This is a genomic window from Blautia coccoides (assembly GCF_034355335.1).
Taxonomy (GTDB): Bacteria; Bacillota; Clostridia; order Lachnospirales; family Lachnospiraceae; genus Blautia; species Blautia producta.
In genome coordinates this window covers 5,333,871-5,564,556 of record NZ_CP136422.1, presented here as the reverse complement: position 1 = coordinate 5,564,556, position 230,686 = coordinate 5,333,871, and the positions used below count along the sequence as shown (strand labels likewise).

Genomic DNA, 230,686 nt, shown 5'->3' with positions numbered 1-230,686 from the left:
CTTTAATGTGGTATGTCTGCTGTAATCCTCAAAATCTTCGGTGAGTGCAAGCCCAATTCCCTGGGTACAGCCGCCATAGACCTGGCCGTCCACCACGATTTTGTTGATAATGGTTCCGAAGTCGCATACGGTAGTCAGACGGATGACACGGACTTTTCCTGTCTCCATGTTGACTTCAACTTCGGGGATGAACAGTTCGTACATGTAATTGCTGAAAGGCGCGCCCTGGGCGGTCTCCAGGTCACAGTCCGTACAGGCAGCCGCAGCCCATGTTCCTTCATAATAGGTGGGGATGTTTTCTGCTGTCATTTCCTCATAGGTGCGGAAAGTTCCATCATCCTTTCTCATGGCATTCAGGAGCATTTCGGCTGCCACACGTGTGGCATTGCCGGTCACTACATTGGAACGGCTTCCTCCGGCAGGCCCAGAAGCAGGTGTGAGGGCTGTGTCGTTCTGTACCAGTTTGATCATTTCAGGTGTAAATCCGGCCTCGCGCAGAACTTCATGAGCCATTGTCAGCGCACCGATATCAGCGCCCTGGCCGTGGTCCTCCCAGGAGTTGTAAACCGTACAGGTTCCGTCAGGATTCAGCCTTATATTGGCAAAAGAACTGTCTTTTCCGTCCAGGCCGCAGCCGTAAATACCGCTTGCGAATCCCACTCCGTACCGGAGCTTGTCTGTGTTCATCTTTGCAAGCCTCTCTTTTGCCTCATAATAGACAGGCCGCGCTTTTTCGTACATCTCTTCCAGACAGTACACTTCAGGTTCCTGTCCGGTAGGGGTGGTGCACCCTGTGCCCGCCCGGTAGATGTTGCGGTAGCGAAGCTCAAATGGGTCGATTCCCATCTTCTCTGCCAGTATGTCTATACAGACTTCAGAACCCATGTAAGACTGGGGAGAACCGTAACCGCGGAAGGCAGATCCCCAGGCATGGTTTGTGCATACCGTCCGGCTTCTGTTGCGGATATTGCGGATATCATAGCCGGCACCTGTAAATTGTGACAGACGCATAGTCAGCAGGTCGCCGAACTCGGAATACGGGCCGTGGTCAATATAATTGTCACCTTCCAGTGCCAGAAATCTGCCGTTCTCATCTGCCGCCATACGGATGTTCATAAAGGCAGGGGAACGTTTTCCTGTGTAAGTGATATTTTGGTACATGTCATAGACCAGAGAGCAGGGACGTCCGTCCAGCGCCAGACAGGCAACCCCCAGAAGGGCTTCCATGGTGGGGCTGAATTTATATCCAAAGGTGCCGCCGGAGGGGTTCTGTACAAGCCGGAATTTATCCGGTTCGATACCGATACCTGCGGTGATCATGGCAGAGTGCAGATGGATGCCGATGCTCTTGGAGTGTACCGTAAGCCTTCCCTCCTCATCTATATAGGCAAAACCGCAGTCAGGTTCCAGATGAAGATGAGGCTGCCGGCTGCTGTAGGTCTCTGCTTCCGCCACAAAAGCTGCGGATTCCATGATGGGGCCTGTCTCCTCCCCTTTGATACAATTGGTCTCGTAGTAAATGTTGGGCGTTCCCGGATGGATCTCAATGGCATCCTCTGCCATGGCCTCCGGCGCGCTCATATAAGCCGGAAGAGGTTCAAGGTCCAGCCGTACTTTTTTGGCTGCCTCTTTTGCGTGTTCCTCTGTGTCGGCGGCGATCATAGCCACCGCATCCCCTATTTGGAAGATCTTTTCATCACAGAGGATCGGACGGTCCCAGCCATCCCCTTTATTGTTGGCAAAGGTGATAAGGCCGCTAATGCGGTTCTTTCCCTTTACATCCTTTGCAGTGATCACTTTGATCACACCGGGCATTTTCTCCGCTTCAGAATAGTCTATGCCCTTTAAAATCCCATGGGGGATCTCAGCCTGCACAAGTGCCAGCCTCGCAGTGCCCGCGGGCATCTGCAGCGCTATGTCGGCACCGTAGTCCCAGGTTCCGGTGACTTTTTTGAGGGCTGAAGGGCGGACATAGCTGGTTCCAAGGATTTTATTGCCCACCGGCTTGAAGATCAAGTCCTCTTTTTTCATTTCCCCTCTCAGAACCTTGGCGGCATCCATTACCGCGTCCACAAGTGGCTTGTATCCGGTGCAGCGGCACAGATTCCTGTGTACTTGGAACCAGTGGCGCACTTCCTCACGGGTAGGTGACGGATTTTCCTCCAGGAGAACCTTGGCGGACATAATGAATCCCGGTGAACAGAATCCGCACTGTGCGCATCCGTGTCCCATCCAGGCTACCTGAAGGGGATGCAGATCATCCACTGTACCAATGCCCTCAATAGTTTCAATTTCCGAGTCATCTTCCAGTTTGCTCATTTTCACGATACAGGAGCGGACGGCCTTGCCGTTTACGATCACAGTACAGGTGCCGCACTGTCCCTGACCGCAGCCTACTTTACATCCCGTCAGCATCATCTGTTCACGGAGTACCTTGGCAAGGGAATCCTCTTCCCTCACGATCAAAGTGCGCGGCTGGCCGTTGATCTTCAATACTTTTTTAATCATATAGATACCTCCTTTGGCTGTTATCAGTTCCTTCAGGCTGTTCTGGTAGCAGGGGAGTTACCGTTCATGCCAAGCGTGTTGTATGCAGCAAGGTGAACAGCAACAGGGGGTATTATGTCGCGTAAGTAGCAGTGTATCACATCTTTTCTTTCTGCAGTTGTTCCTGTATAATGGCAGATATAGATGATTGCGGGTAACTACTTTACAATTGCGGAAAGAAAGGAGAGAACATGGAAAATTTATATCAGGAGATTGAACTTCAGGTGACAAGGCTGCTGGATTATCTTCTTGCGGCAGCCGGCGCAGAGGACTGCAGGCAGACAGGTGAGCTTCACAGACAGATCCTGCAGGCACTGGATGTCAGAATGGAATTGCTGTATCAGAATATGGATACGGAGTACATTAATGCGTCCCAGGTGACAGTCCATGTGCAGGATGAGGCGACCGGGCGTATATACAGCCGTCTGCTGCCGCTTGCATACAGGGAAAACAGCAACGGACTTGTCCTTGGAGGAGAAAATGTCTCCGGGGAACCTTCCGAGATTGTGTTTTTTTCTGAGACGGCAGCGGAAAAAATGTCTGATATCACCGGTCTTGGGGAAGATCACAGCCCCTGTAAAGGTCACGGGTTACATAAAAAATGACGAAAAAATGCTCGAAAATATTACTCATTATATAAATATTGTACATATAAATAAGGCCCTCGTCAAGCTTTTTCGCAATGCTGTGAAGAAGTTTCGTAGAGCAGCAGCAAAAGGAAAAAGGAATATAGAAAGTTGTTTCATATACAAAAGCGTGATATAATTTTCATCAAATAACAGAGAGGAAATAAGACAATGAATGCAAAATGGATCACACCTGCAGTGACAGCACTGGATGAGAACGGACATATTGATACGGAGGCAAACAAAAGGATCTATGAACATCTGATCCGCGGCGGAATGGACGGAATCCTGATTTTCGGCAGTATCGGTGAATTCTTCGCGCTGCCCATGGAAGAAAAGAAAAATATGGTGCGGGAAGCAGTGGCTTATATCGATCACAGGGCAACTGTTTATATCGGCACCAACAGTATGGAATTTGAGGAGTGCGTGGAATTCTCTAATTTTGCTCTGGATGCAGGGGCAGACGGTGTTATGGTGATTTCCCCGTACTATTTTAACCTGTCTGACTGTGCAGTGGAAAAGTTCTACGACAGTCTGGCGGACCGTGTTCACGGGCCGGTGCTTCTCTACAATTTCCCGGCCAGAACAGGATATGATCTAAAGCCGGAGGTGATTCTGGGTCTGGCCCGCAGACATAAAAATATTGTGGGGATCAAAGATACAGTGGGAACCATGGGCCACACCCGAGCGATCATCCAGACCGTAAAAAGCGAATTCCCTGAGTTTCTGGTGTATTCCGGGTTTGATGAGTTTTTTGCCCACAATGTACTAAGCGGCGGTGACGGCTGTATTGCAGGGCTTTCCAACTTTGCGCCGGAGGTGGCTGCGGGATTCGCAAAGGCGGCAAGAGACAATGATCTGGAGGCTATGCAGACATATCAGCAGAAAATAGACAGCCTAATGGCCATTTATGATGTGGCGGAACAGTTCATACCTATCATCAAAAAGGCCATGGTCCTGCGCGGCGTGGAGATGGATCCCGCCTGTACAGTTCCTCTGCTTACTGCGGATGAGAATGAGACTGAAAAAGTCAGGCAAATATTAAAACAGGCGGAATTACTTTGATATCATGACAGAAAGGAATTTTACAATGAGACATATAGGAATCATAGGTGCCATGGAGGAGGAAGTGGCAATCCTAAAAGAAAAGATGACAGACGTAACAGTTGAGAGAAAAGCCTCCATGGAGTTTTACAGCGGCAGGTTAAACGGCAAAGAAGCAGTGATCGTGCGCTCCGGGATAGGCAAGGTGAATGCGGGGATCTGTACCCAGATCCTGGCCGATGATTTCCATGTGGATGCTGTTATCAATACCGGTGTGGCAGGTTCTCTGCGCGCAGAGATCAATATCGGGGATATTGTCCTCTCTACTGACACCCTGCAGCATGACATGGATGCCAGGGAGTTCGGCTATCCCATCGGCCAGGTTCCCAGAATGGATACCCTGGCGTTCCCTGCGGACGAGGAACTGCGCAGTCTGGCGGCAGAGGTATGCCGGCAGGTCAACCCTGATATCCGGGTATTTGAAGGCCGTGTAGTCAGCGGCGACCAGTTTATAGCTAAAAAAGAAGTGAAAGACCAGATCATTGAGAATACAGGCGGGTACTGTACAGAGATGGAAGGCGCAGCCATCGGACAGGCTGCTTATCTCAATCAGATCCCCTATCTGGTGATCCGCGCCATTTCCGATAAGGCGGACGACAGCGCCCACATGGACTATCCCGCATTTGAGAGAGAAGCGATCCGCCATACGGTGAATCTGGTAGAGGGAATGGCGGCAAGACTGTAGGCAGGGGGCGAAAAGGCACCTTTTGTCAGCATTTGACGCACGATTTTTGTTTTCAAAATGCCTGGGTTGCTATATAATGAATGCCATAAAGAGCGAGCTTTCTGCGCGCCGAAATAGTGAGGAGGATTTACTGTGCACTTATTTTATTATGGCACCTGGCTGATGGGGTTACTGAGCCTTTTCAGCGTACTGGCAATCTACGGGAGCAACAGAAGAGTAATCCGGGATTTGAAGAACATTCCGGCAGTAAAAGACAAATGGCTGCAGCAGTTTCTGCTGGAGTATCAGAGAAATGTAAAAGACGATGCAGTGATACATAACCCCGCTGTGTATCTCACAAAGCGGATGAGAGGACGAAAGATAGGACCGATAACCCTTCGGCAGATGAAAGGGGTATCCTGGTATACTTTTGTCCTTTCTTTTTTGGCGGCAGGAGCAGGGGCGCTGTGGCTTAGAAGGACAGGCCTGGAGCGGATATCCTTTCCGGTTATGACCAGAGACTTTCCGGCTATGGGACTGCTTGTGGGCAGCACAGCGGTCATGGGGATCGTCCTTCTTCTGATACGCATGGTGATATCCATGGGGTTCCAGGAGGAGGTCATTGAGACAAACCTGTTGGATTATATGGAAAACCAGAGAGGCGACAGCCAGAAGGTTGTGCAGATAGAACCCGTCCGTCAGAATTCCAATTCCAAAGCAGCTAAGGCGGCTAAGGCAGGAAAGACGGGCAGAAGAGCAAGGGCAAAAGCAAAGGAACAGGAACAGCTTCAGCAGGAACAGCGGCTGAAAGCCCAGAAAGAACGGGCTATGCCGGACCGCCGGGAACAGGATAAGGATTCCAGAGCCGAGAAGGTGGAGGAACGCATCCGGGAGGCAGCGGCAACAGATGAGCGGTACAGTCATCTGCTGAACAAAGAGGAGGAGGCCATCGTCAAAGATGTGATAAAGGAATTTCTAACTTGATAAACCTTCCATCATTTGCTAAACTATATCTGATGAGTGACAACGTTCAAGTTAAGTTGGACATGCTGTCCTGACCCTTTGTCAGGTCAGCTTCAGGCAAACGACAGGAAAAAGGAGAAGAGAGCAATGGGAAACAAAGTTACATTTGATTATTCAAAAGCCGCCAATGTGATCCGCGAAGAAGAAGTAACAGCAATGGAAAAAATGGTGGAAGCGGCTAAAGAAACCCTGGTATCCAAAAGCGGCCTTGGCAACGACTTCTTAGGCTGGATCGACCTTCCGGTAGATTATGACAAAGAGGAGTTTGGCCGTATCAAAAAAGCAGCGGAGAAGATTAAGAGCGATTCCGATGTACTGCTTGTGATCGGTATCGGCGGTTCCTACCTGGGAGCGAGAGCTGCCATCGATTTCCTGAACCATCCATTTTATAATAACCTTACAAAAGAAGCCCGTAAAGCTCCGGAGATCTACTATGTAGGCAACAATATCAGCGGTGCGTATGTAAAAGGACTGGCTGAAGTTATCGGAGACAGAGACTTCTCCATTAATGTCATTTCAAAATCCGGTACAACAACAGAACCGGCGATCGCTTTCCGTGTGTTCAAAGAGATGGCAGAGAACAAATACGGAAAAGAAGAAGCAGCAAAAAGGATTTACGCTACAACAGATAAAGCCAAGGGAGCATTAAAGACCCTGGCAACAGAAGAAGGCTATGAGACCTTCGTAGTTCCGGATGACGTGGGAGGACGTTTCTCCGTACTGACAGCCGTTGGACTTCTGCCCATCGCAGTAAGCGGTGTTTCCATTGATAAGCTCATGGAAGGTGCAGCATCCGGAAGAGAACTGGCACTGAATACTCCGTATGCGGAAAATGACGCTCTGCAGTACGCGGCAGTCCGCAACATTCTTCATAGAAAAGGAAAATCCGTTGAGATCCTGGCAGACTATGAGCCGACTCTGCACTATGTGGCAGAATGGTGGAAACAGTTATACGGTGAGAGCGAAGGTAAGGACCAGAAGGGTATCTACCCTGCATCCGTGGACTTTACCACAGATCTGCACTCCCTGGGACAGTTTATCCAGGACGGCTCCAGGATCATGTTCGAGACTGTTCTCGCAGTGGAAGAGCCGAAAGTGGATCTTGCCATCAAAGAGGCAGACAATGACCTGGACGGCCTGAATTATCTGGCCGGAAAAGGCATGGACTTTGTAAACAAGAGCGCCATGAACGGAACGATCCTTGCCCATACAGACGGGAATACCCCGAATCTGATGGTTAAGATCCCGAAACAGGACGAGTTCTGTCTGGGACAGTTGTTCTATTTCTTTGAATTTGCCTGCGGTATCAGCGGTTATCTGACAGGTGTGAACCCCTTTGACCAGCCCGGTGTTGAGAGCTACAAGAAAAACATGTTCGCACTCCTTGGAAAACCGGGATACGAGGAAAGAAGAGAAGAGCTGCTGAAAAGACTTTAAACCTTAAATAAAGAACGGCCCGTGCGGAAGTTTCATTTTCCGTGCGGGCTGTTTTTTATCCTTCTTCGATCACCTGGATTTCCAAAAAATCAAAATCCAATACTTCAATAAAATTATCCTGATTAAAACGTGCTTTTGCGTGCTTCTGGAAATCCTTGATATTCACATCCAGCCACAGCGGTTTTTCCAGATCGAACTCATAGCAGATGGCATCCAGACAGTGAAAAACTTTCTTGGTGCGGTTCGTATCCGTTTCATCACATATGACGGTGCTCTTGACAATATGCGTGTCTTTATAGATTGTTCCCATCAAACGAAACATAGTAAGATTCCTTTCCATTGAATTTGTCTAATTCGTATTATTATAAAAAAGAATTCATGATATGTAAAGCGATCCTGAAATAATTACTGTTATTTTAGTAATTGGCAGAAGTTGCCATTTTGTTAATGCTGTATGACTGTGAAAGGTTCATTATCTGTATATTTAGAGGGGATTCATTAAGTTTTTCTTAATTTTCTGGAATTTGCTTACGTTTCTTACGGTAAATGATGAAACAATGGTATAATAAAGCATAACTGTTCAGTACCCTCGCAGATACGGGCAAGAATCCATGCAGAATCACCTGTGATTATGGGATTTTGCCTGTCTGGTGAAGGTTTTCTTACGGTCAGTGCGGTAAATGCGCAGACCTGCTGAATAGCTGCAATAAATATACAGCAGTGACGCCACGTCCTGAGATGATTCAGGGCACAGACATCCCTGGCAGGATGCCGGTGCTGGATGCAAAATAATGACAAGAGGTGGTAACATGTTCAGGATACTTGTTTGTGATGATGACAGAGAGATTGTACATGCCATAGAGCTTTATCTTACGGAGGAGGGGTATGAGGTACTGTGTGCCTATGATGGTTTAGAGGCCGCAGAAGCAGTGCGCAGGGAAACAGTGCATCTGCTGATCGTGGACATCATGATGCCAAAAATGGACGGCATACAGGCGATCACTCAGATCCGCAGATTTTCAACGATCCCCATCATCTGCCTGACAGCCAAAACAGAGGATGAGGATAAAATAGCAGGGCTTAACGCGGGAGCGGATGACTATATGGAAAAACCTTTTAATCCCCTGGAGCTGATCGCCCGTGTAAAGTCCCAGCTCAGACGCTACACAGAATTGGGAAATATGCCCAAGGGTCTGGCTAAGCACACTTACTTTTCGGGAGGGCTGCTCGTGGACGATGATACGAAAGAGGTAACTTTGGATGGCAAAAGCGTTCGGTTTACCCCCATAGAGTATAATATTCTTTTGTTTCTTCTGAAAAATAAGGGAAAGGTATTTTCTATCGAGCAGATATACCGTAACATCTGGAATGAGGAGGCCATAGGCGCTGACAATACGGTGGCGGTACATATACGTCATATCAGAGAGAAAATTGAATTGAATCCAAAGAACCCAAGGTATCTGAAAGTTGTCTGGGGAGTGGGATACAAAATTGAAAATATTTAAAAATATAAAAGAGAAAAAACCCGGCAGGAATAGGCGTCCGTTCTGTTATCCAGGGACACTGATCCTGCACTTTTTATTTGCTGTGATCGTGATGATCTATATTGTCATTGCCGACTATTATCAGGTATGGGAGGACCCCAACTGGCTTGCAGGGGAGACTCCGCCCTATTACAAAACCAGGGATTATGCATGTAATGTGGAGAATGAGGTGTCGGAGCTTATTGATTATATGCACCTGAGGAATAATTTTGAGAATGACGGGGAATACGCGCCGGACAAACTGGTGGATATTTTCGAGTACGCGGAGCAGGGGATCATAAGCGGCAGCAATACAAACGGTTTTGCATATACTCTGGAGCAGCTCTATGATTGGAGCCGGCAGAAGGAGAGCTATAAGTGGTGGAAAAACTACATCCAGGAAAATGACAGGAATCTGTACAATATAAACGGGCAGAAGGAGGTAAAAGGAACTCTTGATGAGCTGTACGCGCCCCGGGGGTTTGACAATATACTGGAATTTGTCATGTCAGACAGGAACCTGAGGCGGGCAGGCGAAGTTCAATGTATCTCCAAACTGGCGGTGTGTCTGCTGAAAATAGATTCGGAAATGTCTCAGTATGCAAAGGATAAGGAAAGATTTAAAGCAGAAAATACCAATATCAAGTACAGACTGGAGAACACGGAGACAGGCCTGGTGTACACCAACTGCACATCGGAGGCAGTAAAGAAGAACTCTGCCCGTATCAGGTTCCAGGGGGATATGTTTTTCCTTGACACGGATGTACCCCTGACCTATGAGATGAAATACGATATCATAAAAAAACTCAATGAGGATATTGCAGATACGGATAACATTACCTTGTCCGTCTGGATAGACAGAACTTTCTCTGCCAAGGATTACCTGTGGGGCGGCAGCCAGTTTTATGATAAATGGTCCTGGTTTATTAAAACATTTCCAAAAGGACTGATTTTTTCCGCTGCCGTATTTTTCATTTCCCTTATGGCACTCTGTGTGATGACAGTAAAGAGCGCAGGCCGCGGGAACGGGATAGTCAGGTACCTGGACAGGATATCCATTGAATTTCTTCTGGTCCCCTTGGGACTGCTCATATGTCTGGCAGCCGTGATCATAAAACGCAGCATGGATGAAATCCTTCCCCCGCCCCAGGCGACCGGGAATGTAGTGATAGTTTTAATTATCTATATGCTTCTGCTGACGGGGGTTCTGAGCATTGTGCGCAGAGGGAAAATGAAGACCCTGTGCAGAGGCAGCATCATCAAACAGGTCATTGGGAACTACAGGGCCGGTATCCGGGGAGGAAGAAGGGCAGCCTTTGCCCTGGCGGGATTTGCTCTTTATGCGGTTACCAGTTGTCTTTTATGCCGCGGCGGTACCCTAGGAAGTGTGATCCTTGTCTTTTTGAACCTCTATGCAGGAGGCCATGTTCTGAAAGAGATCAGCGCAAGACAGCAGATACTGGATGGTGTCAGGAAGATTTCAGACGAAGACTTTACTTATAAAATACCAACCGAAAACTTGAACAGGGTCAACGTGGAGATAGCGGACAACATTAACCGGATCGGTGACAATCTGGAAAAAGCGGTACAGGAAAGTGTGAGGAATGAGCGCAGAAAGACAGACCTGATCGCCAATGTGTCCCATGACCTGAAGACCCCCCTCACCTCTATCATCAGTTATATCGGACTGCTGAAGAGGGAGAAGATCATAAACCCCAAGATAGAGGAGTATGTGGATGTGCTGGACAAGAAGACACAGCGGCTGAAGATCCTCATGGAGGATCTGGTTGAGGTGTCCAGGATCAACTCCGGCAATTTCCATATCCAGCCTGAGCGGATGGACTTCAGAGAGTTCCAGCAGCAGGTACAGGGGGAATTCTTTGAACAGCTTCAAAACTGCGGTTTAGAGACGGTTAACAGTATACCCGAGGAAAAAGTCTATATCTGGGCCGACGGCAGAGCGCTGTGGCGGGTCATGGAGAACCTCTACGGCAATATCATCAAATACGCCCTGCCCGGCAGCCGGGTCTATGCGGATATGAGGGCAGATGAAAAGCAGGTGGTCTTTTCCCTGAAGAACATATCCCTCCAGCCCCTGAACATAGACGCAGAGGAGCTGACTGAGCGTTTTACCCAGGGAGATGAGTCCAGAAGTACAGAGGGCAGCGGCCTGGGACTCTCCATTGCCAAGAACCTGGTGGAGCTTATGGACGGCCGGTTTGAGATCTATCTGGATGGGGATCTGTTCAAGACTACGCTCATATTTCCCGTGAAACCCGTGGACCACAGGAAAAATATGGAGAAATGATATCCATTGTGCAAGTTGTATATTGAAGAGAAGAAATTTCGGTAAAATGCCAATGGGTTGTAATTCCTTGGAGATGATAACAAAGACTTTATTTAATCTTTGTTTAATTGAACTATGGTAAAAAACGGGGTGGCAGTGTTATACTTGTAACAGTTAATCAAAGCAAAGAGACGCGTAACAATTAGGAGGAAATGAAAATGGCAAGCTTATCATTACAGCATATTTGTAAAGCATATCCAAACGGATTCGAGGCAGTAAAAGATTTTAATCTTGAAATCGAAGATAAAGAATTTATCATCTTCGTAGGTCCTTCAGGTTGTGGTAAATCAACTACCCTTCGTATGATCGCAGGCCTGGAAGAAATTACAGGCGGTACATTAAAGATTGGTGACAAGGTTGTAAACGATGTAGAACCTAAAGACAGAGATATTGCAATGGTATTCCAGAACTACGCTCTGTATCCGCATATGACAGTATATGACAACATGGCATTCGGTCTGAAGCTGAGAAAAGTTCCGAAAGACCAGATTGATAAAATGGTTAAAGAAGCTGCTAAGATCCTTGACCTGGAAAAACTGTTAGACCGTAAACCGAAAGCTCTTTCCGGTGGTCAGAGACAGCGTGTTGCTATGGGACGTGCTATCGTACGTGAACCTAAAGTATTCCTGATGGACGAACCTCTGTCAAACTTGGATGCTAAACTTCGTGTACAGATGCGTACTGAGATTTCCAAACTGCACGAGAGATTAGGTGCAACCATTATCTACGTAACACATGACCAGACAGAGGCTATGACACTTGGTACAAGGATCGTTGTTATGAAAGACGGTATTGTACAGCAGGTTGATACTCCTCAGAACTTATACAATGCTCCTAAGAACCTGTTCGTTGCAGGATTCATCGGTTCTCCTCAGATGAACATGATGGATGCAGTATGCCACGTAAAAGGCAATGAAGTTGAACTGGAAATCGGCGGAACAACTATCGCTTTACCTGCTTCCAAGAGAAAACCGCTCATCGACGGCGGTTATGATGGAAAAACTGTTGTTATGGGTATTCGTCCTGAGCATGTATACGATGATGAAGCTCGTATCCAGGCATTCCCGGGCAGCGTGATCCAGGGTAAGATCACTGTTTACGAATTACTTGGTGCTGAAGTTTACTTATACTTTGACACAGAAGGATTCCCGATGACAGCAAGAGTTAATCCGCGTACAACAGCCAGAACAGGCGATGTTGTTAAATTCTCTCTGGATCTGGAAAAGATTCACGTATTCGACAAAGAAACAGAACAGGTTATTACAAACTAATTGTTATGAAAAGATACAGACTGCCGCGGATTTATCTGCGGCAGTTTTTATATCTCAGAAACTGCCTGTCTTTGTATGAAAATAAAAATTTGAAATTTTGTCGAAAATACGTTATAGTAATTGATATATTAGTATTTTTGATAAGTGCGCAGAAGGAGAAAAACTATGATTTCAAGCCAGGTGATACAGAAGACATTAGAAGAATTGAGAACCATAACCAGGATAGATCTCTGTGTTATGGATGTGGATGGGAAGGTAAACTCTACTACATTTCCGGTAGAGAACGAGGATTTCGGTGATGTGTCCGGCTTTGTGGAATCTATGGCGGACAGCCAGGTGATGAAAGGCTATCACTTTTTTAAGATTTATGATGGGCAGTCAGTGGAGTTCATACTGATCGCAAAAGGCGGCAATGAAGACGCTTATATGATTGGCCGTGTGGCTGTTGCGGAGATCCAGAATCTGATAGTTGCCTACAAGGAGCGTTTTGATAAGTCTAACTTTATCCAAAATCTGATCCTGGACAATCTGCTTCTGGTTGATGTATACAACCGCGCTAAGAAGCTGCATATCCCGGTGGAAGCCAAGAGGGTAGTGCTTCTGGTTGAGACTAAGAATGAAAAGGACCAGGATGCTATAGAAATCCTGAAAAATCTGTTTGTATCAAGGACAAATGATTTCATTACAGCAATTGATGAGAAAAATATCATTATTGTGCGGAATCTGGAAGAGACCGACAATTATGAATCCATTGAAGGTATTGCAAAGATGATTGTGGATATGCTCAACGCTGAGGCTATGTCGCAGGTACGTGTGTCCTATGGTAATATCATCAATGAGATCAAGGATGTATCCCGCTCTTATAAAGAAGCGAAGATGGCTCTTGATGTAGGAAAGATTTTCTACGTGGAGAAGACCATTGTAGGATACAACAATCTGGGAATCGGCCGTTTGATCTATCAGCTTCCCATGCCTCTGTGTGAGATGTTCATGAAAGAGGTATTCGGAGGAAAGCTGCCAGAATCCCTGGATGATGAGACGTTAAATACCATCAATAAATTTTTCGATAATAACCTGAACATTTCAGAGACATCACGCCAGCTTTTCCTGCACAGGAATACACTGGTGTACAGACTGGAGAAGATCCAGAAGAGCACGGGACTTGATATCAGAGTGTTTGATGACGCGCTGACTTTCAAGATCGCGCTGATGGTTTCCAGCTATATGGAATTTATGAAAAAACAGGATTGATGATCCTGTCATATCTGCGCACAGAGTGCGCGGAGTTTAAGAGCTGCTGCATACCACGGAAACGGGTATCAGACGCAGCCGTTGCTGCCCATATGGCGCAATGGCTGTGTCTGATAGACGGAATCGAGGCATAGGGCAGCTTTTATTTTTGCTAAGTTACCATTCAGCCTTTCGGCTTTATAGCAACAAAAGCATGCACACAAACTGCAAAAACCACAGTTTAGCGCGTGGCTGCCTGGGGATTGCCTTGCAAATGCAAGGCAGCTCCTCGCGGAATAGTGGAAATTTGAACTTTTACTAAAATAAAGCGATAGAGAGATAAAATGCTTGCATTTTAGCGTGATAATACGTATAATAGAAAAGAACTGTATAAGTGTATACAATGATACAAAACGGTGACAAGGAGGATCAATCATGGTGAAACTTTATGATGGCGGTGTCTGGCTGATGAACGGAACTGAGCTTGTGGAAGACGGTCCTGACGCTGCAGCGGCTGCCGCGCAGATGGCAGGTGCAGTATCTCTTGACAGAGAAGAAGCGTCCAGACAGACAATGGCTTACTCTATTTTAGAAGAACATAATACATCCGGAAATATGGATGATTTGAAAATTAAATTTGATAAACTGACCTCCCACGATATTACATTTGTGGGGATCATTCAGACAGCAAGGGCTTCAGGATTGGAAAAGTTCCCAATCCCTTATGTGCTGACAAACTGTCATAACTCCCTCTGTGCAGTGGGCGGAACCATTAACGAGGATGACCATATATTTGGCCTTACATGTGCAAAGCGTTATGGCGGAATGTATGTACCGCCTCATCAGGCAGTGATCCATCAGTTTGCCAGGGAGATGCTGGCAGGCGGCGGTAAGATGATCCTGGGTTCTGACAGCCATACCCGTTATGGCGCCCTGGGAACAATGGCTATGGGAGAAGGCGGCCCGGAGCTGGTGAAACAGCTTCTGGGAAAGACTTATGATATTCACAGACCGCAGGTTGTAGGTGTTTATCTGACCGGAAAGCCCATGCCCGGAGTTGGTCCGCAGGATGTTGCGCTGGCTGTCATTGGCGCGGTGTTTGCCAACGGATATGTTAAGAATAAAGTGATGGAGTTCGTAGGCCCGGGTGTTGCCGGATTGAGTGCCGATTTCCGTATAGGGATCGATGTCATGACTACAGAGACCACATGTCTCTCCTCTATCTGGACTACAGACGATACTATTAAGGATTTCTATGAGGTACATGGAAGAGCCGGAGAGTATAAGAAGCTGGCTCCCGGTCCGGTGGCTTATTATGACGGAATGGTCTATGTGGATCTGAGTCAGGTGAAGCCTATGATCGCCATGCCCTTCCATCCAAGCAATACCTATACAATAGAAGAACTCAATGCAAACCTCATGGATATTCTGGACGATGTGGAGAAAAAGGCACAGGTGAGCCTGGACGGCAAAATCCCGTTTACACTGAAAGATAAAGTACATAACGGCAGGCTTTATGTGGAGCAGGGTATCATTGCCGGCTGTGCAGGCGGAGGATTCGAGAATATCTGTGATGCCGCAGACATTTTAAGAGGTACCAGTATTGGATCGGATGCCTTTACATTAAGTGTTTATCCAGCCAGTACACCGATTTATATGGAAATCGCCAAGAATGGGGTACTGGCAGACCTTATGCAGACAGGTGCTGTTGTTAAGACAGCTTTCTGCGGTCCCTGCTTTGGTGCCGGAGATACTCCGGCTAACAATGCCCTCAGTATCCGCCACTCCACCAGAAACTTCCCTAACCGTGAAGGTTCCAAGGTCCAGAACGGACAGATTTCTTCCGTTGCGCTGATGGACGCCCGTTCCATTGCGGCAACTGCAGCCAACAAGGGATATCTGACCGCCGCCACTGACTTTGATGTAAAATATACGAAGCCGCGCTATTTCTTTGACAAGACTATTTATGAGAACAGAGTATTTGACAGCAAAGGCATTGCTGACCCGGAGACAGAGATACAGTTTGGTCCGAACATTAAGGACTGGCCGGAAATGCCGGCTCTCACAGAGAACCTGGTGCTGAAGGTGGTTTCTGAGATCCATGATCCGGTCACCACAACAGATGAGCTGATCCCTTCAGGTGAAACTTCATCCTTCCGCTCCAATCCTTTGGGACTGGCTGAGTTTGCCCTTTCCAGAAAAGATCCTGAGTATGTACCCCTTGCCAAAGAGATACAGGCAGCGGAAAAGGCCCGTGAGGCAGGAAACTGTCCGCTGGAGGCTGTACCGGAGCTGAAAGCGGTGTGGGATAAGTTGAAAAAACTGTGTCCTGATATGGACAGCTCCAACACGGGGATCGGAAGCACGATCTTTGCCGTAAAGCCGGGGGATGGTTCAGCCAGAGAACAGGCTGCGTCCTGTCAGAAAGTGCTGGGCGGCTGGGCGAATATTGCCAACGAATATGCCACTAAGCGCTACCGCTCCAACCTGATCAACTGGGGTATGCTTCCTCTTCTTATGGAAGCCGGTGACATGCCTTTCAAAAAAGGTGATTATCTGTTCCTTCCGGGAATCAGAAAAGCCGTTGAGGAGAAGGCAGAGGAGATCAAGGTTTATGTGGCAGGAGACTCCTGTTCGGAATTTACAGTAAAAATAGGTGACTTGACAGACGATGAACGTGAGATCATACTGAAAGGCTGTCTGATCAACTATTACAGAGGTTAACATAATGGCCGTACGGCACAGTATTTATTCGACAAAACCTGATTTTTTAGGTGTGAGGGATAAAATAATGTGTCGTACGGTGTTTTATTTTGGCAATTTTCAAAGTTCGGAATTATTATGTATTTTGTGAATTGTATAGTAAATTCATATAAAAACATATAATTCACAGCTTAATTATTTAAAAATTATAACTTATAAAAAAATAAAACTTTTTTCAAAAAGTATATTGACAAATAAGAAGGCCCGTGGTAATATATAACCATCAAAAGAAAACACCTACAAACATTACTACATAACCAATTCTTAAAGGAGAGAAGATAAATCTTATTTAAGAAGTTGGCTACAAGGTACAAAGGATAAAACATTATATCTCCTTAAAGTGTATGGAGAATACATAATAGGACACAGAGTAATGTTAAACAGTACAACGTATGAGAAATACAAAAAGTACAAAAGAATAACAGTACCAAGGATAAAAAGTAATGTAAAAGGTGTCATTTGAAATATTGATAAGGAGGTATATTCCATTGGAAATAGCGAATATCAATTATCAATATGAGAGTGGTAAGGCATAGTTCCCTAGAGAAAGACCTAGCTACATAAAAGACCGAAAAGAATCCCATTAAGAGGATAAAGAAGTGGCCAGGTGATATATCAAAAAGTGCCCTCATATTGAACAATTACCACAAAAGTAATAAAAAGGTTTCAGAATATATGTAAAGAAATATATTTTGAAAGAACAAAGTATTCATACATCATTCAAAGATATAAAAAATGTTGAAGATATAATAAGTTGTATTTGTTGAAATAAGCCTGTTGTATTTAGAAGTTCTTGAAAAAGAAGTAAGTTATTTTATATCTCGAAGAAATGTATAGAGAAATGTTTTGAAAACAAAATAGCCCGAACTATTTGTTAGAAGCTTTTTATTATACATAATAGATTTGATATGAACTTTCAATAAATCTTATCAAACACCAGAATTTAAAAATCCAATAAGAGCGAAGACCATTTCAAGGAAGGCTTTATCAGAGTCCGTTAAGGGATTTGGGTAGAACATTCATATAAGAAATGAAAGGAAGCTCAAAGAGAGTACAAATTCAGAGTGAAAGATTTATAAATAGGGAATGAGAAGATTAAAAAGAAGTATAGAAGAATAAGGAAAAAGCAAAATAACAGTATTCATTCCGGATTTTTTATTAATATTAGAAGAAGAAAGGAATAAAAAAATTGAATATCGCAGATCATTAGAGCAACCGTTATATCCGAATAGTGAAGATATGACGGTTGTTCATTTTTGTCCATTCATGTTATAATGCCCCTAGTGCTCCATCCGGCCAGAAACCATAGTAGCAGCACTAGAATGTGTTTTGCATTTCTCATGCATTGGCAAAAATAAAAACCAAAAAGGAATTTAACAATAATGAAAACAACTCAGATACCCCCCAATATCTTATATGAAGATGCCCATCTCTTAGTCTGCTGCAAGTCCCCGGGTATTCCCGTTCAGACCAGGAAAATCAACACCCCGGATCTTGAATCTATCCTCCTAACCTACCTTACCTCAAAGGGCGAACCTCCTTATCTGGCTGTAATACACCGTCTGGATCAGCCGGTGGAAGGTATCCTTGTCTTTGCAAAAACCAGGGAAGCCGCAAAAGAGCTGAATGCGCAGGTACAAAACGGTAAAATGGAAAAATACTACCTTGCCGCTGTCAGCGGTATTTTAAAGGAGAAAGAGTCCCGTCTGGAAAATGAACTGATAAAAGACGCGAAGACAAATACGTCAAGGGTCACCAGACAAAAAACACCGCAGAGCAAAAAAGCGGTTCTGGAATACCGTGTGTTAAAAGAAGCAGAAGACAGATCACTTCTTGAAATACATCTTCTGACCGGCCGGCATCACCAGATCCGCGTACAGATGGCATATGCCGGACATCCGCTTTTAGGTGACACCAAATATAATCCCCAGGCGGGGTCAGAAAAGGAATGGCAGTACATAGCTTTGTGTGCATACAAATTGATTTTTACTCATCCAAAAACTAAGAAAAAAATGGAATTCCAGGTAAAGCCTTCTGGAAATTTTCCTATAGTATAGGTAAGAAAAGTTCACACATACTGATAGAGGAGTATAAAAAGATAAAGTAACTTTTCAGCAGGTCCGGCATTCGATGCGTTGACCGTAAGAATGATTCATTACAACTGGCGGAAATTTCATGACTGGGAGTGATCCGGCATAGATTCTGCTTGTAACTGTAAGGATGCTGAACGGATACAGGATAAGGTATGGTGAGCGGAAGATGAGATGGAAGAAAGCGGGCATAACAGTGGGAGTAGTTGCAGGTGTATTTCTGATTATGAAATACGCGGTACCTGTGATGCTCCCTTTTCTATTGGGGTGGATTCTGGCACTCGCTGTACTCCCGGCAGCCAGGTGGATTGCCAGCCGGAAAGTCTGCAGAAAACTCCGTTTTACAGAGGGCGGTGTCGGTGCGGTACTGATCCTCCTCCTTTCTGTGGGAAGTATCCTTGGAGTCATGTGGCTTCTCCAGGCTCTTTCCGCCCAGATTGGCAGACTGATATCCCTTTATCCGGTGATAAAAAGAGAATTTTGTCAGATTATAGGCCAGTGCTGTATACAGGTGGAGCACACAGTGGGAATTCCGGCCAGAGAGAGCAGCCAGTATATTTATATGCAGCTTGACCATATCAGCAGCTCTTTTTTAGACGGCAGTCAGTCTATGGAAGCGGCAGTTGGTTCTATGAAAAAATGTGTGGTTATCGTGGGAGGGCTGATCCTGTGTGTGGTATCCGCAGTTTTGATCCTGCAGGAACATGGGGAGTGGAAAAAGCGCTTTTCTGCCCTGTCAGTTTTCAAAAAAACAAGAGCGCTGCTCAAAAGTCTGCAAAGCGGGATCGCGGAGTATTTTAAAGCACAGATAAAAATCATGGGTATTATTATTCTGCTCTGCATTGCCGGGTTATTTTTATTGGGAACACCACATTTTTTAGTGGCCGGGCTGGCTCTGGGACTGCTGGATGCACTGCCTGTTTTGGGGACGGGTACATTTTTAGTACCGGCAGCTCTTGTACTTGCCCTTAGAGGGAACGCGGCGGGGGCTGTTGGCTGTATTGCTCTTTATCTTGTCACCAGCTGCGTCAGACAGTTTTTGGAACCCCGCCTCATCGGAAAGAAGGTGGGAGTGTCTCCTCTTCTTGTTCTTTTATCGGTTTATCTCGGACTTTTTTTGTACGGAGGCGCAGGTTTTCTGCTGGGACCTCTCTCAGCTTTGGTAATATACGGGATTTTACGTGAATGGGATCTTCTGGACTATGGAAAAAGTGAATAGAAAAGTTCCTGAAATTTTTACGAAATTATTACAAAAAGCATATGGACTAATGATTAGTTTCGTGTATAATGGAAACGTAGTTAAAAGGAAGAGAAATGCATGTAAAAATCTGGTAAAGCCGTGCGTGGGCATGGTGTGAACCTTGGAGGAGAGGGCATGAGACGTACAATTGTTGCCTTATTATGTATTGCGCTGGCAGCGGGTTCCCTGGCAGGGTGCGGTGATAATAAGGATAAAAAAGAAGTACCTGTAAACACAGAGGCAAAGGCAGAAGATAAGCCGAATGTGGAGAGTAATAGGAACCCTCAGCAGGAGGAAGATAAAGAAGATACAAAAGAAGATCAAAAGGAAGAAGAAAAAGACAATACTGATAATTCCGGCCAGAATGAGGATAGTCAGGACGCAAAGGACACAGAGGAAGAGAACGAGGCAGATATGTCGGAAGACCTCACGATGACAACCCTGAAAAATAGCGCAGGCACCATTGACTATACATCTCTGGAGGGGCTGGACCTGGAGGCGGGCGGCCATATTGCAGTTGTTGTGAAGAGCACAAAGACAGCATACTGGGCTACTGTGAAAAAGGGTATGGAAGCGGCTGTCAAAGATTTAAATAAAAAACTGGAATATAAAGGTGATGATAAGATAAAACTATCCTTTGAGGGACCGTCCGATGAGACTGATGTTGAGAGCCAGATCAATATCATCGACGCGGTTCTGGCTGAGAATCCGGGAGTCCTCTGTCTTGCTGCCATAGACATGGAATCCTGCCAGGCACAGCTTGAGACGGCTGAGGAGAATGGTATCCCCGTAGTTGTGTTGGATTCCGGAGTTGTGACAGGCACAGTGAACACTGTGTGCTCCACAGACAATCAGGCGGCAGGTGCCGAAGCTGCGAAGAAGCTCAGTGAGGCCATAGGCGGCAGTGGTGAGATCGCTGTAATGGCACATATTGAAAGCTCTGAGAGCAGCCAGGACAGGGAAAAGGGATTTGCCGATGAGATCGCGGCAAATCATCCCGGGATTAAAATTGTAAATATTTCCTATGAGAACGAGGAGACCTCTGTGAAAGAGATGGCGGCCAAGGTGTTGGAAGAAAATCCTAATCTAAAAGGATACTTCTGTACGAACCAGATCACTGCGGATGATGTTTTAGACGCGTTGAAGGAAGCCGGAAGAGAACACACCGCTGTTGTTGGGTTTGACGCGGGTAAAAAGCAGAAGGAAGCCATCAAAGACGGAAGGGAAACGGGAGTCATTGCCCAGAATCCGTACGGCATGGGATATGCCACTGTAGTAGCGGCAGCCAGGGCTTGGCTGGGGCTGGAAAATGATTCTTTCATCAATCCTGGGTATCAGTGGATCGATGCGGCATGTCTGGATGATGAGAAGCTGAAGAACTACTTATACGAGTAAGATAAAGTCAAATTAAACAAAGACATTCGGGGAGATTGTATAAATTATATACAATCTCTCTTTTTTTATCAGGATTACCAAAAAAAAACATTTTTTTTTCGTGTATTTCGGTTAAAAAAATTGTGAAAGAATTGACAAATTGCATAATTCATAGTAATATTTAAACTATGTGAAGGTGGTGATACTGTGATAGAAGGAACAATCAAAGAAATCCGGGATGCGGAGCAGGAGGCAGCAAACATCGTTGCTGATGCAAAGCGCCAGAGTGAAAAGATTTCTGAGGAGGCAAAACTGGCTTCCGAAAAGTTGTATTCCGATTTGGTTTCCGAAGCGCAGCAGAAGGCGAAAAAACTCAGAGATTCTGCTGAGACATTCGGTAAGCAGCAGACGGACGAGGCCCTTTTGGCGGCCGGAGAAGAAATCAAAGAGCTGAAGAGCGCGGCAAAAAGCCGGGAAAAAGAAGCGGTTGATTTGATTATTTCCGAATTAATCTGAGAGGAAGAAAAAGAAAACAAAAACGAGTTAAAGGAGGGATGAGAGTATGGCAGTAATGCAGATGCAGCGAGTCAGTATCTGCGCGCTGAAAAGGGACCGGAAGGCCATCCTGGAAAAGCTGCAGACCATGGGTGTTATGGAAATGACCCAGGTGCTGGACGATGAGTCAGGCTTTGAAAAGATGGATACCCAGGGAGCCAGGACTACTTTTGAAAAGAAAGCGAATCTGGCAGATCTAGCACTGGATATCCTGCAGGAATACGCACCGGAAAAGAAATCCCTGCTGTCCAGTCTGGAAGGAAAAAAACTGATTGAAAAAGAAACTTACAACCAGGTGGCGGTTCAGAAGGAAGAAATGATGGACATTGCTTCCCGTATAACCGGCTGGCAGAAAGAAATCGCGGAGTGCCGTGCAAATATCCAGAAAATGGAGAACCAGATTGAATCGCTGGCTCCGTGGATGAGCCTGGATGTACCTATGAATTTTGAGGGTACAGGTTCAACCAGTGCACTTATCGGTGCTGTTTCAGGTGAAATGACGCTGGAAGCGATTTACAGCCTTATTGCGGAGTACGCTCCCGAGGCTGAAGGCGTGGATGTGACAGTCCTTTCTGCGGACAGAGATTCCACTTATATTGTTGTGTTGTGTCTGAAGAAGAATGCACAGCAGGTGGAGGATGCGCTGCGGCAGGGCGGTTTTGCTAGGCCATCTCAGATCGTGGGAGAAGTTCCGGCGGTCGAAAAAGAAAATTTGGAGAAAGAAATCAGTGCACTCCAAAAAGAAATTGAGGATTGTCAGAAGCATATTACTGAATATGGAGACAAGCGCGCAGACCTGCGTTTGATATCTGACTATTTCCGAACCAGAGCAGAGAAATACGAACTCCTGGGACATATTCCACAGTCCTCCAGGACCTTTTTTGTCAGCGGATATATACCGAAAAAAGCGGTTCCCGCAGTGCAGAAGGCAATGGAAGAGGGCTATGATCTGGTCTTTGATGTGGAAGAGATACGGGAGGAAGAGGAAGCTCCGGTGCTTCTGAGCAATAATCCCTTTTCTCAGTCTGTGGAGGGGGTTTTGGAATCCTATGGTCTTCCGAAAAAAGGTGAGGTTGACCCTACGACGATTATGTCGTTTTTCTATGTGTTTTTCTTCGGTTTGATGCTGTCTGATGCGGCATATGGACTGATTATTTTTTTGGCATGTTTTATTGTACTGAGAAAGTATCCGCGTATGAGCCACGGCATGCATAAATCATTAAAAATGTTTATGTACTGCGGTCTTTCCACTTTAGTGTGGGGCGTTCTCTTTGGAGGATATTTCGGAGATGCCATAGATGTTGTGGCAAGGACATTCTTCCATGTGAATATACCGGATGGCGGACTCGTGAAGGCAGCCTGGTTTGTTCCGCTGAATGATCCCATGCGTCTTCTTATGTACGCTATGCTGTTTGGTGTGATCCATCTGTTTATGGGTCTTGGTCTGAAAGGGTACATGCTTCTGAAAGATAAGCAGTACATGGATTTCTTCTGTGATGTTATTATCTGGTATGTATTTTTGATCGGCTTGGTTATGATGCTGCTTCCAAGCAGTATCTTTGCTTCTATTTCCCAGCTTCCGGAAGGGACTTTCCCACCGGCAGTTTCACAGATAGGAAAGGTCATGGCTATAGCAGGAGCTGTTGGGCTGCTTCTCATGTCAGGCCGTGCCAATAAAAATATCGCGCTCCGTTTGGCACTGGGTGCGTACGATATCTATAATGTGACAGGATGGCTCAGTGATGTACTGTCCTACTCACGTCTTCTTGCTCTTGGTCTTGCCACAGGTGTTATCGCGTCTGTAGTAAACCAGATGGCAAGTATGCTGGGCGATGGTTTTATTGCCGCTATCGGTTTTATTGTGATTTTTATTGTCGGACATTCACTGAATCTGGCAATCAATCTTTTGGGCGCATATGTGCATACAAACCGTTTACAGTTTGTCGAATTCTTCGGCAAGTTTTATGAGGGTGGAGGAAGACCTTTCAACCCGTTTAAATTAACTACGAAATATGTAGATGTTAAGGAGGAAACTTATTTATGAGTCAGTTAGGAATTGTTTACGCATTACTTGGTGCAGCATTAGCAGTATTATTAGCAGGTGCAGGTTCATCTATCGGTGTAGGTATTGCAGGTCAGGCAGCAGCAGGTGTTGTAACAGAGGATCCAAGCAAATTCGCAAAAGTTCTGATCATGCAGCTTCTGCCTGGTACACAGGGTATTTACGGTCTGCTGGTTGGTTTCATCACACTTTCCAAAATCGGCCTGTTAGGCGGCGGTATGTTAGACCTGACACCACAGCAGGGCTTACTGGTATTAGCAGCTTGTCTGCCAATCGGTATCGTTGGTTTGATCTCCGGTAAATATCAGGGAATGACATCTGCAGCAGCTATCGGCATTGTTGCCAAGAAACCGGAACAGTTCGGTAAAGCTATGCTTTTCCCGGCAATGGTTGAGACATACGCAATTCTTGCTCTGCTGATTTCCATTCTTTCCGTAACAAACCTTTCCTTCTAATTTCAGATACGGAGAGCAGTTCCCGCATGGGGACATTAATTACAGGACAGAATAGAAATAGTAAAGGAGAGCTTAAGAATGACTGGATTAGAAAAAATGAAAAGCCAGATTCTGGATGAAGCAAAAAGCTCCGCTAGTGATATCATCGACCGTGCGCAGAAGAGCGCAGACGCAGTAAAAAAGGAGATGAGAGAAAAAGCGGAAGCAGAATGCGGACGTATCTCCAAAAAAGCGGAAGCTGATGTTGAGAATATAAAGGAACGTGCACTTTCTTCCTGCGACCTGCAGAAGAGAAAGGCGCTTCTGGAGGCAAAACAGGAAGTGATTTCCGAGGTGCTGGAAAAATCATACAGCACGCTGCTTTCGGCAGATGACGAGACTTATTTCAACATGCTTCGCAAAATGCTGGACAAATTCGTTCTGGCTCAGGAAGGGGAAATTTGTTTCTCACCTGAAGATTTGAAGAGAATGCCGCAGGGTTTTGAAAAAGAAATTTCGGACATAGCTGAGAAAAAGGGCGGAAAACTGGTTCTTTCCAAAGAGCACAGGAACATCCGCGGCGGCTTTGTTCTTATATATGGTGGAATCGAGGAAAACTGTACCTTTAAGGCCATGTTTGATTCCAAGAGAGGTGAACTTTCCGACAAAGTTCATGCATTATTATTTTCGTAAGCGATAACCGCAAGAAGGAGGAATTATCTTGATTGATACAAAATATACCTATGCGGTTGCGCGAATCCGTGCGCTTGAAACGGCGTTATTCACTTCTGCCACTCTTGACCAGCTCATGGCCTGCCAGACAGAGGAGCAGTGCTTGCAGCTTTTACAGGAAAAGGGATGGGGCGGCGCGGATACGCCGGTGAATGCAGAGGCAATATTGACCAGGGAGCAGGAAAAAATCTGGGAAAACATTAAAGATCTGGGCGTTGATATGTCTGTCTTCGATGTACTTTCCTACCCGAATATGTTCCACAATCTTAAGGCAGCGATCAAAGATGTATGTACCGAGGAGAACGGCAAAACCATGAACATCTATTATGATGACACGGCGGTCTCACCGGATGAAATGCTGGAGATTGTGAGAAGCAAGGATTTTTCCAGACTTCCCAAGTATATGGCCGGTGCTGCAAAAGAAGCTTATGAGACGCTGCTCCACACAAGAGACGGACAGCTCTGTGATGTCATTGTGGACAAGGCAGCCCTTGAAGCAATCTATGCAGCAGGCAAAGAGGCAAAGGACAGCATTATCAAAGATTATGCAGAGTCCACGGTTGCCATAGCTGATATTAAAATCGCTGTGCGTTCACAGAAAACCGCAAAAAATATGGATTTTATGAAGCGCGCGATGGTGGAATGCGAATCACTGAGCGTGGCACAGCTTTCCAAGGCAGCGGTGAACGGCATTGATGCTATTGTAGAGTATTTGTCGGGCACTGCTTATGCAGAGGGCGGAAAGGCCATTGCAGAGTCTATGTCCGCTTTTGAACGCTGGTGCGACAACCGCATGATGCAGACCATGCAGCCTCAGAAATATCAGTCATTTTCAGTGGGACCTCTGGTTGCCTATGTGCTTGCCAGAGAGAACGAGATCAAAACGGTACGAATCATTTTGTCCGGTAAACGCAGCGGACTTTCGGATGATTCTATCCGGGAAAGGGTAAGGGAAATGTATGTATAAGATTGCAGTTGTGGGCGATTACGACAGTATTTACGGGTTTGCTACACTGGGTCTTGATACGTTCCCGGTAACATCCCGAAAAGAAGCTGAAGAAAAACTGGAGCATCTGGCAGCGAGCAAATATGGGATCATCTATATCACAGAGGCGCTGGCTGCGGAATGTAAAAAGACCATAGATAAATTTCAGGAAGAGCTGCTTCCTGCCGTGATCCAGATTCCCGGCGTATCCGGAAATACAGGTGAAGGCGTGCAGGGAGTGAAAACATCCGTGGAAAAAGCGGTTGGCTCGGATATTCTCTTCAGCAATAATTAATAAGCGAAAATTCCATGGCCTATGGTGGGCTTATATGGATTTTGCCAGTAACTGTGAACGTAGTGAGCAGTTACCAGATACGAACTATTTTAGAAAGCAGGTGATTCGTTCCGATGAGCAAAGGTACGATTAAAAAAGTTGCAGGGCCGCTGGTTATCGCGGAGGGCATGAGGGACTCAAATATGTTCGACGTTGTCCGTGTTAGTAACCAGCGTCTGATTGGTGAGATCATCGAGATGCACGGTGATGAAGCCAGCGTTCAGGTATACGAGGAGACATCAGGACTGGGACCGGGCGAACCGGTAGAGTCTATGAATGCACCTCTTTCCGTAGAACTTGGACCAGGTCTTATCACAAGTATTTACGATGGTATCCAGCGTCCGCTGGATGAGATTATGAAGGTTTCCGGCACGAACTTAAAGAGAGGTGTTGAAGTTCCTTCTCTGAAGAGAGATAAAAAGTGGAACTTTGTGCCTACTGTTAAAGTGGGTGATGTAGTACAGAACGGCGATATTATCGGTACTGTACAGGAAACTATCGTTGTAAACCACAAGATCATGGTTCCTTACGGGATCAACGGTAAAGTAAAAGAGATCAAAGCCGGTGAATTTACAGTAGAAGATATGGTTGCTGTCATTGAGACCGAAGACGGTGACAAGGAAGTCGGCATGATGCAGACATGGCCGGTTCGTAAAGGCCGTCCTTATCAGAAAAAGCTGCCGCCGGAGATGCCTCTGGTAACCGGTCAGCGTGTTGTTGATACGTTCTTCCCCATCGCAAAAGGCGGTGTGGCAGCCGTTCCGGGACCATTCGGAAGCGGTAAAACAGTTATCCAGCATCAGCTTGCAAAGTGGGCTGAGGCCGATATCGTGGTTTATATCGGATGTGGTGAGCGTGGAAATGAGATGACAGACGTTCTGAACGAGTTCCCTGAATTGAAGGACCCGAAGACAGGACAGTCTCTGATGGAACGTACCGTTTTGATTGCCAATACCTCAGATATGCCTGTTGCGGCACGTGAGGCTTCTATTTATACAGGTATTACCATCGCGGAATATTTCCGTGATATGGGTTACTCCGTAGCCCTGATGGCAGACTCCACATCACGTTGGGCAGAGGCTCTTAGAGAGATGTCAGGACGTCTGGAAGAGATGCCTGGTGAGGAGGGATATCCTGCATACCTGGGTTCCCGTCTGGCACAGTTCTATGAGAGAGCCGGACATGTGGTATCTCTGGGCAGTGACAACAGAGAAGGCGCCCTTTCCGTTATCGGTGCTGTATCTCCTCCGGGTGGTGATATTTCAGAGCCTGTATCCCAGGCAACCCTGCGTATCGTAAAGGTATTCTGGGGACTGGATTCCGCTCTGGCTTACAAACGTCATTTCCCGGCGATCAACTGGCTGACCAGCTACTCTCTGTATCTGGACAACATGGCGGACTGGTTCAATGAGAAGGTTGCTCCTGACTGGATGGAAGACCGTCAGAAGATGATGAGCCTTCTTCAGGATGAGGCAGAGCTGGAAGAAATCGTTAAGATGGTTGGTATGGATGCACTTTCTGCAGGTGACCGTCTGAAAATGGAAGCTGCCCGCTCCATCCGTGAGGACTTCCTGCATCAGAACTCTTTCCATGAGGTAGATACCTACAGTTCTCTGCAGAAACAGTATCTCCTTATGAAACTGGTTATCGCATTCTATGAGCAGTCAAAGGAAGCGCTGGATAAAGGCGCCAACATTCAGGGGCTGATCAAGATGGATGTCCGCGAGAAGATCGGACGTTTCAAATATGTGACGGAAGATAAGCTGGACAAAGAATATAAAGTGACAATGGACGAACTTGCTGCTGACATTGCCAATGTATTTGGGAAGGAGGACTTCTAATGCCGAAAGAGTATAGAACCATACAGGAAGTTGCCGGCCCTCTGATGTTGGTGCGCGGTGTTGAAAATGTACATTTTGATGAATTAGGTGAGATCGAGCTGGCAAGCGGTGAGACACGCCGCTGCCGTGTACTTGAAATTAACGGCAGTGATGCCCTGGTACAGCTTTTTGAAAGCTCAACAGGTATCAACCTGTCTGACAGTAAAGTACGTTTCCTCGGACGAAGCATGGAACTGGGTGTGTCTGAAGACATGCTGGGCCGTGTATTCGACGGTATGGGACGCCCTATCGATGACGGTCCGGAAATCCTTCCGGATGAGAGACGTGATATCAATGGTCTGCCAATGAACCCGGCTGCCAGGATGTACCCGGAAGAGTTTATCCAGACCGGTGTATCTGCGATCGACGGTCTGAACACACTGGTACGTGGTCAGAAGCTGCCTATTTTCTCTGCATCAGGTCTTCCTCATGCACAGTTGGCCGCTCAGATCGCAAGACAGGCCAAGGTTCGTGGTACCGGTGAGAACTTCGCCGTTGTATTTGCTGCATTGGGTATTACCTTTGAGGAGTCTAACTTCTTTATTGAGAGTTTTAAGGAGACCGGCGCTATTGACAGAACAGTTCTGTTCATCAACCTGGCAAATGACCCGGCTGTAGAGCGTATCGCAACACCTAAGATGGCTCTTACCGCAGCAGAATATCTCGCATTTGAAAAAGATATGCATGTACTTGTAATCCTGACCGACATCACCAACTACGCAGATGCCCTGCGTGAGGTTTCCGCAGCCCGTAAAGAGGTTCCGGGACGTCGTGGATATCCGGGATATATGTACACAGACCTTGCAACCATGTATGAAAGAGCAGGACGTAAGAAGGGAAGCGATGGTTCCATTACCATGATCCCAATCCTTACCATGCCTGAGGATGATAAAACCCATCCGATCCCTGACCTTACCGGATATATCACTGAGGGTCAGATCATCTTAAGCCGTGAGCTTTACAGAAAGGGCGTTACACCGCCGATCGATGTTCTGCCATCTCTGTCACGACTGAAAGATAAAGGTATCGGTGAAGGCAAGACACGTGCTGACCACGCAAACACCATGAACCAGTTATTCGCTGCTTATGCCCGTGGTAAAGAGGCAAAAGAGCTGATGACAATCCTTGGTGAGGCGGCACTTTCTGATATTGACCTTATCTATGCAAAATTCGCGGATGCCTTTGAGGCGGAATATGTCTCACAGGGTTATACCACCAACCGCGATATTGAGGAGACACTGCGTATCGGCTGGAAGCTGCTCTCCATACTGCCGAGGAGCGAGCTGAAACGTATTGATGATAAATTCCTTGATGAATATTACGGTAAACAATAATGCCGGCGGTGCGGCAGGCCGGAAAACCTGCCGTGCCTTAACAAAGCATAGAAAGAGGTGATTGTCTTGGCATCTACCCAGGTAAATCCTACCAGAATGGAGCTTACCAAGCAGAAAAAGAAGCTGGTCACTGCCGTCAAGGGGCATAAACTCCTGAAGGATAAACGTGATGAGCTTATGCGTCAGTTCCTGGATCTGGCAAGAGAGAACATGGCTCTGCGCCTGAAAGTGGAAGAGGGTATTAAAGAGGCTAACAAGAACTTCGTGATCGCAAAGGCCGGCATGTCCGAACAGACGTTGAACACAGCGCTGATGGCGCCGAAACAGGAGGTGTATCTGGATACTGGCAAGAGGAATGTCATGAGTGTTGATATTCCCGTTTTCCAGTCCCAGACCAGAACCGCGGATGCAAATGACATCTATTCCTACGGTTTTGCCTTCACGTCAGGCGACCTGGACGGCGCGGTGAAATCTCTGGCAGATATCCTGCCGGATATGCTCAAGCTTGCTGAGATTGAAAAATCTTGCCAGCTTATGGCTTCCGAGATTGAGAAGACCCGACGCAGAGTAAACGCTCTGGAACATGTAATTATTCCGGAGACGCAACAGAATATTAAGTATATTACCATGAAGTTGGACGAGAGTGAGAGAAGTACACAGATTCGTCTGATGAAGGTAAAAGATATGATGCTTGAAGAAGCACATCATTATAAGGAAAAGGACAGAGAACGCGCATACGGTGCGGGCTGATATGTCTGGTGGAGGGTGACTGTTCAGTACCTTCACAGTTAATTTTAGCGGACAGGCGGGAAAGTATATTCCCGTCTGTCCGTTTGTGGTATAATAAAAAAATAGACAGCAGTTAAATAGTTGTTGTTCACAGATGCCTGCCTTGTAAAGGACTGAAGCGGCATTGTGGACAGCAATAATGAATGGACGAGGAGGAATCTATATGTTTCGATGGGGAATTATGGGCGGAGGTTTTATATCATCGCAGTTTGCCAGGGGATTGGAAGAAGTGGCGGATATGCAGGTGGAAGTGCTGGCATCTAAGTCAGGGAGAAATGACTATGGGATACAGGCAAAGAAATACTGCCGTTCTTATGAAGAATTGGTGAGTGATGAGAATGTTGATGCTGTGTATGTGGGGACTATCCATCCCCAGCATCTGGCCTGTGTGAAGGCCTGCCTGAAGGCAAAAAAGCCTGTGCTGTGTGAAAAACCGGTGACAATGAACGCTCGGGAACTGGAGGAACTTCTCTGTTTGGCCAGAGAAAATCACACTTTTTTCATGGAGGCTATGTGGACGAGGTTTATCCCTGTGATGAGGGAGCTGAGAAAGGAAATCCAGGAGGGCGTATATGGAAAAGTACACAATATGCATTTTACATTCGGCGGGCCTGCAAAGCCGGAGACAAGACGTTTGTTCGAGGCAGAACTTGGAGGCGGAGCACTTCTTGACGTGGGTGTCTACGGTGTGAGTGTCGCACAGTATCTTCTGGGAGAGACGCCGGAGGTGATGCATGCGTGGTCTGAAAAGAATGAGGAGACAGTAGATCTAAACACATGCATCCAGATGACGTATCCCTGCGGATGTCTGGCAGATATGGTCTTCTCCATCAACAGAAAAGTGGACAACAGGGCAGTGATCATCACAGATAAGGCGGAACTGGAGATTCCGTATTTCTGGCGTCCCAATACGGTATATCTGTTTGAGCCCAATGAAGATTTCCGCACGGATATGCTGAAAGAAAAAAGAGTGGTTGAAGTGGCAGGCAACGGTTACCACTATGAGGCGCTGGAGGTACAGAAAATGCTGAAGGAAGGGCAGACAGAGAGTCCTGTCATGCCCTGGGAGGAAAGCCTTCAGATCATGAGAGAACTGGATGAGATCAGAAGAATCTGCGGAATCCGATATCCTCAGGATATTGAGTAAAGTCTGTAGAGAGGGAGAAGAGACAGAATGTCAGAAAAGAAACAGGAATTTTTGATCGGTACCTATACGGAATCGGTTTTATTTGGTGACGGAAGCCGATTTATAGGGAATGGAGAGGGAATATATCTGGCTGAAATAGATATGGTATCTGGTAAAATGAGGCTGAAACAGACCATAGAGGGGATTAAAAACCCTTCTTACGTCTGTACAGATAAAGCCGGAAAGAGAATTTACGCTGTCAGTGAGCTGGAAGATTACGAAGGCCTTGAAAGCGGGGCTGTGAGCGTCTATGAGACAGGAGAAGACGGTTCGGCAATGCTGCTTGACAGGAAGCCTTCTATGGGAACGGATCCCTGCCATCTGTATCTGGATGAAGCGGAGGAGATATTGTATATCAGCAATTATGGAAGCGGTTCTGTCTGCGCATATAGAATTGGTAAGGACGGCTGCTTTCTGGAGCCGGCTATGGTAATACAGCATCACGGACATTCTATTGATGAAACGCGGCAGGAAGGCCCACATGTACACTCTGTCCATCCCTGCCGGTTTGCGGAAGGCGTGCTTGTATGTGATCTGGGACTGGATAAGATCAGCCGCTGTGCAGTCAGAGAGAAGGATGGAAGATGGACCTTCACAGAAGAAGAATCCTGGATGACAGAGCCGGGTTACGGACCGAGAATGTTGGTTTATCACCCTGTCCTGCCCATGTTTTATGTAGTGCAGGAGATGGGGAACAGGGTATTGGTATATGACTGTCAAAACGGCGTACCGCGGGCAGTTCAGGATATTTCCACACTTACAGAGGAAGATGGGGAAATTTCTAATACAGCGGCGGAAATCCGCATAGATCATGCAGGGAATAAACTTTATGTATCCAATAGGGGAGCTGACAATATCAGCGTATATGATCTGGACAGAGAGGGAAGATTGGTGTTTGCGGACAGTATTTCTTCCGGAGGGAAGACACCTCGCTGTTTTGCCGCGGCAGAAGACAGAGAGTGCAAAAGTACATATCTGGTGATCGCAAACCAGGATTCAAATGAACTTATATCAGTGAAATACACGGGTACCGGGACAGCAGAAATAAAAGACAGAATGCACCTGGGAAGCCCTGTCTGTGTGTGGGCTTTATCTGTTTTAGAAGGAAGAGAAAGATGAAAAAGTCATATGAGATAGATATGTGTAACGGGCCGCTTTGGGGAAAGCTGCTGTTGTTTTCGGTGCCCCTGATCTTATCCGGTATTCTGCAGCTTTTATTTAATGCCGCGGATATTGTGGTGGTGGGAAGGTTTTCGGGAAATCATGCGCTAGCTGCAGTGGGGTCTACAAGCTCTCTCATCCAGCTTTTTGTCAATGTATTTATCGGATGTTCTATTGGAACAAATGTCCTGGTTGGCAGGTTCTGCGGGGCAAAGGATGCCAAAAATGTCAGTGAAACCGTGCACACGTCTATTCTGTTCAGTATCGTCTGCGGCTGTATCCTCATATTTCTGGGAGTGGCATTTGCCGGACCTATGCTGGAATGGATGGCAACGCCTCCGGAGGTTCTGGGACAGGCAGTGCTCTATATGAGGATTTTCTTTGTAGGCATGCCGGCTATGATGCTTTATAATTTCGGCGCGGCAGTGCTGAGAGCCACGGGGGATACCCAAAGGCCTCTTTATTATTTACTGCTTGCAGGAATTATCAATGTAGTGTTGAATTTGTTCTTCGTTATTGTATGCGGTCTGGGTGTGGCAGGTGTGGCACTGGCTACCATTATCTCACAGGCGGTGTCAGCACTGCTGATCCTGCGCTGTCTGATGCGTACAGAAGGAATGTGCAGACTGGAGCTGAGAAAGCTGAAAATTCACAAAGACAAGCTGAAGCATATTGTGCGTATCGGTCTTCCGGCGGGGATGCAGAGCGCCATATTTTCCATATCAAATGTGCTGATCCAGTCATCGGTAAATTCTTTTGGAGCCATTGCAATGGCCGGAAATACGGCGGCATCCAATCTGGAGGGGTTTGTATATACCTCTATGAATGCTGTCTATCAGGCGACATTAAGTTTTACCAGTCAAAATGTGGGTGCCGGGAATCAGAAGCGGATCAGCCAGATCTTATGGAGATGTCTTGTACTGGTGACAGTGATCGGCGGGACTTTCGGATGTCTCATGGTATTCTTTTCGCCGCATCTTCTGGGTATTTATTCCTCAGACGCAGAGGTGATCGCCTACGGAATACAGAGGCTTAAAATCATATGTCTGCCTTATTTTCTCTGCGGTATCATGGAGGTTCTGGTGGGAAGTCTGCGCGGTATGGGATATTCAGTTCTTCCTATGCTGGTGTCTCTGACAGGAGCCTGCGGACTTAGGATCATCTGGATATTTACCATATTTATGTGGCAGCACAGTCTGTTTGTTTTATATCTGTCGTATCCTATAACCTGGGCCATAACCGCAGCAGCCCATCTCGTCTGTTGGTGTAAACTGCGGCAGATGATGAAAAAACGGCAGTTGGCAGGATAGGAAAGGAGCGGTCAGTTATGGGAAGATTTAAGATTGAGATGGGTGACATCACAACATATCATGTGGATGCCATTGCAAATGCCGCAAATTGTTCTCTTTTGGGAGGAGGCGGTGTCGACGGGGCGATTCACAGGGCAGCAGGCCCCGGGCTTCTGGAAGAGTGCAGGGGACTGGGAGGGTGTGAGACGGGTCAGGCAAAAATAACAAAAGGGTATCAATTGCCAGCAAAATATGTGATCCATACACCGGGACCAATCTGGAACGGGGGTGCCTTCGGGGAGCCGGAACTGCTGAAAAATTGTTATGAAAATTGTATCCGTCTGGCACATAAATATGGATGCAGAACCCTGGCATTTCCTTCTATCAGCACAGGTATTTACGGATATCCTTTGGAACAGGCATCTGAGATAGCTGTAAATGCCATCCGGGAGGGATTGGAGAAATATCCCGATATTGAAGAGATTCTTATGATCTGCTTTAGTGAGAGCGTGCAGAAGGCGTATCAAAAAGCGTATCAAAAAATGTATGAAAAAGTGCAGTAAAAGCAGATGATTTAATGAAAATACAGACGGATGATCCGGCATCATTGGTAAGACAGGAAAGGAATTTATTGAAATGAAGAAATGGAAAAATCTTATAGCGGGGCTGATAGTCCTGGCGCTTCTTATGACGGGATGCAGTTCTGCGGGACAGACTGCGGGAAATGGACCGGAAGCGGGAAGCGAGACTGCGGCTGGAAACGAGCAGGGAATAGGTCAGCAGTCGGCCGAAGATGGACAGACAGCAGATGGTGAGCAGGCAGTCAAAAATGGTGAAAAAACAGATGGTCGGCTGAATGTTCATTATCTGGATGTGGGTCAGGGAAATGCTGTTCTTTTGGAGTCCCAGGGACATTATATGCTCATAGACGGCGGAAATAGAAAAGCTTCTTCCTTTGTAGTCAGTTATCTGAAACGGCAGAATGTTGAGGAATTGGACTATATATTGATCTCTCACTTTGATGAGGACCATTTGGCAGGGACCATTGGTGCACTTTATCAGTTCCCTGCGGGAAAAGTCATCACAGCGGATTATGAGACGGATTCTTCCATTTATAAATCCTATCAGCAGGCTATGGACAAACAAGGGTATGAGGAGACTCATCCATCCCAGGGCGATGTCTTTTCTCTTGGAAGTGCTTCTGTGCGAGTTATTTCTCCTGTTTCTTATGGACACCAGGATGAAAATGAGGATTCGGTGGGAGTGATCGTGGAAAATGGGGAAAATCGCTTCTTTTTTGGAGGTGATATGGGGAAAACAGGTGAAAAAGAGGCCATGGAATCCGGTGTGGATATTGCGGCAGATGTATTTCTTCTGAACCACCATGGCTCTTATCTGAGCAGCGGCTTTTTGGAGCGTGTGTCACCTTCCTATGCAGTGATAAGCTGCGGAGACGGCAATAGCTACGGACATCCAAGGCAGGATACCATGGGGCTGTTGGAGGAGGCTGGGATTCCAGTGTTCCGCACAGACAAACAGGGAACAGTCATTCTGCACAGTGATGGAAAAACAATAACCTGGGAACAGGAGCCGTGCAATGATTATACACCGGGTACAAGGACGGCATCCGGTGATAAAGAGGAACCATATGTAGAAGAGAATAACAGCGACGCGGAGAACTGCGACTATGTGCTGAACACACATACTAAGAAGATCCATCTGCCCTCCTGTTCTTCCCTGAAGGGAATGAAGGAGGAAAATAAAGCTTATTATAAAGGTAGTAAGGATGAATTGACGGACAATGGATACGAGGCCTGCGGGAACTGTAAACCATGAATTTGACATATATGATCATACCGATATGAGAATACATAGGTGTATCAATGTATCGGCTGGCATATGCCTTGAGTCGTAAAATACTTATAGTTAAAAAGGAGTTTCCTCATGAAAGCATATCAGATGAAAATAGCGATCAAGAATTCACACCCGCCAATCTGGAGACGGTTTATTGTTCCGGCAGGGTTGAGTTTTTCTCAGTTAAGTATTGTGCTCAACGGTGTTATGGGATGGTGTGGATATCATTTGTTCAAATTTGAATTTTATCATCTCCGGTTAAATATAAAAGAGAAATATGAGGATTTTATAGGTTTGGGAGAGGAAGAACAACTGGAGGCATCTGAAACAATTATAGATCCTTTTATGGAGCAGGAGGATTGGTTTTCCTATATATATGATTTTGGGGATTATTGGGAACATAGAGTGACTATTGAAAAGGTCATAGAGGATTACGGACCTTCCTATCCGGTTGTTTTGAAGTATAAAGGAGAGACACCATTTGAGGACTGTGGAGGTATCTATAGATATTATGATCTACAGGAGATTTTAAAGGATCCTTCCCATCCAGAACATGAAAATATGAAGGCATGGACAGAAGGACATTTTACGCGGGATTATGATTTGAATGAAGTAAACGAATCTTTGAAACGTATGGCTCTAGAAAAGAAAAAAAGCAAGCCTATGCTGCAGAATGAGATTTATGAGGAGATCATGGAGAAAGGCGGCGGCTTTAAGACAATTCAGGGAGCCAAGGAAAGTGAAGTTGACAGAAAAAATGGAACTTTGATGAGTGAAAGACTTTCTGAAATGGAAGATATGTTGAAGGATTATACAGCTAAATACATGGAGCTGAAAGAAGCATTGGACTCAAACATAATGGGCGCAAAGCTGAGGGATATTCTGGAAGAATACCGGAAAGATGACCTGATTGAAATTTGTAAATTACATGGGCTTTCCGGATTCAGGAAGTTATTGAAGAAAGATTTAATTGATTTTGTATATCAGAACCTTTTGTCTAAGGAAGTCATGTGCAGATGCCTTATGTACGTGAACGATATGGAAATGGAGCTGATGGATAAAGAGAACACAGGGGTGGATGAGTGTGAAGAAGTGCTGGGACTTATAGAATGCGGATATGCGGGAGCCACCTACCTTGGAGAGGTATACGTTCCGGAAGATGTAAAGGCAGCCTATAATAAAAACTGCGATGAGGAATGGAAAAAAGAGCGGAGAAGAGTGCAGGGGATTTTATGTCATATCAATGCCTGTGTGGAGCTGTATGGAATCTGTCCTTTGGAACGAGTGATTTCCGTGTATAAAGAGAATACCGGAAATATCATTTCAGAGACAGAACTGCGGGAATTCTGTTATCAAATTCCTGGATTTTTGAAGATATTTGAGATAGTTGGCAGCGAACTGGTCCAGGAGACATTGCTGGAAGAAGACAGAATGCAGCAGCTAAAGAAGAGTCAGGGAATCAAGCCTTATTATAATCCTACAAAAGAAGAGATACAGACTTTAGGAAATTATTTTTACGTTCCTTTTGACTGATATATGGATGCACTGGCAGATTTTTTCGTGGAATTTATGGAGGAGGAAGAAGAGGATGCCAGGGAATTGTGCAGAAATATTCAGCGTATTATCCGTTGTGGAGGACAGATGCAGGATGTTATAGATTATCTGCAGAGGGAAATCGTCATAATGGATGGTGAGGACTTTTATCAGTTTGCCGAGATTTTTATGAGGCTTTGGAATCATACACGTATGCATATAAATCGTGGATATATGCCAGCGGAAATGGATTCGCCCATTAGTAAAAAGAGAGTGCAGAAGGCAGCAGCTAAGCTGGGATTTCGTGCAGTGGATGATATGCCCGGGGATAAAGCCGATATTATTGATTTCCAGGAAGAGCGGAGGAAAAAAGTATATCCGAATGATCCCTGTCCATGCGGTTCAGGAAAAAAATATAAGCATTGCTGCGGAAAGAAAAAATAGAGAGGATGCCCTGTCAGACATACTCCAGGGAAAAAGACAAGATGCGGAAGCAATTCCGGATACTTGTCTTTTTTCTTTGACCTTTAGGGAAATCAGACTGTGTTTAGTCATCAACCAATATAGCATTTGGGTAAATATGCTCCATACGTTCATCGGTAAAATGTTTATCCAGGAAACGAGTGACAGCATTTTCAGGAGCAGATATGTGGGAATGGCGTTCTGTGTACCGGTTAAGGGCAAGGCCTGACATAATTATATTGAATATCATAAATAAGATCATCAGCCAGGTAATAGGAATGCCGGCTTTTTGCGGGATTTTTTCTATCAGTGAGGACAGGAGGGGATAAAGGTATTTCAGCCATACGACTGCGGCGATACCCCAGAAAAAACAGTACAGCAGGTTGATACGGCCTCCCAGGTTAAAAGGGATGCCGCTGTAGTCCCAGAATACAGTACCGAAGACAAGTTCGGTGAAGACACTGCATATGTATTCATAGGCCCCGCCTAATATGGTGCCGAAGATAAAAATATAACTGTCACTGCGGTTTCGATATTGATATAAAATGGCAGTCAGCAGTATGCAGCCTAACCCCCATACAATACTGAATGGACCGTAGACTACACTGCTTCGGCTCATTAATTTCCCGGTAGTTGCCAGACAGAAAATGGTCTCCGTAATGTCTCCAAGAAACGCACCCAGGAAAAACAGACAGACCAATTTATAGAAAGAGCAGCCAACGGCAAATACTCCTGCCCGTTCTTTGGCGGCTTCAAGCAGACGTTCTTTTTCCTGACGGGCAGCCAGCAGTTCCTTGGCTTCCAGGCTTGGATAGGCTTTAGCTATGTGTTTCTGCATCCAGCCGGTAAGTCCCTCGCCCATGACATCTGCTGCTTTCTGCAGGTTTTCAGATACATCTTCAATGATGGAGAGTTTTCTCAGCCGGGAATGAACGGCTTTGATAGCAGTCACAGTGCCTGCCAGATCCAGACAGAGGATCGTGTACAGGATGATCAGCAGTATAGTTCCCAGGTTGGAAGGGATAAGAGTGAGCAGTTCCTTCAGTGCGGGATTCACCAATGAGATACATGCTACGGCGGAAAGACCCCATACGACAGTGTATGGAAGGTTGACATAACCACCAAACTGAAATCTTTTCCGTGAATAGTCCCACCATTTTCGATGGAATATCTTTTCCAGAACGAAACCAGTGGAAAATGTGATAGCAGATGAAAGGATAACGCCGCCTAGAAAAAGAAAAAACAGGTGGTTCTTAAGTTCAGGCAAAAATACCGCAAAAGCTACTGCGCCGAAGCCATAAGCCGGACAATAAGGTCCGAACAGAAAACCAACGTCAATAAACCGATGTTCCCTGACTGCTGCAACTGACGTTCCAATAGCCCAGCCGATGAAGGAATAGAGTAAGAAAAACCATAGAAGTTGATATAGTGTGTAGTTCAAGTGAGGCCTCCTTTGGGGATGATGTTGGATAATGGTGGTTTTAGTATACCTTATACGCGGATGGAGGAGATGTCAAGTGTAAGAAGGCGGAGGTTTTTGTGCGAATCGGGAGTGAACAGGAATTTGCAGGGGAATTCGCACCTGATATTGAGGTGAAAAGAGGTGGGGGGAATGATGAAAAGAGGTGGAGAGTCGTGTTTTTAATTGTAAATAGTGGGAAGATGTGATATTATATACAAAAAGTGGTGGGGGTATTTAGGTATTTTTGCTGTCGTCACCTTCGCGGTGACGTGGATTGAAATGAAATAAGAGCTTCTTTTTTAGCGGCAACCGTTTGTCGTCACCTTCGCGGTGACGTGGATTGAAATAAAAATTATTGATGTATCAGAACATAATGGAAGGGTCGTCACCTTCGCGGTGACGTGGATTGAAATTTCAATCCCATGCCGGATCCCGTCCAGCACAAACGTCGTCACCTTCGCGGTGACGTGGATTGAAATGTAAAGGCAAAGAAAAATACTAAAGTACAGATAAGTCGTCACCTTCGCGGTGACGTGGATTGAAATGCTGCAGATTGTTGAGGTGATGCTTATGTACCCGTCGTCACCTTCGCGGTGACGTGGATTGAAATAAGATCGATACTATTCCGCCGACCCTGAGCATCACGTCGTCACCTTCGCGGTGACGTGGATTGAAATAGCATTATGCGAAAGATACCGTGTCAACGAAAATGTCGTCACCTTCGCGGTGACGTGGATTGAAATTCTTTGCAATCTCAATTATTGCCGCCTTCCAATCGTCGTCACCTTCGCGGTGACGTGGATTGAAATCATTGAGATAAGGGAATCCAATGCCCCTTTCGGGTCGTCACCTTCGCGGTGACGTGGATTGAAATTCCTGTGCTGAAAGATGCTCCACAGTTTCCGGTAGTCGTCACCTTCGCGGTGACGTGGATTGAAATCAGTGCCTGACCCGAAGACAGGGAGCAGCCTGCGGGTCGTCACCTTCGCGGTGACGTGGATTGAAATAACAACTGAGTCGTGTTTATTCTCCCACATTTTTTGTCGTCACCTTCGCGGTGACGTGGATTGAAATTATTTTAGGCATTTCCGTGCCTTCTCTTTCGTCGGTCGTCACCTTCGCGGTGACGTGGATTGAAATCCCTTATCCACTTTTAGGGCTATCTGGTCTGCGGTCGTCACCTTCGCGGTGACGTGGATTGAAATCAATATATCATGAGCGGTTCGATGGATGAAATTGGTCGTCACCTTCGCGGTGACGTGGATTGAAATTTCTATCGGTGATGTTGTTAATAAGGTTAAAGCGTCGTCACCTTCGCGGTGACGTGGATTGAAATACGGCACGGGGATTATCCATGCCGCCATCCCTGGGTCGTCACCTTCGCGGTGACGTGGATTGAAATTCCGGTGCAATCCTCCTGCAGTTTTATGTCACTGGTCGTCACCTTCGCGGTGACGTGGATTGAAATTGTTGCTGGTCCCCAGATTCCATCTATATCCAGGTCGTCACCTTCGCGGTGACGTGGATTGAAATACAAAAAGGCTGAACCTGCCGGAGAGAAGCGAAGGTCGTCACCTTCGCGGTGACGTGGATTGAAATAAGAACCAGCGGACCATAGATAAGGACATCATCAGTCGTCACCTTCGCGGTGACGTGGATTGAAATCGTACATAAAGGAGTTTGCGAATCTCCCGTATTTGTCGTCACCTTCGCGGTGACGTGGATTGAAATATGAGCGGAGATAAACAGCGGATAATGACATTTGGTCGTCACCTTCGCGGTGACGTGGATTGAAATACACTTTTGAGGTACTGCCGCATCTGATCTACCGAGTCGTCACCTTCGCGGTGACGTGGATTGAAATACCCTTACAAAGGATGTACCCGCCGGTGGAGTGAGTCGTCACCTTCGCGGTGACGTGGATTGAAATGGGGATTACATTGGAAGCAGTTCTGGCGGCAGAACGTCGTCACCTTCGCGGTGACGTGGATTGAAATGCTGTCCCCATATCCTCCCGGAAACCGGAACACGGTCGTCACCTTCGCGGTGACGTGGATTGAAATAGCAAGAACATGACCGAGGCAGCGAATAGTGCTAAGTCGTCACCTTCGCGGTGACGTGGATTGAAATAACGGTCTGCCTGTATTTCTCCATATCCCTGTCCGTCGTCACCTTCGCGGTGACGTGGATTGAAATTGCTGCATGTTGTTCAACCGCAGGTCAATCAGCGTCGTCACCTTCGCGGTGACGTGGATTGAAATTCACCTTTGGCAATTATAAATGTCCAAGGAGCCAGGTCGTCACCTTCGCGGTGACGTGGATTGAAATCGATGAGCCTTACCCTGCTGTTGGCCGGGATAGCGTCGTCACCTTCGCGGTGACGTGGATTGAAATTTAATAACAAATCCCATCCCCCCAGCCAGTAGGCGTCGTCACCTTCGCGGTGACGTGGATTGAAATTTCCATCCACTAAGTAGGCATAACCGGAATCGAACGTCGTCACCTTCGCGGTGACGTGGATTGAAATTGCAAAGACAAGTATAATTTTAAGAACGGCTTCACGTCGTCACCTTCGCGGTGACGTGGATTGAAATGCAAATGCAGCAATCTGTGTATAACTGCCTTTGTCGTCACCTTCGCGTTGACGTGGATGAAATTATACTCATCGACAGGCAAGAATAGCAATCGTTAGTCTTCGCCTTCGCAGTAATGTGGATTGAAATTTAAGCTTCTCTTACTAAAGTAGGCTTTATTTCATTTTCGATTTTTATAAATGAAATTATATTTCTATCAATTCATTAACCGAATACTGTTTACGCTACAAAAGTTTTTCATCCACCCATACATTAAGTAATAATTTGCATTGACATACAACCAAATTTCCCGGCATACATTGTAAAAACAACGTTTCCGGGAGATTTTTCCTTGAAAAGTTATATAGAAGAACGTGCTATATCCATAGCCAACTACATCATTGAAAACAACGCAACTGTCCGTCAGACAGCCAGAGAGTTCAAGGTCAGTAAAAGCACGGTACACAAAGACGTTACAGAGCGTCTGCTGCAGCTTAATCCTTCACTGGCCAAGTGCGCCCGCAGGGTCCTTGACGTGAACAAGCAGGAACGTCATATCCGCGGTGGTATGGCTACCCGGGAAAAATATCTGCACAAGGTGCAAAAATAACGAAAGAGACTCTTGTTTTGAGGAAAATATGGGCGTATAATTGTTCCTATCAAAATACAAAAGCTTACTGTGAGGGGAAAACAAATGAATCGATTCTTTTCAAATGCGGATTTGCGGAAGCTGATCATACCGCTGATTATCGACCAGTTTCTGCAGGCGTTTGTAGGACTTGCCGATTCTATCATGGTGGCCAGCGTTGGTGAGGCTGCCGTGTCAGGTGTATCATTGATCGATACGGTCATGGTATTGATCATCAACATTTTTACAGCACTGGCTACAGGAGGAGCCGTTATCGCAGGACAATTCATCGGGAAAAAGAAAACTGAGAATGCCTGCCTGGCAACTAACCAACTGCTGTCTTTTACCCTGAAAGCGTCCTGCATCATTATGGTGCTTGGATATCTGGGGAAGAACCTGATCATCAATGGAATATTTGGCAAAATTGAAGCAGATGTTATGTACAACTGTAATGTCTATCTGCTGATCGTTTTTGCGTCTGTTCCTATGATTGCTTTGTACAATGCAGGAGCTTCTATTTTTCGTGCAATGGGAAATTCAACTATTGCAATGAAGACATCGCTGCTTATGAATGCTATTAACCTGGGAGGAAATGCACTGCTGATCTATGGATTCCACAGAGGTGTGGAAGGAGTGGCGATACCTACTTTGGTATCCAGAGGTGTGGCTTGTGTAGTTATGTTATGCCTTATAAATAATCAGAGCAGAGTTCTGCATATCCACCATCCGTTTTCGTTTAAAACAGATTGGATGCTTCTTAAGAAAATACTCTATATCGGCATACCAAACGGCCTGGAAAACAGCATGTTCCAGTTGGGAAAGATTTTGGTGCTGAGTATTGTGACTGGATTCGGAACTGCATCTATCGCGGCAAATGCTGTGTCAAATAATGTAGCGACATTTGCAGTTCTGCCGGGAATGTCCATTGGTTTTGCACTGTTGACCGTGGGTGCCCAGTGTGTCGGCGCAAATGATTTTGAACAGGTGCATTATTATACGAAGAAGCTGATGAAGGTTGCATATATTTCGCTGATAGGAATAAATATACTGCTTATGCTTGTAATGCCCTTTATCATCAAGGCATACGGGTTATCAGCGGAGGCAAGCGGCTATGCTTATAAAATACTGATCTATCATTCTATATGTGTTGTGACTATATGGCCACTGTCTTTTTCGCTGCCCAATACTCTGCGTGCAGCAGCGGATGTGCGTTTTACTATGCTTCTGGCGATCATTTCCATGTGGATCTTCCGTATTGGATTTTCGGTATTGCTGGGAGTGAAGCTGCATTGGGGAGTGTTTGGCGTGTGGGTGGCTATGACCATTGACTGGCTGTTTCGTGCGGTTTGCTTTACCGTCCGCTATGCAAGAGGAAAATGGCAGCACCAGTCACTTATCTGAGTGTATACATCTGCTGTGGGTGCATGCATCCTCGGCAGTGTAATATATGAAAATACAAAAGGAGAACGTATTGATGAAACAGGATATGATTGTCATTCTTGACCTGGGAAGCACAGAAAACACCGTACTGGCCAGAGAAATCCGTGCTATGGGTGTGTACAGTGAGATTTATCCCCACGATATTACCAAAGAAGAGCTGGAGAAGCTCCCTAATGTGAAAGGAATTATAATTAACGGCGGGCCGAACCATATGGTTGACGGCGTCCGTATTGATGTAAGACAGGAGATTTACGAAGCTGGCAGTCCGGTAATGGCAATTGATCATGAGCCGGCAGCCTGCAGTGAGAAATACCAGGATCTGAGTGAAGAACAGAGGGCAGAGATTCTGAAAAAATTTGTTTTTGATACCTGCAAAGCGGAAACAAATTGGAATATGAAAAATTTTGTTGCTGACCAGATTGAGATCGTCAGAGAACAGGTTGGAGATAAAAAAGTTCTTCTGGCGTTATCAGGCGGCGTGGACAGTTCTGTAGTGGCAGCTCTTTTGATCAAGGCTATCGGCAAACAGCTCACATGTGTCCATGTAAATCACGGCCTTATGCGCAAAGGAGAATCCGAAAGTGTAGTGGAAGTATTTAAAGACCAGATGGATGCGAATCTGGTCTATGTGGATGCCTCAGAGCGTTTCCTGACGAAGCTTGCAGGTGTAGATGATCCGGAACAGAAACGTAAGATTATCGGCGCGGAATTTATCCGTGTCTTTGAAGAAGAGGCAAGGAAACTGGAAGGGATCGAGTTCCTGGGACAGGGAACAATTTATCCTGATATTGTGGAGAGCGGAACTAAGACTGCAAAGATGGTAAAATCCCACCACAATGTGGGAGGACTGCCAGAGGATTTGCAGTTTAAGCTGGTTGAACCTCTGAAACAGTTATTTAAAGACGAGGTACGTGCATGTGGAATCGAGCTTGGACTTCCGGAGGAAATGGTTTACAGACAGCCTTTCCCAGGCCCAGGTCTTGGCGTGAGATGTCTGGGTGCCATTACCAGGGAGCGTCTCGAGGCGGTACGTGAATCAGACGCAATCCTGCGTGAAGAGTTCAAAAATGCAGGACTGGATAAAAAAGTATGGCAGTATTTTACGGTTGTTCCTGATTTCAAATCCGTGGGAGTACGTGACAATGCCAGATGTTTTGAATATCCAGTGATCATCCGTGCGGTGAATACAGTGGATGCTATGACAGCAACTATTGAGGAAGTTGACTGGAAGATACTTCTTAAGATCACTGACCGTATCATGAAGGAAGTTAAAAATGTAAACCGTGTCTGCTATGATATGAGTCCGAAGCCAAACGCTACGATTGAATGGGAATAATTCCAAAGGTTGAGGTTAAAAGTGGGGATATTTGTGGTTAAAGTGTGATTGTTCAGTACCTTGACAGTTAAGAACAAAAAATGAATGTGGGGAGTCACTGAATAGTTGCGTTAAAGTTACAGATTAAGACGAAAGAGAAATGTAGGTAAAATATGAACAGTAAAATGTTTCAAGAACCAAAAGCGCCTGTAAAACTGCCAGTCACAGAAAATGTTTCTTCTGTACTGGAAGCTGCCAAAGTATCTGAGGAAGAGATTACGGGATGCTGTTTTAAGGGAGTGTTTATCACTAAGTTTGACGGAAAACTGCTCCGTTTCAAAAAGATGGCTTTTGAAAACTGTAAATTTATAAGTTGTTTCTTTGATGAAGCCAGTTTTACTGATGTACGTTTTAAAAACTGCGATTTTTCCAACACAAGCCTCACGGATGTCTATTTTAAAAGATGTTCCTTTCAGTCCTGCAAGGCTGTTGGAGCCGACTTTTACGGCAGCATTATGCGGCATGTGACATTTCTGGAATGCAATCTTTCAGATATGAATCTGGATGCGTCCAGAATGAGTTATGTCAGAATAAAAGATACAAATCTGGAGGAGTCGAGTCTGAGTAAATGCGGACTGGATAATCTGGATCTGCATCAGGTAAATTTTGCCGGCGCCAGCTTTTTCAAGACGGCTCTCAAGGGTGTGGATATGTCTGATTGTGATATGGACAGGATCATCATTTCTGACGGCAAGGAAGAACTGAGAGGCGCAGTGCTCAACATGTCTCAGGCGATTGTATGCGCAAAACGGATGGGCATTGTGATCAAAGAATTAGAGACAGAAAATTAAATAAAAAATTAGCATTGACTAATAGGCCTGCTCTGGCATAAAATAACATAAACTTCTTTGCACTGCATGTAAACTACAGTACAAACTGAGCAGGCACGGATGCAGGCCATCCGTATAGCCGGGTCACTTTTAGTGACAGCAGATGAACAATGGCATCTGTGGGACAGTAGATTACTTTATTGTTCCGCAGGTGCTTTTTAAATGGGTGGAAACAGCCCGGGTATTAAGAAGCGGCAGAGAAAGTTATGCAGTAGTAAGAATCAATACCGGGGAGGATTTAAAATGGAACAGGTAAAGAAAGAATTTGTATCGGATGAAAAGGCAAAGAAAATTGCACTTCATGTATCCGGAGTTAGTGTGGCAGGTAATGTACTTCTGTCTCTTTTCAAGCTGCTTGCAGGTATTATAGGACATTCCGGTGCTATGATCTCTGATGCGGTACACTCAGCATCAGATGTGTTCGGAACCATCATTGCGGTGCTGGGGGTCAGCATTTCCAAAAGAAAATCAGATGCGGATCATCAGTATGGACACGACAGACTGGAGTGTGTGGCAGCCATTGTGCTGGCAGTGATCCTGCTGGCTACAGGACTGGGAATCGGAATCAGCGGTCTGGAGAAGATTATAAAGGGAAACAGTGGAGATGCGGCAATTCCGGGAGTTATTGCGCTTGTGGCAGCGGTTGTTTCTATTGTGTTCAAAGAATGGATGTATTGGTATACCAGAGCGGCGGCTAAGAAAATCAATTCCGGAGCTTTGATGGCGGAGGCGTGGCATCATCGTTCGGATGCGCTTTCGTCTATTGGCGCATTTGCCGGTATTTTGGGAGCAAGATTGGGATATCCTATTTTAGACCCTATAGCAAGCGTGATCATTTGCCTGTTTATCGGAAAAGCAGCTTATGATATATTTAAGGACGCAGTGGATAAGATGGTGGATAAGTCATGTGATGATGAGACATTAGAGCAGATGCGCGGTATTATCTCAAAACAGGCAGGGGTATTGAGTATTGATATGCTGCATACCAGGCTGTTTGGTGCAAAAATGTACGTGGATATTGAGATTTCTGCTGATGGAACCCTTTCTCTTGAGGAAGGACACGAGATTGCCCAGAAGGTACATGACGCTATTGAAAAGGAATTCCCATTGGTCAAACACTGTATGGTTCATGTGAACCCTGTTTAAAGTACCGTTAAGTAAGGTTCACGAAGAATGTGGATTTGCAGGGATGATTTTTGTCAGATATTCTGTTTTTATGAGATGGAAGGGAAAATTTCTTGTAAATTGAAGCTGGATATTTTATAATGAAATCTAGTTTTGAGGAATGCAAAAGAACAGGAGGACACTTTTTTGAAGAGAGAAACCGTAATTGTACTTGATTTTGGCGGCCAGTATAACCAGTTGATAGCAAGACGTGTTCGGGAATGTAATGTATATTGTGAGATTTATTCTTACAAAACAGATATTGAAAAGATAAAGGAAATCCAGCCTAAGGGAATTATTTTTACAGGTGGTCCTAACAGCGTGTATCTGGAGGATTCTCCCACATATACAAAAGAAATCTTTGAGCTGGGAATTCCGGTTCTGGGAATCTGCTATGGTGCGCAGCTGATGATGCATCTGTTAGGCGGCCAAGTAGGCACAGCGCCTGTCAGGGAATATGGAAAGATTGAGGTTACGGTGGAACAGTCTTCCAAGATGTTTGAGAATGTGTCCGAGAAGACAATTTGCTGGATGAGTCATAATGACTATATTGCAAAAGAGGCACCGGGATTTGATATCATTGCCCATACATCAGACTGCCCGGTGGCGGCAGTGCAGAATACGGAAAAGAATCTCTATGCCGTTCAGTTCCATCCGGAGGTGCTGCATACACAGGAAGGAAAGAAGATGCTTTCCAATTTCGTTTATAATGTGTGTGAATGCTCCGGTGACTGGAAGATGGTTTCTTTTGTGGAGGAGAGTATCAAAGCCATCCGTGAGAAGGTTGGAGACGGCAAGGTGCTGTGTGCGCTTTCAGGCGGCGTGGATTCTTCTGTGGCGGCTGTTATGCTGTCAAAGGCGGTTGGTAATCAGCTTACCTGTGTGTTTGTGGATCACGGGCTTTTAAGGAAGAACGAAGGGGATGAAGTTGAGGCAGTATTCGGACCGGAGGGGCCTTATAACCTGAACTTTATCAGAGTCAATGCACAGGAACGATTTTATGAGAGATTAAAAGGCGCGGAAGAGCCGGAAGATAAGAGAAAAATTATCGGTGAAGAATTTATCCGGGTATTTGAGGAAGAGGCTAAGAAGATTGGAACAGTTGACTTTTTAGTGCAGGGTACCATTTATCCTGATGTTGTGGAGAGCGGAGTGGGCGGAGAGTCCACTGTGATAAAATCTCACCACAATGTAGGTGGACTGCCGGATTATGTTGATTTTAAGGAGATCATTGAGCCGCTCCGTGACCTGTTTAAAGATGAGGTGCGTAGGGCTGGTCTTGAACTGGGAATTCCGGATTATCTGGTGTTCCGTCAGCCATTCCCCGGTCCCGGGCTTGGAATCAGGATCATTGGAGAAGTAACCGCAGAAAAGGTGGAGATGGTGCAGGAGGCTGACGCTATCTGGCGCGAGGAAATCGCCAATGCAGGGCTGGATAAGGAGATTGGACAGTATTTTGCGGCGTTGACTAATATGCGGTCTGTGGGCGTTATGGGTGACGAGAGAACCTATGACTATGCAGTGGCGCTGAGGGCGGTTACTACTACTGACTTCATGACCGCTGAGAGTGCGGAGATTCCCTGGGATGTGATTGGGAAGGCGACAAACAGGATCGTGAATGAGGTGAAGCATATTAATCGGGTTATGTATGATTGTACGGGGAAACCGCCGGCTACGATTGAGTTCGAATAGAAGTCAAATCCTCGGAAAAGCCTGTATTTATGGGCTTTCCCGGGGATTTATTTTTGTCTCTGGAGTGCAAATGGAGTTAAAAATTATTTTTTTTACTAGCTGGATTTCTTGAATAGATAAGTTTTTCCGGAATATCATTGCATTTCCAGAAGAGAATATCGGGATATTTTTATAGAACAGTTTGTTTTGATGAAGTAGTTTTCATCATGGCAGGCTGTTTTTTTATTGCTTTTGAATTTGTAAGGAAATTTTACCTGTGGAAAATTTGCAAAATTTCGGAAAAATGTGTCCGAAAATCCTCCTGCCAGTCCGGTGTACATGAAGGGAAAACTTTCAGAACACAAAGGAGGTACTGATTATGCAGAACAAATTATTTTTAAAAGCAGCAGATGTATGTGAACTTTTGGAGGTATCTACAACCTCTGCTTATGAGATCATTGCAAATTTGAACAGCGAACTGGAAAAGAAAGGGTATCTGGTTCTTAAAGGCAAGGTTCCGACCAAGTATTTTGTGGAACGTTTTTACGGGATTGAGGATGTCTGTCAGATCCCGCAGGAGAAGGGAGTGGAATGGTTCCATGCGTAAAAGAAAGATGTATTTGTCAGTGGAAGACGTAGCGGAAGTATTTGATATCTCGGTCTCTTTTGCTTACAGGGTAGTGGAACGGATGAACGCTGACCTGGCAAATAAAAATTATTATGTGATTTTAGGACGGGTGCCCACTCGTTATGTTGAGGACAAGATTTATGGTCTGGAACATGTAGAACAGTATTTATCGGAGGAAAAAGCAATATGAGTATGACACAGGAAAAAATGTATATGAACGTAGATGATGTTTGTGCAGTATTGGGAGTATCGAAAGCCTTTGCATATAAAATCATGAAAGGCTACAACGAGGAACTGAAAGAACGAGGATTTCTGGTCATTCCGGGAAAGATATCAACGAAATTTCTTGCCGAGAAGATTTATGGCATGAAAGTGGAGGAATAGCAATGGGAGTATATAAAGAAGGAAAAAACTGGAAAGTACAGGTGTATTACAAGGACTGGCAGGGAAACCGGAAGAGAAAACAGAAACGTGGCTTTCGGACCAAGGGAGAAGCAAAAGAGTGGGAGAGGGATTTCCTTCAGCAGCAAACGCAGAGTGTTGAGATCGAGTTTGGTAATTTCCTTGAGCTATATTACAAAGATATGGAAGTCCGGCTGCGTGAAAATACCATGTACACAAAACGTTATATCATTGATTTGAAAATCAAACCATATTTTGAGCATAAGGTCTTAAGTGAGATTACAGTTGCAGATATCAGAAACTGGCAGAACGAGTTGTTGAAGCAGAATTATTCTGAGACATATCTGAAAACGATCAACTGCCAGCTGGGGGCAATTTTTAATTATGCTGTGCGGTATTACAATCTGAAAGATAATCCTTGCAGGAAAGCAGGTAGTATCGGGAAAAGCAAAGGAGAGCCGAAGGACTTCTGGATGCAGGATGAATTCGAGACTTTTCTCGAAACAGTAGATGATAAACCGGAGGCGAAGATGGCATTTCAGTTTCTGTACTGGACGGGGATGAGAATCGGGGAGCTTTTGGCTTTAACTTATAATGATATCAATCTTGAGGAAAAAACGGTTTCTGTCAACAAATCTTATCAGAGATTAAAAGGAAAGGATGTGATTACCAGACCGAAAACACCAAAAAGTATCAGGGTAATTACACTTCCGGATTTTCTGGTTGAGGAATTTCAAGAGTACTGCAGTCATCTGTACGGAATTATGAAGCACGAAAGGCTGTTTCGTTTTACAAAATCATATATGGAACATTGTATGGTCAACGGAATTGAAAAATCGGGAGTAAAAAGAATTCGCTTGCACGATCTCAGGCATTCCCATGCCAGTATGCTGGTGGATATGGGAGTTGCTCCGCTGGAGATCGCAGAACGTCTGGGACATGAAAAGGTAGAAACAACATTAAATACCTATTCCCATCTGTATCCTTCAACCCAGAGCAAATTGGCAGGGCTTCTTGATAAAAAGTATAAGAATAACAGTGAATTAGAAGGGGATGGTGTCAATGGTTAGAAAATCTTTGAAAAAATATGATAATTCAAAAATGGAGGTACTTTGAAATGGCAAGTGACAGACATGGGAAACACAATAAACCGACAATTGCATTCCGGGTTACACCTTATGAACAGCAGGTCATCAATGAAAGGGTAAAGGCAAGTGGCATGAAAAAGCAGGATTATATTGTCCGCTCCTGTATCTATAACCATGTTTGTGTGGTGGGAAAACGGGAGAATCTGGAAATTCTCAGATCAGAGGCTCGTGAAATGTACACCGTCCTTGAAGAAGTGTCCAAAGACATAAAAAAGGACAGCCCTGCCTTATCGGAGCAGGGGATGGAAAGCATGACGGAAAGATTTCTTGCATTTTTAGATGCAATGCTGTGGATGCTGAAGGGATCAAAATATTTGTGGGAGGAAAAAGACAATGAAAGAAACAGTAAGTAATGGCTGCAAGGTACTGGCTTTATGTTCACAGAAAGGCGGAGTGGGTAAAACCACCAGTTGTGTAAATCTGGCAGTGGGACTAGCCAGAGAGGGAAAGCGTGTTTTAGTAGTAGACAATGATCCGCAGGGAAGTATGACGGCAAGTCTTGGCTATCACAATCCGGATGAGTTGAATGTAACACTGGCTACAATTCTTATGAAAATTGTAAATGAGGAAACATTTGACGATTCTCTGGGTATTCTTCGCCACGAAGAGGGGATTGATTTACTTCCGGCAAATATTGAACTTGCTGGAATGGAAGTGTCATTGGTGAATTTTATGAGCAGGGAACTGGTACTCCGGCAGTATATTGATCAGGTGAAAGGTCTGTACGATTATGTATTAATCGACTGTATGCCGTCCCTGGGAATGCTCACCATCAATGCACTTGCATGTGCGGATGCGGTACTTATTCCGGTTCAGGCAGCCTATCTTCCCGTAAAAGGATTAGAGGACCTGATCCGGACAATCGGTAAGGTGCGAAGACAGCTGAACAGAGGACTTTCCATCGAAGGAATATTGATCACCATGGTAGATAGACGAACAACCTATGCACGGGATATTACAGAATTAATTCACGATACCTATGGAAGCCAGATTCGTATTTTCACTCATAATATACCGTTTTCTGTCCGTGCTGCTGAAATCAGTGCAGAGGGGATCAGTATTTTCCGTCATGATCCCAGGGGTAAGGTTGCAGAAGCATATCAGTATCTGACTCAGGAGGTGCTTTCAGATGAAGAGTAGAAGTGCATCGAAGATAAAATTGACTTCTTATGATGACCTTATTGGTGGAGCAGTATTAAAAGATGATATTCAGGAAATTCCAATTGGTCAGTTGCGGGATTTTGTGAATCATCCTTTTCATGTTAACGATGATGACGAGATGAATGAGCTGGTAGAAAGTATAAAAACACAGGGCATATTAACTGCGCTGCTGGTGCGTCCATCAAAAAAGGGAGGTTATGAGATTGTATCCGGACACAGAAGAAAACATGCAGCTGTTCTTGTAGGATTGACGCAGGTTCCGGTCATTATCCGGGAAATGAGTGATGATGATGCTGTTCGGGCAATGGTAGACAGCAATCTGCAAAGAGAACATATCCTTCCAAGTGAAAAGGCGTTTGCATACAGGATGAAAATGCAGGCAATGAACCATCAGGGTGTCAGCGGAGGGATTTCAGCTGAAACCATCGGTAAAGCTGGAAACGACAGTGCGAGGCAGGTGTACCGTTATGTCAGGCTGACTTATCTGCGCAAACCAATTTTGGATGCAGTGGACAAGGATCTTATGGGTATCCAGACAGGAGTGGAACTTTCATATCTGGAGCCATCCGAACAGATCTGGCTGGAGGAGATTCATAATACTACAGGGAAATATCCAAGTCTTGAACAGGCGAAGAAAATAAAAATCAGAAGCGAAGAAAAGACATTAACGAAAGAAATCCTACGGCTTTTGATAATGGGAGAAAAAAGAAAGGCAAGAACCGTTACTTTAAAGCAAAATGAGATCAACAAGTATTTTACTCCTGATTATGATGAGCAGAAGATGCGTTCCGTAATCATTGAGCTGCTGGAGGAATGGAGTAATAAGAATAAATAGCGGAAAAAGAAGGGAGGGTGATTCATGAGTATTAGAGCAACATTTAGCTATTTTCAGGGAATGGAAGGCGATATGTATCAGTTCTATCGGATTCCTAAGTTGTTGTTTACAAGTGAATATTTCAAAAATCTCTCCTGTGAGGCAAAGGTACTGTATGGTCTTATGTTAGATCGGATGTCGCTTTCGATAAAAAATCGCTGGCTGGACGAGGAAGACAGAGTATATATCTTTTTTTCTGTGGAAGAAATTATGGAAATGCTGAACTGCGGAAGGAATAAAGCGGTTAACTGCCTGAAAGAACTGGATCAGGAAACAGGGATTGGTCTGATTGAGAAGAAAAGGCTAGGGCTTGGTAAAGCAAATGTCATTTATGTGAAGAATTTCAGCCTCCGTGAATATCCAGACGAGCCTGCAGAAATGAAGATTGAAACAGATGATCCGGAATATGAGGAACAGATACCCTGCAATTTTGAAGAAAATATGCCTGAAAACGCTGTAAATACGCAGAAGTTTGAAAAACAAACTTTAAGAAGTTTAGAAAACAAACTTCAGGAAGTTTCAAAAACAAACTTCAAGAAGTTTGAAAAACAAACCTCAGGAAGTTTGAAAAATAAACTTCAAGAAGTTTCAAAAGCAAACTGTAATAATACTGAATATAACGATAATGAATCAAGTAAGACTGAATCATATCCTTCTATCCATCATGACCGGAAAGATGTGGATAAGATGGATGAGAGGTATGCATATCGTCAAATCATCTGTGACAATATCGAATACGACATTCTTTGTCAGAGTTATAAGCCAGAAAGTGTAGAAGAACTGGTGGAACTGATGCTGGATGCTATTTGTACTACAAAAAAATATCTGCAAATTAATGGGGAAGCTATGCCTGCACAGGTGGTAAAGAACAGACTTTTGAAGGTGGGGTATGAGCATATACAGTATGTATTTTTCAGCTTAAGCAAGAATACCACCAAAGTAAAGAATATCCGTCAGTATATGCTGACAGTTTTATATAATGCACCCGTTACAATTAACCAGTTTTATGATGCAGAGGTACGTCATGATATGTATGGAGGATAAAATTATTCTGCCATGAGATTATGACTAATGACTTTGTGCCCAGTGGGCATAAAGCAAGATGTAGAATAACCTTGTGCCCAGTGGGCATGAAGTAAGATCAAAAACATGTGTCTGATGGCAAGAAAGGAAGGGATTAAAAATGCTGCGTTTTTTGATTAAATTACCCTTAAGAATTTTAGCATTCCCAGTTTGGTTGGCAGTTACTGTAATCAATACGATTGGAATATTTTTGGTGGGACTTGCATCATGGATATTTTATTTGATTGCAGGTGTAGCTGTAATTGCAGCGTTAGGTTGCGTTGGGTTTCAGTTATATACATGGCAGGAAGTCAAAATGCATTTACTATGTGCGGCTGTGTTTATCCTTATTCCAAACATAGGGATGTGGATAATAACTGGTACGGAGCTGATCCAATGTGGATTACGTTCTTTCATATTTGAATAAGAGAATTATTCTTTGAAAAGAGGGCATTGGCTCTCTTTTTCCTTTGCACGAAAATGTGCCAGATCAAAAAATCTTTGAAAATCATGTCCGAATTTATAATCCCCAATCCAGTGTATATGGAAGGCAAAGAGAAATTCCTCTGATTTGAGAAAAATCCAAACATGAAAGAGGTTCATTGTTCTTCCGACTGCACCTTGAAAACTAAAGGAGCTGATACATCTTGATTAACAGGCTTACCGGATCGATTTATGACCGGCTCGTGCAGGCGAAGACTCCGTATCGGATACGGAAGAGCGAAGCTTATAATGAGACCACCAGAAAGGTGCAGGACCTCTGCCGAAACAGGGGACTGTGACTGCTCATACAGCAGCCGGGTCATCTGAAATGATGACAATCAGATGTATATGTACAGACAAGCCAAAATGCGAATACTATATTTCCTATATTGCAGGAGAAATCCTGCGTAAGTGGGGAACGGTTCGACTCCGTTCCTCATTTTTTGGTGCATTTAATGCGCTAAGGTTAGGAGGAAAAGCTTATGAACTCAATTACATTAATTGGAAGACTTGCCAAAGCTCCGGAGATCCGGGAAATCACGACTCAAAAGGGAGAGACAGAAGTGGCAAGGTTTCCGTTGGTAGTAAGAAGAAACCATACAAATAAAGCATTTGTCGTTATGGTTACTGCATACGGAGGCAACGCAGGATTTGTACAGAAGTATCTGGAAAAGGGGACAAAGGTTACGATTTGCGGTGAATTGGTCATCTCTCAGGTAAAAAACGAGGAAAATGGAACCGCATCTTATTTCACAGAAATCATTATGGATACAATGGAATTTGCTGAATCCAAATCAAAGAGAGAATCTGGTGGTGAGGGATTTGAGCCTGCAAAAAGGGCAAACATTCCATTTGAAATACCAGAAGAAATGGAACAGGAAATGCCATTTCGTTAAAGAAAGGGGACTTAGAACATGAGAAAATATTTTATGGAATTATTTGCAATGGGATTTGTTGACAGTGAAGGAAACCTGGTGGAGGAGAATGTCCTCCGGGATGCACAAAGAACTGCGGCACTGACAGCAAAGATTATGAAGGAGAATATAGACAACACATGGGAAATGGAATCTCATTTAAACCGGATATTCTGTGCATGGCTGATTTATTCAGATACGATTTTTTCAAGATCCATTACGTATATCATCGGAAGAGAAGCTGCCTGCGTCGAAGAACACTTATGGATGGTGGGAGAAGCCCTGGATGATGATGAATTTAGCGATTATCTGTCAGAGTATCTTATGGCATTTATTGTCGAAGTGGCAAATGCGACAAGAGATCAGATCATTGATAATTTTATGAGATTTATGACTGGGGGATCGGAAGATGGAGCAGGCGACATGTAAAGTAACAGAATTTCATAATACCGAGTTTGGTGCAATTCGGGTAATTGAAGATCAGGGAAGACTTTTATTTTGTGGCACAGATGTGGCTTTTGCCCTGGGTTATTCAAAACCAAGAAATGCAATAAACATGCATTGCAAGGGAGCCCTGAAAAAGGGCGCCCTTACAGCTGGTGGAGTACAAACGATGACATTTATTCCTGAAGGAGATGTGTATCGACTGATTACAAAGAGCCATCTGCCCTCTGCACAGCGTTTTGAAAGTTGGGTATTTGATGAAATTTTACCAGCGATACGAAAGACAGGCGGATATATGTCCAGTGATCTTTTGGAAAGTGTACGCAATAATCCGGAGATACTTCTGGAATTTGCGCAAAGGTTATTGGATGAGAACAATAGGAATAGAGAACTGCAGAGCCAGATTAATGACCTTCAACCGAAGGCAAATTATTTTGATCACTTTATGGTCAAAGGAGAATGCTCAAATATACGAACAACAGCAAAAGAAATTGGAGTACCTGAACGGAAATTCGTGAAGTTTCTTTTAAAAGGCAGTTTTTTATATCGAAGTCCGTCAGGTACACTTCTCCCTTATGCGGTACCTAAGAATGAATCCCTGTTTATTGTCAGGGATTTTTTTAATAATGGACACTTGGGTTCTCAGACGCTGATTACTCCAAAAGGCAAAGAATACTTCCGAGCTTTGTTTGAAGATCAGGAAGAGGAATAATCGGAAAGGTGGTGGTTGTCATGATTTCAATATGGGACAGCACGTAATACGCTGAAAGGAGGGAAATTCATGCAGGAAGAAGTAACACAGAAAACGGTGACTTTTTGTGTGCGTACCACAAAAATGACGGCAGATGTGCTGAAAAAAGTGATTGCCGCATATCTACGGCATCAGAAACAGAAAAGTGCTGAGAAGAAAGCACAGAAAAATCAGCCGAAACAGGGGAAAATCACGGTAAAGGAGCTGGCAAAGCAGAATGCCGGAATGACGAACATTGAGATCACACCCAAGAATATCAAGTCTTTTGAACGGTATGCCAGGAAATACGGGATCAATTATGCCCTGAAAAAGGATAAGACCAAAGATCCGCCGGTTTATATGGTGTTCTTTAAGGGACGTGACCAGGATGCGATCACCGCTGCTTTCCGTGAATTTTCCCAGAAAGAGATCCAAAAGGCGAACCGCCCTTCCATCCACAAACGTCTGGCAGCATACAGAAGTATTGTTGCAGGGAAGGCGAAGGGCAAAGCCAGGAATAAGCATCAGGAGGTATCCCGGTGAGAAAACTCACGATAGGGGGTCTGACCAACAAGCTGAAAGCAAAAGCCAGAGTTACGCTGTCCGCTTTGGATATGAAAAAGCTTATTCTCATCAATTTTCCGTACCTGTTCATCTTTTTGTTTGCAGACAGGGCATCCTGTTTGTACCGGGCAAGTCCCGGGGCAGATATGGGAAACAAACTATTATATGCCATGGAACACGCTGACCGGATTTTGACCGGGTTCCTGCCAAGTCTTTACTACAGGGATGTTCTGGTGGGAGCCGGGATTGCGGCAGTTGTGAAGATTCTGGTCTGGCAGAAACAGGCAGATGCAAAAAAAATCCGAAAAGGAGTGGAGTATGGTTCTGCCAGGTGGGGAACAGCGGAAGACATCAAACCATTTATGGCAGATGATTTCTGGATGAACATTCCGCTGACGGCAACAGAATCCATTACCATGGAGAGCCGTCCGAAGAACCCAAAGTTTGCCAGAAATAAAAACATCTGCGTCATCGGCGGTTCCGGTAGTGGAAAAACAAGGTTTTTCGTAAAGGTCTCTATTATGATGATGAACTGTTCCATGGTCATCACAGACCCGAAGGGAACACTGATCGAAGAATGCGGGAAGATGTTAGCCAAAGGACCGCCAAAGAGAGACAAGCATGGAAATGTTGTGAAAGATAAATCCGGGAAGGTGGTGCATGAGCCTTATGTGATAAAGGTTTTAAATACTATAAACTTTTCCAAATCACTTCATTACAATCCGTTTGCCTACCTGAAAACTGAAAAAGATATCCTGAAACTGGTGACGGTTATCATTGCCAACACCAAAGGGGAAGGGGAAAAGGCAACCGAGGATTTCTGGGTCAAAGCAGAAAAACTGCTGTACACGGCACTGATTGCCCTGATCTGGTATGAAGGGGACGAGGACGAGAAGAACATGAACACCCTGATCGACCTTCTGAATGAAAGTGAGACCAGGGAGGATGACGAGAATTACAAAAATCCAGTGGATATGCTGTTTGAGGATCTGGAAAAAAGGAATCCGGAACACTTTGCGGTACGTCAGTATAAGAAATACAAGCTGGCGGCAGGTAAGACAGCAAAATCTATCCTGATCAGCTGCGGTGCCAGACTGGCTCCGTTTGATATTGCCGAGCTTCGGGAGATCATGAGCTATGATGAGATGGAACTGGATAAGGTGGGAGACCGGAAGACGGCGTTGTTTCTGATTATGTCAGATACAGATACCACCTTTAACTTTGTGATCGCCATGCTGCAGTCCCAGCTTTTCAACCTGCTCTGTGATAAGGCAGATGATCAATATGGCGGCAGGCTGCCAGTCCATGTGCGGGTTATCTGCGATGAGTTTGCCAACATCGGGCAGATTCCTCAGTTTGATAAGCTGATTGCCACTATCCGAAGCAGGGAAATCTCTGCTTCTATTATTTTGCAGTCGCAGAGCCAGCTGAAGGCAATGTACAAGGATAGTGCGGATACAATTCTGGGGAATTGTGACACGATGCTGTTCCTTGGGGGTAAGGAAAAGACCACCCTGAAAGAGATGAGTGAGCTTCTGGGAAAGGAGACGATTGACCTTTACAACACTTCGGAAACACGCAGCAACCAGAAGTCATTCGGGCTGAATTACCAGAAAACCGGGAAACAGCTGATGACGGAGGATGAGATCGCAGTCATGGACGGCGGGAAATGCATCCTGCAGATCCGTGGTGTCCGTCCGTTCTATTCGGACAAATACGATATAACCAAACACCCCAATTACCGGCTCCTTGCGGATTACAGCGAGAAGAACCGGTTTAAGGTGGAAAAGGAACTGGATCCGAAGTACTCACCGAAATCTGATGATGAGGTGGAAGTGATGGAAATGGATCTTTCAGAAGACGGGAATGAGCAGGAAAATAATGAGGAAAGGAATAACTAACAGGGTGCGCCGGTATTGTTACCGGCGTTTTTCATTCCCGGTTACACCCGGCAAAGTTAGTTTTGGTGATTTATATGGCATTTTTTACCAGTGCAATTACTACTCTGAAGACCCTGGTCGTAGCAATCGGGGCGGGTCTTGGCGTATGGGGTGTCATCAACCTTCTGGAAGGTTATGGCAATGACAACCCCGGCGCAAATGCTCATGTACAGTAAAGAAGCAAGCAACCGAAAACAAGAGATAGACCGCCAGCACCACACTATTCCGAAGCAAAGAAACCAAAGACCAAAAAACAAGCATTGTGGAAATGTGCATAACAGGCTATTCCGTCATGGATAACTCTATTCACAGCACATGGAAAAGCTAAAATGCAGCTTTCCCACGTCCTGTAAACAGAGTTACCCACAACTCCATAAGGCAGCCAGTTATACACATTCCCACAATGTCGATGACTACGAAACCTCTCACTCATTACATCTTTCTTATGGTGTACAAAGTATTTTTCCTTTTTCTACTTTCTTTTCTAAAATTGATGTGCTATAATAGCTTCATTCCAAAAAAGGAGTAAAAAATATGCGGCAAGGTATTCTTAAATAAATCTTCAATCAAATAGTGGGTTCAAAGAATTTTGAATGTCCCTAAATAAGGGGGCTTGGTTTTTTGTACCCAATTTAAGAATACTTTTGCCTTATCAATTTTGACATATCTGAAAAAGAACAGCAATCACTAGTAGGTGTATGCTGTATATGTGTATGTCCGCAAACTGTAATCCCCAGTGGTAAAAGTATTTTACTGCTGGGGATTTTTATGCCCTTTTGGGCTTGTAAAGGGAGGACAATCACATGAAAATAATCAATATTGGCATTCTTGCCCATGTAGACGCGGGAAAAACAACTTTAACAGAAAGCCTGTTGTACACCAGTGGAGCGATTGCAGAACAAGGAAGTGTAGATAAAGGAACCACAAGAACAGACACTATGGTTTTAGAGCAGCGGCGGGGAATTACCATTCAGACGGCAGTTACTTCTTTTTGCTGGAATGGTTATAAAATCAATATCGTGGACACTCCCGGTCATATGGATTTTTTAGCCGAAGTATATCGTTCTTTATCTGTCCTTGACGGAGCTGTTTTAGTTGTTTCAGCAAAAGACGGTGTACAGGCACAGACCCGAATATTATTCCATGCACTTCAGAAAATGAACATTCCGACAATTATCTATGTGAATAAGATAGACCAAAACGGGATTGATTTACAGCGTATTTATCAAAACATCAGGGAAAAACTTACCAGTGATATAATCGTCATGCAAGAGGTTATCTTATCTCCCAAGGTAGATATTACTGACATTGTTGATTTGGATAAATGGGATTCCGTTATTTCCGGGAATGATGAACTATTAGAAAGATATATTTCAGAGGATTCATTGGACATACGGGAATTACAGCTTGAAAAGTGCCAGAGAACCAGACGTTGTTCTTTGTTTCCTGTATATCATGGAAGCGCAAAAGACAATTTAGGAACGGAAAAATTGATTGAGGTAATTACTGAAACTTTTGTTACGGGAACAGAGAATAATCAATCTGAATTATGTGGGTATGTTTTTAAGGTTGAGTACACAGAAGGGAAAAAACGGCTTTCCTACTTACGCCTGTATCATGGAACGCTCCATTTACGAGATACAATCTTGCTGTCAAAAAAGAAAAAGATAAAGATTACAGAAATGTACATTCCAACAAATGGCGAAATTGTTTCGGCAGACCATGCCTGTCAGGGGGAAATTGTTATCTTATCCGATGATACATTAAAAATATATGACATTTTGGGAAATGAAGAGCTTTTACCTCGCAAAGCATGGATTGGCAATCCTACACCTTTACTTCGGACAACCGTTGAGCCACAAGAGCCAGAACAAAGAGAAGCCTTGTTGAATGCTCTCATAGAAATTGCCGATACAGACCCGCTTTTGCACTTTGAAATTGATACCGCCACCCGTGAGATTATTCTGTCTTTTTTGGGAAAGGTGCAATTAGAGGTTATTTGTTCATTGCTGGAAGAAAAGTATCATGTAAGAGTGGCTATGAAAGAGCCTACGGTTATTTATTTGGAAAGACCGTTAAAAAAGGCAGCTTACACGATTCATATTGAAGTGCCGCCGAATCCATTTTGGGCGTCTATTGGTTTAACTGTAACTCCACTCCCTGTCGGAAGCGGAACCCAGTATAAAAGCAAGGTATCTCTTGGCTATTTGAGCCAAAGTTTTCAAAATGCCGTTATGGAGGGTGTGCGTTATGGAATGGAGCAAGGCTTATATGGTTGGGAAGTGACAGATTGCAGCATTTGTTTTGACTATGGAGTTTATTACAGCCCGGTCAGTACCCCCGCAGATTTTCGCTTTCTTGCGCCTGTTGTATTGGAACAGGCATTGAAAAAGGCAGGAACACAGGTTTTGGAGCCATACCTTTCCTTTACCCTTTTTGCCCCACAGGAATATCTTTCACGGGCTTACAATGATGCGCCAAAGTATTGTGCAGTGATTGAATCAGTTGTACTTGAAAATGATGAAGTTATTTTTAAGGGAGAAATCCCCGCTCGCTGTATCAATGAGTATAAAAATGATTTGAATTTTTATACAAACGGAAGAAGTGTTTGTCTTACAGAATTAAAAGGGTATAAAGAAACTTCTGGTGAGCTTGTATCGCAGCCACGCCGCCCTAACAGTCGGTTAGATAAGATTCGGTATATGTTTCAAAAGACAATGTAACTTTTTGTGCATTATATGGAGAAAAAATCTGATAAAAAAGGAGAACCTATTTTGAATAAAGAGCGGATAAATACAACAAATAAAAAACAAGGGCTTTCAGTTTGCACCGAAGCATACAAAGAACACATCATGTATACGTTCAACGGCTTTTGCAAGACCGTCATACGCTTTGCAGCACTCAACGCATGGCGTGACAGGAGCAGACGGCGACAAAAAGAAATATCCCTTGAATACCTCACAGAAGAAAAATTTTACCCTTTAGGAACAACGGACGAATATTTTGAAGCACCTTATGAAGAATACCCCATAACGATATGCGGTCAGACAGTTATCCTCACCAATGGGGAGCTTGCCGCCGCCCTGTTATCTCTGCCGGAGAGAAATCGGGAAATCATTTTCCTTTACTTTTTCGGAGATTATACACAACAGGAAATCGGGGAAATGTACGGACGCTGCCGGAGTACGACCGGGTATCAAATCCGCAGGACGTTAAGACTCCTGCAAAGGAAAATGGAGGTACTTTCGCATGGGGAATCCGAATCTTTTGCCCTATGAAACGATTGTCCGGGCGACCAGCGGAGAGCCGGAAGCCGTGGACGAGGTTTTACGGCATTACAGCAAACGTATCCGAATTGCCGCCATTGAAAACGGGCATATCGACAGGGATACCGAGGACAGCATAAAACAGCAGCTTGTCGCTGCCCTGTTCAAGTTCCGCTTTGATGAACAGCCATATACCAAAACTAAATAACCGCCGTTACATAGAACGGCACACCAAAACGGGAAATCAAGAAAAGGTTTCCTGTTTTTTTGCGCCCATTTTTGGCATTTTCAAAAATCGTCAGTATTATGCCATGCAAAGGGGGATAGAAAGAAATTCCCTCTCCCGTTTGGCAAATATGCAGGCTGTCCGTGGAGGGCGGGCGAGAAGAAATTTTCACAAATTCCCGCCTATTCCGGCTTGCGTGGTGTTGTAAGGAATGAGGGGAAATTTCCACAAATCAACGTCCATTTTGCTTTTTGCTGGTTTGTAGGTATCAGAGGGAGAAATACCGCCGCTGTTTTGGCAAAATCCCCGCTTGCGGCACTAAAGGTATTGAGGGAAGCCCACACAGAGGAAGCCGCCACTTTTTAAGAGCAAGATTCTACCATAGTACCAAAATTCGCTTATCGCTCATTTTGTCCTATGGGAATCTTGTTGGGGTTGCCACCCCAAGCCCGCCTTTTTGCGGCTTGCGCCGCTTGAATAAATCCACCCATGAAAGGAGGTTCACAGCCATGAAAAGATACAACACGCCCCACCGCCACCGGGTAATCAAGACACGCTTGACCGAGGAAGAATACGCCGAGTTTTCCGAGCGTGTCACCCTCTGCAAAATGAGCCAAGCCGAGTTTATCCGGCAAGCCCTTACCAAGTCAAGAATACGCCCGGTCATTACCGTTTCCCCGGTCAATGATGAATTGCTTTCTGCCGTTGGGAAACTCACAGCCGAGTATGGGAAAATCGGCGGGAATCTGAATCAGATAGCCCGCTGTCTGAACGAGTACGGCGCACCTTATAACGCCCTCTCCCATGAGGTACGAGCCGCCACAGCGGAGCTTGCCGCCTTGAAGTTTGAAGTCTTGCAGAAAGTAGGTGAAGCCGTTGGCAACGTTCAAACATATCAGTTCTAAAAATGCCGACTATGGAGCCGCCGAGCAGTACCTAACCTTTGAGCATGACGAATTTACCATGAAGCCCACCCTTGATGAAAACGGGCGGCTTATCCCCCGTGACGATTACCGTATTTCCTCTCTGAATTGCGGCGGGGAGGATTTCGCCATAGCGTGTATGCGCTCCAATCTCAAATACGGCAAGAACCAGAAACGGGAGGACGTAAAGAGCCACCACTATATCATCAGCTTTGACCCCCGTGACGCAGCCGACAACGGCTTGACCGTAGACCGGGCGCAGCAGTTGGGCGAGCAGTTTTGCAAAGAGCATTTTCCTGGACACCAAGCCCTTGTCTGCACCCACCCGGACGGGCATAACCACAGCGGAAATATCCATGTGCATATCGTAATCAATTCTTTACGGATTGCGGAAGTGCCGCTCTTGCCCTACATGGAAAGACCAGCGGACACAAGGGAGGGCTGCAAGCACCGCTGCACGGACGCAGCTATGGAATATTTCAAAGCGGAAGTCATGGAGATGTGCCACCGGGAAAATCTCTATCAGATTGATTTATTGCATGGGAGCAAGAACCGTGTTACCGAGCGTGAGTATTGGGCAAAGCGGAAAGGACAAGCCGCACTGGATAAAGAGAGCGCTTCCCTTGCCGCCGCAGGTGAGCCGCCCAAAGTCACAAAATTTGAAACCGACAAGGAGCGGTTACGCAGCGTGATCCGCACCGCCCTGTCCTCTGCTATCTCTTTTGAGGACTTCTCCGGGAAGCTGTTACAGCAAGGCGTGACCGTCAAGGAGAGCCGGGGGAGGTTGTCGTATCTCACGCCGGACAGGACGAAGCCAATCACCGCCCGGAAGTTGGGTGATGATTTTGACCGTGCCGCCGTACTGGAAGCACTCACCCAAAACGCACAGAACGCCGCAAGAGCCGCCGAAAAGCCCCTACCCAAACAGGAATACCCCCGCAGCATAAAAGACCGTTTACAGCGCAATAAAGCCGCCATAAACGCACCGAAACAGGACAGCTTACAGCGCATGGTAGACCGGGAAGCCAAGCGAGCCGAGGGCAAGGGCATAGGATATGACCGCTGGGCGGCTGTCCACAACCTAAAGCAAATGGCGGCGACCATGAGCATTTACGAGGAATCCGGCTTTTCTTCCCCGGAGGAACTGGAAGCCGCCCTTGCCGCCGCCAGTGCCGGATTGCATGAAACCACCGGGAAACTGAAAGCCGTGGAAAGTACCTTGCGGGAGAAAAAGGACTTGCAGAAGCAGCTATTAGCCTACATCAAGACCAAGCCAGCCCGTGACGGATTGCGGGCGCAGAAATCGGAGAAAGCAAAGCGAGCCTACCGGGAGCAACACGAAAGCGAGTTTATCATTTCCGAATCTGCCGCCCGGTATTTCAAGGCACAGGGAATCTCCAAGCTGCCAGCGTCCAAAGCATTACAGACAGAGATTGAGCAGCTTACCAAAGAGAAAAACGCCCTTTATAACGAGTACCGGGAGAAGAAAGAGAACGTCCGGGAATTGCAGACCGTCAAAAGCAATATCGAGCAGATTTTAAGGCGTGAGCCGGAACGCAGAAAGGGAAAAGACCATGAAAGATAAAATCCCAAGAATGGACTACCGCCAGTACCGGGCGGCGTGCCGGCTTGTGCATGAGTGCTGCAACTACGATAACGGCAACTGTATCTTGCTGGATAACGGCGAGCCTTGCGTATGTGTACAGAGTATCAGCTATTCCCTTATGTGCCGCTGGTTCGCTGCCGCCGTGCTGCCGCTGGACGGGAAACTGGAATCCGCCCTTTTGCATCGGGCAGACAGAAAACGCTGTACCGAGTGCGGCGGGTATTTTCTCCCCAAGTCAAACCGTGGGAAATACTGCCCGGAATGTGCCGGACGCATGAAAAGAATCCATGCCGCACAGCGCAAGCGGAAACAAAGGCTACTATGTCACGCTTTAGGAACTGGAAAGCCCCCATAAATCAAGGCTTTTCAGACCGCCCTCAACAGGTAGGCGATATTTATATCCTTTACCCCTCAAAACGGCGTTCTAAAGCGTAACAGAAGCCCAAAACAGACCATAAGGAGGAACGAATGGCAGACAACCGCAAATATTACTACCTAAAGCTGAAAGAGAGCTATTTTGACGAGGACGCTATCGTGCTGCTGGAAAGTATGCAGGACGGTATGCTCTACTCAAACATTCTTTTGAAGCTGTACCTAAAATCACTGAAAAACGGGGGAAAGCTCCAGCTTGACGAGAATATCCCCTACACCGCACCAATGATAGCCACAATCACCCGCCAGCAAGTCGGCACAGTCGAGAGGGCTTTGCAGATTTTTATGAAGCTGGGGCTTGTGGAACCGTTGCAGAACGGGGCTTTATACATGAGCAACATTGAGCTTTTAATCGGTCAGTCCTCTACCGAGGGGGAGCGGAAACGCCGTGCAAGGCGGGCTTTACAGGAACAGAAAGCCTTGCCGGAAGCCGTGGCGGACATTTGTCCACCAGAGATAGAGATAGAGAAAGAGATAGATATAGAGTTAGAGATAAAGAGAGAGGGAGAGATAAAGACAGGACAAACCGCCCCCGCCCCTTTCGGGAGATACGGAAATGTATTCCTGTCAGAAAAAGAGCTTGCGGAGCTTAAAAAGGAGCTTCCCGGCAAATGGGAATATTACATTGACCGCTTATCCGGCTATATCGCTTCCACCGGGAAGAAATACAAGAACCATGCCGCCACTATCCGGCGTTGGGCGGCTGATGATAAGGCAAAGGAGAAACCGAAAAAGGGAATCCCCGATTATACCTACAAGGAGGGCGAGAGCCTTTGACTGCATAGACACAACGCCCCGTAAACAGGGCGTGGAAAAGACCATAAACAAGGAGGACGATTTTATGAGTGATTATGATAACGCTATTTTCCGGCTTGCCACGGCACAGGAAGCAGAGCCGGAGGACTATACCGGGGAGGACGGGCTTCTATATTGCGGGAGCTGCCGCCAGCCCAAAGAAGCCTACTTCCCGGAGGGCAAGACGATTTTCGGACGTGACCGCCACCCCAAAGAATGCGACTGCCAGCGGAAACGCCGGGAAACGCTGGAAGCCGCAGACCGGGAGCAGAAACACCGGGAGGAAGTGGAACGGCTGAAAAGAAAGGGCTTCACCGACCCGGCTATGCGGGAATGGACTTTCGGCAATGATAACGGGAAATGCCCTCAAATGTGCTATGCCCGTGAATATGTGGAGTGCTGGGAGCTGATGAAAGCGGAGAACCACGGGCTGATTTTATGGGGGAGTGTCGGCACAGGGAAAAGCTATTTTGCCGGGTGTATCGCCAACGCCCTCATGGAGAAAGAGATTTCCGTGTGCATGACGAACTTTGCCCTTATCCTCAATGACCTTGCCGCCAGCTACAAGGACAGGAACGAATACATAACCCGTCTTTGCGGCTTCCCGCTGCTTATCCTTGATGATTTCGGCATGGAGCGTGGCACGGAATACGGGCTTGAACAGGTTTACAACGTGGTTGACAGCCGATACCGCAGCGGCAAGCCCTTAATCGTGACAACGAACCTCACGCTGGAGGAATTGCAGAACCCGGAGGACACCGCCCACGCCCGCATTTATGACCGACTAACAGAAATGTGCTGCCCCGTCTGCATTACCGGGGAGAATTTCAGGAAAGCCAAAGCACAGGCAAAAATGGAACGCCTTAAAATGCTGCTGAACAGAAAGGAGAGCCTATGACCGACACCCCCAACAGAAGCACCGCCACTACTGCCCGCCGCCCGGATTGTGTGACCGAAGTACGCCGGGGGAACACCGTCCTTGTGGTTTCCGGCTATTTCAAACAGGACACTACCGCCACCGCCGCCGACAAAATGATGAAAGTGCTGGAAGCCGAAAGCGCAGCCGGGGGAACAGTCGCCCATGCCATGTAAAGCGACATTCCCTACTGAAATTCATTCGACATTATGTGCCATAAAGTAGCAAAAAGGACTGTACAGCCAGCCCCGCCCTATGGTATAATTGACTTACGGAATAGTGGGCTGGCTGTCGGAAACGGAGGATATTATGTCAAGACAGACCACCCAAACACTCATTACCGCCCTTTATCCGAGATTATCCCATGAGGACGAGCTGCAAGGCGAGAGCAATTCCATTTCCAACCAGAAGCGAATCCTTGAAAACTACGCAAAACAGAACGGCTTCGGCAATCTCAAATGGTACACGGACGACGGTTATTCCGGGGCGAACTTCCAAAGACCCGGCTTCCAGTCCATGCTTGCCGACATTGAAGCGGGGCTTGTGGGAACGGTTATCGTAAAGGATATGTCAAGGTTAGGGCGAAACTACTTACAAGTGGGAATGTATACGGAAATGATTTTCCCACAGAAAAACGTCCGTTTCATTGCAATCAATGACGGCGTTGACAGCGCACAGGGCGACAACGATTTTGCCCCCTTGCGTAACATTTTTAACGAATGGCTGGTGAGGGATACGAGCAAGAAAATCAGAGCCGTGAAACGGTCAAAAGGCATGAGCGGGAAGCCCGTCACAAGCAAGCCCGTGTATGGCTACCTCATGGACGAGGACGAAAATTTCATCATTGACGAGGAAGCCGCCCCCGTGGTGAAGCAGATTTACAGCCTTTGCCTTGCCGGGAACGGACCGACCAAGATAGCCCGTATGCTCACGGAGCAGCAGACACCCACGCCGGGAACGCTGGAATACCGCCGGACGGGAAGCACACGCCGCTACCACCCCGGCTATGAGTGCAAGTGGGCGACAAACACCGTGGCGCATATCCTTGAAAACCGGGAATACACGGGCTGCCTTGTGAACTTCAAGACCGAGAAAGTGTCCTACAAGGTAAAGCAGAGCAAGGAGAACCCCGAAGAAAAGCAGGTAATCTTTGAGAACCACCACGAACCAATCATAGACCATGACACATGGGAGCGTGTGCAGGAGCTACGCAAGCAGCGCAAACGCCCCAACCGCTATGACGAAGTGGGCTTGTTCTCCGGCATACTCTTTTGTGCCGATTGCGGCAGCGTCATGTACCAGCAGAGGTATCAGACGGACAAGCGGCGGCAGGACTGCTACATATGCGGCAGCTACAAGAAGCGCACCCGTGACTGTACGGCGCACTTTATCCGCACCGACCTTTTGACCGAGGGAGTGACGGAGAATTTGCGGAAAGTCACCAGCTATGCCGCCAAGCACGAAGCCCGGTTTATGAAGCTCTTGACCGAGCAGACCGAGGACGGGAGCAAACGCCGGAACGCCGCCAAGAAGAAAGAACTGGAAGCGGCAGAAAAACGGATTGCGGAACTCTCCGCTATCTTCAAGCGGCTGTATGAGGACAGCGTGACCGGGCGCATATCGGACGAGCGTTTCACGGAGCTTTCGGCAGACTATGAAGCAGAGCAAAAGGAACTGAAAGAGAAAGCCGCCGTTCTGCAGGGCGAGCTTTCAAGGACACTGGAAGCCACGGCAAACGCTGAAAAGTTTATGAAAGTGGTACGCAAGTACACCAGCTTTGAGGAACTCACCCCTACCCTGTTACGGGAGTTTGTGGAGAAAATCGTAATCCACGAATCGGAAGCACTGGACGGGAAACGCCGGGGGAAGCTCCGCAGACAGGAAATCGAAATCTATTATTCTTTTGTCGGCAAGGTAGAGTTGCCCGACTAAAGCCCGACCCGTCCGGTAGTCAGCCGGACAGGGAACGGCAAAATTTTTTACACTTCTTTTACTTCTTTATCTCACATGAGCAAAGAGCCAGGGAATCAAACAGCTCATGGCAGGAGCTGGAATCATGCTGCTGGGAACTACCCTGATTCCCCAGCTGGCAACGCTGTTCGGTTAATGGGGTAATGGATGAACACCATTATCGAACGAATCACGGAAGCCATCAAGGAGATCCTCATCGGGATGATCCAGAATGGTCTGGAAGGGATGTTCGTGGAGGTCAATGATAAGGTAGGGACGATTGCCAGTCAGGTAGGGCAGACACCGCAGGGATGGAACGCAGGGGTTTTTAACCTCATTCAAAACCTGTCCCAGACGGTGATCGTGCCCATCGCCGGTCTGATCATCACGTTCGTGCTTTGTTATGAGCTGATCACAATGGTCACACAGAAGAATAACTTCCATGAGTTTGAAACTTACAACATTTTTCTCTGGATCTTTAAGGCATATGTGGCGATTTACCTTGTGACGAACACATTTAATATCACAATGGCGGTATTCGATGTGGGGCAGCACATTGTAAATGGTGCAGCCGGTGTGATCTCCGGAAGTACGGCGGTGGATGCTTCTGCCGCCATTGCTACCCTGACGGAATCTCTGGAAGATATGGAGATCGGGGAACTGTTTTTGCTGGCAATGGAAACACTTCTCATCAGCCTTACCATGAGCATCCTCTCCGTGATTATCACGGTGATCATGTATGGCAGGATGATTGAGATCTACCTTTATACTTCCGTGGCACCGATCCCGTTTGCCACCATGACCAATAAGGAGTGGGGCAATATCGGGAACAACTATCTGAAAGGCTTGTTCGCCCTGGCATTTCAGGGATTCTTCATGCTGGTCTGTGTCGGCATTTATTCCGTACTGGTCAATGCGATGACCATATCCACAAACCTGCATGGGGCAATGTTTTCAGTGGCGGCATATACGGTCGTACTGGCATTTTCACTGTTTAAGACCGGAAGCCTCAGTAAATCAATATTCAATGCCCACTGATGGGCAGGAAAAGAAAGGAGTACTACCTATGGCGTATGTACCAGTACCCAAAGACCTTACCAAGGTCAAGACAAAAGTAGCATTGAACCTGACAAAGCGGCAGCTGATCTTTTTTTCGCTTGCCGCAGTAGTGGGAGTCCCGTTATACCTGCTGGCAAAGAAACCCCTTGGTTCCAGCGTGTCAGCGATCCTTATGGTAACTGTCATGCTGCCATTTTTCTTTATGGCAATGTATGAAAAAGACGGTCTCCCTTTTGAAAAAGTGATGGGAAATATCATCCGCCAGAAATTCCTCTGTCCGGCGAAACGTCCGTACCAGACGGAGAACTTCTATCAGGCGGTGGATTCCCTCGTAAAGAAGGAGGGCGTGCCGGATGGCAAAAAAGAAGAAACAGGCACAGCAGCAGTGCCTGGAAGCGGCGGCAAGAAAAAACCGTCATGAAAGAAGAAAAAGAAACGACAAAAAGGAAAGGGAAAAGGAAAAGCTTAGGAAAAAACAGGAGAAGGAAAGAAAACGGCAGAAGAACATTCCCCACACTGCCCAGCAGAGCATCCCTTATCAGCGGATGTTTGCGGATGGTATCTGCCAGGTATCGAAAAACTTTTTTTCCAAAACCGTGCAGTTTTACGATATCAATTACCAGCTTGCCCTGAATGAGGATAAGACCACGATCTTTGAGAATTACTGTGATTTCCTGAATTACTTTGACTCGTCCATCAGTGTGCAGCTGTCTTTTATCAACCAGCAGGTGGATGTGGCAGAGTTTGAAAAGAGCATTGATATTCCGGACCAGAACGATGATTTTAATGAGATCCGGGAAGAATACCGGACGATGTTAAAGAACCAGCTTTCCAAAGGGAATAATGGTCTGGTGAAATCAAAGTATATCACGTTCGGGATTGAAGCGGAGAGTTTAAAGGTGGCAAGACCGAGGCTTGAGCGGATTGAGGCAGATATCCTCAACAACTTTAAAGTCCTTGGGGCGCAGGCTCATCCATTGAACGGAGTAGAGCGTCTTGAGATCATGTACCATGTGTTCAATCAGGACCGGATCGAGCCGTTCCGGTTCAATTACAAGATGCTTCCACAGACGGGGCTTAAGACAAAGGATTTTATCGCACCGACATCCTTTAACTTCTCGAAAAACACTTCATTTATGATGGGAAAGACACTGGGAAGCGTCAGCTACCTGCAGATCCTCGCACCGGAACTGACCGACCGTATGCTGGCAGATTTTCTGGATGTGGATGAGAGCATCAATGTGAATATCCATATCCAGTCCATTGACCAGACCTCTGCCATCAAGATGATCAAGAGTAAAATCTCTGACCTGGACAAGATGAAGATTGAGGAGCAGAAGCGGGCAGTGCGTTCCGGTTATGACATGGATGTGCTGCCGTCTGACCTTGTGACCTATGGGGAAGAAGCGAAGAACCTTCTGGAAGACCTGCAGTCCAGGAATGAGAGGATGTTCCTTGTCACCGTCCTTGTGATGAATACGGCAAAGAAACGGCAGAAACTGGACAACAACATTTTCCAGGTGCAGGGCATCGCACAGAAATATAACTGTTCCCTGCGGCCTCTGGATTACCAGCAGGAAGCGGGGCTGATGTCCTGTATCCCACTGGGAGTAAACAGAATCGAGATCCAGCGTGGGCTTACCACCTCGGCGACAGCGATCTTTGTGCCATTCACGACGCAGGAACTGTTCCAGGAAGGGGAAGCCCTTTATTATGGCCTGAATGCCCTTTCCAACAACATGATCATGGTAGACCGGAAGCGGCTTAAAAACCCTAACGGGCTGATCTTAGGCACTCCGGGTTCCGGTAAATCCTTCTCTGCAAAAAGGGAGATTACCAACTGCTTCCTCATTACAGAGGATGACATTATCATCTGCGACCCGGAGGCAGAGTATTACCCGCTGGTGCAGGCACTGCATGGGCAGGTAGTCCGTATCTCACCGGTATCGACCCAGTATATCAATCCGATGGACTTAAACCTTAACTATTCCGAGGAGGATAATCCGTTATCACTGAAATCGGATTTTATTTTATCGCTGTGTGAGCTGATCGTGGGAGGAAAGAACGGTCTGGAACCGGTGGAAAAGACCATCATTGACCGGTGTGTGCGTCTTGTGTATCAGGAATATCTTTCCGACCCGGTGCCGGAGAAGATGCCAATCCTTCAGGATCTGTATGACCTGCTCCGTGGGCAGGATGAACCGGAGGCACAGCGGCTGGCAACCGCACTGGAAATTTACGTTACCGGTTCATTGAATGTGTTCAACCACCGGACAAACGTGGATATCAATAACCGGATCGTCTGCTTTGACATTAAGGAGCTTGGAAAACAGCTGAAAAAGATTGGGATGCTTATCGTCCAGGACCAGGTTTGGAACAGGGTAACGGTCAACCGTTCCGCCCATAAATCGACCCGGTACTATGTTGATGAATTCCATCTGCTTTTAAAGGAAGAGCAGACGGCAGCCTACAGTGTGGAGATCTGGAAGAGGTTCCGTAAATGGGGAGGTATCCCGACCGGTATCACCCAGAATATCAAGGATCTTCTGGCAAGCCGTGAGATTGAAAACATTTTTGAAAACTCGGATTTTATTTATATGCTCAACCAGGCATCCGGTGACCGGCAGATCCTGGCGAAGCAGCTGAATATTTCACCGACCCAGCTGTCTTATGTGACGAACAGCAATGAAGGTGAGGGGCTTTTGTTCTATGGAAATGTCATCATCCCGTTTGTGGACAGGTTCCCGAAGAACAAACTGTATCAGTTATTAACGACCCGCCCGGAAGAGACGGGAGAACAGGCATAGGAAGGGAGGAACGAGAAAATGTTACGAGCATTATCTTATTTTCTTACATTTTCAGGAGGTACACTCATGGGTGTTTTCCTGATTTGTGCATTGCAGTGTGGGAGAGATCATTCAGAGTAATTCAGGAGGAAAATTAGATGGCAGAACAGAGAATGAAAGCCAGGGAGAAAACCGTCCAGAAGATGACAAAGGATGGTCTGGTAGAAGAAAACCTGGCAGATAAATCCACTGTTCGTGTCAGCAGCCGTACCCGGGATGTGCAGATGTCAAATAAGGATACCGGAAAAGGGCTGGACCTTTCCAACCGGAGAGGGACGAGAGAGGACAGTACGGATCCGGCCAGGCATTCTGTGCAGAACTCAAGGGATGCACCGGCAAAGGCACAGACAGTAGACCAAGCAAAATCCCGGAAAATGATCCGGGAACAGGCAGAGGGCAGTGCCAGTTCCAAACTGTCACTGGAAGAGAAGAAAAATGGCAGTGGGAAACTTCAGGAGAAGCATACAGACCTTGCCCAGTCAAGGGGAGATGCGAGAAAGAAACAGACCGGAGGGAGTAAAAAGCCGGGGCAGAAACAAAGGCTGAAGTTTGCTTATGAGGAGACGGCAGAAGCAGTCAGGGATGGCAATTCTTCCGCTAAATTAAACCAGATGGATGCGGACGGGGTAAATTTCCGCCATGATGCCCAGAAGAAGCGGAACCAGAAGCTTGCCCACACGGAGGAAGAAAAGAAAAACGCACCAAAGAAGCATTCCATGAAAGAAAAGGTCTATCAGGAAAATGCAGAAAGTGCAGGGGCGAAAAAGAAAAGCCGGCTGAAATTTGAAGGGGAAAGCTCAAAAGATGCTTCCCTTGTCAAAAAGGCAGGCACCGCTGTGGCAGTATCTGTCCACCGCCAGATCAGAAAAAATGATGATGGCAATGCTGCGGTGGAAGGTGCAAACAGTTTAGCCGAAGGTTCAGAGGGGCTTTACCATCTGGAACAGCAAAGTGCCAGAAGGAGGAACCGGAGAAAAAGCCGGTCGAGTGCTTATCAGACAAAGAAAACAGCACAGGCTGCGGCAGAATCATCCATAAATCAGGAGAGATCTTATTTGAAGAAGCTGCTCCAGAAACAACGGATCAAAAAGGAATATGCCAAAGCAAAACAGAGTGAGCAGGCAATGGGGACTGCAGCGGTCGGCACGATTGACTATATCAAGAAGATCGGCGGCAAAGTTACCAACTTTTTCAAGGAACACCGGAAGGTATATATCAGTATCGTTGCCCTGATCGGGATGATGTTCCTCATCATGACCAGTGTAACGTCCTGTTCCTCGGCATTTATGCAGAGCCTGATCAATTACACCGGAACCAGTTATATCTCTTCGGATGAGGCAATCCGGCAGGCAGACCTTTACTACACACAGCTGGAAGCAAACCTCCAGGAGAGGATTAACCAGATGGAATCGGAAGAGCCGGGGCATGACGAATACCGGTACAATATCGGACCGATTGAGCATGACCCGTTTGTTTTAATCAGCTACCTGTCTGCCAAGTATGAAGAATTTACCTTTGAACAGGTCAAGCCGGAACTGGACAGGCTGTTTGCACTACAGTACCAGCTGGAGACAGAAGCTGTGAATGAGACGGTGACAGAGACAACGACAGTCCGGGTAGGGGAATCCCTTGGAAATGTTGTGACAAGCGGTTACTGCAACTGCCCGATCTGCTGTGGCATCTGGTCAGGAGGACCGACGGCATCCGGGGTGTATCCGACAGCGAACCATACCCTTGCGGTAGATGCGTCCAACCCGTTTGTTCCAATGGGGACAAAGGTGGTCATGAATGGTGTGGAATACACGGTAGAAGATACCGGGGCATTTGCCCGTTACGGTGTCCAGTTTGATGTGTATTATGACAGCCATTCGGCGGCATCCGCACATGGGCATCAGACCTGGGAGTGTTTCCTTGCGGATGATAACGGAAGCCGGGAGGTGGAAGTGACACGTACCAGGGATGTGGATGTTTTGAATGTGACGTTAAATTCCGGCAGCCTGACGGGCATCTGCCAGAGCCGTCTGGGGATTTTCCAGAGGGAACTGTTTGCCGCCTACAATGAGACAAAGGGCAACCTGCAGATGTTCGGGACGCCATTTGATTTTAACTGGTATTACAACGTAAGCAGCTATTATGGATACCGGATCCATCCAATCTCCGGTGCAAACCAGCTCCACAATGGAGTGGATATCGGAGTGCCGGAAGGTACGGAGGTACTGGCAGGGCTGACCGGTACGGTAACAACTTCTGCCTATAATGACAGCTATGGCAATTATGTGGTGATCAAAGACAGCAAAGGCTATGAACTGCGGTATGCACATCTGAAAAGCAGAAGCGTTTCTGCAGGGGCTGCCATTACCAAAGGGGATGTGATAGGGCTTGCAGGAAATACCGGCAATTCCACAGGAAGCCATCTCCACATGGAACTTCTCAAAAACGGGGAACGCATGAACCCGATCTTCTATCTGGAAACAGGGGAAGGAACCATTTTTGGTGGAAATGAGTACACCAGTGAAGCAGCACAGAGGCTACTGCGGGAAGCAGCCAGATATCTGGGAACCCCGTATGTATGGGGCGGATATTCCCCAAGCGGGTTTGACTGTTCCGGTTTTGTAAGTTACTGCCTGACCAATTCAGGGGTAAGGAATACCGGAAGACTGACCGCCCAGGGGCTTTATGATATCTGTACACCGGTATCAGAGTCTGATGTCCAGCCGGGAGACTTGATCTTCTTTACCGGAACCTATAATGCAGGTGTGCCGGTAACGCATATCGGTATCTATGTAGGCGGCGGTCAGATGATCCACTGCGGGCATCCAGTACAGTACACATCCATTTATTCATCCTACTGGCAGAGCCATTTTTATGGATTTGGAAGATGGTAAAAAGGGCGGTGGTCATGCCGCCCGGAAAGGAGCAGTATGAAGAGCCTTGAAAAAGCAGCTGCCGATTATGAAAAGGCAAAGGAAAAAATGGAGGCATCCAGGGCACGGTATGAAGCAGACCTGAAGCGGTTTAAGGCTGCAGAAGCGGCAAAGACAGAAGCGGAGAATTTGGAGATTGTGCGGATCATCCGTGGCATGGATATGACCATACCGGAACTGAATGCGTTCCGGGAGAGAATGAAAACGGAACTGCCGACACTGGCAGGATTCCAGAAGGAGGAAACAAGAGCTGATGATGAATTTAGAGAAAATGAAAGAACAGAGGGCACCGGGGAAGCACAGGAAATGGGGCAGTAACGTAAAGAGAGGCATTTTTGCAGTTACCACATTTTTATGTATGGCAACCCCGTTTCTTTCTGCCCAGAGCATTTATGCGGCGGAGAGCACAAACCCTGCCATCGCCATTGAAAAGCCGGACGGGTGGAAACAGGGAGATACTTCTGTTTCCATTACTGTAGATGCCAGCCAGATGGGGGAAGGCTTTAAAGTCGCAAAAATCGAAGCAAAGGCTGGGAAAGATGGGAGCTGGCAGGACGTTACGGAGTCCAGAAGCATTACCATCAACGGAAACCAGACAGTCTATGTGCGGGTGACGGATGCAGAAGGGACGGTGTATGAACAGAACCGTTCCATCCGCTGTTATGATACGGAAAAACCAACGCTTTCTGCCTCCCTTACGGATGGTGTGCTGACCATCCAGGGAAATGATGCGGTATCCGGGATCTCTGCGGCAACTGTCAACGGTACTACCTATACGGATCTTTCGGATGGAAAACTGAAGGTCCAGCTTACACAGAAAGACTTTACCACAAAGCAGATCGAGATCACGGTGACGGATGGTGCCGGGAATACTTCCGATAAGTACACTCTCCAGAACCCGTATTATGAATGGGCGGTACGTCAGGCACAACAGCAAAGTACAGCGAACAGCGATATGAGTACCACTGGCAGTGCTGCCACAACGGAAGAAACGGCCACATCCCCGCTTCCGCAGGACGCACAGGCATCGGAACCGACGGAGGCAAGGGGAACCGTGGATGAACGTACTGTGACGGGGATTGAAGAAGAACTGGCAGCAACCGGGGAAGATGCAGAAAATATTGCCCAGACAGCAACGGAAGGGACGAAAGAGTTTTACACCATTTCCACCAAAAGCGGCAAGGTGTTTTATCTGGTCATTGATAATTCCAAGTCACAGGACAATGTGTATTTCCTGACGGAAGTCAGTGAAAAAGACCTGATGAACTTCACGCTTTCCGATACGGTAACGCTTCCGGAAGTAGATACTGTGTATGCAGAACCGGAAACAGAGGAACCGGAGCCGACGCAGGAGCCGGAAGAGGAAGAGCCGGAAACAGAGGAAGTGCAGATGCCGGAGGATAAATCCCCGGTGGGTTCCTATCTTTTGATCGGGCTGGCAGCTGCCGGTGCGTTGGGCGCCGGATATTACTTCAAGGTCTATAAGCCGAAGCATGAATACGATGATGAGGATGAATATGAGGATGATGAGACCGAAGAAGCGGAAGAACCTGCGGAACCGGATGATGCGGAAGAAGAGACACTTCCGGATGAAGAGGATCCAGAGGAAGTCCTGGAAGATGATGAGGAATCATAATGGGGTGTTTTGATGCAAATGAAAAAATATCCGGTTATCTATGCAGATCCGCCATGGCAGTACCGTGTGTATTCCAAAAAAGGATTAGGGCGGAGTGCAGAGAGCCATTACCCCACAATGGGGATTGATGAGATCCGTGCCCTGCCGGTGGCGGAGCTGGCAGAAAAGGACTGTGCCCTATTTTTGTGGGTGACGGTCCCGTGCCTGCTGGAAGGGCTTTCCGTCCTTCAGGCATGGGGATTCCAGTATAAGACCATTGCTTTTGTCTGGATCAAGCAGAATAAGAAAGCGGACAGCCTGTTCTGGGGAATGGGGTACTGGACAAGGAGCAATGCCGAATTCTGTATCCTGGCAACCAGAGGTTCACCGAAACGGCAGTCTGCCGGAGTCCATCAGGTGATTGTATCCCACATCGAGGAACACAGCAAAAAGCCGCAGGAAGCAAGGGAGAGGATCGTGCAGCTGATGGGAGATGTCCCCCGCATTGAGCTGTTTGCCAGGCAGAAGACGCCCGGATGGGATGTCTGGGGGAATGAAGTAGAATCCGATATTGAAATGGAGAGCAGAAAGGAAGAGTGAGATGAAGTTAGTAATAGCAGAAAAGCCGTCTGTTGCGATGGCTCTGGCCAAGGTGGTCGGAGCAAGGGAACGGAAAGACGGATATGTGGAGGGAAAGGAGTATCTGATATCGTGGTGCGTTGGGCATCTCGTAGCATTCTGTGACGCATCGGAATATGATGAACGTTACAAAAAATGGAGATATGAAGACCTCCCGATCATACCGGAAGAATGGAAAAGGAAAGTCCTTGACGGGACAAAGAAGCAGTTCCAGATTTTAAAGAAACTGATGAACAGCAAAGAAGTGGATGAGGTCATCTGTGCCACAGATGCCGGAAGGGAAGGGGAGTTGATCTTCCGTTTTGTCTATGAGCAGGCAGGATGCAAAAAGCCGGTCAAAAGGCTCTGGATCTCATCCATGGAAGAACGTGCAATTAAAGAAGGGTTTGCATCGTTGAAAGACGGTTCGTGTTATGAAGACCTTTATCAGTCAGCCTTATGCAGGGCAAAAGCAGACTGGCTGGTGGGGATCAATGCGAGCCGTCTTTTTTCCGTCCTTTACAACCAGAACCTGAAAGTGGGCAGGGTGCAGACCCCGACCCTTGCCATGATCGTGGACAGGAACCAGAAGGTAAAGGAGTTTGTAAAAGAAAAATATTATGTAGCCCACTTAACATTCGGGGAGTTCGATGCAGTTTCTGAGCATTTCCAGAAAAAGGAGGAAGCAGACAAGGTGGCATCGGACTGTAAGGAACGCATGTGTCAGGTGGAGAAAGAAGATGTGCAGACGAAAACCATGCGGGCACCGAAACTGTATGACCTGACTTCTCTCCAGAGGGATGCCAACCGGCTCTTTGGTTACACGGCACAGCAGACGTTGGATTCTGTTCAGGAGATGTATGAAAAGAAGCTGGTGACGTATCCAAGGACGGACAGCCAGTATCTGACAGATGAGATGGGGAACAGTACGAAACAGCTTATTCAGTTGCTGTTATCCAGGATGCCTTTTGCGGAGGGGATTGCGTATGAACCGGATATTTCTAAAGTACTGAACTCTAAAAAGGTATCAGACCATCATGCAATTATCCCCACTTCGGAAGTGGAGAAAGCAGATCTTCAGAAGCTGAAAGAGAAGGAGAGGAACATCCTGTATCTGATCAGTGCCAGGGTACTCACCGCAACGGCGGATCCCTATATTTATGAGACCCATAAGTGCCAGCTGACCTGCAACTTTCATACGTTTTATTTCAATGCAAGGAAGACAAAACAGGAAGGGTTCCAGGCGATAGAGAAGAAACTGAAACACTTTTTGGGTGTCAGGGAACCGGAGCAGGAAGCGGAATTTGACCTTTACCTTGGAAGGAATATCGGACCGTGCAGCACTTCTGTTTCAGAAAACTTCACGCAGCCGCCCCGCCAGTATACGGAAGACACGCTTCTGGCGGCGATGGAGCGGGCAGGCAATGAAGAACTGACAGAGGATACGGAAAAGAAGGGGCTTGGTACACCGGCAACGAGAGCCGGGATCATTGAAAAGCTCATCCAGTCCGGCTTTGTAAAAAGGGAAAAGAAGAATCTGGTGCCGACAGATGCGGGGAATGTACTGGTCACAGTCCTTCCGGATGAGATCAAGTCCCCGAAGATGACAGCAGAGTGGGAGATGGCATTAAACCATATCGCACAGGGGACAGAGATGGCAGAGCATTTCTTAAATGGGATCACGGATATGATGGGAGGATTGATTTCCCGTTACCATTCGATTTCAGAGGAGGAAAGCAGCCGTTTTCCAGGAACCGCCAGGGGAGAAGTGATCGGGAAATGCCCGGTCTGTGGAAGTGATGTCCGGGAAGGGAAGAAGAATTATTACTGCACCGGGCAGGAATGCCGCTTTTCTTTGTGGAAGGATGACCATTTCCTTGCAAGCCAGGGGAAGAAGATGGACAAAGCAACGGCAAAAAAATTCCTGAAGAAAGGAAAAGTCCATTACAAAGATCTGGTATCGAAAAGAACCGGAAAAAGTTATGAAGCTACCGTAGAAATGGTTGCTGACAGTGAGGGAAAAGCACAGTTTAACCTGCATTTCCCCCAGCGGTAGTTAGGAACCAGGCAGCCAGAAGGCTGTCTGTTTTCATATAAAAAATGAAAGAGAGGACATGATCTATGAGAAGAACAGGACATTTAAGGAGACTTGTATCCGGATTTCTGGCAGGGATGACGCTGTTATCCACGGTGTTATCGCCCATGACAGCGTATGCGGCAGAACCCAAAGCGGAAGAAAAGCCGCCCCTTTATGAAGAGGTCAAGGATCTGCTGGACGAAGATGAAGTGGTAAAAGCCAAAGATTATGAAATTACTGTTGGCAGTGAATTCGACGTCACCTGTGATTTTACCGGGCTGGAGATCAAAGATGACAAAAAAGTAAAAGTCACTTTTGAGGAAGCTAAGAATGAAGAGGGAAAGGATTTTGCTTTAGACCACGCAGACAGTTATAAAGCCGTCTACTACGTGGAGCCGGTCAATGAGGCACATCCGAAGTACCAGATCAGCAGAAACCTGATCGTTAAAGAGGCGGAAACAGAAGTGCAGGCTGCTTCAGAAGGAGGCGGCGAAGATGCCGGTTCCAGCGGTACAGAGGAAGCGGCAGATGATGATGAGGCAGACTCGCAGACGTTATCTGCAGAAGAGAGTGAAACAACAGAAACTTCCATGGAGACGGAAGCTGCCACAGAACCAGTCACAGAGGCTGAACCAGAAACGGAAATAGTAGAAAGCACCGAAGTTCTTCCGGAAGAGGAACTGGATGCAGCACTGGAGGAAAGCGAAGGGCAGGAAACCGTTGACCCGGAGACCGGGCTTTCCGTATCTGATGTACTGGAACAGGGCGAAGAACAGGGAATTGATATGCTGAGCCTGGAAGAAGGCGAGACGGTACAGTTTCAGGCACAGGCACTGTTTGCAAGTGCCAGATCCACGACCTCCGTTAGTGTAACCAGAGGGGCATATTACTATTATGCAGATTATGGTCTGGGTTCTTACCTGACCGCACCTTATACCGTAAAGTTTGGTGATGTTACTGCTACTGCCTATTGCGTACAGCCATCCAAGCCGGGGCCGGGGGATGGAACTTATACGATCACAAAGCTGAGTGACGGAAAGACCTTAGCGAAAGTCTGCTACTACGGTACAAAAGCCAGCGGGGATGAAGGATTTTTCGCAGAAAAGCATCCGGATTTCTCTACCGGAAAGCGTTTTATCATTACCCATCTGGCAGCCGCTTATGCAAATGGAAGCAGTGATGCCTTTTCCGGCACCAACTCCACCGGACAGGCGCTGGCCATGGAACTCTATAACTACTGTGTGAGCCAGCCGGAGATCCCGGACGTGGCGATGTCATTTTCCAATGCGAAGGTAAAAGCCTATATTGACGGCAATTCCCAGAGAACGGAAGAGATCACTTTTAAGGCAGATGCGCTTCAGACCATTACGATGAAGCTTCCATCCGGCGTAAAATTCCACAACGTTTCAACCGGAAAGACCAGTGCGGCAGGGGCAAGCGTAGAAGTGTCCGGCGGCACAAAGTTCTATCTTTCCGCGCCTCTGACACAGGCGGAAGATGTAAGCGGCTCCTGGGCAGTGACCATGAAAGGAAGCATTACCAAGGATTATTCTGCTTATAAGATCACCACAGGGTCATCTACACAGGACCTGGCACTGGTATTTGGAGAAGGTGTCACAGATGAGAAGTATGTGGATTTCAGTGTGGAATGGGTGAAGATGGCAAAGATTGAGATCGTGAAAAAGGATGCCGGAAGCAATGCAAAGGTAGCCGGTGCGGTCTATGGCATTTACAGTGATGAAGCAGGAAAAAACCTGATCGCAAAGATGCCTGCAACCGATGCCAATGGTGCATCCAGTATAACGATTGAAAAGACACAGAATACCGTGTACCTGAAAGAGATTTCCGTACCGAATGGCTATGTGCTGGATACCAAAGCCTATGGGATCAACCTGGTCATCGGCGGAACCACAAAGAAAGACGTAACTGACAAGGAACAGTTTGCAGACCTGACCGTTTATAAGGAAGGGGAAGTGCTGACCGGTGCTTCTGTTACAGATTCCGGCGTTGTGTTCCAGTACACAAAACAGAGATTGAAAGGTGCTGTTTATAACGTGTATGCCGGAGCGGATATCAAAGCGGCAGATGGAAGGGTTATTTTCCAAAAGGGTGCCCTGGTAAAAGAGGGGCTGACCACCGGTGAGGATGGCAGTGCAACCCTTAAGAACCTGCATCTTGGCACTTACGTTGTAACAGAAACGAAAGCCCCTGCAGATTATGTGTGCAAAGGGGAATCCAAAACCGTCACCTTAAGCTATGCAGGACAGAACGTGGAAGTGGCAGTAGGAAATGTGACCTTTGCCAATGACCGCCAGAAGGCAAGCGTATCTGTGGTGAAACAGGACGATACCACAAAGAACCCGCTGTCCGGAGGAATTTACGGACTGTATGCGGCAGAAGATATCGCTGATGTATCCGGGAATGTGGTAGTGAGAAAAGATACCCTGATTGAAAAAGCAACAACCGGGAACGATGGAAACGCTGTATATCAGGCAGACCTGCCGATCAACCACAGCTATTATGTGAAAGAGCTGCAGGCACCTGTAAACTACTTCCGAAACAGTGAGGATGTATTCTCTTTCAGATTTCAGTACACCAACGATAAACAGGCATCCGTCGCATTTACCCATACGTTTGAGAATGAACGTGTCAATGCGACGATCCATCTGGTCAAGAAAGATAAAGAGACCGGAAGAAATACCCAGGGAGACGCTACCTTTGAAGGCGCTGTTTATGGAGTGTATGCAAAAGAAAACATCATCCATCCGGATGGAAAAACCGGCATCCTCTATAAAGCAGGAAGCCAGGTGGCAACCATGACGGTTGATAAAAAGGGTGATGCTTCTGTAGAAGACCTGTACCTTGGAAAATACTACGTGAAAGAGATCACACCGCCGATTGGATACCTGATCGACGAGGGTGAGTATGACCTGGAATGCAGTTATGAGGGAGACCTTGTAAAGACTGTGGAGCGCAGTACGGAATCTTCGGAACAGGTCATGAAACAGCCGTTCCAGGTGATTAAAGCGGCGAACAATGGAAAGACAGACGCAGACCTGTTAAAAGGTGCCGGATTTACTGCTTACTTAAAGAGCAGCCTTAAGACCAATCCGGACGGCAGTTACGATTTTGCATCTGCCAAGCCGGTAGTGCTGACCGCAGATGGAAAGACAGAGATGTTTACGGATGCCAAAGGCTATGCCTGCAGCATCCCGCTTCCGTATGGTACTTACCTTGTAAAGGAAACAACAACTCCGCACAATTATAAGCCGGTGGATGACTTTCTTGTTACCATCAGTGAAAACCATCCGGATGAGCCGCAGATCTGGCGGATCCTTCTGGATGATGAATTTAAAGCAAAGTTAAAGATCGTGAAGAAAGACGATGAAACAAAGAGGCCGGTGCTGGTGGCAGGTACAGAATTTAAGATTTATGACCTGAATCATAAGAAATATGTGGAACAGGTTACGACTTACCCGACCACTGTTACCCATAAATCCTACTTCACAGACAGCCAGGGTTATCTGATCCTTCCGAACAATTTAAGCATCGGACATTACCGGATCGAGGAAGTGACAGCCCCGGATGGCTATACCTTAAACCAGAATTATGTGGAGATCGAAGTGGATTCCAATACTGCATACCAGATGGATTCTGTCAGCGGGGATGTGGTGATTGAAGTAGATTACGAAAACCATCCGGTCAAAGGAAAGCTGACTGTTTACAAAAAAGGTGAGATGCTTGCTGGATTTAATAAGGATTTCATTTACGAAGAGCAGTTCCTGAAAGATGCCGTCTTTGAAGTGTATGCGGCAGAGGATATTTACTCCCCGGATTACCAGAAGGACGCAGAAGGAAACCGGATTGTAGTCTATGCAAAGGATACACTGGTGACTACGATCACAACCGGTGAGGATGGAATGGCAGTGGCAGAAAACCTTCCGCTTGGTGCTTATCGGGTGGTGGAAAAAACAGCCCCGGAAGGGTTTGTGTTAAATCCGGAGGCTGAAGATGTTGTCTTTGTCTATGAAGGTCAGGATACTCCGGTGGTAGAGCAGGAAGTGACAATCGGTGATGAAAGACAGAGGGTAGCGATTACGGTTGAAAAACAGGATGCGGAAAATGGAGCAGTTGTGGCAGGTGCCGTATTTGGTATCTACAACAAAGAAGATATTACCGCAGACGGCAAAGTAATTGTTGCGGCAGATACCCTCCTTCAGGAAATGACTTCGGATGAGAAGGGTCAGGCCGGCTGTACACTGGATCTTCCGCTTGGAAGCTACTATGTAAAAGAACTGAAAGCCCCGGCAGGGTATGTATCTTCCAATGAGGTCCTGAACTTTGATGCTTCCTATCAGGGACAGGATGTGGAAACGGTTGTTTTGAAAGCCGTGAAGAAAAACCAGCCGACCACAGTGGAGATCACAAAATCTGACATTACCACTGGAACAGAACTGGATGGTGCAAGCCTGAAAGTGCTGAATAAAGACGGGAATGTTGTGGATGAATGGACTTCTGTTAAGGATGCCCCGCATGTGATCAAACGTCTGGTAGTCGGGGAGACTTACACACTCCGGGAAGAATTTGCCCCGTATGGATACCTGAAAGCAACGGATGTGGAATTTACCGTGGAAGACAATGGCGATGTCCAGAAGGTTGAAATGAAGGATGAAGTGCCGACCGGGCTTCTGATCATCAACAAAAAGGGCGAATTCCTGGATAAAGTAACGCTTCTGGATAATGCAAAAGGCACGGTGGAGCATCTGTTTGAGTATATCACCGGAAGCCTTACCGAAGTTACTTTTCACGTTTATGCCGCTGAAGATATCAAAGCGGCAGATGGTGTCAGCGAGGATTATTTCAAAGCAGATGAACTGGTGGGAACCATTACCACAGATACCAATGGTATTGCACAGCTTGGGGATCTTCCGGTTGGAAAATACTATGTGAAAGAGGCAGAAACTGCCCATGGTTATGTGCTGGATGGGGAGCCAAGATATGTGGATTTAAGTTACCGTGACCAGGATACCCCGGTGGTAACGTATGATGAAGCATGGCAGAATAACCGCCAGAAAGTCAAAGTGACCGTCCTGAAAAAGGAAAAAGACACCGAACGAGTTCTGGCAGGCGGTATCTTCGGATTGTTTACAAGGGAGGATATCAAAAATGTGGGCGGTGATGTCCTGATGGAAGCAGATACGCTCATTGAGCTTAAGACCACGGATGAAAACGGTCAGATCACCTTTATGGCAGACCTGCCGGTAGACGGCAACTATTATGTGAAGGAGCTGTATGCCCCGGATGGTTTTGTGACCACCAATGAGGAACAGGATTTCACCTTTGAATATGCCGGTGCGGACCAGGCAGAGGTAAGCTATGATTTTACCTTTGAAAATGAGGCAACAACCGTGGAATTGACAAAATCCGACCTGACAACAGGGGATGAACTCCCGGGTGCCCACCTGAAAGTGACCGATGAGGATGGAAATGTTGTGGATGAATGGGTATCCACAGAAGAAGCCCATGTGATCAAAGAGCTGGTAGTCGGCAAAACCTACACCATGACAGAAACCAAACCTGCAGATGGATATGTAACCGCAGAAAGCATCGAATTTACCATCGAGAATACTGCGGAAATCCAGAAGCATGAAATGAAGGATGATGTGACAAAGGTACAGATCAGCAAGACAGATATCACCGGAGACCAGGAGATCCCGGGTGCGAAGCTTACGATCCTGGATGAAAATGACCAGGTAGTGGAAAGCTGGACTTCCACAGAGGAGCCGCATTATGTGGAGAAGCTGCCGATTGGCAGATACACACTCAGGGAAGAACAGGCACCGAAAGGATTTATCCTGACAGCCGATGTCTCCTTTGAAGTGAAAGATACCGGCGAGATCCAGACGGTTGTTATGAAGGATGATACCGCAAAAGGTAAAGTGATCCTGAATAAAACAGATAAGGAAACCGGAGAGCCATTAAAAGGCGTGGAATTTGAACTCCGTGACAGCAAAGGGAAGGTACTGGAGACCTTAAAGACGGATGCTGCCGGTCATGCGGAGAGCAGCCTTTATGAGATTGCAGATTACAAAGACGGTAAATATGCCGGTGAGAAGAAATATTATCTGGTGGAAACCAAGACGCTGGATGGATATACACTGGATGAGACCGAGCATGAGGTGGTATTTGCCTACAAAGATGACAGCACACCGATTGTGGAAGTGACCTTTGACCTGACAAATGACAAGCCGGAAGTGCCACAGACAACGGAAGGCACACCGGGAACACCGTCAGCAGGTAATCCGAAGACCGGGGATGAGACGAATCTCTGGCTTCCGGTGGTACTGCTGGCAGTATCTGTAAGCGGCATTGCCGGACTTCTGGCAGCCAGAAGAAAGAGAAAAAGAAAATAGCAACCTTATATGAGCAGGGAGCCTTAATTTGAGGCTCCCTTTTATCATAGTAAAATCAAGAAAGGACAGGTAAAGAATATGAAGAAAACAATGAACACAGTGCAGGCAGGGAGAGAAATGCAGGAGAGATCATTCAAGAGAATGATGGCATACCAGAAAAAAGCAGAGCAGGCAGTCAACAAAAAGAGAATGAACCAGCACATGATCAGAAGGGGGTAATTGCGTATGATGAACAGAAAAGATTTTTTTGAATATGTGAAGGACAATGTGAAGGACTATCTTCCGGAAAAATATGCGGATGCCAATATCCATCTGCAGGAAGTAGTAAAGAAGAACGGGCTGACACTGACGGCGGTGGTCATTCCCGCAAAGGACACCAATATCACACCGAATGTATATCTGGATTCCTTTTACCAGGAATACCGGAACGGGAAAAGTCCGGATGCCTGTGTAGGGGATGTGGCAGACCTTTGGATTGAAAAAATGGATACGGACCTGGACGTTGATGTAAATGGCATGATGGATTACGGGAATGTCAAGGATAAGCTGCAGGTCAGGATGTGTGACCCGGATAAAAACAAAGAATGGCTGGAAGATAAAGCTGTGACCATGCATGGGGATTTCGCAGCTTATTATACGGTCAACCTGTCGGAAAATAAAGACGGCATTGCTTCTGTTTCCGTGACCAAAGCACTTTTAGAGGCGTGGAAGATTGATGTCCAGACGCTCCATCAGGATGCGATGGCATCGGATAAAAACCGTGGACCGGCTTTATACGCAATAAATGATCTGATGGAATCCTCGATTATGGGAGAAAAACCCCAGAATCTGTTGAACGGAGACAGGAGGGCAGAGGAATTTTTCATGCCTATGTTTTGCCTGACGAACGAAACAAAAATGAATGCGGCATCCCTGATCCTGCATGAGGATATCCGCAAACAGATCGGGGAGTTTATGAAGGGTGATTTTTATATCCTGCCTTCCTCCATCCATGAAACACTTCTTTTGCCGGATAATGGGGACTTTGATGTGAAAGCCCTGAATGCCATGGTAAAAGAAGTCAATGCAACAGAAGTAGCACTGGAAGATATTCTTTCGGATAAAGTGCAGTTTTGTGATGGCAGAACAGCCGTGATGGAAAATGCGGAGAAACGGGAAGCACGTCTGGAAAAAGAAAAAGCAGCTTCGGCAGAAAAGCCGGCAGAGAAAACCGGGATTCATGTGAAGCTGGAAAAGGCGAAGGAAGAGATGAAAGCAGGGGATGCTCTGGGAAAACCACAGGGTAAAACGAGAGATACGGCTATGGTAATGTAACAATAATAAGCAGAGTTATAAGGGGACTTTCATTGTGGAGGTTCCCTTATATGAAGGAGGATGTATATGTCAGAGTGGTGCTTATATGGTGATGATATAAGAGAAAAGTTTGAAAGACGGTTAGAACCGGATAGCCTTGAAGGCGAGTTAATCAGGTATAAGGAAGTTTTGGGTGAAGAATTTGGACTCAAAGAACTTCTGACTATTGAGGATTTAAGAGTAAAAGCATTGATAGCGGAGGCAATCAACAATGTACCGGAATTTTTACTGGATCAGATTGGAAAAGCCAGGAACAGTTATGAGTTCCCTTCGCTTGTAAGGGAATTGGAACGGATTGCAGATGTTATGGAAGAGGTCGTAGAGGGAGAAGGGGAATGAGCAACAAAATGAAAGAGGAAGAAAGAAAAAGGTTATCCGGACATATCCGGAAATGCCTGGAGTCACAAAAAGACCAGGAGTTTATTCTTCAAATCCCCTTAAAGAGAGGAGCATCAGAAAGTGAGAAGAAAATACGGAATTGACCAGGTATCGGTTCGGCTTGTAAAAGAAGCACCGATCCTGAGTGAGGAAGAGATCTCTACACCGGAAGATGCGATCCGGGTATTGGGAGATACCTTTAAAGACTATGACCGGGAGGTGGTAGGAGTGGTCCATCTTCGAAGTGATAATGTTCCCATTAACATGACTATCATCAGTATGGGGACACTGAACCAGTCACTGGTGCATCCGAGGGAAGTATTAAAGGTGGCGTTCTTATCGAATGCCGCTTCCATTCTTTTGTTCCACAACCATCCAAGCGGCAGCCTGAACCCATCAAAGGAGGACATTGCACTTACAGGCAGGATGCAGCAGCTTTGTATGTTGGCAGGAATCCCTGTGATTGACCATGTGATTCTCGGAAATGACCAGTCCTATTTTTCTTTCCGGGAAAAAAAGATCCTTCCTATGGAGCAGATTCAATACTCTGTGGATTTGAATGATATCAATCTGAAAGTGGCAGAAAAGGAAGCAGAAAATTATGGATATGAGAAACCACATAAAAAATCAATCAAGGAATCCCTGGAGGAAAACCGGAAAAAAATCACATCCGGTCAGAAAACATCCGGTGTGAAGAAAAAACGGGAAACGACGATAGAATGAGAGGAGGATGAATGGGTATGGCAAATAAATTATATGCCATGGAACAGCTGACGGAAGAAGTCGCAAAGGACATCGCAGCAAAGCCGGAAGAGTGGATGCGTTTTCTGGATACCGCATCCCGGTTATATAAATACACCTTTGATGAACAGCTCCTGATCTTTGCCCAGAGACCGGAAGCAACCGCTGTGGCATCCATGGAGGTATGGAATAAGCGGATGTACCGATGGATCAGGAAAGGCTCGAAAGGCATTGCCCTGATTGATTATACATCCAGCCCGAAAAACCGCCTGCGGTATGTGTTTGATATTTCGGATACTTATAAGGTTCGGAATCTGGGGAAAGACCCGGCTTTGTGGGTGCTGCCACAGGATGACCGTTTTCTTGCGGCAGATTATCTGCAGAGAGCGTATGGATTGGACGAAGGAGATGGCGGGCTTGCCGGAACCCTGCATCAGGCAGCACAGGAAAGTGTGCGGGAGTGGCTTCCGGATGCGTTTGATGAACTGAAACAGGATGTGCAGGGGACATTTCTGGAAGAACTGGATGAGCAGAACCAGGAAGTGGAGTTCCGGAACCTTATGACGGACAGTGTATGGTATGTCCTATTAAAGCGGTGCGGGATGGATACGGAAGCATACCTGTCTGCGGACAGCCTGCGGCACATCACGGATTTTAATGATCTCCGTGTGCTTGGGCACCTTGGCACAACGGTTAATGAGATCTGCAGGCCGATTCTGATGCAGCTTGGACGGTATGTCCTTATGGATCTGGAAAATGACAGGAAAACGGTTGCAAAAGAATCGGAAGTGGTCTATAATGAATTTAACACGTTAATTCGTGAAAGTGAAGAAAATACCAGAGAGACAAAGATAGAAGAAAACAAGGAGGTAACAGAGCATGAGAGAGATCACTTACAGCAGGAACGGGGATTACTTAACTTAAAGATAACATATACATACAGCCTGCTGATACATTGCTTGCAGATACCCCGCAGAAACCAAACCATACAGAAAAGGAGTTTTTGCATATGAAATCACTATTTGAACAGTTGGGCGGCACATACCACGAAGAAAATGGGTATCTTATCCCAGATTTAAGATTACCCGCCGAAGAAGAACAGCCAATAGGCATATGGGGGTGAGCGAGTGCCAGTGGCACTCAAGCTGCGAACCGACCGAGCCGACAGGCGAGAAAGAGGCACTTGGACTATCTGAAACAGTACCATAAGGTTACATACACCAATCTTCTTACAAGCGGCAGGCTCAATGCCTATCTTGTCGATGTAGACAGGCAGGCACAGGAACGCTTTGAAAGGCTCATAGAGGGCATGAAACAGGCACAGGGCATAACAGAACAGCTAAAGGAAGAAAATGCTTTAGAATGGACAGGGCGGCTAGGTAACATAAGGGCGTGTGCAAGGGAGATTGTAGAGAGAGAAATTATATTTGTATAGACAGCGATGACGGTAGGGGGAATCTCTGCCGTTTTTTTTCGGACAGTATAAAACATATATCTGTTTGGTTGATACGGTTGATTAAGCTAAGTATAATAAATATAAAATCTACACTTTAATCACACAATACTATGATATGCTTATCGTGGAGGTGGCATTATGCAAAAAATATTAGTTGTTGAAGATGATTTTGATATTCAAGAGCTTCTGCACAGTTTCTTACAAGAGGCTGGTTACGAAGTAGATGTTGCAAATGACGGTGTGGAAGCGATTGACATTTTTTCAAACAGTCAATTTGATTTGATACTATTGGATATTATGCTTCCTAAAATTGATGGTTTCACACTTTGCGAATTGATACGCAAACAGTCACAAGTTCCTATTATCATGCTGACTGCATTAAATGGTGAAGAAGAACAGATAAAGGGATTGGACTTGCAGGTTGATGATTATATCACAAAACCTTTTTCTATGCCCGTCCTAATACGAAAAATTGCTGCGGTTCTAAGGCGGAGCAATCAAGGAAAAGATGAAGAAAACCAGACCATCAATTACCGTAACCTTATTCTCGATTTAGACAGTTATATTGCGACCGTAGACGGAAACAGCTATGAATTAACACAGCGTGAATTTGAGGTGTTGCGTGAGTTGCTGACACATCAAGGACGGGTAATGACAAGACAAAATTTATTGGACAGTGTATGGAAGTATGATTTTTTTGGTGATGAACGTGTAGTTGACACGCATATTAAGAACCTACGCAAAAAATTAGGCATTGACTTTATTCTGACGATTAGAGGGGTGGGATATAAAATTGATAAAGAAATTTAATGACAGCCTGTTTTCAAAGATTTTTATGATTACTGCCATACTACTGTTATGCGTTAGTCTATCCGTATTTGGGTTGGTAGCGGTTTTAATGCCCCAGACTTATTCCAATGAGCTAAATAGTGTGTTATCACGGCAGACATTAGATTTTATTGATGAATTAGAGATGACTGCCCTAGAGGATTCAGGGGGGCTGTTCGACCAGTTTTTAGAAAATATAAATATTTTTAGCGTGGAGCTATATGATGATAATGGACAGGGGATAACAATACCAACAATGCGGGGGAATGAAGCAAGCGCATCAGAAATGGCATCTTCCTCAGATGCTCCTGTTTTGTCAAACAGTTTTTACTTTTCCTTTTTCGGCTCTGGAACAAAATATATGCTTGTTGTTTATGGCGAGGCAACACAAGTGGAAGAACTTAGGCAAGTATTCTTAAGGATTTCCCCTATTGTATTTATCTCCGCCCTTATCCTTGCACTATTGGTTTCCTTACTTTTTTCAAGGATAATCACATCACCAGTGTTGAGGATTAGTAGCATAGCTACAAAAATGTCAGAAATGCAATTAGACTGGAAATTAGATGCAAAACGGACAGATGAATTAGGAATATTGGAAAAAAGTCTGAATAGCATGTCCCAAAACTTACAGACTGCACTTTCCGATTTGAAAAATGCCAATGCGAAGTTGGAAGAAGATATTGAGCATGAAAAAGAACTGGAACAGGCACAGATGGATTTTTTTTCTGCCGCTTCACATGAATTAAAAACGCCTATAACGATTATCAAAGGGCAGCTAGAAGGTATGCTGCTTGGAATAGGAATATATAAAGACAGGGAAAAATATCTTTCCCGCTCATTAGAAGTTGCAAATACACTTGAACTCATGGTGCAGGAGTTATTAACAATTTCAAGGTTGCAAACATCTGGTACAGATTTAAAAAAAGAGCCTTTTGATTGTGTGCGGGTCATACAGAAATATTTAAGGGAAACCGAAGATTTAATTATAAACAAGGATTTGCGAGTGTGCTTAAATGTTCCGCAATCAGCAACGGTAAATGGGAATAGACTTCTTTTGGAAAAAGTATTCTCCAACGTAATAGGAAATGCCATTAAATATTCTCCACAAAAAGCAGTGATTAACATCACAGTCAATCATACGCAAAACCATTATTTGTTCCAAATAGAAAATAGCGGTACACATATAGCAAAAGAAAACATGGATAAAATATTTGAACCCTTTTATCGTATAGAACAGTCACGCAGCCGAAAAACAGGAGGAAGCGGACTGGGGCTTTATATCGTACAAAAAATATTACAGTACCATAATAGTGTTTGTGATGTTTGTAATACGGAAATGGGCGTTTGTTTTTCCTTTGAGCTTCTATAAAATATAATATTATGCTGAATGCGGCGGGATAATTTTATCCTGCCGCATTTGCTATCTACACACAAATCACAAATAAATCCCAAATCTATCACAAAGTCTTCTGCTATACTTCGGATATATTCAAAGAAAGGATGGTATAAAGAAATGAAAAAAAGAATAACAAATGTACTTCCCACACTATTTGCGATCTGCTGCCTTGCTGGATGCGGTACAGTTATGGCAGAAGTACCGAAAACTTCTGTACCAAATGAAGCGGCTTATGAAAGCCCAGCCCAAGCCGTGGAAACAAATCAGGAGCTTTCAGATGAAGAACGGGCACAGGAAGAAAAGGAACGGCGTGAAGAAATTGCAGAACAGTATTCCATTTACAATGAGTTTGGGTTGAGTTATGACAAGAACAAAGACAGGTTTCTCTATGATGGAAATATCGTCCGTTATTTTAACGACGCTATCAGTGAAGACAGTACAAACGCCTTTTTCTATGAGGATGGCACGGTTGACTTGAAACCTATCCGCAATTCTTCGGGCAAATTAACAGGTTTGGAAATTGCTTCTGATAAAGAGTTTGCTGAACGCACAAAGAAAAACGATGAGGTAAAAAGTCAGATGCAGGATTCTGGAATCGGCGAAGCAGGAAGTTTTGAACTTGGCGAACCCGATACATCAGACGATTCCCTTGTAGGATATTCTGAATATGGCGTTTCTTATAATGCAGAAACGAAAAGGTTCATGTTTGACGGCAAAGACATTTATTTTTTCTATGATTCTGACGGTGCGACTTATGTCGATTACAACGTGACAAATGGTGTAAGTGTAAAGGTTGTTCGCGACAAGACCAAGAAAATCGAGAAGATAGATGTAATGACTGATGATGAAGTAAAAGAATTACTAAATTAAATGGATTAAAGTTTTTGGGAATAGATTGTATGAAAACCCACTGAATAAAAAAAACGATGTTTCAGCGGGTTGCACAATCATGTTTTGAATCCCTTCTCTAACTTCGTTTTGAGTTTTTGGAGGGATTTTTTTATGTTCTTTTTTCGGGCAGTAATCTATCTGCTCAAGCAACGCAGATTTGACTTATACATAGCATATCGGGGAATGGCAGGAAGCCAGTTAAAAAAATCCCTGTCCATGCAACGCTACTTCTCACCATGAAACCAGAAGTAGAATCTCCACTTAACAGAATATGTATCTCCTATAACCGTAGAGGCCGCAGAGCCTTTGCGGTTTTTCTTTTGTCGTTTTTTATCAAAATGTGCCGCCGCAGTGCTGTATGTGGTATTCGTTGCCGCTCCCCGCCCTCTCCATCTGGATTTTAACATTTCAAAAATTCAGATGGGAGGTATTAGCGGTGAAATATGCACCAAGAAAAGTATATATCAAAGAAAACAATGTCTATGTGGAATTATCCTATACGGACTTCTGCCGCCGCAGGCAAGCCGACCAGAGTTACATGGACAAGCTGTTTATCCCCGTGCAGGGCTGTCTGCTTGAAGTAGTGCGGGAACAGTACGCAGATTTTTACAAAGATAAAGAACGGTGGCGTTATCTGCAAAAACTGGACACGAACCACAAGCTGCTGTCGTTGGAGGGATTTACAGACAGCGAGGGAAATGTGCTTGACTTCGTTATTGATGAAACGGTGGACGTTGCGGAAACCGTTGTCCGTGCGGTGATGGTGGACAGGCTGAAAGCCGCCCTGCCCTTATTGTCGGATGGGGAGCAGGCATTGATACAAGCAATCTTCTTTGAAGAACTTTCCGAGCGGGAAGTCGGATTGCGGTTAGGTGTGACACAGAGCGTTGTCAACAAGCGCAAAACCAAAATCCTTGCGAAGCTGAGAAAGATAATCGAAAACAAAATTTAAGGCGTTCAGTCCCCTTGTTTTTTCCTTTGGGAAAATGAGGGGGCTTTTTCCTGCCCTCTCAATCAATTCGATTGGAGGAAATAAGGATGGCATACAACCACGGACGGGAGGACAGGAAATGGCGTATCTGGAAAGAAGCCGAGGAAAAGGTTCTGCGTGAGTGCGGCGTTGATGAAGCAACCATTGAGCAAATCCGCACAGACGACAGGGCAGATTTTAATTCCAACAGGCGGTTTTACCGATGGGCGAGCGACTTCGGCGAATACCTTGAGGGCATGGCGGACAGGGAGAAGCAGACGGAGGTAAAGTCTGTTGATGATTTACTGGACGAGATTGAGAGCGAAACTCTGTACTTTGCTTTAATCACGGTAGATAAACGCACGTTACAAATCATCCTGCTGAAAATGCAGGGATATTCCACAAAGGAGATTGCCCCACTTGTGCATTTAACGGCAGGGGCTGTCTATGCGAGGTTAAACCATCTGCGGAAGAAGCTGCGGAAAATTTTATGAGCGTCTCATATATCCTGCTTTTCTATGGGCTATTAGGTACGGGGGAATCTCCCGCTTCTTTTTGGCGGGAGGAAAGCGGGGGGCGGCATTACATACTCCCACTTTTTTCGTGGGGGTAAATCTATTTAAGGAGGTCAACGCCTATGCACATTAAAAACAAAACCACTGCCCGAAAGGAGGAAAGCCATGCAGAAGTTACAGACAGTCAATGCAGACACGCTCCTTTATGAGCCGCTTGAAACGCCGTCCTTTGTGGTGGACGGTCTGATACCCACGGGCTTAACCCTGTTCTGCGGCTCACAGAAAATCGGTAAGAGCTGGCTTATGTTAAAGCTCTGTCTTTGCGTGTCACAGGGAATCCCCTTATGGGATATGCCCACGCTGGGGGGCGATGTGCTGTATCTCTGTCTGGAGGACACGTTCTGCCGCATACAAGGCAGGCTGTTCCGTTTGACGGATGAAGCGAGCGGGCGGCTCCATTTTGCCGTGGCGAGCAGCAAGCTGTCAGACAGCCTTATCATCCAGCTTGAAGAATATCTGAAAGAATGCCCCGACAGCAGGCTCATTGTCATTGACACTTTGCAGAAAGTCCGCACGGCATCCAAAGACAACACCTACGCCAGCGATTACGAGGACATTTCCCTCATCAAGGACTTTGCAGACAGGCATTCATTGGCGGTCATTGTCGTCCACCACATCCGAAAGCAAAACGACAGCGACGTATTCAATAAGGTGTCTGGCACGACAGGGCTGACAGGGAGTGCGGACGCAACCTTTGTTCTGGAAAAGGAGAAACGCGCGTCCAGTGCCGCCAAGCTGTATGTGACGGGCAGGGACACGCCGTATCAGGAGTTCACGCTCCGTTTCCGTGATTGCAGTTGGGAACTGGTGGAACGTAAGGAGCAGGAACAGCTTGCAAAAGAAGCAATACCAGACGTCCTTTTTCGGTTAGTGGATTTTATGCGGGGCAGGGAGGAATGGACTGGCATAGCCACGGAGCTGTTAGCCGCTATGGGGGAAACGGAAACCGCCCCGAACGTCTTAACAAAATGGATGAATGAATACCGTCTGGACTTCCTGCATGAAAACCATATCCGTTATGAGTTCCACCGTAAAAACAGCGGCAGGATGATTTCGCTTGTGAGGGAGACGGATGAAGACAATGCCGATTGTGACGGTGATGGCAGTTAATATTGCATGTACCGCTGCCCCCATCATGTAGCGGGAAGCGGCAGTTTTCCCAGTGGGTGACAGTCATGACGGTGGTGACGGCGTTTATGGGATACCCCCGCCGCTGTCACCCCTACGGGAGAACACCCCGTAAACGCAAAATGCAGGCGTGGGCATTACGCGCCCTCTTTGGCTCGTAAAGCCACCCCTGCGGTCAGAAAAATCCCCCGATTTTTCCGACTGCGTTTACAGGGTGTAACACACTACACTTTGCCCTGCAAAGAGCCGTGTGCCAGACGTTCCCTCTGGACTCCCTTAAAGCAGGGCATACGCCCTGCCCCATCCTGCGCCTTGCAGCTTCGGATGGAAGAATGTCGGCGTAGCAGTGACAGCTATGCAGACGGCAGGGGGTATCCCATAAACGCCGTCACCACCGTCACAGCCGTCACGCAGCTAAGAGTTTACCCGCCGAAGAAAGGAAGATGATGAACTATGCCCTATGCAATCCTGCGTTTCCAGAAACGCAAAGCAGGCGGCGTTGCGGCTTGTGAACGCCACAACGAGAGGAAGAAAGAAGCCTATAAAAGCAACCCAGACATTGACGTGGGACGCTCCAAAGATAACTACCATCTTGTGAATCCACCCCGTTACACCTACAAAAAAGAGATAAACCGAATGGTAGATGAAGCGGGCTGTAAGGTAAGGAAAGACAGCGTGATGATGGTGGAAACGCTCATCACCGCTTCGCCCGAATTTATGAACAGCTTACCGCCAGAAGAACAAAAAGCCTATTTCCAGACGGCTCTTGACTTCATTTCGGAACGTGTGGGAAAGCAGAATATCCTCTCCGCAGTCGTCCACATGGACGAAAGAACGCCCCATATGCACCTGTGCTTTGTGCCGCTCACGCCCGACAACAAGCTGTCAGCGAAGTCTATCTTAGGCAACCAAAAGAGCCTGTCCGAGTGGCAGACCGCCTACCATGAGCGGATGTCCGCACGGTGGAATCCGCTTGAACGGGGGCAGTCCTCAATGGATACAAAGCGCAAGCACATCCCCACATGGCTCTATAAACTAGGCGGCAGGCTTGATAAACAGTATGAAGAAATCGTGTCTGCCCTCTCCGACATTAACGCCTTTAACGCAGGAAAGAAGCGTGACAAGGCTCTGGAACTGATTGCGGCGTGGCTCCCAGACGTGGAGAAATTCTCTAAGGAAATCGGCAAACAGAGAGCTTATATCGACAGCTTGAAAGAGAGAATCGGGCAGGAATCCGATTATGCGGGGCGTATGCGTGATGAAAAGTACGAACAGGAATTAAAGGTACAGAAAGCCAACCAGAGGATATTTGAGTTGCAGAAAACTAATCAGCAGATGGAACGGTTATTGAAAAAAATACCGCCAGAAGTATTGGAGGAATTGCAGAAATCGAATAAAAACAGGTCAAGAGAAAGGTAGGGATTGAATGGTCAAATTGTTTGACAGGATGATACAGACAGGCATAAAGCCAAAGGAGAAGGGCATACCGCAGGGCTGTTTCATAGAAAAAGACGGTCAGGCATTCTTTGTCTGCGGCAAAGAAATTATCTGTTTTAAAGAGCATTTCAGCGATAAAAAGCAGACCGTGGAAAGGCTTGTAGAGAAAGTCATGCGGCATGAGAGAAAAAAATCTGCATAAATAAATGCCGATGATGATGGAAAAACAGCCTGCCCCATGCTATAATAGATTCATGCAAGCAGTGTATTGTGGCGGGCTGTTTCCAAAGACAGGAGGTTAAAACAAGTGAAACAGCAGCAATACAATACAGCGTTATATATGCGTTTAAGCCGTGATGATGAATTGGAAGGGGAAAGCGCAAGCATTTCCACACAGAAACAAATCCTTAGGGATTACGCAAATGAGCAGGGATTTTTAGTCGTAGACGAGTATGTGGACGACGGATTTTCTGGTACGAATTTCGAGCGACCGAGCTTCAAACGAATGATTGAGGACATAGAGGATGGGAAAATCAATTGCGTTGTCACAAAGGATTTGTCAAGGCTTGGCAGGAACTATATCCTCACAGGGCAGTATACGGAGCTTTATTTCCCAAGTAAGGGCGTAAGGTACATCGCAATCCATGACGGCGTTGACACGATAAGGGAGGACAACGACATCGCCCCATTCAAGAACATCGTCAACGAATGGCAGGCAAAGGAAACGAGCCGCAAGGTAAAAAATGCGATGAAAGCCAAGTTTAAAAATGGGGAATACATCGCCCCTGTCGTGCCAATCGGCTATAAAATTAACCCTGCCGAGAAAAACAGGCTCGTCGTTGACGAGGAAACGAAGTGGATTGTGGAGAAGATTTTCGCGCTTGCGGCGCACGGATACGGGGCGAACAAAATCTGCCGCACCCTTGCCGCCGAGAAAGTCCCGATACCCGCATGGTGGGCGTCGCAGAAAAACGGCTACAAGGCGAACATTTTTGAAGGTCAGCCAGAGGGGAAGAAATACCTCTGGAACATCGTTACCGTAAGCAAAATCCTTCAGAATGAAATCTATCTTGGCAACACCGTACATTACCAGATACAGAAACTCTCCTACAAGTCAAAGAAGAACGTCAGGCGACCGAAAGAGGACTGGATGCGGATTGAGAACACCCATGAGCCATTAGTTGACCGTGAAACATGGGATTTAGTGCAGGGGCATATCAATTCCCGCAAACGCAGCAGAAAGGACGATGAGCCGCAGATATTCGCAGGGCTGCTCAAATGCGGCGAGTGCGGGTGGAGCCTGTCGGCGGCAAACACAAAGAACAAGTCGAGGTATTACCGCTGCACGCAGTATTCCGCACATGGGAAAGAAGCGTGTTCCCTGCATTTCATCACCTACAACCTGCTCTATGCTTTTGTCCTCGGACGGTTACAATACTGGCTGATGGCGGTAAAGGAGAATGAGGACGCCATTCTGGAACGGCTGTTGCAGAGCAGCAAGAAACAGCGGAGGACAGAGAATGCCCGTGACGAAAAAGAACTGAAAAAGGCGCAGAAACGCAGGCAGGAACTGAACAACCTCTTTGCGAAGATGTACGAGGACAGGGTAAAAGGGCTTCTTGACGAAGAAAACTATTCCATGCTCTCCGTCAAATACCGCACGGAGCAGCAACAGCTTGATGAAACGATAAAGACCGTATCCGCAAGGCTTGAGGATGCCAAAGCGGAAACGGACGACGCAAAACGGTGGGTGGACTTAATCCAGAAATACAGTGCCATTGACGAGCTTACCGCTCCTCTTTTGAATGAACTGATTGAGAAAATCGTCGTCCATCAGTGGAGGAAAGACGAGAATGGCAAAAAGGTGTGGGACATTGAGATTTATTACCGTTTTGTCGGAAAGATTGATTAGATACGGAAACTATGGGGAATGTGCCATTTATGGCGGTTCCCCGAAGGATTATCCTTAAGTAAAGTAAAGCGGGGATTATCTGATCCCGGATATCAAACTGGAGGAGACCAGGGGAACCATCGGGAAATACGGGATGATGCGGAAGGAATATCTGAGGAACCACAAGAAAGCCAGATTCAGCATACTGGCACTGCAGAACAGGCTGGACAGACATCTGATGGAAGTGGACAGCGAAGCCAGACAGAAAGTGGAAGACCTGACCATGCAGCTTCTGGAGAAAGACCCGGCACCGGAGAAATCAGCCGACAGCATGGCATGGACCCGTCACATGAACCGGATCCGGGCACAGGCAGAGGAGATGGTGGTTCAGGAGATTATATACAATTAAGCCTGTTCCCCACAGAGGAAGAACAGTTTGGAGAGATCAGGAAAGCGGCAGCTGCACTCACACAGCCAGCCGCTTTTTTTGTTTCGGATGAGATCGTGGATGATGTGCTTCGTACCGGAAGCGGACGGAAGAATACATTATTCCATATCACTGCAAAACTTGTGGAAGGAATTGACCATGAGAAACTGAGAAGTTTTCTCATCCAGGAATATGGTACCGGCGGGAAAGGGTTTGAGTTTTCCGGACAGAAATTCAGCGTCTGGTATGACGGGGACGGTATGCGTTTCCGACGTGGGGAATCCGCAAGACACAATTATGACCGTATGCTTACCTGGGAAGAAGCGGCAAACCGCATTCAGGATATGTATGATGCGGGGACTTATGTTTCCAACGTGATTATGCAAAATTCCATTAAAGTGGAATGTGATGAGCTTTCCAGCCAGCTGGCCCTTCATTTCCGGGATACCGGGGCTATCAGGGGAATATACAGCCATACAGAAACGACCGAAAGGTTCCGTGCAGGTCTGGATGATCCGGAACAGACAAGGGAGTATTACCAGATGCTTGTGGAACTGGAACGGGATATGGAACGTCATCCGGAAAACTATATGAGGTACCAGATCCGGAATAATCCAATATACAAGCAGAGGGTCTATGACCTTGGAAGGTCGCTTGATTGGAGTCGGCAGGAAGAAACCGTAACACCGCCGGAAACAGCTTTTATTACGCAGGATGAGATTGACTCTGTTTTACGGAGGGGTGGAAATGTAGCTGGCGGAAGGAACCGTATCTATGAATTTTTCCTGGAACACCACGATGAAAAAGAAGCAGCCGACTTCTTAAAACATGAGTACGGAGACGGAGGATGCACACCGGGCATCCAGGGAAGCGACCTTTCCGATGAGTGGCATGACGCAAAAGGGATCCGTTTGAGCAAAGGACAGATATCCAACCCAAGCCTGACAACACTGGTCAAGTGGAAACAGGCAGCTTCAAGGACGAGGCAGCTGATCCGGATGGAGGATTTTTTGTCACCGGAAGAGCTGGAAAAATATGAAGAACGGCAGGAAGCCCAGCGGCTTGCTGATATGGAAGAGGTAAAGAAGTCACTGGGAACAAAGGAAGTTCCGGAAGAGGTTGAGAAAGTTGCGGAAGTTCATGCGGAAGAAAATGTGGAAGATAAGCCGGAAGAAAGCGGGCTGCCATTAAGGGCAGAAGATGTGCAGAACCTGGTATTGGTAAACCGCCAGTATTCTTCTGTGAGCAGGACGACGGAGTATGACTTTACCTGTGAGATCCGTGGGGAGCAGGATATCCTGCATTATACGGTGGAATATCACGATGACGGGGAAGGGTTTACTATCCATACGGAAAAAGATGATATTTGGGAGCGGATGTCCGAACCGGAACTGGAACGGCTGGAGATGGTACTGGAACGGGAAGCCCTTTATTTTCAGTATCATGAGGATATTGAAAATGCAGCGAATCTGGAAGAACTCCGGGAAGTCAGCTACAGTATCATGGAAAATGAATCCGTTTATTTCCGTCAAATATCGGAACGTGTCTGGAATGAGTATGGGGAAAAGGAACGTGCATTATCTGTTGAGATACCAGCAGTCAATTTTCATATCACGGATGACCAGCTGGGCTACGGAACAGCAAAAGAAAAATTCAGAGCCAATGTGATGGCGATCCAGGTTCTGAAAAAATGTGAAAGAGAGAACCGTTATGCATCACCAGAGGAGCAGGAAATTCTGTCAAACTATGTTGGCTGGGGAGGATTGCCGGATGCCTTTGATGAAAGCAAAGCCTCCTGGAGTGAGGAGTATCAGGAACTGAAAGATCTGCTTACAAAAGATGAATATGCGGCGGCAAGGGAATCCACGTTGAATGCCCATTATACACAGCCTGTTATCATCGAGAGCATGTATCAGGTGCTTCAGAATCTGGGATTTGAAAAGGGCAACATCCTGGAACCATCCATGGGTGTAGGAAACTTTTTTGGAATGCTTCCGGACAAGTTACAGCAGTCCCAGCTTTATGGAGTGGAACTGGACAGCATCAGCGGCAGGATCGCAAAACTGCTTTATCCGAACGCTGATATCCAGATCAAAGGATTTGAAAAGACCGATTATCCCAATGATTTTTTTGATGTGGCAATCGGAAATGTCCCTTTTGGTTCCTATAAAGTGAATGACCGCCAGTATGACAAGTATCATTTTATGGTCCATGATTATTTCCTTGCAAAGACCATTGACCAGTTACGGCCGCGTGGTGTGGCTGCCCTGATCACAACCAAAGGAACCATGGATAAAGCATCGCCGGAGGTCAGGAAGTATCTTGCAGAGCGGGCAGAGCTTCTAGGGGCGATCCGTCTTCCGAACAATGCTTTTAAGGCGAATGCGGGAACCGAAGTCAGTGCAGACATCCTGTTCTTCCAGAAAAGGGAGAGCATTTCCATGGAAGAGCCGGAATGGGTTAATCTGGGAGAGGATAATAATGGGATTACCATAAACCAGTATTTTATTACCCACCCGGAAATGGTACTTGGAACGATGGCAGAGGTGTCCGGACCATATGGCATGGAGACTGCCTGTCTTCCGCTGGAAGGGGCAGACCTGGCGGAACAGCTGGAAGATGCCGCAGCAAAAATCCATGGAACGATGGTTCCGGCAGTAACGGCAGAAACAGAACTGGATGAGATCATGGAAAGCATTCCTGCGGATCCGGCTGTCCGTAACTACAGTTTTACTGTGGTGGATGACCATATCTATTACCGGGTAAATTCCCTGATGAATCCGGTGAAGCTGCCGGCAGCTACGGCGGAACGTGTAAAGGGTATGGTAGAGATCCGTGAGGTAGTCCGGGACTTGATCGCCCTGCAGATGGAAGAAAATGCAACGGATGAGGCGATACAGGAGCTTCAGGTCAAACTGAATCAGGTCTATGACGCTTATACGGAAAAATATGGGGTCATCGGAAGCAATGCAAACAAACGGGCATTCTCCGATGACTCTTCTTATTGTCTGCTTTGTTCGTTGGAGGATCTTAATGAAGATGGTACATTGAAACGGAAAGCGGATATGTTTACCAAGCGGACGATTAAGAAAGCAGTGGCTGTGACCAGTGTTGAAACTGCGGCGGAAGCCCTGACGATTTCCCTGAATGAAAAAGCAAGGGTTGATCTTCCTTATATGGCAGGGCTGACAGGTAAGACGGAAGAGAAAGTTGCAGAAGAACTGACAGGAGTAATCTTTCGGGATCCGGTCAATGGACAGTGGGAGACTGCGGATGAATATCTATCCGGTAATGTCCGGGAGAAACTGAAAACGGCAAAAATCTTTGCAGAAAACCACCCGGAATTTACCAGCAATGTAAATGCCCTTAAGCAGGTGCAGCCGGTAGACCTGGATGCATCAGAGATTGAAGTCCGGATCGGTGCCACATGGATCGCCCCGGAAATATACCGGGATTTTATGGAAGAACTATTTGATACCCCGGGTTATCTGGTCGGAAGGGTAATTGATATCCGGTATTCGGAAGCCAGCGGTGCATGGAATATCAGCGGTAAAAATGCGGACAGTGACCGGAATGTGCTGACCACAGCAACGTATGGTACCAGCAGGATCAATGCCTATAAGATTCTGGAAGAAACCCTGAATTTAAAAGATGTACGGATCTATGACACAAAGCTGGATGCAGAGGGAAATGAAATCCGTGTGTTGAATAAAAAAGAAACGATGCTGGCAACCCAGAAACAGGATGCAATCAAGGAAGCATTTAAGGACTGGATCTTCAGGGACCAGGAACGGAGGGAAAAACTGTGCCGGATTTATAATGAACGTTTCAATTCCATCCGTCCCAGGGAATACGATGGCAGCCATCTGACCTTTCCGGGAATGAATCCGGAAATAGAGCTTCGTCCGCACCAGAAAAATGCCGTTGCCCATCAGCTTTATGGGGATAATGTCCTGCTTGCCCATGTAGTGGGAAGCGGAAAGACCTATGAGATGGTAGCCGCTGCTATGGAGAGCAAACGTCTTGGCATTGCCCAGAAAAGCCTTTTTGTAGTTCCCAACCACCTTACGGAGCAATGGGGCGCTGAATTTCTACAGCTCTATCCGGGAGCCAATATCCTGGTGGCAACGAAAAAAGATTTTGAACCGGCAAACCGTAAAAAGTTCTGTGCCAGAATCGCAATGGGCAGCTATGATGCAGTGATCATCGGGCATTCCCAGTTTGAGAGGATCCCCTTATCGGAAGAACGCCAGAAAAAGATCATCGAAGAGCAGATTGAAGAACTGGAAGCCGGAATTCAGCAGGCAAAGCTGGAAACTGATGGCAGCCGTTTTACGGTAAAACAGCTGGAAAAGACCAAAAAGAGTCTCAGGAGGCGTCTGGAAAAGCTGGAGAACAAAGAGAAAAAGGATGATGTGGTAACGTTTGAAGAACTGGGGATAGACCGTCTGTATGTGGATGAAGCCCATTATTACAAAAATGCATTCCTTTACACAAAAATGAGGAATGTGGCAGGCATTGCCCAGAATGAAGCACAGAAATCGGCAGATATGTTCAACAAATGCCAGTATCTGGATGAGATCACCGGCGGGAAAGGTATTACATTCGCTACAGGCACACCGGTCAGCAACAGCATGACGGAACTTTATACCATGCAGCGTTACCTGCAGTATGGCAAACTGAACCGGATGGGACTGGGACATTTTGATTCCTGGGCTTCCACCTTTGGTGAGGTTGTGACCAGTATCGAACTGGCTCCGGAAGGTACCGGATACCGGGCAAAATCCAGATTTGCCAGGTTTTACAATATCCCGGAACTGATGAGCATGTTCAAAGAGATTGCTGACATTAAGACGGCAGACCAGCTGGAACTTCCGGTGCCGGAAGCGGAATATGAAACGGTGGTGTTAAAACCATCTGAACATCAGAAAGAGATCGTGGAGAGCCTTGGAGAACGTGCAGAGGTGATACGGGACGGAGGTGTGGATTCCTCAGTTGACAATATGCTGAAAGTGACCAATGATGGAAGGAAGCTGGCACTGGATCAGCGTCTTGTTAATCCATTGCTTCCGGATGATGAGGATAGTAAAATCTGTGCCTGTGTGGAAAAGAGCTTTGCTATCTGGAAAGAGACCGCATCAAAACGGTCAGCCCAGCTCATTTTTTGCGACCTCAGCACACCGAAAGGGGATGGGACATTCAATGTTTATGACGATTTAAAAATGAAACTTATGGCAAAAGGAGTACCGGAAGCAGAGATTGCTTTTATCCATGATGCCAATACGGAAGTGAAGAAAACGGAGCTGTTCAGTAAAGTAAAATCCGGACAGGTTCGTTTTTTACTGGGCTCTACCGCTAAAATGGGTGCCGGTACCAACGTGCAGGACCGTCTGATTGCCCTGCATCATCTGGATGTAGGCTGGAAGCCTTCTGACCTGGAACAAAGGGAAGGGCGTATCATCCGTCAGGGCAATAGGAACAAAAAAGTGCATATCTATCGGTATGTGACGGAAGCAACCTTCGACAGTTACATGTGGGTGCGACACGAAGTCGCTTAATTTAACTGTTTGGCGGTAACCCCGACCAAACCATCCATTCCGTTGGATGAAGCCAATATCCCCGGCTTTGCCAGTAATGGAATTGTTCGGAAGCGGATATAAACGGAACCCTATTTGGAGCTAATCCCGTGAGGGAGAAGCAAAACTGCCAGCTACAAGGCGGTTAGGGTGCAGGCTTTCTGATAGCATGGTTAATTAACTGAATCACCGTAAGCTTCGTTAAGGCTGAACAAGCCAAAGTAGCTGACAGGCTTGAACCAAAAGGTGTGCAGTTGGATATTCCTCTCCACGATAGGAATACGCGGACATAAGACTGCCGGAGTAGAGGTGGAACCTAAACTATCAATGATTGTTGATTAAGTGGAACGTGTCAAGCCCGTATTCTCGCCTGCAAAGGCAAGTGGACCGTAAGGGAAGCCGTTGGGAATGCGGGTAAAGGATTGCGGAGGAAGCGAATGCCGACCTTATAATGAGGATGGATAGGGGTTCAAAATTTGCCCCACCCGAAAGGGGAGCAGAATTCCGCATGGTGCTTAATTACGAGAGAGTTTATAGAATTTTTGAAAGGAGTAAGGCAAATGAACATGAAAATGTGTGCGACTTCTGACGTTGCAAAGGCATGGGGCAGCATCGACTGGAACAAAGCGAATGCATACGTTAAAAAACTGCAAATGCGTATCGTAAAGGCTCATCAACAGGGCAGAACCGGCAAAGTAAAGTCTTTGCAATGGCTGCTTACACATTCTTTCTACGGACGTGCTTTAGCTGTAAAAAGAGTAACGAGTAATAAAGGCAAAAAGACAGCAGGTGTAGACAAAATCTTATGGTCTACTCCCAAACTGAAATATGAAGCAATTCTCAGTTTAAAACGAAGAGGCTACAAACCATTACCGTTAAAGAGGGTATATATCCCGAAAAAGAACGGAAAAATGAGGCCGCTCAGTATCCCATGTATGAAGGATAGAGCGATGCAGACATTGTACAAATTTGCACTGGAACCGATTGCGGAAGTCACTGCTGACCCTAACTCCTATGGCTTTAGAGCAAAGAGATGTGTCCAGGATGCAATCGAACAGTGTTTTACCTGTCTGAATAAAGCAAAATCCCCTAAATGGGTGCTGGAAGGAGATATTAAAGGCTGTTTTGATAATATCAGTCACGAATGGATACTGAACCATATCCCAATGGACAGAGATATTCTGCGTAAATGGTTAAAGAGTGGGTACGTTGAGACCGGAAGATTATTTCTGACAGACCTCGGCAGCCCACAGGGTTCGTTATGTGGAGATCCACATAACGAACCTTATGCGGACACTTTCATTATGCTGAGTCGGCCAGCATAAATGCACTGTTTCCGGCATTTTCGTATAAATCACTCCGCATAATACTGCTTTCAACCTTTTAGTATGCAGGATAAATCCGTTCACTATAAGACTGATAATCGATTGGCTTTTTTGCTATGCTCTACCTATCAACTAACAGGAAGGAGAAGCAGCCATGACAATACAAGAGATCACGGACGGATTAAAAAATCTTTTGTTAGACAACCACTATAATCCAGTTACCGTCCAGTTTTATGAACGTGAATGGAAGAAGATCCAATCGTTTCTGCTGACAGAATACGGAGATGAAGTCTTCGATATGGAACGGGGGCTGGCTTATCTGGAAAAACAGTATGGATTCCAGACCAGATATAATGACGGAACCCTTTCACAGCAGCGGGTACAGATCCTGAGAGTCGTACATATGCTGGAAGATTACCGTCTCCACCAGGTACTGACCCGGAGATACTATGCCTCGAAAAATCCGATCCGGCTGAATCCGTATTACGCTGGTATTCATACTGGCTATTGCAATGCGCTTTTAAATTCAGGGCTCTCGAAAAGCACGATCGGTCATTATACGTCAATCTCTATGGTATTTATGGATTACCTTTCACAAAAAGGAATACGATCAGTCAGTGCTGTCTGTCTGGATACCTGCAATGGATATCTCAGGACATTAGCTGGATACAGTTTTAAAACAGTGGAGCAGAATGTCTGTGCGATACGCCACTTCCTCCGCTATCTCCAGGGAACTGGAATGGTTTCCGCAGACCTGGCTTCAGAGATACATATGCCAACGGTATCCAAAAAGTCAAAGATACCATCTGTCTGGACAACAGAGGAACTGCAGGAGTTGCTGCATGCAGTTGACCGTTCCAGTCCGATCGGGAAAAGAGATTACGCCATGATCCTGCTGGCATGTATTCTTGGGCTGAGGGTCAGCGATATCAAAAATCTCCGGTTTGGCAACTTCGACTGGAGCAATAAAAAACTCTCCATTATCCAGCATAAAACACATAAGCCGCTTTCCCTCCCTATACCGGATGCAGTAGGCTGGGCGGTCATTGATTATATTAAAAACGGACGTCCGAAGTATTATGATACGGATGTGGTTTTTGTAAAGCATATGCCGCCTTTTGACCCGCTTTCGGATAACGATCATCTGGAAAACCGGATTATCTTCCATATGCGCAAAGCAGGCATCCGCAGGGATAAGGACCGTCATTCGGGATTCCACTCCCTGCGTCACTGTGCAGGTTCCATGCTTCTGGAGATGGAAACACCACTCCCCGTTATTACTTCGATCATGGGCCATTCCGATACAGATGTAACAGGCATCTACCTGAAGACGGATCTGAAAAAGCTTTCGGAGTGTGTCCTGACTCCACCGGTGAACGCCTATGGGTGATTCGGGATTCAACAGCGTTTTCCGGGATGAATTCTGTGGACTGATCACTTTAAAACAGTCCCTGGGATTCAAATATGAAGCAGAGACTGCCGCATTCCGCAGGATCGATACGTTTTTCTGCCAACATCAGCTTACTGAAAAGAGGATTTCCCAGGATCTCTGTGATCATTGGTGTCAGAAACGCAGCTACGAAAGTGCAGCGAATCATGCCCACAGGATCAGCAGCCTCCGTGTATTCTGCAAATATCTCAACAGCGTGGGGATACCTGCATATATACCTCCTCATGGACTGACAAGGCATCCGGAGAAATATGACGCACATATCTACACCCCGGACGAGCTGGAACGCTTTTTTACTGCGGTTGATGCCAGCCAGTCTGTACCATCCGAGTGCCCCTACCGGGCCCTTGTCATGCCGGTGTTTTTTCGGATCCTTTATACAAGTGGAATGAGGGTATCCGAGCTGCGACTGGCAAAGATCCAGGACGTAGACCTCGCAAATGGCTATATCCGGGTCCTTTCGGGAAAAAACCAGAAGGACCGGCTCGTACCGATCCATCCGGATCTTGTTTCCAGATGTGTGGAACTGAAGGATCAGATCCACAGCAGCTCACCGGAGGATGAATTCTTTTTTCTGGTGCGGCCCGGGCGTGAAATGACACTGCAGAACCTGTACCATAACTTCCGGCGGTATCTGGACAAAGCTAGGATCTCTCATACAGGACGTGGTCCCCGCATCCATGACTTCCGGCATACTTACTGTGTGAACCTTCTCTTAAAGTGGTCAAAAGAAGGGAAAGACCTGCTGGCGTATCTTCCTTACATGCGTACCATGCTTGGGCACGAAAGTTTTGAAGAGACCGCTTATTATCTGAAACTGACGTCTGCAGCATTCCCGTTTGTTCGAGAACATCTGGAAGCGGCCTTTCCGGATATCATCCAGGAGGTGGCGTTCTATGAACACGAATTCTACTGATTTTGCCCAACTGGTCACAGGGTTCCTGACAGATTTCCTGCCGTTGCAGAGAAACTATTCCAGGAATACGGTTCTCAGCTATAAAGATGCCTTAAAGCTGTTTGCTGTTTTTCTGACCGAATACAAAAAGATCCGGCTTACAGATTTCACTATGCAAAGCTTTGACCGCGTTCTCATCATAGAGTATCTTGAATGGCTGAGAAACAGGGGATGCAGTGTTTCCACAGCGAATCAACGGCTGGCAGCTATCAAATCTTTTTCTGAGTATGCTGGTGTGCGGTGTTTGGAATACCTTGCGCCACTGCAGCTTGTGCAGGGAATCAAATCCCAAAAAGCCGCAATGCGTGAGATTGCTTTCCTGTCACCTGATCAGATCCGGGAGTTGATCAACTATCCGGATATCAATACGGAAAATGGACTGCGTCACCGGGTGATCCTGACACTTCTTTATGACAGCGGGTGTCGTGTGCAGGAACTCTGTGATATGGCGATCCGGGATATCCAGACTGGGGACAATCCCACAGTGCGTCTCCATGGTAAAGGGAATAAATACCGTACAGTAGCGATTGCCCGTAATACAGCAAAACTGGTTTCTGAATACATCAAACGACAGCGAAGGAATATTTCAACCGATCAGCCTTTGGTTGTCAACCAGAGACAGGCAAAGTTGAGCCGTGACGGAGTCAACTATATCATTCGGAAGTATGTACATGAAATCCGGAGTAAGGATCAATCTTTTCCAGAAATCCATGCACACGGTTTCCGGCACAGCAAAGCAATGCACATGTTGGAAGCCGGGATCAACATCGTTTACATCCGGGACTTCCTTGGCCATGAGGATATTTCCACCACAATGGTCTATATCAGGGCAGACAACCGTTTGAAAACAGAAGCAGTCAATAAACTTGCTCCGAAAGTAACCGGTGAAGCAGAATTCCCGGATTGGACGAAAGATACGGATCTCATGTCATTCCTGAATTCATTTAAGTGACGTATTATGCTGAGTCAAAAAGGTATAAATGCTGTTACTATGCGGTGTTTTGCCACTGACTCGGCATAATCACTCGCTTCGCATAAGGTTCGGCTATTTCACCAACTATCTGCAACATGGTGTTGGATGGTCTGGAAATCCAGATTAGGAAGAAATACCACAAAACTAAAAGGGATGGAAAAGCATATTTTCCAAAAGTGAACTTTATACGTTATGCTGACGATTTCATCGTCACAGGCGAAAGCAGAGAGCTTTTGGAAGCGGGTGTTCTCCCGATTATCCGGAAATTTTTATCAGAGAGAGGGTTGGAACTGTCAGAAGAAAAGACAGCGATTACCCATATCGAAGATGGTTTTGATTTTCTCGGATGTAATATACGGTGGTACAAAGACAAGCTTCTTACAAAACCATCCAAAAAGAACTATAAAGCCATTGTGAATAAGATACGGGGGATCATAAAGCAAAATCCATCTATGAAGCAGGAAGATTTGATAAGAAAGTTAAATCCGGTCATCAGAGGATGGGTGAATTTCCAAAAGTATAATGTCTCCTCGCAGGCGTTTGACAGGTTTGATTTCGATGTATGGAGATGTCTGTGGAGATGGTGCAAACGTAGGCATCCGAAGAAAAGCCACAAATGGATAGCTAAGAAATATTTCAGAAAAGTTGGCACAAGGAACTGGACATTCAGTGTAAATATGGCAGACTCATTTGAATTACATCTGATATATGCTACTGATACTAAAATAATAAGGTGGCTGAAAACAAAATCAGAAGCGACACCATTTGACGAGCGTTTCACAGAATATTTTGAGGACAGAGACACAAAGAGAATGCTTCGAGAAATCAATGGAAGAAAGAAATTAAATGCACTGTACAAAATGCAGAAAGGCATTTGTCCGCATTGTGGTGAACCTATCACAGTGGAACGGGGATTTCGAATCCATACGGAAGTGGGAGCAGATTTTAAAGAAAAGAATGTTTTATTACATGCTGATTGCCACAGAGAACTTCATTACTCGAAAAATGTTGATGAACTGGTTCTGCTAACGCAGGGCTTATAAGTGCTTGAGCCGTGTGAGGGGAAACTCTCACGCACGGTTCTTAGAGGGGAAGGCGGTAGTAATACCGCTGACCTACTCGACCAGCTGATCGAAAGCAAGCAGAAATTCATTTCCCAGATCATGACCAGCAAATCACCGGTACGAAGCTGCGAGGATGTGGACGATACGGCATTGTCCTATGCGGAAGTAAAAGCCCTGGCAACAGGGAATCCGGCAATCAAGGAAAAAATGGCACTGGATGTGGAAGTATCGAAGCTGAAACTGCTGAAAGCGAATTTTGTGAGCAACCATTACCGGCTGGAAGATGATATTGCAAAGAATTTCCCACAGCAGATAGCAGTACTTAAGGAAAGCATCGAAGGATACAAAGCGGATCTGGAAAAGTATCAGGCAAATAAGATCACGGATCCGGAGAAATTTGTGATGGAAGTCGGTGGCACGGTATTTTATGAGAAAAAAGAGGCAGGAGCAGCCCTTCTTGCTGTCTGCCAGTCCATGAAACAGGCAGATGCCATGATCAATGTCGGACAGTATCAGGGGTTCTCCATCCGCTTAAAGTTTGATTCCTGGAACAAGGAATTTATCCTTTCCCTGAAAAATGAAAATGTATATCGTGTCAGCCTTGGTTCCGATGAAAATGGTAATATCATCAGGATCAATAACGCATTGGAAGCAATTCCACAAAAGCTGGCAGAAGCAGAGCGAAAGCTTGAGACAGTGCAGGGACAACTGAAAAATGCGATGGAAGAGGTAAAAAAAACGTTCCCGAAAGAGGAAGAACTGAACCAGAAACTGGAACGTCTCTCGGAACTGAATGCCTTGCTGAACATGGATGAAAAGGAAGCTGTGATGGAGGGGGAAGGAGAGCAGGACGAGGAGAAAGAAGAACATCAGTCTCTTCATGACAGAATTACTGCCATCAAGCAGAACAGTCAGAGACAGGATGGAAAAGAGCCTGCAATGAGAACGACGGAAGCGTGTATCGGATAGTCTTTCGTATATACAACAGGAGAAAAATGTTGTAGAATAGGGGCATGGGGTTATGCCCCTTTAAATGAACAAATCGTTGTTTGGCGATTTGGTAAATCCCGATAAATTTATTTTATAGGGAACAGAAACTTTGAAGTTTATGGAGGTAATCCAGTGAAACATGAATGCAAGATAACTGTATTAGAGACAAAAGTATTTCCAGATTTACAAGAAAAATATTTGGCAGATCCGAAGTCGGGTCCATGTCCCTGTTTCAAAGAGGGAGATACATTCCTTTTAAAGAGGACACCAGAAAGGGACGATTTCTATCATTTGATGAATGGCAGATTTTGCGGTGAAGCATGGGATGCTATCAGTAGATATGTGTATACGGCATTGCAAGGTGGCTCCATCATGCACAAATGGACAAACGATGAGAGAATGATGATTACTTGCTGTAACGATGGAACAAGACCTGTTATTTTTAAGATTGAAAGAATTGATATTCCAGAAAACGAGGAAGAAAAGCAGTGGTTGGAAAAGCAAAATTTTAAGAATACTGCGGATGATGCTTATACGGGTTAACAACTTCTAGCTTTTTTAAGAGTTTAAGGAAACGTATTATTTGAATTTTGGGAGGGTAAGGTTATGACACTTAAAGATATAAGTAACGGTTCAGACTGGATAATGTGGGTGGTATTTTTTATTTTAGCTTTAATGAGTATAGTATTACTTACTGGTCGTGGTGCAGGTCTAATTGCAGGATATAATACAGCAAGTAAATCAGAAAAAAGCAAATATGATGAAAAGAAAATATGTAGAGTCACAGGAGCAGGAATGTCTGTGATAACTGTTTTAGTTCTTGTAATGGCGATATGGGAAGAAATTATGCCAGCCGTATTTGCATACATTTTTCTTGCAATTACGTTAATTGATTGTGTAGTTATGATTGTATTGATGAATACTGTTTGTAAGAGATAAATTTCAGTTTTTAGAGCTGAATCAACATTTAATGACGATGGAACTAAAAGTAAATAAATTCATTTATGTTTTATAACCGATATACACCGGCAGTGAAATACCTGCCGGTTTTTTCATGCCCGGAAGGAGGAACTATGTGAAGAGAACAGAAAAAGTATTGTTGATGGTGTTTCTGGTGATTTCGGTGATATGCGGGAAATTCCTCTTGGATTACTGGCAGGATTCTTATGATAACAGAAAGAATTACCGGGAGGTGGAAGAGATTGCATTTCCGGAAAAGACTACAGAGGAAGACGAGACAGAACCAAATGCAGATAATCCAATGACAGAGATAAATGACTTTGATTATCGGGCATTGTTGGATGAAAATGCAGATTGCATCGGTTGGCTGAAGATTGCTGATACCGATATCAGTTATCCGGTCGTGCAGGGTAAAGATAATGAGTTTTATCTCCACCACGATTTTCAAAAGAATTATGCCATCTGTGGGACACTGATGCTGGACTGCCGGAATGATATTGATGCTATGCAGGAGCATTTAATTATTTATGGTCATCAAATGAAAGATGGCAGTATGTTCAAACAATTAAATGGGTATAAAAAAGAAGAGTTTTATCATGAGCATAAGGGGATTACGTTATATTTAAAAAACCAGAAATATCAGTATGAAGTGGCTGCTGTGTATGTGACGAATGTGGCACAAAGCGGCGGTTATTATGATTATTTACACAAAGAAACACGAAAACAACAGATGGAGTATTTACAGAAAATGGCAGCTTATCAGCTTTATCCGACGGGGGTTACCGTCAGTGAGGATGATGAGCTGCTTTCTTTATCTACCTGTGAATATTCCAGCACCAACGGCAGGCTAATTGTACTTGCCAGAAGAATTTGACGATAGGGAGGAAAATGCGTATGGCAATGAACAGGATTATGACAATGGCAGAAAAAGAAATTCGGGACTATGCCCAGAGACAGATGGAGCGGGCAGAACAGCGGGAAAATATTGTGTTTACGGAGAAACAGAAAGAACAGGTTTTGGAGTATGCCGCTATGACCGGTGATGATTATGCTATCAGAAAAATGGTCAGAAACCTTGCAGACGCTGTCCGTTCCTCGGATGAAGAGAAGGTGGATGAAATACTGTGGGATGCTAGAGCGATAATAGATGCTTTTCCGGATCGTTCTGTAGGTATGGCAGAGCTAAAGGGATATGGCTATACCGCAGATGATATGCTTCCTCTTCGTCAGGAGATGGCGTTGGAGCTTCATCGTGTCGGGGAAAAGGTATACTGCCTGCAGTCAGATGGCTCCCATGGGGACTATGCCATCAGGGAGATGATATTGGAACATGAAGGTCTCTATGGAATTGAAAAAGATGCTTGGCAGCGTATGCAGGAGCAGGAGGATGAAATAGATTTTGAGGAAGTTGGATTGTATCAGCCTCTAATGATAGATCTTGATAGAGACGAAGCATTAAGGATGTTCAATGCGGGGGAGACAGTATTTCTGATTACCACCTATCCAAGACCGATTGCGGTGCGGGAACGGATGGAGATTGAAAGAGGACCGGAGCATTATCAGATGGAGAGAGAGGATGTGGAACGGATCAGGACGTTGGAAAAACGGATGCAGGAGTATCCACAGATAAAGTCACTGAAAGAGGCGAAACTTCTTCTGGGGACAGAAAACAGATATGGAATATACCAGATCACAGACGACAGTCCCGGCAGAGAATATGAATTTATGGATCTGAATTTTATTGAAAGGCATGGATACCAGGTGAAAAAAGAGGACTATGAGCTAATCTATTCCGATAAAATGTTTTATGGCGATACGTTGGATTCTCTGTATGAGAAATTCAATATTGCCCATCCGGCGGATTATACCGGGCATTCCTTATCGGTAAGTGATATTGTAGTCCTCAATGAAAATGGAAATGTAAAAGCATATTTTGTAGACAGTATCAGCTTCCGTGAATTGCCGGATTTCCTGCAATTGGAGCCGGAACTGAATCAGGAAGAATTGGCTTACCGAATCGGGGATCAATACTTTGCTATTCAGGTGGCAACGGAGGGGTATGATTATTCCTTTTACGATACGGAGTATAAACTCATGGACGGAGGGCTCTTGGACAATCCGGATATTTCTATGAGAGAGGCTGTTCAGGATATTTTAGAGGATGAAGGTCTGGTTCAGTTAGAACGGATACCGATGGAGTATGATGAACTGCTGGAAAAAGTAGAAAACGTAGAGGCAGAGATCCTTCAGGAAGCAAGAAGCCAGAGAAAGCGTGTGCCGGTTATTTCGGATCATACGGAAACGGAAGCCGGATTAAATGGAACGAGCCGTTCAGAAATCGAAGAAACTGTATGGGCGATTGCACAGGCAGAGATTATTGAAAATGACCTGGATGCCAGGATACAGGCCGTGCGTGTGTATGGAAGTCGAACAAGGGATGGGCTATACAATGAGGATTCGGATTTGGATGTGGTAATTGCTTATGAGGGAACTGTCCGTGAGGATGATTTATTTTCCGTGTTGAATGAAGCTGGGTATAAGGTCGGAAATATGAAAGTGGATATGAATCCGATCAGACCGGACAAAACTGGTACGTTAGAAGATTTTCTTGAAAAATCCGAACGGTATCTGGATGAAAAAACGGAGCAGATGAAAGCCAAAGGGGAGTACAAACCATTGGCGAAAGTAGAAGAGCTGGAGGAGGCAAATTACAATATGATCGATAATGTCCTGAACAATATGCCTCTGAAGAAAGAGCCTTATCTGGAATACTATGCTGCAGAATGTGATGAATACCATAGCCTTGGGAAAATATATAAGAGTACTAATCTGGATGAAATAGTTGCAAAATACCGGGAAATCATTGATGACCCAACATTAAGTTATTATGGAAACGGTATGGGAATTATCTACCGTGACCCGAATGATACTTTTTATGATGAGGCGGAGGTATCTCTGGTCAGCCGGAAAACGATCCGGGGAGACAACCTGGATGATGTGGCATTTCTGGCAGCACTTCCATTGGTACATGAGGCATTGGAAAAGATCGTAGAGGCGTTTCCGGATTTTCGATATTATCCCCCGAAGGAATTGAATGTCCATTATTATCCGGAGAAAATGACTGCGGATGAACTGGCTGCAGCACTGGATCAATTAGCGGAAGATTTTGACTTTTATAATTATCATGACAATTTTAGCCCGGAGGAAGATATGGTGGAAACTGTCGCATTGGAATTAAGATGTGGCTATGCCCATAAGTACATTCCGTTTTTGAAAGATATTGTAGATGAGGAATGTGGGGAGTCTTCACGGGCAGAAGAACTTCTGGAGAAACTGAAAGCCTATCAGCCTGAGATACCGGAGACAGCAGTACCGGTTGTCCGCATCAATTTCTGTGAGGATAAGGAAATGAACATTTCCGGTTATCAGAATCTGGGAAGTCTGGATGAAATAACAGCCAAAATGGATGAAGATCTGTCTTCAAAAGCGGACCCTAAGACAGGAATGCCGGAGAAAACAGTTCAGATGTATTTTACGATTTATTATCCGGATCATAACCAGATGCAGGAATTAAAAGGAAAAATCAATATCGGAGATGGAAACGGAGGTATTGTAAGCCAGTTGAAGAACCAGAATGAAATGAAGCTGCATGATGAAAGCTGGCTGAATTACCAGAAAGCAAAGGGTGAAGAATCCTTTCAGGCATATATGGCGGATCTTACAGATATGCAGGAGCATGTGCTGCCGTATTTGCAGAGTTTTTGCAGTCTGGAAGAGAAGACATTAGAAAAAGTAGAAGGAGCAGTTAAAGCATCTGTAACTGGAGAAAAGAAGTCACCTGAAAGAGCAATGTCCGATAAGGGAGCCCTAAAACAGGGCTCCCTTTTAGAAAACAAAAAAACAATGAAGAAAAAGAAATCCATTCATGAGCGATTGAAAATCAATAAGGAGATTATTGCAAAACAGCAGGGAAAAGATAGCAAAGCGAAAGGGGTTGAGCTTGCATGAGCATGTAGAATATAAAGAAACCTTGTCACATAAATATGAGAGAGATTACCATTGGTTGGGTAGTCTCTTTTTTTATTGAAATATAATCTCTTTATTTATGGTTAATTAGTTATTGAAAGTAATTTAACGTAACTGCTTGATAAAAAATAATTGACTTGTCTCATTTATTGGGTTAGAATTAAACAAACCTATAGAGAGTGCGTGAGAGACAAGCTCGTTGACCGCACAGCAACCTGCTTTGAAAGGTAAGGTGCTAATGCTTGACCGATGGGGATTATATTCGATTTTTTGTATCACCCTCGGTATCGATGGGTGTTATTTTTTGCCTCTTTTTAGGTTAAATCTATATTTTGGAGGTAAAGAATGAATACGATCACAGAATTAAGTAAAATGGATGGACGAGTGTATGTGTATTTAAGAAATGAAACTGTTGCCAAGAAGTTTCTTTTAGATGCTGAGGCAGAGGGTTTTTCTTTTGGTGATGGTGAAAAACCAACAAGTAAGACGATTAGTGATTTATATGTAGTAAATCGGGATTGGTCGTTGAATTATGTTGGATTTATTGGTCATATAGCATACAAGTCAGCGAAAACAGTTGGAAAGTCGGAGCTGATTAGGGTGGATTATGAGAAGTATGTTTTGGGATTTAGTGATTTTATTATTCAGTAACACAAGATGATTCTGTAAAATAGGGTACGTGTTATTAAGCGTTAAACGTGCATTAGAAAGTGTCCTCGGATTGTAAACATAGGGTCATTATGATATAATATTTTACAGATTGCAACATAAGTTATAGTTATTCTGCAATTTGTGTGAGGGTGATTGTATGGCCAATATAGCATATGTAAGAGCTACATCTGTTGATCAAAATGCAGATCGGCAGACAGAAGCATTACAAAAATATCACATTGATAAATGGTTTTCTGATAAGGTATATGAAAAAAATAAGACGGATAGAAAACAGCTACGGGATATGTTGGAGTGGGTAAGAGAAGGAGATACGGTTTATGTTTTTAATTTCTCAAGTTTGGCTCGATCTACGAAAGATTTATTATTTATTGTTGAGAAATTAAATGAAAAAAATGTTCATTTGATAAGCATGAAGGAAAATCTTGATACTTCTACTCCTAACGGAAAACTTATGGTGGCTATGATTGCAGATATCAATGAATTTGAACATCAGAATCTTCTTGAACGCCAGGCAGAAGGTATTGCCATTGCCAAGAAGAAAGGTGTTTATAAGGGAAGAAAACGTATTGAAATTAAAGATTTCGGAAACTATTATGATGCGTACATGAATAGAGAGATATCAAAATCTGGGATAGCAAAGAAATTAAATGTAAGCAGACCGACTGTGGATCGGTTAATTAAAGAGTATAAGGATGGTGTCAATGGAGATTGATATTAGAGAACAAAACATTAAGGATATCAGCCCAGACCTTTTAAAAATCCTTCTTTCTGATAAGACGACAAAGAAATTTATTCGTTGGGGAAGTGATAATTATATATCCTACGGAGCAGAGTATCATACTGATCAGGAAATGGTTCCGGATTTGATTACTGGTTCATTTTCTTGTGTAATTCAGCCAAGGATTTTGAAAACTGAAGGGGAAAAAATTAAGCGTACCAGAGATAAGGCTGAAGTATTTACACCGTCATGGGTTTGTAACGAACAGAATAATCTTATTGATGCAACTTGGTTTGGTTATCAGGATGTTTTTAATCATGCTGAGGATAAAACGTGGTGTAGTAAAAAAGAGCCTGTAAAATTTCCTAAAAATAAAGTTTGGAAGGATTATATTGATGCTAGAAGAATGGAAGTAGCCTGTGGAGAAGCTCCATATCTGGTAAGTCGTTACGATACTGTTTCTGGGCAAGAAATTCCTATTAGCGAAAGAATAGGTCTTTTGGATCGAAAACTTCGTATTGTAAATGAAAATGCAGAGAATGATGATGAGTGGTATGAATGGACAATCAGAGCATTTCAGAGCTGCTATGGATATGATTTCCAGGGTGATAATGTTCTTTTGGCAAGAGAAAATTTGTTATATACATTTATAGAATATTATCAAGAGCGAATGAAAAAAGATCCATCGTTGTTGCAGATAAAGAAAGTCGCAAACATAGTTGCCTGGAATATCTGGCAGATGAATGGTATTACTATGACAGCGCCTTTCAGTTTAGCAGAAACTGTTTATAAGCAGATTTCAATATTTGATTTATTGGAAATTGAAAATACGGAAGAAAAGCCAGAACCGGAGTTAGATGAAATCCCATGTAGGATATTTGATTGGAGATCGAATAAGAGCATCGAATTCCGGTCCATGGTAAAGGGGGAATGAAATCATGGATACAACTTTTAAGAATGCTTTTGAATATAAAGTAATCTATGTATTCACAATTGATGACCAGGCTCATAATGGTCTAGTCAAAATTGGAGATGCTACATTACATACAGTTACTCCGGTTGACCAGTTGACTCCAAATAGTCGTGAATTAAATCAGGCTGCTTTAAAAAGAATAAGAGCTTATACTAATACTGCAGGTCTCACTCCGCATCTTCTCCATTCAGAAATCGCCGTGAGAACAGTGAAAGATAAGAATGGGACATTGAAAATTGAAGCCTTCAGAGATCATCATGTTCATGAAGTACTGAAAAATTCCGGATATACTAACGTTCAACTTGGAGAATCATCAGGGAAAGAATGGTTTTCTGTAGATTTGCAGACTGCTCAAAAAGCCATTGATGCCGTTAAGAAGAATTATTCTAATTTGAGTAATTCCGATATAGTAAAACATTCGCCTATTATTTTCAGACCGGAACAGGCTGCATGCATTACAAAAGTTGTTAAACATTTTAAAAAAGCTGACCGTTTCTTAATTAATGCAAAAATGAGATATGGAAAAACTTTCGTTTCCTTGGAAATTGTTAAACAATGCAAATTCAAAAAAACTATTATTCTGACACACCGACCTGTAGTTGATGCTGGATGGTATGAAGATTTTACTAAAATTTTTTATGGTGTAGAGGATTATATTTACGGTTCAAAGGCAACTGGATATACTGCTGATAAGCTCCTTTCTTCCGGAAAGAACTTTATTTATTTTGCTTCCATACAAGACCTACGTGGCTCGTCAGAGGTTGGCGGAAAGTTTGATAAAAATGATATTATTTTTGATACGGTTTGGGATTGTGTAATTGTTGATGAAGCACATGAGGGGACTACTACGGCACTGGGAGAAGATACTGTAAAGGCAGTATTTAAAGATGGATCTGGAACTAAACTACTTGCATTATCCGGAACACCATTTAATATTTTGACTGATTATGATGAAAATTCTATATATACATGGGATTACATCATGGAACAGGAATGTAAATCTGAATGGGATAAATTACATTTTGGTGATCACAATCCGTATGATGAGCTGCCAGAGCTTAGAATTTATACATATTCACTTGGCGACGTGCTACATAATAGCAATTATATCACTTTTGAAGACAAGGCTTTCAATTTTCATGAGTTTTTCCGTACATTCACTGGAGATTTTAGTAAAGATTATGCAGACATGCCAGAAGGTGCAGAGGTAGGAGATTTTGTACATGAAGCAGATGTTTGGTCATTTCTTAATCTGATGACAACAGAAGATGAACACAGTCAGTATCCATATTCTAACACTGAATACCGTTCTCTTTTTAAGCATTCTCTTTGGATGGTTCCAGGTGTAAAAGAAGCCAGAGCATTAAAAAAATTGATGTTAAAACATGAAGTATTTGGAAATGGTATGTTTGATATTGTTAATGTGGCAGGTAATGGAGATGAAGAAGAGAAGTCCGAAGAGGCTCTTTCCAAAGTTCGTGCAGCAATTAAAGAGGCGAAAAAAAACGATACATATACAATCACACTCTCATGTGGAAAGCTGACTACAGGGGTAACTGTAAAAGAATGGACAGCTGTATTTATGCTCGCCGGATCGTATTCTACATCTGCTGCAAACTACTTGCAGACTATCTTCCGTGTACAGTCTCCGTGCAATGAAGACGGTAAAATAAAAGAAACTGCTTATGTATTTGATTTTGCGCCTGACCGTACACTTAAAATGGTTTCAAGTGCTGTTCAGGTATCTGCAAAATCAGGGAAAACTAAAATAGGTGATAAGCAGTTAATGGGTAAATTTCTCAATTATTGTCCTGTTATAGCTGTATCCGGGTCGGAAATGAAAGAATATAGTGCAACAAAGCTTCTGCAGCAATTAAAACGTGCATATGCAGATAAAGTTGTACGAAATGGTTTTGATGATACCAATCTTTATAATGACGAATTATTCAAACTTACTGACATTGATATTAAACGTTTTGATGATTTGAAAGGAATTATTGGTTCCTCAAAGGCAGCTCCAAAAGCTAATGATATTACTGTTAATGATCAGGGACTTACCAATGAAGAGTACGAAGAAAAGGAAAAACTTGAAAAAAAGAAAAAGAAAGAACTGACACCAGAGGAGAAAGCCAGACTTGAAGAACTGAAAAAGAAAAAGAAAGTACGTAATGATGCTATTAGTATCCTGCGAGGTATTTCTATACGTATGCCTTTGCTAATATATGGTGCAGATATTCCTTATGATGAAGAAATCACCCTGGATCGTTTCGTTGATATTGTAGATGATTCTTCTTGGAATGAATTTATGCCAAATGGAATAACCAAAAGTAAATTTAAAGAATTCCAAAAGTATTACGATGAGGAAGTTTTTATTGCAGCTGGACGGCGGATTCGTAATATAGCTAAAGAAGCTGATACACTTGATCCAATGGAAAGGGTAAAGAAAATCGCTGGATTATTTTCTTATTTTAAAAATCCAGATAAAGAAACAGTATTGACTCCATGGCGTGTCGTTAATATGCATATGAGTGACTGCTTGGGTGGATACTGTTTCTATGATGAAACATTTACTGAAGAAGGTAAATTGGATGAGCCAAGATTTGTAGATCGTGGAAAAGTAACTGCTGATATTTTTGGAAAGTTGGATAGCCAAATTCTTGAAATAAATTCAAAAACCGGTTTGTATCCATTATATGTGACCTATAGTGTGTATAGAAGAAAATTGCAAGAATTTGTTAATGAAGAACTCACAATAAAAGATAAGCAAGATATCTGGTTACAGACAGTAGACGAAAATATTTTTGTGATTTGTAAAACTCCTATGGCAAAGGCTATTACAAGAAGGACTTTGACGGGGTATAGTGGTGGGAAAATCAATGCTCACTATTTCGATGATCTCATAAATACAATGTCTAATAAGCCGCAAATGTTTTTGGATAAAGTTTTACGACAGAATTATTGGAAGAAAGGAAATAACGTTATGAAATTTGATGCAATTGTTGGAAATCCGCCGTATCAGATTTTGGATGGTGGCGGAAAAGGTTATAGTGCGAAACCGGTTTATAATTATTTTGTAACACAAGCAAAAGCCTTGAATCCAGCATATGTATCTATGGTTACGCCATCCAGATGGTTCTCTGGTGGAAAAGGTTTAGATCAATTTAGGTCGGATATGTTAGCTGATCGTTCAATGAGAAAAATCGTTGATTATACTGATAATGAAATGTTGTTTAAAAATGTCAGTATAGTGGGTGGTGTTAATTACTTTCTTTGGGATCGTGACTACAGTGGTGACTGTGAAATAACTTCAATACGTGGAGAAAAAGTTACTACAATGATGAGACCATTAAATGAATATGATATTTTCATTAGGAACAACGAGTCAATTAGGCTAATAAAAGAGATTGAGAACAGTAATGATGTTAAAATGGACACGGTTGTTTATGCTCGTAACGTATTCGGAATACCTTCTGACTTTAGGGGTAAAAATGCACCAACTACAGAATATAATATAGCTATGTTTTGCAGCCAAAAAAGCAATAGTATGACATCTACATATATTAGGATGTCTGATGTTATTAAAGAACATAGTTTAATCCCCAAATATAAGGTAATTATTGGAAAAGTTGTTCCAAGAGGTGGAGAAGTTGGCGTGGATCCATCAATAGGATATAGAGTTATCTCAACAATACAAGTGCTTCCACCAAATTCTGTATTTACAGATTCTTATCTTCTTTTGGCTGCTTTCGATACAAAAATAGAAGCTATAAATTTTGCAAAGTATTTCTGTTTAAAATTGCCCCGATTTTTATTGCATGAAACGTATTCTTCAATGAATATTTCAAAAGCAAACTTTAGATTTGTTCCATTTCTTAACTATACAAAAGAGTGGAGCGAGAATGATTTGTTTGAAAGATATCATTGCTCAAAAGACGAAAAAGAAATGATTACGTCTTTAATACGTCCAATGGAATATGTAGTACATGAGTAAGTGGTTTTAAGAAAAGAGGAATATAGTGTACGATATAGAAAAAGCAAAGGAATATACACGGGAGCAGTCTGATTGGATCGCTCATCGTAATGGGTATTTCTCAATGAAAGAATGCGTGTACTTTTATCATAAAGGGCAGGCTATATTCAATCCATGGTTGGATTTGATGGGAAATTCTATTGAAGATCCTTTTTCTTACTATGGAAAGGAGAAAGTGGATGAGTTCTGCAGGCGGATTGTTGCGAAAAAAGAAGGAATAATGCAGGCCCATCAGGTCACTGTGGATAGTAATATTTTAGAGTTTTTGAAGATGCTATATTTCGGAGTAACTGATAATCCGTTTGAGGCAGCCAGCCGGAGTGCGTATACGGATATGTGCAGAACTATTCGGTTTCATGGTAAAAATGGAGACGCTTTGAGAAAGTCTGTTGATGTTCTTTTGGAAGAAAGAATACCAGAACTGATTGACGTAGATAATTCGGAAAAATATACACAGTGGCATTATTCAATTTGTAAGCTGATAGTAGACCAATATGAAGCAGAGGGAATAGAATTCTATATCGGACAGGCACAAAAATGGGTGAATATGACGTTGAAGTATTTATATGTGCTTGTGCCGGATGTAGTGGAACCATTCTACCGTTTCTTACATATTCCATTGGACAATTATATTATGGATATCGCCAAGAAACAGTATGGGGTACCTGTTTTGACTACTGCTTGGAGCAGAATATCAGATTATCAGGTTTACTTGGATTATGAGCAAATGCTTATGGAAGTGATAGACGAGGTACCATTGGACTGGGAGTTTAGAAAATGGGTAGAATCTGCCCGTTTTCAGAAGTCTACTAAAAACAGCTGATACTGGGAGGTGCTGTATGCAGATACATTATTTTCAGAGATATCATTCAAAAGAGAATGTAGATACATCCAATACGATGCTGATGTTATCACGGTTATATAATTATAATGCGGATCGTTTTTTTCTGATGTTGAACTCACTTATTCTCGGAGAAAAAGAAAGTCCGGAAATTACATTTGATTTACAGGTCGCAGGCGATGAGAGTGTACCGGATGCAGTGATCAGCCAGAAGAGTTTTAAGATAGTTGTAGAAACAAAATTGTATAATCAGTTTACAAAGCAGCAGTTGGTAAATCATCTTAATCAGTTTGGCGCAGAAGATATTAAAGTATTGTTGACGATTGACCCGAAACCGATGAAGAGACAACTATCTGATGAGTTGGAAGAAGAACTAAAAAAGTTCAATAAAGAGAATATGGATCGACTTGTTCACCCGATTAAGCATGTAAATCTGACTTTTGAGCAACTTGTAGAAGCAATAGAAGAAGTGATTGATGAGAGAGATACAGAAATCATGGCTGTCTTGGAAGATTTCAAAAACTATTGTTTTGATGAGAAACTGATACCGGACCGCTATAAATGGATGAGAGCAATAGTGGCAGGAACGACGTTTCAGGATAATCTGGATCTGAATCTGTATTATGATCAGGCTGAACGAAAATATTCTGATCATGGATACGTGGGACTCTATAAAGATAAAAGTATCCGGGCTATTGGCAAGTTGCAAAAAACGATTCTAGCCGTAGAAGTTAATGGTGAGATGACATATCATTCTGAAAATAGTGAACCGGTCAAACAGGATGAGGTAGATAGGATTAATGAGGCAATTCATCGTGCAAGGGACTATGGATACAACCTTCGGTCAGTATGTCATAGATATTTTATGGTAGAAAAGTTTTATCCAATAGATTTTAGAAAAAACAGTAAAAATCCAATCCAAAAGAGTAAATTTTTCAACCTTGCGGAAATGTTAAAGTATAAAACAATGCCGGACACTGAGAAAATTGCTTCTGACCTGGACGGTAAAACTTGGGAGGAACTTCAATAATTTCGGGGAGGTATGTTTGGAATGGGATATTTAGAGCAAGTTAATGCTTTCGCAACGAAATGGGTTGATAAATTCAGAGATCAAAAAATATCATATACAGATCTTGTCGATCATTATCTGGCGGATGAGTGTGAGGCTCTTGGATTTCAAATGGATTGCGGACATTCTTTCTCTGAAAGGTATGGAAAAGCGGAAAGTAAATATGATGAGCTTGATAAGGTTATTGATGAAGTAAATGATATTCAGCTTCTTGGTTCAGCCATTTATTCCCGATGGAGATACTTTAATCATTGGGCATATGATGCAACATCAATCTTGGAATTTGAAAATCGTTCATGGTTTATTCTTGCGTTGAGCCGTCTGGCAGTATTATCGGGGGAAAATCCTTTTATTTTCAAAGGAAAGCCCAAAAAAGTACGCATAGTTTCTAATCGTCTGGGGTATGGTCCGTGTCCGGAACCGGATGAGGAAGTAGAACAGCATCTAACCATCAATTCAGAAGGACGGGTATGGTATTCTGTATATGTGGTTGGACATAGACGTGATGGGCATTATGAAAAGTCCAGAACAAAGAATTTTAAATTGGAAAAACGAACTGCAGAGAGAGTACTGGAGGCAGTTTCTGATTATTTCAGCGAGGGCTATATAGAAGTCTTTGCAACTGACGTTGGGGACTGGAGCTTGGAGCTAACAAATACAGAAGGGAAGATATTTAAGTTCCGTGGTTCTTTATGTTCTGAATTTGAAGTACAGGGTGAGGATCTCTCTGAGCTGATACGTGACAGCCTGGGAATGCCAGAGCTTTATGTGTTTGATGGAAATTATAAGCCAGATATCGTAAATAGAATAGAAGTAGATTATCATAGGATTACCCAAATAATGCCGAAACAATCAGCCGTAGAATTGGATAGAGTTGTCTGGAATTATACAGAATCTTTAGTCATAGACAGAAACCAGGAAAGTATCGAACAGATTCAGAATATCGGAACTGGATGTTCGGTTTCACGTAAATATATGGTTGAGGACGGAATTGACAGCCTGCTGGATGATTTGGATGTAGATGTACTGTTTGGACACATTGAAGGAAACCCGGTAGATGTAGTAGATGATCCGAATGAAATCAGAGATTATACTATCAAGGTTATCACGAAAAAAGGAAAAGAAAAAATAATCCGGGGAACTTATGACAAAAAAGGTCTGCCCGATGGTTGGGAAGTGTTTATTGATAGTGTTTTTGAATTTATGGCTTTCTATGGCTGGGGAGAAATCATGGATCCGTCTGTTTATGGAAGGATAAGGAGATGCCGTAGCGACATAATATTCTGTAGTGTGACATTTGAGGAGGGATACAAAAGATATTATTATATTGCGGATGATGATTCCATTGAGGTTGGGGATTTTGTAATTGTTCCAGCAGGGAAAGATAATCACGAAGCAGTAGTGGAAGTTGTGAAAAAGGAATACTTTTCGGAGAATGAAGTGCCTCTTCCGTTGGATAGAACAAAGCACATTATCCGTAAATGCACAGAATCTGATTTGAATTTGCCAGAGTAAAAGAGGTATAACAGATGAGTGAAAAGCATAAGTCGTCATCTGAAGAACAGGTGATTGCAGAACAATATATTTTTGAGGCTATTGAGAAACGGCTCCAAATTAAATTAGAGCATAACAGAAAGATATATCTTGCAGATAATCCATTTACATACATGCAGCCTGATTTTTATTCAGAAGAGTTATGTATTGTGGGAGAAATCTTTTCTCATATTGGAAAACCAAAGAAAGCACAGAATAATAAAATTGCAAATGATATTTTGAAAATGCTCTTACTGGATAGGATAACCGGAAAAACATATCGGAAAATCATTGTAGTTTGTGATGAGATAGAGTGGAAGAAATTAAATGGAAAATCTGTTCTGGCAGAAACTATCCGCCAATTTGGGATAGAAACTATAAAGATTGAAATTGAAGATGAGATGAGAAATACTATATTGGAAGCCCAGAAACGTCAGACTATGGTGAATGCATAGGTTAAAACAAATAACAGATCAATATGTGTATTTGTTATTCATAAAGGAATAAGATATGTATGAGATTAAAGAACAGCTGAAAAATTTGAAATTACCGGACATTTGCGTGTCTGATGGGAAAGAATATTTCTTGGATCCGGTGCGTGACAAAATGATATTGAAAACCCCGGAAGAAGAGATCCGGCAGGAGATAATACAATTTTTGTTAAAGGTGATTCATGTGCCATCTAATATGCTGCAGGTGGAAATGCTTTTATCAAAGTATGGTGTGGACAGCATAAGACGTGCGGATTTGGTAATTGACAGATATACAAAAAGCAAAGATGTAATTTCGCCATTAGCAATTGTTGAGTGTAAAGCACCAGAAATTATGCTGGGTGATGCAGAAATTCAGCAAGTATGTGATTATGCAGATTGCCTTGGGGCAGATTATATTGCGGTTACAAACGGTATAGATATGATTGTTGCAAGGTATAGTGAAGAGAGAAATCAGTACATAGAGCTGAAATCATTTCCGGAATATGAAACCATGTTAAAAGGAGAAGGGGATGTGCTGCTGGTGGAGCCTCCAAAACCCCGTTTTTCGTATGATGAGTTGGAGAACAATAGGGATTATTATTGCGGTTATGAATTTAATCCGGATACTCCGGTATCAATGAGGTCATTTTTGACAAATCTGTGGGAATGCTTTCTTGATACCAGTCATAGTCTGCCGGAGAGGGAGTATAAGATTTTCACGTTGCTTAAGGATTATGGTATTAGAATGTTATCATGTGGAAATGCATCCGGTGGAACATATCAGGGGGCATATAGATCATTCCTGATAAAATATCACGAAAAGACTTTTTTTATAAATTTGAGTTTTTTTGATTATGGAACATCTACAATTCTTACAGTTTCAGTGGATCAGGATAATCATAGACCGCATAATGCACTGCAATATTCTGTTGACAAAAGTATTGTTCGGATTGGAGAAGCGTATCATTTTTACCATAATGGCAGAATTACTGTTGGAAAAATTGGAAGTGGCAAGTCTGCTGAACTAAAAGAATTACTTGAAAATCTATATCCTGTTATTATTAAAAATGGAAAAATAGAACTGGGAACGGTACATAATAAAGAATTATTGTATATGGATACGCCTGAAATAATTACTCTGGTGGAAAATTTATTGTCATATGCACTGATAAGGGATGAGTACAGGGAGATATGTAAAAGGAAAAGAGAATTTGATAAATAAGAGAAATAATTGTCGAAATCCGGCGAATCATGTCATTCATTGTTATTTGACATTGAGTTCATATCTTTGTACAATTTAGTCACCAAATTGGTGATCGTATAGTACAGGAGGATGAAAAAGAATGGATTTGCTTACGAGAGAAGTATTGAACCAGACAATAGCGGAAGCTATTGATGCAACCAGAAACAAGATTTGTGCAGAAGATGAGATATTTCAACAAGATGAGAAAGATCTGGATGAATTGACAAAGAGAGTTATGGATCTTGATTTGCCGGAGCATGACAGAATGATAATCAATGACTATATTGCCTGCTTACAAACAGTAGATTGTCGGTATGCGGATATTTCGTATATGGCTGGTATTGAAGATGCCATTACTTTCTTAAAGAAGATGGATTTGATAAAAAATACAATTGAATAGGCATTAAGAGCTGCTTTTCTTTTTTTTACCCAAATACTCAAGCATACTAGAGTATTTAGATAAGTAGTATGGTTCTAATCTTTTCGCTGATTTGTGGTTACAATGAATGTAAAAATAGGTCAGAGAAGAGGTGTAAAATACTTGCGTATAGAAGAGTATATTCCAAAAAGAATCTCTGAATTATGCAGAAAACGTGGGTATTCTAAATATCGACTCTCACAGCTTACGGGAATGTCGCAGACAGCATTAGGAAATATAATGTCCAGAGACAGCATTCCGACGATTCCAACGCTTGAGAAAATATGTGATGCATTTGGAATATCGTTAGCTCAGTTTTTTGCAGGAGACAGTGGCAAATTAGATTTGACATCTGATCAAACAGAGTTATTGGATATATGGGATGGATTGGAAGTTAAAGAAAGAGAGATTGTGTTATCTCTTATGAGGAGTTTAAAGAAATAAGAGCAGTTCAAGAAAAAATTGGACTGTTCTTTTTTTGTGTAATAGGAAAGTTCTCCTGCCGGAGAACTCTTTATAAGAAAAAGCCCGCGCGGAGGCGGGCAGAGAAAATAAAGTGACGTGTTAGAAGATAAAAAAACCATCTTCTGCATCCTCACCGAATACATCTTCATGTAAAAAATAATCCATATCGAGAAGGTCACTGTCACGCATACGTTTAATCATACCTGCTGTCATACCTTCAGGTGGATTTTTGGTGTATTTTTCTCTGAGTTTCTTTACAAGTTCTTTTTCTGTAATAGTGTTCATAAGTATAGTCTCCGTTCGGAATAAGATAAGGTGATTGTATCACAGAACAGAGAACTAAGATATAGTTTCTTATGGTCAGGCAGGTGAACGACAAGCATGTTTAGCCATAACCCTTTCATACATTTCTTGCAAAGAAACAGGTTTGTGATTGTAATAAATCTCAAGAACAGACATTATGTTTCCACAATGCGAGCACTTTAAAGGATCATATCCAAATGAGGATAAAATAGAAGGCCGCCATTTGTTAAAACTGAGAAGGATGTGGTGCTTTTCTTTTGAAATGGCACGACGTATCCGCTTATCGCTGTTACGATGACGAGCATAAATGCCGTAATAACGTATCATTTTAAAATGTTTTTCAGGGATATGCCGAATGAGGCGTTCAATAAACTCTAATGCAGGAATGGATTCAATCATGAGTTTATTATCTTCATGTCTGTTGTAATGAAAAGTAACAGTGTCTCCATCATAAGAATCAATACGTGAAGTCGCAATGACAGGACGACCAAGATAACGCCCAATGTATTTAATAACTTTATCAGGTTCACAATCCTTAGGTTTGGCAAAAACATAGAAACCATCTGGAGTGATGCGATAAATGAGAGCTTTTGTAGGTTTAAAGGAATTACCGAGTTTTTCCTGCATGATATTTAAAAGAGCAGTACGGAAAGCGAAACGAAGAAAAGAAAAGTTAAAATGTCCGAACCGACGCCAGGCAGTATGATTTCCTGCAGCACCTTCAGAAATCAGACAATGAATATGAGGATTCCATTTGAGATCACGTCCAAAAGTATGAAGGACAGAGATGAACCCAGGTGTAAAAGACTCGGATTTGTTTTCTTTATAAAACATACGTAACACAACACTTTGGACAGCAGAAAAAAGACAGTTTAATAGAGAACGGTCTTCAAGAAAAAAGTGGCGAAGTTCTTCTGGAATCGTAAAAACACAGTGTCTGTGTTTACAATAAACCAGTTTAAAAGACATAGAGGTAGTGCGGTCAATGGAGTACATGTTTCCACAAGTAGGGCAGAATCGACTATGACAGCGAAAAGGTACGAATTTGTAATTACCGCATTTATCACAGATGTACATTGCCCCACCGAAGGAAGAGTCGCCACAGTTAAGCATCTTATTTACATTCTCAATGATAGATTTGCGAGGATGTAAAAGATAAATCATTTCTTCATAATGGTCATTAAAAATTTCCTGTAAAATGTTCATATGACTATTATGAAGGAAATAAAGAGAAAAAGAAACCTACCCCTCAAAGATTGAGGGGCAGGGGAGTTGAAGTGTCATAGACACTATTTTTATGTGTTGGAGAAGGTAGGAATGAAGAAAAAAGGAATACTTGGTGCAATTGTGATTGCACTGCTTTGTACGGGATGCGTACATAAATTGAATATGGTAACAACAAAAGCAGAGAATAATTTTCAAATTCCGGATGTAAAATCTGAAATTAGCCAGAAAGAGTGCTGCATTTGCGGAAATAATGAAAGAAGCTTGATGCCATATTACAGAAAATCGGGAATGTTGGGTTTAGTATGTTTGAATACAATGGAAATATCAACATTAGATACTCGTGTATATTCTGATGATGGTACGGAAATCATCAGTGATGGGGGATTAAGTATTACGTCATCTTCACATGGAGAGGAAGAGTGCAGTTTCCAGATCAATGGGATGCCCAACCATGGGATTTTTGAGGGTAAAGTGAATTACGGAGAAAAGAGTATACCGGATTTTGAAGTGATAAAAAAATACTTGTGCCAGGATTGTCTGGATAAAGTCCTTTCCATGTATCAGGATGAAATGGAATGGAGCGATTCCAAGGGTAGATTTCCGGAAGTATGTATTGTGGATTTTCAAACAAATGAACTGTATACATTGGGGAAAAGCCACACGGGGTATTGGATAAGAGATTATTGGATACATATTGATCACGATGATGACAGTAGCAGTATAATGGCTATATATGCACCAGAGGATAAAATGGATAGCGGGAGTGAAGAGAGCCGATGAAAAAAACAAAAGATATTATTTCTCAGGAAAACAAATTCTTGCGATTGTGTGGAGATAACTATAGAGATAAAATCAAGAAAAGAATTCCGATGACAGTCGGGGATTTTAATAAATTTATGTACTTGTTTGATGCGTTGGGATTGAGCGAGTATTCGATTTATTTCTCCATGGAAATGTTTCCGGAGTTGCTGGTAGAGTATGGAGAACGAAGTAAAGATTGCGATTGGGATATAGGATATGGGGAGTATGATTTTCCTGTAGAAGAAATGGTGTCTATATGCGACGAATGGCTGCAAGAGTTTTGTGATCAGATGCCATTAGAAAGCCAAAGAAAGAAATACCGGAAAGTCTTTGAAATTGATGAAGAGTAAAAAATGAGCTAGGGTCAGTGATGTACAGTGTATTTGACCTTAGCTCATTACATATGGAGATTATTATAAATCATGTTCCTTTTGTCGGCGTTCAGTAATATCTTTGAAATGTGCGTCATTGGATAGCAAGGTGTTGAAATTGGCAGTTATGGTATTTAATGTTGAGTGCCTTTTTTCTAAATCTTGCTTTTCCTTGACAGCAGAGGAACGTTCATTTCTTAGATTGTCAATTTTTTTCTGCAGCCTCTCTGGGGAAGGTAATTTTGTAATGCCCAGCTCCTGTAATTGCTGTTTTAAGGAATCATGCAGTTTGTATTCCGACTGGTGAGCAGCTTTATATTTCTGAGGATCCGGTGCTGTTTTTGCATCTTCAATTATTTTTCTGCAGGTACGATAGGACGAACAATGCTTCTGAATAAGTTCCTGATGGGATATTTCAGAGATTAATTCAGAAATTCGCTGTTCCGTAGCAATAATAGAATTATCAATATCAGCAATATGCTGCCTAAAGTCTTCGTAATTCAGCAAATTGTTTTCGGATAGATAGTTGAAGGTTCGGGCTGCTTCTTTCAGATTATTGAGTTGTGCCCACCGTTCAAATCCGGCACGATTGCCGGTACTCACGTAAGCAGAGATATTGACAAAAAGTCGTACTTCTCTGGAGACGTTACGTGGAGATTTTGTTTTATGCCGGTTTTTCTCAAGGCGGAGTAATACATTTTCTTCCGTATAATAGCTACCCAGAGATTTCATATTTGTAAAGTTTTTTTGCTCCGGTGCCCGGAAAGCCAGGTTCTTTCCCTGACGGATCTCATATCCGGCAAGCTTCATTTTTTGAAGAAACTCATCATAGTTGATAGAGGACCAGATTGCTTTGTCTACAGCGACTTTTAGTTTTGCTTTCCAGCTGTTTCCGCGATGGTATTCCATATTTTCTTTATAAGATTTCCCTTTTTCGCCGGTTGGCATACTGGTGACCAGACCGTTTTCCTGACAAATACGGTTGCTGATTCGGCAGATTTTATGATAGCTGCGTTTGTTGGAGACATATTTATGGTGGTCAACAAAGCTGGTAGCATTAAAAATGATATGGTTATGAATATGGTTCTGGTCAACGTGGGTGCTGATGACATATTCATATTTCTCTTTTAGTACTTCGTCAGCAAATTCTTTGCCGAGCTTATGTGCGGTTTCAGCATCAACCTCTCCAGGCTTAAAGGATTGAATTAAATGAAATGCCAGATTGTTACCTTTGTCCATCACGTTCTTTTTCCCTTCTTCTCTGGTGAAAGCAAATTCCAGATCAGCAGATTCAGGGGAACAGGCGAAACTGGAAATCAATAATTTCTCTTCGGTTTTGCCCGGATTCATAATATAGTCCAGTGCTTTTTTGTCAGTTACTTTAATGGGGAAGATTTTAATATATGCCATATCTCGTTTACCATCCTTTTCAATTCTTCCATTTCTTCCGGGTACAACTCACCAGTGGTGTTTACCTTTTTTGCAATTTGATTGATATTTACACCGATTTTGTGCATCTCTTCATACACCTGCTTGATCGGGGTTGTGTCAGTGTTGATGATATAGCCGTCGATAGCCATTTTTCTAAGGTAGGCTCCCATGTTTCTGGTCTTTGACAAAATCATCTTTTGACGGATCAGCTTCTTTTCCTCTGGAGTAACACAAAATAAAATTTGAATGTTTCTTTTTCTGTTTGACATGTCGTTTCTCTCTTTCTGTACGTAATTCGATTTTGGTTGTTTCTAGGTTTTTAATTTAGGGCAGGGTTCCCTAAATTGCCATTTTTGCGGAAGTGTATATACACTTCCTGTCCTTGCTATTTAGCCGGCGGTAGAGCCGCCGGAAGAGTACCTCTTGAAAAGAGATCCCTATAAATAACCTACTGGGAGAAGAAAAAAGAGACATCATAGGGAAAAACTATTCTATTAGAATTAAAAGCGTTGTTTGGATATGATATCAGTATTATAATTGTTACACTGATATTAGATATACAAGGGGGAAAGAAACATGGATGATGGGTTAGAGAGCGTAAAATTATCTTTGGAAAATATCAATGATTTGAGAGATGTTAAAGAAAATCCAGTGGTAAGTTCGGTCCTTTTAGCACCAATAAAAGCAATTCCGGTTATTGGAGACTTGTTAGACTCTTCAATAGATAAATCTTTGGAAATCTTTCAACAGAAAAAAGAACAAGAACTGATAGACATGATCTTAAAAAATTCTCATTCTATTACATCTGATATGGTTAATGATGTCGAATTCATTGTTAACTATGCGCGAGTAAGAGAGGCTGTAAGAAGGCTTGCAACTAATGATAAGGTCAAATTTTTTGGGAATCTTATTCGAAATGGTTATCTGTCAGATACACATATTCAAAGTAGCGTATTTGATGAATATATAAATATATTAAATAGTATGTCATATCGTGAAATCTTATATTTGGTTGATTATAAAAAGTATTGCGAAGATTGTTCCAAAAAGAGTAAGTCATCAAAAAACATTTCTGGACGTACATATAATAATAAGTTCCCTCAGTTTTGTAAGGATTATTCTCAGAAAAATAATATTACTCAAAGAGAAATAAATTTTGTGTTTATGCATCTTAAACAAACAGGATTTGTAGAGGAAGAATTTGAAACAGAATCTGGAGATGTGGATGAAGATGATAATACATTTAATTCACTAAGTGTAGATAGCACAGGATATTACATAACTAAAGATTTTTTGGAATTCTATGAAATGGTTTTGAAAATGGATGAATAAAAGCAATGTAAGGAGCTTCTGCTGTCAAAAAGGAAGCTCCTTACATTATTAAAATAATTAACAAGATTCGGTATAGGGTATTTTGCCAGCAGCTCTTTCAAGCTTTTTTAAGAAGTCGCCCTGTGACACTACAGGAGATTCTACTTTATACCCCTTTCGCTTTAAAACCCGGAATTTGAAATCCAGCATTTCAAATGGAACGCACAATTTTTTGGCGACGTCAAAGAAAAACAAATCATCATTGAGCAGAGCCAGAACTTGTTCATCTGGCAGGAGCAATTCGGCAGCAAAAATGTTTGCTTCATATTCTTTATGGTCCGTATTATCAAATAAAGTTACCTCATGAAAAGGTGCACTGGCTGCAGAGTCTGCATGTAATACACAGTGCCCCAGTTCGTGAGAGAGAACTACTTTCTGTAATAGTTCTGGAAGATCACTGTTGATTGTGATATGTTTCATTCTCCGTGAAATTAGAAAAAACCCCTTGCAGCATCCTTCATAGATTCCCATTGGGCGTAACTTTACTGTAATTTTCATTGCCTTAGCTAAACGAAAAGGATCAGTTTCATCATATTTGTTTTGCAGCTGTTTGACTGTGTCAGCTATTGTTTCAATGGTCAATCGAATTCACATCCTCCCTGTTTTATAGTAGATAGGATTTCTCACTATCAGTGTAGTATAAAAGCTGTCCTATAAAAAGGATAGCGGGAGGATTACTTATCAATAGATGCAAGGTTTTCAGATTTTTTTCTGCCGAAAGTTTCTTTCGCAGCTTTTTTACAATCAAGATATGCTTCCATCACAGCCTGAAAATATTGATCTTTGGCTTCTTCACTTATGCTGCCTCCGGCAAAAAGTGTCTGGTTTTGTCTCAGCATTTCTTCCAGATTAAGAGAATCTTGCTTACTGGTCATCTGACGCATTTCTTCAACATAGTCCATCCGATCAAGTCCATAGGTCGGGTCTTCGATGGAATCGTCCTTCAGATACTCGGTTGATACATTTAATGCTTTTGCCAGCTTATAGAGTTGCGCTGATTGGGGAAAGCGTTCTCCAGCTTCATAAGTAACGATGGTACGGAATCCAATCCCAGCTTTTTCTGCCAGTTGCTTTTGACTTAATCCAAGTTGTCCTCGATGTTCTTTTACTTTCTCTTTAAAGGGTTTCATAATGCGCCTCCATTTCTAATTTGCTATTTCTTGCGAATAGCATCTTGACAATCATGCTAATAGTTGCTAGAATACGAATTAGCAAGAAGTGGCAATCTGTCGTAACTATAAGCAAATTATAGAATGAACAAAAGAAAAAGTCAATAATAAACTTGCTATAAGTTGCTAATATTGATTGGGCGGTGATGATATGGAACGTACAATACTTCATTCTGATATGAACTGTTTTTATGCAAGCGTAGAGATGCTGCATCATCCGGAATTAGCGGGAAAGCCATTAGCGGTAGGAGGAAATCCGGAAGCAAGGCACGGAATTGTTCTTACAGCAAATTATATTGCAAAAAAATCTGGCGTGAAAACAGGAATGGCATTATGGCAGGCAAAGCAGGTTTGTCCGGAAATCATTTTTGTGCCTCCAAGAATGGATTTGTATTTGCGATTTTCAAGAATGGCACAAGAAATCTATAGTGAATATACAGATTTGAGAGAACCATTCGGAATTGATGAAAGTTGGCTGGATGTATCTGCCAGCACTTCGATAAAAGGTGATGGAATGAAAATTGCAAATGAAATCAGTAAAAGAATAAAGCATGAGTTGGGAGTCACGGTCAGCATTGGTGTTTCATGGAATAAGATATTTGCAAAACTTGGCTCCGATTATAAAAAGCCTGATGCCATTACAGAGTTCTCAAGAGAAAACTATAAAAGCCTTGCCTGGAACCTTCCGGCAGGAGACTTGATTTATGTCGGGAGAAGCACTAATAAAAAACTGCAGACTTTAGGAATCAAAACAATTGGTGAACTTGCAAATACGGAACCAGCTATATTGGAGAGCCGTCTCGGAAAGATGGGACTGGTATTACACACATTTGCAAATGGCTGGGACGAAACGCCAGTTTGTGTAGAAGGGTATCAAGCTCCAATCAAATCTATTGGAAATAGTACAACGACGCCAAGAGATCTGGTGAATGATTTGGATGTAAAGATTATTTTGATGGCTCTGTCTGAAAGTGTAGCATCCAGATTACGTGAAAATGGATTTCAATGTAAGGTGATTGAAATATCAATTCGTGATAATGAGTTATATCATTTTTCAAGGCAATGCAAATTGAAGCGTCCAACCAATATTACAGATGAAATTGTTCAGGCTACATATCGACTATTTAAAGATAATTACAGATGGGAACACCCTATTAGAAGTCTTGGCGTCCGGGGATGTGATCTGGTATCAGATGATATGCCGTATCAGTTGGACTTATTTATGAGTGAACAGAAAAGAGAAAAGTTGGAAAAGATGGATCAGGTAGTGGATGAAATCCGAGCCAGGTTTGGATACCAAAGCATTCAAAGAGCTTTCGTTTATCAGGATAAGATCCTGGCACAATTAAATGCAAGAGAGCATACGGTTCATCCGCAAGGTTATTTCCACGGATAGGGGAGGCAAGGTGTTTTTGAGTGATGGATAAGGTATATGTTGATGTCCTGGCAGTATTTAGCCGGGAAGGTGAATTGATTCCTAAAGCGTTTGTTTGGGAAGACGGGCATCGGTATGAAATTGATAAAATTTCAAAACCAGAAAGATGTGCGAGCAGGAAAGCTGGTGGTACCGGTTATCGCTATACTTGTATGGTGGAAGGTAAGATATGCCATCTCACATATGAAGAAAATTATAAATGGTTTATGGAACGAAAATAAGCTATTCCAAAAGGATGCCCTAAAACAGGGCTCCCTTTGAAAATAAAAAATAGTCAAAACAGAAACATCAGTAGTCGGGGATACATCCTTTCCCGTGAGAACCGGCTGCTTTACATATATCATATAGTTTCCGGTCAGCCAGAAATGAAAACAATCCCACTGTAGAAATTTCTGCGGAAGCTGCATGACAGTGATGTTCAGCGCAGCAGTTATTGCTGAGAAATACTTTATGATTGGTCTGACTGCAGGTGCAGTCGGGAAGGAGGACAATTATGCAGACAATATTTGATACATTAGATGAAGTTGAACAGGTAACAGAAGGAATGTATAAAAACACAGAAACTTTGCTTGATTTGTATCGGAAAGTAAAATTTAGAGTATATAGAAATCTTCAGGAAATTGATGAGGAATTATACATTGAGGATAGGAAGAGACTTACGGCATTATTAAACAAGATACTTGATTTTGATTCAACAATAGAAAAAAGAAGAATACAAGAACGATTGATATCAAACGACTTTAGTTTGTGTTTGTTAGAAATTATGGAAGACGCGTTACTAATTGTCAAGGAGTATCCGGATGAAGGGGAATTATATTATAGACTGTTACGATATAGATATTTTGATTCTTTTAAAAATACAAATGAAGAGGTAATGTTGATGCTGGATGATATGCCATATACCACCTATTATAGGAAGAGAAAAAAAGCAATTCGTCTTTATGCGGCAATGCTTTGGGGAATTGCTAAAAAGGTGCAGGCACAGTAATGTGCCTGCGAAAAGTTATTGGTAGTCATCATGATCTACATCTTTCGGATTTTGCATCCTACGTGCAATTCGATGGGCATCTTCATCTCGACCAATAATGATTTGGTTTTGAGAGTAACTATGATGGCGTAATTTAATTAGGGTTTTTTTAGCATCATACTCACTGAGATATCCCGATTCTTTGGTAATTAAAGTTTCATTGAAGAAGTAAATATCTCTTTTGCGTGGGGCAAGTAAATCTTTATAATTATTCCAAAAAATTTGGATATCGGTGTCAGTTGCTGCAAGGCTTTCTAATTCTTGTTTATCCAACAAATAATTATAAGGATTGGTGTTAAGTAATCCTCGAATTAGAGATTTCTGTGAATCATCAGGTTTTTCGTGAAAAAGAACTATTTTTTGGAAGATAGGTCCATTATCATGCTCGGATGTTTCTGTTATCATTCCTCCGATTCTGAAATATAGAGGACCGTTTATAAAAACTTGATGGTTGAAAAATATGTAATAAAAACGACCATCTTGATCAACAAAATCTAAATAAATATTATGGTTTAATGATGATTCCATTGGAAAACAAGTACATCGTTTGATTTTAATGTCATCATCCTTTTGAAATTGATGCACTCGTTGTTTGTATTCAAAATATGCTTTTGAACCATTGTCAGAGTCAATATTAAATGTAATTGTTCCTTCCATTAAGTCTTCTCGTTTTTTTAGTGAATGAGGATAAGGCAGATTGAAAGATGAATCGGTTCCGGAAATCTTAAAAAAGTAGCAGTAGAATCTGCCATTATAGCTAAGGTCTGATAATAGTTGCTGATGAGGATTTTGTTTATATTTGTTGCTTGTAGAAAATGACGTTTGATCTGGAAAAGCTAATATTTCACTGGGATCGCAGCCCCACCAATCACACATTGCAAGCACGGCAGAAATATCAATTTTTTGGATATTATCATCCTCTGAAAAGAAATTTTGTATTGTGGTTTTGCTTGTACAAACGTGATACTCTCTTTCTAAGTAGTCATGGATTGCACCAGGTCCTAGAACCTTTTTGTTTGAAAGCGTTTTACAATATTCTTCACGTTTGATTTTCAATCTATTTCGGATTGCATTTATATGATCTTGGCGAATGTCTTCTGTTCCTGTAGAGTCTTGATTAATAAATTGTGTTTTACTCATAATCACACCTCCATAAATACCTTATTTCTTTGCTGTATACCCATTATAAGACTAAATAAATACCTTGAAAAGGGTAAAAAAGTAAATTCTTATGTTCTGGAATGAGGTATTACTATATGATACAATACAAGTATCAAAGGGGCCCCATGATAGTGTCTTAATAGCAATGGGAGGTGCGATCATGGAAGAAATGTTAAATAAAACAAAACTATTGTTAAAATCTTATCAAATGGCAAAGTTTGCAGTGATGGTAAGAACACAGGATGTAGAGGAAGAGTTATTTGAGAGTGACATGAAATCATTAAAAGAATTGGTTGATTCTGTGTTAGGAGAAGATTTAAACATGAATGGAAAATACCTTGAGGATAAGCTAATAGAAGTGCGTAATACGGCTACGTTATTACATAGAATGGAGACATGTTTGGAATGGCTTCGTAAGTATCCGAACAAAGGCGAGATTTACTATGAAATGTTATATCATTTTTATTTCTCAGGCTTTAATACTGGACATAAGGTGATAGCAGAAATGTTTGATATGTCTAGGACAACATATTACCGATACTTTAAAGAGGCAGAAAGAACATATTCTGGGCTACTTTGGAGCAGTGATCTTGTGGTATTGAATGAAACATAAATGGAATATTATTGGTACTAAAATGAAAGGAGATTGGCAGAGTACTGGTACTGACTTGAAATTACATATATGCTAAGCTTGATATGCTGGGAGAGATAGTCCTTCGCAAACAAAAGTTTGCGGAGGATTTTCTTTTCTCAAGTTTTATAGGCATCTGGCTGTGTCCGAAAGGGCATGGCCTTTTTTTATGCCCAAAAGAAACAATCAGATTATTGATGACCTTTTGCGGCAGAGATGCCGGAAAGGAAAGGCATATCATCATGCAGGCAAAAGGCTTTCACTATGCCAGATATCCATGACCTTTGGTTTGTTGCAAATCAATCCAATCGACAAATCGGAGGAAAATATCATGGAAGAAAGAATATACACATTTTATGACAAATACCAGAAAGTAAGATATGAAAACGTAACCGCAGAGGAGCTGGAATTTTTGAATAAGTCTTATAATAAGGAAAAATATTTAATGCGTGATCAGTACATCAGGCAGAATATTTGCCTTTTTTCTTCATTGGAAAGCGAAAAAGGTAATTTTACAGATTATCTGGCTGATCGAAATTCAGATGTTGCCCAGCAGATCACAAACGAGATTTTCTTTAAAGAACTGTTTTCGGATTTAACGGAAAGAGAAAAACAGATTGTATGCGAAAATCTTGTAGAAGGAAAAAGCCTGGGAGAAGTTGCAGACAGCTTAAAGATTTGCTATCGTCAGGCAAGCAGAGATAAAAAGAGTGCTTTAAGAAAAATGCTGAGACGTATGAAGGCAGCCGGATATAGATCATATGCAGAAGCAGAGAAGGAGCTGTTAAATAATGGTGGATTTGCGCCAACGCAGATGGATGCTCAGAATAGTATCCAGAGGAAGCGGACAGGAGCAGTGAGATTGCCGTCGGATATCGTGAAAAGAAAATAAAAATTAGATTGCCAGAGGCATTGATTGTTGTAATCAGTGCCTCTGGTTATTTTTTGAAGTATTACTATTGGGGCATTGGGTCGATAAAATGTGAATAATGCTGAAAGAAATTAAAAGTTATGATAAAATATATATGCAGATGGTGAGATGAATTCATTAAAATTTGAAATATAATAAATGGTAGTTTGTAATGTAGAGAATAAATTTGATAAAGAAAGAGGTTGACGTAGTATGTGGACAGATAATGCATCAAAAATAGATATGTTGTTTTATAAACCATATGCTGAGATTGTTTCTGAAATTGCTATAGAAACAGATATAGACCCATTGACTATAGGCATATTAGGATTATGGGGAGCAGGCAAATCGACATTACTTAATCTGATCAAACAGCGTTATGAAGGACAAGATGGAATTATATGTGTAATGATTAATGCATGGATGTTTGAAAGTTATGAAGATGCAAAGTCTGCAATCATGGAAGCTCTATTAAGAGAACTGGAAGAGCGAATACCGGCAGAAGAGACAAAAAAGAAGTTTAGGACTTTACTGAAAAAGATTGACTATTTTAAATTGGGAACAAAAGTTGTATCTTCTGCGGCACCTGTAGTAGCAAGCATTGCTTCTGGGACACCATTGCCTTTGCTGTTTAGTGTTCCTCAAAATGCTAAAGAGATAGGAAGTGTCATAAAAAATATATCTGATTCAGTTCAAAATATTAAAGATGAGTACATTAAGGATGATAGCACTACTGCGGATAGTGTAGTAAACAACGTAAGGAAATTTAAAGATGAATTTCAAGAGGCAATAAACACAGACAAAATAAAAAGGGTTGTCGTATTAATTGATGATTTGGATAGATGTCAACCAGATCGAATTATAGAAACGTTGGAGGTAATCAAATTATTTTTGTCTGTAAATAAAACTACTTTTATTATAGCTGCAGATGAAAACGTAATACAGTATGCAATAAAGAAAAAATATCCCAAAGTGGATAATTTTGATGTTGAATTAGATCAAGAATATATTGAAAAAATGATACAACTTCCGGTACACATACCTGAGTTATCTTCTAAAGATATTCAAAACTATTTATTATTATTAGTAATGCAGAAATATATGAAAACAGATAGTTTTGATATGTTGATTAAAAAAATAGAAGAGAAGAAGTTGATGATAGGGGAAAGTGCGATTGATTATGAGCAAATAAAAGAGATTATAAATAGTGAATCCGACATTTATATAGGTGGAATGAAAAATGAATGCGATGAGGTCGCAAAAGTAATTCTTCAGATTCGTTCTATTGTTGCCCATACGCTTAAAGGGAATCCACGGCAAGCAAAAAGATTTCTTAATACGTTTATTACAAAGAGACAGTTATCAAAGTTATATTATGGTGATGAGCTTGATATGGGAGTTATGGCAAAATTGCTTGCCTTGCACAAATTAAATCCAGATTTATTTGATAAATTAAATGAGTGGAATGCAAATTTTGATACGGAAAATGAACAGTTTAAACGTATGAGGCAGAGCCTGAATGATGATAATCCGGATTCAGAATTTGCAAAGTGGCATAAACCACGAATTAAAGATTGGGTAGAGTGTCCCCCGGTTGAATTAGAAAAAAAGAATTTGAATAAGTACTTTTATCTGACGAGAGAGATACTGAAAAAGCAAGATGATATTGAGTCCGACCTGAGCGAAGAAAGCAGAAAATTATTGGAGAGAATAGGTAGGTTTAATCCTGGATTGGCTGATGGAATAATGAGAGATATGAAAGAGTTGCGCTCGTCTGACCTAGAAGATGTCATGAAGGTCCTTATCAAAAAGATAGAATCTGGAGATATTGAATCAAATGTTTATAGCTTGCTATTCGTAAATTTCTCTGATTACCGTGGTGAAATAATCGAGGCAATAAAAAGGGCGGCTAAACCATTAGAAGCAGGAGATCTTCCATCATTTAAGGCTATGTATTCGGAAGATAAAGATGCAATAGAGAATTTACTTAATGAGTTAAAAAATGTGAAACAAGAAATTAAAGATAGAATTATGAAAACAGGAGATTGATATGGGAACATCAAAAGGATATATTGCACCGACGACTCCGCATTGGTCGCAAGCGAAACGAGCAGTGACTTCTTACATAAATAGTGGAGATGGAGAGTCTAGAGCCAAGGCAGCAAGTAAATATGCATCGGCAATGCATCATGATATAGCAACTTCAGAACAATTTACAAAAGCAGCAGGAAGTATTCTATCATTTGCTCAGGCGGTATCGCGCGGCGGAATAAATAATGCGTTGCATGAGTTTAATCGTAATGATTTGATAGGAAAATCATCAGATGAAATATATAATGAACTTATTCAGGATTTTACAAATTATGGGAACACGACGGAAGATTATTTGTCAGCAGAAGCCATTAGAGCAGCTTTGAAAGGACTAAACATAACAGATTTGGGAGATTTAAAGGATGTTGCTCCAGATGTTTTGTTGAAAGAAATGCTAATTGAGTATATAAAATTTAGTTTTGCATTCCGATATGAAGAAAAGATACGCATGAAAAGGAATCCTGAAGAAACTGAGCGTTTATTAGAAAAAATGGATAAGTATATTTCTAATGAATTACATAACAACTTGAAACTGGAAGATATAAAAACCATGGACTTTGGACACTTGCAAGCATCAGAGGTAGTAAAAAGGTCACTTGAAGATGCGTACCAGGTATTTGAATTGTTTTATGGAGAGGCATAGAAAATGAGAGTATGGATAGATAAAGAAAACGAAATGCACCCAAATGCAGAGTGGAATGATTCTTACGTTTTTACATTGACGAGAAAAAAATACAGCACTATTTTTTCAGGTATTACAGATACCTGGTATAGAATGGACTGCATGGCTATACCAGAAATTTATGAAGATTTATTTATCATAGGTATTAGTGTCTTTGCGATAGATAAAAGAGTTTCGAGAAGATTATTTCCAGATTGTTGGACAAGAGAACTTAGTGTATCAATTCCAGTATTACAAATGAGTAAATGGCATGGAACAGAAGAATACTGGAATCAAACATTAGGATTTCTTACAGGTGATAAATGGGATATTCATTTTAGACAGTGCGAAAAAATGTATAGCAAACGTGAATATCCAAACCGGATTCATCTTGATATAAAGGGCTGTGATTGTATATGTTTATTCTCTGGCGGTCTAGATTCCTTTTGTGGAGCAATAAAATTGTTGGAGGAAGGAAAATCGCCTTGCTTAGTAGGTCATAATGAATATCCTAAATTGAAGAAAAAACAGGAAAACTTTGTTTTAACGTTTCAGGAGAGATATTCGAATCAGAAAGTGCGTTTTATTGGATTCTCTGCTAATTCGCGTGCCCCTATTACAATGGATGGGGAACGTTTGAAAAAACATGAAGATACGTCCCGGGGAAGATCGCTGTTATTTTTGTGTGCAGCGTTATCAATAGCTGGTATTCTTGGCAATGATATGCCGGTTTATATACCAGAAAATGGATTCATTGGATTAAATATCCCATTGACTAATAGTAGAAAAGGCACTTGCAGTACGAGAACTACTCATCCATATTTTTTAGGACGTTTTTTGGATATCTTACATATGGTTGGAATAAAAAATCCAATTCAGAACTTTTATGCCTATTCAACAAAGAGAGAAATCGTGAATGGAGTAAAAAATACGGAAGCATTTAAAAAACATTATATGGATACTATTTCATGTTCTCACCCTTGTTTGGCTAGATATGATAAAGAGCGGAATCCAGATTATCCAATAAATTGTGGGTATTGTTATCCATGTTTAATACGTAAAAGCTCCCTGCTTGATATAAAGGATTTCCGATACTGGTACACTGAGAGTGCCTCAGAATTTTTGAAGAATAATTCTAACAATCAAAAGGCAAATGATTTGCGTGCCGTGATTAGTACTTTATATAGATATAAAAAAATTGATGATGAGGGCTTAAAAGATATGATTAGATGTTCGGGAAAACTGGATGAAGAATCGGTTCAAAAGTTTTTGCGAGTTTATAAATCAACAATGGAAGATCTGATAGAGTTATTATCGGAAGATGATGAAATAAAGGGATTCATAGGAGAAAAATGTGCAAGGACTGATTGATACTCATTTCCATTTGGATATGTATAAGAATTATAATGAGATTTATAAAATAATTGTCGGGGAAAAACAGTATACATTATGCATGACAAATTCACCAGGTGTATTTTTAAGCTGTAAGAATATATTCGGTGATAATAAATATATCAGATTCGCATTGGGGTTTCATCCACTCAATACAGATTTAAAAGAGAAGGATTTAAGAGACTTCATGAAGATGCTGCCACAAACAGAATATGTTGGTGAGATTGGATTGGATTTTACAAAAAGAACAGGGATAGAAAAAAATCAGCAGATAAAGTGGTTTGAAAAAATTGTTGAGGCTTGTTCTGAAAAGAATAAAGTAATGTCAATCCATATAAGGGGTGCAGAAGAAATTGCTTTAAAAATCTTGAGCAAATATTGTCCGAGAAGATGTATATTACATTGGTATACTGGAAATGTTGAACTTCAAAAAGATTTTATTCACTTAGGATGTTATTTTTCGGTAAATGCAAGTATGGTAAAAAATATGGATGTTGTGAATGCAATTCCGAAAGATAGATTGTTGATAGAAAGTGATGGACCATATTCAAAAGTAAATGGAAAAAAGTTTTCACCATCATTATTACTGGAAGAGTATGAACTTATAGCAAAATCGCTTGATGAACCAGAATTGATACGAGTTGTTTTTAATAATTTTAAAAATCTGTTGCTGACTAAATAAAAGAATAATGTTGACACATGTATCAATTCATGTTAAACTATGAGATGTTAGGAGGAGATGAAGATGCCAAGGAAACCATCACTGGATGGCAAGGATTCAAGTTTGAGAATTCGTATGTCAGCAGAAGAAAAAGAACGGTTAGTTTCATATGCCGAAAGACATTATCAGACGATGAGTGGAGTCATTTGTCAGGCATTGGATCTTCTTTATGCGCAGGAGGAAGCAAAAGATCGCCCAAGTTGATTTGGAGTTTTTTTGGAGTTTATTTTTCCTTTAGCGGTACGGAAACTACGAAAAACAAACATAAGTTCGAATTAAAACTTTCTATACAGGCGTCATAGGCATCATATAATGTCATCCGCCGAGGAGTTTGAGTAGGTTTAAAAGCCTGCAAACCCGCCATAAACACTGGGTTTTAGAAAAGTGTGGTTAAAAAATGGTTGCAAATTTTAGAGCCAAAGCAGAGCCAATAATTATAAGAAAAGCCGCAGACTAAAAGTGTCTGTGGCTTTTTACTATAATTCATTATGTTCTTTTAAATATTCAATGTGTTTTTTAATTCGTTCTTTGCGAGACATTTCAGGAATTTTCTTTTTTGTAACTGGTAGAGAGTAGTAATTGATAGTAAAGTTTTTCTCACGCTCATATGATTCAGGTGAATGACTATAGGATTTTATATCTTGATCCGCTTCGTTGACTCTTCTAATAATGTTACATATATCCGCATTTAATGAATATCGTCTATCATTTCCATAAAATTTTAATTGTGTCCACCATCTAAATCTATCGTCTGTTTCGTCGGCTTCTTCTATATCTAATCCATTTTCAATATGGTCATGAACTTCTATTTTACAACCAATTTCATTAGTTTCACAAAGAAATTGGAAAAAGAAGTCTGCAATATCTGAAAGGCTTCCTATTTGCTTCTTTTCGTCTCTTCCACACAACCAATCAAGAGAAACATTACACTTATCAGCAATATCCATGACTACATCTATAGTAGGGGAATTTTTACCGTTTTCATATGCGGACATAGAGGGCTGGGGTATACCTAAAAATTCAGCAAATTCTTTTTGTGATTTTCCTAAAGTAAATCGTAGGCTTTTTATTCGTTGTCCCAAAACAGCAATATCCATTTCTATACCTCCCTAATATTTTGGTTTATTATAGCACAAAATCATGAAGAATAAAACGAAATTCTAATAAATATTAGAATACTGGTATTGACAAATGGATAAATATTGATATACTAATATCTATAATAAATAATAATAAGCATTGAAAGGGGAAACATCATGTTAAAAGAAAAAAGAAAAACCGCATATGTAGATGTTGAGGAAGTTTGCCAAGATTGGGGTGTGAGCCGAAGCAAAGGGTACGCCATCATTAAGCAGTTATCGGAACAAATGAAAAAGGAGAATCCGAAGCTACTGGTTATGAGCGGAAAGATTAACCGAATCTATTATGAAGAAGTGTGTATGAGAAGATAAGCATGAGAAAAGAAAACAAAACCAACAAAAAGCCCCTGCGGGCACAGGGGCTAAGAAAAAGGTATATTGCTTGCGCAAATATTCCACTTGCAATATACCATAAAATTTTGTTTAGTGCAATAAAACGAAAGGAGCATCATGGGAGACAGAAGAATGGTATCACGAAAAATCGTGGAAAGTGCAAGGTTTTTAAAAATGCCTGCTACTTCTCAAAATCTTTATTTTCATTTGGTTGTGAATGCTGATGATGATGGAATTGTAGAGGCCTATTCAGTACTAGCTTTAACAAAGGCAAATGAAGATGATTTGAGGGTATTGGTGAGTAAGCAGTTTGTCTATATGCTTAACGAGGATTTGGTGGCATATATTGAGGACTGGTTAGAAATGAATTATTTAAGGGCAGACAGAAAAAAAGATAGCAGATATAAACCACTTCTTTTACAGCTAAGACCTGATGTTAAGCTGATAGAAGCAAAGGAGCGTTCAGATACAAAAGGTGGGAAAAAGAAATGTCAGCACGTGGACAGTCCAAGGACTGCACAACCTAATCTAATCCAATCTAATCTAACTGAATCAAATCTAACAGAAGATAAGTCAATCAATCTATCTATCAATCAGGAAACAAATAGCGGGATAGATGGAGTAACGGATATTGAAAATTATAAAAGAATTATTGCTGAAAATATAGAGTTGAATATTTTGTATGAAATGGCAAAAAGACAAGATGAATACGAAGTATCAATGGTAACGGAAATATATGAAACAATATGTGACATGGTAACAATACCAAGAGATAAGGTTGTTATTAAACAGACAGAGTACCCATGGAGCGTTGTTAAATCCCAATTTTTGAAGCTGAAAAGAGTACATGTGGCAAATATCCTTAATCGAATTGTAGACGCTGATTTAAAAATAAAAAATATGGCTTCATATCTGATTTCATCACTATATACGGAGAGCATAAGTGGAACTATTTTAGAGCAAGCAGAATTGTATGATGATTACCTGAAATATCTTCGTGGCAATCCGTATTCAGTATAGGGGGATTGAGTATGTCAGCAATAAAAGATAACGACAGAAAAACATGGAGATCCTATATCCGCTATACCGACTGGCAAGGAAAGAATCAGATTCATACGAAGCGTGGATTTAAAACCAAGAGAGAAGCCCTTGCCTATGAGCGGGAATTCCTAATGAAAAAGACAAGAGATATTAATATGGGATTTTCCATGTTTGTGGAACAATATCTTGAAGATATGAAACCAAGGTTAAAATATAACACTTTCCTTACCAAGAAACATATTATTGCAAGCAAAATTATTCCATATTTTGAGAACAGAACGCTTGCGGACATAGACGCAACAGATATTATCCAATGGCAGAATGAACTGCTGAAAATGAGAGATAAGAATGACAAGCCATATGCACAGACTTATCTTAGAACTATTCAGAATCAGCTTAGCGCAATTTTTAATCATGCGTGTAGGTTTTACAACCTGCCGAGCAATCCATCAAAGCAAGCAGGGAAAATGGGGAAGGCCAAGGCAAAGGAAATGCTGTTTTGGACAAAAGAAGAATACTTGAAGTTTTCGGAAATTATGAAAAAAAAGCCTATTTCATTTTATGCCTTTGAAGTTCTCTATTGGACTGGTATACGAGAGGGAGAATTGCTTGCGTTGCAGAGGAAAGATGTTGACCTTACAGGCATGAAACTTACCGTAAGTAAATCATATCAGCGTTTGGAGAAACAAGATTATGTGACAACTCCCAAGACGGATAAGAGTAATAGGGTAATAGATTTACCACAGTTTCTTTGTGATGAATTGGAAGATTACTTTGGTATGCTATACAAATGTGATGATGATACCAGACTTTTTGAAATATCCAAAAGCTATCTACACAGTGAAATGAATAGAGGTGTAAAAGGGGCAGGTGTTAAGCGTATTCGTATTCATGATATAAGACATAGCCATGTGGCACATTTGATTGAATTAGGGTTTTCGCCAGTGGAGATAGCAGAACGATTGTAACCGCCAAATAATAATGCGGTCAGATATAAAATTACCCCAGCCCTTTGCGAGTTGGAGTAATTCACTATAATTCACATGCGATTTTTGATAGATTGGAGTTTTTCACTCCAGGGTGCAAGCTCTGCGAGCTGAGCATCAGTCATCTCCTTCGTTGGACGATGATCCAGTAGAAATTTCAGATATTCGTAAATGTTCAGGGCGTGTGCCTTTGCCATTTCAACCATTGTATAGACTACAGCACTGGCATTGGCTCCTTCTACAGAATCACTGAACAGCCAGTTTTTACGGCCAACTGCAAACGGACGGATCGCGTTCTCGCTGAGATTGTTTGTGAAACTACAGCGACCATCCTCCAGATAGGTCTCCGCTGTTTCCCGCCGGTTAAGGACATAATTCACCGCTTTATCCATGCGGGTATTTCGGACTGGCTTTTGCTGCTCAATCCACGACCAGAAAGCCTCCAGAACAGGTTTTTCCTTCTCGAGACGCAGCTGCTTACGTTTTTCATAATCACCGGGATATTTTTTGTTAATGGAATCTTCTATGGCAAACAGGCGGTTACAGTACTGGACTCCCTGTACTGCTGGCTGGCTGTAATCATACTGTTTCCCTTTGGGAACGGCGTCGATAAAGTACCGGCGGATGTGTGCCCAACAGGAACATCGTTTGATATCCGGCAGGCTGTTGTAGCCCTGGTAACCATCCGTTTCCAGATATCCGTGATAGCCTTCCAGAAACTCCTTTGCATAGCTGCCACTCCTGGTTGGAGAATAGCCATATAAGATAATGGCGGAAAGACCATCTTCGCCGCTGCGGAACAGCCACATGAAGGATTGCGTCTGTGCCCGGCGATCTTCTTCCTTCAATACCTGGACTCTAGTCTCATCTGCCATTGCAAAACTGCGCTTCAGCAGTTCCCTGTGGAAGTAATCATACATTGGCTGAAAGTAATTCCTGGAGCAATAGATAATCCAGTTGGCCAGTGTCGTCCTGCTGAACTGGGCACCATACTGTCTCCAGTCTTTCTCCTGACGGTAAAGGGGAAGTCCATTGGCGTATTTCTGATACATCGTCCATGCAACGGTGGATGCGGTCGCTGGGCCTTTTCCTACCAGGGCCTGCGGAACCTGAGACTTTACGATCACAGGTTTTTCTGTGTCTCCCAATCCTTCCTTACAGCACGGACATCCATAACTCTGGCTGTAGTATTCGATCACTTTACATGTTGCCGGAATGAATTCCAGCTCACGGCGGACATACTCTTCACCGATCAGAACCATCTGCGTACCACAGACCGGGCAGACCTGATCTTCTTCCGGAAGAGGAATGACTACTTTTTCAACCTTCAGGCCTTTAAAAAGATCCTCATGGGTTGATTTCTTCTTGCGGGTATGCTCCCGGATCACAGTCTCTTCTTCCAACAGGGAAAGATCTTGTTCCACTTCCGCTTCATCAAAAAGGTGCTGTTGTCCCGGAATGTCATCGGTCCTTCTTTCGCTGGAAGAACCGAAAAGCTTTTTGGTAAGATAGTCCACCTGTTCCTGAAGGGCTTTTTCATGGCTGGTTTTTTCATCAATAACAAGACGGAGAGATCTGATCAATTCCGTCTGCTCAGAGATCATTGTTTTCAGTTGTGTTATGGTATCCTTCAGCTCTCGCAGCTGGATGTCTTTTGCACTGGAAGCCATCGTTTTCTCCTTGAATTTAACACCTTTATTATACCAGAAACACAGCCATTCCTAAAGGAAAACAAGTACTGAAAAACGCTGAATTTATAAGGAAACCTGACATTTTTCTGTGCAGGATTTTTACCAGGATCCAGATGCTTTTTTACTCTGCTTTGAGTGCTTTTGGCTGGTCGATATCAATTCCTGACATTAGCCAGTCGAACTCCCTCCAGGAAAGATTCCGGACTTCCGACTGCTTCCTTGGCCATTGATACCCGCCCCGGATAGACAACCGTTTATAGACCAGGACAAAACCATCCGGTTCATGGAACAGAGCTTTGATCCTGTCCCGTCTTCTTCCACAGAACAGGAAGAGCGCACTGGATGTCGGATCCATCTTAAGCTGGTCTTCGATAATGGCACAGAGACCATCGATCGATTTGCGCATATCGGTATAGCCGCAGACAATGTAGATTTTTTCGAGGCCGGAGATATCACCTAACATGAGGTCTCCCGGATCAGGCGGAGTGTCCTGGTGAGCAGGGCAGGATCGGCATCATTGCTGATGCGGATTGTTACATTATTCATGGACACTTCAATCGTATGTGAATTGTCAAGGTTCGTTTGGTGCATCTGCGATGCTATATGCTGTTCTGGAAGGTGATCCGAAACAATGTCAATGGGAACCACATCCTGTTTTGAATGCGCGATCCCACAATGACCATAATTCGGTGCCGGGATCTGATCCGCTGCTGCTTTTCTGCAGCGGCTGACCCAGTTATAAAAAGTGCTTACTGCGATATCGTTTTCACGACACCAGTCAGCATCTGTCATGCCGCTTTGGCGGCATTCATTGATAAGCCGGATCTGTTCCGCCATCGGAACACGGGCTTTGCGAGTAGTTGTCATAACCTATCCTCCGTAATTGTAGTGAAATAGTCTAAATATCTTTCATCTACAATTATAGAGGAAACCAGGAAAATAGAAAATCCGCAGGAATATTTGGCGCTTACGAACGATTGGGACATGAGGGTATTTCAGTAACATACACTTATTCCCACCTTTATCCATCAAAACAGAAATTCCTTGCAGACAGATTGAACGAGGACAGAACGACGGATAAGGAAGAGGATGAAGACAAAAACAGAAAGGAAGAAAATCAATGACAATAGGCAGACTGGGATATAATTATGAAAATGGCAGATACGGATTATTAGTTAGTGATTTATGGGCAAATGATGGATTTCATTGTGGTAAAACCATGGAAGTACTGATAGATGGTAAGTGGATTCCTACACGGATGGAAATGGCATGGTCAGAAAACGGAAATGAGTGGTATTTAGTCGGCACACCATATAAGGGTGATTTGGAATATGTGAAAGCGAGGATATAGCATGGCACAGATATTTCATAGGGCAACTCTGATTAGTGGAGTGGCCAAAAAAAAGAATGACAAAAATCGGAAAAGAAATATTATATTGAATTTCCGAGTGTCTGAAGAAGAAAAGAGACTGATTGAAAAAAGGATTGAATTGTCAGGGCTGGCAAAAGCGGATTTTCTGATAAAAAGTTGTCTTCACCAACAGATAGTTACATATGGAAATGTCAAGACATTCGGAGCAATCAGGAGCCAAATTGCGATTATAGATAAACATTTAATGGCGGTGCAAAAAGCAGATGAACTGGATTTGGAAGTGTTGGAATCGTTGAGAGCAATTTTAGATATTTTGTCAGGATTGGAAAAGGAGAAGGAGGAAAATGAGTAATCAAAGAAAAACTTACGAAGAAAGAATGGCAGAATTGGAAAAAAAGGAACAGGATAGCCTGAAAAAGGCTAAACAGTATTCTGCACAGAAAAAGGCATTAGACAGGCAGTTAAAGGAAATAGAACGGAAAAAGAGAACCAATAGGCTGTGTCAGATAGGCGGTGCGGTTGAATCAGTTTTAGGGTGTGCGATTGAAACGGATGATATTCCAAAACTCATAGAATTTTTGAACAGGCAGGAAAACAATGGCAGATTTTTCTCAAAAGCAATGAATAAGGGAAATGAAAGATAATGTTGGAATTGTAGTTTGCATGAAGGGGTTGCGGTTGCAATCCCTTCTCCGTTTTTAGAGAAGGGCGCACTTATATGTGGGCGAAGCCCACATATACCACTTCACTTTGTTCCGTTAGTCCGCTCCCTGAGAGGTCTTATGCAGACAGCACCATTTCATGGAGAGCGACTTTGTCGGTTTTGCATTATGCAAAACTCCTATGCGGACAGCACTCTTACGCAGAGTGCGGTCTTGCAGACAGCTATTGAGAAATTGAATATATTAGGAGGAATGATTATATGGCAATCTTCCATTGCTCCATCAAGATTATTTCGAGAGCAAGTGGGCGTTCTGCTGTTGCCAGTGCTGCATATCGCTCAGGAGAAAAACTATACAATGATGAAACTGGTATTACACATGATTTCATGAGAAAAGGCGGAGTGGTGTTTTCCGAAATCTGTATTCCTGATAATGCACCAAAGGAGTTTGGCAATAGGGAATATTTTTGGAATGAAGTTCAGAAAGTGGAAAAGCGTACTGACGCACAGCTTGCCAGAGAAATAGAAGTTGCTTTACCAAGAGAGTTTACAAGGGAACTACAAAAGAAATGTGTGAGGAATTATATCCAGGAGAATTTTGTTTCAAAAGGAATGTGTGCAGACTGGGCTTTACATGATAAGGGTGATGGAAATCCGCATGCTCACATTATGCTGACAGTCAGAGCATTTGATGATAAGGGGAAATGGATTGCGAAACAGAAAACTTCATTTGCCTATGATGAAAATGGACAGAAAATCCCAATCATAGATAAAGCTACAGGAGAGCAGAAAGTGCGAATCCGAGAAGGCAAGGGGACAGAAAAAATGTGGGTTAGAATTTCAGTTCCCTCTAACGACTGGAATGACCGTTCAAAAGCAGAAGAATGGAGAAAAGCATGGGCGACAGAATGTAATAAATTGTTATCGACAGATAAGCAGATAGATCATAGAAGTTATGAGAAACAAGGTATAGATAAAATTGCTACAGTCCATGAGGGAGTTGTTGCCAAAGACATTGAAAAAAATGGTGGAATATCTACCAAGTGTGAATTGAATCGGGAGATAAAAAGATATAACAGTATCCATGCAAAGGCGAAAGCATTAGCATTGGAATTTACACAAAGTATCATAGAAAAAGCGAGGTCAATAATCAATGGATTTAATGAATTTAGAAGAAGTAATTCAGATATTGGAAACACAAGAAAATATGCTGACAATTTTAGAAGAACAGCAAACAGAAATCGAGCAGTTGGAAATGATGAACTTACACTTGAAAGAATCGTTAGAGGAAACGACGCAGTTAGAGAAAGCATTGAACAAAGAAAATCAGATACTGAGATTACAGAACAGAAAATTAGTGGAACAGAATCAGATATTGAAAATACAAATCGAATCATTGAGGAATTTAAAGGGATGATAGTGGTAAAGGAGAAAGAAAAAAATGAGCGAGTTAGACAATTACTTAATCGAAGAAGCCGTACCCGGTATAGAGGAATTGCTGATGGAGAATGTGGAGCAAGCGGAACTGATACAGAGGCTCTTATCAGAGAAATCAGAGCTACAACAGATAGTGCAAGAGCAACAGTTGACGCTTCAAGAAATGAAAGAGAAAATCGTGAATTTGAACAACAGCGATTTACAACTAAAGGAAGCAGAACAGAAGTTGAGGGAAAGCAAGCTGAAGTTGGAAGAAGTGGCAAAACTAGAAAAGACTTTAAGAGAAGCAGATAGGCGCAGAAAGCAAATTTATGAAAAAAGTGTTAAAGAACTTACCCTGAAAGAAGCAGGTGTTAGCAAACGGGAGAAAGAAGCAAAATATATTATTGATTCCCAGAATAAGATTCTTAATGAAAAGGCAAAACAAATGACTGCCAGTGCAAGGGGGATTATGGAGAAACAATATAGAAAGAGGGAAAAGGCCTTATGTGAAACATACAAATTAAAGGAGCTTCTTGTATAATTCAAATATAAGGAATTCCGAGAAAGAAGGTTGAGAAAAAAATACCTCAGAGTAAAATAAGATTACTGACTTTGGACGGTTAGTAAAAAATCTTATTAAACAGTGAGGTACTTGAAATGAATTATAACACACAGAACGCAAAAATTGCATCTATTACGGAAAAGACTTTAATCGTTGGTATTGATGTGGGAAGTGAAACCCATTATGCAAGAGCTTTCGGCTGGCGCAATTATGAGTACTCAAAGAAACCGTTTGCCTTCAGCAACGATGAAGCTGGATTTTCCTCATTCAAAGACTGGATGGACGATATAGCAGAGAAACATGGGATGGAAGCTGTGATTCCGGGAATGGAACCAACCGGTCACTACTGGCTGAACCTTGGAGCGTACCTGCAGGAACAGGGAATGAAGCCGGTACATGTGAATCCGCATCATGTCAAGAAGTCTAAAGAACTGGATGACAATAATCCGAGTAAGAATGACCGTAAAGATCCAAAAACAATTGCAGGTCTGGTAAATGAAGGAAGATTTTCATATCCATATATTCCAACCGGGATTTATGCAGAAATTAGAAATTTGTCCAACCTTCGTATTCAGACACAGGAAGAGATTACAAGAATCAAAAACAGGATCGCCCGCTGGTTCAGCATCTATTTTCCAGAGATCAAAGACGTTTACAGGAATCCGGATGCAGTAAGCGGACTGATGGTAATCAAACAGGCACCATTGCCCTGCGATATCAAAGAGCTTGGCGTGGATGGTGTTAATAAGATATGGAGAGATGCAAGGCTGAAAGGCGCTGGGATAAAGAGGGCAACGACCCTGGTAACCGCAGCGGAGCACAGCATCGGAAATACGGAAGCACCAAGAAGTGCCAGGAAAGAGATCCGAAACCTGTTGAATGACTACGAAATATATAAGAATCGTATGGATGAACTTATGGAAGAGATAGAGGAAACACTTTCTGAGATTGCCTATATAGATAAGCTGATGGAGATCAATGGGATTGGAATAAAAACGGTAAGCTGCTTTATTGCAGAGGTTGGAGACATTGGACGTTTTGATAATCCAAAGCAGGTGCAGAAACTGGCAGGATATGCTATTGTCGCAGACAGCTCCGGAAAGCATAATGGAGAAAGTCGTATCAGCCACAGGGGAAGAAAGCGTTTGAGATATGCGCTGTATGAAGCTGCGATATCGGTGATTGGGAAAAATAAAGAATTTAAAGAGATCCATTGTTATTACAGGACGAGGGAAAAGAATCCCCTGAAGAAGATGCAGTCGGTGATAGCGGTGGCATGTAAACTGATCCGGATATTTTATACAATACTAACAAAAGGCATAGAGTATGACGGTCAGAAGATGTTAAGTGACATTGTAAGACCTAAAATGCAGCCAGCAGCATAAAGAGAAAGAAACAGTGAATCATGGCCGGTCTGAGCCTTTGAAAGGAAAGAATGGAAGGCTGAGGCCAGCCATGATAGCTGGAAGAAACAAGTAAATGGAATGTAACAGGAAAACGTCCACCGAGAGGTGCTGTTGCAGGAAAAAGTCAGTAATAAAAAAACAAAGAATGGAGCCAGTAGTCGGCAGGAATATTCACCAGAGGGCATGACCCTGTAAAGGAGCTGAGCTGACACCCTGGTTATGGACAGGCGGGACGAGAGAAGTTAGGACTCAGCAATGGTCTGATGATCCTGGTAGACATGGGAGGTTCGCTGCCGTAGATGGATGGGTACACACAAGGCCATGTAGAACGAAAAGAGAAGACGTTTTATTTTGTGCACCCAAAATCCACTACTTTCGTACCAGATACAGAGAAATGTCCATTCCAATGGTTCTTTCTTCTGAGATATTTATTGATGAAACATTAAAAAATCCTTGATTTTCAAGGAAAAAAGACTTGACTATATAGGGAGGTACAGTTGTATGTTCTAACTGTCGGTGGCTTATTATATAGCTTTTATGTAACGGCTCTAGCTGTTTTTACATCAAAACGTTTCAAGGCCGATTTTAAAGCAATTATCAAGGGGATATATAGCATTATGGGATGGGGATGGAATAACCTGCTTATTGGGGCAAATAAAGCGTCAAATATGTGTAAGAGTATACCGAATGAGAGTATTGCAACTGTATTACCATGGTTGGTGCGTTGTATAATTATTTTACTGGTGTTAGCCATAATATTTGGGACAATTGGTTGGTGCGTGTATAAAATTTTACAAATCTATAAAAGTAATTTTGCCGATAGGTTAAGCATGGTAGTATCGCTAATCAGTTTCTCATTGCTAGTATGGTTCGGAGATTATATAGGGAATGTAATGAAATGTAACCTATTATTGATTTTCATGATAATTCAGGTTGTGTATATTATAATTCGTATGTGTATGAAAAACCAAGAAATTTAAATATTACCCTTATACTAATGAGTTAGGGCTCTTCCGCAGTATCACATATGCTAAAAGAATGTATCCATGCGGAAGGCCCTTTTGTGACGTAATATTTATGGTTTAGTAATACTTACGGTATTGTATCCAAAAGAATGTATTCTATATGGTTATCATAGTCAAATATGATAGTCCGGTAGGGCCTTTTACCCCGTTTGATAGCACTTTTTGAAAAAAATAGTTCCAGTTTCAGTTTGGTCGGCGTTCCATTGATGTCATTATGTTTGGCGGCAATCATCCGATAGAGATATGGATTGTAGTGTGCCTTATAGACAATGATTTTCATGGTTGTTTCCCTAGTAGTGCCAGCGGAAAAACTTCTGCTGTTGAACTCCTCATAGTCCGGAAGTTTTGCATACCAGATGTACAGTAGAACGCCTACGATTATTAGCATGGTTTTTGTTATTTTCCTTTTTTTCATGATACACCCCTTAATAAATATGTACTTATTAAATAATAACTTAAAATATAGGAAATTACTATAAGGAAAATTATTATTTATAATGGTGGAAAGCAAAGGGGTAGATATGATGGCACATATTCACATGAGGATTATGGAATTATTGGAGGAGCAAGGTATTAGCAAAAATCAAATTTGTAAAGACCTGGACTTACCGAGAGGGAATTTTAACAAGTATTGCAGAGATGATTTTCAGCGGATAGATGCGAATCTTATAATCAAGCTATGCAGATATTTAAGCTGTGATATTAAGGACTTACTGGTTATCGTGGACGAATAGGCAGATAAAAATGAATGGTCGAATTGAAAAGACATTCGTTACCAAGTAGAAGAGATGTATCTTCTATACATGGTTAGTTTGCCGAACTGATAAACCAGGTTAGACAAGGTATAAATTTTGCGCATGATGGTTGCGTTTTGGTTACTAAAAATATAATAATATAAAAAAATACAAAGAATAATTGGAATATAAGCACATGATATGGGAGGAAAAGAAAGAAAAAACCACTATATACAGTGGCGCTTATTGAGTTTGAGTAACGGACAGAACCCCGGAAATGCTGATAAAATGGGCATTTCCGGGGGTGTTTTATGCCGTTTGGCTCTACTTTGGCTCTAATTGCAAAAAATTCCTTTATTTTAATAGTTCGTCATAGGTGGTTTCCAGACAATCACGGATGCCACGAAGCTGTGCGCCAGTAATATGCTGTATGCCACGCTCAATTTTCACTAAGGCTTCTCGGGTCATTCCGATATCTTTTAAATCCAGCACCCCAATCAATTCAGTCTGCCCGATTCCTTTTTCTAATCGTATTCTACGGATATTTCCCCCGATATTGATTCCTTCTTGCTTTATTTTCTGTTCCATCATTTTTCCCTTTACGTGTGGACTGAAATTAGTCCGTTTTCTCTTTATCTTATAAAGAAAAAATGATAGAATGGGACTAGAATGAGTCCACTAAAAGGGTAAGACGTTAGCAACAGAAAAAAATATGGACAAAATCTTATTTCAGAGTGCCATGTTTATGCTCATGCTGTGCGATTGCCTGTCGAATTAGATATAACACTTCTCCATTTATGGAACGCCCGTCAAATTCAGAAAGACTTTTTAGTTTCTTATGAGTTTCGGAATCAATGCGTAATCCCAGATGTTTATCTTTTTCCATAACATTTCCTTTCTGCTTGAAATAAGTACAAAACGAGTACACTGAGTAAGTACATTTTAAGTACGATGGGTAAAAGAATGTTACGAATGGACTTATTTTAAGTACACTATATTTTGTCAAAAAGGGGGAAAAAGTATGAGCGGAAAAGAAAAGCAATATTATCAAATTAGAAAGTGTCATTTGTGGATTGGTGTTGGAATTATACTGTCTATCATTGTGATTACATATTTTAGACAAGACTTGTTTGAGACATGGCAGCGTAAACAGGGAAGAGAGGATGTAGCCTATGAAGGAATCAAATCTGTTTTGGAAGATAATGGTGAGTGTTACCTATGTGGAAACAGTGACCGGAGCCTGATGGGATATTATCGGAAATTTGATACGGTTGGTTTAATATCGCTAAATGACTGGTATGTGGTGGACTTTGGTTTGAAAGAGTACGATGAACAGGGAAATCCTTTAAAAAGTGACAGCGCCCATACGTCTACCCAAATGACAAATACGGGTGAGGTGTCTATTATGACATCCAGTTCTCCTAATAGGGGAATGGCATCTATTAATGTAAGTCTGCCTGAGGATTACAGACCAGATATAAAAATGCTGCAGAAACATTTATGCCAGACGTGCTTAGATAAGATTATAAATTCATTGGAAACATCAAAATGGAAATATGAGAAAAAACAAGCGATTCCGCTGTGCTTAGTGGACTTCAAGACATTGGAGATTTATTCCTTACAAGACTGGCATGTAGGATGCTCTATAAGGGATTATTGGGTTGATATGGAATACGACGAAGAAAAAGTAGAGGTTAGTGCTTATTATCTTCCAACAAGGGAGTGAGCAGTAAATATTAGATTAGTCGACAAACACCGGGAAAACCTGTTGAGGGCAGCTCCCGGTGTTATTTTTTACTGGTTGTTTTTGGAATGGAATCTACTCGTTGGATTGGCGTTTAGACCGCAATGCCTTCATAGTCTCTTGGGCGGATAGACGTGGATAAGAGTTTTTCCATTCTTCATAATACGTTTCGGCTTTTTCTATATCATCATCTGAAGCATTCTGTACAGCCTTGTATTCTCTCAGCCATTTTTCTACGTCCGAGGAGATAGTAGAAAACTTGTCTTTAAATCTCAAACAGATTTCTCCATCAATTTCGCCGGGGATAACTCCGTAATTTTCCTCTAAATAAAAAAGAGCGTGCATAACTCCGACGTAGGATTCAAGATCGGGATTTGAAATAGCAAAGGGACTTACATCTAAGGATAGCGCAATTTTTTCTATTTGCTCTGCAGAAGGTGTCCGATTTCCCAATTCGTAATTTCTTATAGCAGGTTCGCTCATTCCGGCACGAAGTGCTACCTGTTTCTGCGTTAAGTTTTTCGCTTCTCTATATTTCTTTATTTTTTGACCGATTGTCATTGAAAATCCCCCTTATCAACTGGATAATATGCGCTCAGTGTTTTACTGAAGTTAATTATATCATATACAGTTCAAAAATGAAACAAAAACTATTGACAGTTCATAGATGAACTGATAATATAGAATTACAAAACAGTTCGTATGTGAACTGAAAAAATAATAAACAGGGAGGACACTATATGGAGAATGTGAAGAAAATGTATGTAACAGCAGAGGAGGCAGCGGAAATGCTTGGAATATCAATAGGCTATGCTTACAAGATTATTCGGGGACTGAATGAGGAGTTAAAGGCGAAAGGCTTTCGGACAATCTGTGGTAAGGTTCCGACAAAATACTTTGAAGAAAAATTCTATGGGTTAACGGTAGTGATGTGATAATTGCTGGTTATAGGAAAGGAGAGCGAATTTATGTCAGCAACAAGGGATGGAAAGATGTGGCGCTGCCAGTTCTATTATGAGGACTGGCAGGGAATACGCCATAAGAAGAACAAACGAGGATTCAAGACGAAAGGAGAAGCAGAGGCGTGGGAAAGAGATTTCCGGCAGCAACAGCAAAAGGATTTAGATATTAACTTTGGGAATTTTGTAGAGATTTATTTTAAAGATATGGAGCATCGTTTACGGGAAAGTACGATTATCAACAAAAGATATGTGTTTGATTTGAAGGTGACACCATATTTCAAAAATAAAAAGATGTGTGATATTAAGGCTTCTGATGTCAGGGCATGGCAGAATGCATTGATTAAAAAGGGATATGCGGCCACTTATCTAAAAAGTATAAATAATCAATTAGCGGCACTCTTTAATTATGCAACCAGATATTATGACTTGAGGGATAATCCGTGCAGAAAGGCAGGCAGTATTGGCAAGAGTAAAGCAGAGGAAATGGAGTTCTGGACAAAACAGGAATTTAAAGAATTTCTTCCATCCATGAATGAGAAGCCAGAAGCGAGAATGGCATTTTTACTTTTGTATTGGACGGGAATGAGAATCGGGGAACTTTTGGCTCTTACCTATGAAGATGTTGACTTTCATAATCGGGCAATCACGATTAATAAGTCATATCAGCGCATCAAAGGTAAGGATATGACTACACCGCCTAAGACACCGAAAAGTAACCGGAAAGTGACAATTCCACCGTTTTTGGTGGAAGAATTAAAAGAGTATTGCAGCGTGCTTTATGGGATTACAGCAAAAGAAAGAATGTTCCGTTTTACAAAATCCTTTATGGAACATGAGATGGTCAGAGGGATAAAGGAGACAGGTGTTAAACGTATCAGATTGCACGATCTAAGGCATTCTCACGCATCATTGCTTGTGGAGATGGGATTTCAGCCGCTGGCGATTGCAGAGCGATTAGGGCATGAGAAAATTGAAACCACATTAAGCACCTATTCACATTTATATCCCAATAAACAGTTGGAACTGGCGGATAAGTTGGAAATTGCCAACGGAGAGGAGTAAGTATGAGCGGAGTACACAAATACCCAACAATTAGTTTTCGTATATCCCCAAGAGAGCGTGATGAAATTGAAGCGAAGATTATAGCCAGCGGTATGCAAAAGAAAGATTATTTTGTCCGTTCCTGCATTTACAACAGAGTGTGCGTAGTCGGGAAAAAAGAAGTGATTTATCGGTTGGTAGAGGAATTACAGCTTATACAGGCTAATATCGCAGACGTTGTGAGTCAGTTTGAACAGCAGGAAGTCACATTATCGGAGGACGGGATTGAACAAATGAAGAACGATTGTCTGGATATGCTCAAAGCTATTTTGTGGATGTTAGATGGAGCGAAATATCTATGGAAGGAAACAGAAGAAAACAATGGAAAAAGTCCCAACAGCGGCAACTGTCAGGACTTTTGATAACGGAATATTCTCTGCTATCAATGTATCTACAATGCAAGTATAGCAGAGGCTTTCCAGAGTATCAATAAGATTTTGAGAATGGAGGACTTTGTGGAAGAACAGAAAACAAAATTAAAATTAATCAGAATGTCAGAAATAGAATCGCAGAAAATAGAATGGCTGTGGTATCCGTTTATTCCGTATGGAAAGCTGACAATCATTCAAGGCGATCCCGGAGATGGAAAAACCACGTTGGTCTTGAATATAGCAGCTAAGTTATCAAAGGGAATTGGTATGGATGAAACCATGCAGATATTGGAGCCAATGAATATTATCTACCAGACCGCAGAGGATGGATTGGCAGATACAGTCAAGCCAAGACTTGAAGCGGCAGGAGCAGATTGCGAGAAAATAGTGGTTATTGATGAAAGTGAAAAATCGCTTTCTATGGTGGACGAAAGGCTGGAAGAAGCGATTATTAAGACGAATGCCCGGTTGCTCATTTTAGACCCGATACAAGCCTATTTAGGCGGTGGGATGGATATGAACCGGGCGAATGAAGCAAGGGATATGACAAAGAAGCTGGGACTATTGGCAGAGAAGTACAAGTGCGCCATTGTTCTTATCGGTCATATGAATAAGGCAGCAGGAACCAAGGCGGCATATAGAGGTATGGGTTCGATTGATTTCTTTGCAGTAGCAAGAAGTGTTCTGCTGGTAGGCAGAGTGGAAGGACAGGCAAATATCAGGGCGGTTGTACAGATAAAAAATAATCTGGCGCCATTTGGACATCCTAAAGCCTTTGGATTGGAAGAAGGCGGTTTTTGTTGGTTGGGTGATTATGAAATTACAGCCGATGAATTACTTGGGGGATTAGCACCTAGAGCAAACAAATTGGAGCAGGCAAAGCAGTTGCTTCGGGAACTGGCTGAAACCAATAATGCCATGCAAAGCAAAGAGATTTTTAATCTGGCTGATGAACAGGGTATTTCTAAAAGGACATTGGAAAATGCCAAGAAGGAACTAAAAATCAAAGCCAAGAAGATCAACAATTCATGGTATTGGGAACTGGATAATATACAGCCACAATAGGGAAGAACGCAACAATGCAGACTGTATATAAATTGCGGAGATGGGTATTGCAAGGTTGCAAAGATTATAGACATTGCATTGTTGCGGACTTGAACGAAGATAAGCAGTCGTCCGCTTTACAAGGAGAATGAAAAATGAAGCAGATACAGATACCGGAGGAATTATTTATATTGTTGATGAAATACCACCTACTCGATATGGAGGAGGTGCAGCCAGAGATTGAAAAAGGATTGATGGATAAGATGGATTCGATTACGATGCGGTTATTATATTCCAAATATAAGACTGCACCGACAGAGGAGGAAAAGCAAAAAGCCAGACAGGAATATCTGGATAAGCGTGGAGTACCAGAGAGTTTCCGTTGGTAATTTCTTCTTCGGTGATATTAACAGGAGCGTGGCACGCCCCTGTTTTATATAGACAAGAGGAAATGTTGGATGTGAAGCCAGAGGAGTATAGGTATTGAACAAGGAATTTGCAAAGTGTTTTGTTCCTAAAAGTCTTGGAAACGAGCATGTAGAATGGGCGGATACGCCCAAGATAAGATCACGAGTGATAGCAGCTCTTAATGTTTGGTAGCTTCTAAGCCGCTTCGGCGTTTGAGAAGCGAAATACACCCATCGCACAAACTTCGTTTATGCTCCGGGTATTTCGCTCTGCCGAGGGCACTAAGTGCCAGTGGCACTTGTTAAGTGCGGGCCAAAGCGTAGACCTTGTGCCGGTGACAGTATTGAGTTCGTAAACAGGTGTCTATGCACCTGCTCACAGTGGCAGATGTGTTACGATGCAGTTAGAAAGAGGTGTTGCTAATAGCAAGAAATTCATTTATACAAATGTCAAAATTGACAAATTTGATGGGAAGAATCAATTACATTTCCAGCCATGCAAGACAGGAGAATCTTTATGCAGTTTATGAAACTACAGATAGAAAATTCTGGAGGGAATTGGCGAAATGCAACCAAGAGGAATTTATTAAAAGTGGAACAGATGGAAAGTGTATTGAATCCAGAGAATTAATTATTGCTCTGCCAGAGAGTTTCGTGGATTATAACCCAAGTGTGCTATTGGAAGTATTTACGAATCATTTCCGTCGGAATTATGGTGTGGAGTGTATCTCTGCATTACACCATAATAAACGAAAGACCAATTATCATATCCATCTTATCTTTTCTGAACGGAAACTGTTGGAAAAGCCGATAGAAAAGGTTGCCACCAGAAATATGTTTTATGATGAGACTGGCAGGCACGTTAGAACTAAAAAAGAAATATTGGATGGCAACGGTCAGATAAGAGAAGGATGCAAGATTATTCCAAAAGGCGAGGTATATGAGCGGAAATTATTTACCATAAAAGATAGTCGATTTAAAAACGATAGTTTTCTGGATGAGGTAAAGAAATCCTATACGGAACTTATCAATATTTACGTTAGAGATGACAAGGAAAAATTAAAGGTGTTTGACCGCAAGAGTGCCTATCTTCCGATGAAAAAGATTGGAAAGAACAATCCGAAAGCAGAGCAGATGGAGGCTGATAATTTACAGCGGCAAAAGTGGAATCAGACCGTTGATAGGGCATTGATCAGCGGAGTGCCGGAACAACAAATTATTGAGGTCAGAAAGGTGCAAATTGCTGGAAAAGTCAGTCAATCTATTGGGTGGTCTGGCAGTAGACCAGAACTGTTTGCTATTATCATAGAAATGGCAATTCGGGTGTTGGAACTACTTATTATGCAGATTATTGACTTGTCCAAGAAGTTTGTTGAAAAAGCAGATGCGGTTTCAGCGAAGCTTGAGATAGTACCCTCTGTGAAGCAGGCTGGGCGGTCAAAAGAAGTGGTAAAGGTATCAGAGGAAGAAATCCCGGCTAAACCGGAAAAGTCTGTTCGTGCAGCGGAATATCCAAGATTGGAAACGATTTATGTGAAGTTACAACAGCAGAATAGGGAAATCTCACAGAAAGAGCAGAGACTTAGAAATCTGGAAATGGAATTGCAGGAGTGCAAAGGTATTTTTAAAGGGAAAAGGCGTAAGGAATTACAGGGAGAAATTAAGGAGACAAGGGAGCAATTAGAGCCGATGAAACAGCGATTAGCCGATATTGTCACATCATGTGGCTATCAAAATGTGAGGGCATTTCTGGTGGAACATGAGAAATCAAGAGCAGAATATACGTGGTACAGGCAGGCGGTTAGTGACTGGGAACAGACATATGGTGAAGGCAGAAAAGAACAGCCGAGAAGCGTTCGCGCAAGGCTAAAACAGCATGAAGAACAGATAAAACAAAGAGAACGCAATCGTAGCTCTGTCCAGAGAAGGGATAGAGGGGCGAGATAGGAGGAGAGGTCAGATGAAAAAGCACATTGTTGGAGAGAATAGGATTAGTTACAGGTTGGGAGAAGATGGGGTGTATTATCCAGAATTGGGGTTGGCGGAGGGGACGGATTATCCGCTTGGGAAGTATGGGCGTATGAGGAGAAGATATTTGCAGGAATATCGGGAAGTAGAATATCTTAGATTACTTCTAAATGGTGGTCTGAATGAGCATTTATACGATGTAGATGTGGAGTGTGAGCAGCGGATAGAGATGCTGATTAAGCAGATGATGGAAAGGTGGGGTGTGACTGAACAGCTTAAGGCAGAGAATCAGATGGAATGGGTTGGAATGATGAATAATATTAAGTGTTCAGCGGTAGAAATTGTGTTGAAGGAAATTGTATATCGGTAATGTGGATACGGAGTGGGGAACTGCTCCGTATTTTGTGATAAAAGAGATGGAAAAAAACGATAAGAGATTGTATAATAAAGGAGGACGTATCAATAAATTTTGTGTGAAAGACGGGTATAATGCATCAAGTGTTTGATATATGATTTGGAGAGAGAGGATAATATAAGTTAGAATGTATTGGCTTGCAGAGCAAGGGTTAACACCAAAGAGAGTACTTCTTGTTGCAGTACCGCTTATTATATTTTTTTTTGATGGAACACATAAAACGAGTTTTTGAGAAAAAAGGGGATAAGCATATGGGGAAAATGAAGGATACTTTTGATGCACTAATTGTAAACTTGGATTGTTTTATTGATTTAAGCGGTAATATGGCAGGGAGTGCTCTGCTAGCCAATGTGTTCTAAGGGATAGAGTAAAGTAAGTCGCAAGTATTTATTTGAATACATATTCAAAGTGAAGGAGTTGCAGCAATGATAGATGGTATTATTGAACAGACCAATTTATATATAGATGAAATGCCTAAGAAGGAAAGAAAAAAATATGGGCAATTCTTTACGAGCAAAGAAACAGCAATGTATATGGCTAGTTTGTTTTCGATTGCAGAGGATAAAGATACATTAACAGTCCTTGATGCTGGTGCAGGGTCAGGTATTTTGTCCTGTGCTCTTGTTGAGGTAGTGCAAAGCAGGAAAGTAGTGAAGAAAGTAAGTCTTACCTGCTATGAGACAGATAATAATATTTTGGATATATTGAGAAATAACCTAGAGTATATAAAAAACAATGCAGAAATAGAATTTGAGTATGAGATTATAACAGAGAATTATATTACAAGCCAATATCTGGACTTTAATCATATGATAGGTGGAAATCCAGAGCCTAAGAAGTATGATGTTGTAATCGGTAATCCACCTTATATGAAAATTCCGAAAGATGCACCGGAAGCAACTGCAATGCCAGAAGTATGTTACGGAGCACCAAACCTGTATTTCCTGTTTGCATCAATGGGAATTTTTAATTTGAAGTCCAATGGAGAAATGGTATATATTATCCCACGTTCATGGACTTCGGGCGCATATTTTAAAAAATTCAGAGAGTATTTTTTGACAGAGAGTAAGCTGGAGCATATTCATTTATTTGTTAGCAGGAATAAAGTGTTTGACAAAGAAGATGTTTTGCAGGAAACGATTATTATCAAAGTGAAGAAAACGCAGATTCAGCCAGAAGAAGTGGTGGTTACATCTTCACAGAGCAACAATGACTTTGAGAATGTAACGGAATTACGAGCGCCTTATGGCGTTATTGTGTCGGGGGCAGACAAATATGTATATTTGGTTACAGACCAGAATGAAATTGAGGTTTTGGAAAAGCTGAACAGGTTGGGGCATACCTTACCAGATATTGGATTAAAAATGAAAACAGGTTTAACAGTAGATTTTAGAAATCGTGATATTTTGAGGGATGAGAGTGAGGAAGGCGCAATTCCATTATTTTATTCACAGCATATCCAAGATGGTATTGTGAGATTCCCTATTAACAAAGAGCATGAGTATGTTGTTACAGATCAAAAAGGATTGAAGCAGCAAAATAAGAATTATCTATTTGTAAAGCGATTTACAGCAAAAGAGGAAAGACGGCGATTGCAGTGTGGGGTATATTTATCTAAGAAATATCCGCAATATGATGTAATCAGTACACAGAACAAGATTAACTTTATTGATGGGTTGGCTACAGAACTGTCAGAATGTGTGGTTTATGGATTGTATGCTCTCTTTAATTCTACGATTTATGATTCTTATTATAGAATATTGAATGGTTCTACACAGGTAAACTCAACAGAGATAAATGCTATGCCTGTTCCAGAGTTAGGGATTATACAAGAAATAGGCAGAAAAATCATAAAAACAAAAGACTTGTCGGAAGAAAATTGTGACAAGATATTGGAGGAATATTGTGGGTAAAGTAGAGGAAGCAAGACAGCTATTAAAAGAAATTGGCATGCCAGATAAACAGCAGGCAGATTTATGTTGTTATGTTTTATTAGCAATGGCTAATGTGAAGGAAACAGATTCATGGATATTTGCAACGAATGAATGGATACGAATCCATGATATGATTCAGTTTATTGGCGATAATTATGGGGTGACATATGCTGAAAATAGCCGTGAGACAATCAGGAAGCAGGCGTTGCATCATTTTAGGACAGCAGCATTGATTGAGGATAATGGGAAGGCTACAAATAGTCCTAATTATAGGTATAGGCTGACAGCAGAGACGCTGGAGATGATTCGCAGTCTTGGCGGGTATAAAGCTGATGCAACAATTAAAAGATTTATTACATACCATGATAAGCTGATTGAAACTTATGCATCTAAAAAAGAAATGACAAAAATGCCAGTTAAGATTAATAATGAAGAGTTCACATTCTCTCCGGGAAAACACAATGAATTGCAAAAAGCAATTATTGAAGAATTTGCTCCGAGATTTGCCCCTAATTCGGAATGTCTTTATGTGGGGGACACCATAGAAAAAGATTTGGTTAAGAATGTTAGTAAGCTGCAGGAATTAGGCTTTGAGATTACGTTGCACGATAAAATGCCAGATGTAGTGTTGTATCGAGAGGATAAGGACTGGATTTATTTTATTGAATCGGTAACATCTGTCGGTCCGATGGATCCGAAACGTATTATTGAAATTTCGGAAATGACGAAGAATGTAACTGCTGGAAAGATATTTGTGACAGCTTTTCAGAATTTTGCAGCATTCAAAAAGTTCTCAGATAGTCTGGCTTGGGAAACTGAAGTGTGGATTTCAGAGATGCCAGACCATATGATACATATGAATGGTGATAGGTTTATGGGACCGAGATAGAGTATAGACAAAAGGAAGGTAAAATGAAAACTTACTATATATATTTAGTAAAATGGATGATGATTTTGTGCTATAAAACTTTGGGAATTTTAAGTATGTAAGACTTTTCCGATAACGAAGTTGCTGCTATTTATGCACCAATGGCACAAGGAAGTTATGGTTACAAATTTCAAAATCATCATCTAGAGAAGGACATGATTGAATTATCGTATGTAGAAGGATTGCCAGAAGAGGCGAGTTTAAATATTGATGGCAAAGCATTGCATTACAAAAGATTTGGAGATGGTGCGATAATTGTGTTTATAATTGCTATTTTGAAGAAAATCATGAAATTTTCATATAAAGCTTGGTTTATGAGTGGGAATATAACGGTAGTATAATGTTTTGCTGAAATATATGATAGCGTGGGAGAAGATAAACAATGAAAATACATTCGCTAAAAATAAAAAATTTTCGTGGATATCGTGATGAGATAGAGATTACATTTGATGATTTAACTGTGTTTGTGGGAAGAAACGATATCGGAAAATCAACCATACTTGAAGCACTGGATATATTTTTTAATGACGGAAAAGGTGTAGTTAAAATTGATAAATTAGATGTGAATATTGCTGAAATCAAGACGGGGAATCAAGATATTGAGATAAGTATTTGCTTCTCGGAACTTCCGGTAAGTATAGTAATCGATTCAACGATAGAAACCTCGTTACAAGATGAGTATCTTTTAAATGAAGAAGGATATTTGGAGGTAAAAAAGAGATATAAAAATGGTGGTGCTGCAAAAGTATTTATTGAAGCAATCCATCCTACAAACAGTAAATGTTCGGAATTGCTACTAAAAAAGAATGCAGATTTAAAGAAGATTGTGCGCGAGGAAAAAATCGAATGTGAAAATCAAACAATCAATGCAGAGTTAAGAAGGTCAATTTGGAACTATTTTTCGGCAGATTTGCAACTGCAAAGTTCAGAAATTGATGCTTCAAAGGAAGATGCAAAGAAAATTTGGGAAAAACTATCATGTTATTTACCGGTTTATTCTCTGTTTCAGTCAGATAGGAAGAATAGTGATGGAGATAATGAAGTTCAGGATCCGTTGAAAGAAGCTGTTAAACAAATATTATCAGATGATGAGTTGCAGGAAACCTTGACTTCTGTGGCTAATGAAGTTCAGGAGAAACTTAAAGAGGTGGCAAATCGAACATTAGAAAAATTAAGAGAAATGGATTCTTCAATTGCGGATAGTTTAAACCCAGTTATTCCGTCTACGCAAAGTTTGAAATGGCAAGATGTTTTTAAAGGGGTGTCAATATCAGGAGATGAGGACATTCCGATCAATAAGAGGGGGAGCGGCGTAAAAAGATTAGTTCTGTTAAATTTTTTTAGAGGAGAGGTTGAAAGAAGATTTAATGAAGGAAATAACACTGGGGTAATATATGCAATTGAAGAGCCGGAAACGTCACAGCATACGGACAATCAGAGGAAACTAATTGAGGCACTAAAAGAATTAGCTTCAGGTCAAAATGTTCAAGTTATACTCACAACCCATAGCTCATTTATTGTAAAGCAACTAGAATTTTCAAATCTCAGACTTATTGTTGGAGACAATACAGAAGATAATAAGATGATTAAAGCAGTGTTGCCAGGACAATTGCAGTATCCATCGTTGAATGAAGTGAATTATGTGGCTTTTGATGAGATTACAGAAGAGTACCATGATGAGCTATACTCATATATTGAATTTCAGGGGTGGAAAAATACTTATTTTGCAGGAAAACCTACACGACTTTATCATAGACAGATGCCGAATGGAAGTACACGAGATGAACAAAAAGTGCTAACTGAATATATTAGACATCAAATTCACCATCCAGAGAATCACTTGAATACCAAATATACAATAGAAGAATTAAGACAGTCTATTGAGGATATGAGGGCATTTATTCAAGAGATAGTTGCAGAACAAGGAATTGTTGAACCATAAAGAAAATTCATTTGTGGAAAATGAGGTCTCATAATTGATTAAAGAAGAAAACGTAAGACTAAATAAAGACATACATAAAATCATTAAAGATATTTATCAGAAAATTTATTGTGAATTTAAGGAACAGTATATCGTTGTATTTCTTTGTGGTGGGGCGAGTAACAATAAACATAAATCATTAAGGGATAAAGTGCGAATATTGCTAGAAGATGAAAGAAAAACATATTGGAACAAACCGTATAAAGTATTTTATCCAGAGGATTTGTTGATAGAGGTTTTAAATAAGACGAGAGATGCGGATTTGTTAAGTTATGAGCAATTTTTGGCAAATAATTCACATATGATAGTAATTGTATGCGAGAGTCCAGGTGCATTGGTAGAATTAGGAGCTTTTACAAACAATGAATATACAGCGGATAAGGTTATAGCTGCAATAGATAAAAAACGGTCAAAGGATAAGAGCTTTATTATGTTAGGACCGATAAAATATTTAAAAAAAAGAAATAGACTCAACGTTATTGAATATGGGCAAGAAGAAGTGGAATTCACAAAACGCTTGTCAAAGAATATAAGAGAGAAAAACAGATTGAGTAATCTAAATAACAACATGCTGAACTTATCAACAATTGTAGGAATGCATTACTTTATTCAGCTGACTCTCTATTATTTTAAAACGTTAAATTCAAAAGAACTCGTGGAAGTGATAGAATATATTTCTACAGAAGAGAAGATTGAATATAAAGACTTTAAGGTGTTGTTTAATGCAGCTTTAAAATTGCTTTTTGAGGACAAACAAATTGTCAAGATAGTAGGAAATAGATATTCGTCATATAAATTAACTCATAATGGTTTTGAATCCATGAAATCGATGATAACAGATTGTACAAGTGCTGAAATATGTGATAAAATAAGAATCGAATTAATGCATACAAAATTCTATAAATCACCTCATTCTTAGAATTGTTGTTAATATGCATACATAGCAACTAGGGGTCGCTACGACCTCGTGAGAATAATAATTACATGAACTCAGCTAAAACAACGGTGAACTTCCACAATAGTGAAACTCCCCCGTTGTTTTACCCGAAAGTACATTGAGTAAGATTGAGGTGATTTATTTGAATATTGGAAACAACGTAGTTTTAAATACATTAGGTGTTCCAGTTATTAATTCGTTTGAGCATTTGTGTGAACAGTTATCAATTACGGAACAATTGCTTTATTACCTAACATATAGGAAAGAACACTGCTACTATGAGACGGAAATTCCTAAAAAGAACGGAAAAACTAGAATACTGCACGTACCGAATCTATCTTTAAAAGTAGTACAAAAATGGATTTTAACAGAAATTTTAGAGAAGATTTTTGTGTCAGAACAAACCATGGCATTTGTTCCCCATAAAAATGGGCTGCGTGAAAATGCAGAACGGCACAAGAAAAATATCTTTTTGTTGGAAATGGATATTACGAATTTTTTTGGCACAATTACTGAGGAACAGGTATATAGCTTGTTTTGCAATATAGGGTATGGCAGCAAAGTAGCAGGTATATTGGCCAACTTATGTACATATGACAATTATCTGCCACAAGGGGCTGTAACATCTCCTTATATCGCCAATTTGGTATGCTATCATATGGATTCAAGAATCAATGGTTATTGTAGTAGGAAAGATATTGTATATACACGCTATGCAGATGACTTAACATTTTCTTCAAACAACAGGATGCTTCTAAATAAAGTTGAAAGATTTATTAAGTATATAGTTGTAGATGAAGGATTTACAATTAACGAAAAGAAAACAAGATATTTTTCAAATGATGTGAAGAAAACTGTTACAGGAATAACTATTAATGATGATGATATTCATGTAGATAAAAATTTCAAGAGGAATTTACGAGCACAAATATATAATTCAATAAAGACAAGAAGTTATGATAACAATAGTCAAATATTGGGGAAAATAGCATATGTAAATTCTATAGAAGATGGATTTCGGGATAAAATGGAGAAATATATTAGTTCTATAATAATAAGATCAGAATTTGTGCAGGATTTGGATATTGTGAATGCATTTAATGCAAATAAACTATTTGCTAAATTACCGGACATGGTGTTTATGAATGAAGATAAGAACCCCTTTATCTAGAAGGCTTAATGAACTATTTACTGGAAAGTCTATCTGTGTATGTTGTTAATACAAAAAGAGACAGAACAATAAAGAAAATAATATGTTCAAAAATTCTCATAAGATATGCAGAAAGTGGTGACATATCAATAAAATGGTATGTGCTAGGATTTTTGTACCGCTACAAGCTGGCTAAATGGTATTTTAATACAATTGTAATTAGAGAGTAAGTTAGTGAGATAAGTGGCTCTGTTTTGGCTCTAATATTTTTAATGAAGAAAATAAAAACCAAAAAGTATGAATAATATGATGAAAAAAGACACAAATATATACTGAAAGCTATATAGATTATGCCATCCGCACCAGAGTTTGAATAGTACGAGAGTGCATAATTTATTTTGTGTGGCAGGTAATCTTTGATATTGCCTGTCATATTTCAAATTATTATTGAATATAGTAATTTTTATTGCTATGAGAAGCCACATAATGTTTAAAAATGCGGGCAATGGTTAATAAATATATAGAAAAGAGATGTGTACAAAAGTTGAATGGAATAGTGTATCATTATTGTAGTGTAGATACTTTTTTAAATATTATCAAAAATTCAAGTATATGGCTTTCTGATATTGCAAAGTCAAATGATTATCAAGAGTGTGTAAGATGCCGAGAGATTGTAAACAAGAGTATGGAAGAATATCTTAGAGATGATATTGAAGCGTTAAAAGCATGGAACACTGGGTATGAGATGGGTGTAGATAGTTATTTTTCAATGAGAACATTTTGTGTATGTTTTTCTGAAAGTAAAGATAAATTAAGTCAGTGGAGGGGATATGCACAAGATGGAAAAGGTATAGCAATAGGTTTTGATAAGGAAGTTCTTGAAGAACTAAATCAAATAAGTAAATTTCATGTTGCTTTCGGAAAAGTAATTTATGATAACCCACAGGAATATGTGAAGGAGATAATTGCAGATAATATAAAAAAGCTGGAATATAAGGGTATAGGTCATGTTGCACTTGAGCTAAGCGCGAATTATAGAATGCAATTTCCATTCGTAAAGAATCCGGGTTTTGAAGAAGAGAATGAATGGAGAGCAGTAGTATGTTCATCGATAGGGCATTATAACATACCAGGTTCAGACAATATCCTTTTTTCTAAGGTTAAGTATAGAACAGCAAATAATAAATTGATACCATATATAGAAATGAACTTTGAAAAAGTTAAACAAAGTATTATCAAGGAGATATTTATTGGTCCTAAATCGGAGGTTGAGGTTGAGGATATAGTCAATTTTTTGAGTTTTTATGGATATTATGATGGCATAGAGGGAGGATATAATTTTCGAGAACCAGTTAATATCAGAAAGTCAGACACTACATATCGATGAGAAATTTATGGCTAAAAGAAAAATTTTGTACATACTCAATCAAGAGTTATATTAAATATATGGCAACATATTGGCAACAAAAAATTAGTAATTCAGAATAAAATGTGTAATTGAGATAAGACAAAGGCATTTCTCATATAAATTTTAAACAAATATGATTAAGAATAGATAAGAATTTGCCGAGTTTGAGTAGCATGTGGATACATAATTTATCTTATATGGCAGATGGTTTGTGAAATTATTTGCCATATTCTGTATTATAACAAAAATTCATACGGAAAAATTTTTGTAACATTAACTTCATTGTGTGGTCAGTACAATTTTAAATATGGGATTGAATGAAATAGTCCGTAATTATCTGCACAAAATTATTTGAAAAAAGGTTGCGTAAAGTTTATGCCTTATAGAAATGGCTATAAGGGTTTTTAGTATTCAGTGTCAAGAACGTTCTTGACTAGAATTAACAGTATACAGTTGATAATGTAGATAATTATATTGTCCATTGTATACCCTCCTTTAACAAGCTTACAACTATAGCTGTTAATAATATTATACAATACATCGTATTCAGGAGGATGGTAGAGTTCCTTGTGAAAGCAAGGTCCAATTGATTTTAATGCTTGCTGGTAATATAGATATCTACCGGTCGTTAACCAGCAAGCTTTTAGGAGAAAAGATGCAACGAATTATATATAAGGAAAAACATTATACACATTTCGATTCAAAAAAGTATCATACAAACTATAAAGAGAGAGTTGAAAATATAAATTGGGTGAAGAAACATGGATTTTATCCGTTTATTCATTTCAGCATGAATTTTAACAAATATACAAATCGTGATGATGGAACAAAATATATAAAATCAAAGGAGCGAGATATTTACTATTCCGCACATATAGACAGATATATTTATGAATATTATGGAAATCGTTTAAATAACAGATATAATATTTACCTAAAACAGAATGGTATAAACAAAGTTTCAACAGCATATAGGAATTCTACTCCAGGAAAGTGCAATATAGATTTTGCAAGAGAAGTTTTTGAATTTATTAGAATGTGTGATGGCGCATATATTTTGGTCGGAGACTTTAGTAAGTTTTTTGATAAACTAGATCACAAATATTTGAAAAGTAAAATAAAACAGATAACAGAATCTGAATCTTTGGATGATGCTGATTATGCGATATTTAAGAATTTGACGCATTTTTCCTATATAGAGGCCCATGATATTGAAAAAGAAAAAGGAATGCTTCGACGAGATATGCGAGAAATGATAAAATATTTCGAGACGGATGAATTTCAAACAATCAAGAAAAAGCACTTACAGATAAATCAGAAGGACTATCAGATACCTCAAGGATCATCTATAAGCGCAGTATATGCAAATGTGTATATGGTCGACTTTGATAAAAAAATAAATAACTTTATTTCATCAAACAAAGGCTTATATCGGCGTTACTGTGATGATATTATTATGGTTATTCCGATGAACAAAGAGGATATTAATGCTGATAAGCATAAATTGATAGCAGACTTTGTTTACAGGGTAAGAGATGAGATACCAAATCTTGAGTTAAATGAAGATAAAACAGAGCATTTTTTCTATGAGCATGGCGTGATTCAAAAGTTGACAGGCGAAAGTAATCTGATTAATTATTTGGGATTTACCTTTGATGGTAATACTGTGCGGATTAGAGATAAGAGTCTATTTAAGTATTATTGTAGAGCATATCGAAAAATAAAAAAGGTGAAAGAGACCAAAGATGAGAAGTCTTATAATGCAGGAAGAAAGGCAGTATATCAGTCATATACGCACCTTGGAGTTGGAAGAAATCCAAGAGAACATGGAAATTTTCTTACTTATGCATATAAAGCTGATAGAATATTCCGTGAAAGCAACCTCCTGAATTGTGAGATTCGAAATCAGGTCAAAAGGCATTGGAGTAAGATTGATAGAAAGTTGAAAGAATGAGATGTTGATATTCGATGGATAATCTCGCTTAGGTAGTAAAGGTACATAATTTTTATAATTTGAGTGGCAACATTTTGGCCAGAAAATCAGTAAGCCAAAATAGATGATGTATTTTAGTAAAAAGCGGCGTGTATTTGTATAAAACTTAAATATATATAGTTAAGAATAATGAAAGACACGCCGAGTTTGAATAATTTGAAAAAGCCTTGGAGCCCATTGTTTACGCGGGTTTCCGGGCTTTTTTAAGCCCTGTGACATTATTATGACATTATTTTTTTGAAGACAGGGGAAAATTATAGTGGGATTGATTATTTCTAGATCTTATGATAAGATTCCATCATGAGTATCGCGTACTGGGTAGGACCCTCCACTCCGAAAGAGGGAAGTGATGCAGATAGGGATATTTGAATAATCCGGGGTGAAATCCATCACCTGTCCGGTGTATGGAAATCACCAATCCGTTTAGATGGAAATCGCATTTCCGTTAAAAAGGAAATCGCTTTATCTATAAAAACCTTATAATGAGGTCATGCACCTGTTGGTGTAAATTCATTATAAGGAGGTCACACTTATGACCAAGTACAGAGAAATCATTCGCCTTACCGGCCTAGGATTCTCACAACGCGATATCATGGCTAGCTGTGGTGTCGCACAGAAAACTGTCGTCAAGGTTCAGAAACGTGCCAAAGAATTAAATCTTTCATGGCCGCTTGATGATGCAATGACTGACACAGAGCTTCAAAGGCTCATGTTCTCCAAGGAGAACAAGGTATCACCTAACAAGCGTATACCTGACTACGCTTACATCCACAAGGAACTGCTCCGCAACGGAGTCAGCAAAAAGCTTCTGTGGACAGAATACATGGAGGACTGCCGTGCCAACGGTGAGGAACCGCTCATGTATTCCCAGTTCTGCTATCACATCCAGCAAGATGAGCAGAAACGGCGTGCTACCATGCATATCAACCGCAAACCCGGCGAACAGGTTGAAGTAGACTGGGCAGGAGCTTCTGCAACAGTCATCGACCCGGATACCGGCGAAATTATCAAAGCTTACATATTTGTTGGCGTAATGACCTACAGTCAGTATGCATATGTGGAAGCATTTCTGGATATGAAGCAGAAATCATGGATTAATGCTCATGTCCATATGTACGAATATTTTGGCGGTGTCGCCAGAATCCTCGTACCGGATAACTGTAAAACAGCAGTTGTTCACAATGGTGGATTTAAAGACCAGCAGATCAATGAAACCTATCAGGAAATGGCCGAACACTATGGCACCGCTATTATTCCGGCGCGTGTCAGGGCACCCAAGGACAAGCCGAATGCTGAGGGAACGGTAGGAAACATATCTACCTGGATCACAGCAGCACTTCGGGATGAACAGTTCTTCTCCCTTGCCGAATTAAACCGGGCAATCAGAGATAAGCTAGAACTGTTCAACCAAAGGCTCTTTCAGAAGAAAGAGGGTAGTCGGCGAAGCTTATTTCTTGGGGAAGAAAAACCATTGCTGGCACCATTACCTGCTACCCGTTTTGAACTGAGTGACTGGAAAACAGCCACCGTCCAGTTCAATTATCACATATCTGTAGACGGAATGCTATACTCCGTTCCGTATGAATACATCAAAAAGAAAGTTGATGTGAAGGTAACAGATACCACTATTGAAATTTTCTACAACCATAACCGCATTGCTTCCCATCGGCGTCTGAAAGGGCGCTCTGGGCAATACAGCACAATTACAGAGCATATGCCAGAAGACCACCAGAAATATCTGGAGTGGAACGGTGACCGCTTTCGTAAGTGGGCTGAGCGGATTGGTATAAATACGTACACTGCAGTTAATGCGATATTAACCTCCAAAGGTGTGGAACAACAGACCTATCGGAGCTGCATGGGGCTTCTAAAGCTTGCTGAGAAATACTCAGATGCATTGCTTGAAACTGCCTGTAAAAAGGCATTATCCTATACAGCATCGCCAAGTTACAAGAGTATTAAAAACATCCTTGTAATAGGTTCTGTTAAACAAGAATCAGAAGCATCTGAATCCAAGAACACACAGAAAGCACACGGCATCACAAGAGGTGCCGACTACTATCGGAGGTAAACGCATATGACTAATCAGAGTACAATAGATAAACTAATTGAAATGCGCCTGACTGCAATGGCAGACGCATTCCGCAGCCAGCTGGATGATCCAAAATTTAAGGAGATTTCTTTCGAGGATCAATTCGGAATGCTGATAGATATCGAATACAGCAGCCGCAAAAGCAATCGTCTCAGAAGATTGATTAAGAATGCCGGATTCGATCAGCCGGAAGCAAATATTATGGATATCAACTACACTTCCGGGCGCAAGCTGAACAAGGAAATGATTCACAGACTTGCCACTTGCGAATATATATCTGAACACCGGAATCTATTTATTACCGGAGCTACAGGCTGTGGTAAAACCTACATGGCCTGTGCCTTTGGCATGGAGGCCTGTAAGCAGTATTATAACACCAGATATATCCGCCTTCCGGATCTGCTCATAGATCTGGAAATAGCACGGACGGATGGTAATTATAAAAAAGTCATGGCAAAATATGCTAACCCCGTCGTTCTGATTCTGGACGAATGGCTTTTACTCAAGCCAACAGATACAGAACAAAGGGATATCTTCGAATTGCTCCATCGGAGGCGTAAGAAATCATCCACGATTTTCTGTTCTCAGTATGGCTTCGAAGAATGGTATGACCAGCTTGGTGGCGATGCAAGTCCACTTGCTGATGCAATCATTGATCGCATTGCTCATGACAGCTACCGAATCAACATCACAAGCATCGATACAGCTCATGACATCTCCATGCGAGAGGTATATGGACTGGACAAAACATTACGCGAGTAATCTCGCATAAGATGATTTCCACTTTCCGGACATCTGATTTCCAGATTTCCGGAAGTGCGATTTCACCGCACAAGAATATTCAGGATATTTGAAGTATTGAGCTTGCCCTTTTTAAGCGGCACATTTCTCATCGCGTTACTGACCTACATAGATAGGCATAACCGGAAATAAAAAATGCCTACCCTGTCGGCCAACAGGGTAGGCGCGTCTGAAAAGACGTAAAACCTTAACTTGAGGGCTTCCACCTTGTGGGCGGATGCTCTTTTTATATGCTTAGTATATACCAGAAACAAAGATATTGCAAGGGCATGACAGGCATGAATCAGAGAAAAAATGTGCTTTCTAATAAACGGAATATAAGGTGAGGCATGTTCCGAGAGGGTATGAAGAAAAGTCTGTAAATAGGATTCTTCATACCCTCTATTTAAGATACGAATGCTGATGCCGAGCCCAGACTCAAATTAATAATCAATCATACGTGAATTACCAAGGTACTCCGATTAAAGAAAAGTAGTTGGATATTTTTCTGCCAACATCGATAATTTAAACGCTTACGTTTGAACTTTTTGGACAGATATTCCAAAAGAGCACCAAGGATTGTGCCCCCCATCAGTGCTCTTCATTTTTTGATGCTTATATTAAGTAATCTGCAAAGAACCCTTTGCACCTATCAGAAGGCTTACTGTATCGGGGGGCATTAATAAGCACATAGCGTGGATCCATCTGCTCTGCCTTGAAGCTGTTATTTAGCACTTGATTTTATATCATTAATTACCTTTCACTTGATTATATATTTGTATGTTATATTAAGCGTTAACATTATTCTTGATAACATTACTCCTTACCAGATTTTACTTTACAAATGAGCTGCGTCATAGTTCCCATAGGACAGTATACACACCAGCTCCTTGGTTTAAAAAGTACCATAGTGATAAGTCCTAATATTGTGGAAGTGAGCATTACACTATAAAATCCAAAGGCAAACTGAGCAACGCCGGGATGAAAAATGGTTCCATGGTATGCCCAATTCCATGGCAGTTTAAACGTCCACAGAAGAGTTACTGCCTGTTTCAGATCCTGTGCACCCACAAATACCAGATAAGTATTCCAGAGCATCAGAAAAAACATAGCAAAAAAGAAAGTAAGAAATCCGTATCGAAACGTTTTACTCTTCATCCAATTCGGGATATCTTTTTTTCGTGATAAACCAAAGCGGCCGCCAAATAAGCTAAGGAGCTGTCCTCGTCCACAATAGTGGCTGCAATAGCTCTTTGTTCCACAAACAACGGAAATGATCAGTAGAATAAAAAAACAAAGCAGACCGAGCCATGCAAATAGAATATTAAAAAAACCTAACAACAAATAAACTAAGGACACAATCCAGAGGTAATCGTACCAATGTTTTTTCATAGTATCACCTCTCTGATCGTGATTACACTGGCAGGGCATTCTTTTGCACATTTCCCACATCCTACACACTTATCGGAGTCTATTTTAGCTTTGATTCCCCTCCAAATAGCAATTGCATTTAACCGACATACTTTAACACAACAACCACAGGCCACGCAGTGATTTTCATTTACAGTGGCTTTTCGCCTTTTTTTGATTTTGGTCTCCATAATTATCTCCCTCGAATTAAGATGATCAGAGTATAGCAAAATAGCGAAGGCATTTCCGTGATGAAATCACAAATATGTTGAGTTCCCGGCTGGCCGTGATGGAAAATTTGACCAACTTGTATCACAGCAGCGCAATTACCGTGCCCATCTCGGTACATTCCGCTATACTTTTGAATGGGATTCCAGATACAAGATCTATACCACTGTCAAGCGTTCTATTAATCATTTTAAAGACTGTTTTGTGCATACTGCCTGCAAGACACAGAATGAGAAAATGCTTCATGTGGACATGCTTTTATTCAGCATAACACAACTTATTTTCGTGGTTCATGCCGACAAAATACTTAAACATCAATTCATACGAAGTTTCAAATCACTTATTGCAATGTCCAATGCTTCCTGCATCTTATGAAAACTCTCTTTAAGCGAAATCAAAGTCATTATATGTAGAGTTAGGAATAGATGGAAAACTTTTGACATGAGTTGAGATTTCGGCTATACTATGTATGCCGAGTTGCTGAAAGCGTAAATCCAGGTAGGGATACGCTTTCTTTTTCATTTAAAATAGGAGGAGGCAGTACATTATGGTAAATTTTGAAAAAGAATACAAATGTGCCCTGGTATTTACCCACGACCTGATAGGCGGGAAGTGGAAACTGCGGATATTATGGCATATTATTCACGGAGACAATAGGTTTTCCATGTTAAAGAAAGCAATACCAGATATTACAGAGAAGGTGTTGTACACACAGCTGCGAGACCTGCAAAAATCAGGTATCATAGAAAAAGAAATTGTGAATGAGCAGCCTCCCAAGACAATATTGTATCATTTGCGGGAGGAATACAAAGATTTAGAAAAAATAATTGAAGATACATGCAGGTTTACGAAATACTATGCTTCATGTAATAATATTTATATTAAAGAAACTGTATAATCAGATACCTACAAAAAAGTAAGTTATTGTAATGATCAGAGTTTACGATTATACTCTTTAAAGTCAGCGGCAGATAAGGAGCCGACTTTTTTTAAAACCCATAGTTAGCATTAACTAACTAAGGGCTGATTATAGGGTTACGATGTAAAATCGGAGGGAGGTATTGTGATGAAAGAACATCTTTCAACAATTATACTGGCGGTCAGCCTTGGGCTTGTGTCTATTTTATCCTTGTTCATTGGTGTGATCGATGTACGGCCAGTAGCATTGCTTACAGGTGATACGGAGGTTTTGGAGGTATTTTTGATTTCAAGGCTGCCAAGACTGCTGGCAATTCTGTGTACCGGGATTGGTATGAGTGTTGCAGGACTGATCATGCAGCAGCTTTGCATGAATAAATTTATATCCCCTACAACCGGAGCGACGATTTCATCCGCTCAGTTTGGAATACTTCTGGCACTTTTATTTATGCCGAATTCTACATTGTGGGGTCGGGCGGGATTTGCATTTGTGGCAGCGATTCTCGGGACGTGGATATTTGTCTGGTTTATTCAGCGGATTCAGTTTAAGGATGTGGTGATGGTTCCATTGGTCGGTATTATGTTCGGAAATGTGGTGGGTGGTGTCACAAATTATCTGGCATATAAATATGAGATGACACAAGCACTTTCGTCCTGGCTGGTAGGACATTTTTCATTGGTACTGCGAGGGAGGTATGAAATCGTTTATCTTGTAGTACCATTGGTAATCCTTGCGTTTTTCTTTGCAAACCATTTCAATATCGTGGGGATGGGAAAAGATTTTTCAAAGAATCTGGGAGTCAGCTATAATCTTGTGCTGTTTTTGGGGTTGAGCATTGCGGCGATGATTACGGCATCTGTAGTAGTGGTGGTTGGTTCTGTTTCCTACATAGGATTAATTGTACCGAATGTAGTGGCCATGTTCAAAGGGGATAAAATTCGTGGCGCGTTGATTGATACAGCACTGTTTGGAGCTTTATTTGTTCTGATATGCGATATGATCGGGCGGCTGGTAATTATGCCTTATGAACTGCCGATTGAGCTGATCGTAGGAATTGTGGGGAGCATTGTATTTATCCTTCTGCTGCTTTACCGTCTAAAAAACGGACGGAAGGCACTTAGGCCCTCAGCAGTATTCAGGAAAAAAGGAGCTTCTTGTATAATTCAAATATAAGGAATTCCGAGAAAGAAGGTTGAGAAAAAAATACCTCAGAGTAAAATAAGATTACTGACTTTGGACGGTTAGTAAAAAATCTTATTAAACAGTGAGGTACTTGAAATGAATTATAACACACAGAACGCAAAAATTGCATCTATTACGGAAAAGACTTTAATCGTTGGTATTGATGTGGGAAGTGAAACCCATTATGCAAGAGCTTTCGGCTGGCGCAATTATGAGTACTCAAAGAAACCGTTTGCCTTCAGCAACGATGAAGCTGGATTTTCCTCATTCAAAGACTGGATGGACGATATAGCAGAGAAACATGGGATGGAAGCTGTGATTCCGGGAATGGAACCAACCGGTCACTACTGGCTGAACCTTGGAGCGTACCTGCAGGAACAGGGAATGAAGCCGGTACATGTGAATCCGCATCATGTCAAGAAGTCTAAAGAACTGGATGACAATAATCCGAGTAAGAATGACCGTAAAGATCCAAAAACAATTGCAGGTCTGGTAAATGAAGGAAGATTTTCATATCCATATATTCCAACCGGGATTTATGCAGAAATTAGAAATTTGTCCAACCTTCGTATTCAGACACAGGAAGAGATTACAAGAATCAAAAACAGGATCGCCCGCTGGTTCAGCATCTATTTTCCAGAGATCAAAGACGTTTACAGGAATCCGGATGCAGTAAGCGGACTGATGGTAATCAAACAGGCACCATTGCCCTGCGATATCAAAGAGCTTGGCGTGGATGGTGTTAATAAGATATGGAGAGATGCAAGGCTGAAAGGCGCTGGGATAAAGAGGGCAACGACCCTGGTAACCGCAGCGGAGCACAGCATCGGAAATACGGAAGCACCAAGAAGTGCCAGGAAAGAGATCCGAAACCTGTTGAATGACTACGAAATATATAAGAATCGTATGGATGAACTTATGGAAGAGATAGAGGAAACACTTTCTGAGATTGCCTATATAGATAAGCTGATGGAGATCAATGGGATTGGAATAAAAACGGTAAGCTGCTTTATTGCAGAGGTTGGAGACATTGGACGTTTTGATAATCCAAAGCAGGTGCAGAAACTGGCAGGATATGCTATTGTCGCAGACAGCTCCGGAAAGCATAATGGAGAAAGTCGTATCAGCCACAGGGGAAGAAAGCGTTTGAGATATGCGCTGTATGAAGCTGCGATATCGGTGATTGGGAAAAATAAAGAATTTAAAGAGATCCATTGTTATTACAGGACGAGGGAAAAGAATCCCCTGAAGAAGATGCAGTCGGTGATAGCGGTGGCATGTAAACTGATCCGGATATTTTATACAATACTAACAAAAGGCATAGAGTATGACGGTCAGAAGATGTTAAGTGACATTGTAAGACCTAAAATGCAGCCAGCAGCATAAAGAGAAAGAAACAGTGAATCATGGCCGGTCTGAGCCTTTGAAAGGAAAGAATGGAAGGCTGAGGCCAGCCATGATAGCTGGAAGAAACAAGTAAATGGAATGTAACAGGAAAACGTCCACCGAGAGGTGCTGTTGCAGGAAAAAGTCAGTAATAAAAAAACAAAGAATGGAGCCAGTAGTCGGCAGGAATATTCACCAGAGGGCATGACCCTGTAAAGGAGCTGAGCTGACACCCTGGTTATGGACAGGCGGGACGAGAGAAGTTAGGACTCAGCAATGGTCTGATGATCCTGGTAGACATGGGAGGTTCGCTGCCGTAGATGGATGGGTACACACAAGGCCATGTAGAACGAAAAGAGAAGACGTTTTATTTTGTGCACCCAAAATCCACTACTTTCGTACCAGATACAGAGAAATGTCCATTCCAATGGTTCTTTCTTCTGAGATATTTATTGATGAAACATTAAAAAATCCTTGATTTTCAAGGAAAAAAGACTTGACTATATAGGGAGGTGGCTGCAGTGCGTAATACAGCGTACAGACGGAATGTTCGTAATCTGATTATCATGGTGGCACTGGTGCTGCTCATTTCGGGGGCATATATGTTTGTGGGCGTCCATTTTGGAAATGAAAGATTATTCCGGTATGCGATAAGGCTGCGTACATCTAAACTGCTTGCTATGCTGATCACGGCATTTTCAATCGGCGGGGCATCTATTGTATTTCAGTCTGTTATTCGTAACACGATTGTGACACCCTGTCTTTTAGGGATGAATTCCCTGTACACTCTGATTCATACCGGGGTTGTATTCTTTGCAGGAGCGGGAAGTTTTCTGGCGGTAAATGCGAATGTCTCATTTGCAGTCGATCTGGTATTGATGGGTGTTACGGCGACAGTGGTATACAGCTATCTCTTTCAGAAAACGAAACATAATATCTTGTATGTATTGCTGATTGGAACCGTACTGTCCTCTTTTTTCTCCAGCATTCAGAATACGCTGACACGGATCATGGATCCGAATGAATACGACAGCCTTCTGGCAACATTGGTGGCAAGTTTCAGTAATATCAATACAGAAATCATTGTTTTTTCAATCATAGTGCTGGCAGCAATCATATTTTTTCTTCACAGGGAACTGGCACTTTTGGATGTACTTACGCTGGGAAAGGAGCAGGCCATTAATTTGGGAGTGGATTATGATAAATGTATCCGCAAACTGCTGCTTGGTGTAACACTTTTTATTGCAGTGGCTACGGCTATGGTAGGCCCGATTTCTTTTTTGGGTCTGATTATTGCGAATCTTTCCCGTCAAATGCTTAAAACATACAGGCATACACAATTGATATTGGGATCAGCTCTATTTGGAATGATCGTCCTCATCGGTGGACAGCTTTTGGTAGAGCACGTTTTCTCCTATTCCATTCCGGTCAGTGTATTCATCACAGTGGGAGGAGGAATTTATTTCTTGTATTTATTATTAAAAAACAAAAAGAGGTAATCGCATGCATGTGAAGGATTTGATCAAAAAATATGACGGAAAGACAGTGGTAGATTCCGTTTCTTTTGAAATCCCAAAGGGTAAGGTGACTTCCCTGATAGGCCCAAATGGAGCAGGAAAATCAACGGTTATGAGTATGCTCTCCAGACTGATAGCAGGGGACAGCGGGACGGTAGGTTTAGAAGGGAAGAATATTGAAAGATGGAAGAGCAGGGAGCTTTCCAAAAGACTGGCAATTTTAACCCAGAGTATCCATATAGAAATGAAGTTGACAGTTAGGGAGTTGGTTACCTTTGGCCGTTTTCCCTATTCAGGAGGACGTATCACACAGGAAGATCAAAAAATCATCGACCAGGCAATTGAATATATGGAATTGCAGGAATTTGAGAATCAGTTTATAGACGAATTATCAGGCGGTCAGAGACAAAGGGCCTGCATTGCTATGGTGATCGCACAGGATACCGAGTATGTACTTTTAGATGAACCAACAAATAATCTGGATATCTATCATGCGACAAATATGATGAAGACTGTCCGGCGTTTGTGCGACGAATTAGGAAAAACAGTGATTCTGGTATTGCATGAAATTAACTATGCGGCCTTTTATTCGGATTATATCTGTGCATTTAAAAATGGAAAAATTGCAAAATTTGGTACGGTGAAAGAGGTGATCAGAAAAGAAGTGCTGTCTGAAATATATCATGTAGATTTTGAAATTATGGAGATAGAGGGAAAACCATTATCTATCTATTATTAAGAAAAAGGAGATTATAAAAATGAAAAAAAGAACAATTTTATTATTAACAGCGGTAATGGCCATGGGACTCACAGCATGCACGAACAGTTCCTCAGGAGAATTAAAAAGAGAAGAGACATCGGCAGAGGTTTCCACAGACACAGAAAAAACGAAGACTATTACTATTACAAGCCTAAATGCAAATAAGGAAAGTAAAGAAATTGAAGTGCCATACGACCCACAGCGTATTGCAGTTCTGGATATGGCAAGTCTGGATATTATTGATAATCTGGGAAAAGGGGACCGTGTGGTTGGTTCTGCAAGTACCACACTGGATTATCTGCAGTCTTATGTGACAGACGAAAATATTACGAACCTTGGAACTATCAAGGAGCTTCTTGTATAATTCAAATATAAGGAATTCCGAGAAAGAAGGTTGAGAAAAAAATACCTCAGAGTAAAATAAGATTACTGACTTTGGACGGTTAGTAAAAAATCTTATTAAACAGTGAGGTACTTGAAATGAATTATAACACACAGAACGCAAAAATTGCATCTATTACGGAAAAGACTTTAATCGTTGGTATTGATGTGGGAAGTGAAACCCATTATGCAAGAGCTTTCGGCTGGCGCAATTATGAGTACTCAAAGAAACCGTTTGCCTTCAGCAACGATGAAGCTGGATTTTCCTCATTCAAAGACTGGATGGACGATATAGCAGAGAAACATGGGATGGAAGCTGTGATTCCGGGAATGGAACCAACCGGTCACTACTGGCTGAACCTTGGAGCGTACCTGCAGGAACAGGGAATGAAGCCGGTACATGTGAATCCGCATCATGTCAAGAAGTCTAAAGAACTGGATGACAATAATCCGAGTAAGAATGACCGTAAAGATCCAAAAACAATTGCAGGTCTGGTAAATGAAGGAAGATTTTCATATCCATATATTCCAACCGGGATTTATGCAGAAATTAGAAATTTGTCCAACCTTCGTATTCAGACACAGGAAGAGATTACAAGAATCAAAAACAGGATCGCCCGCTGGTTCAGCATCTATTTTCCAGAGATCAAAGACGTTTACAGGAATCCGGATGCAGTAAGCGGACTGATGGTAATCAAACAGGCACCATTGCCCTGCGATATCAAAGAGCTTGGCGTGGATGGTGTTAATAAGATATGGAGAGATGCAAGGCTGAAAGGCGCTGGGATAAAGAGGGCAACGACCCTGGTAACCGCAGCGGAGCACAGCATCGGAAATACGGAAGCACCAAGAAGTGCCAGGAAAGAGATCCGAAACCTGTTGAATGACTACGAAATATATAAGAATCGTATGGATGAACTTATGGAAGAGATAGAGGAAACACTTTCTGAGATTGCCTATATAGATAAGCTGATGGAGATCAATGGGATTGGAATAAAAACGGTAAGCTGCTTTATTGCAGAGGTTGGAGACATTGGACGTTTTGATAATCCAAAGCAGGTGCAGAAACTGGCAGGATATGCTATTGTCGCAGACAGCTCCGGAAAGCATAATGGAGAAAGTCGTATCAGCCACAGGGGAAGAAAGCGTTTGAGATATGCGCTGTATGAAGCTGCGATATCGGTGATTGGGAAAAATAAAGAATTTAAAGAGATCCATTGTTATTACAGGACGAGGGAAAAGAATCCCCTGAAGAAGATGCAGTCGGTGATAGCGGTGGCATGTAAACTGATCCGGATATTTTATACAATACTAACAAAAGGCATAGAGTATGACGGTCAGAAGATGTTAAGTGACATTGTAAGACCTAAAATGCAGCCAGCAGCATAAAGAGAAAGAAACAGTGAATCATGGCCGGTCTGAGCCTTTGAAAGGAAAGAATGGAAGGCTGAGGCCAGCCATGATAGCTGGAAGAAACAAGTAAATGGAATGTAACAGGAAAACGTCCACCGAGAGGTGCTGTTGCAGGAAAAAGTCAGTAATAAAAAAACAAAGAATGGAGCCAGTAGTCGGCAGGAATATTCACCAGAGGGCATGACCCTGTAAAGGAGCTGAGCTGACACCCTGGTTATGGACAGGCGGGACGAGAGAAGTTAGGACTCAGCAATGGTCTGATGATCCTGGTAGACATGGGAGGTTCGCTGCCGTAGATGGATGGGTACACACAAGGCCATGTAGAACGAAAAGAGAAGACGTTTTATTTTGTGCACCCAAAATCCACTACTTTCGTACCAGATACAGAGAAATGTCCATTCCAATGGTTCTTTCTTCTGAGATATTTATTGATGAAACATTAAAAAATCCTTGATTTTCAAGGAAAAAAGACTTGACTATATAGGGAGGCCGATATGGAGGCAGTGATGGAATGTGAGCCTGATATTATCTTTATCGGGGGCAGGTTGTCAGCTTCCTATGATGCTTTGAATGAAATCGCGCCAGTCGTGTATTTAGCTACAGATACACAGAAAGGACTGGTTGAAAGTGTAAATGATAACGCGAGAACGATTGCATCCATATTCGGATTAGAAAAAGAGGTGGATGGAAAAACAGCGGATTTTGCAGCCCGTATTGAGACTTTGCAGAAAAAGGCGGAGGGAAATACCGCATTAGTCGGGATGACTACAAGCGGAAGCTTTAACCTTATGGGAAATGATGGAAGATGCTCCATAATCGGCAATGAAATCGGATTTGATAATCTGGCGGCAGATTCAGTAACGGAAAGCCGTGGCGGCGGTTCGGAACACAGTGGTTCGGAGGAGAAGGCTTCCAAGGAGACTTCAGACGATTTAGGTAAAGAAGGAAATGGATCCGGTCAGGGAAGTACTTCTACACATGGAAATGAAGCTTCTTTTGAGACTGTGGTATCCATGGATCCGGATTACATATTTGTGATGGACAGGGACAGTGCAATTGGTACAGAAGGTGCACAGCTTGCCCGTGAAATCATGGAGAATGAGCTGATCATGAAGACTGACGCATACAAGAACGGAAAGATCGTTTATCTGGAACATCCGGCTGTTTGGTATACCGCAGAGGGTGGTATTACAGCACTTGATGTTATGCTTTCTGATCTGGAAGGGATATTGCAGTAGTAAGTCATTTTCAGGAGGCCGGATTTTCCGGCCTTATATACTATAATGAAAAGCCTACCCTGTTGGCTAACAGAATAGGCACGCCTGAAAAGACATAATACCTTGAACTTAGGGCTTCTACCTTGTGGGCGGAAGTTCTTTTTTATGTGTGTCGTCTATACTAAGTATGAGGATATTATAAGGGGAGAGTGAGGAATCCGGGCACAGATGTGATTTTCGCTAAGCAGGCATAAGCTGTGCTAGGTTTGTTCAATGAATAATGGATATAACCTATTTCTGCTTTAGTATAATAGAATATTCCATTGAGTGCCAGCTTATAGGAAACTGTATAGTTTTTTGATTATAATTTTTTTTACCATGCTTCCCACGCGAAAGTATTTTATAATTGTATCCTTTCTTCACCAGCCCTAATAAATGCAATATTTACCAAGAATGTTGACTCTCAAGGAACACGAAAGAGATAGGGAACCATTAGCGCCATTCTCCCCGTGCCCTTTACATGAGATAACAATTCAATTATTTAAAACAAAATTAATATGATAGTATTCCGGAATAAAATAAAATTTATTACGGGAAAAGGGCTGTTTTGTTTTATTGTAGTGTATGGCTTCTATTAACAGAAGGGGAGTCTGCGCCGGCACTTCTAGAAACTCCATTTCTATTTCATTCGCATAAATTAATTTTACCGTCATATTCATGCTTTCTGAATACTGGAAGAGTGTGTTCAGAATAAGTTCTTTTATAGAATCCTCTTTGGAGGCATCTAATCCCAATTCATCAAAAAATGCAGCGGGAACCTGGGTGAAGGAATAGCCCAGAACCCGGTCATCAGATTTATAAACACAATAACATGCCAGTACAATATCACTGGCTGCAAGATGCAGCTTATCTCTGGCTATATCGGTAGGAGCGCCGTAATTGTAAGACAGATCAGTGCTGTTCACCGTCAGTTTGCTCAGTGAGAGCAGAGGGTTTGTTATCTGTTCTTCCATAGGCTTAACGGTTTTGGGAGCTACAATGGTGCCTTTTCCTTGGGACTTGATGATCATACCATCCTCACTGAGAATAGCGAGAGCCTGGCGGAGGGTATTGCGGCTGACACCGTATTTTTCCGACAAAGCCGTTTCTCCCGGAAGGTGTTCATTGGGCTTGTAGACTCCCTCAATGATGTCAGAATATAAGGAATTATAAACTCCCAGATAAACGGGCATATTTTCATTTTTTAATTTCGTTTTCATATCTATGCCTCCCTTGGCTGGTAAACATGTGTTACAAGTTTTATGTTGAACATGTTCATTCTACCATAAAATTTAATTTTTAGCAATGTCAGCAGCAGATGTGTTAATATGTTGAACATGTAGTGCAAGGTAAAAAGACAATAGGTAATTATACACAATTATACGCAGAAAGGATTGTAGAAAATAGATGAAAAGATATTAAATACAGGATAGTTGTTGACAATTATATGCTGCGGTGGTACTATTTGAACAAGTTCAACATGTTGAACAAGATAAGCGGGGTAAACAAGGGGAATAAGAAGAAGGAAAACGAGGCCAGCGGAAACGAGGCCAGCGGAAACGAGGCCAGCGGAAACGAGGCCAGCGGAAACGAGGCCAACGGACCAAAAACAGGCGAAACAAGATCAACAAATCAAGAACAGCAAGAAGAAAGGAGGAACCATGATCAAGAAGTGCAGAGAAGAAGACAGGAAAATGCTTAAAGATTATTTAAATCAAAAGCCTGTATATCACACATTTCTGCTTTCCGATCTTGACCGGTATGGGTTTGATAAAGATTACCAGACCATCTATATGCAGGAAGAGAATGGGGATTGTGTAGGAGTTTTTCTGAAATATTTTAATAACTTTATTCTGGCAGGGGATGAGGAAAAGCTGGATTATGAGAAAATAGCCGGACTTGCCACAGAGGAAATCACCACAGTAATGGGAAAGGCAGATATTGTCAGGAATACGGTGAAATATGTTGGTAGGCAGGTACAGATGACTTATAATAATCTGTATATACACAGGGGTTCAGAAGAGCAGGCACTTAAGGAGCATAAGGTGAGATTTGCAGATTCGGATGATGTAGATCGGATATACGAATTTTTAATGAGTTTTAAGGAAATGAAAAACCTGTATTCTGAAAAAAAGATGATTGAAAATCGTATCAACAGCGGAGAAGGAGTACATGCTGTTATAGAGGAAGGCGGAAGAATAGCAGCACATGGAAACAGCGCAGCGTCAGCGGATTTGACCTGCATGATGGGCGGTATCTGTGTGAAGGAAGAATATCGGGGAAAGGGATATGCAAAGGATATTATCCGCAGTTTGTGCAGGGAAATACACAGCCAGGGAAAGATACCCTGTATCTTTGCCCCGGAAGAGCCTTCCTATTCTATTTTTCAGGAGCTTGGATTTGAGATTTACGGCAGATGGGGCGCTGCCCGGCTGATATAACAGGAGGAGACATGGGAGAGAAAAAGCTAAAAACAAAAGATATTTTAGGTTACACCATCGGGTCTATAGGAGATTCCACATCGTACAACTTTGTACTTTCATTTTTTTCTTTTTTTATGATAACCGTTGCAGGAGTAAGCCCTGTGGTGGCAGGAACGATTATATCTGTAGCTATTGCCTGGGATGCCATCACAGACCCGATCATCGGCTATCTGGTGGATAATTCAAAAAGCAAGTATGGGAAGAGGCGGCCCTGGATACTGAAATCATTAATACCTCTTGGGGCATCCCTTGTATTGATGTTTTTAAAAGTGGATTTCCCACAGACGCAGAAAAATATATATTACCTGATACTGGTATTGGTATTCTGGACAGCTTACACTGCCTTTAATATTCCTTATTATTCTTTCGGCTCTGTGCTGTCTGATGTGGACAGTGAGCGAGTGAGGCTGGCTGCCTTCAGAGAAGTATTGGGATATGTGGGAATCTTCTGCGCAAGCTCTGTTCCCACCTTTATAGTCGGAAGACTTCTGGAACATGGACTTGACAATGGGCAGTCATGGGCTGCGGCAGGGGTCATATCTGCAGTGATATCAGTCAGCACTATTCTGATCATGTGGCGGTGTACCAGAGGTAAGGAGCCTGTGGAGGAAGTGGCAGACGCTGATAAGGTGAATTTGAAAGGATTCTTTACAAATGTTATCAGCCTTATGAAGATGAAACCTTATGTACTGGTTATCATCTGTGCCCTGCTGACAAATGTTTACCTGACATTGTTTAATTCCAGCTTGTTATATTATGTCACTTATAATATGGGACTGGGAGAGACACAGGCATCCCTTATGTTCACAGCCATGAATATCGTATCGATCCTGTTTATACCATTTATCACAAAGTCAGTAGCCATATTCAGCAAGAGCAAAGTGTTTGTAGTGTGCATGGTATTCAGCGGCGTTGTCATGATGCTTACAAAGTTCACAGGCATTTCCGGCATTACTATGGGCTGTATCTATGTCGTGCTGGTAGGTGTGGGGACCTGCGCTTATTGGATGTGCGTATTTAACTTTCTCTATGATGTGGTGGATTATGATGAGTTTAACAGAGGGAAAAAGAGAGACGGTATTATCATGTCCTACTATTCATTTCTTCTGAAACTGGGAGGTGCTGTGGCAGCGGCAGTTCAGGGATTTCTTCTTCAGAGAAGCGGATTTGACGCAAATCTTGCAGTGCAGAATGATGGGGCGCTGGGAATGATCGAATCCATGTTTACCATACTGCCCGGTATTTGTGTACTGATCGCAGGACTGGTAATTGCCCTTACCCCTCTGCAGGATAAGAAAATGAATGCACTCAGGCTGGCGCTGGAAAAGAAACGGGCGGGTGAATCCTACAGCACAGAAGGCTTTGAATCATTGGTGGTAAAAGAAAATAAAAATTAATTAAAATTATATTTTATGGAGGAAAAAACTATGGCAGCAAATAAACCGGCAATTGTAATGCAGACTGATTTTACAAAGGATATTTCCGTATGTACCATGCAGGGCGTGTGTATGATGGTGGATCCGGAACTGCGTGTGTTTGACAGCACCCACGAGATCAACAGCTTTGATACTTATCAGGCCTCCACTTCTCTGAGCTTTGTTGTGGATTTCTGGCCTGCAGGTACCGTTTTCGTATCAGTGGTAGATCCGGGAGTGGGTACCAGCCGCAGGGCATGCGTGGCGAAACTGAGCAACGGAAGTTATGTGGTGACACCTGACAACGGCAGCCTTACACATGTGAAAAAATATGTGGGGATTGATGAAGTACGCGTCATTGATGAGAAGATCAACCGTCTGAAGAAAACGGAGAAATGTAATATTTTCCATGGCAGGGATCTGTTTGCCTACTGCGCGGCGAGACTTGCCTCAGGCATTATCACATATGAGGAAGTAGGGGAAGCCTATCCGGTTGAAGAGATCATAGAACATGAGATCATTCCTTACCAGATAGCCGACGGAGTGATAAAGGGTATGATCGACACCGCAGACTATCATTTTGGCTTGATATGTTCCAATATTCCGGCAGATGTGTTTGAGGATGAGGGAATCCGCTATGGGGACCGGCTGGATGTGGTTATCCGCAGAAAGGGCCAGGAGGAACCGGTATATGCGGGAACAGTACCGTTCCAGCCTTCCTTTGGAGCAGTTGCAGTCGGAGAACCTCTTTTAATGGTCAGCGAGACACTGCAGATCCAGATTGCAGTCAACAGCCGGAATATGTCTGAGCAATACGGAATCCAGGTAGGACCGGACTGGACCATAGAGATGAGGAAATGTTAATAGAGAAGATAGGAGGAAAATGAACATGAAACCGACAATTGTAATGCAGTCTGATTTTGGAATCAACTCAGGCCTGGTGGCCTGTATGCACGGAATGTGCAAACTGGTGGACAGCGAACTGGTCACCTGTGATATTACACATTTACTTCCGGCATTTGATATTGAAGCGGCATCTTACTGTCTTCAGTACACAGTACCCTACTGGCCGGCGGGAACTGTCTTTGTGTCAGTGGTGGATCCGGGAGTGGGAACCAGCCGGCGGGCATCTGTGGCAAAACTGAAAAACGGAAGCTATGTGGTGACTCCGGACAACGGCACACTCACTTATCTCCACACCATGATAGGCGTGGAAGCTATCCGCGAAATTGATGAAGAGAGAAACCGTTATCAGGAAACCAGAGATGTGAGCACATTCCACGGAAGAGATCTGTTCTCCTACTGTGCGGCAAAACTGGCCTCAGGCATCATCACTTTTGAGGAAGTGGGAAAAGAATATCCGGTGGAGGAAATCGTCTTACATAAAGTGCAGACTGCACAGGTAAAAGAAAAATATGTAAAGGCTGTGATCCAGAGCTATGACCCATTTGGCAGTGCGGAGCTTTCTGTGTTGAACAGTGAATTTGAGAAAACCGGGTTTGCTCTGGGCGAGAAGCTGCATGTGGTTATTTCAGACGGGGATAAGGCAGTATTTGACGGACTGATTCCTTATGAGAAATCTTTTGGATATGTGGGATTGGGAGAAGACGTACTCTTTAATGACCTGGCTTCTTTCGTAACGATCGGAAGCAATCAGGCAGATTTTAGGCAGAAATATGGCCTTGACACGGATTCCGAATACACGGTGGAAATCCGCCAGGCTTAAGGGAAGGGGAAAAATATGTGGCTGGACAGATTACCTAAAGCAGAACTTCACTGTCATCTGGACGGTTCTGTTCCTCTTCCGGTTCTGAGAAAACTCTGTGTGAAGGGACATGTAGAAGTTCCGGGTGATGAAAAGGCATTCAGAAAATTGGCCGAAGCGGGTGAAGAATGTGAAAGTCTGACAGAATATTTAAAAGCCTTTGAGCTTCCTTTAAGTTGTCTGAAGACAGAAGAGGCCTTTTATACAGCCGCCTTTGAAACCGCAGCCTCGGCTGCGGAGGAAGGGGTGCGTTATCTGGAACTTCGGTTTGCGCCCCTTTTGTCAGACAGTGAGAGTCTGACAGCGGAGTCCATCATTGAGGCTTCTGCGGCCGGACTTGAGAATGCATTCAGGGAAAAGGGGATTTATGCGTCTCTGATTCTCTGTGGCATGAGACATTTTTCAGAAAAGGATAATTTCAGGACACTTGAACTGGGGAAAAAATACTTGGGAAGAGGTGTCTGCGGAGCAGACCTGGCAGGAGATGAATCTGCTTATCCCAACGAACTGTTTTTGGAGTATTTTAAAAGAGCCGGGAAATATGAGATTCCTTTTACAGTCCACTCAGGAGAATGCGGCAGGATCGAAAATATTGCTCTGGCGGTGGACCACGGGGCAAAACGGATCGGACATGGGATTGCAATGAGCGGGGACCGGAAGCTGCAGGAGAAGCTTCGCGGCAGAGGAATCGGCGTGGAACTGTGCCCTCACAGCAATATCCAGACAGGAGCGTGTTTGAAAATTCATCCAAGTAATCCTCAACTACACTCTGGAGCGGTAAGAGCTGTGGAAAAATATCCTTTCCGGGAATTTATGGATAACGGCTTGAACATATCCATCAATACGGATAACCGTACTGTGACCAATACTACGGTGAAAAAAGAGCTTCAGTTTTTAGACTCTGATTCAGGCCTCTCCCCACGGGAGGCAGCAATGCTGATGAAACAGGCTATGGAAACCTCATTTGCAGAGGATGGGATCAAACAACAGGTGAAGAAGGAGGTTGAGCAATGGGAAAAAGAGTATGCCTGATAGTGTTGGACAGTTTTGGAGTAGGTGCACTTCCTGATGCCGCCGCATATGGAGACGCAGGGGCCAATACTTTGAAAAGCATCGGATCCCGGATCAAAGGCTTCTCCCTTCCAAACCTAAACCGCCTGGGTCTGGACAGGATACTGCCCGGATATGGAACCGAGTATACAGGCCCCGTGACGGGACATTATGGAAAGGCACGGGAGAAAGCTGCAGGAAAAGACACTACGGTAGGACATTGGGAGATTGCAGGATATGTAAAAGAAAATCCTTTCCCTGTATTTCCGGAGGGATTCCCCAGGAATGTGATAGAAGAATTTGAGAAGGCCGCAGGGAGAAAAGTGATCGGCAATATTGCCGCATCGGGAACAGAAATCATCGGGAAACTGGGAGAGGAACAGACCAAAACGGGCAGTCTCATTGTCTATACTTCGGCGGACAGTGTATTTCAGATCGCGGCCAATGAAGAGGTAGTCCCGGTAAAGGAATTATATCAAATCTGTGAAAAAGCCAGAAAACTGCTGACCGGAAAATATGGAGTGGCAAGGGTGATAGCCCGCCCGTTCACATCTTCCGGGGACGGCTTTGTCAGAACGAGAAACCGTCATGATTTTTCCATGACGCCCCCTGAAGATACTATGCTGAACAGAATAGAAGCACAGGGATATGAGACAGCGGCAGTGGGAAAAATCTATGATATTTTTGCCGGAAGCGGTATTACCAGGCATGTCTCCACAGGCAGCAACAGGGAAGGTGTAGAGCAAACCCTGAAAATGTTGTCAGAAGTGGAAGAAGGGCTGATCTTTACAAACCTGGTGGACTTTGACATGTTGTACGGACACCGGAGGGATGTGGAGGGATATGCCCTTGCCCTGCAGGAGTTTGACGCCAGGGTTCCGGAAATCATGGAAGCTATGGGTGAAGATGACCTGCTGATCATTACAGCAGACCACGGCTGTGACCCGGGATATAAAGGAACGGATCACACCAGAGAATATATCCCCATTATGATGTACAGCAATTCCATGAACCATGAGGTCAATATGGGGGAGAAGGACAGTTTTGCCTGTATCTCCGGCATAGTGGAGAACTGGCTTCAAATAGAAAGAAAGAGAGGAGAACAGTGATGTCTACACCGCATAATGAAGGAAAAAAAGGTGATATTGCAAAAATCGTTCTCATGCCGGGAGATCCTCTGCGGGCGAAACTCATTGCAGAGACGTATCTTGAGGATGTTCATTGTTATAATACAGTGAGGAATATGCTGGGATATACCGGAACCTATAAAAATAAGCAGATTTCTGTGCAGTCCAGCGGTATGGGAATTCCCAGCATGGGGATTTATTCCTGGGAATTGTATAAGGATTATGATGTGGACACGATTATCAGAGTCGGCTCTGCAGGGGCCATATCAGACAGTCTTTCCATGGGAGATGTGGCAGCGGGGATGGGCCTGTGCACAGATTCGGCCTTTGTCTCCCAGTACAATTTGCCGGGCACCTTTGTTCCGTGTGCAGATTTTGGCCTTTTGAAGCAGGCAGAAGAGATATTGGAGAGCAGAGAAATCCCTCATAAGATCGGAACCATCTTATCCTCAGATTTGTTTTATACAGATGAGAAGGATGCAGTTGCAAAGTGGAAGAAGATGAATGTGCTCTGTGTGGAGATGGAATCCCTATCTTTATACTGTAATGCAGTGCGGCTGGGGAAAAAGGCGCTGACTCTGCTGACCATATCAGATCTGCCTCTGAAGGGAGAAGCCATGCCTGCAGATGAGCGCAGAACTGGCTTTACGGTCATGCTGGAAGCTGCCCTGCAGTTGGCAGTGGAGGCAGATGCGTAAAAGCAGTGGAGCAGTCTGTATTGTGTGTGGAAATCTGGCAGCAGCTCTGGGCGTGGCCCTGTGTTCTGCGGCAGGTATGGGGGTAGACCCTGTCAGTGCCCTCTACGATGGTGTCCACAGAGTGTTTGAGCTGGAAATGGGCACGGCTTCCTTTCTGGTAAATATAGGGATTCTGATCATCTGTGCCTCACTGAACAGGAAATATCTGAAGTGGGGCACATTCCTTTCTATGCTGAGCTTTGCAGGATTTCTCAACATATCTGTCCGTCTGCTCTCCTCTTTCCATCCGGAACCATATTCCCCCGGTAGTTTTATTGTATTTTTGACAGGAATGCTTTTGGCAGGAGCGGGATTCGCCACAGTTGTATTTCCGGAGATGGGACCTAACTGTGCAGATATACTGCTGGAGGTGCTGAAAGACATGGCTGGGATTCCTATGCAGTACGGAAAGATGTCTGTGGATGTCTGCTGTACTGTCCTGGGATTCTTTATGGGGGGCGCTGTGGGATTGGGAACTATTCTGTGTGTTCTGGCAATGGGGCCTATTTACAGCCGGGTGTCCTGGATCTGGAATCTCAGAAAGTCTGCATACAGCCCTGGGGGTTGATGAAGCATTTCCGGACATAAAAACCCTCTTAAACAGAGTGAGGTACATACCTTTCTGCTTAAGAGGGATCATATTACAATTTTATAGCAGTATCATATCCTGCATGAATAGCGTCTTTAGCAGTTCCAACTTGTTCTGCATCTCCAATCACATGATAGGTAATGCCGAGTTCCTTCAGCATTTCCGTAAATGCAGTGTCCGGGCGGTAGCCCATGGCTAAGATGAGAGAGTCAAATTCATCCAGACAGAAGGACTTCCCTTTTTGGCTGTAGTATAATTTGTCTTTTTCTACTTTTTCTACTTTTGCACCACAGATTATTTGGATCCCCTTTTTCATCATCCGCTGTACCAGAAGGCTTCTGCCGGGGCCGCTTTCGGCGGCCATAATGGAATCTGTCATTTCAATAACGGTAACCTCCCGGTCGCGGGGGTAGAGGTCATGGATGAGGGGAGCCAGGTAATCGGCTGTCTCACAGCCAACAGAGCCGCCGCCGATGATCACGATACGTCGTCCGGGGAACGCATTTCCGGCCAAAATATCATCCGCTGTTGCCCAATGTTTAAATTCTGTAAAGGCTGCCGGAGCGATGGGGGCAGCTCCGCAGCTCACGATCACTTCATAGCCGGAAAATTCTGTTTCCAGCATTTCTTTATCCACTTTGCAGTTCAAACGGACCTCTACATTTTCTGCCTGTAGTTTCTTTGACATATATTTTATTACCTTGGCGAGATCCTGTTTGGCAATGGGAACCGAAGCAATGCGCATTTGTCCGCCCAATGCGTCTCCCTGTTCGCAGAGCACTACGTGATGGCCGCGTTTCTTGGCGACAAAAGCAGCTTCCATTCCGGCAGGGCCGCCTCCGATGACCAGGATGTCTTTTTTTACCTCCGCAGGTTTTAAGGTATCTTCATTTTCCAATTCAAAGGATGGATTAACAGTGCAGGCCACACGTTTTCCGAACATGATACCGTTTAGACAACGCAGACAGCCGATGCAGGGACGGATTTCATCCTCACGGCCCTCCTGGGCTTTGGTGCAGAAGTCCGGATCGCACAGATTTGCCCGTCCCATCATGCAGATATCAGCCTTTTGATTGGCAATCAGCTCGTCCGCGATCCAAGGTTCTGTGATACGCCCAACGGTAGCCACAGGAATGGACACATGTTTTTTGATCTCCATAGATAAGGCGGCGTGGGAGCCTTGTCTGGTACCGGGAGCCGGAATTGCGCTTCCACGCTTGATGGTGGTTCCGCCTGATACATGAAGCATGTCTGCGCCTGCCTTTTCAAGTTGTTTGGCAATATAAATGCCGTCATTTAGGTTCAGGCCTCCGTCGCTGTATTCATCTCCGGAAATCCTTACATCCACGATGAAATCTTTTCCGCAGACTCTGCGGACTTCTTCGATCACTTCCAGGGTAAGTTTCAGACGGCCATTGATATCTCCGCCGTATTCGTCTGTTCTTTTGTTATAAAGCGGGGTTAAGAAACCACCCAGAAGGCCGTGGGCATGGGCTGCGTGGATTTCAACTCCGTCACCGCCTGCTTTTTTGACACGGAGGGCAGCTTCACCGAACTGGCGTATAATCACTTTCAGTTCCGGTATGGTGACAGATCTCGGAGCTTCTTTTGCATAGGATGGCCCCACATTTGAAGGGGCGATAAGGCGCGGGGTACCTGGAATGGGGAAGGCCATGTATGCCGGATGAAACAGTTGGGGAAGGATTTTAGCTCCGTATTTATGTACGGCTGAGGCCAGTTTTTCCCAACCCGGGATATAGGAATCATCACAGATAGATATATCACCGGGCAAATAGGTGTATACGGGTTCCACGGTAGTTACCTCTGTTACGATCAGGCCGACACCGCCTTTTGCCCTTGCTGCGTAATGCTCCACAAGTGTGTCGGTTATGTAGCCTTTATCTGCCAGATTGGTGGAAATGGGGGGCATAAATACACGATTTTTTACAGTTGTTTCTCCTATTTTGATCGGAGAAAATAAATGGGGATATTTTGTCATAACAACAACTCCTTTCGCTACGTTTATCTTATCATAGCCGCTAAAAAGAAGCTGTGTCCCTGCTGGCAGAAACAGACTGTTTTTTGTCATGATTTTTGCATAGGAGTCTCGTTTTGTTGTGAAAAATGACAAAAAATGACCGTTGTCGGAGCATTTATTTCCCCAATTATTTCTTTGTCTATTCCTTTATGATTTCTATGGAGACCATTTGATCCGCCTGGGTGATGATGCTTTTTGTTTTTGCATCGGTTTTGATCTGACAGAGTACGTGTCCGTTTTTGTTCGTGATTTTAACGGCAGCGTTTTCATACAGGATTTCCTCTGTTTCCAGAACAAGGTGCTTCAGCAGCTCTCTTTGACGGTCATCCAGGGTCATTTGCTGTTCTTTTAATTCCTGGTTATATTTTAAATTCTGAAGAAAATGTTTTCTGTAACGGCTGGGAGCAATCCCGTATAACTCTTTAAATGCGATGGTATAAGCTTTGGAATTGGCAAAACCGCAGTCCAGAGCAATCTTATCAATAGTATCTTTTCCTTCCAGTAAACTTTCCAGAGAAGCGCGGACGCGGGTATATGCCAAATACTTGACAAAGGTAATGCCGGTGTATTTCTTGAAAAGTCTGGAGGCATAGGAACTGCTGAAGGACAGCGCCTTTGCCACATCCTCCAGATGAAGCTGCTCCTGATAATGGCTGCTGATGTAGAGGATCGCTTTCATATAATTCTCACGGTTTTCGGAGAGAAGGGGCAGGCGCTCGATAGGGTACTGCTTATGATTGGAGGCAATGCAGACCAGCTCCGCCATGATTGCATTCATCTGAAACAGATCATTGTCATTTTCCATCAAAAGGCTTACCAATTCGCCTATTTTTCTTTTTAGCTTCCCTAATATCTGGGCATTTTTTTCTTTTGTACAGAGCATGGATTCAAATGCGTCCTCCACATCTCCAGCCATGGGTTTTGCAAAACGGGAGAAATCCACATGGATAGTCAAGATCACATTTTCTCCTGTCCCTTTCTGACGGATCATATGGATATCACCGGGAGCAATCAAAAGCAGCTCCTGTTCTTTTACCGGGCAGGAAAAATGCTCTGTTATAGCTTCATATTCTCCTTTTAAGACGTAAGATAGCTCCAGGCTTGTCTGCCGGGAGAAAACCTGACGGTCAAAGCCGTTGATGCTCAGACTAAGCGGATATCCGAATTTTTGGCCTGAAAAGTCGTAATAATAATTCATATTTTGCATATAAGTACCTCTCTGGGTGAAAATCAGCGGTTAATCTAACTGTATCACAGGTTTTGGGAGTAGTACATAAGAAGATGATACTATAGAATGTTGGAAATTTCACCGATAAAATGTTATACTAACTGATACATGATAATCGCAATTACCGTACAACATCAAAAAGGATAAGGTGATAAAATAATGTACATCGCAGATTTGCACATCCACTCCCGCTATTCCCGTGCCACCAGCAAAGACTGCACCCCGGAACATCTTGACCTCTGGGCGCGCAGAAAAGGAATACAAATAGTTGGCACAGGCGACTTCACGCATCCGGCCTGGAGAGAGGAACTCCAGGAAAAACTGGAACCGGCGGAGGATGGGCTGTATGTGCTGAAGAAAGAATACAGAATACAGGACCCCACAGCGGCCGCAGCCATGCAGCCGCGTTTTGTCGTTACAGGTGAGATCAGTTCTATTTATAAAAAAATGGATAAGGTTCGTAAAGTACACAGCCTGATCCTCCTGCCGGGATTGGAGGATGCGGAAATCATCTCCAAAAAACTGGAAAGCATCGGCAACATCCATTCCGATGGACGGCCTATCTTGGGATTAGACTGCAGGGACCTGCTGGAGATACTGCTGGAGCTGTGTCCGAATGCCGTCTATGTGCCGGCTCATATCTGGACACCTCATTTTTCTTTATTCGGGGCCTTTTCCGGTTTCGATACGGTGGAGGAATGCTTTGACGACTTATCACCATACATCCGGGCTATGGAAACAGGGCTTTCCTCAGACCCGCCAATGAACTGGAGGATATCCGCGCTTGATCAGTACCAGCTTATATCAAATTCCGATGCACATTCCCCGGCAAAGCTGGGAAGGGAGGCAAATCTGCTGGACATAGAGCTTTCCTATGAAGGATTAAGAAAGGCCATTCAGGAGGGAGAAGGACTGGCAGGGACTATAGAGTTCTTTCCGGAAGAAGGAAAATATCATTTTGACGGTCACAGAAAATGTCATCTCTGTTTAAGTCCCACGGAAGCTGAAAAATACCACGGTAAATGCCCTGTCTGCGGAAAAAAACTCACAATCGGAGTGTCTCACAGAGTGGAGCAGTTGGCTGACCGCCCGGAAGGCTTTCAAAGACCTCATGCGAAAGCCTTTGAGAGCCTGGTGCCGCTGCCGGAGGTCATCGGCGCATCTGTGGGATACTCCGCGGCAAGCAGAAAAGTTGTGAGGCAGTATGAAGAAATGCTCCGGAAACTGGGATCTGAGTTTGAGATACTGCGGATCATGCCTCTGGAAGAGATCAGGAGCATTTCCGGACATTTGATCACTGAGGGAATCCAGAGACTTAGGGAAGGAAAAGTTGAGAGGATTCCCGGTTTTGACGGAGAATATGGCACCATAAAGTTATTCGAGCAGACTGAGATTGAGAATCTGGATGGGCAGATGAGCCTTTTTGACAGCATGGAAATGATCCAGGATATGACAGAAATAACAGGTGATGCAGGAACTGTTCAGGAAATTAGGAGGTCAGATAAAACACAGAAAAACAGATTATCAGCTAAAGTAAAGGAAAGCAGACTATCAGAGAAAGCGCAGAAAAGCGGACCGTCAGCCGAAGCACAGGAAAGTGGACCATCCATTCCCGCTCTCCAGCCGCTGAACCCCCAACAGCAGCAGGCTGTTCAGTCCATAGACCGGGCAGTAGCGGTTATAGCGGGACCGGGGACAGGGAAGACTAAGACTTTGATATCCCGCATTCTCTATCTTTTGGAGACCAGAAAAGTAAAAACGTCAGAGATAACAGCTGTGACTTTTACGAACAAAGCCGCTGCCGAGATGCAAGAGCGCCTGAGGCAGCAGTTAGGAAAAGGCAGATCTGCCCGGTTGATCCAGGTGGGGACCTTCCACTCGATCTGCCTTGAGCTGCTGAAAAAACAAGGCATGCAGTTTTCCCTTGCCGATGAGACGGAAACGCTGGACATTGCAGCAGATATAGTAAAAAGCAGGAACCTGGGAATCAAGCCCAAGCAGTTTCTTCAAAAAGTATCCATAATAAAAACAAACACTGATGTGACCCCGGATTTTTCAGACCATGAACTTTTATCCACCCATGGTATAACAGAACCGGAATATGCAGCGTATCTGGAATACCGGCAGACATTGGAGTCCCTGCATATCCTGGACTTTGACGACCTGCTTACAGAAACTCTGAAGCTAATAAAAGCCGACCCGGCAGTTCTGGCACAAAATTTCAACTATCTTCACGTTGACGAATTCCAGGATATCAGTCCGATCCAGTACAGGCTGATCATGGAGTGGGCAAAACAGGGCAGAGAGCTTTTTGTCATTGGAGATCCGGATCAGTCCATTTATGGTTTCCGCGGCTCAGACGATAAATGCTTTGAGCATTTAAAAAACGACTTTTCAGATTTGAATATCATCCGTTTGACTGAGAATTACCGCTCTGCGCCCCAGGTGATTTCCAGTGCAGTGAAAGTTATTTCTAAAAATCCCGGAATGGAGAGAGTGATCCACCCCAACCGGCCGGACAGCACTCCGGTCCGTCTTGTCACAGCCGGAAGTGAGATGGGAGAAGCCATATTTACCGCAAAAGAAATTAATCGTCTCATTGGCGGGATTGACATGCTGGATGCGCAGGAAAAACAAGAAACAAACACAGAATATAAGACAAGAAGCTTTGCCGATATTGCTGTATTGTACAGAACGCACCGCCAGGCGGAACTTCTGGAAAAGTGCCTGCAGAGAGAAGGGATACCATATGTGATCGCCGGGCGTGAGGATTTCCTTGCAGAAAAGACCGTCCGGGGATGCATCTGTTTTTTCCGCTGTCTTGTAAACCGGGATGACATAGTGGCTAGGGATATGTGCCTGAAATTATTGTGGGATTTGGAACCGAACCGGATAAGCGGCAGTATTTTTGAGACCATGCAGGAAAAATATATTCCTTTTCTGAAAAAAGGAAAACCCCAGAAAGTCCTGGCACAATGGATAGAAGACATGAATCTTACAGATGATATAGCTGTAAACAAGCTTCTTGGAATGACTGTTTTCTATAAAACCATGCAGGAATTTATGGATGCTGTCTACCTTGGCGTGGAAAGTGATCTAAAACGCTGCGGCGGCAGACAGTATACAGCCGACTGCGTTACGCTCATGACGCTTCACGGCTCAAAGGGCCTGGAATTTCCTGTGACGATCATCTATGGCGTTAGAAAAGGAGCCATTCCCTTTGAAAGGGACTTCCGCCAAATAAAAGAAAATAGTACCCATCAAAAGAGAGAAAACAGCATACAGCAGAAGAAAGAAAACAGCTCCCATCAAAAGGAAGAAAACAGCTCGGAAAAACAGGAGACCTTCATTACCGACATAGAGGAAGAGCGTCGGCTCTTTTATGTGGGAATGACCAGAGCCAAAGAGGAATTGATATTGACCACCTCCCGGGAGGCCTCTGTTTTTCTGGAGGATATGCCGGAAGAATTCCTGTTAAGGGAAAGCGCGGATAAGCGAAAACAAAATGGCGGAGGAGAGCAGTTAAACCTTTTTGATTTCCTGTAAATGAACCAGACTGAGAGGAAAAAGAATGACGCAAAAGAATATAAAACATCTGACCCTTCTGCATTCCAATGACATGCACGGTGATTTCCTGGCAGAAGAAATTGACAACGAACTGGTTGGAGGTGTCTCTCTGTTGTCGGGTTATGTAAACCAGGTGAGAAGAGATGTTCCGAACACACTTTATATGATCGCGGGAGACATGTTCAGAGGATCCCTCATAGATACCGAGTTCAAGGGCATCTCCACAATAGAGATCATGAATGTTCTGGGACCTGATATCGTGTCCCTGGGAAATCACGAACTGGATTACGGCATTGCGCATCTGCTTTTTTTGGAGCGCTGCTGTAAATTTCCCATTGTAAATGCAAATATCTACATCAGACCAACAGGCATGCGTCTGTTTCAGTCTCACAGGATCCTTCATGTAGATGGCATGAAGATTCTTGTCATGGGGCTTTTGACTGAGGATATAATGAGCAAGGCGAAATCAGACATGCTCCTGGGAACCTTTGTGGATCTGTCTGATGCGGCCAGGGAAGTGGGGATCATCTGCAACAGTTATAAAAACGTGGACATTGATTTTACCATTCTCCTGACACATATCGGATTTGCGGAGGATCTGAAGCTTGCCGAGCAGCTTGATCCCAAATGGGGCGTGGATGTCATTATCGGCGGTCACAGCCACACATATCTGGAGGAACCGGCAGAGGTGAACAATATCCTTATTGTACAGGCCGGGATCGGAACAGACCAGATCGGCCGATTTGAGATAGAGGTGAACACAGACACCAATTCTGTGGAGAGCTATACCTGGGAGACGGTCCCCATTGATGATGCGCACTGCGAAAGAAATGAAGAACTGGAACATCTCATTTACGACTTTAAGAAGGTAACGGATGAAAAATACGGGGCGATCCTCACCAGTATGGTGAGAAAAGCCACCCATCCCGGCCGCTATCAGTCCACCAGTGCAGGTAATCTGTTCTGTGACGCATTGAAAATGCAGTTCGGGCTGGATATTGTCATGCTCGGTTCCGGAAGCCTGCGCGCGGAGGAGATTGGGCCTATCATTACCGTGGGGGATCTGCTCAACATGTATCCCTATGACGAAACCCTGGTGCGCATTGAACTGACGGGAAAAGAGCTGAAAGAGGGGATTCTGCACGCCATGAAAAAAAGTGTGAGCGTGGAGGGCAGTGATTTTGAATACTACCAGTTTAGTAAAGGAATACGCATGGTTTATTCTACAGGCCGGCAGGAACTGACAGATGCCAGATTTAACGGAAAAGAAATACAGGACCAGGATGTATTTGCCGTGGGCCTGGAACTATTTCATTACAACAACATGGACAGTTTTCTGGGGTTGGATCAGGAAACCATCGAACGGCGGAAACCTTCACGGACCATAACGGGAAATATCCGCACAGCCATTGAAGAATATTTCAGGGAACACAATGCGCTGCGCCCGGTTTATGAAAAAAGAACGATAACAACAGATTGAAAAAGGAGAAAATAACATGCAGATAACGATAAGAAATGCACAGCCGGGGGAGGGAGAGACATTGGCTGCCATTGAGGCAGCCTGTTTTCCGGCAGCGGAAGCAGCCAGTGAAGAGGCAATAAAAGAGCGTTTGGCGGCGTTTCCCGAAAAGTTTTTTGTGGCGGAAACAGAAGGAAAATCAGTGGGGTTTGTCAACGGAGGCGTGACAGACGAACCACATCTGCCGGATGAGATGTATCATGATATAAGTTTACATAACTCGGACGGCGCCTATCAGACTGTATTCGGTCTGAATGTTCTGCCCGAATACAGAAGACAGGGAATTGCCGAAAAACTTATGAATGCATTGATAGGATCCGCAAAGCAGGAGGGTAAAAAGGGGGTCATTTTGACCTGTAAGGATCACATGATCCATTATTACGAAAAATTCGGTTTTGTCAATTACGGCAGAGCGGATTCGTGCCACGGCAATGCAGTCTGGAATGATATGAGACTGCTCTTTTGATCATAAACGTTCAAATCCATGCACCCAGTCTGCCTTTTTATAATATATCACAAACACCACGGAGCTTAAAAACCAGGTCAGCGGATAAGCCCAGAATATAACCTGGATATCCGGTATGAATTTCACGATCACGGATATATAGGAAACCCGCACAATGCACCAAAACACCAGCATGACCAGCATAGGCACGGAGGCATGCCCGGAACCTCGCAGAATGGCGGCGATACAGTGGGAGAGCGCCAGAAGAAAATAGAACAATGTGACAGTCCTTGCCTGGGCGGTTCCGTACTGGATCACGTGTGCCTCGCTGTTAAAGGCCGAGATGAGAGCCGGCGCAAAAGAGTAGATCAGCACACCGATCAGCTCTGCGATCAGCATGGAACATAAAAGACCGAATCTGGCGCCTTTTTTTGCCCTGTCATATTCCCCGGCCCCCAGGTTCTGGCTGACAAAGGTGGTCAGCGCCAGGGTAAAGCAGTTGATCGGCAGAAAGACGAATCCCTCAATTTTAGAGTAGGCTCCGCATCCGGCCACCGCCATTTTTCCAAAGGCGTTGATATTCGTCTGCACGATCACGTTGGCAAAGGCTATGATCGAATTTTGGAAACCGGCGGGAAGACCGTTATTAATAATACGGCCCAGCATGGCTTTGTCAAATCTTATCTTATTTATGTAAACCCGATATTCCAGAGGACAGCGCTTAAGCTTTCCAAGACAGAGCAAGGCGCTTAGAAACTGTGAGATAATAGTGGCAAGTGCGGCAGAGCCGACCCCCAGATGCAGTACAATGATAAAAAATAAATCCAGTACAACATTAACCACAGAGGAGATGATCAGGTAAACTAAGGGATGCCTGCTGTCACCTACAGACTGCAGTATGCCCACAAATACATTATACATAACAAATCCCAGGGAACCTGCAAAGTAAATGCGGAAATATGTAATAGACTGGGACAGCACATCCTTGGGCGTTCCCATCCAGACAAGTATCTGGGGGGCAAGGATAACGCCGGCCAGAGTGAGCACAGCACTTGCTGCCAGGCCAAGGGAAATAGTGGTGTGTATTGCTTTTTGAAGGTTCTCTGTATTTCTGGCACCGTAATATCTGGCGATCACTACGCCTGCGCCCATGGCAATGCCGTTAAAAAAGCCGACCATCAGGAAGATCAGATTTCCAGAGGAGCTGACAGCAGCCAGGGCATTACTGTCCAGGAAATTTCCTACGATCAGGGAGTCCGCAGTGTTGTAGAGCTGCTGGAAGAGGTTTCCCAGAAACAGCGGGAGAGCGAACATTATGATTTTTTTCCATATGGGGCCTGAGGTCATCAGGGTTTTAGATTCTGCTGCATTCATGATAATATAACTCCGTTTATATTTTACATTCGTAACTGTTCAGTACCCTTACAGTTACGAGCAAAAATCCATGTAAATCGCCTTTGGCGATGGGATTTTTGCCTGGCTGCTGAACATTTTCTTACGGTCAGCGCAGTAAATGCGCAGACCTACTGAATAGTTACTTACTTTCTTCCATTATTTTACTCCTCAGGTGGAAAAAAGCAACCGGCAAAATAAAAGCTATTGACAAACATACCATTGGTATGTTAATTTGAATATAATCCAATGAATAATGGAGGTACAATATGGCACGGAATAAATATCCGGAGGAGACAGTAAATCTGATCCTGGAAACTGCAGGCAGGCTTTTTGTGGAAAAAGGATACGAGCGGACATCTATCCAGGATATCGTAGATAATCTGGGAGGGCTTAGTAAAGGCGCGATCTATCACCACTTTAAGTCAAAGGAGGAAATCCTCACTGCTGTGACAGACCGCATGACAGAAGGCTCAGAAGTTCTGCTGCGCCGGATAAGGGATGATGAAACGCTTACAGGGAAAGAAAAGCTGAAAAAATTATTTTTGGAATCCCTCAACAGGCCGGAGCAGAATGATATGTTTCGTTCCGCGCCCCGCCTTGGAGATAATCCGCAGCTATTGTCCATGGTAATGCGGGAGACCATTGAGATCACAGCGCCTCAATACCTGACACCGATCATGGAAGAGGGCATAAAGGACGGCAGTATCCATACAAATTATCCGTCAGAGTTAGGAGAAGTGCTGCTTCTGCTTGGAAATGTATGGCTGAACCCAATGACTATGGATTCCACACCTGAGGAGACACTCAGGAAATGTCTCTGTTTTAAGGAGATTCTGGATGCTTTGGGTCTTGACATTGTGGACGAGAAAACTATCAACAGGCTGCAGGAACTGACAGAAATCTATAATGAATATAAATAATATATGGCTGCCCGGCAGCATAGTCTGGCCTGGCAGCCTATTTTTTTATCATTATACATACCTACGGTCGGTATTAAAAGGAGAGAAATGATGGACGCAGTAATCGAAATAAGAGAAGTATCAAAAAGCTTCCAGGGGCAGAGTGTACTGGAACGCTGCTCCCTGAGTCTGCAAAAGGGTGAAATTTATGGCCTTTTGGGCATTAATGGCGCGGGAAAGACAACGTTGATGAAGATAACCGGCGGTTTTCAGCAGGCGGACGAGGGGGAGGTGCAGATAGACGGCATGGATACCTGGGAGTACAGGGAGAAGATCCAGAGCAGGATAGGCACTTTGATCGAGACACCCATATTTTATGAGCACCTGACTGCCCGGGAAAATCTGGAGATCCATATGGCCTATATGGGGAAAAACGGTGATATTACAGGAGCATTGGAGCAGGTAGGGCTGGCGCGGACCGGGAAAAAAACGGTGGCCAGGTTTTCCATGGGAATGAAGCAGAGACTGGGGATCGCAAGGGCCATGCTCCATGATCCAGACTGCCTGCTGTTGGATGAACCCATTAACGGACTTGACCCTGTGGGTATACAGGAAGTGAGGGAGATTCTGCTTGCCCAGGCAGAGAGGGGTACGGCCATTCTGGTATCCAGCCATATTTTAAGTGAAATGGAGCAGTTGGCCCACAGAGTGGGAGTCCTGGCACAGGGGAAGATCGTGGAGGAATTCTCCCCGTCTCTGATGCGGAAACAATATGGAGAAAATTTTGAAAATTATGTCATTGACATTATGAGGAGGAAACAGATATGAAGCTGATGAAGCTGGAATTAAAAAGAACGGACTTTAAGGGCTATCTGCTGGCGGCAGCGGGAATCTTTGTATTTTGTCTGATCATGACATTTGCGTTTCCGCTGCTTCCAAAGCTGGAGGAGGGGAGCGTGACAAGAGATGACGCACTGCTGTTTGCAACCTGGAAAGGCGTGTTGCTGCCGGTGTCCGGACTGATCATGTCCTGCTTTGCCGTCCTGGGCGGAGCCATGTCAGCCCGGCTGGTGGTGACAGAGTATGCAGGGAAAAATGCGCTTCTGCTGTTTTCTTACCCAGTGAAGAGAAAAGCGGTGCTGAAGGCAAAATGTACCCTGCTCTGGGGGTTCATATTCACGGCTGTTTTCCTCTGTGAGACACTTTGTTTTCTTGTTATGGGCATCTCGGCAAATCTGTTCCATTTTATGCCGGAAGCCTTTGGTATGACTGAGTTTGGAAGAGTGCTGGCAGCCGGTGCGGTTCTGGGAGTGATGGCAGCATCCATAGGTCAGATATCCATGCGCATCGGTTTCTGGAAAAGATCACTGGTGGCTTCTGTGGTGACTTCCGTTATTCTCATATGTCCGGTGACCAACCTGTTCATGCTGGGAGCAGACAGCGGGCTGTGGATCATGACAGGCATCATGGTGGTTACGCTGGCGGCAGGCCTGGGCTGTTATGTGGGACTTACAAACAAAATAAAGAATCTGGAGGTGTAAAGATATGAAGAAAAACGGTTTTTCAAGGGATTTTATGCTGGTAGTCCTGGGACAGATCATCTCTCTGTTCGGTAATGCGGTGGTCAGGTTTGCCCTCCCCCTGCATCTGCTGAACATCTCCGGGTCTCCTACCTTGTACGGAATGGTGTCAGCTCTGGCATTTCTGCCCCTGCTCATCATGTCACCCCTTGGAGGTGTGATAGCGGACCGGGTAAATAAAAGAAACATCATGGTAGTGCTGGATTTTTCCACTGCCGGAATTATCCTGCTGTTTCTTCTGTTGTCAAGGCAGGTAAATATTGTGGCGCTTATTCTTGTGGCCCTGATCCTGCTTTATAGTATTTCCGGTCTTTATCAGCCTTCTGTTCAGGCCAGTATGCCGTTTCTGGTGCCGGAAGAGAAACTGGTGCAGGCCAATGCCATTATCAATACGGTATCTTCCCTTGCCGGTCTTTTAGGACCTGTTCTGGGTGGTATTTTCTACAGCATGAAGGGAATTCATGTGGTGCTTGCCATCAGTATGGTGTGTTTTTTCCTGTCTGCTGTGATGGAAATATTCATCAGGATCCCATTTACAAAAAGGGAGACCGACATGGGGGCCTTCCGCATCATTTTCGGAGACTTGAAGGAGAGTGTGTACTTTATTGCAAAGAGTCAGAAGGTCATCGGTAAAGTTACCGTTATTGTGGCATTTGTAAATCTATTCATATCGGCGCTGCTGATCATCGGGCTTCCGGTCCTCTGCACCCAAGTATTTAAATTCCATAGGGCTGACCCGAACCAGATGTACGGATATCTGTCGGGAATCATGGCTTTCGGGGGAATTGCAGGGGGAATCGCTGCCGGAATCCTTGGAGGCAGGATCAAAATTGGAGATACCTGGAAGCTGATCCTGGGTTTGGCTCTGCTCATGTTTCCCATGGGGGGGATTCTGTATTCCAGTGTTCCCGATATGGGAAAATATCTGGTACTGGCAGCAGGAGCGTTTTTAATCATGCTGTGTGCAACTTTGTTTACGGTACAGACCATGTCTTTTGTACAGATGAACACTCCGGGACATTTGATCGGTAAAGTGATCTCCTGGGTTATGGCTATTGCAACCTGTTCCCAGCCTCTTGGGCAGGCTTTATACGGGGTTGTGTTTGAGCAGGCAAGAGGGATGGAATGGGCAATCTTTATGACGGCAGGCATTGCAAGTATTTTTGTCAGTCTGTATCTGAGAAGGATATGGATCGCCGAGGGAATACTGGACAGCGGAACAGAGACCGTGTCCGGTGCATATAAATAAAGAAAAAAGTAGATTTCCTTTATGTTCTATGTAAGATCCAATGACGGCACCAGAATTGCTGTCTATGAGTTCAACAAAGGGTGTCCAAAGACCGTATTTCTCGTTCACGGATGGCCTCTTTCACACAAGATTTATGAATACCAGATCGAGCTGCTGACAAAGTGCGGATATCATGTGGTGGCAGTGGATCTGAGAGGGTTCGGCCAATCTGATGCACCGGCCTGCGGTTATGAATATGACCAGATGGCGGCAGATATTTACCACGTGGTGAAGGCCATGGGCCTTAAAAAATTCGTTCTCACAGGTTTTTCCATGGGAGGAGCCATTGTACTTCGTTATATGCGGCTGTTCTGCGGCTATGGTGTGGAGAAACTCATCCTTTTGGCAGCGGCGGCACCATCCTGGACACAGCGGGAGGGGTATCCATACGGCCTTTGCAGGAAATATGTGGATAGTCTGATCCATCTGGCAGAGACGGACAGACCGCAGCTGGCTTATAATTTCAGTCACGAACAGCTCTTTGCCACACCGCACAGGGAACCGGTGAAACAGTGGTTTCAGGATATATCACTCTCAGCTTCCGGTATAGGTACAGTCAGAACAGCAGTTTCACTCAGGGATGAGGACGGGCGCAGTGATCTTCCCTGTGTCCATGTTCCAACCTGGATCATCCATGGAGGGAAAGATGTGGTGGTATCCAATGATCTGGCCCGCATCCAGAAAGAGGGGATTCCCTGCTCCCGGCTTGTGACCATGGAGAACAGCGGGCATGGCATTATGTATGATGAACTGGCTCTGTTTAATAAGATATTCCTACGGGCTGTCAGGACGAATCCACAGGCAGGATAAAAAAGTGATTTGATTTCCGGGATAGCTTAGGCGGCCTAGACCCCGCAGTGTTTTTTTACCGCATGTCAGAAATGGCATGCGGTTTATTCGTTTGTATGCTATAATAACAAAAAAGCGTGAGGTCGCTGTGGTCAGCGGCATATAGTGGGGAAAGGGGAAATTTTGTGCAGAGGATTTTTACCAGGTATATCAGCTATGTTGTCGCCGCAGCCCTTCTGGCCATTTTGGTGCTGAACTGGGGCCTGCAGGGACGTAATGCAAGAAGTCAGATGATACAAAACTCTGCTCTGAAGCTGGGACAGATTTCACAGACCATTGATAATAATGAAGTGGAACTGCAGAACTTGAAAGAGAGCTTAAGTGAGGATTATTTGACAAGAGCCTATGCTTTCGCCTATATTATACAACAGAATCCCAGCGTGCTGGAAAGCCAGCAGGAAATGGAGCGTATTGCGGAGCTGCTCAATGTGGATGAACTTCATGTGATAGATGAAAACGGGATCCTTTTCGCAGGAAGTATTTCCAAATACTTTGGCATGGACTTTCACACTACGGACCAGACAAAAGAATTTCTCAGTATTCTGGATGATCCGGATTCCTATCTGGTGCAGGATATAAGGCCTAACGGATATGAAGAGAAGGTGTTCCAGTATATCGGCGTTGCCCGTCAGGATAAAAAGGGAATTGTGCAGGTGGGAATGGCTCCGACCAGGATGCTGGAGGCCCAGAAGAGGAATCAGCTTGATTACATATTCTCCAGAGTTCCTGTGGATGCAGGAGGTGTACTCTTTGCCATAGACAAGGACAGCGGGGAGGTTCTGGCCCATTCAGATGAGAAGATGGCCGGCAGCAGTATGGAAGATTTGGGGCTTTCAGAAAAGGAGATCGCAGACTGCAGAGATGGAGGATTTATTCGTCAGGACGGAGAGAAAATCTTCTGTGTCATCCAGGAGAAAGGCAGCCTGATACTTGGAGCAGGGGAGAATGAGGATCAGCTTTATGACGAGAGGAATACGCAGACGCTTCTGACCTTCTGTTACCTGCTTTTGGTTTATCTGGTGACGATTCTGGTCATTAACCGGCTGTTAAAATATCAGATCGTGGATGGGATGCACACCATTATGGATGATCTGAATGAAATCACAGACGGCAATCTGGATACTGTGGTGAAGGTGGACAGCAATCCTGAGTTCAGACAACTGAGCCAGGGCATCAATAAAATGGTACAGGGGATTTTAGATGCAACAGTCAAGATTTCAAAGGTCATTGATACACTGGATTTACCTATAGGCGTTTTTGAATTCAATGAGGATAATGAAAGGGTTATGGCAACGGAGCGTATCCGCCTTGTACTTGACTGGTCCGCAGAGGAGATGGATCAGGCCTGCCGGGATAGGAATGTATTTCGGGAAATGCTGGAAAAGACTCTAAGAGCCGCTTTGGACAAAAGGGGCAGTGACTTTAAAATAAAGGAAAATCCTGAAAAATGGGTGCGTATATTCACCACTACAGAAAATGGCAGCACCTTTGGGATCATCTCAGATGTGACCGGGGAGGTACAGGAAAAGAAACGGTTGGAGCATGAGAGGGATTATGACTCTCTTACCGGTCTCTGCAATCTGGATACCTTCAGAAAAGAAGTGGAGAATATCCTGGATGAAAAGGATATCGGTCAGTGTGCAATGATTATGCTGGATCTTGACAGTTTCAAGGGGATAAACGATCGTTTTGGCCATGACTGGGGCGATGAATATCTGCGTGTCTGCGCAGGTTTCCTGACAGAATTCAATGGAGAGCACGGGCTTGCGGCTAGACGGTCCGGGGATGAATTCTGTCTGTTTCTGCACCACTATAAGACGAAGCAGGAGATTGCCAATGATATGGAAGAATTCTATAGCTGTCTTCAGCAGAACCCCGTGGTATTTCCTGATCAGAGCAGAAAGACACTGGAGATTTCTTCAGGGCTGGCCTGGTACGGCGGTGGTCTGAATGAGTTTCAGACGCTTTTAAAGGCGGCAGATTATGCGCTGTATGATGCCAAGAACAGTGGAAAGGGAATCATGAAACAGTATTCTCTGAACTGAAATATACAAAGGATAAACAAAATTGGAGACAAAAGAATAGAGGGAAAGAAGAATGTTAGGTAAAACATAAGGTGATTCATAAGTCAAAATATAATATAATTCACAAGATAAAACATAAGGAGACAGATAAGATGGATAAAAATACAACCGTGGCGGATTTAAAAGGCAGAGTCTTTGATTTTTGTGAGGAGAGACATTGGAACAAGTCTCACAATCCCAAGGATTTATCTATTGGTATCTCCACAGAGGCCAATGAGCTGATGGATCTGTTCCGCTTTAAATCCAATGACCAGATGAAAGAAATGATGAGAGACGAGAGGAAGAGAGAACGTATAGGGGAAGAATTGGCAGATACACTGATCTTTTCCCTGCGTTTTGCCCAGATGTATTCCTTTGACATTGACGATATAATCCGTGACAAGATGGTAAAAAATGCGGTAAAGTATCCCAAGCCGGAAAAATGACGGCGGGAAGGAGCACATATGGAAATCAGATGTATTGCCCTTGATCTGGACAGGACGACACTGGATGGGGATGGATATCTGCCGGAGGAAAACAGACAGGCCCTTTTGGAGATCATGGAAAAGGGCGTGCAGGTTGTGGTAGCCAGCGGAAGGGCACTCTCCACTCTGCCGCCGGCTATCAGAGAGATGCAGGGAATTCGGTATGCTATTACCTCAAACGGAGCCGCAGTCTATGAACTTCACACAGGAAAATGCCTGCAACAATATAAGATGACTGAGAACTCAGTGCGGCGCATTGTGGATCTGACCGGAAAATTTCCTGTGACCTACGAGGCATTTGTGGACGGGGAGGCATATGCGCCAAAGGCCTATGTGGAGAATCCCATACAGTTTGGAGCCAGCGTAAGGGCTGTACCGTATATCCAGGGGACCAGAAAGCCAGTGGGAGATATCTTGGAATTTATCCGTGCCCATGAGTCTGTACTGGACGGCGTGGACATTATAACCGGGGATCAGGAACTGAAAACCAGGCTTTGGCAGCTATTGGATGCGGAGGCAGAGGATGTGTATATCACTTCATCGGTGGCGCAGCTTCTGGAGATTTCCTATAAAGATGCCGGGAAACATACAGGAGCAGCCTTTTTGCTGGATCATTTGGGGCTGGATAGAGAGGAGCTTGCGGCGTTTGGGGATGGTGATAATGATGCGGAGCTTTTGGCATTTGCAGGGATCGGAATCGCAGTGGAGAACGCATCCCGGAAGTGCAAGGACGCCGCGGACTATATCACCCTGTCCAATGAAGCCTGCGGGGTTGCATATGGCATCAGGAATATACTAAAATTATAAGAAGGGTATCAAATATGGTTCAAATTTGGAGACATAAATTTAAATATATATGCGGCATTCTGGCACTGCTGCTCTGTCTTTTGACCGGATGTACCGGCATTACAGATAAAAGCGCAGACCAGACGGACATAGACATACAGCAGACGTCCGGACAGGAGGAGCAGAACACAGAGGCAGAGCAGAATGCAGAGACACTTGAGGAGTCTGGAAGCTATACCTCAAAGGAGGATGTGGCGGCTTATATCCATCAGTTCAGACACCTTCCGGACAACTTTATCACGAAGAAAGAAGCCAAGAACGCCGGATGGGTCAGCAGTAAGGGCAATCTGTCAGAAGCTGCGCCGGGCAAGAGTATCGGTGGGGACAGATTCGGCAATTATGAAGGAATTCTGCCGGAAAAAGAGGGACGGCAGTATTACGAATGTGACATTGACAGTGACGGAGGCTACCGGGGGGCAAAGCGGATCATTTACTCAGATGACGGCCTTGTGTATTACACGGAGGATCACTACGAAACTTTTGAGCTTTTGTATGGAGAGGAGAATCCATGAGGATAGTCCTGGACGCGTTATATATGGATGAGAAGGAGACAGCACACAGATATCTGAAGGAAAAAATGCAGTTCCCGGATTACTATGGGGGGAATCTGGACGCGCTGTACGACTGTCTTACAGAGGCGGAAGAGATGGAGATTGAAGTGCAGAACAGAGAGCAGGCGCAGAACTATTTTCTGCGGATATGGAGTGTCCTGCTGGACGCTGCAAAAGAGAATGAAGGTCTTCGATTGATTGGCTAATAAAAACACAGGAGAGAGAAAATGGGTAAAATGCAGAAAGACAGCGGAAAATCATCAAAGAAATGGATAGTGCTTCTGTTGGTGGTCCTGGCTGCGGCATTGGCGGCAGCAGTCATATTTTTTGTGAAGGGCAGAACAGAGAAAGCAGTATTTTCCGTTGACGGACAGCCGGTTTACAGGGAAGAGGTGGCATGCGTTGTCAATAAGATCAAATTACATCAGAGGGAGAAAATAGCAGAGAAGGCTGGGATTGACATATCAGAATTCACCTGGGATACAGAGGTGGAAGGAAAAAACGGCTATGAATATCTGGCAGACGCAGTGGTTGCAGAGATGAAATCCATCAAGACCATGCAGAAGGAGGCCATGGACAATGGTCTTGCGGATGCCATTGATTATCCCTCCCTGATAAAAGCAATGGAAAAGGAAAACAAGGACAGAAAAGAGAAAAAGGGGAATAATGAAACTGTATTTGGAATGACACAGTACACGGCAGACCAGTTTTACGATTATTTCAACGAGAATCTCTCTCTCCAGAATAAAAGAGAGCTGATCAATAAAGAAGAGCTTACCGCATCCGATGAGGAGGCCAGGGCAGTTTATGATGCAGACCCGGACTACTTTGACAATGAGGACTATGAAAATATAGAGACATCTGCTAAAAATCTTGTTCTGGAGAATAAATACCAGGAACATTTGAAAGAAATGGCAGAGGCAGCAGTGGTGGAGATACCGGATCAAATGGCTTTGACCCAGGCGGTGAAGGATGCTATAGAAGGAAAATAATTAAATATAATATTTTCATATTTGTAAAAGAGAGACATTTAAGTGCCTGATAATAAGGTGCGTAAATGTCTTTTTTTATTGTGACTGTGGACGGTTTGCATAAAATTTACCCAATATATCTATTTTTTTGTACTATCGCATCCTATAAAAATATAAATGGTCGAAAATGACGAAAAACAGGTAGAATTCGTAATAATTTATGGTGATATGTAAGATATAATAGGAGACACGGCAATGCGGCGCCTGGTAAAATGACGGAAACTCATAAAAACAGTGTGCCGAAGCTCATTGCGTAAATATTCTTTTGGAAGGAGAGCAATGTATGAAATCATGGAAGCGATGGAACAGGGCGTTTGGTGCTACGCTGGCGACGGCTCTTGTCTGCACTTCGGTAAATTTCCCAGTCTATATACAGGCGGCTGTAGAAGACCAGGGAAGTGTACCTGCTGCAGTCACAGAGGAGATTCCCCAGGCAGTAGGAACGGTTTACCATGTGGACAGTGAAAACGGCAGTGATGAGAGCGGAGACGGGTCGGAGGCAAAACCATTTAAGACACTGGCAAAAGTGAACGCCATCGAATTGCAGCCGGGAGACGGCATCAGCCTGAAGAAAGGCAGTATTTTTGACAACCAGCAGCTTGCGCCTAAGGGAACAGGAACCCAGGAGAAACCAATTGTGATCGACACATACGGCGAGGGAAGTATGCCTGTTATCAATGCGGGAGGATTTAGAAGAACCGGCAATATGATCGACAGCGATATCCCTGGTGTTAAAGTTCCTGAATATGCAGGCTATAAAGAGGCAGTCCTGATCCAGAACATGGAATATACATATGTGACAGGACTGGAAGTGACCAATGATGACGCATTCAATGAGACAAGCGATGCAGCAGATGAAAACAATCTGAATTCCGGAAGTGATGATGTTGTTCCCAGGCGTCTGGGCATTCACGTTACCATTGATGAGCGGGAAACTGTAAACAAAACATTAGAGGACGACAAAGAGTACAATACCATCGTTATTGACGGTTGTTATGTACATGATGTAGACGGAAATGAAAACCGCGGTGTGAACAAAGTTGACGGCGGTATCGGCGTTGAAGTTATTTTCAGCTCAAAGGCAGGCGTTTATCCTTACTTTAACGGTGTGACGATACAGAACAACAGAATTGACCAGTGTGACCGTACAGGTATCAAGGCGATCCGCCTCTCAGACCTGGATCAGTTCAAAAACAATGATCCGAATAAAACCGGATACGATCCCAACAATGACGCGGACAACAACTCAGCCAATGACGGTGTGCGTCATGACAACATCCGCTATAAAGGCCAGGCACAGAGAGGCCTTCATATTGTCGGCAACTATCTGAGTGACATCGGCGGTGACGGTATTCTGGTCTGTGAAGCTCAGGGAGCAGTTGTTGAGCATAACGTAGTAAACGGACAGGCCATGCGTGCAAAAGGTGCCAATGCGGGTATCTGGGCATGGAACTCCTTTGATACCTTATTCCGCTATAACGAGAGCTTTGACGGACCTGCTTACAATCAGGACGGCTGTTCCTATGACAGTGATTACTGGTGTGCAGGTACTATCTTCGAGTATAACTACAGCCATGACACGCCTATGGGCTTTATGCTTATGATGGGAAACAACAACACAGATGTGATCCGTTATAATGTGAGCCAGAATGACGGTCTTGCATGGCGTCACGGAGCGGGAAATACAAATTCCGCCAGCTATATTTACAATAACGTATTCTATTACGACGGCGCCAACTGGGTATTCAACCACAGCAACGGCGGCGGCTCCGCAATGGGAAGCGCTTACAACTGGCATATGTACAACAACATTTACTATAACTACAATGAAGAAGTGACAAGTAAATGGGGAAGTGCGGATACAACGGCTGACAGTTGGAAGAACTCCTACCTGCAGCAGGCAGGGAACCTGGTGTATGAGGCCAGCGGCATCCATGATCCTGGTGAGATCCCTAATGCGATCCAGGCAGACCCGCTCTTTGAAAATCCGGGCGGCGGCCAGAGCGCAGTGATCAGTGAGGATGGTATGTCAGCAGTCTCCGATTGGGAATCCCTGAAAGCCTACGCGCTGAAGGATGGCTCACCGGCTATCGGAAATGGTGTGTATGTCAATGTAGTTCCGGCAACTAGCCAGGAAAACATGGGACTCTGGGATTACACCTCAGACAGAAATGCAAAGACCGACTTCTTCGGCAATCCTCTCTATGACGGTGCTCCAGATATCGGTATTATGGAGATGACTGGCGTAAAAGGCGCGGACTTCAGCCTTGAGAGCAACGCGGGATATAAAGTATATGATCCGGAATGCGGAGAATATCTTGCCAGCGGAGAAGACGGCCTGGAAGTCAATGCTTCAGGCAGCCAGTTCGTTATGGAAAACGCAGGCGGCGGCTATAAAGTGAAGATCTGGGATACAGAGAGCAATGCTTACTTGTATCTGAACATTGACGGCGGCGCAGCAGTTTTGACAGAAAAAGATGCTACTGTCTGGACAGCAGTTGACATGCTGAACGGACTTCATCAGTTAAAATCAGGGGATGACTTCCTTGTCTGCAATAATGACGGAACTCTTTCTCTGGGAGCAGCAGGTACTGACTGGAAATTTATTCTTCAGGAGCATTCCAAATCCTATAATGTGGGCGGAGATGCCATTGACGGATTCAGTGCAGACCAGGCTTATGACGCAAATAAAAAATTATCCGGTTATGTGGATGAATACAGCGGACTGACAAGCAGCAGAAGTGGTGTATATGCCACAGGTGTTACCGCGGATACGATTGAGTACAAGGTCTATGCATCAGATACTGCCCACAATCTGAAACTCTATGTTTCTGAGATGGAAGATATTGCCGGACGTACTTTTGACGTTCTGGTCAACGGTGAAGTGGTAAAAGAGAGATACACCCTATCCGGTGACACAGATGTTATCGAAATCGGCTCTGTATACCCTGCAGGCGGTGTTATTACGATCAAGCTTCAGAGCGCATACAGTGAAGAAGCCGGAACAATGACGAATCCTATTCTGAATGGTATCGCGGCAGATATGGCTGTAATGTCAGAAGTGAATATGAGACTGGATGCAGGTAATTCCGATACCTCCAATATGGGCAACCATGACGGATTGTTTGAGGATGCGGAATTTGAAGTGACAGGAAGCGGCTGGTATGCAAATGGTTCCACTGGAACAGAGGAGATTAACAGCAGCCTCAGCGGCCAGAAGCCTGTACCCGATGCAGGTCTTGGAACTGCACTTAAGAGCGGACGTGCCGGCGAAGACTTTGGATACAAATTCAAAGCAGCGCCTGGAATCTACAGAGTAAAACTGTATTTTAATGATACCAGCGCAGATGATTTCACACCCGGAACATTTGATGTGAGTGTCAACGGTTCTGTTGTGGAAGAAGGCTTCACCATTCCGGAACAGGATAAAGCATACGATATCACTGTTACGGCAGAGGCAAAAGACGGCCTCATTGATATCGGACTGAAAGCATCCGAAGGAAAAGCCATTGTCAACGCAGTTATCGTGGAACCTTATCAGGAAATAACAGGCGAGAATCTGGCGCTTAACAAACCGGCAGACGCAAGCGGTCAGGAAGCAGATTCCATGGCAGCAAAATACGCGGTTGACGGCAGCCAGTCCACACGCTACAGCAGCGGACAGGGAAGCGGACAGTGGATCAGCATAGATCTGGAAAAGAAATATATGGTAGATACAGTTGCGGTTGACTGGACACCGGGCGCTTATGCCACAGATTATGAGGTACAGGTATCTGCAGACGGAAATTCCTGGAATACTGTAAAGACAGTAAACAGCGCTTATCCGGGACTGAATCTTGTAAAATTTGATCCGGCAGAGGCTCAGTATGTAGCCATTGTTTCCATTAGCAACGCGAACGAATGGGGAATGTCCATGACAGAGCTGGGAGTATACGGTGAAGAGATCACAGGAAGCCCGGCTGCAACAGTGAGTACAGAGGATAAAGGAAACCATGACTACCAGGTAAATGTTGGCTTGGAGAATATATTCAACAAATACAGAAATGCAGTTGTGGAATATACTTATGACCCGGCTCAGATCACTTTAAACACAGACAGTGCCGCATTGAACGAAGAGGCGCTTCTGAAAACATCAGAGCCGACAGTGACAGACAATGAGGACGGAACCAAGACGGTTCGTTTCTCTTATGGAATCAAAAAACAGGATGCATTCAAGAAGGCTGCGGAACTTATGAATGTAACCTTTACGGCAGAAGAGGGAGCAACAAGAAAACTGGTAACTGTTAATGTATCTTTCAGCAATGCGGAAGGCCATGTGACCGCTCTGGAAAAAGTGATCACATATGTACCGAATAACTTTACGCATGAAGATTTAGGTGCTTTGATCCAGGATGCGGAAGCACAGTTGAATGCGGCAGTGGTTGGACCGAAACCTGGCGAATACACCCAGGAAGCAGTCGATACATTCAAAGCAGCCATCGATGAAGCAAAGGCAGTTCCGGACGGAAAAGAAGCGGCTGAATATGAAACAGCATATGTGAAGTTGGAAGCAGCTATGAAGGCATTTACTGAAGCGGTTAACGTGGCAGAATATGATACTTATTATCAGGATTTTGCAATAGCAGATGAAGCAAACTTTGAATATACAAATGCTTCCGGACAGCTTACGGATGAGGGTATGTTATTATCTATCGGAGGTAACGGAACTGCTAAGGATATGAATGCCTCCGCTATCAATCAGGGGATATTCCGTATCCGCTTTACCACAGACAGTATAGCAGACCAGACATTGTTTACAGTCGGAAGCGGAATCATGTTCGGGTATGATGCAGGCGGCGGAAACTGGTTCTATGATAAAACGGCAGAAAATGGCTGGGGTGACTTTACCAAAGGTCATCCGCTTACTGAAAATAAAGAGCATGAAATTATATTCAAATTTGTACCGAGTGCCGGCAAAGCAGTAGGATTATATGACCTGACTCTGTGGTATGACGGGACAGAATTAGGAAGTGCGTCCAATGTTCCTTACAGCACAGAACCCGGACAGTATACGCTGCAGACAAGAAGAGCAGCTCACGGAATTACCGTAAAAGAAGTATACTACGGTGATGAAGTTCCGACACATACCATCAGCGTAACAGCAGGTGACAACGGAACCGTCAGCCAGACAGGTGATGTATCTGTAGACCGTGAGACAAACAAAACATTTGTCATCAAACCGAATAAAGGTTATACGGTTGATAAAGTTCTTGTGGATGGCAAACCGGCAGCAGTGGATAATAACAAAGTTACATTTGAATATGTAATTGAAGACCATACTCTGGAAGTTACCTTCAAGAAGCTTGAGACATCCAGTCTGGAAGCCCTGATTCAGGAGATGAAGGGCATTGAGGCTGACGGTTATACACCGGACAGCTACCAGAAATTCCAGGAAGCTATTGCAGCGGCAGAGGCGGTTGTGGAAAATGCAGCATCCCAGAAGGAGATTACCGATGCCATTGTAGCCCTGGGCAACGCAAAAGATGTGCTGGTACCGATCACCCTTGAAGCCATCACAGTCAATACAGAAAATGCCAAGACAGACTATCTGTTAGGCGATGAATTCGACGCAGAAGGTATCGTGGTAGAAGCCGTTTATAATGACGGAAAATCAAAGCCGCTGAATGCAGATGAATACACCACCACCGGATTTGATTCCAGTGTGATCGGACCGAAAGAAATCACGGTGACTTATACAGAGGGAGAAACTGTATTGACAGCATCCTTTACTGTACAGGTTAAGCTTACAGTAGATACCAAGGGCCTGGAATTAGCCATTACCATGGCCGAGAACCTTGCAAACGGCAGCCAGTCCTTCTCACCGGAGAGCTGGGCAGCAGTGGAAGAGGCTCTTACTGAGGCGAATGAGATTCTGACAAGCCTTGAGACAACACAGGGACAGGTGGATGACGCGTTTAGTAAACTGATAAGCGCGATCACATCTCTGAAACCGGGTGTACAGAAGTTTGGTCTGGAAGCCGCTGTTCAGGGAGCGGAAGCAATCCTCGCGGATCCGGCCACAGAAGAACGCTATACAGAAGGCAGTGCCCAGGCAGTAAAAGACGCATTAAAGGCAGCCAAGACTGTATTAGATACCGAATACGGTGAGGATGAAGTAGAGGCAGGACAGACTGCAGTTAATGAGGCAACCACGAATCTGCTCACCGCAGTATCTCAGATGTTAGATAAGGATTTTGCCCGCCTGCATGCGGTCATTGCACAGGCAGAAACTATCCTGAAGGATTCCGGCAAATACACAGCAGAATCTGTGGAAAGACTTAAGAACCAGCTCGAAACAGCAAGACAGACAGCAGCCAATACAGAACTGACAGGTCAGGAAGCGAGAGAGGCTCGTCAGGCACTGGAAGAAGCCATTACAGGCCTTGTATTCAAAGGCAATAAGGCAGCACTGGAGACCGTTATGGCAAAAGCCCAGGAAATCCTCAACAATTCAGGCAGATATTTGGCAGGAAGTATTGAGGGTCTGCAGGAAGCCTTTGACAAAGCTAAGATTGTCTATGACGATCTGGAGGCAGTTCAGGATGAGATCAATGCAGCAGTAGCAGAACTTACAAAAGAAGTAGAAGAAGTAAGACTTCTCGGTGACGTGGATCTGAACGGTGTTGTGAATGCAGCAGACAGTGCACTGCTTTTGCAGTACAGTGTAGGACTCAAAGAACTGACAGAAGAGCAGATCCTCATCGGTGATGTGAATGCAGATAATGAGACCAACACAACTGACGCGACTAGAATACTTCAGATGGCAGCAGAGAAGATCACAACATTCTAAATTTTAGAGGAAAATCCAGGAGAACAGGCAGGTAACCTATATGAAAAAGAGAACCAGAAAAATAGCAATGTTATGTATGAGTGCACTTCTGTTTGTACAGGCAATGCCTGTCTGGGCCGCAGGTGGAACAGAAATCGCGTTAAACCCAGGTAAGGCACAGGAGGGCAGTCAGGTTCAGGTGAACTGTGAGATCACAGACGCCCAGGAAGTGACCAATGGAAAGATCCGTATCCATTACGATGCATCCAAACTTGTCCTCACTGCGGACAGCGCCGGAGGTGCGCTGTCCGGGGCCTTATGTGAGATCAATGATTGTCTGACCGGGAACAAGGATGAGGGTGAAATTGTGGCGGCATTTGCCTCTTCAGCTCCCCTTTCGGAAGATGGAAGTCTGCTTGATATGACTTTTCAGTTGGCAGAGGGCGTAAAGGCTGGCGATACAGCGGATATCCGGGTGGATATTGAGGAACTGGCAGGAGACAGCGGCAATATAGGACACAATGAAACGCATACTGCTTCTATTACAGTGGAAGCAAAGGGTGAAAATCCCAATCCGGGCGGCGACGACAATAAACCGGGTGGAGACGACCAGGATCCGGGCGGTGATGATACCGAAAATCCGGGCGGCGACGGCAGCCAGGGCGGCGATAAAAATGACGGAACCGGCGGCAGCGGAAATAAAGGGACCACACCTACAACGACTCCGGCTAAAAAGTCCGGCAGCGGCACAACAACTTCCAAATCAGCCAAGACAGGGGATGACACTGACATCTTACTACCTGTTCTGGGTGCCGGAGCGGCAGTAATAGTCATAGCCGCTTCAGTAATTGCTAAAAAGAAAAGAAGATAATGGATTTTGGCTCATAACAGTGAGGGCGCTGAACAGTTACGAAAAAGGAATGCAGGTCTGCATCGTATCATGCAGACAGGCATTCTTTTTTTGGCCTTTTTTTGATAAAATAAAAAAAGCTGAATCATTTTCCTGCACCTGATACGTTATATTAAGCAGGGGACGCCCTATAGGAGGAAATCTTGACGCGTGAAGACAAACTATTAAAAAAACTGGAATATGGAGATATGAGTGCCCTGGATGAGTTGATATCCCTGTACTACGCGGATATTCTCCGGTACTGCATCTGTCACACAAAAGACAGGCAGACCGCAGAGGATGCCGTTCAGGAGACATTCCTTAAAACCGTGCGGTATCTGGACCGTTATGTGCACAAGGGCAAATTCCGCGCTTTTTTATACCAGGTGGCAGCCAATACGTGTGTAGATATGTGGAGAAAAAAACGCCTGGAGGAACAGATACCGGACACTCTGGAATGCCTGGAGCATGGATATTCAAGGGCAGAGACAGAGATGGATTTTATACTTTTGATCAAAGAACTGCCAAAAGAGCAGAGAGAGATCATATATCTTCGCTATGCCCATGACCTGACTATGAGGGAAATCGGACAGATTTTGGATCTGCCTGTAAGAACAGTACAGTCAAGACTGCGGGCAGCATTGAAGAGAATGAAGAAGGAGCTGGAGAAAGGAGGAATTCCGTATGAGAAAATCTGACATAGAGGAAAGGATGCGGCAAAGTCTGCAAAAAAGGACTGACCCGGATATAGAAGAGAGTGGAAGAGGAGCTGTTATGCTGGCCGCAAGACAGGAATACCGCGCCGCTTCCGGAAACAGGAGAATTTCCTTTTGGCAGTTCATGGCAGGCCAGGTCAGATTCATGGGCTGGAGGACGTGGGGAGCACAGGCGGCTGCTCTGATGACAGTCTATGCATTTTTTTATACACTATATCGTGGTGATATGGGATATCTGTGGGGACGGCATCTCCCGGTTCTGCTGTGTTTTGCCAGTGTGTTTCTGCTCTTTCCCTCTCTGCCCATGCTTGCCAGGTCCCGGCGCTATCAGATGGCGGAGACAGAACAGGTCTCCAGGTTTTCCTCTAATCGTCTGCTGACTGCCCGATTGATGATCATAAGCGCAGGGGATTTCCTGATGCTGGTACTGCTGTTTTTATTTTCAGTGGTTGGTATGGGGGGAAATCCGGGCGTTGCGCTACTATATCTTCTGATGCCCTTTTTGGTACTGGGGAGTATTTACATGACCATTGCTGTGCATGTGGAAATGCAATATATACTGAGAGCCTGCTTTGGGGCAGGGATAGGAACTGTGGTGATTCTCCTGCTGATGTATTATTACTGCCACGGTTTTTATGAGCATTCGTTTCAGAAGGGATGGATGGCAGTGTGTGCAGTGGCAGTCCTGTGGGATATCCGCCAGCTCCGCAGAGCAGACAGAATGGAAACAGCAGTGGAGATATGGCAATAATGAGATAAGGAGGAAGAAGATGGAACTGACCATAGATCAGATATCAAAAAAATATAAGGACAAGACAGCAGTCAGTCAGGTGAGCCTGAAGCTGACGCCCGGGGTATGGGGACTTCTGGGTGCCAACGGAGCGGGAAAGACAACGCTCATGCGTATGGTGGCTGGTATACTGAAACCCACGGAAGGGAAAGTGCTCTATGACGGTATTTCTATTCAGGTGCTGAGAGAGAAATACAGGGATATTTTCGGCTACCTGCCGCAGGAGTTTGGCTTTTATCCTGAATTTACGGTCCAGGACTACCTTGAGTATATGGCAGTGCTGAAAGGACTGACGAAAAAAGAAGGAAAAAGAAGGATAGAAGAGCTTCTGGAGAAGATGACACTTTTGGATGTCAGGAAGAAAAAGATCGTGAAGCTTTCAGGGGGAATGAAGCGCCGGGTGGGGATTGCCCAGGCTCTGCTCAATGAACCGGAGGTGCTGGTTCTGGATGAACCCACAAGCGGCCTTGACCCGGGGGAGCGTGTGCGGTTCCGTAATCTGCTCTCAGAATTTGCTTCCCATGACAGGATCGTGCTCATATCCACCCATATTGTCTCCGATGTGGAGTATATTGCCACATGCAACGCAGTGATGAAAGACGGAAAAATACTGGCAACCGGTACAACAGAGGAGCTGGTCACCATGGTGGAGGATAAGGTCTGGACAGGTATGGTACCTTTGGGACAGCTTGCAGAGTATGAGAGAAAACTGCAGATCGTGAATCTGAAAAATGAGGCGGACGGACAGGTTTCCATCAGATATTTATCTGAAAAGCCCCAAGTCGCGGATTCCGTAAAAGAGGTGCCGAGACTGGAGGATCTGTATCTCTGGCTGTTTCCGGAGAGCCGGTTTGAAAAGGAGGTGGAGTAAATGGGATTGATAAAAGCGGAATGGAAAAGAATTATGAAGACAAGGACTGTGCCCTTCCTTCTGGCGGCAGCGCTTCTGCTGTCTCTTATCATGGCCTATTTTCCCATGAGTTTTGTGCAGTATTCCTATCTGGATGAGAGCGGGAAACAGATAACCATAACCGGAAAAAAAGCCATAGAGATCATAAAAGAAAAGCAGGCAGTATCCGCAGGAACCATAACACCGGATAAGATACAGGCGGCACTGGAAACCTATCAGGCCTGTGTAAATGAGTATGGCCCTACGTCAGGTGAAGATTTTCCTCTCAATGTATATAATGAAAAAATTCTGCCCATTGAGGCTGTGATCCATGTTGTCCGGGAGGTAAATGCGGATAAAACAACAGGCATCGCGCCGGATATCATGGAGATAGACCCTAAAAATGCCGGACAGTTTTACCAACAGTGTACAGAACGTCTGAACAGTCTTATGAACATGGAACAGAAGAAGCACCCGGATGCCCAAAAAAAAGCCAGTGCCCTTTACGCTGAAGTGAAACAGCCCTATGAATATTACCCCGGCTTTAACAAAGATGCGGGAGACTATCTGATCCTTTATCTTCTTCTTTTGGAATTTATCTGTGTGCTCTTGGCAGCGCCGACTTTTTCATCTGACTATCAGACAAAAGCAGATGATATACAGCGGTGTACCAGATATGGGAGAAGGCGGCTG

The 230,686-nt window shown here is 43.4% G+C and carries 209 protein-coding genes, 4 pseudogenes, 1 CRISPR repeat array and 2 riboswitches (2 of these 216 only partly in view); of the genes and pseudogenes, 188 read left to right on the top strand and 25 right to left on the bottom strand.

Features of this window, described 5'->3' with window-relative positions; genetic code table 11:
• Positions 1-2,508, bottom strand: partial view of a molybdopterin-dependent aldehyde oxidoreductase gene (locus tag BLCOC_RS25030; protein ID WP_115623719.1) — the 5' portion only. The gene continues 231 nt to the left of window position 1, outside the view; the window shows 2,508 of its 2,739 coding nt (coding positions 1-2,508); it begins with the start codon at positions 2,506-2,508; its stop codon lies beyond the left edge, outside the window.
• 230 nt (positions 2,509-2,738) lie between these two features.
• Between BLCOC_RS25030 and BLCOC_RS25025 the strand changes: the two genes are divergently transcribed.
• From BLCOC_RS25025 to BLCOC_RS25005, 5 genes are all read left to right on the top strand, one after another.
• Positions 2,739-3,152, top strand: a complete 414-nt coding sequence (locus tag BLCOC_RS25025; RefSeq protein ID WP_018593371.1) for a hypothetical protein — start codon at positions 2,739-2,741, stop codon at positions 3,150-3,152.
• Positions 3,153-3,344: 192 nt separating this feature from the next.
• A complete protein-coding gene (locus tag BLCOC_RS25020) occupies positions 3,345-4,238 on the top strand; it encodes a dihydrodipicolinate synthase family protein (RefSeq protein ID WP_115623718.1) in 894 nt (297 codons plus the stop codon).
• A gap of 25 nt (positions 4,239-4,263) precedes the next feature.
• A complete protein-coding gene (locus BLCOC_RS25015) occupies positions 4,264-4,962 on the top strand; it encodes a 5'-methylthioadenosine/adenosylhomocysteine nucleosidase (protein WP_029471295.1) in 699 nt (232 codons plus the stop codon).
• A 132-nt stretch (positions 4,963-5,094) separates the two neighbouring features.
• The gene (locus BLCOC_RS25010; protein ID WP_115623717.1) at positions 5,095-5,925 is read left to right on the top strand and encodes a hypothetical protein; all 831 of its coding nucleotides are present in this window, start codon (positions 5,095-5,097) and stop codon (positions 5,923-5,925) included.
• A 126-nt stretch (positions 5,926-6,051) separates the two neighbouring features.
• Positions 6,052-7,401, top strand: coding sequence for a glucose-6-phosphate isomerase (locus BLCOC_RS25005; RefSeq protein WP_018593367.1), 1,350 nt, complete (start codon positions 6,052-6,054; stop codon positions 7,399-7,401).
• Positions 7,402-7,456: 55 nt separating this feature from the next.
• Here the strand turns inward: BLCOC_RS25005 and BLCOC_RS25000 are convergent, their stop codons facing one another.
• On the bottom strand, positions 7,457-7,723 hold the full coding sequence (locus tag BLCOC_RS25000) for a hypothetical protein (RefSeq protein ID WP_018593366.1): 267 nt from the start codon (positions 7,721-7,723) through the stop codon (positions 7,457-7,459).
• Positions 7,724-8,210: 487 nt separating this feature from the next.
• On the opposite strand from BLCOC_RS25000, the gene BLCOC_RS24995 reads away from it, so the two are divergent.
• The 24 genes and pseudogenes from BLCOC_RS24995 to BLCOC_RS27840 form a co-directional block, all read left to right on the top strand.
• The gene (locus BLCOC_RS24995) at positions 8,211-8,906 is read left to right on the top strand and encodes a response regulator transcription factor (protein ID WP_029471293.1); all 696 of its coding nucleotides are present in this window, start codon (positions 8,211-8,213) and stop codon (positions 8,904-8,906) included.
• Complete coding sequence (locus BLCOC_RS24990; protein WP_115623716.1) at positions 8,893-11,232, top strand: sensor histidine kinase; 2,340 nt, start codon at positions 8,893-8,895, stop codon at positions 11,230-11,232. Before BLCOC_RS24995 ends, BLCOC_RS24990 begins: the two co-directional genes overlap by 14 nt.
• Positions 11,233-11,429: 197 nt before the next feature.
• Positions 11,430-12,542, top strand: a complete 1,113-nt coding sequence (locus tag BLCOC_RS24985; RefSeq protein WP_029471291.1) for an ABC transporter ATP-binding protein — start codon at positions 11,430-11,432, stop codon at positions 12,540-12,542.
• Between the two features lie 165 nt (positions 12,543-12,707).
• The gene (locus BLCOC_RS24980) at positions 12,708-13,793 is read left to right on the top strand and encodes a PucR family transcriptional regulator (RefSeq protein WP_018593361.1); all 1,086 of its coding nucleotides are present in this window, start codon (positions 12,708-12,710) and stop codon (positions 13,791-13,793) included.
• Between the two features lie 414 nt (positions 13,794-14,207).
• A complete protein-coding gene (locus BLCOC_RS24975) occupies positions 14,208-16,496 on the top strand; it encodes a hydratase (protein ID WP_115623715.1) in 2,289 nt (762 codons plus the stop codon).
• 1,421 nt (positions 16,497-17,917) lie between these two features.
• Positions 17,918-18,592 carry an RluA family pseudouridine synthase gene (locus tag BLCOC_RS24970; RefSeq protein WP_115623714.1) on the top strand — a complete coding sequence of 225 codons (675 nt, stop codon included), beginning with the start codon at positions 17,918-17,920 and terminating at the stop codon, positions 18,590-18,592.
• A gap of 202 nt (positions 18,593-18,794) precedes the next feature.
• Positions 18,795-19,844 carry an AI-2E family transporter gene (locus BLCOC_RS24965; RefSeq protein WP_165907257.1) on the top strand — a complete coding sequence of 350 codons (1,050 nt, stop codon included), beginning with the start codon at positions 18,795-18,797 and terminating at the stop codon, positions 19,842-19,844.
• A gap of 156 nt (positions 19,845-20,000) precedes the next feature.
• A complete protein-coding gene (locus BLCOC_RS24960) occupies positions 20,001-21,260 on the top strand; it encodes an ABC transporter substrate-binding protein (protein WP_115623712.1) in 1,260 nt (419 codons plus the stop codon).
• Positions 21,261-21,446: 186 nt separating this feature from the next.
• On the top strand, positions 21,447-21,755 hold the full coding sequence (locus BLCOC_RS24955) for a hypothetical protein (RefSeq protein WP_018593356.1): 309 nt from the start codon (positions 21,447-21,449) through the stop codon (positions 21,753-21,755).
• 46 nt (positions 21,756-21,801) lie between these two features.
• Positions 21,802-23,838: a V-type ATP synthase subunit I gene (locus tag BLCOC_RS24950; RefSeq protein ID WP_029471287.1), complete on the top strand. Its 2,037-nt coding sequence runs from the start codon at positions 21,802-21,804 to the stop codon at positions 23,836-23,838.
• Positions 23,835-24,311, top strand: a complete 477-nt coding sequence (locus BLCOC_RS24945; protein ID WP_018593354.1) for a V-type ATP synthase subunit K — start codon at positions 23,835-23,837, stop codon at positions 24,309-24,311. Before BLCOC_RS24950 ends, BLCOC_RS24945 begins: the two co-directional genes overlap by 4 nt.
• Positions 24,312-24,389: 78 nt before the next feature.
• Positions 24,390-24,983 (top strand): V-type ATP synthase subunit E, encoded by a 594-nt coding sequence (locus BLCOC_RS24940; protein WP_018593353.1) that lies wholly within the window; start codon positions 24,390-24,392, stop codon positions 24,981-24,983.
• A gap of 28 nt (positions 24,984-25,011) precedes the next feature.
• The gene (locus BLCOC_RS24935) at positions 25,012-25,989 is read left to right on the top strand and encodes a V0D/AC39 family V-type ATPase subunit (RefSeq protein ID WP_018593352.1); all 978 of its coding nucleotides are present in this window, start codon (positions 25,012-25,014) and stop codon (positions 25,987-25,989) included.
• Positions 25,982-26,302, top strand: coding sequence for a V-type ATP synthase subunit F (locus BLCOC_RS24930; RefSeq protein WP_018593351.1), 321 nt, complete (start codon positions 25,982-25,984; stop codon positions 26,300-26,302). The genes BLCOC_RS24935 and BLCOC_RS24930 overlap by 8 nt, the downstream gene beginning before the upstream one ends.
• A 113-nt stretch (positions 26,303-26,415) precedes the next feature.
• A complete protein-coding gene (locus tag BLCOC_RS24925; RefSeq protein WP_018593350.1) occupies positions 26,416-28,182 on the top strand; it encodes a V-type ATP synthase subunit A in 1,767 nt (588 codons plus the stop codon).
• A complete protein-coding gene (locus BLCOC_RS24920) occupies positions 28,182-29,555 on the top strand; it encodes a V-type ATP synthase subunit B (RefSeq protein ID WP_115623711.1) in 1,374 nt (457 codons plus the stop codon). The genes BLCOC_RS24925 and BLCOC_RS24920 overlap by 1 nt, the downstream gene beginning before the upstream one ends.
• 66 nt (positions 29,556-29,621) lie before the next feature.
• Entirely contained in the window at positions 29,622-30,305 is a 684-nt protein-coding gene (locus BLCOC_RS24915) for a V-type ATP synthase subunit D (protein WP_018593348.1), read from the top strand.
• A 202-nt stretch (positions 30,306-30,507) separates the two neighbouring features.
• The gene (locus tag BLCOC_RS24910) at positions 30,508-31,491 is read left to right on the top strand and encodes a Gfo/Idh/MocA family protein (RefSeq protein ID WP_165907258.1); all 984 of its coding nucleotides are present in this window, start codon (positions 30,508-30,510) and stop codon (positions 31,489-31,491) included.
• A 27-nt stretch (positions 31,492-31,518) separates the two neighbouring features.
• Positions 31,519-32,649 carry a lactonase family protein gene (locus BLCOC_RS24905; protein WP_115623709.1) on the top strand — a complete coding sequence of 377 codons (1,131 nt, stop codon included), beginning with the start codon at positions 31,519-31,521 and terminating at the stop codon, positions 32,647-32,649.
• The gene (locus BLCOC_RS24900) at positions 32,646-34,001 is read left to right on the top strand and encodes an MATE family efflux transporter (protein ID WP_115623708.1); all 1,356 of its coding nucleotides are present in this window, start codon (positions 32,646-32,648) and stop codon (positions 33,999-34,001) included. The genes BLCOC_RS24905 and BLCOC_RS24900 overlap by 4 nt, the downstream gene beginning before the upstream one ends.
• Before the next feature lie 17 nt (positions 34,002-34,018).
• A complete protein-coding gene (locus BLCOC_RS24895; RefSeq protein ID WP_029471277.1) occupies positions 34,019-34,543 on the top strand; it encodes an O-acetyl-ADP-ribose deacetylase in 525 nt (174 codons plus the stop codon).
• Positions 34,544-34,616: 73 nt separating this feature from the next.
• Positions 34,617-35,816, top strand: a complete 1,200-nt coding sequence (locus BLCOC_RS24890) for a ComEC/Rec2 family competence protein (protein WP_115623707.1) — start codon at positions 34,617-34,619, stop codon at positions 35,814-35,816.
• Between the two features lie 108 nt (positions 35,817-35,924).
• Positions 35,925-37,367, top strand: a complete 1,443-nt coding sequence (locus tag BLCOC_RS24885; RefSeq protein ID WP_115623706.1) for a plasmid pRiA4b ORF-3 family protein — start codon at positions 35,925-35,927, stop codon at positions 37,365-37,367.
• A gap of 366 nt (positions 37,368-37,733) precedes the next feature.
• Positions 37,734-37,811: pseudogene (locus tag BLCOC_RS27840) on the top strand (SEC-C metal-binding domain-containing protein); the annotation flags it as partial.
• A 103-nt stretch (positions 37,812-37,914) separates the two neighbouring features.
• Here the strand turns inward: BLCOC_RS27840 and BLCOC_RS24875 are convergent.
• A complete protein-coding gene (locus tag BLCOC_RS24875; protein WP_115623704.1) occupies positions 37,915-39,270 on the bottom strand; it encodes a putative ABC transporter permease in 1,356 nt (451 codons plus the stop codon).
• 270 nt (positions 39,271-39,540) lie between these two features.
• Positions 39,541-42,014: a CRISPR direct-repeat array (repeat unit 32 nt; unit sequence GTCGTCACCTTCGCGGTGACGTGGATTGAAAT).
• A 202-nt stretch (positions 42,015-42,216) separates the two neighbouring features.
• Here BLCOC_RS24875 and spoIIID point away from each other — a divergent pair.
• The 24 genes from spoIIID (at position 42,217) to BLCOC_RS24750 (ending at position 62,796) form a co-directional block, all read left to right on the top strand.
• Positions 42,217-42,474 carry a sporulation transcriptional regulator SpoIIID gene (spoIIID, locus tag BLCOC_RS24870; RefSeq protein WP_018593339.1) on the top strand — a complete coding sequence of 86 codons (258 nt, stop codon included), beginning with the start codon at positions 42,217-42,219 and terminating at the stop codon, positions 42,472-42,474.
• An 84-nt stretch (positions 42,475-42,558) separates the two neighbouring features.
• Positions 42,559-43,893 (top strand): MATE family efflux transporter, encoded by a 1,335-nt coding sequence (locus tag BLCOC_RS24865; RefSeq protein ID WP_115623703.1) that lies wholly within the window; start codon positions 42,559-42,561, stop codon positions 43,891-43,893.
• Positions 43,894-43,966: 73 nt separating this feature from the next.
• Complete coding sequence (gene guaA / locus BLCOC_RS24860; RefSeq protein WP_115623702.1) at positions 43,967-45,268, top strand: glutamine-hydrolyzing GMP synthase; 1,302 nt, start codon at positions 43,967-43,969, stop codon at positions 45,266-45,268.
• 152 nt (positions 45,269-45,420) lie between these two features.
• Positions 45,421-46,098 (top strand): pentapeptide repeat-containing protein, encoded by a 678-nt coding sequence (locus BLCOC_RS24855; RefSeq protein WP_115623701.1) that lies wholly within the window; start codon positions 45,421-45,423, stop codon positions 46,096-46,098.
• A gap of 75 nt (positions 46,099-46,173) precedes the next feature.
• A riboswitch (NiCo riboswitch) is annotated at positions 46,174-46,267 on the top strand.
• Between the two features lie 113 nt (positions 46,268-46,380).
• Positions 46,381-47,283: a cation diffusion facilitator family transporter gene (locus BLCOC_RS24850; protein ID WP_029471269.1), complete on the top strand. Its 903-nt coding sequence runs from the start codon at positions 46,381-46,383 to the stop codon at positions 47,281-47,283.
• Between the two features lie 165 nt (positions 47,284-47,448).
• Complete coding sequence (gene guaA / locus BLCOC_RS24845; RefSeq protein WP_115623700.1) at positions 47,449-48,993, top strand: glutamine-hydrolyzing GMP synthase; 1,545 nt, start codon at positions 47,449-47,451, stop codon at positions 48,991-48,993.
• Positions 48,994-49,351: 358 nt separating this feature from the next.
• On the top strand, positions 49,352-49,579 hold the full coding sequence (locus BLCOC_RS24840) for a MarR family transcriptional regulator (protein WP_087315811.1): 228 nt from the start codon (positions 49,352-49,354) through the stop codon (positions 49,577-49,579).
• Entirely contained in the window at positions 49,572-49,790 is a 219-nt protein-coding gene (locus tag BLCOC_RS24835; protein ID WP_115623698.1) for a hypothetical protein, read from the top strand. Before BLCOC_RS24840 ends, BLCOC_RS24835 begins: the two co-directional genes overlap by 8 nt.
• On the top strand, positions 49,787-49,984 hold the full coding sequence (locus tag BLCOC_RS24830) for a DNA-binding protein (protein ID WP_115623697.1): 198 nt from the start codon (positions 49,787-49,789) through the stop codon (positions 49,982-49,984). The genes BLCOC_RS24835 and BLCOC_RS24830 overlap by 4 nt, the downstream gene beginning before the upstream one ends.
• Positions 49,985-49,986: 2 nt before the next feature.
• Complete coding sequence (locus BLCOC_RS24825; protein WP_115623696.1) at positions 49,987-51,072, top strand: site-specific integrase; 1,086 nt, start codon at positions 49,987-49,989, stop codon at positions 51,070-51,072.
• 47 nt (positions 51,073-51,119) lie between these two features.
• Positions 51,120-51,503 (top strand): plasmid mobilization protein, encoded by a 384-nt coding sequence (locus BLCOC_RS24820; RefSeq protein ID WP_115623695.1) that lies wholly within the window; start codon positions 51,120-51,122, stop codon positions 51,501-51,503.
• The gene (locus tag BLCOC_RS24815; protein WP_115623694.1) at positions 51,484-52,290 is read left to right on the top strand and encodes a ParA family protein; all 807 of its coding nucleotides are present in this window, start codon (positions 51,484-51,486) and stop codon (positions 52,288-52,290) included. Before BLCOC_RS24820 ends, BLCOC_RS24815 begins: the two co-directional genes overlap by 20 nt.
• Complete coding sequence (locus BLCOC_RS24810) at positions 52,280-53,146, top strand: ParB/RepB/Spo0J family partition protein (protein WP_115623693.1); 867 nt, start codon at positions 52,280-52,282, stop codon at positions 53,144-53,146. The genes BLCOC_RS24815 and BLCOC_RS24810 overlap by 11 nt, the downstream gene beginning before the upstream one ends.
• A gap of 24 nt (positions 53,147-53,170) precedes the next feature.
• Complete coding sequence (locus tag BLCOC_RS24800; protein WP_115623692.1) at positions 53,171-54,229, top strand: DUF6017 domain-containing protein; 1,059 nt, start codon at positions 53,171-53,173, stop codon at positions 54,227-54,229.
• Positions 54,230-54,368: 139 nt separating this feature from the next.
• Complete coding sequence (locus BLCOC_RS24795) at positions 54,369-54,674, top strand: hypothetical protein (RefSeq protein WP_115623691.1); 306 nt, start codon at positions 54,369-54,371, stop codon at positions 54,672-54,674.
• 538 nt (positions 54,675-55,212) lie between these two features.
• The gene (locus tag BLCOC_RS24790; protein ID WP_115623690.1) at positions 55,213-55,626 is read left to right on the top strand and encodes a single-stranded DNA-binding protein; all 414 of its coding nucleotides are present in this window, start codon (positions 55,213-55,215) and stop codon (positions 55,624-55,626) included.
• A gap of 18 nt (positions 55,627-55,644) precedes the next feature.
• Positions 55,645-56,073: a hypothetical protein gene (locus BLCOC_RS24785; protein WP_115623689.1), complete on the top strand. Its 429-nt coding sequence runs from the start codon at positions 55,645-55,647 to the stop codon at positions 56,071-56,073.
• Positions 56,054-56,800 (top strand): BRO family protein, encoded by a 747-nt coding sequence (locus BLCOC_RS24780; protein WP_115623688.1) that lies wholly within the window; start codon positions 56,054-56,056, stop codon positions 56,798-56,800. Before BLCOC_RS24785 ends, BLCOC_RS24780 begins: the two co-directional genes overlap by 20 nt.
• A gap of 69 nt (positions 56,801-56,869) precedes the next feature.
• On the top strand, positions 56,870-57,361 hold the full coding sequence (locus tag BLCOC_RS24775; protein ID WP_115623687.1) for a PcfB family protein: 492 nt from the start codon (positions 56,870-56,872) through the stop codon (positions 57,359-57,361).
• Positions 57,362-57,432: 71 nt separating this feature from the next.
• Complete coding sequence (locus tag BLCOC_RS24770; RefSeq protein WP_242999103.1) at positions 57,433-59,283, top strand: VirD4-like conjugal transfer protein, CD1115 family; 1,851 nt, start codon at positions 57,433-57,435, stop codon at positions 59,281-59,283.
• A gap of 74 nt (positions 59,284-59,357) precedes the next feature.
• Positions 59,358-59,498 carry a Maff2 family mobile element protein gene (locus BLCOC_RS24765; RefSeq protein WP_115623685.1) on the top strand — a complete coding sequence of 47 codons (141 nt, stop codon included), beginning with the start codon at positions 59,358-59,360 and terminating at the stop codon, positions 59,496-59,498.
• A gap of 627 nt (positions 59,499-60,125) precedes the next feature.
• Positions 60,126-62,045, top strand: coding sequence for a TetM/TetW/TetO/TetS family tetracycline resistance ribosomal protection protein (gene tet, locus BLCOC_RS24760; protein WP_115623684.1), 1,920 nt, complete (start codon positions 60,126-60,128; stop codon positions 62,043-62,045).
• Between the two features lie 129 nt (positions 62,046-62,174).
• Entirely contained in the window at positions 62,175-62,600 is a 426-nt protein-coding gene (locus BLCOC_RS24755; RefSeq protein ID WP_103242240.1) for an RNA polymerase sigma factor, read from the top strand.
• The gene (locus BLCOC_RS24750) at positions 62,572-62,796 is read left to right on the top strand and encodes a helix-turn-helix domain-containing protein (protein ID WP_103242226.1); all 225 of its coding nucleotides are present in this window, start codon (positions 62,572-62,574) and stop codon (positions 62,794-62,796) included. Before BLCOC_RS24755 ends, BLCOC_RS24750 begins: the two co-directional genes overlap by 29 nt.
• On the opposite strand, the gene BLCOC_RS24745 is transcribed toward BLCOC_RS24750, so the two are convergent.
• Positions 62,789-62,986 carry a hypothetical protein gene (locus BLCOC_RS24745; protein WP_103242227.1) on the bottom strand — a complete coding sequence of 66 codons (198 nt, stop codon included), beginning with the start codon at positions 62,984-62,986 and terminating at the stop codon, positions 62,789-62,791. The two genes, BLCOC_RS24750 and BLCOC_RS24745, sit on opposite strands and share 8 nt — an antisense overlap.
• Positions 62,987-63,323: 337 nt before the next feature.
• Here BLCOC_RS24745 and BLCOC_RS24740 point away from each other — a divergent pair, with 337 nt between their 5' ends.
• The 55 genes and pseudogenes from BLCOC_RS24740 (at position 63,324) to BLCOC_RS24470 (ending at position 130,192) form a co-directional block, all read left to right on the top strand.
• Positions 63,324-63,719 carry a plasmid mobilization protein gene (locus BLCOC_RS24740; RefSeq protein WP_115623683.1) on the top strand — a complete coding sequence of 132 codons (396 nt, stop codon included), beginning with the start codon at positions 63,324-63,326 and terminating at the stop codon, positions 63,717-63,719.
• Complete coding sequence (locus BLCOC_RS24735; protein WP_115623682.1) at positions 63,691-65,322, top strand: relaxase/mobilization nuclease domain-containing protein; 1,632 nt, start codon at positions 63,691-63,693, stop codon at positions 65,320-65,322. Before BLCOC_RS24740 ends, BLCOC_RS24735 begins: the two co-directional genes overlap by 29 nt.
• Positions 65,312-65,698, top strand: coding sequence for a cysteine-rich VLP domain-containing protein (locus BLCOC_RS24730; RefSeq protein ID WP_115623681.1), 387 nt, complete (start codon positions 65,312-65,314; stop codon positions 65,696-65,698). Before BLCOC_RS24735 ends, BLCOC_RS24730 begins: the two co-directional genes overlap by 11 nt.
• 113 nt (positions 65,699-65,811) lie before the next feature.
• The gene (locus BLCOC_RS24725; RefSeq protein WP_115623680.1) at positions 65,812-66,552 is read left to right on the top strand and encodes a phage replisome organizer N-terminal domain-containing protein; all 741 of its coding nucleotides are present in this window, start codon (positions 65,812-65,814) and stop codon (positions 66,550-66,552) included.
• Between the two features lie 64 nt (positions 66,553-66,616).
• Positions 66,617-67,468: an ATP-binding protein gene (locus BLCOC_RS24720; RefSeq protein ID WP_115623679.1), complete on the top strand. Its 852-nt coding sequence runs from the start codon at positions 66,617-66,619 to the stop codon at positions 67,466-67,468.
• Positions 67,465-67,662: a transposon-encoded TnpW family protein gene (locus BLCOC_RS24715; RefSeq protein ID WP_115623678.1), complete on the top strand. Its 198-nt coding sequence runs from the start codon at positions 67,465-67,467 to the stop codon at positions 67,660-67,662. Before BLCOC_RS24720 ends, BLCOC_RS24715 begins: the two co-directional genes overlap by 4 nt.
• Before the next feature lie 133 nt (positions 67,663-67,795).
• On the top strand, positions 67,796-69,418 hold the full coding sequence (locus BLCOC_RS24710; RefSeq protein WP_115623677.1) for a recombinase family protein: 1,623 nt from the start codon (positions 67,796-67,798) through the stop codon (positions 69,416-69,418).
• Positions 69,419-69,497: 79 nt separating this feature from the next.
• Positions 69,498-69,593: pseudogene (locus BLCOC_RS24705) on the top strand (Maff2 family mobile element protein); the annotation flags it as partial.
• Between the two features lie 11 nt (positions 69,594-69,604).
• Complete coding sequence (locus tag BLCOC_RS24700; protein ID WP_087315779.1) at positions 69,605-70,474, top strand: VirB6/TrbL-like conjugal transfer protein, CD1112 family; 870 nt, start codon at positions 69,605-69,607, stop codon at positions 70,472-70,474.
• Positions 70,475-70,502: 28 nt separating this feature from the next.
• Positions 70,503-70,916: a PrgI family protein gene (locus BLCOC_RS24695; RefSeq protein WP_115623676.1), complete on the top strand. Its 414-nt coding sequence runs from the start codon at positions 70,503-70,505 to the stop codon at positions 70,914-70,916.
• On the top strand, positions 70,849-73,302 hold the full coding sequence (locus tag BLCOC_RS24690) for a VirB4-like conjugal transfer ATPase, CD1110 family (RefSeq protein WP_174717631.1): 2,454 nt from the start codon (positions 70,849-70,851) through the stop codon (positions 73,300-73,302). Before BLCOC_RS24695 ends, BLCOC_RS24690 begins: the two co-directional genes overlap by 68 nt.
• A gap of 152 nt (positions 73,303-73,454) precedes the next feature.
• Complete coding sequence (locus BLCOC_RS24685; RefSeq protein WP_115625490.1) at positions 73,455-76,226, top strand: CD1108 family mobile element protein; 2,772 nt, start codon at positions 73,455-73,457, stop codon at positions 76,224-76,226.
• Between the two features lie 36 nt (positions 76,227-76,262).
• The gene (locus BLCOC_RS24680; protein ID WP_115623674.1) at positions 76,263-76,583 is read left to right on the top strand and encodes a DUF4315 family protein; all 321 of its coding nucleotides are present in this window, start codon (positions 76,263-76,265) and stop codon (positions 76,581-76,583) included.
• A complete protein-coding gene (locus BLCOC_RS24675) occupies positions 76,519-77,901 on the top strand; it encodes a CD1107 family mobile element protein (protein WP_330412130.1) in 1,383 nt (460 codons plus the stop codon). Before BLCOC_RS24680 ends, BLCOC_RS24675 begins: the two co-directional genes overlap by 65 nt.
• Positions 77,902-77,919: 18 nt before the next feature.
• Positions 77,920-78,480 (top strand): MT-A70 family methyltransferase, encoded by a 561-nt coding sequence (locus BLCOC_RS24670; protein WP_115623673.1) that lies wholly within the window; start codon positions 77,920-77,922, stop codon positions 78,478-78,480.
• A 1-nt stretch (position 78,481) separates the two neighbouring features.
• A complete protein-coding gene (locus BLCOC_RS24665) occupies positions 78,482-80,554 on the top strand; it encodes a DNA topoisomerase 3 (protein WP_115623672.1) in 2,073 nt (690 codons plus the stop codon).
• A 65-nt stretch (positions 80,555-80,619) separates the two neighbouring features.
• Positions 80,620-86,988, top strand: a complete 6,369-nt coding sequence (locus tag BLCOC_RS24660) for a SpaA isopeptide-forming pilin-related protein (RefSeq protein ID WP_115623671.1) — start codon at positions 80,620-80,622, stop codon at positions 86,986-86,988.
• Between the two features lie 78 nt (positions 86,989-87,066).
• Positions 87,067-87,207 carry a hypothetical protein gene (locus BLCOC_RS24655; RefSeq protein ID WP_002585002.1) on the top strand — a complete coding sequence of 47 codons (141 nt, stop codon included), beginning with the start codon at positions 87,067-87,069 and terminating at the stop codon, positions 87,205-87,207.
• Positions 87,208-87,213: 6 nt separating this feature from the next.
• Positions 87,214-88,302: a DUF5688 family protein gene (locus BLCOC_RS24650; RefSeq protein WP_115623670.1), complete on the top strand. Its 1,089-nt coding sequence runs from the start codon at positions 87,214-87,216 to the stop codon at positions 88,300-88,302.
• A gap of 66 nt (positions 88,303-88,368) precedes the next feature.
• On the top strand, positions 88,369-88,680 hold the full coding sequence (locus tag BLCOC_RS24645) for an HrcA family transcriptional regulator (protein WP_242999000.1): 312 nt from the start codon (positions 88,369-88,371) through the stop codon (positions 88,678-88,680).
• Positions 88,681-88,800: 120 nt separating this feature from the next.
• Positions 88,801-89,442: a JAB domain-containing protein gene (locus BLCOC_RS24640; protein ID WP_115623668.1), complete on the top strand. Its 642-nt coding sequence runs from the start codon at positions 88,801-88,803 to the stop codon at positions 89,440-89,442.
• Positions 89,443-89,459: 17 nt separating this feature from the next.
• The gene (locus tag BLCOC_RS24635) at positions 89,460-90,473 is read left to right on the top strand and encodes a hypothetical protein (protein ID WP_242998999.1); all 1,014 of its coding nucleotides are present in this window, start codon (positions 89,460-89,462) and stop codon (positions 90,471-90,473) included.
• A pseudogene (locus BLCOC_RS24630) lies at positions 90,470-90,895 on the top strand (TnpV protein). Before BLCOC_RS24635 ends, BLCOC_RS24630 begins: the two are co-directional and overlap by 4 nt.
• 159 nt (positions 90,896-91,054) lie before the next feature.
• Entirely contained in the window at positions 91,055-91,726 is a 672-nt protein-coding gene (locus tag BLCOC_RS24625) for a response regulator transcription factor (protein ID WP_115623667.1), read from the top strand.
• On the top strand, positions 91,710-93,113 hold the full coding sequence (locus tag BLCOC_RS24620) for a sensor histidine kinase (RefSeq protein ID WP_165907260.1): 1,404 nt from the start codon (positions 91,710-91,712) through the stop codon (positions 93,111-93,113). The genes BLCOC_RS24625 and BLCOC_RS24620 overlap by 17 nt, the downstream gene beginning before the upstream one ends.
• A gap of 144 nt (positions 93,114-93,257) precedes the next feature.
• Positions 93,258-94,010 carry a hypothetical protein gene (locus BLCOC_RS24615; RefSeq protein WP_115623666.1) on the top strand — a complete coding sequence of 251 codons (753 nt, stop codon included), beginning with the start codon at positions 93,258-93,260 and terminating at the stop codon, positions 94,008-94,010.
• 457 nt (positions 94,011-94,467) lie between these two features.
• Entirely contained in the window at positions 94,468-94,983 is a 516-nt protein-coding gene (locus BLCOC_RS24610) for a sigma-70 family RNA polymerase sigma factor (RefSeq protein ID WP_115623665.1), read from the top strand.
• Between the two features lie 86 nt (positions 94,984-95,069).
• Positions 95,070-95,495, top strand: a complete 426-nt coding sequence (locus BLCOC_RS24605; RefSeq protein ID WP_115623664.1) for an RNA polymerase sigma factor — start codon at positions 95,070-95,072, stop codon at positions 95,493-95,495.
• Between the two features lie 186 nt (positions 95,496-95,681).
• Positions 95,682-96,686, top strand: a complete 1,005-nt coding sequence (locus BLCOC_RS24600; RefSeq protein WP_115623663.1) for an AAA family ATPase — start codon at positions 95,682-95,684, stop codon at positions 96,684-96,686.
• 471 nt (positions 96,687-97,157) lie between these two features.
• Positions 97,158-98,123: a MobV family relaxase gene (mobV, locus tag BLCOC_RS24595; protein WP_115623662.1), complete on the top strand. Its 966-nt coding sequence runs from the start codon at positions 97,158-97,160 to the stop codon at positions 98,121-98,123.
• Positions 98,124-98,130: 7 nt separating this feature from the next.
• Complete coding sequence (locus BLCOC_RS24590) at positions 98,131-98,343, top strand: hypothetical protein (RefSeq protein WP_115623661.1); 213 nt, start codon at positions 98,131-98,133, stop codon at positions 98,341-98,343.
• A gap of 105 nt (positions 98,344-98,448) precedes the next feature.
• A complete protein-coding gene (locus BLCOC_RS24585) occupies positions 98,449-100,053 on the top strand; it encodes a recombinase family protein (protein ID WP_115623660.1) in 1,605 nt (534 codons plus the stop codon).
• Between the two features lie 79 nt (positions 100,054-100,132).
• Positions 100,133-100,441, top strand: coding sequence for a TnpV protein (locus BLCOC_RS24580; protein ID WP_322255287.1), 309 nt, complete (start codon positions 100,133-100,135; stop codon positions 100,439-100,441).
• Entirely contained in the window at positions 100,369-106,017 is a 5,649-nt protein-coding gene (locus BLCOC_RS24575; RefSeq protein WP_242998998.1) for a DEAD/DEAH box helicase family protein, read from the top strand. Before BLCOC_RS24580 ends, BLCOC_RS24575 begins: the two co-directional genes overlap by 73 nt.
• Before the next feature lie 578 nt (positions 106,018-106,595).
• Positions 106,596-107,360: a reverse transcriptase N-terminal domain-containing protein gene (locus tag BLCOC_RS24570; RefSeq protein WP_435867663.1), complete on the top strand. Its 765-nt coding sequence runs from the start codon at positions 106,596-106,598 to the stop codon at positions 107,358-107,360.
• 154 nt (positions 107,361-107,514) lie between these two features.
• Positions 107,515-108,750 (top strand): site-specific integrase, encoded by a 1,236-nt coding sequence (locus tag BLCOC_RS24565; protein ID WP_115622647.1) that lies wholly within the window; start codon positions 107,515-107,517, stop codon positions 108,748-108,750.
• Positions 108,743-109,726, top strand: a complete 984-nt coding sequence (locus tag BLCOC_RS24560) for a tyrosine-type recombinase/integrase (protein ID WP_115622646.1) — start codon at positions 108,743-108,745, stop codon at positions 109,724-109,726. The genes BLCOC_RS24565 and BLCOC_RS24560 overlap by 8 nt, the downstream gene beginning before the upstream one ends.
• The gene (locus tag BLCOC_RS24555; RefSeq protein WP_115622645.1) at positions 109,707-110,717 is read left to right on the top strand and encodes a tyrosine-type recombinase/integrase; all 1,011 of its coding nucleotides are present in this window, start codon (positions 109,707-109,709) and stop codon (positions 110,715-110,717) included. The genes BLCOC_RS24560 and BLCOC_RS24555 overlap by 20 nt, the downstream gene beginning before the upstream one ends.
• Positions 110,718-110,833: 116 nt before the next feature.
• Positions 110,834-111,781 carry a group II intron maturase-specific domain-containing protein gene (locus BLCOC_RS24550; RefSeq protein ID WP_242998997.1) on the top strand — a complete coding sequence of 316 codons (948 nt, stop codon included), beginning with the start codon at positions 110,834-110,836 and terminating at the stop codon, positions 111,779-111,781.
• Positions 111,782-112,771, top strand: a complete 990-nt coding sequence (locus BLCOC_RS24545) for a helicase (protein WP_165907320.1) — start codon at positions 111,782-111,784, stop codon at positions 112,769-112,771.
• Positions 112,772-112,924: 153 nt separating this feature from the next.
• Positions 112,925-113,335: a TIGR04076 family protein gene (locus BLCOC_RS24540; RefSeq protein WP_115623659.1), complete on the top strand. Its 411-nt coding sequence runs from the start codon at positions 112,925-112,927 to the stop codon at positions 113,333-113,335.
• A 63-nt stretch (positions 113,336-113,398) separates the two neighbouring features.
• Complete coding sequence (locus BLCOC_RS24535; RefSeq protein WP_115623658.1) at positions 113,399-113,731, top strand: DUF3784 domain-containing protein; 333 nt, start codon at positions 113,399-113,401, stop codon at positions 113,729-113,731.
• A 136-nt stretch (positions 113,732-113,867) separates the two neighbouring features.
• Positions 113,868-114,626, top strand: coding sequence for a class B sortase (gene srtB / locus BLCOC_RS24530; RefSeq protein WP_115623657.1), 759 nt, complete (start codon positions 113,868-113,870; stop codon positions 114,624-114,626).
• Positions 114,627-114,646: 20 nt separating this feature from the next.
• Positions 114,647-117,760 carry a YodL domain-containing protein gene (locus BLCOC_RS24525; protein WP_115623656.1) on the top strand — a complete coding sequence of 1,038 codons (3,114 nt, stop codon included), beginning with the start codon at positions 114,647-114,649 and terminating at the stop codon, positions 117,758-117,760.
• Positions 117,761-117,945: 185 nt separating this feature from the next.
• Positions 117,946-118,034, top strand: a riboswitch (SAM riboswitch).
• Between the two features lie 89 nt (positions 118,035-118,123).
• Positions 118,124-118,429 carry a hypothetical protein gene (locus BLCOC_RS24520; protein ID WP_115623655.1) on the top strand — a complete coding sequence of 102 codons (306 nt, stop codon included), beginning with the start codon at positions 118,124-118,126 and terminating at the stop codon, positions 118,427-118,429.
• A gap of 157 nt (positions 118,430-118,586) precedes the next feature.
• Entirely contained in the window at positions 118,587-119,162 is a 576-nt protein-coding gene (locus BLCOC_RS24515) for a recombinase family protein (RefSeq protein WP_115623654.1), read from the top strand.
• On the top strand, positions 119,152-120,102 hold the full coding sequence (locus BLCOC_RS24510) for a restriction endonuclease subunit M (protein WP_199688316.1): 951 nt from the start codon (positions 119,152-119,154) through the stop codon (positions 120,100-120,102). The genes BLCOC_RS24515 and BLCOC_RS24510 overlap by 11 nt, the downstream gene beginning before the upstream one ends.
• A 4-nt stretch (positions 120,103-120,106) precedes the next feature.
• Positions 120,107-124,132, top strand: a complete 4,026-nt coding sequence (locus tag BLCOC_RS24505; RefSeq protein WP_115623653.1) for an Eco57I restriction-modification methylase domain-containing protein — start codon at positions 120,107-120,109, stop codon at positions 124,130-124,132.
• A 25-nt stretch (positions 124,133-124,157) separates the two neighbouring features.
• Entirely contained in the window at positions 124,158-124,994 is an 837-nt protein-coding gene (locus tag BLCOC_RS24500; protein ID WP_115623652.1) for a hypothetical protein, read from the top strand.
• A 16-nt stretch (positions 124,995-125,010) separates the two neighbouring features.
• Complete coding sequence (locus tag BLCOC_RS24495; RefSeq protein WP_115623651.1) at positions 125,011-126,042, top strand: hypothetical protein; 1,032 nt, start codon at positions 125,011-125,013, stop codon at positions 126,040-126,042.
• Positions 126,043-126,063: 21 nt separating this feature from the next.
• Entirely contained in the window at positions 126,064-127,596 is a 1,533-nt protein-coding gene (locus BLCOC_RS24490; protein WP_115623650.1) for a hypothetical protein, read from the top strand.
• 14 nt (positions 127,597-127,610) lie between these two features.
• Positions 127,611-128,069 (top strand): hypothetical protein, encoded by a 459-nt coding sequence (locus BLCOC_RS24485; RefSeq protein ID WP_115623649.1) that lies wholly within the window; start codon positions 127,611-127,613, stop codon positions 128,067-128,069.
• A 55-nt stretch (positions 128,070-128,124) separates the two neighbouring features.
• Positions 128,125-129,309: a type I restriction enzyme HsdR N-terminal domain-containing protein gene (locus BLCOC_RS24480; protein ID WP_115623648.1), complete on the top strand. Its 1,185-nt coding sequence runs from the start codon at positions 128,125-128,127 to the stop codon at positions 129,307-129,309.
• A gap of 121 nt (positions 129,310-129,430) precedes the next feature.
• On the top strand, positions 129,431-129,730 hold the full coding sequence (locus tag BLCOC_RS24475) for a hypothetical protein (protein ID WP_115623647.1): 300 nt from the start codon (positions 129,431-129,433) through the stop codon (positions 129,728-129,730).
• 102 nt (positions 129,731-129,832) lie between these two features.
• Positions 129,833-130,192 (top strand): helix-turn-helix domain-containing protein, encoded by a 360-nt coding sequence (locus BLCOC_RS24470; RefSeq protein WP_322255256.1) that lies wholly within the window; start codon positions 129,833-129,835, stop codon positions 130,190-130,192.
• A 120-nt stretch (positions 130,193-130,312) separates the two neighbouring features.
• Here BLCOC_RS24470 and BLCOC_RS24465 read toward each other — a convergent pair whose 3' ends face one another.
• Together BLCOC_RS24465 and BLCOC_RS24460 are read right to left on the bottom strand one after the other, a co-directional pair.
• Complete coding sequence (locus tag BLCOC_RS24465; protein WP_115623646.1) at positions 130,313-130,498, bottom strand: hypothetical protein; 186 nt, start codon at positions 130,496-130,498, stop codon at positions 130,313-130,315.
• Positions 130,499-130,573: 75 nt separating this feature from the next.
• Positions 130,574-131,722 (bottom strand): IS91 family transposase, encoded by a 1,149-nt coding sequence (locus BLCOC_RS24460; RefSeq protein WP_115623645.1) that lies wholly within the window; start codon positions 131,720-131,722, stop codon positions 130,574-130,576.
• A 111-nt stretch (positions 131,723-131,833) separates the two neighbouring features.
• Between BLCOC_RS24460 and BLCOC_RS24455 the strand changes: the two genes are divergently transcribed.
• Together BLCOC_RS24455 and BLCOC_RS24450 are read left to right on the top strand one after the other, a co-directional pair.
• Positions 131,834-132,523 (top strand): hypothetical protein, encoded by a 690-nt coding sequence (locus BLCOC_RS24455; RefSeq protein WP_115623644.1) that lies wholly within the window; start codon positions 131,834-131,836, stop codon positions 132,521-132,523.
• Entirely contained in the window at positions 132,520-132,894 is a 375-nt protein-coding gene (locus BLCOC_RS24450; protein ID WP_115623643.1) for a hypothetical protein, read from the top strand. The genes BLCOC_RS24455 and BLCOC_RS24450 overlap by 4 nt, the downstream gene beginning before the upstream one ends.
• A gap of 63 nt (positions 132,895-132,957) precedes the next feature.
• On the opposite strand, the gene BLCOC_RS24445 is transcribed toward BLCOC_RS24450, so the two are convergent.
• Together BLCOC_RS24445 and BLCOC_RS24440 are read right to left on the bottom strand one after the other, a co-directional pair.
• The gene (locus BLCOC_RS24445; protein ID WP_115623642.1) at positions 132,958-134,325 is read right to left on the bottom strand and encodes a relaxase/mobilization nuclease domain-containing protein; all 1,368 of its coding nucleotides are present in this window, start codon (positions 134,323-134,325) and stop codon (positions 132,958-132,960) included.
• Positions 134,292-134,615, bottom strand: a complete 324-nt coding sequence (locus tag BLCOC_RS24440) for a MobC family plasmid mobilization relaxosome protein (RefSeq protein ID WP_002584953.1) — start codon at positions 134,613-134,615, stop codon at positions 134,292-134,294. The genes BLCOC_RS24445 and BLCOC_RS24440 overlap by 34 nt, the downstream gene beginning before the upstream one ends.
• A 307-nt stretch (positions 134,616-134,922) precedes the next feature.
• Between BLCOC_RS24440 and BLCOC_RS24435 the strand changes: the two genes are divergently transcribed.
• On the top strand, positions 134,923-135,678 hold the full coding sequence (locus tag BLCOC_RS24435) for a hypothetical protein (RefSeq protein ID WP_115623641.1): 756 nt from the start codon (positions 134,923-134,925) through the stop codon (positions 135,676-135,678).
• 57 nt (positions 135,679-135,735) lie between these two features.
• Here BLCOC_RS24435 and BLCOC_RS24430 read toward each other — a convergent pair whose 3' ends face one another.
• Both BLCOC_RS24430 and BLCOC_RS24425 read right to left on the bottom strand, forming a co-directional pair.
• Positions 135,736-136,299, bottom strand: coding sequence for an ImmA/IrrE family metallo-endopeptidase (locus BLCOC_RS24430; RefSeq protein WP_115623640.1), 564 nt, complete (start codon positions 136,297-136,299; stop codon positions 135,736-135,738).
• Between the two features lie 92 nt (positions 136,300-136,391).
• Positions 136,392-136,847 (bottom strand): helix-turn-helix domain-containing protein, encoded by a 456-nt coding sequence (locus tag BLCOC_RS24425; protein WP_115623639.1) that lies wholly within the window; start codon positions 136,845-136,847, stop codon positions 136,392-136,394.
• 190 nt (positions 136,848-137,037) lie between these two features.
• Here BLCOC_RS24425 and dinB point away from each other — a divergent pair, with 190 nt between their 5' ends.
• From dinB to BLCOC_RS24410, 3 genes are all read left to right on the top strand, one after another.
• Positions 137,038-138,282: a DNA polymerase IV gene (gene dinB, locus BLCOC_RS24420; protein WP_115623638.1), complete on the top strand. Its 1,245-nt coding sequence runs from the start codon at positions 137,038-137,040 to the stop codon at positions 138,280-138,282.
• 20 nt (positions 138,283-138,302) lie between these two features.
• Entirely contained in the window at positions 138,303-138,542 is a 240-nt protein-coding gene (locus BLCOC_RS24415; RefSeq protein WP_465221580.1) for a hypothetical protein, read from the top strand.
• Positions 138,543-138,814: 272 nt separating this feature from the next.
• Complete coding sequence (locus BLCOC_RS24410; protein ID WP_115623637.1) at positions 138,815-139,309, top strand: hypothetical protein; 495 nt, start codon at positions 138,815-138,817, stop codon at positions 139,307-139,309.
• Positions 139,310-139,324: 15 nt separating this feature from the next.
• Here the strand turns inward: BLCOC_RS24410 and BLCOC_RS24405 are convergent, their stop codons facing one another.
• Positions 139,325-140,488, bottom strand: a complete 1,164-nt coding sequence (locus tag BLCOC_RS24405; protein WP_115623636.1) for a hypothetical protein — start codon at positions 140,486-140,488, stop codon at positions 139,325-139,327.
• A gap of 181 nt (positions 140,489-140,669) precedes the next feature.
• Here BLCOC_RS24405 and BLCOC_RS24400 point away from each other — a divergent pair, with 181 nt between their 5' ends.
• From BLCOC_RS24400 to BLCOC_RS24370, 7 genes are all read left to right on the top strand, one after another.
• Complete coding sequence (locus tag BLCOC_RS24400; protein WP_115623635.1) at positions 140,670-141,122, top strand: hypothetical protein; 453 nt, start codon at positions 140,670-140,672, stop codon at positions 141,120-141,122.
• 349 nt (positions 141,123-141,471) lie between these two features.
• A complete protein-coding gene (locus BLCOC_RS24395; RefSeq protein WP_115623633.1) occupies positions 141,472-142,032 on the top strand; it encodes a hypothetical protein in 561 nt (186 codons plus the stop codon).
• Positions 142,033-142,263: 231 nt separating this feature from the next.
• Entirely contained in the window at positions 142,264-144,099 is a 1,836-nt protein-coding gene (locus BLCOC_RS24390) for a KAP family P-loop NTPase fold protein (RefSeq protein ID WP_115623632.1), read from the top strand.
• A 1-nt stretch (position 144,100) separates the two neighbouring features.
• Complete coding sequence (locus BLCOC_RS24385) at positions 144,101-144,784, top strand: hypothetical protein (RefSeq protein WP_101882574.1); 684 nt, start codon at positions 144,101-144,103, stop codon at positions 144,782-144,784.
• A gap of 3 nt (positions 144,785-144,787) precedes the next feature.
• Entirely contained in the window at positions 144,788-146,173 is a 1,386-nt protein-coding gene (qatC, locus tag BLCOC_RS24380; protein ID WP_101882573.1) for a Qat anti-phage system QueC-like protein QatC, read from the top strand.
• Entirely contained in the window at positions 146,157-146,876 is a 720-nt protein-coding gene (locus BLCOC_RS24375; RefSeq protein WP_115623631.1) for a TatD family hydrolase, read from the top strand. The genes qatC and BLCOC_RS24375 overlap by 17 nt, the downstream gene beginning before the upstream one ends.
• 63 nt (positions 146,877-146,939) lie before the next feature.
• Positions 146,940-147,119: a hypothetical protein gene (locus BLCOC_RS24370; protein ID WP_101882571.1), complete on the top strand. Its 180-nt coding sequence runs from the start codon at positions 146,940-146,942 to the stop codon at positions 147,117-147,119.
• A gap of 272 nt (positions 147,120-147,391) precedes the next feature.
• On the opposite strand, the gene BLCOC_RS24365 is transcribed toward BLCOC_RS24370, so the two are convergent.
• Positions 147,392-148,012 (bottom strand): helix-turn-helix domain-containing protein, encoded by a 621-nt coding sequence (locus tag BLCOC_RS24365; RefSeq protein ID WP_115623630.1) that lies wholly within the window; start codon positions 148,010-148,012, stop codon positions 147,392-147,394.
• 159 nt (positions 148,013-148,171) lie between these two features.
• On the opposite strand from BLCOC_RS24365, the gene BLCOC_RS24360 reads away from it, so the two are divergent.
• From BLCOC_RS24360 to BLCOC_RS24350, 3 genes are all read left to right on the top strand, one after another.
• Positions 148,172-148,366: a hypothetical protein gene (locus BLCOC_RS24360; RefSeq protein WP_115623629.1), complete on the top strand. Its 195-nt coding sequence runs from the start codon at positions 148,172-148,174 to the stop codon at positions 148,364-148,366.
• A gap of 138 nt (positions 148,367-148,504) precedes the next feature.
• Positions 148,505-149,407, top strand: a complete 903-nt coding sequence (locus tag BLCOC_RS24355; protein WP_131918422.1) for a DUF6017 domain-containing protein — start codon at positions 148,505-148,507, stop codon at positions 149,405-149,407.
• An 11-nt stretch (positions 149,408-149,418) separates the two neighbouring features.
• Positions 149,419-150,396, top strand: a complete 978-nt coding sequence (locus tag BLCOC_RS24350; RefSeq protein WP_115623627.1) for a site-specific integrase — start codon at positions 149,419-149,421, stop codon at positions 150,394-150,396.
• Positions 150,397-150,467: 71 nt separating this feature from the next.
• Here BLCOC_RS24350 and tnpC read toward each other — a convergent pair whose 3' ends face one another.
• From tnpC to tnpA, 3 genes are all read right to left on the bottom strand, one after another.
• On the bottom strand, positions 150,468-152,084 hold the full coding sequence (gene tnpC, locus BLCOC_RS24345) for an IS66 family transposase (RefSeq protein ID WP_115622596.1): 1,617 nt from the start codon (positions 152,082-152,084) through the stop codon (positions 150,468-150,470).
• Positions 152,085-152,226: 142 nt separating this feature from the next.
• A complete protein-coding gene (gene tnpB / locus BLCOC_RS24340) occupies positions 152,227-152,568 on the bottom strand; it encodes an IS66 family insertion sequence element accessory protein TnpB (RefSeq protein ID WP_115622597.1) in 342 nt (113 codons plus the stop codon).
• Positions 152,562-152,972 carry an IS66 family insertion sequence element accessory protein TnpA gene (gene tnpA, locus BLCOC_RS24335; protein ID WP_227225493.1) on the bottom strand — a complete coding sequence of 137 codons (411 nt, stop codon included), beginning with the start codon at positions 152,970-152,972 and terminating at the stop codon, positions 152,562-152,564. The genes tnpB and tnpA overlap by 7 nt, the downstream gene beginning before the upstream one ends.
• A gap of 253 nt (positions 152,973-153,225) precedes the next feature.
• Here tnpA and BLCOC_RS24330 point away from each other — a divergent pair, with 253 nt between their 5' ends.
• The 7 genes from BLCOC_RS24330 (at position 153,226) to BLCOC_RS27835 (ending at position 158,505) form a co-directional block, all read left to right on the top strand.
• A complete protein-coding gene (locus tag BLCOC_RS24330; RefSeq protein ID WP_115623626.1) occupies positions 153,226-153,456 on the top strand; it encodes a DUF5348 domain-containing protein in 231 nt (76 codons plus the stop codon).
• Position 153,457: 1 nt separating this feature from the next.
• Positions 153,458-153,829 (top strand): plasmid mobilization protein, encoded by a 372-nt coding sequence (locus tag BLCOC_RS24325; protein WP_115623625.1) that lies wholly within the window; start codon positions 153,458-153,460, stop codon positions 153,827-153,829.
• Positions 153,822-154,121 (top strand): DUF3847 domain-containing protein, encoded by a 300-nt coding sequence (locus BLCOC_RS24320; RefSeq protein WP_115623624.1) that lies wholly within the window; start codon positions 153,822-153,824, stop codon positions 154,119-154,121. Before BLCOC_RS24325 ends, BLCOC_RS24320 begins: the two co-directional genes overlap by 8 nt.
• Before the next feature lie 278 nt (positions 154,122-154,399).
• The gene (gene mobQ, locus BLCOC_RS24315) at positions 154,400-155,869 is read left to right on the top strand and encodes a MobQ family relaxase (RefSeq protein WP_115623623.1); all 1,470 of its coding nucleotides are present in this window, start codon (positions 154,400-154,402) and stop codon (positions 155,867-155,869) included.
• Positions 155,832-156,098, top strand: a complete 267-nt coding sequence (locus BLCOC_RS24310; protein ID WP_131918439.1) for a hypothetical protein — start codon at positions 155,832-155,834, stop codon at positions 156,096-156,098. Before mobQ ends, BLCOC_RS24310 begins: the two co-directional genes overlap by 38 nt.
• A gap of 116 nt (positions 156,099-156,214) precedes the next feature.
• On the top strand, positions 156,215-157,504 hold the full coding sequence (locus BLCOC_RS24305; RefSeq protein WP_115623341.1) for an IS110 family RNA-guided transposase: 1,290 nt from the start codon (positions 156,215-156,217) through the stop codon (positions 157,502-157,504).
• Positions 157,505-158,022: 518 nt separating this feature from the next.
• Positions 158,023-158,505: a DUF6040 family protein gene (locus tag BLCOC_RS27835; RefSeq protein WP_115623621.1), complete on the top strand. Its 483-nt coding sequence runs from the start codon at positions 158,023-158,025 to the stop codon at positions 158,503-158,505.
• Between the two features lie 112 nt (positions 158,506-158,617).
• Here the strand turns inward: BLCOC_RS27835 and BLCOC_RS24300 are convergent, their stop codons facing one another.
• Positions 158,618-158,965: a hypothetical protein gene (locus BLCOC_RS24300; RefSeq protein ID WP_115623620.1), complete on the bottom strand. Its 348-nt coding sequence runs from the start codon at positions 158,963-158,965 to the stop codon at positions 158,618-158,620.
• Between the two features lie 82 nt (positions 158,966-159,047).
• Here BLCOC_RS24300 and BLCOC_RS24295 point away from each other — a divergent pair, with 82 nt between their 5' ends.
• Complete coding sequence (locus BLCOC_RS24295; RefSeq protein WP_330412129.1) at positions 159,048-159,284, top strand: helix-turn-helix domain-containing protein; 237 nt, start codon at positions 159,048-159,050, stop codon at positions 159,282-159,284.
• Between the two features lie 354 nt (positions 159,285-159,638).
• On the opposite strand, the gene BLCOC_RS24290 is transcribed toward BLCOC_RS24295, so the two are convergent.
• On the bottom strand, positions 159,639-159,872 hold the full coding sequence (locus BLCOC_RS24290; protein ID WP_115623619.1) for a helix-turn-helix domain-containing protein: 234 nt from the start codon (positions 159,870-159,872) through the stop codon (positions 159,639-159,641).
• 136 nt (positions 159,873-160,008) lie between these two features.
• A complete protein-coding gene (locus BLCOC_RS24285; RefSeq protein ID WP_115623618.1) occupies positions 160,009-160,170 on the bottom strand; it encodes a type II toxin-antitoxin system antitoxin in 162 nt (53 codons plus the stop codon).
• A 135-nt stretch (positions 160,171-160,305) separates the two neighbouring features.
• Between BLCOC_RS24285 and BLCOC_RS24280 the strand changes: the two genes are divergently transcribed.
• Positions 160,306-161,010, top strand: coding sequence for a hypothetical protein (locus BLCOC_RS24280; protein ID WP_174717629.1), 705 nt, complete (start codon positions 160,306-160,308; stop codon positions 161,008-161,010).
• A 93-nt stretch (positions 161,011-161,103) separates the two neighbouring features.
• Here the strand turns inward: BLCOC_RS24280 and BLCOC_RS24275 are convergent, their stop codons facing one another.
• Positions 161,104-161,589 (bottom strand): helix-turn-helix domain-containing protein, encoded by a 486-nt coding sequence (locus BLCOC_RS24275; RefSeq protein ID WP_115623617.1) that lies wholly within the window; start codon positions 161,587-161,589, stop codon positions 161,104-161,106.
• Between the two features lie 179 nt (positions 161,590-161,768).
• On the opposite strand from BLCOC_RS24275, the gene BLCOC_RS24270 reads away from it, so the two are divergent.
• From BLCOC_RS24270 to BLCOC_RS24185, 18 genes are all read left to right on the top strand, one after another.
• Positions 161,769-161,963, top strand: coding sequence for an ICEBs1 excisionase (locus tag BLCOC_RS24270; protein ID WP_115623616.1), 195 nt, complete (start codon positions 161,769-161,771; stop codon positions 161,961-161,963).
• A 33-nt stretch (positions 161,964-161,996) separates the two neighbouring features.
• Positions 161,997-163,052 (top strand): site-specific integrase, encoded by a 1,056-nt coding sequence (locus BLCOC_RS24265; RefSeq protein WP_115623615.1) that lies wholly within the window; start codon positions 161,997-161,999, stop codon positions 163,050-163,052.
• A 2-nt stretch (positions 163,053-163,054) separates the two neighbouring features.
• Entirely contained in the window at positions 163,055-163,453 is a 399-nt protein-coding gene (locus tag BLCOC_RS24260) for a plasmid mobilization protein (RefSeq protein WP_115623614.1), read from the top strand.
• Between the two features lie 81 nt (positions 163,454-163,534).
• Complete coding sequence (locus BLCOC_RS24255; protein WP_369847651.1) at positions 163,535-164,527, top strand: AAA family ATPase; 993 nt, start codon at positions 163,535-163,537, stop codon at positions 164,525-164,527.
• 134 nt (positions 164,528-164,661) lie between these two features.
• Positions 164,662-164,895, top strand: coding sequence for a complexin-2 (locus tag BLCOC_RS24250; RefSeq protein ID WP_115623613.1), 234 nt, complete (start codon positions 164,662-164,664; stop codon positions 164,893-164,895).
• A gap of 465 nt (positions 164,896-165,360) precedes the next feature.
• Positions 165,361-166,860 (top strand): MobA/MobL family protein, encoded by a 1,500-nt coding sequence (locus BLCOC_RS24245; protein ID WP_242998996.1) that lies wholly within the window; start codon positions 165,361-165,363, stop codon positions 166,858-166,860.
• Positions 166,861-166,873: 13 nt separating this feature from the next.
• Positions 166,874-167,251, top strand: coding sequence for a TnpV protein (locus BLCOC_RS24240; protein ID WP_115623612.1), 378 nt, complete (start codon positions 166,874-166,876; stop codon positions 167,249-167,251).
• 470 nt (positions 167,252-167,721) lie between these two features.
• Positions 167,722-169,209, top strand: coding sequence for an Eco57I restriction-modification methylase domain-containing protein (locus BLCOC_RS24235; RefSeq protein ID WP_115623610.1), 1,488 nt, complete (start codon positions 167,722-167,724; stop codon positions 169,207-169,209).
• Positions 169,202-170,119, top strand: coding sequence for a BsuBI/PstI family type II restriction endonuclease (locus tag BLCOC_RS24230; RefSeq protein ID WP_115623609.1), 918 nt, complete (start codon positions 169,202-169,204; stop codon positions 170,117-170,119). Before BLCOC_RS24235 ends, BLCOC_RS24230 begins: the two co-directional genes overlap by 8 nt.
• Positions 170,120-170,313: 194 nt before the next feature.
• Positions 170,314-170,499 carry a hypothetical protein gene (locus BLCOC_RS24225; RefSeq protein WP_115623608.1) on the top strand — a complete coding sequence of 62 codons (186 nt, stop codon included), beginning with the start codon at positions 170,314-170,316 and terminating at the stop codon, positions 170,497-170,499.
• Positions 170,500-170,540: 41 nt separating this feature from the next.
• Positions 170,541-172,100 (top strand): ATP-binding protein, encoded by a 1,560-nt coding sequence (locus BLCOC_RS24220; RefSeq protein ID WP_115623607.1) that lies wholly within the window; start codon positions 170,541-170,543, stop codon positions 172,098-172,100.
• Between the two features lie 34 nt (positions 172,101-172,134).
• On the top strand, positions 172,135-173,058 hold the full coding sequence (locus BLCOC_RS24215; RefSeq protein WP_115623606.1) for a retron St85 family effector protein: 924 nt from the start codon (positions 172,135-172,137) through the stop codon (positions 173,056-173,058).
• Between the two features lie 160 nt (positions 173,059-173,218).
• Entirely contained in the window at positions 173,219-174,247 is a 1,029-nt protein-coding gene (locus BLCOC_RS24210; RefSeq protein ID WP_165907336.1) for a retron St85 family RNA-directed DNA polymerase, read from the top strand.
• A gap of 523 nt (positions 174,248-174,770) precedes the next feature.
• On the top strand, positions 174,771-175,613 hold the full coding sequence (locus tag BLCOC_RS24205) for a DUF2971 domain-containing protein (protein WP_162149889.1): 843 nt from the start codon (positions 174,771-174,773) through the stop codon (positions 175,611-175,613).
• A 676-nt stretch (positions 175,614-176,289) separates the two neighbouring features.
• A complete protein-coding gene (locus tag BLCOC_RS24200; RefSeq protein ID WP_115623604.1) occupies positions 176,290-177,588 on the top strand; it encodes a reverse transcriptase domain-containing protein in 1,299 nt (432 codons plus the stop codon).
• A gap of 571 nt (positions 177,589-178,159) precedes the next feature.
• On the top strand, positions 178,160-179,698 hold the full coding sequence (istA, locus tag BLCOC_RS24195; RefSeq protein WP_115623603.1) for an IS21 family transposase: 1,539 nt from the start codon (positions 178,160-178,162) through the stop codon (positions 179,696-179,698).
• Between the two features lie 6 nt (positions 179,699-179,704).
• Positions 179,705-180,481 carry an IS21-like element helper ATPase IstB gene (gene istB / locus BLCOC_RS24190; RefSeq protein ID WP_018598445.1) on the top strand — a complete coding sequence of 259 codons (777 nt, stop codon included), beginning with the start codon at positions 179,705-179,707 and terminating at the stop codon, positions 180,479-180,481.
• A 54-nt stretch (positions 180,482-180,535) separates the two neighbouring features.
• A complete protein-coding gene (locus tag BLCOC_RS24185) occupies positions 180,536-180,652 on the top strand; it encodes a putative holin-like toxin (RefSeq protein WP_242998995.1) in 117 nt (38 codons plus the stop codon).
• Positions 180,653-181,315: 663 nt separating this feature from the next.
• On the opposite strand, the gene BLCOC_RS24180 is transcribed toward BLCOC_RS24185, so the two are convergent.
• Together BLCOC_RS24180 and BLCOC_RS24175 are read right to left on the bottom strand one after the other, a co-directional pair.
• On the bottom strand, positions 181,316-181,891 hold the full coding sequence (locus BLCOC_RS24180) for a 4Fe-4S binding protein (RefSeq protein WP_115623602.1): 576 nt from the start codon (positions 181,889-181,891) through the stop codon (positions 181,316-181,318).
• A complete protein-coding gene (locus BLCOC_RS24175; protein ID WP_018593235.1) occupies positions 181,888-182,100 on the bottom strand; it encodes an ATP-binding protein in 213 nt (70 codons plus the stop codon). Before BLCOC_RS24175 ends, BLCOC_RS24180 begins: the two co-directional genes overlap by 4 nt.
• A gap of 584 nt (positions 182,101-182,684) precedes the next feature.
• Between BLCOC_RS24175 and BLCOC_RS24170 the strand changes: the two genes are divergently transcribed.
• The 8 genes and pseudogenes from BLCOC_RS24170 to BLCOC_RS24135 all read left to right on the top strand — a co-directional run.
• Positions 182,685-183,035: a winged helix-turn-helix transcriptional regulator gene (locus BLCOC_RS24170; protein WP_018593234.1), complete on the top strand. Its 351-nt coding sequence runs from the start codon at positions 182,685-182,687 to the stop codon at positions 183,033-183,035.
• 168 nt (positions 183,036-183,203) lie between these two features.
• Positions 183,204-184,229: an ABC transporter permease gene (locus BLCOC_RS24165; protein ID WP_147298905.1), complete on the top strand. Its 1,026-nt coding sequence runs from the start codon at positions 183,204-183,206 to the stop codon at positions 184,227-184,229.
• Between the two features lie 105 nt (positions 184,230-184,334).
• On the top strand, positions 184,335-185,624 hold the full coding sequence (locus BLCOC_RS24160) for an IS110 family RNA-guided transposase (protein WP_115623341.1): 1,290 nt from the start codon (positions 184,335-184,337) through the stop codon (positions 185,622-185,624).
• Positions 185,625-186,145: 521 nt separating this feature from the next.
• On the top strand, positions 186,146-187,123 hold the full coding sequence (locus BLCOC_RS24155; RefSeq protein WP_115623601.1) for an iron chelate uptake ABC transporter family permease subunit: 978 nt from the start codon (positions 186,146-186,148) through the stop codon (positions 187,121-187,123).
• Between the two features lie 4 nt (positions 187,124-187,127).
• The gene (locus tag BLCOC_RS24150) at positions 187,128-187,880 is read left to right on the top strand and encodes an iron ABC transporter ATP-binding protein (RefSeq protein WP_115623600.1); all 753 of its coding nucleotides are present in this window, start codon (positions 187,128-187,130) and stop codon (positions 187,878-187,880) included.
• A gap of 19 nt (positions 187,881-187,899) precedes the next feature.
• Complete coding sequence (locus tag BLCOC_RS24145) at positions 187,900-188,265, top strand: substrate-binding domain-containing protein (RefSeq protein WP_174717628.1); 366 nt, start codon at positions 187,900-187,902, stop codon at positions 188,263-188,265.
• A gap of 116 nt (positions 188,266-188,381) precedes the next feature.
• Positions 188,382-189,671: an IS110 family RNA-guided transposase gene (locus BLCOC_RS24140; RefSeq protein ID WP_115623341.1), complete on the top strand. Its 1,290-nt coding sequence runs from the start codon at positions 188,382-188,384 to the stop codon at positions 189,669-189,671.
• Between the two features lie 506 nt (positions 189,672-190,177).
• A pseudogene (locus BLCOC_RS24135) lies at positions 190,178-190,933 on the top strand (ABC transporter substrate-binding protein); the annotation flags it as partial.
• Positions 190,934-191,445: 512 nt separating this feature from the next.
• Here the strand turns inward: BLCOC_RS24135 and BLCOC_RS24130 are convergent.
• On the bottom strand, positions 191,446-192,171 hold the full coding sequence (locus BLCOC_RS24130; protein WP_115623599.1) for a GntR family transcriptional regulator: 726 nt from the start codon (positions 192,169-192,171) through the stop codon (positions 191,446-191,448).
• A 245-nt stretch (positions 192,172-192,416) separates the two neighbouring features.
• On the opposite strand from BLCOC_RS24130, the gene BLCOC_RS24125 reads away from it, so the two are divergent.
• From BLCOC_RS24125 to BLCOC_RS24085, 9 genes are read left to right on the top strand one after another with little or no spacing between them, the layout of a single operon-like run.
• Positions 192,417-192,653, top strand: coding sequence for a hypothetical protein (locus BLCOC_RS24125; protein ID WP_242998994.1), 237 nt, complete (start codon positions 192,417-192,419; stop codon positions 192,651-192,653).
• Positions 192,613-193,392 (top strand): GNAT family N-acetyltransferase, encoded by a 780-nt coding sequence (locus BLCOC_RS24120; protein WP_115623598.1) that lies wholly within the window; start codon positions 192,613-192,615, stop codon positions 193,390-193,392. The genes BLCOC_RS24125 and BLCOC_RS24120 overlap by 41 nt, the downstream gene beginning before the upstream one ends.
• Positions 193,393-193,403: 11 nt before the next feature.
• The gene (locus tag BLCOC_RS24115) at positions 193,404-194,831 is read left to right on the top strand and encodes an MFS transporter (RefSeq protein WP_115623597.1); all 1,428 of its coding nucleotides are present in this window, start codon (positions 193,404-193,406) and stop codon (positions 194,829-194,831) included.
• 30 nt (positions 194,832-194,861) lie between these two features.
• A complete protein-coding gene (locus tag BLCOC_RS24110; RefSeq protein ID WP_115623596.1) occupies positions 194,862-195,713 on the top strand; it encodes an SAM hydrolase/SAM-dependent halogenase family protein in 852 nt (283 codons plus the stop codon).
• A gap of 25 nt (positions 195,714-195,738) precedes the next feature.
• Positions 195,739-196,575 carry an SAM hydrolase/SAM-dependent halogenase family protein gene (locus BLCOC_RS24105; RefSeq protein ID WP_029471257.1) on the top strand — a complete coding sequence of 279 codons (837 nt, stop codon included), beginning with the start codon at positions 195,739-195,741 and terminating at the stop codon, positions 196,573-196,575.
• A gap of 15 nt (positions 196,576-196,590) precedes the next feature.
• Positions 196,591-197,646, top strand: a complete 1,056-nt coding sequence (gene add / locus BLCOC_RS24100; protein WP_115623595.1) for an adenosine deaminase — start codon at positions 196,591-196,593, stop codon at positions 197,644-197,646.
• Entirely contained in the window at positions 197,625-198,773 is a 1,149-nt protein-coding gene (locus BLCOC_RS24095; RefSeq protein WP_115623594.1) for a phosphopentomutase, read from the top strand. Before add ends, BLCOC_RS24095 begins: the two co-directional genes overlap by 22 nt.
• The gene (deoD, locus tag BLCOC_RS24090; RefSeq protein ID WP_115623593.1) at positions 198,773-199,489 is read left to right on the top strand and encodes a purine-nucleoside phosphorylase; all 717 of its coding nucleotides are present in this window, start codon (positions 198,773-198,775) and stop codon (positions 199,487-199,489) included. The genes BLCOC_RS24095 and deoD overlap by 1 nt, the downstream gene beginning before the upstream one ends.
• A complete protein-coding gene (locus tag BLCOC_RS24085; RefSeq protein ID WP_165907288.1) occupies positions 199,482-200,096 on the top strand; it encodes a YczE/YyaS/YitT family protein in 615 nt (204 codons plus the stop codon). Before deoD ends, BLCOC_RS24085 begins: the two co-directional genes overlap by 8 nt.
• A 73-nt stretch (positions 200,097-200,169) precedes the next feature.
• On the opposite strand, the gene BLCOC_RS24080 is transcribed toward BLCOC_RS24085, so the two are convergent.
• Positions 200,170-202,116, bottom strand: coding sequence for an oxidoreductase (locus BLCOC_RS24080; protein ID WP_115625482.1), 1,947 nt, complete (start codon positions 202,114-202,116; stop codon positions 200,170-200,172).
• Between the two features lie 178 nt (positions 202,117-202,294).
• A complete protein-coding gene (locus tag BLCOC_RS24075) occupies positions 202,295-203,362 on the bottom strand; it encodes an AraC family transcriptional regulator (protein ID WP_029471251.1) in 1,068 nt (355 codons plus the stop codon).
• Positions 203,363-203,542: 180 nt separating this feature from the next.
• Between BLCOC_RS24075 and BLCOC_RS24070 the strand changes: the two genes are divergently transcribed.
• The 3 genes from BLCOC_RS24070 to BLCOC_RS24060 are packed head-to-tail and all read left to right on the top strand — an operon-like array spanning position 203,543 to position 208,935.
• Positions 203,543-206,929 carry a UvrD-helicase domain-containing protein gene (locus tag BLCOC_RS24070; protein WP_115623591.1) on the top strand — a complete coding sequence of 1,129 codons (3,387 nt, stop codon included), beginning with the start codon at positions 203,543-203,545 and terminating at the stop codon, positions 206,927-206,929.
• 25 nt (positions 206,930-206,954) lie between these two features.
• The gene (locus BLCOC_RS24065) at positions 206,955-208,430 is read left to right on the top strand and encodes a bifunctional metallophosphatase/5'-nucleotidase (RefSeq protein ID WP_115623590.1); all 1,476 of its coding nucleotides are present in this window, start codon (positions 206,955-206,957) and stop codon (positions 208,428-208,430) included.
• Between the two features lie 16 nt (positions 208,431-208,446).
• Positions 208,447-208,935 carry a GNAT family N-acetyltransferase gene (locus tag BLCOC_RS24060; protein ID WP_115623589.1) on the top strand — a complete coding sequence of 163 codons (489 nt, stop codon included), beginning with the start codon at positions 208,447-208,449 and terminating at the stop codon, positions 208,933-208,935.
• Here BLCOC_RS24060 and BLCOC_RS24055 read toward each other — a convergent pair whose 3' ends face one another.
• Positions 208,936-210,288 carry an MATE family efflux transporter gene (locus BLCOC_RS24055; protein ID WP_115623588.1) on the bottom strand — a complete coding sequence of 451 codons (1,353 nt, stop codon included), beginning with the start codon at positions 210,286-210,288 and terminating at the stop codon, positions 208,936-208,938. It abuts the gene before it with no gap.
• 287 nt (positions 210,289-210,575) lie between these two features.
• Between BLCOC_RS24055 and BLCOC_RS24050 the strand changes: the two genes are divergently transcribed.
• From BLCOC_RS24050 to BLCOC_RS23970, 17 genes are all read left to right on the top strand, one after another.
• Positions 210,576-211,229, top strand: a complete 654-nt coding sequence (locus BLCOC_RS24050; RefSeq protein ID WP_115623587.1) for a TetR/AcrR family transcriptional regulator — start codon at positions 210,576-210,578, stop codon at positions 211,227-211,229.
• Positions 211,230-211,316: 87 nt separating this feature from the next.
• Complete coding sequence (locus tag BLCOC_RS24045) at positions 211,317-212,036, top strand: ABC transporter ATP-binding protein (RefSeq protein WP_226985273.1); 720 nt, start codon at positions 211,317-211,319, stop codon at positions 212,034-212,036.
• Positions 212,033-212,749, top strand: coding sequence for a hypothetical protein (locus BLCOC_RS24040; protein ID WP_115623586.1), 717 nt, complete (start codon positions 212,033-212,035; stop codon positions 212,747-212,749). Before BLCOC_RS24045 ends, BLCOC_RS24040 begins: the two co-directional genes overlap by 4 nt.
• Positions 212,750-212,753: 4 nt before the next feature.
• Positions 212,754-214,037, top strand: a complete 1,284-nt coding sequence (locus BLCOC_RS24035; protein WP_115623585.1) for an MFS transporter — start codon at positions 212,754-212,756, stop codon at positions 214,035-214,037.
• 21 nt (positions 214,038-214,058) lie between these two features.
• Positions 214,059-214,886, top strand: a complete 828-nt coding sequence (locus tag BLCOC_RS24030; protein ID WP_029471244.1) for an alpha/beta fold hydrolase — start codon at positions 214,059-214,061, stop codon at positions 214,884-214,886.
• 164 nt (positions 214,887-215,050) lie between these two features.
• Positions 215,051-216,970 carry a sensor domain-containing diguanylate cyclase gene (locus BLCOC_RS24025; RefSeq protein ID WP_018593208.1) on the top strand — a complete coding sequence of 640 codons (1,920 nt, stop codon included), beginning with the start codon at positions 215,051-215,053 and terminating at the stop codon, positions 216,968-216,970.
• Between the two features lie 131 nt (positions 216,971-217,101).
• Positions 217,102-217,434 carry a nucleotide pyrophosphohydrolase gene (locus tag BLCOC_RS24020; protein WP_018593207.1) on the top strand — a complete coding sequence of 111 codons (333 nt, stop codon included), beginning with the start codon at positions 217,102-217,104 and terminating at the stop codon, positions 217,432-217,434.
• 18 nt (positions 217,435-217,452) lie between these two features.
• Positions 217,453-218,280, top strand: coding sequence for an HAD family hydrolase (locus BLCOC_RS24015; protein WP_115623584.1), 828 nt, complete (start codon positions 217,453-217,455; stop codon positions 218,278-218,280).
• Between the two features lie 14 nt (positions 218,281-218,294).
• Entirely contained in the window at positions 218,295-218,831 is a 537-nt protein-coding gene (locus BLCOC_RS24010) for a ribonuclease domain-containing protein (protein WP_115623583.1), read from the top strand.
• Positions 218,828-219,076, top strand: coding sequence for a barstar family protein (locus tag BLCOC_RS24005; protein WP_018593204.1), 249 nt, complete (start codon positions 218,828-218,830; stop codon positions 219,074-219,076). Before BLCOC_RS24010 ends, BLCOC_RS24005 begins: the two co-directional genes overlap by 4 nt.
• A gap of 21 nt (positions 219,077-219,097) precedes the next feature.
• On the top strand, positions 219,098-219,862 hold the full coding sequence (locus BLCOC_RS24000) for a hypothetical protein (protein ID WP_115623582.1): 765 nt from the start codon (positions 219,098-219,100) through the stop codon (positions 219,860-219,862).
• A gap of 322 nt (positions 219,863-220,184) precedes the next feature.
• Positions 220,185-226,730, top strand: a complete 6,546-nt coding sequence (locus BLCOC_RS23995) for a discoidin domain-containing protein (RefSeq protein ID WP_115623581.1) — start codon at positions 220,185-220,187, stop codon at positions 226,728-226,730.
• A 40-nt stretch (positions 226,731-226,770) separates the two neighbouring features.
• Positions 226,771-227,580, top strand: coding sequence for a cohesin domain-containing protein (locus BLCOC_RS23990; protein WP_115623580.1), 810 nt, complete (start codon positions 226,771-226,773; stop codon positions 227,578-227,580).
• 182 nt (positions 227,581-227,762) lie between these two features.
• The gene (locus BLCOC_RS23985) at positions 227,763-228,296 is read left to right on the top strand and encodes an RNA polymerase sigma factor (RefSeq protein ID WP_115623579.1); all 534 of its coding nucleotides are present in this window, start codon (positions 227,763-227,765) and stop codon (positions 228,294-228,296) included.
• Positions 228,283-229,065, top strand: a complete 783-nt coding sequence (locus BLCOC_RS23980) for a hypothetical protein (RefSeq protein WP_029471236.1) — start codon at positions 228,283-228,285, stop codon at positions 229,063-229,065. The genes BLCOC_RS23985 and BLCOC_RS23980 overlap by 14 nt, the downstream gene beginning before the upstream one ends.
• Before the next feature lie 19 nt (positions 229,066-229,084).
• Complete coding sequence (locus BLCOC_RS23975) at positions 229,085-229,975, top strand: ABC transporter ATP-binding protein (protein ID WP_115623578.1); 891 nt, start codon at positions 229,085-229,087, stop codon at positions 229,973-229,975.
• Positions 229,976-230,686, top strand: partial view of an ABC transporter permease gene (locus BLCOC_RS23970; RefSeq protein WP_115623577.1) — the 5' portion only. Its footprint extends 534 nt past the window's final position; only the first 711 of its 1,245 coding nucleotides appear in the window; the start codon lies at positions 229,976-229,978; its stop codon lies beyond the right edge, outside the window.

Coding starts and splice junctions, on each gene's coding strand:
- BLCOC_RS25025 (WP_018593371.1), top strand. CDS start 2,739: ATGGAAAATTTATATCAGGAGATTGAACTTCAGGTGACAAGGCTGCTG.
- BLCOC_RS25020 (WP_115623718.1), top strand. CDS start 3,345: ATGAATGCAAAATGGATCACACCTGCAGTGACAGCACTGGATGAGAAC.
- BLCOC_RS25015 (WP_029471295.1), top strand. CDS start 4,264: ATGAGACATATAGGAATCATAGGTGCCATGGAGGAGGAAGTGGCAATC.
- BLCOC_RS25005 (WP_018593367.1), top strand. CDS start 6,052: ATGGGAAACAAAGTTACATTTGATTATTCAAAAGCCGCCAATGTGATC.
- BLCOC_RS25000 (WP_018593366.1), bottom strand. CDS start 7,723: ATGTTTCGTTTGATGGGAACAATCTATAAAGACACGCATATTGTCAAG.
- BLCOC_RS24995 (WP_029471293.1), top strand. CDS start 8,211: ATGTTCAGGATACTTGTTTGTGATGATGACAGAGAGATTGTACATGCC.
- BLCOC_RS24985 (WP_029471291.1), top strand. CDS start 11,430: ATGGCAAGCTTATCATTACAGCATATTTGTAAAGCATATCCAAACGGA.
- BLCOC_RS24980 (WP_018593361.1), top strand. CDS start 12,708: ATGATTTCAAGCCAGGTGATACAGAAGACATTAGAAGAATTGAGAACC.
- BLCOC_RS24975 (WP_115623715.1), top strand. CDS start 14,208: ATGGTGAAACTTTATGATGGCGGTGTCTGGCTGATGAACGGAACTGAG.
- BLCOC_RS24970 (WP_115623714.1), top strand. CDS start 17,918: ATGAAAACAACTCAGATACCCCCCAATATCTTATATGAAGATGCCCAT.
- BLCOC_RS24965 (WP_165907257.1), top strand. CDS start 18,795: ATGAGATGGAAGAAAGCGGGCATAACAGTGGGAGTAGTTGCAGGTGTA.
- BLCOC_RS24960 (WP_115623712.1), top strand. CDS start 20,001: ATGAGACGTACAATTGTTGCCTTATTATGTATTGCGCTGGCAGCGGGT.
- BLCOC_RS24950 (WP_029471287.1), top strand. CDS start 21,802: ATGGCAGTAATGCAGATGCAGCGAGTCAGTATCTGCGCGCTGAAAAGG.
- BLCOC_RS24945 (WP_018593354.1), top strand. CDS start 23,835: ATGAGTCAGTTAGGAATTGTTTACGCATTACTTGGTGCAGCATTAGCA.
- BLCOC_RS24940 (WP_018593353.1), top strand. CDS start 24,390: ATGACTGGATTAGAAAAAATGAAAAGCCAGATTCTGGATGAAGCAAAA.
- BLCOC_RS24930 (WP_018593351.1), top strand. CDS start 25,982: ATGTATAAGATTGCAGTTGTGGGCGATTACGACAGTATTTACGGGTTT.
- BLCOC_RS24925 (WP_018593350.1), top strand. CDS start 26,416: ATGAGCAAAGGTACGATTAAAAAAGTTGCAGGGCCGCTGGTTATCGCG.
- BLCOC_RS24920 (WP_115623711.1), top strand. CDS start 28,182: ATGCCGAAAGAGTATAGAACCATACAGGAAGTTGCCGGCCCTCTGATG.
- BLCOC_RS24910 (WP_165907258.1), top strand. CDS start 30,508: ATGTTTCGATGGGGAATTATGGGCGGAGGTTTTATATCATCGCAGTTT.
- BLCOC_RS24905 (WP_115623709.1), top strand. CDS start 31,519: ATGTCAGAAAAGAAACAGGAATTTTTGATCGGTACCTATACGGAATCG.
- BLCOC_RS24900 (WP_115623708.1), top strand. CDS start 32,646: ATGAAAAAGTCATATGAGATAGATATGTGTAACGGGCCGCTTTGGGGA.
- BLCOC_RS24895 (WP_029471277.1), top strand. CDS start 34,019: ATGGGAAGATTTAAGATTGAGATGGGTGACATCACAACATATCATGTG.
- BLCOC_RS24890 (WP_115623707.1), top strand. CDS start 34,617: ATGAAGAAATGGAAAAATCTTATAGCGGGGCTGATAGTCCTGGCGCTT.
- BLCOC_RS24885 (WP_115623706.1), top strand. CDS start 35,925: ATGAAAGCATATCAGATGAAAATAGCGATCAAGAATTCACACCCGCCA.
- BLCOC_RS24865 (WP_115623703.1), top strand. CDS start 42,559: ATGAATCGATTCTTTTCAAATGCGGATTTGCGGAAGCTGATCATACCG.
- guaA (WP_115623702.1), top strand. CDS start 43,967: ATGAAACAGGATATGATTGTCATTCTTGACCTGGGAAGCACAGAAAAC.
- BLCOC_RS24855 (WP_115623701.1), top strand. CDS start 45,421: ATGAACAGTAAAATGTTTCAAGAACCAAAAGCGCCTGTAAAACTGCCA.
- BLCOC_RS24850 (WP_029471269.1), top strand. CDS start 46,381: ATGGAACAGGTAAAGAAAGAATTTGTATCGGATGAAAAGGCAAAGAAA.
- BLCOC_RS24840 (WP_087315811.1), top strand. CDS start 49,352: ATGCAGAACAAATTATTTTTAAAAGCAGCAGATGTATGTGAACTTTTG.
- BLCOC_RS24835 (WP_115623698.1), top strand. CDS start 49,572: ATGCGTAAAAGAAAGATGTATTTGTCAGTGGAAGACGTAGCGGAAGTA.
- BLCOC_RS24830 (WP_115623697.1), top strand. CDS start 49,787: ATGAGTATGACACAGGAAAAAATGTATATGAACGTAGATGATGTTTGT.
- BLCOC_RS24825 (WP_115623696.1), top strand. CDS start 49,987: ATGGGAGTATATAAAGAAGGAAAAAACTGGAAAGTACAGGTGTATTAC.
- BLCOC_RS24820 (WP_115623695.1), top strand. CDS start 51,120: ATGGCAAGTGACAGACATGGGAAACACAATAAACCGACAATTGCATTC.
- BLCOC_RS24815 (WP_115623694.1), top strand. CDS start 51,484: ATGAAAGAAACAGTAAGTAATGGCTGCAAGGTACTGGCTTTATGTTCA.
- BLCOC_RS24810 (WP_115623693.1), top strand. CDS start 52,280: ATGAAGAGTAGAAGTGCATCGAAGATAAAATTGACTTCTTATGATGAC.
- BLCOC_RS24800 (WP_115623692.1), top strand. CDS start 53,171: ATGAGTATTAGAGCAACATTTAGCTATTTTCAGGGAATGGAAGGCGAT.
- BLCOC_RS24795 (WP_115623691.1), top strand. CDS start 54,369: ATGCTGCGTTTTTTGATTAAATTACCCTTAAGAATTTTAGCATTCCCA.
- BLCOC_RS24790 (WP_115623690.1), top strand. CDS start 55,213: ATGAACTCAATTACATTAATTGGAAGACTTGCCAAAGCTCCGGAGATC.
- BLCOC_RS24785 (WP_115623689.1), top strand. CDS start 55,645: ATGAGAAAATATTTTATGGAATTATTTGCAATGGGATTTGTTGACAGT.
- BLCOC_RS24780 (WP_115623688.1), top strand. CDS start 56,054: ATGGAGCAGGCGACATGTAAAGTAACAGAATTTCATAATACCGAGTTT.
- BLCOC_RS24775 (WP_115623687.1), top strand. CDS start 56,870: ATGCAGGAAGAAGTAACACAGAAAACGGTGACTTTTTGTGTGCGTACC.
- BLCOC_RS24770 (WP_242999103.1), top strand. CDS start 57,433: ATGAAAAAGCTTATTCTCATCAATTTTCCGTACCTGTTCATCTTTTTG.
- BLCOC_RS24765 (WP_115623685.1), top strand. CDS start 59,358: ATGGCATTTTTTACCAGTGCAATTACTACTCTGAAGACCCTGGTCGTA.
- tet (WP_115623684.1), top strand. CDS start 60,126: ATGAAAATAATCAATATTGGCATTCTTGCCCATGTAGACGCGGGAAAA.
- BLCOC_RS24755 (WP_103242240.1), top strand. CDS start 62,175: ATGTATACGTTCAACGGCTTTTGCAAGACCGTCATACGCTTTGCAGCA.
- BLCOC_RS24750 (WP_103242226.1), top strand. CDS start 62,572: ATGGGGAATCCGAATCTTTTGCCCTATGAAACGATTGTCCGGGCGACC.
- BLCOC_RS24740 (WP_115623683.1), top strand. CDS start 63,324: ATGAAAAGATACAACACGCCCCACCGCCACCGGGTAATCAAGACACGC.
- BLCOC_RS24730 (WP_115623681.1), top strand. CDS start 65,312: ATGAAAGATAAAATCCCAAGAATGGACTACCGCCAGTACCGGGCGGCG.
- BLCOC_RS24725 (WP_115623680.1), top strand. CDS start 65,812: ATGGCAGACAACCGCAAATATTACTACCTAAAGCTGAAAGAGAGCTAT.
- BLCOC_RS24720 (WP_115623679.1), top strand. CDS start 66,617: ATGAGTGATTATGATAACGCTATTTTCCGGCTTGCCACGGCACAGGAA.
- BLCOC_RS24715 (WP_115623678.1), top strand. CDS start 67,465: ATGACCGACACCCCCAACAGAAGCACCGCCACTACTGCCCGCCGCCCG.
- BLCOC_RS24710 (WP_115623677.1), top strand. CDS start 67,796: ATGTCAAGACAGACCACCCAAACACTCATTACCGCCCTTTATCCGAGA.
- BLCOC_RS24700 (WP_087315779.1), top strand. CDS start 69,605: ATGAACACCATTATCGAACGAATCACGGAAGCCATCAAGGAGATCCTC.
- BLCOC_RS24695 (WP_115623676.1), top strand. CDS start 70,503: ATGGCGTATGTACCAGTACCCAAAGACCTTACCAAGGTCAAGACAAAA.
- BLCOC_RS24690 (WP_174717631.1), top strand. CDS start 70,849: ATGGCAAAAAAGAAGAAACAGGCACAGCAGCAGTGCCTGGAAGCGGCG.
- BLCOC_RS24685 (WP_115625490.1), top strand. CDS start 73,455: ATGAAAGCCAGGGAGAAAACCGTCCAGAAGATGACAAAGGATGGTCTG.
- BLCOC_RS24680 (WP_115623674.1), top strand. CDS start 76,263: ATGAAGAGCCTTGAAAAAGCAGCTGCCGATTATGAAAAGGCAAAGGAA.
- BLCOC_RS24675 (WP_330412130.1), top strand. CDS start 76,519: ATGATGAATTTAGAGAAAATGAAAGAACAGAGGGCACCGGGGAAGCAC.
- BLCOC_RS24670 (WP_115623673.1), top strand. CDS start 77,920: ATGAAAAAATATCCGGTTATCTATGCAGATCCGCCATGGCAGTACCGT.
- BLCOC_RS24665 (WP_115623672.1), top strand. CDS start 78,482: ATGAAGTTAGTAATAGCAGAAAAGCCGTCTGTTGCGATGGCTCTGGCC.
- BLCOC_RS24660 (WP_115623671.1), top strand. CDS start 80,620: ATGAGAAGAACAGGACATTTAAGGAGACTTGTATCCGGATTTCTGGCA.
- BLCOC_RS24655 (WP_002585002.1), top strand. CDS start 87,067: ATGAAGAAAACAATGAACACAGTGCAGGCAGGGAGAGAAATGCAGGAG.
- BLCOC_RS24650 (WP_115623670.1), top strand. CDS start 87,214: ATGATGAACAGAAAAGATTTTTTTGAATATGTGAAGGACAATGTGAAG.
- BLCOC_RS24645 (WP_242999000.1), top strand. CDS start 88,369: ATGTCAGAGTGGTGCTTATATGGTGATGATATAAGAGAAAAGTTTGAA.
- BLCOC_RS24635 (WP_242998999.1), top strand. CDS start 89,460: ATGGCAAATAAATTATATGCCATGGAACAGCTGACGGAAGAAGTCGCA.
- BLCOC_RS24625 (WP_115623667.1), top strand. CDS start 91,055: ATGCAAAAAATATTAGTTGTTGAAGATGATTTTGATATTCAAGAGCTT.
- BLCOC_RS24615 (WP_115623666.1), top strand. CDS start 93,258: ATGAAAAAAAGAATAACAAATGTACTTCCCACACTATTTGCGATCTGC.
- BLCOC_RS24605 (WP_115623664.1), top strand. CDS start 95,070: ATGGCATACAACCACGGACGGGAGGACAGGAAATGGCGTATCTGGAAA.
- BLCOC_RS24600 (WP_115623663.1), top strand. CDS start 95,682: ATGCAGAAGTTACAGACAGTCAATGCAGACACGCTCCTTTATGAGCCG.
- mobV (WP_115623662.1), top strand. CDS start 97,158: ATGCCCTATGCAATCCTGCGTTTCCAGAAACGCAAAGCAGGCGGCGTT.
- BLCOC_RS24590 (WP_115623661.1), top strand. CDS start 98,131: ATGGTCAAATTGTTTGACAGGATGATACAGACAGGCATAAAGCCAAAG.
- BLCOC_RS24575 (WP_242998998.1), top strand. CDS start 100,369: ATGGACCCGTCACATGAACCGGATCCGGGCACAGGCAGAGGAGATGGT.
- BLCOC_RS24570 (WP_435867663.1), top strand. CDS start 106,596: ATGAACATGAAAATGTGTGCGACTTCTGACGTTGCAAAGGCATGGGGC.
- BLCOC_RS24565 (WP_115622647.1), top strand. CDS start 107,515: ATGACAATACAAGAGATCACGGACGGATTAAAAAATCTTTTGTTAGAC.
- BLCOC_RS24560 (WP_115622646.1), top strand. CDS start 108,743: ATGGGTGATTCGGGATTCAACAGCGTTTTCCGGGATGAATTCTGTGGA.
- BLCOC_RS24555 (WP_115622645.1), top strand. CDS start 109,707: ATGAACACGAATTCTACTGATTTTGCCCAACTGGTCACAGGGTTCCTG.
- BLCOC_RS24550 (WP_242998997.1), top strand. CDS start 110,834: ATGGTGTTGGATGGTCTGGAAATCCAGATTAGGAAGAAATACCACAAA.
- BLCOC_RS24535 (WP_115623658.1), top strand. CDS start 113,399: ATGACACTTAAAGATATAAGTAACGGTTCAGACTGGATAATGTGGGTG.
- BLCOC_RS24525 (WP_115623656.1), top strand. CDS start 114,647: ATGGCAATGAACAGGATTATGACAATGGCAGAAAAAGAAATTCGGGAC.
- BLCOC_RS24520 (WP_115623655.1), top strand. CDS start 118,124: ATGAATACGATCACAGAATTAAGTAAAATGGATGGACGAGTGTATGTG.
- BLCOC_RS24515 (WP_115623654.1), top strand. CDS start 118,587: ATGGCCAATATAGCATATGTAAGAGCTACATCTGTTGATCAAAATGCA.
- BLCOC_RS24510 (WP_199688316.1), top strand. CDS start 119,152: ATGGAGATTGATATTAGAGAACAAAACATTAAGGATATCAGCCCAGAC.
- BLCOC_RS24505 (WP_115623653.1), top strand. CDS start 120,107: ATGGATACAACTTTTAAGAATGCTTTTGAATATAAAGTAATCTATGTA.
- BLCOC_RS24495 (WP_115623651.1), top strand. CDS start 125,011: ATGCAGATACATTATTTTCAGAGATATCATTCAAAAGAGAATGTAGAT.
- BLCOC_RS24490 (WP_115623650.1), top strand. CDS start 126,064: ATGGGATATTTAGAGCAAGTTAATGCTTTCGCAACGAAATGGGTTGAT.
- BLCOC_RS24485 (WP_115623649.1), top strand. CDS start 127,611: ATGAGTGAAAAGCATAAGTCGTCATCTGAAGAACAGGTGATTGCAGAA.
- BLCOC_RS24480 (WP_115623648.1), top strand. CDS start 128,125: ATGTATGAGATTAAAGAACAGCTGAAAAATTTGAAATTACCGGACATT.
- BLCOC_RS24475 (WP_115623647.1), top strand. CDS start 129,431: ATGGATTTGCTTACGAGAGAAGTATTGAACCAGACAATAGCGGAAGCT.
- BLCOC_RS24470 (WP_322255256.1), top strand. CDS start 129,833: ATGAATGTAAAAATAGGTCAGAGAAGAGGTGTAAAATACTTGCGTATA.
- BLCOC_RS24465 (WP_115623646.1), bottom strand. CDS start 130,498: ATGAACACTATTACAGAAAAAGAACTTGTAAAGAAACTCAGAGAAAAA.
- BLCOC_RS24460 (WP_115623645.1), bottom strand. CDS start 131,722: ATGAACATTTTACAGGAAATTTTTAATGACCATTATGAAGAAATGATT.
- BLCOC_RS24455 (WP_115623644.1), top strand. CDS start 131,834: ATGAAGAAAAAAGGAATACTTGGTGCAATTGTGATTGCACTGCTTTGT.
- BLCOC_RS24450 (WP_115623643.1), top strand. CDS start 132,520: ATGAAAAAAACAAAAGATATTATTTCTCAGGAAAACAAATTCTTGCGA.
- BLCOC_RS24445 (WP_115623642.1), bottom strand. CDS start 134,325: ATGGCATATATTAAAATCTTCCCCATTAAAGTAACTGACAAAAAAGCA.
- BLCOC_RS24440 (WP_002584953.1), bottom strand. CDS start 134,615: ATGTCAAACAGAAAAAGAAACATTCAAATTTTATTTTGTGTTACTCCA.
- BLCOC_RS24435 (WP_115623641.1), top strand. CDS start 134,923: ATGGATGATGGGTTAGAGAGCGTAAAATTATCTTTGGAAAATATCAAT.
- BLCOC_RS24425 (WP_115623639.1), bottom strand. CDS start 136,847: ATGAAACCCTTTAAAGAGAAAGTAAAAGAACATCGAGGACAACTTGGA.
- dinB (WP_115623638.1), top strand. CDS start 137,038: ATGGAACGTACAATACTTCATTCTGATATGAACTGTTTTTATGCAAGC.
- BLCOC_RS24410 (WP_115623637.1), top strand. CDS start 138,815: ATGCAGACAATATTTGATACATTAGATGAAGTTGAACAGGTAACAGAA.
- BLCOC_RS24405 (WP_115623636.1), bottom strand. CDS start 140,488: ATGAGTAAAACACAATTTATTAATCAAGACTCTACAGGAACAGAAGAC.
- BLCOC_RS24400 (WP_115623635.1), top strand. CDS start 140,670: ATGGAAGAAATGTTAAATAAAACAAAACTATTGTTAAAATCTTATCAA.
- BLCOC_RS24395 (WP_115623633.1), top strand. CDS start 141,472: ATGGAAGAAAGAATATACACATTTTATGACAAATACCAGAAAGTAAGA.
- BLCOC_RS24390 (WP_115623632.1), top strand. CDS start 142,264: ATGTGGACAGATAATGCATCAAAAATAGATATGTTGTTTTATAAACCA.
- BLCOC_RS24385 (WP_101882574.1), top strand. CDS start 144,101: ATGGGAACATCAAAAGGATATATTGCACCGACGACTCCGCATTGGTCG.
- qatC (WP_101882573.1), top strand. CDS start 144,788: ATGAGAGTATGGATAGATAAAGAAAACGAAATGCACCCAAATGCAGAG.
- BLCOC_RS24370 (WP_101882571.1), top strand. CDS start 146,940: ATGCCAAGGAAACCATCACTGGATGGCAAGGATTCAAGTTTGAGAATT.
- BLCOC_RS24365 (WP_115623630.1), bottom strand. CDS start 148,012: ATGGATATTGCTGTTTTGGGACAACGAATAAAAAGCCTACGATTTACT.
- BLCOC_RS24360 (WP_115623629.1), top strand. CDS start 148,172: ATGTTAAAAGAAAAAAGAAAAACCGCATATGTAGATGTTGAGGAAGTT.
- BLCOC_RS24355 (WP_131918422.1), top strand. CDS start 148,505: ATGGGAGACAGAAGAATGGTATCACGAAAAATCGTGGAAAGTGCAAGG.
- BLCOC_RS24350 (WP_115623627.1), top strand. CDS start 149,419: ATGTCAGCAATAAAAGATAACGACAGAAAAACATGGAGATCCTATATC.
- tnpC (WP_115622596.1), bottom strand. CDS start 152,084: ATGGCTTCCAGTGCAAAAGACATCCAGCTGCGAGAGCTGAAGGATACC.
- tnpB (WP_115622597.1), bottom strand. CDS start 152,568: ATGTTAGGTGATATCTCCGGCCTCGAAAAAATCTACATTGTCTGCGGC.
- tnpA (WP_227225493.1), bottom strand. CDS start 152,972: ATGACAACTACTCGCAAAGCCCGTGTTCCGATGGCGGAACAGATCCGG.
- BLCOC_RS24330 (WP_115623626.1), top strand. CDS start 153,226: ATGACAATAGGCAGACTGGGATATAATTATGAAAATGGCAGATACGGA.
- BLCOC_RS24325 (WP_115623625.1), top strand. CDS start 153,458: ATGGCACAGATATTTCATAGGGCAACTCTGATTAGTGGAGTGGCCAAA.
- BLCOC_RS24320 (WP_115623624.1), top strand. CDS start 153,822: ATGAGTAATCAAAGAAAAACTTACGAAGAAAGAATGGCAGAATTGGAA.
- mobQ (WP_115623623.1), top strand. CDS start 154,400: ATGGCAATCTTCCATTGCTCCATCAAGATTATTTCGAGAGCAAGTGGG.
- BLCOC_RS24305 (WP_115623341.1), top strand. CDS start 156,215: ATGAATTATAACACACAGAACGCAAAAATTGCATCTATTACGGAAAAG.
- BLCOC_RS24300 (WP_115623620.1), bottom strand. CDS start 158,965: ATGAAAAAAAGGAAAATAACAAAAACCATGCTAATAATCGTAGGCGTT.
- BLCOC_RS24295 (WP_330412129.1), top strand. CDS start 159,048: ATGGTGGAAAGCAAAGGGGTAGATATGATGGCACATATTCACATGAGG.
- BLCOC_RS24290 (WP_115623619.1), bottom strand. CDS start 159,872: ATGGAACAGAAAATAAAGCAAGAAGGAATCAATATCGGGGGAAATATC.
- BLCOC_RS24285 (WP_115623618.1), bottom strand. CDS start 160,170: ATGGAAAAAGATAAACATCTGGGATTACGCATTGATTCCGAAACTCAT.
- BLCOC_RS24280 (WP_174717629.1), top strand. CDS start 160,306: ATGAGCGGAAAAGAAAAGCAATATTATCAAATTAGAAAGTGTCATTTG.
- BLCOC_RS24275 (WP_115623617.1), bottom strand. CDS start 161,589: ATGACAATCGGTCAAAAAATAAAGAAATATAGAGAAGCGAAAAACTTA.
- BLCOC_RS24270 (WP_115623616.1), top strand. CDS start 161,769: ATGGAGAATGTGAAGAAAATGTATGTAACAGCAGAGGAGGCAGCGGAA.
- BLCOC_RS24265 (WP_115623615.1), top strand. CDS start 161,997: ATGTCAGCAACAAGGGATGGAAAGATGTGGCGCTGCCAGTTCTATTAT.
- BLCOC_RS24260 (WP_115623614.1), top strand. CDS start 163,055: ATGAGCGGAGTACACAAATACCCAACAATTAGTTTTCGTATATCCCCA.
- BLCOC_RS24255 (WP_369847651.1), top strand. CDS start 163,535: ATGGAGGACTTTGTGGAAGAACAGAAAACAAAATTAAAATTAATCAGA.
- BLCOC_RS24250 (WP_115623613.1), top strand. CDS start 164,662: ATGAAGCAGATACAGATACCGGAGGAATTATTTATATTGTTGATGAAA.
- BLCOC_RS24245 (WP_242998996.1), top strand. CDS start 165,361: ATGTCAAAATTGACAAATTTGATGGGAAGAATCAATTACATTTCCAGC.
- BLCOC_RS24240 (WP_115623612.1), top strand. CDS start 166,874: ATGAAAAAGCACATTGTTGGAGAGAATAGGATTAGTTACAGGTTGGGA.
- BLCOC_RS24235 (WP_115623610.1), top strand. CDS start 167,722: ATGATAGATGGTATTATTGAACAGACCAATTTATATATAGATGAAATG.
- BLCOC_RS24225 (WP_115623608.1), top strand. CDS start 170,314: ATGATTGAATTATCGTATGTAGAAGGATTGCCAGAAGAGGCGAGTTTA.
- BLCOC_RS24220 (WP_115623607.1), top strand. CDS start 170,541: ATGAAAATACATTCGCTAAAAATAAAAAATTTTCGTGGATATCGTGAT.
- BLCOC_RS24200 (WP_115623604.1), top strand. CDS start 176,290: ATGCAACGAATTATATATAAGGAAAAACATTATACACATTTCGATTCA.
- istA (WP_115623603.1), top strand. CDS start 178,160: ATGACCAAGTACAGAGAAATCATTCGCCTTACCGGCCTAGGATTCTCA.
- istB (WP_018598445.1), top strand. CDS start 179,705: ATGACTAATCAGAGTACAATAGATAAACTAATTGAAATGCGCCTGACT.
- BLCOC_RS24180 (WP_115623602.1), bottom strand. CDS start 181,891: ATGAAAAAACATTGGTACGATTACCTCTGGATTGTGTCCTTAGTTTAT.
- BLCOC_RS24175 (WP_018593235.1), bottom strand. CDS start 182,100: ATGGAGACCAAAATCAAAAAAAGGCGAAAAGCCACTGTAAATGAAAAT.
- BLCOC_RS24170 (WP_018593234.1), top strand. CDS start 182,685: ATGGTAAATTTTGAAAAAGAATACAAATGTGCCCTGGTATTTACCCAC.
- BLCOC_RS24165 (WP_147298905.1), top strand. CDS start 183,204: ATGAAAGAACATCTTTCAACAATTATACTGGCGGTCAGCCTTGGGCTT.
- BLCOC_RS24160 (WP_115623341.1), top strand. CDS start 184,335: ATGAATTATAACACACAGAACGCAAAAATTGCATCTATTACGGAAAAG.
- BLCOC_RS24150 (WP_115623600.1), top strand. CDS start 187,128: ATGCATGTGAAGGATTTGATCAAAAAATATGACGGAAAGACAGTGGTA.
- BLCOC_RS24145 (WP_174717628.1), top strand. CDS start 187,900: ATGAAAAAAAGAACAATTTTATTATTAACAGCGGTAATGGCCATGGGA.
- BLCOC_RS24140 (WP_115623341.1), top strand. CDS start 188,382: ATGAATTATAACACACAGAACGCAAAAATTGCATCTATTACGGAAAAG.
- BLCOC_RS24130 (WP_115623599.1), bottom strand. CDS start 192,171: ATGAAAACGAAATTAAAAAATGAAAATATGCCCGTTTATCTGGGAGTT.
- BLCOC_RS24120 (WP_115623598.1), top strand. CDS start 192,613: ATGATCAAGAAGTGCAGAGAAGAAGACAGGAAAATGCTTAAAGATTAT.
- BLCOC_RS24115 (WP_115623597.1), top strand. CDS start 193,404: ATGGGAGAGAAAAAGCTAAAAACAAAAGATATTTTAGGTTACACCATC.
- BLCOC_RS24110 (WP_115623596.1), top strand. CDS start 194,862: ATGGCAGCAAATAAACCGGCAATTGTAATGCAGACTGATTTTACAAAG.
- BLCOC_RS24105 (WP_029471257.1), top strand. CDS start 195,739: ATGAAACCGACAATTGTAATGCAGTCTGATTTTGGAATCAACTCAGGC.
- add (WP_115623595.1), top strand. CDS start 196,591: ATGTGGCTGGACAGATTACCTAAAGCAGAACTTCACTGTCATCTGGAC.
- BLCOC_RS24095 (WP_115623594.1), top strand. CDS start 197,625: ATGGGAAAAAGAGTATGCCTGATAGTGTTGGACAGTTTTGGAGTAGGT.
- deoD (WP_115623593.1), top strand. CDS start 198,773: ATGTCTACACCGCATAATGAAGGAAAAAAAGGTGATATTGCAAAAATC.
- BLCOC_RS24085 (WP_165907288.1), top strand. CDS start 199,482: ATGCGTAAAAGCAGTGGAGCAGTCTGTATTGTGTGTGGAAATCTGGCA.
- BLCOC_RS24080 (WP_115625482.1), bottom strand. CDS start 202,116: ATGACAAAATATCCCCATTTATTTTCTCCGATCAAAATAGGAGAAACA.
- BLCOC_RS24075 (WP_029471251.1), bottom strand. CDS start 203,362: ATGCAAAATATGAATTATTATTACGACTTTTCAGGCCAAAAATTCGGA.
- BLCOC_RS24070 (WP_115623591.1), top strand. CDS start 203,543: ATGTACATCGCAGATTTGCACATCCACTCCCGCTATTCCCGTGCCACC.
- BLCOC_RS24065 (WP_115623590.1), top strand. CDS start 206,955: ATGACGCAAAAGAATATAAAACATCTGACCCTTCTGCATTCCAATGAC.
- BLCOC_RS24060 (WP_115623589.1), top strand. CDS start 208,447: ATGCAGATAACGATAAGAAATGCACAGCCGGGGGAGGGAGAGACATTG.
- BLCOC_RS24055 (WP_115623588.1), bottom strand. CDS start 210,288: ATGAATGCAGCAGAATCTAAAACCCTGATGACCTCAGGCCCCATATGG.
- BLCOC_RS24050 (WP_115623587.1), top strand. CDS start 210,576: ATGGCACGGAATAAATATCCGGAGGAGACAGTAAATCTGATCCTGGAA.
- BLCOC_RS24045 (WP_226985273.1), top strand. CDS start 211,317: ATGATGGACGCAGTAATCGAAATAAGAGAAGTATCAAAAAGCTTCCAG.
- BLCOC_RS24040 (WP_115623586.1), top strand. CDS start 212,033: ATGAAGCTGATGAAGCTGGAATTAAAAAGAACGGACTTTAAGGGCTAT.
- BLCOC_RS24035 (WP_115623585.1), top strand. CDS start 212,754: ATGAAGAAAAACGGTTTTTCAAGGGATTTTATGCTGGTAGTCCTGGGA.
- BLCOC_RS24030 (WP_029471244.1), top strand. CDS start 214,059: ATGTTCTATGTAAGATCCAATGACGGCACCAGAATTGCTGTCTATGAG.
- BLCOC_RS24020 (WP_018593207.1), top strand. CDS start 217,102: ATGGATAAAAATACAACCGTGGCGGATTTAAAAGGCAGAGTCTTTGAT.
- BLCOC_RS24015 (WP_115623584.1), top strand. CDS start 217,453: ATGGAAATCAGATGTATTGCCCTTGATCTGGACAGGACGACACTGGAT.
- BLCOC_RS24010 (WP_115623583.1), top strand. CDS start 218,295: ATGGTTCAAATTTGGAGACATAAATTTAAATATATATGCGGCATTCTG.
- BLCOC_RS24005 (WP_018593204.1), top strand. CDS start 218,828: ATGAGGATAGTCCTGGACGCGTTATATATGGATGAGAAGGAGACAGCA.
- BLCOC_RS24000 (WP_115623582.1), top strand. CDS start 219,098: ATGGGTAAAATGCAGAAAGACAGCGGAAAATCATCAAAGAAATGGATA.
- BLCOC_RS23995 (WP_115623581.1), top strand. CDS start 220,185: ATGAAATCATGGAAGCGATGGAACAGGGCGTTTGGTGCTACGCTGGCG.
- BLCOC_RS23990 (WP_115623580.1), top strand. CDS start 226,771: ATGAAAAAGAGAACCAGAAAAATAGCAATGTTATGTATGAGTGCACTT.
- BLCOC_RS23980 (WP_029471236.1), top strand. CDS start 228,283: ATGAGAAAATCTGACATAGAGGAAAGGATGCGGCAAAGTCTGCAAAAA.
- BLCOC_RS23975 (WP_115623578.1), top strand. CDS start 229,085: ATGGAACTGACCATAGATCAGATATCAAAAAAATATAAGGACAAGACA.